We start from the raw sequence: 164,231 nt of genomic DNA on the forward strand, positions 1-164,231 counted from the left end.
TTGTCGGCCTGCACCGCCACGGCGGTGGGCTTGGCGTCCACGGCCGGCGCCGCGGCGTGCGCGGCGACGGGGCCGGCGAAGATCCCACCGGCGAAGGCCAGACCAGCAACACTCAGAACGCTCTTACGCATGATCGTGTTCATCAGGGAAGCTCCAATTCGGGGGTAGACACCCACACCACCGATAGGGGTCGGCAACGTGCGCGGGTGTGCAGCACCTCGACAAGGCGCTCAACAAAACAAGCAAGAGGGAAAGTCTTCAGGCCGGGCCACACATTCCGGGGCTCACCGACCAGGGGGATCCGACGTCCGGGGCCGGGGGGCCTCGCGGTGCCGGGTCCAGCTGTAACGACCGGCGGCCCGCCATCATTCCGGGGGTCGGCTCGTCGGCCGGGACCAGATGTAACGGCCGGCGGCCCGCCATCATTCCGGCGGGCCAGCCACCGTCGGCGACCGGATGAACCGGCCGGCGGGCGGGGCTGCTACCTCGGCCGTCGGGCATATTCAACGACGCCCGGCCACCCATCATTCCGGCCCCGGGATGCCCCCGGTCACACCCCAAACCGCCCACACCGCCCAGGAGGCTTTGTCCAGCGCAGCGCTCGGGAGGCGATCGGTACACCCCGACATCAGCGAACCGGAGTCGATCAAACCGGACGAGTCTCTGATCAACTCCAGTCCGCCGACACGGCGATTATCTGCCCACCTGGTCACCGCCACGTCGGCGACTTTGCGGGCCGCCGGGCCCCGGGCCGGGTCGCTGAGCCCCAGGGCGCCGGGCCCAAGCCGCCGGGGCCCAAGCCGCCGGGGCCCAAGCCGCCGGGCCCAGGGCGCCGGCCGCCGCGCCGCCGCACGTCGGGTCTCTGGGCTCGCGACCGGTAGGGGAGAGGTGACGCCGGACACATACGATACGGATCGGTTCCGTATCGTTAATGGTGGGCTTAGGCTGACCGTGATTACGAGTCTGCTCCGTATCGTATCTTCGGGCGGGGCCACCGGGGGGAGAACCGGCAATGGAGATCCGCGACAACACGGGCCATCCGAGGAGGTGGGCGATCCTGGGGGTGCTGGTGATCAGCCTCCTCGTGGTCGTCCTCGACAACACCATCCTGAACGTCGCACTTCGCACGCTCGCCGACCCGACGCACGGGCTGGGTGCCAGCCAGGGCGAGCTGGAGTGGGCGATCAACTCGTACACGCTCGTCTTCGCCGGTCTGCTCTTCACCTTCGGGGTGCTCGGCGACCGCGCCGGTCGTAAGCGGTTCCTGCTGATCGGTCTGGTGCTCTTCGGCCTGTCGTCGCTGCTGTCGGCGTACGCGCAGAGCCCCGGGCAGTTGATCGCGGCCCGCGCGCTGATGGGGGTCGGCGGCGCGGCCATCATGCCGGTGACGCTCTCGATCATCTCGAACGTCTTCGACCCGCGGGAGCGGGGCCGGGCGATCGGCGTCTGGGCCGGTGCGGTCGGGCTCGCCGTCGCGATCGGCCCGGTCCTGGGCGGCGGGCTGCTCGAGCACTTCTGGTGGGGTTCGGTCTTCCTGATCAACGTGCCGGTGGTCGTGCTCGGCGTGGTCCTGGTCGCGCTCCTGGTGCCCGAGTCGCGGGACCCGAAGCCGGGCCGGATCGACGTGTTCGGTGTGGTCCTCTCGGTGGTGGGCCTCGTCGCGCTGACCTACGGCATCATCGACGGCGGTGAGCACGGTTTCGGCCGGCCGGTGGTGTGGGTCTCGATCATCGGTGGCCTGGCGGTGCTCGCCTGGTTCGTCAACATCGAGCGGCGCAGCACCCACCCGTCGCTGGACGTCCGGCTGTTCAAGGTGCCGCAGTTCGCCGCGCCGGTCGCAATCGTCGGCCTGATCTTCTTCGCCGCGATGGGCGTGATGTTCTTCAGCTCGTTCTACCTGCAGCTGGTGCGCGACTACAGCCCGCTGCAGACCGGTCTGCTCTTCCTGCCGTTCGCCGGCGCCCAGCTGATCTTCGCCCCGCGCAGCGCGGCGATGGTCCGCAAGTACGGCGGCAAGGCGGTCGCGGTGGTCGGGCTGGTGCTGACGGCGATCTCGCTCGGCGCCTTCACCTTCATCGACGCGCACACCCCGATCTGGGTCGTGTTGTTCTTCTTCTTCATCCAGGGCGTCGGGATGGCCAACATCATGCCGCCGGCGACGGAGTCGATCATGTCGTCGCTGCCCCGGGAGAAGGCCGGCGTCGGCTCGGCGGTCAGCAACACGGTCCGCCAGGTCGGTGGCGCGCTCGGCGTGGCGGTGCTCGGCTCGGTGCTCTCCGCGGTCTACCGGGCCGACGTCGACCCGGCGCTGGCCGGCCTGCCGGCCCAGGCCCGGGACGCGGCGAACGAGTCCATCTCCGGCGCGTACGCGGCGGCCGGGCAGCTCGGGCCGGCGGCGCCGAAGCTGCTCGCTGCGGCGAACGACTCCTTCGTCACCGCCATGCACTGGGCGGCCGCGCTCTCCGCGCTGGTGGCCGCGCTCGGCATCCTGGTGGCGCTGCGCTGGCTGCCCGGCCGGGCAGCCACCGACCCGGCGCCGGCCGCACGGGCCGCCGCACCGGAGTTGGCCGAGACCGCATAGGTTCGGGGACAATGTCCGACATGACGTCCACTGCTGATGCTCCGCGGTCGCCCGGGCGACCGCGGAGCGTCCGCGCCGATGAGGCGATCATCGAGGCCACCCTCGACCTGCTCGCCGAGGGCAGCACCATCGAGGCGCTGTCGATCGAGGCGATCGCCGCCCGCGCCGGGGTGGGCAAGGCCACCATCTATCGCCGTTGGGCCGGCAAGGACGCACTGCTGCTGGACGCGCTGCGCCGGCTCAAGGGCATCCTGCCGCAGCCGGCCGGGCACTCCGTCCGGGACGACCTGGTGCTGCTGGTCGGCGCGATCGGAAAGAACGTCGACCCGCGCGCCTCGAAGATCATGCCCTGTCTGGTGCCCGAGGTGAACCGCAGCCCGGACCACTTCCGGCTCTACCAGAACATCATCGCGCCGCGTCGGCAGTTGATGCGCGAGGTGCTGCGGCGCGGCATCGCCGAGGGGGTGCTCCGGCCCGACCTCGACCTCGAGGTGACGATGGCCCTGCTCACCGGACCGATGCTGATCCAGCGCGTGCTCCAGTGGAACCCGGACCTGGACGAGCAGGCCCTGCCCGGGCAGGTCGTCGACACCGTGCTGGCGGGCATCCAGGCCCGCTGACCGATCCTCGGAGCGCCCGAGCGGTCAGCCGGCCGGGGTGCGCAGGCGGTGCAGGCGCAGGGCCAGCTGCACCTCCAGGGCCCGCTCCGGCCGCTGCCAGTCCGCGCCGAGCAGCTGCCCGACCCGCTCCAACCGCTGGGTCACCGTGTTCACATGGACGTGCAGCTGCTCGGCGGCGCGGGCCAGGCTGCCGCCCACCCCGAAATACGCCTCCAGCGTCTTCACCAGGGCGGTGCCGCGCCGGGCGTCGTAGTCGACCACCGGCCCCACGGTCGCCGTGAGGAACTGCTCCACGTCCCGGTCGCCCCCGTCGCCGACCGCGCCGAGCAGCAACCCGACGAAGCCCAGCTCGGCGGTGCTCGCGCCCTGCCCGGCCCGGCCCAGCGCGCCGAGCGCGGTGAGGCAGCGGTCCGCCTCGCGGAACGTGGCGGCCAGGAACGCCGGCGTGGCCGACGGGCCGCTCGCCCCGGCGGTGACCGGTCGCCCGGTGATCCGGGACAGGTCCCGGGAGACCGCGCGGGCGCTCGCGCCGGCGTCCTGACCGGGGAGCATCAGCACCACCAGGCCGTCGCGGGCCGCGGCCAGCCCGCCGCGGGTCGAGGCGTACGTGGTGGCCCAGGAGAGCACCCGCTGCCGGGCTGAGCCGGTCGCCGCGATCGCGTCCTCGCCCACCGCCACCAGCACGTGCGGCGCGTCCAGGTCCACCCCGAGCCGCCGGGCCCGGCTGCGCAGCGCGTCGGTGTCGCGCAGCGGCCGGGCGATCAGGTCGTCGAGCAGCTCGCCGCGGACCCGCCCCTCCGCCTCGGCGACCGTGCGGCGGAACAGCAGCAGCAGCGCCGTCACCAGCGCGGCCCGCTCCAGGATCCGCTGGTCGGCGTCGACCAGCTCCTCGTCCGGGCGCAGCACCAGGGCGCCCAGGTTCTCCGCGCCGGCCACCACGGCCGCGTACCAGAGCGAGCCCCGCCGGACGCTGCGTCCCTCGGTCCGGGAGGCGGCCACCGCCTCGACGATGTCCGAGCGGTCCGGTTCGGTGATCTCCCCGACCCGGGCCAGCAGCCGGCCCTCCGCGTCCAGTGCCAGCAGCGCCCCGCCGAGCACCTCGGTCACCGCGGCCGCCACGTCCTCCACGCCGCCGCCGCGCAGCACCAGCGCGGTCATCCGGTCGTGGGCGGCCGCCGCGCGCTCCACCGAGCTGCTGTGCGCCCGGATGGTGGTGTTCGCCGCGGACAGCTCGGCCAGCGCCGAGCGGGTCTCGGTGAGCAGCCGGGCGGTGTCGATCGCGACCGCTGCGTGCGCGGCGAGCGAGACCAGGAGGGCGACCTCCTCACGGACGAAGGGGCGGGCCGAGCGGTTCGCCGCGTAGAGCACCCCGATGGAGGTCGAGCCGAGCCGCAACGGCACGCCGAGGATGGCCACCAGGCCCTCCTCGCCCACCCCGGCGTCGATCTCCCCGGTGTGGTGGAAGCGGTCGTCCTCCGGATAGTTGGCGGTGACGTACGGGGCGCCGGACTGGGCCACCAGACCGCCCAGGCCCGCGCCCATCGGCAGCCGCAGCCGCTGGAACCGGGCGGAGACCGAGCCGTCGGTGACCCGCATGTAGGTGTCGCCGCGCTCGTCGTCGTTGAGGGTCATGTACGCCACGTCGGCGCCGAGCAGGTTGCGCGCCCGGTGCACGATCGCCCGCAGCACGTCGTCCAGGTCGCGCAGGCCGGCCAGGTCGCTGACGGTGTCGTACAGCCCGGAAAGCTCGGTCTCCCGGCGGCGGCGCCGCTCGAGCAGCGCGCGGACCCGCAGCGCCACGGTTTTCGCCTGCTCCAGCTCGGCGAGCCGGTCCGGGGGCAGCCCGGCGGCGCGGGCCGCGACCAGCGGCCCCTCGAACTCGACCGCGGCGGCCTCCCGGGCGAGCAGTTCGAGGAACTCCACGGGCGAGGACATGACGCCCATTGTGCGCGCGGCCACTAGTTCGCCGTCCAGCCCCCGTCGAGCGCGATGGACGCGCCGGTGATGAAGGCCGCCGGTGGCGCACAGAGGTACGCCATCAGCTCGGCGACCTCCTCCGGCTCGATCAGCCGCTTGATCGCCGCCCGGGCCAGCATGATCTTCTCGATCACCTCGGATTCCGGGAGGCCGTGGCTGGCCGCCTGGTCGGCGATCTGGCTCTCCACCAGCGCCGTGCGCACGTACGCCGGGTTGATGCAGTTGGCGGTGACGCCGTGCTGCGCGCCCTCCAGCGCGACCACCTTCGACAGGCCCTCCAGCGCGTGCTTCGCCGAGACGTAGGCCGCCTTGTACGGCGAGGCGCGCAGCCCGTGCACCGAGGAGATGTTGATGATCCGGCCCCAGCCCCGGGCGTACATGTGCGGCAGCGCGCGGCGGATGATCAGAAACGGCGCCTCCACCATGACCCGGTGCAGGTACGCGAAGCGCTCCGCCGGGAAGTCCGGTAGCGGCGCGACGTGCTGCAACCCGGCGTTGTTCACCACGATGTCCACGTCCGTGTCGAGCCGGTCCACCGCCGCGGCGTCGGCCAGGTCGACCCCCTCGGCCCGGCCACCGGCCTCGGCGGCCACCGCCTTCGCCGCCTCGACGTTGCGGTCCACCACCAGGACGGCCGCGCCGGCCGCCGCCAACCGCAGGGCGCAGGCCCGGCCGATGCCGCTACCGCCCCCGGTCACCAGGGCGGTCCGACCGGCGAGGTCGACGTTCACGACGTGGGGGACCGCCACGGGTTCTGCCGTCATGGCGCAAGAAGTTACGAGCTGTGTGGCCGGGCGCACATGGGGTGGCGACACATACTCCACCGTCAAGGTGTGTGGGAGCGCGGCCGCTGCGGCCCGGCCGCCGGACCCGGCTGCCAGCTCCCGCTCGCCTACCCGGCCCCGCTGGGGTGGTGGGATGCGACGGTCCGGTCCGGCGTCGGCGTGTCCCGGCGGGCGGGCGTTCGGGGCCACCAGTAGGGTGTCGAACACACGTACTGCTGGCGGCTGGGGGAGGAGGCGGCGTGCGGGTGCTCGGCGTCGACCCGGGGCTGACCCGGTGCGGGGTGGGCGTGGTCGAGGGCGTGCCCGGCCGACCCTGCACGCTGGTCGCCTACTACGTGGTCTACACCGACCCGGCCGACGAGCTGCCGCTGCGCCTGCTGCACCTGGATCGCAAACTCACCGATCTGGTGGCCGAGCACCGGCCGGAGAGCGTGGCGGTCGAGCGGGTGTTCAGCCAGCACAACGTGCGCACCGTGATGGGCACCGCGCAGGCCAGCGGCATCGCCGTGCTCGCCGGTGCGCGCGCCGGGCTGCCCGTGCAGACCTACACCCCGAGCGAGGTGAAGGCGGCGGTGACCGGCTCCGGGCAGGCGGACAAGGCGCAGATGACCGCGATGGTCACCCGGCTGCTGCGGCTGCCCGAGCCGCCCCGACCGGCCGACGCCGCGGACGCGCTGGCGCTGGCGATCTGCCACATCTGGCGCGGCGGAACCCGCTCCAAACTGGCCGCCGCCGCGGACCGGGTACGACGAGGAGGAGCGAGATGATCGCGAGCGTGCGCGGCGTGGTGACCGCGACCGGCCCCGACCAGGCGGTGATCGAGGTCGGCGGGGTGGGCCTCGCGGTGCACTGCGCGCCGGGCACCCTCGCCGAGCTGCGGGTCGGCCAGCCGGCCCGGCTCGCCACCAGTCTGGTCGTCCGGGAGGACTCGCTCACCCTCTACGGCTTCGCCGACGATGACGCCAAGCAGCTCTTCGAGCTGTTGCAGACCGCCAGCGGGGTCGGCCCCCGGCTGGCCCAGGCGGTGCTCGCCGTGCACACCCCCGACGCGGTCCGCAAGGCGATCGCCAACGCCGACACCGCCGCGTTGACTCGGGTGCCCGGGATCGGCAAGAAGGGCGCCGAGCGGCTGGTGCTGGAGCTGCGCGACCGGATCGGTCCGGTGCCGGTGGGCGCCGACGGCGCGGCCGGGGTGGTCGGCGGCGCCTGGCCGGACCAGGTGCGTCAGGCGCTGGTCGGGCTGGGCTGGACGGCCGCGCAGGCCGACCAGGCGGTCGCCGCGGTGGCGGAGACTGTGGACGGCCCGACGCCGCCGGTGCCGGTCCTGCTCAAGCAGGCCATCCGGCTGCTGGGCCGGACGCGATGACCGGTCCCGACCACGGCGTGGTCTCGGCGTACGTCGCGGACGCGGAGCGGGACGCGGAGGCCAGTGTCCGGCCGAAGCGGCTGGCCGAGTTCATCGCCCAGCACCGGGTGCGCGACCAGCTCGACCTGCTGCTGCAGGGTGCGATGCGCCGGGGTAGCCCGCCCGACCACATTCTCCTGTCCGGGCCGCCCGGCCTCGGTAAGACGACGTTGGCCAACATCGTGGCGGCCGAGTTGGGTGCGGGCATCCGGGTGACCAGCGGGCCGGCGATCGAGCGCTCCGGCGACCTGGCGGCCATCCTGACCAGCCTCGCCGAGGGCGACGTGCTCTTCATCGACGAGATCCACCGGATCGCCAAGCCGGCCGAGGAACTGCTCTACAGCGCGATGGAGGACTTCCGGGTCGACGTGGTGGTCGGCAAGGGGCCGGGCGCCACCGCGATCCCGCTGGACGTGGAGCCGTTCACCCTGGTCGGCGCGACCACCCGCTCCGGCCTGCTGACCGGGCCGATGCGGGACCGGTTCGGCTTCGTCGCCCACCTCGACTTCTACGCCCCGGCCGATCTGGAGGCGCTGCTGCACCGCTCGGCGCGGATCCTCGGCGTGCCGATCACCGCCGACGGCGCCGTCGAGATCTCCGGTCGCTCGCGGGGGACGCCCCGGATCGCCAACCGGTTGCTGCGCCGGGTGCGCGACTTCGCCGAGGTCCGGGCCGACGGCGTGGTCAACCTGGAGACCGCGCGGGCGGCGCTGACCGTCTACGACGTCGACGCCCTCGGGCTGGACCGGCTGGACCGCGCGGTGCTGACCGCGTTGGTCGACTCGTTCCGGGGCGGCCCGGTCGGGCTCTCCACCCTCGCCGTCGCGGTGGGGGAGCAGCCGGACACCGTCGAGGAGGTGTGCGAGCCGTTCCTGGTCCGGGCCGGTCTGTTGGCCCGTACGCCGCGGGGGCGGGTGGCGACTGAGGCGGCCTGGCGGCATCTGGGGCGTACGCCACCGAATGGTACATTTGGTGCCGATGCCTCTCCCGTGGCCGATCTGTTCTCGACCGCGCCCGATCAGCCGTGATCCGAACGTGATCTGTGCCGCATTCGGCGTTCCCAGGTGCAGGGATTAGACTCGCCGCGGTCTGTACAGGACGTGAGAATCCGCCTCCGCTCCGGCACACCTGGTGCCGGCGGGAGGCCAATGGGAAGGTCTGTAACCGTGCAATACCTTGCAGCGGGCAGCGGCGGAGCCGGTGGTCTGACGCCGATCCTGATGATCGTCTTGCTCTTCGGCGTCATGTACTTCATGATGATCCGCCCTCAGCAGAAGCGCCGCCGCGAGGCCGCGGACATGCAGTCCGCGCTCGGCCCCGGTGACGAGGTGGTCACCATCGGCGGGCTCTACGGCACGGTCACCGGTGTGGACGACGACACCGTCCTGCTCGAGGTCTCCCCGGGAGTGCAGACCCGGTACGCCCGGCCGGCCATCGCCCGGGTGGTCACCCGGGCCGAGCTTCCGGCGGAGCCGGCGACCGAGGACGCGGACACCGTCAAGGAGTGACCCGCCTCTCGTCGGGGCAGGCCCGGCCGGTCCCAACCGGCCGATTCCCGACGGGGCGGCGGTGGCGACATCAAAACTGGATAATCGGGTCGACGCTGGGCGTCGGCACACTTGCGTGACCGGTCGGCGCCCCCGCGCTCTCCGCCGCGACGCCGTGCCGCCGACCGCCGCCGAGCCCGGTCGGAGCCGTCGGCCCGGGATCCCGGCCCGACACCCGTCGCCGCGGGGGCGGCGCGACCGTACAGGGAGACAGGACAGCCGTGGCACCACCTCAGGGACAGATGCGCCCCGGGCGGCAGCTCGCCGTACTCGGGCTCATCTTCGTCGTCCTCTATCTTTTGGTGTTCTTCTCGGGCGGCGCCAAGGGCAGCTTCACCGACCGGCTCGAGCCCCGGCTCGGCCTGGACCTGGTCGGCGGCACCCGCCTGACGCTGGAGGCGAAGAACACCGTCGACGGTCGGCCCCCGACGGCGGAGAACCTCGAAGAGGCCCGCCAGATCATCGAGAACCGGGTCAACGCCTTCGGCGTGGCCGAGGCCGAGGTGGTCACCGAGGGCAACCGGAACATCGTGGTCTCCCTGCCCGGCGAGAACCGGGACCTGACCAACGTCGGCACCCCGGCCGAGCTGCGCTTCCGCAAGGTGCTCAAGGCGGCGGACGGCAGCGGGGCGATCGCCGCCCCGCCGGCGGCGACGCCGGCCCCGTCCGGCAGCGCGAGCCCGGCCCCCTCGGGCAGCGCGACGCCGACCCCGTCGGGCAGCGCCGCGCCGAAGGTGACCAGCTCGCCGTCGGGTGGCCAGGGCGGCATGGCGCCGGCGCCGAGCGCGAGCGCCACCCCGACCCCGTCGACGTCGGCCTCGCCGAGCGCCGCCGCGCCCGCGCCGAGCGCCAGCGAGGCACCGGTGCCGGCCAGCATCGAGCAGCAGCGAAAGGCCGTCGAGCAGAAGGTTGGTGCGGCCGCCTGGTCGGCCGCCAGCGGGTTGCAGGCACCGGCGGACCTCACCGCCGACCCCTCGCTGGGCGACAAGCTCAAGCCGTTCGGCACGCTCAGCCCGCAGGAGGTCGCCGTCCTGCCGGCGCAGATGCAGTTCAACGTGCCGACCATCGGCTGCGCCCAGCTCGACGGACGTCCGCCGGCCTCGATCTCGGACCCGCAGCAGCAGGTGGTGGCCTGTGAGGACAGCGCCGCGAAGTACCTGCTCGACGTGGCGAAGGTGCTCGGCACCGACGTGAGCGACGCCAGCGCGGTGATGGACCAGACCAGCTCCTGGGTGGTGAGCCTCGACTTCACCGGCAACGGCCAGGAGAAGTGGACCAACCTGACCCGCGAGGCGTTCAACAACGAGGGCCAGGCCTGTGACGCCTCCGCCCTCGGCCAGGACGGCAAGTGCCGGGTGGCCGTGGTGCTGGACAACGAGATCGTCTCGTCGCCCGAGATCCAGGGTGTACTCACCGGCGACTCCCAGATCACCGGCAACTTCACCCAGAAGGACTCCAGCACCCTCGCCAGCCAGCTGCGCTACGGTGCGCTGCCGGCGACCTTCGAGGCGCAGGAGCAGCAGAACGTCTCCGCCACCCTGGGCGCCAGCCACCTGCGGGCCGGCCTGCTCGCGGCCGGCATCGGCATGCTGCTGGTCATCATCTACGCGTTCTTCTACTACCGCCTGCTCGGCTCGGTGATCTTCCTGAGCCTGATCCTCTCCGCGCTGCTGGTCTTCGGCGCGCTGATCGTGCTCGGGCGGCAGATCGGGTTCACCCTGACGCTCGCCGGCATCGCCGGTTTCATCGTCTCGCTCGGTGTGGCGGCGGACTCGTTCGTCATCTACTTCGAACGATTGAAGGACGAGATCCGCGAAGGCCGCAGCCCGCGTAGCGCGGTGCCGCGGGCGTGGATCCGGGCCCGCCGGACGATCATCTCGGCGAACGCCATCTCGATCCTCGCGGCGGTGGTGCTCTACATCGTCTCGGTCGGCACGGTGAAGGGCTTCGCCTTCGCCCTCGGTCTGGCGACGGTGCTGGACCTGGTCGTGGTGTTCCTCTTCCGGCACCCGATCATGACGATGTTCGCCCGGACCCAGGCGTTCCTCTCGCCCCGGGTCAGTGGCCTGGGCCGCGTCCTGCGGACGGCCGAAGCCGAGCGGGAGACCACCACCCGCCCGTCGCGCGTGAAGGAGGCCTGACATGGCCGGTAGCGGTTTGGCCACTCGCCTCTACCGGGGCGAGGCCGGTCTCGACATCATCGGCAAGCGCAAGCTCTGGTTCGGCATCGCCGGCGCGCTGGTGCTCGCCGCACTGCTGAGCTTCCTGTTCCGGGGCTTCACCCTCGGCATCGAGTTCGAGGGCGGCAACTCCTTCCAGGTGCCGGCCAGCGTCGGCACCCTCAACCAGGCCGAAGACCGCGTCGACACGGTCCTCGCCGGCGCCGGCAGCACCGAGGTGGAGTCGGCCCAGCGGGTCGGCGGCGCGGGCGGGGAGTTCTACGAGTTCCGCACCGCCGTGCTGAGCTCCGAGCAGGCCAACGCGGTCAAGTCCGGGCTGGCGCAGGAGTTCGGCATCAACGCCGACCAGATCAGCTCCAACCAGGTCAGCGCGGCCTGGGGTGGCCAGTACACCGAGCGCGCGCTGCTCGGTCTGGTCATCTTCATCGCGCTGGTGATGCTCTACCTGATCATCCGTTTCGAGTGGCGGATGGCGGTCGGCGCGGTCTCGTCGTTGCTGCTCAACCTGATCCTCACCGCCGGGGTCTACTCGCTGGTCGGGTTCGAGGTCACGCCGTCGACGATCATCGGCTTCCTCACCATCCTGGGCTTCGCGCTCTACGACGTCGTCGTGGTGTTCGACAAGGTCCAGGAGAACACCCGGGGCATCACGGCGAACAACAACCAGACCTACGGCGAGGCGGCCAACCTCGCCATCAACCAGACCCTGATGCGGTCGATCAACACCGGTCTGGTCGCGCTGCTGCCCGTGGGTGGTCTGCTCTTCATCGGTGTCCCGCTCGGCGCGGTAACCCTGGAGGACCTCGGTCTGGTGCTCTTCGTCGGTATGTTCATCGCGGTCTACTCGTCGATCTTCTTCGCCACCCCGGTGCTGGCGACGCTGAAGGACTTCGAGCCGCGGATCCAGGCGCACAAGAAGCGGGTCCTGGCCCGGCGGGGGGCGATCGCCCGGGGCGAGGTGACTCCGAAGGGCGCACCGCGCGCCGCCGCCGGCGGTGGCGAGAGCGTCGTCGACCCGGAGGCCGCCGCGCTCGCCGGCGCCGTGCCCAAGGTGGGTGCCCGGCCGGCCGCCAAGCGGCAGACCGGCGCCCGCGGTGGGCGGCCGACCGGCGGCGGCGGAAACCGGCCGGGCGGCGCCAAGCGGCGCTGACCGACCGCCGGGGGCCGACCCGGTAGGAACCGACCTGACGGCGTCCTTCATGCTGTGCGAGCAGCATGCAGGACGCCGTCGTCGTCGGAAGGGAAACGGGAACTGCCGTGACGGAGACCCACAGCGCCGAGGTACGCGGGGACAGCGGTGTCGAGACCGCCCGGCTGGTGGCCAGCCGGGTGCTCGACGTGCCGGACTTTCCCAAGCCGGGTGTCGCGTTCAAGGACCTGATGCCGCTCTTCGCCGACGGGGCCGCGTTCCGCGAGGTGACCGACCGGATCATCGCGTACCACGGGCGCGACGCGTTCGACGCCGTGGTGGGCATCGAGGCGCGCGGCTTCGTGGTCGCGGCGGCCATCGCCTACGCGACCGGGGTCGGCGTGGTGCCGGTGCGCAAGGCGGGCAAGCTGCCCCGGGCCGCCTACTCGGCCTCGTACGAGCTGGAGTACGGCGAGGCGACCCTGGAGGTGCACCAGGACGCGTTCACCGCGGGGCACCGGGTGCTGGTGGTGGACGACGTGCTCGCCACCGGCGGCACCGCGGCGGCGACGCTCGACCTGGTCGAGCGGGCGGGCGGCACCGTGGCCGGGTTCACCGTGCTGCTGGAGCTGGGTTTCCTGGGCGGCCGGGACCGACTCGCTCCCCGTCCGGTCCATGCCCTGCTGACCGTTTGATCCAGGTGGCCGCTGGTAGGCCCGGCGCGGTCCGTCCGGCGGAGCGGCAGGGCACCGTCTGTGCGGGTAGCATTGCCCTTTGCTGACGCCGGCGGTGCACCGTTCGGCGGCACGAGACCAGACCGACCGGCATACGGTCGGTGTGTTTCCGGCGAGCGGTGAGGAGGCCGGTGTCCCACGATGTCGTCCCTCCGGTGGAGGGCACGTTGCACCCGACAGGCGACGCGGACGGCTCGGTGACCGACCGGAACGGTGACGCGACAGCCCGGGTGACGGGCTCTGGCAACGGCTCAGGCCTGACCGACCCGGTCGACGGCGCCCGGCCGGCCGACAACGTGGTGGTCCCGTTCCGGGCCGACGGGTCGGTCGAGCCGGCGGTGGCCACCGGTTTCGGGTTCTCCAACGCGCCCACCGGCCGACGGGTGCGAGCCCGGCTGGCCCGGTTCAACGCGCCCTGGCAGACCTCACAGGTCAGCGAGGTGCTCGAGCCGCTGATCTCGACACACCGGGAGAATCACCCCAAGGCGGATGCCCGGCTGCTTCAGCGCGCCTTCGACACCGCGGCCCGCTGGCACTCCGGGCAATACCGCAAGTCCGGTGACCCCTACATCACCCACCCGCTGGCGGTGGCCACCATCCTGGCCAACCTCGGGATGGACACCACCACGCTGGTCGCGGCGCTGCTGCACGACACCATCGAGGACACCGAATACACCCTCGACCAGATGCGCGCCGACTTCGGCGGCGAGGTCGCGCTGCTGGTCGACGGCGTCACGAAGCTCGACAAGGTCAAGCTGGGTGACGCGGCCAAGGCCGAGACCATCCGCAAGATGGTGGTCGCGATGGCGAAGGACCCGCGGGTCCTGGTGATCAAGCTCGCCGACCGGCTGCACAACATGCGCACCCTGACCTTCCTGCCCCGCCCCAAGCAGGAGCAGAAGGCGAAGGAGACGCTGGAGATCCTCGCCCCGCTGGCGCACCGCCTCGGTATGAACACGATCAAGTGGGAGCTGGAGGATCTGGCCTTCGGCACGCTGTTCCCGAAGCGGTTCGAGGAGATCAACCGGCTGATCGGGGAGCACCAGCCGCAGCGCGAGGCGCTGCTGCGCCAGGTGACCCAGAAGGTGTCCACCGACCTGAAGGCCGCCAAGATCAAGGCGGAGACCACCGGCCGGCCGAAGCACCTCTACTCGATCTACCAGAAGATGATCGTGCGGGGGCGCGACTTCAACGACATCTACGACCTGGTCGGGGTGCGGATCCTGGTCGACACGGTGCGCGACTGCTACGCGGCGCTGGGCGTCATCCACGCCAACTGGCAGCCGGTGCCGGGCCGGTTCAAGGACTACATCGCCATGCCCAAGTTCAACATGTACCAGTCGTTGCACACGACGGTCATCGGGCCCACCGGCAAGCCGGTGGAGATGCAGATCCGCACCTACGCGATGCACCGCACCGCCGAGTTCGGCATTGCCGCGCACTGGAAGTACAAGGAGCACAAGGGCGTTCCGGTGGTCGGTCCGCCGGCGCACATCGACGAGATGACCTGGCTGCGCCAGCTGCTGGACTGGCAGCGGGAGGCCGCCGACCCGAGCGAGTTTCTCGACGCGCTGCGCTTCGACCTGTCCAGCCAGGAGGTGTACGTCTTCACCCCCAAGGGTGACGTCATCCCGCTGCCGACCGGGTCGACGCCGGTGGACTTCGCGTACGCGGTGCACACCGAGGTGGGGCACAAGTGCATCGGCGCCCGGGTCAACGGCAAGCTGGTGCCGCTGGAGTCGACGCTCTCCAACGGCGACGTGATCGAGATCTTCACCTCGAAGTCCGACACCGCCGGCCCGACGCAGGACTGGTTGGGCTTCGTCAAGAGCCCCCGGGCCCGCACGAAGATCCGCCAGTACTTCAACAAGGAGCGGCGCGAGGAGGCGATCGAGGCCGGCAAGGACGCGATCGTCAAGGCGATGCGTAAGCAGGGGATGCCCCTGCAGCGGATGCTCACCTCCGACGCGTTGATGTCGATCGCCCGCGATCTGCACCTGGCCGACGTCGCCTCGCTCTACGCGGCGGTCGGCGACAGCCAGGTCAGCGCCCAGTCGGTGGTGCAGAAGCTGATGGCCGCGTACGGCGGCGAGGAGGGCGCGGCGGAGGACATCGCCGAGACCGCCGTCGCCACCCGGCCGCCGCGCAGCCGGCAGAGCAGCGCCGATCCGGGTGTGGTGGTCCGCGGCGTCAGCGACGTCTGGATCAAGCTGGCCCGGTGCTGCACCCCGGTGCCGCCGGACGCGGTCTTCGGCTTCGTCACCCGCTCCGGCGGGGTGAGCGTGCACCGCGACGACTGCGCCAACGCCGAGGACCTGCGGGCACAGAGCGAGCGGGTGGTCGAGGTGAGCTGGAAGCTCACCTCCGCCTCGACGTTCCTGGTCGCCATCCAGGTGGAGGCGCTCGACCGGCACAAACTGCTCGCCGACGTCACCCGGGTGCTCTCCGAGGAACGGGTGAACATCCTCTCCGCCACGGTCACCACCACCCGGGACCGGGTGGCGGTCAGCCGGTTCAGCTTCGAGATGGCGGACCCGAAGCACCTCGGCCATCTGCTGGCCACGGTCCGCAAGGTGGACGGCGTCTTCGACGCCTACCGGGTCACCTCCGGCGCCTGACGCCGCCCGGCCAGGCCGGCGGACCCGGCCTACCGGGGTCCACCGTCGCGCTCGTCGCTGCGTCCGGCGCCATGATCCACTCGACTCCTGGGAAGTCGGGGTATCCGGGCGACCGGGCACCCCGACATCCGTGAACCCGAGTCGATCACGAACGAAAGCGCCCGCCGGTCGGTGACCGGCGGGCGCTTCGTCGTACGAGCGGCGCGCTCAGGACTGCGGCGCGCTCATGGTCAGCTTCTTGATGACGATCTCCTTCTTCGGGTGACCGCCACCGGCCTGCTGCGCGAAGGCCTTGTCGTCGCCGGCCTTCGCCACGTCCTGGACGATGTTCATCCCGCCGGTGATGGTGCCGAGGACGGTGTAGTTCGGGTCCAGCGGCGAGTCGCCGTAGACGATGAAGAACTGGCTGCCCGTGCTGCCCGGCTGGCCGGAGTTGGCCATCGCGATGACGCCCTCCGGGTAGGGGGGCCGCTTGTCGGTCGGCAGGTTCTCCTCGGCCATCCGGTAGCTCGGGCCGCCGGTGCCGTCGGTGTCCCGCCAGCCCTTGCCGGTGGCGCTCGGGTCACCGCACTGGAGCACCTTGATGCCCTCGGTCACCAGCCGGTGGCACTTGCTGTTGTCGAAGAAGTTCTTCTCCGCCAGGTGGGTGAAGCTCGCCGCGGTGCAGGGCACCAGGGACCGGTCGACCTTTGCGGTGATCGGCCCGAGGTTGGTGTCGATCGTCATGGTCTGGACACCGGTGTTCGACTGCTGGTTGGCCGGCAGCCCGACGTCCTTGATCTCCTTGATCCGCTGATCGGCGGGGATCTCGGTGAAGGCGCACTGGGCGAGGCCGCTCGCGGCGGTCTCGGTGCCGGTCTTGTCGTCGTCGCCACCCAGGCTGGTGGCCAGCCAGACGGTGCCGGCCACCACGAGCAGGAGGGCGAGGCTCGCCCCCACGATCGCCTGGGTCTGCCGGCGCTTGCGGGCCAGGGCCGCGCGCTCGGCCATCTCCTTCTCGAGTCGGGCGCGTGCCGCCGCGCGCTGCCGCTCTCTGGTGGACGTCACGCCTGGATCCTCCTGGACTGTCTGTCTGGGTGCCGCTGCGGGTTGGGTGGGGCTGCCCGGTCAGCCGGCGCTCGGGCTGGACGCCGGGGCGCCGGAACCGGTGGGCGCCGGTGCGCCCCCGGTGACCGGCTCGCCGACGGTGAGGCTCTGGATCGCCACGTCGGTCTTGGGCTTGACCGTGGCCCCGGTCCCATTGTCCACGGTCGGCAGGGCGCCGACCTTCGCCAGGACGTCCAGGCCGCCGGTGACCTTGCCGATGACCGGGTAGGCCGGCTTCTCCGGGTTGTAGTCCTTGAAGAAGAGCAGGAACTGGCTGCCGTTGGCGCCCGGCGGGTTGGCGATCATGGCCACCGTGCCCTTCGGGTAGGCCGGCGGCTGCCTCGGGGCGGGGCTGGCGGACGGGCTCGGCTCGGGCCCGTCCGGCACGTTCTCGTCGTAGAACGAGTAGGTCGGGCCGCCCAGCCCGGTGCCGCTGGGGTCGCCGCAGCGCAGCGCGCCCTCGGCGGTGATCTCGTGGCACTTGGTGTTGTCGTAGAACGACCGGCTCGCCAGGTGGGCGATGCTCGCCGCCGCGCACGGCGCCGAGGCCAGGTCGAGCTCGGCGGTGATCGGCGCACCCTGGTTGGTGGTCACCGTCATCGCCCGGGTGCCCTCGGTGGGCAGGCCGGTGGTGGCCGGGGTGCCCACGTCCTTGAGGTTGGTGTTCGCGGAGGCGTCCTGCGGGGTCCAGAGGCAGACCTCCTCGGCGGCGCTGTTCTTCGCCGGATCCGAGTCGAAGGCGCCCAACGCCCAGGCCGAGCCGGCCACGATCAGCGCCAGCACCAGGGCGGCGCCCACGCCGGCCTGGATCTGCCGCCGGCGCCGGACCCGTCCGGCCCGACGGGCCATCTGCCGGTCGAGCTTGGCCCGCGCCAGTTTGCGCTGCCGGTCCCTGCTGGAAGCCACCCGTGCTCCCCTTCCTCTACGCTGGTCGTCACCGGCGGCGGGCGTCCCCCGCCCGGGCGGGCCAGTGCGCCACGCCACACGCCCGCCAGAGTGTACGGCCACCGGCTGGGAATGTGGTGTACGAGGTCCCGGCTGCGCTTATCGGAGCGGATCACTGTGCCGGGCGGGAACGGCGGGACTGATGGGTCCGCCTAATGCGCTCGTGCCGCCGGTTAGGCTGCTGACAGACGGACGGCAGCTCGACGGAAGGGGAGCGGACGTGCTCGTGGCCGGCTTTCCCGCCGACGCCTTCGGCACCAACTGCTACGTGGTCGCCACGGCGCCCGGCGAGCAGTGCCTGGTGGTCGACCCCGGGATCGGCGTACTCGACCGGCTCGACGCCCTGCTCGCCGAGCACCGCCTGCACCCGGCCGCCGTGCTGCTCACCCACGGCCACCTCGACCACACTTTCTCGGTGGCGCCGGTCTGCGGGGCGCGCGGTGTCACCGCGTACGTCCACCCCGGCGACCGGGAGATGCTGGCCGACCCGGCCAAGGGCCTGTCGGCGGAGCTCCGCTCGCTCCTCGGCGGGCGGCTGACCTACTCCGAGCCGGAGGACGTCGCCGAGCTGACCGACGGCGCCACCCTCGCGCTGGCCGGGTTGGAGATCACCGTCGACCACGCACCGGGCCATACCGGCGGGTCGGTGCTGTTCCGGATGCCCGGCGCCGGCTCGCGCTGGGAGGCGGACGAGATCTGCCTCTCCGGTGACGTGCTCTTCGCGGGCTCGATCGGCCGCACCGACCTGCCGGGCGGCAACATGCCGGCGATGCTCACCAGCCTGCGGGACAAGATCCTCCCGCTGGCCGACGACACCGTCGTACTGCCCGGCCACGGCCCCACGACCACCATCGGCCGCGAGCGCGCGACCAACCCGTACCTCATCGAGGTGGCGGAGTCCGGCGACGCGCGCCCGGCCGCACCCACCCGCGGCCTGTAGCCGGCCGCGCCGACTCTCTCCCCGCGCGGGCCGCGCGGGTCTGCGAACGGAGCATCATGAGCAAGCCCACGCCCATCTCCGGCTTCCCCGAGTGGTCACCGCCGCAGCGGATGATCGAGCAGTACGTGCTCGACCGGATCCGGAACACCTTCGAGCTGTACGGTTTCGCCCCGCTGGAGACCCGCGCTGTCGAGCCGCTCGACCAGTTGCTGCGCAAGGGGGAGACCTCCAAGGAGGTCTACCTGATCCGCCGGTTGCAGGCCGACGCCGACGGCGCGGCCGGCGACGACTCGCTCGGGCTGCACTTCGACCTGACCGTGCCGTTCGCCCGGTACGTGCTGGAGAACGCCGGCAAGCTGCAGTTCCCGTTCCGGCGCTACCAGATCCAGAAGGTGTGGCGCGGGGAGCGGCCGCAGGAGGGTCGCTACCGCGAGTTCCTCCAGGCCGACATCGACATCGTCGACCGGGACACCCTCGCTGCGCACCACGAGGCGGAGATGCCGCTGGTGATCGGCGACGCGCTGCGCTCGCTGCCGATCCCGCCGGTGCGCATCCAGGTCAACAACCGCAAGATCTGCGAGGGCTTCTACCGGGGCATCGGGCTCACCGACGCGGAGGCGGCGCTGCGCGCGGTCGACAAGCTGGACAAGATCGGTCCGGCGAAGGTGGCCGAGCTGCTGGCCCAGACGTCCGGGGCGAGTGAGGCGCAGGCGAAGGCGGTCCTGGCGCTGGCCGAGATCTCCGCGCCGGACGCGTCGTTCGCCGATGCGGTTCGCGCCCTCGGGGTCACCGATCCGCTGCTCGACGAGGGGATCGAGGAGCTGGTCCGGGTGATGGAGACCGCGGCCGCGCACTCACCCGGCCTCTGCGTCGCCGACCTGCGGATCGCCCGTGGCCTGGACTACTACACCGGCACGGTCTACGAGACCCAGCTGCGCGGCTACGAACGGTACGGCTCGATCTGCTCCGGCGGCCGGTACGACAACCTGGCCAGCTCGGGTTCGGTCCGGTTCCCCGGGGTGGGCATCTCGATCGGGGTCACCCGGCTGCTCGGCCTGCTCTTCGGCACCGGCGGCCTGTCGGTCTCCCGGGAGGTGCCGACCTGCGTCCTGGTCGCGGTGACCAGCGAGGAGCAGCGTCCGGTGAGCAACCGGGTGGCCGACGTGCTGCGCCGGCGCGGGGTGCCGACCGAGGTGTCGCCGAGCGCGGCGAAGTTCGGCAAGCAGATCCGCTACGCCGAGCGGCGGGGCATCCCGTACGTCTGGTTCCCCGGCGTGGACGGCGCCGCCGACGAGGTCAAGGACATCCGCTCCGGCGAGCAGGCGCCAACCACCGCCGACACCTGGACCGCGCCGCCGGCGGACCTGAAGCCGCTGGTGAGCTGACCCGACCCCACCGGGTTTGGGCCGGGGTGGGTCGGGGTCAGGCGTCCGGGGTGAGCGGGAGGATCAGGCAGGTGCTGGTGGCGTGGGCGACCAGGCGACCGCGCGCGGCGGTGAGGCGGGCCTCGGCCAGGGCGGTGCGGCGGCCGCGTTGCAGCACGGTGCCCTCGCAGCGCAGCGTGCCGGAGTCGACGGTGGCCGGGCGGAGGAACTTCACGTTCAGGTCCAGCGAGGTGTAGCCGACGCCGGCCGGCAGCGTGCTGTGCACGGCGCAGCCGGCGGCGGTGTCCAGCAGGGTGGAGAGGATTCCGCCGTGGACGGTGCCGAGCGGGTTGTAGTGGAACTCCTGCGGCACCATCTCCACCGTGACGCGCCCCTCGTCGGCCGTCATCCGGGACATGTCGAGCAGCTGCATCACCGGTGGCGGGGGCAGCTCGCCGGCGAGCATCGCCCGGAGCATCTCCAGGCCGCCGCCCCGGCCGAGCGCGGCAGCGTTCTCCGCGGGGTCGGACCAGGAGAAGGTGCGACTGCGCGTGGCGTCCTGCGTCTGCGTCATGGACTCAGGGTGTCAGTCGGTTGCTGAGTCTGTCAACGAGACCTAGCCTGGTCGCCATGAGGCCCCCTGCGCTGGACTGGTCGGTGGAGAACTGCACCATCGCCCGGGCGATGGAGATTCTCGGCGAGCGGTGGACCCTGGTGGTGCTCCGCGAGGTCTTCAACGGCATCCGTCGCTTCGACGACATGCGGGTCCGCACCGGCATTCCGCGCCAGGTGCTCACCAACCGGCTGGCCACCCTGGTCGAGCAGGGCGTGCTGCGCCGCGAGCCGTACCGGGAGCCGGGCAGCCGGGTGCGCCACGAGTACCGCTTGACCGACAAGGGGCTCGACCTCTGGCCGGTGCTGGTCGCCGTGCTCGGTTGGGGTGACCGCTACCTGGCCGATCCGGAGGGCTCGCCGCTGGCCGTCGAGCACCGCGACTGCGGCGCCGAGATCCGGGTGGCGATGCGCTGCGACAGCGGCCACCCGGTGGATTCACCGCGCGACGTGGTGCCGCGACCGGGCCCGGGCGCCCGTCGCCGGATCGGCTGACCGCGGTGACCGGCCGCACCGGCGGGCGGGCGGGGACGGTCGCCCACCCGCCGGTGGGTGGTCACCAGCGGAAGCCGGCGGCGTACGAGACGTTCGCCAGCACCTGCTGGCCGGAGGCGTTCGGGTGGAAGTAGTCCCAGCCGGAGAGCTGGCTCAGCGTGAACGGGTAGCCGAACACCGCGTTGTCGTCGAAGTCGCAGTTCGGGCCGTACGCCGCGCAGGCCTGCGCGAGCTGGGTGTTGTAGTCGACGACCCGCTGGCGTACGCGGTTGCGCCGGTCGGTGTCGGCCGGGGCGGTGGACGTCGGGTTGGCCAGCATCGACTGGCAGATGCCGAAGAGCGACCACGCGCTGCGGGCGCTGCCGCTGTCCTTGCCGACCGACCAGAGCCGGCGGATGTCGGGGATGCTGATCAGCTGCACCCGGGCGGTGGGCAGTCCGGTCTTGAGCCGGTTCAACGCGGCGTCGATGTTGGCCCGGTAGGTGCCTACCGGGGTCATGCTCGACTCCGAGCTGGTGCAGGCGTCGTTGGCGCCGATCAGCATCGTCACGTAGCCGACGCCCTGGCCGACCGCGGTGCCGGCCTGCCCGTACATGTCGGCGGACTTGGCCCCCGATCGGGCGTCGTTGTGGTTGCGCCCGCCGATGGCCGGGTTGACCGCGCGGATGCGCAGGTAGTGGCTGTTGACGGCGGAGTTGTCGCCGGTGCTGAAGGACCGGGACGTGCAGTCGACGTACCAGCCGCAGGCGTTGAAGCCGCGGGTGATCGAGTCGCCGAGGCTGGCCATCGCGCTCGGCGGTGGCCCGGGATCGGCGGCGGCAGGGGCGGCGGGGAGCAGGGCGAGCGCGGTGAGGGCGGCGAGCGGGACGAGCAGGCGTCGAATGAGGGACATGGTGGCCTCCGGGTCGCGGGTGCCGAGGTGCGGAGGTGCGGTGAGCAGATCGTATAGACAGCTATCTGTGTCCACAATGTTTCCGGTCGATGACCACCGTTGGCGGGGCGAAAAGGACAAAGTTGGGTCTTGCCGATGATCTTAAGCATGTGAATACTTCAGTGAGTCGCGGCCGATTCCCCCAGTTCGGCCGGATTGTCCTGTGCCCCCGCCAGCCCCTGGTGTGGGCCGTCGCTCCCTCCCTGGAGGTTTGTTACATGCGACCCACGAGGTCATCGATCCGCCACGCCGCCACCCTCACCGTGGCCGGAGCCCTGGTCGTCGGCTCGCTCATCGGCGCGCCCGCCCAGGCGGCCCCCGCCGCCTCGCCCGACACCGCCGCCGCCCTCGCCGCGCAGCTCGGCGACCGCTCCGCCGGCTCGTACATCGACGCCAACGGCAAGTCGGTCGTCACCGTGACCGACGCGGCGGCCGCCCGGCAGGCGAGCAAGGCCGGCGCCACCGTCAAGTACGTCACCCGCGGTGCCGCCGAGCTCAACCGGGCCACCGCGGACCTGGAGCGTTCGGCCAAGATCCCGGGCACCGCCTGGTGGAGCGACCCGGTCACCAACCAGGTCGTCGTCTCCGTGGACAGCACCGTCACCGGGGCGAAGCTGGAGCGGGTCAAGGCCGCCGCCGCGCGGGCCAACGGCGCCGTCCGGATCGAGGCCGAGGCCGGCGTGCTGAGCACCCGGATCTCCGGTGGCCAGGCCATCTACGCCGGTGGCGGCGGCCGCTGCTCGCTCGGCTTCAACGTGCGCAGCGGCAGCACCTACTACTTCCTGACCGCCGGGCACTGCACCAACATCTCGTCCAGCTGGTACTCGAACTCCGGCCAGACCGCGCTGATCGGCACCCGGACCGGCACCAGCTTCCCGGGCAACGACTACGGCATCGTCCGGCACAGCAACTCCGCCAACGCGGCCGGCAACGTCTACCTCTACAACGGCAGCTACCGGGACATCACCGGCGCCGGCAACGCCTCCGTCGGCCAGTCGGTGCAGCGCTCCGGCAGCACCACCGGCCTGCGCAGCGGTTCGGTGAACGCGACCAACGCCACGGTCAACTACGCCGAGGGTTCGGTCTCCGGCCTGATCCGGACCAACGTCTGCGCCGAGCCGGGCGACAGCGGCGGCTCGCTGTTCAGCGGCGGCACCGCCCTGGGCCTGACCTCCGGCGGCAGTGGCAACTGCCGCACCGGCGGCACGACCTACTTCCAGCCGGTCACCGAGGCGCTGAGCCGCTACGGCGTCAGCGTCTTCTGATCCGCACCAGCTGAGCGGGCCGCCGGATTCTCCGGCGGCCCGCGTCGTGCGTCCGGGCGGTCGGGTCGCCGCCTTGTCTGCGGGTTACCGCGCGGGCGGCCGACTCACGGAAGCGGGTCCGACTCACGGAAGCGGGTCCGGCCGCGGCGGAGCGGGCTCACGGGCCGGCCGACGGGAATCGTGCGGCACGACCCGGGTCACCCGCCGACCCGGGTGGGCGGGCGCGGCGGCGTCCGCGGTCGCGGCCGGCCCGGCGGCCGTGGCGGGCCCGGCGGCCGTGGCGGGCCCGGCGGGAGCGGTAAGACCGGCGGGAGCGATGGGAGCGGCGGCCGTGGCGTCATCGGCGGCCGCGGCGGCCCAGGCGAGCTGCGCCCGCCGCGCGGAGAGGACCGCCAGCAGCGGCCAGAGCGCGACGGCCACCGCCAGCACCCGCTCGGCCAGCCCGGTACGGGACCCGCCGGTCACCTCGAACGCGAACCAGCCGAAGAGGCCCAGCAGCAGCACGGTGACGCTGAGCCCCACCGCCCGCCGGAACGCCCACGGCGGCTCCGGCCGGGCCGGGTGCCCGGCGTCCGGGCCGGGCGGCAGCCGCAGCGCCGAACCGGCCGGCCAGAGCGCCATGGCGAGGACGGCCACGGTCGCCACGACGCCGTGGCCGAGGGAGCCGCCGACCGTCGGCCGGGGGAAGGCGATCAGCGCGATGGTGGCCACCCCGCCGACGGCGAGCAGGAAGCGGCTGGGCAATCCGGCCGCGTGCAGCACGGCGGCGATCGCCACGTAGCAGCCGCCGAACAGCACCAGACAGCCGATCATGATCCAGGCGTCGGTGGCGTCGTGCCCGGCCAGCTCGCTGATGGTGTCCCGGACCGGGTCGTAGCCGGTGGGCTGGCGGGCGCCCGCGACCGTCCAGCCGGTCACCAGCAGCACGGGTGCCGCCGCCGCCGTGGCGACGGCCCAGTTGGGTACGACGCGCATTCGGCCACGTTAACCGGCGCCGCGTCGCGCCGAGCCGGGTTCGCGCCGACCGCCCGGCGACGAATTGCCCTGGCGTGCCGGGTGCCCCGGAACGAGGACTGCCGCCCCTGACAGAATGCCGGTGAGGACTGTTCCACGATGAGGAGTTGCCAGCCGTGATCCGTACCCACAATGCCGGAAGCCTGCGCGCCGCGGACGCCGGCTCGACGGTGACGCTCGCCGGCTGGGTGGCCCGCCGCCGCGACCACGGCGGTGTCATCTTCGTCGACCTGCGCGACGGCTCCGGCGTGGTCCAGGTGGTCTTCCGCGAGGAGGACGCGCACGCGCTGCGCAACGAGTTCTGTGTAAAGGTCACCGGTGAGGTGACCCGCCGCCCGGAGGGCAACGAGAACCCGGAGCTGCCCACCGGCGAGGTCGAGGTGACTGTCGAGGAGCTGGAGGTGCTCTCCGAGGCGGCGCCCCTGCCGCTGCCGGTCGACGACCAGATCGAGGCCGGCGACGACATCCGGCTCCGTTACCGCTACCTCGACCTGCGGCGCAGCGGGCCGGCGAACGCGATGCGGCTGCGCTCGCGGGCCAACCAGCTGGCTCGCGGCGTGCTGCACGAGCGGGACTTCCTGGAGATCGAGACCCCGACGCTGACCCGGTCCACCCCGGAGGGCGCCCGCGACTTCCTGGTGCCGGTCCGGCTCCAGCCCGGCAGCTGGTACGCCCTGCCGCAGTCCCCGCAGCTGTTCAAGCAACTGCTGATGGTCGGCGGGATGGAGCGCTACTACCAGATCGCCCGCTGCTACCGCGACGAGGACTTCCGCGCCGACCGGCAGCCGGAGTTCACCCAGCTCGACATCGAGATGTCCTTCGTCACCGAGGACGACGTGATCGACCTCGGCGAGGCGATCGTCTCGGCGCTCTGGAAGGACCTGGCCGGGCACGAGATCTCCCGGCCGATCCCGCGGATCACCTGGCACGACGCGATGGCCCGGTACGGCTCCGACAAGCCGGACCTGCGCTACGGCGTCGAGCTGACCGAGCTGACCGACTACCTGCGCGGCACCGAGTTCCGGGTCTTCGCCGGCGCGATCGACGCCGGCGGCTACGTCGGCGCGGTGGTGATGCCCGGCGGCGCGTCGCAGACCCGCAAGGAGCTGGACGGCTGGCAGGACTGGGCGAAGGCGCGCGGCGCGCGCGGTCTGGCGTACGTGGTGCTCGACGCGGAGACCGGCGAGGCGCGCGGGCCGGTGGCGAAGAACCTCTCCGAGGCGCACCTGGCCGGGCTGGCCGACGCGGTCGGCGCCAAGCCCGGCGACGCGATCTTCTTCGCCGCGGGCGCGAACACCCGCGAGGCGCAGGAGCTGCTCGGCGCGGCTCGGATCGAGATCGCCAAGCGGGCCGGGCTGGTCGACGAGAGCGCCTGGGCGTTCTGCTGGGTGGTCGACGCGCCGATGTTCGAGAAGACGGACGAGGGTGGCTGGACCGCGGTGCACCATCCGTTCACCTCCCCGAACGCCGAGTGGGTGGACCGTTTCGAGGAAGCGCCGGACCGGGCCCTCGCCTACGCGTACGACATCGTCTGCAACGGCAACGAGATCGGCGGCGGCTCGATCCGTATCCACCGTGGTGACGTGCAGAAGCGGGTCTTCGACCTGCTCGGCATCACTCCCGAGGAGGCCCAGGACAAGTTCGGCTTCCTGCTCGAGGCGTTCAAGTACGGCGCGCCGCCGCACGGCGGCATCGCCTTCGGCTGGGACCGGGTCTGCATGCTGCTCGCCGGTGCGGACTCGATCCGCGAGGTGATCGCCTTCCCGAAGACCCGGGGCGGCTTCGACCCGCTGACCGGCGCGCCGACGCCGATCACCGGCCAGCAGCGCACCGAGGCCGGCATCGACGCCAAGCCGAAGCCCCCCGCCACCCCGCACACCGGCACCGCCGGCCCCGCCGCCCCCGTAGCCGACCCCACCTGACCCACCCGGGGGCCTTGCCCTGTTGATCAAGAGGTCCGCGTCATGATTCGCTGTCGACATGACGCGGACCTCTTGATCCTTTGTGGAAGAGCGGGGGCGGGGTGGGATGAGGCTGCTCGTGGTGGGGGCCAGCGGGTTCCTGGGCGGTGAGGTGTGCCGGCAGGCGGTGGCCGCCGGGTGGCCGGTGGTGGGGACGTACCACTCGGGCGCGGTCGGGCTGCCGGGAGTGCAGGCGCGGCGGCTCGACGTGACCGACCGCGCCGCGGTGCGCGCGCTGGTCGCCGAGGTGCGGCCGGACGCCGTCGTCGGCACCCCCTACCGGTACGGCGACTGGACGGTGACCGCCGACGGGGCGGCGCACGTCGCGTTCGCCGCCGCCGAGGTGGGGGCGCGGTTGGTGCACCTCTCCAGCGATGCGCTGCACGCCGGCCGTCCCGAGCCGTACGCCGACGACGAGCCGCCCAGCCCGGTCTACCCGTACGGCGCGGCGAAGGCGGCGGCCGAGACCGCGGTGCGGGCGATCGACCCCGGCGCGGCGCTGGTGCGCACGTCGCTGATCTTCGGGAGGGGAGCAAGCAGATCGAGCTCTGCCGGGACGCGCTCGCCGGCCGGGCGGCCCTCTTCACCAACGCGATCCGCTGCCCGGTCGACGTCACCGACCTGGCCGCCGCCGTGCTGGAGCTGGTCGAGGGCGATCACACCGGCCCGCTCAACGTGGCCGGCCCGGACGCGGTCAGCCGCGCCGAACTCGGCCGGCTGGTGGCCCGCCGCGAGGGCCTCGATCCGGCCGGCCTGAAGACCACCACCAGCGCGGAGGCCGGGGCGACCGGCCCCGTCGAGGTGCGCCTCGACTGCTCCCGCGCCGCCGGGCTGCTGCGGACCCGGCTGCGCGGGGTCCGCGAACTCCTCGCCGGCTGAGCGTCCCCCGGAAGCATCTCCGACGATCTCGCACACTTCCTGTGCACAACTATTGTGCACAGGAAGTGTGCACAGCTATTGTGCATGCATGGACGACGAACATCCGGGCGGGCCACCCGCCCCCCGCAGCGTCCAGCTGGACGCCCGGCAGGTCCGCACGCTGGCCCACCCGCTGCGGATGCGGCTGCTCGGCACGCTGCGCCTCGACGGGCCGGCGACGGCCACCGCGCTGGCCGAGAAGCTGCACACCAACACCGGGGCGACCAGCTACCACCTGCGGCAGCTCGCCGAGGTGGGGCTGGTGACCGAGGATCTCGACCGCGGCGCCGGCCGCCAGCGGTGGTGGCAGGCGGCGCACGACATCAGCAACTTCGAGCCGACGGACTTCGACGACGACCCGGACGCCCGAGCGGCGGTGCAGTGGATCCAGGCCGACCAGGTGCGGCTCCTCGCCGAGCAGGCCGAACGGTGGATGGCCGTCGCGCCCGGCTGGTCCCGCGAGTGGCGCGACGCGGCCGGCATGGGTGACATGGTGCTCGAGCTCGGGCCGGCCCGGCTCCGCGCGCTGAACGACGAGCTGTGGCAGCTGCTGATGCGCTACCGCGACGAGGCCACGCCCGACGAACGGGACAGCCAATCCGTGCACGTCTTCCTGGCCGCCTTCCCCCGGGTGGAGGAGGAACGATGAGCGCGCTCTCCGTACGCCAGGTCCGCCGCCGTTTCCTGGTGCTGCACGGTCTGCGCTGGGTGCCCTCCGGCCTGATCATCCCGGTGATGATCCTGCTGATGCAGCAACGTGGCCTGTCGCTGTCCCAGATCGGGCTGGTCACGGTCGCCCAAGGCCTGGTCGTGCTGGCGCTGGAGCTGCCCACCGGCGGGCTCGCCGACGCCCTCGGCCGACGGCCGGTGCTCCTGGTGGCCTGGACCCTCGGCCTGATCTCTCTGCTGATCTTCGCGGTGGCCGACTCGTTCGCGCTCTTCGCCCTGGTCTGGGCGTTGCAAGGCGTCTTCCGGGCGCTGGACAGCGGCCCTCTGGAGTCCTGGTACGTCGACGCCACCCTGGCCGCCGACCCCGAGGCGAAGTACGAGCCGGGTCTCGGCTACGCGGGCACGGTGATCGGCGTGGCCATCGCCGCCGGCGCGCTGCTCAGCGGCGGCCTGGTCGCGCTCGGCCCGATCGGGCCGGTCAGCGCGCTCACCGTCCCGGTGCTGGTCGCCGCCGCGTTCCAGCTGGTGGCCCTGGCCGCCCTGCTGGTGCTGCTGCGGGAGGTCCGCCCGGCCCGGGGCGCCGGGGCGCTGCGGGCGTCGCTCGCCGAGGCGCCACGGATGATCGGTCAGGCCGTCGGGCTGCTGCGCCGCTCCCGGGTGCTCCTGGCGCTGGTCTGCGTCGAGCTGTTCTGGGGCTTCGGGATGGTCACCTTCGAGTCGCTGCTGCCGGTGCGGCTCTCCGAGGTGGTCGGAGATCCGGACCGGGCGGCGGCGCTGCTCGGGCCGGCGAACTCGGCGGCCTGGCTGGCCGGGGCGGCCGGTGCCGCGCTCACCCCGCTGCTGCTGCGCTGGCTCGGGGCCGCCCCGAGCGCCGCGCTGATGCTCGTTCTCCAGGGCGGCACGGTGGTCGGGATGGGGCTGCTCGCCGGCCCGGTCGGTGTGCTGCTCGCCTACCTCGCCTGCTACACCGTGCACGGGGCGGCCAACCCGCTGCACCAGGGCCTGCTGCACCGCCAGGTCGACGGCCCCTACCGGACCAGCGTCATCTCGCTCAACTCGATGATGGGCCAGCCCGGCTTCGCGATCGGCGCGGTGGTGCTCACTGCGCTCGCCGACACGGTCAGCGTCACCGCCGCGATGCTGGTCGGCGCCGTGGTACTGGCCCTCGCCGCGCCGCTCTACCTACCCGCCTGGCGGGCCGGCCGTGGCCCAGGGCCGGTTTCGCCCCGCCCGACATCGCCGGCCCCGGTCTCGGCCGGCGTCGCCGAGCCGGCGGGTGCGTCGGGCGCCGCGACCGCCGACGCACCCGCCGCCACGAGGGGCGGCTGATTCGCCGCTCACCGCGTTGGCCCGGGTAGGGAGCGCAGGGCGGTGCGCGAAGGATGGTCAGCGAAGGGTCGGTCAGCGACTCGGCCGAGGGGCGGACGTCGCCCGGCTGCCGTCGACAGGGCCGGGCACGGCCGTCAACCGAGCCGGACCGAGCTGAGGCCCAGGGTGTGGGTGAAGCCGAGCCGCCGGTAGAGGCGGATCGCACCGACGTTCACCGGGTAGACGCCCAGCGCCGCGTGGTCGTACCGGGTCAGCAGGGCCCGCGTCATCGCGGCGGTGAGCGCCGCGCCCAGCCCCTGCCCGCGCACGGCCGGAGCGACGGTGAGCCCGGCCAGGAAGCCGACGTCGCCCCGGCTGCGGTCCGCCCCGCAGGCGACCAGCCGGTCGCCGTCGCGGACGCCGTACCAGTCGACCACCCGCGGGTCGCCCGGCCGCGAGGTGCTGGTCGGGAAGGCCTCGTCGACCAGCGCGGCGAGCGCCGGGTGGTCGGCCTCGGTGAGCCGGACCACCCGCTCCTCACCCGGCTGTGCGGGCGGCGCTGCGCTGGTCCAGAGGAAGTCCCAGTCGTCGTGTCGGCCCACGGTCAGCCGGCCCGCCAGGTCGTCCGGGCCGAGCCGCGGCAGGTGCACCCCCTGGCCGGGGCGGAGCGTCCCCTCGGCGGTCAGCGCCCCGCAGATCTCCGCCGCGGGGACGGCGGCGCCGAACCCGCAGGCGGCGACACCCTGCCCCGCCGGCAGCAACCACACCACCGCGCCGTCGCGCCGGTAGCCACGCGGCTCGACATCCCGCCCGAGTTGGTGCCGGACGAACGGGTGGTGGCCGGCGGCCGCCAGGACGGCGGCCCGACCGTGCAGGGCCTGGTCCAAGACGATCATGTGATCAGCCTAGAATCCCCGCCCTGGCGCCTTCCCCGGGGCACCCGCCCGGAGCGGCCGGTCCACGGTGGAGATTGGCGAGCGGACCGATTGGGTACATCTCGCGCCGACCTACTGGGAACCCCCACCGGAGGAACGCCATGCTCGCCATTCTCGCGGCGATCGTATTCGGCTTCGCCCTGCTGCTCGACCTGATGGACACCAACTTCGGCGCGCCGGACCTGTTCAACTGGAACACTCTCGTACTCATCGGCCTGCTGCTGCTCTCGCTCTACCTGGCCGGTGTCGGCCGTGGCCCGGGTGGCGGCGGCGGCCGCTGGTACCGGGGTCGGCGTCCGGGTCGAGGCTGACCGGAACCGATCACCGAGGTCGGGCCGCGGCGCGATTCCGGCGTTGCGGACCCGGCCCGGTACTGTTCCCGTGATGGAGTCCGACGCCCTCTTCTCCCTCGGTGAACCCGCCGGAGCGCCCAGCGCCCCCGCGGGTTCCGCTGGCGTCGACGGGTTCAGCACGGCCGGGCCGGATTCGCCCCTGCCGGTACGGATGCGCCCGGCGAGCCTGGACGAGCTGATCGGGCAGGACCACCTGCTCGCCCCCGGGGCCCCGCTGCGCCAGCTGGTCAGCGGCGGCGCGCCGATGTCGGTGATCCTCTGGGGCCCGCCGGGTAGCGGCAAGACCACCATCGCGCACCTGGTCGCCGGGGCCACCGACCGCCGGTTCGTCGCCATGTCGGCGCTCTCCGCCGGGGTCAAGGACGTCCGGGCGGTGATCGAGACGGCCCGTCGGCAGCGCCGCAGCGGCGGCCCGCAGACCGTGCTCTTCATCGACGAGGTGCACCGGTTCAGCAAGACCCAGCAGGACTCGCTGCTCGCCGCGGTCGAGGACCGTACGGTCACGCTGCTCGCGGCCACCACCGAGAACCCGTACTTCTCGGTGATCTCGCCGCTGCTCTCCCGGTGCGTGCTGCTCACCCTCCAGCCGCTCGACGACGAGGCGGTGCGTGGCCTGCTGCGCCGGGCGGTCGCCGACGAGCGGGGTCTCGGCGGCACGCTGACCCTGGAGCCGGCGGCCGAGGACCACCTCGTCCGGCTCGCCGCCGGCGACGTACGCAAGGCCCTGACCGCCCTGGAGGCCGCTGCCTCCTCCGCCGCCGCGCTCGGCGCCGGCGTGATCGACCTGAGCACCGCCGAGCAGGCGGTGGACGTGGCCGCCGTCCGCTACGACCGGGACGGCGACGCGCACTACGACGTGATCAGCGCCTTCATCAAGAGCATGCGCGGCTCGGACGTGGACGCGGCGCTGCACTGGTTGGCCCGGATGCTGGTCGCCGGGGAGGACGCCCGGTTCATCGCCCGGCGGTTGGTGATCTTCGCGAGCGAGGACGTCGGGATGGCCGACCCGAGCGCGTTGAGCGTGGCCACCGCCGCCGCGCACGCGGTGGAGTACGTCGGGCTTCCGGAGGTCCAGCTCAACCTCGCCCAGGCGGTGATCCACCTGGCCACCGCGCCGAAGTCCAACTCGGCCACCACCGCGATCGGCGCGGCCATCGCCGACGTGCGGGCCGGGCGGGGCGGTCCGGTGCCCCGCGGGCTGCGCGACGCGCACTACGCCGGCGCCCGCGGGCTCGGCCACGGAGCCGGTTACCGCTATCCGCACGACGACCAGCGCGGCGTGCTCACACAGCAGTACGTGCCGGACGACCTGGTCGGCACCGACTACTACCGGCCCAGCCAGCACGGCTCGGAGCGGTCGGTGGCCACCCGGCTGCCGCTGCTGCGCCGGATCGTCCGCGGGCTGCCCGCCCCGGTGAGCCGGTCGGACGCTGCGGCGACGCGACCCGTGGTGCCGGCGGCCGGGCCCGAGGCGCCGGCTTCGGTCCCGGCGGGCAACGGCGGTCGACCGACGGGCCCGGATGGCGCCGACGTGGCGGAGCAGGGCGGCACCGACGCCGCCGGAGAGGGTCAGCAGTGAGATCCCGTGGGGAGCGACCGGAGGACGGCCCGGACGAGCGGCGCGATCCCCGTGCCAAGGGCCGCCGCTGGGGGCGGGGCCGAGCCGAGGCCGAACCGGAGGAGCCGGTCAGCGGCGAGGAGTTCGGCTGGATCGACGACCTGCGCTCGGCCAAGCAGCAACAGGTCGAGCTGGGCCCGGGTGCGCCGGAGGCCGGCGCACCGAGCGCCCGTGGCGGCGTTCCGGCACCACCCGGCCCGGACGGGCCACCGCCCGGCGCCCCCCCGGTTCGCCGGGGCGGAACGGAGAGTGGCGCCGCCCGGCCGCGTCCGGTCGACGGGCCGTGGCCCGGCGCGCCGGAGCCGCCCGGCCCGGCCCGCCCGGACCAGCGGCCACCGGCGCCGCCCGGCGCCGCGCCGACGCCCGGCCCGGCCACCCCACACCAGCCCGTCCGTCGAGGTGCGGCGTCGGTACCGGCTCCCGGAACGCATCCGACCCCGGGCGGCCCGCCGGGGCCCCGGCCGGCCGCTGGTGCCCCGATGGGCCCGCAGCCCCGGCCGAACCCCGAGGCTCCCGCCGGGCCACCCGGCGCCCGACCCGTAGCCGGTCCGCAGGGCCCCCGGCCCACCCCCGGCGATCCGGCGGGTGCGCCGCCACGCCCGGGTGCTGACGGCCCGGTACGCCCGCCCGGTCCCCGGCCGGTCTCCGGCGGCCCGGCCGGTGCGCCGACGAACCCGCGAAACCTTCCGCCGGTCGGTCAGCCGCCAGCGGTGCCCGGCGGTCTGCGGCCCGACCCCGGCGCGGAGCGCGACCCGCGCCCGGACCGGCGCCGCCGCGGCCCGGTCGGTGCGCTCGCCCCGGATCCCGGGGCTCCGACCACGACCGGGCCGGTCAGCGACCGGGCCCCCGCATCCGGTTCCGGTCGCCGGCGGGCACCGGAACCCGACGAGTCCGCGGTGCCCCGCTCGGGCAACGCTCCGCCGGTTCCCGGCACCCCCGCCGAGGAGCCGACGGGCGGCTCGGCCACCGCCAGCGGGCGTCGCCGGCGCCCGGTGGCGGGGGAGACGGAGAGTCCAGCGGGCCGTCGGCGTGCCGCCCCGGACGAGGCCGACACCGCCTCGGGCCGTCGGCATGCGTCCGAGGCCGACACCGCCGCCGGCAGTCGGCATGCGGCGGACGGTGCCGAGACCGCCTCGGGCCGTCGACGGGCGGCGGACGACGCCGATGCCACCGCGGGCCGTCGGCGGGTGGAGGCGGAGGAGGCCGAGGCCGCCTCCGGTCGTCGGCCCGGCGCGGGCGATGCCGGTCCGACCCGGGGCGGTCGCCCCGAACGCCCGGCCGACTGGCTGCGTCAGGCGGGCCGACTGCCACACACCGATCCGAAGCTTCCGGTGATCAACCGCAGCGGGTCGACGCCGTCCGCGCCGACGACCCCGCCGGCCCCGGACCGCTCCACCGGGCGGCGACCGGCACCCGGCCCCGTCCCGCCGGGCCAGGCCGCACCCGGCGACCGGCCGACCGGCCGCCGCTCCGCCGTGCCACCGGGCCAGGACCCGACCGGCACGCGGCGTGCCTCCGCGCCGGTGCCACCGACCGCCGAGCCGACCACCGGGCGCGGCGTGCCCGTGGAGCCCGGGCCCGGCGACCCGACCGGCCGGCGGGCCGCCGCGGGTCCGCCTCGCCCCACCGACGACCCCTACCGCTCCGGTCCGGACCGGGGGCGGGGCGCCGGCCGGAACACGCCGGCCGAGCCCACCGGTCCCGCCCCGCCGGCCCGTGGCGCTGCCCGCCCCGGCCCGCAGGGCCCGGTCCGTGGCGCGGACCGCCCCGGCCCGGGTGCCGAATCCCCGACCGGTCCCGGCCCGGACGCCGCGGCCGGCCCGGTCCGCGGCGCGGCCCGGCCCGGTGCCGACGTGCCTGCCCGCGGCGCGGCCCGGCCCGGTGCCGACGTGCCTGCCCGTGGCGCGGCTCGCCCCGGCGCGGATGTCGCCGCCCGGGCCGCCGTCCGCCCCGGCGCGGACGGTCCGGTTCGCGGCGCGGCCCGTCCCGGGCCCGACGGTCCGCCAAACCCCGGTCCCGATCCCGGCGGACGGTCCGGTCCCGACGGTCCCGGCCGGCCCCCGACAGCGGCCGGCGCCGACGATCGCGGCCGGCCCGGCGGCGGACCCCGGCCTGGTAGCGCGGCCGTACCCGCCGCGGCCCGGGCCACCGCCCCCGGACGGCCGGCCGCTGAGGACCGCGCCGCCGGCCGCGCCCTGCCGCCGCAGCGGGAGGCGGGCCGTCCCGAACCCTCCGGCGTACCGCCGGTCCCGGTCGTGGGCCGCCCGGCCGAGCCGCCGGCGGTCGCCCGGGCCGCCGCGGTGGTACCGCCCCCCGGCCCCACGCTGGACGGCCCCGCGCCGGAGCCGGTGAGCGGATCGCCGCTGCGCAGCGCGGCCGGACCGGACGCCCCGGACGACGACTCCGCCGCGGCCGGCGGCCTGCAAGGCGCCCGCTCGGAGCTACGCCGGCAGATGCGCGAGCGTCGCCGGCTGCGGATGGCCGTGCTGGCGGTGGTCACCCTGGTGCTGCTCGGCGCGGTGCCGGTCTACTTCGGCATCCGGACGCTCAGCCGTGACCCGGTCTTCGACAGCCTCGACGAGCTGAACGTGCCAGGCTGGGCGGCGGCGCAGACGGTCGACGAGGTCAGCGGCAGCCGGTGGTGCCTGCTCGACTGCCGGCTGCGTGAGCGCACCGTCACCTCGGAGCGCGCGCCGGACGAGACCGTGCAGGTCTACGAGAGCGCGCTTCGGCAGGACGGCTGGCGGCCGTGGAAGGTGGCCCGTTGCCCGGAGCAGCAGGAGAAGGGCAGCTACACCTGCTGGCGTCGGGATGAGCTGACCCTCGACCTGTGGGTCCGCGAGCCGGCCTGTGTGCCGCCGCCGGTGGACGGGGAGCCGGCCATCGTGCCGTCTCCCGATCCGTCGGCCGCTGCGGGTACGTGCGCCGGCTCGTTGGTGTCGGTGAAGGTCCGCAACGCGATCGACGACGAGCGGACCCGACCACAGCCGACCACTGATCCGTCACTCACCGGCGAGGATCCGTTCCCGACCCTCAGCGGAGACCCGTTGGGTGAGCTGACACCCTCACCGTCGTGAGCCGGTTTCCATCACGGACGGTAGGGTCTGGGGCTGGCAGGCCCGCCTGCTCCCGTTGACCCGCACGGGTCGTCGAGCGCCGGTGTGGGTACCAAGGTCGCACGTTCCGGGGACGTCCGGTCCCCGGGACTCTGCTTGAGGAGGACAGGCGTGGACATTGGAGAGGTCGCGGCGCTGATCGCGGCGATCGCGTTCGCGATGCTGGTGTTGATCCTGACGCTGCCCATCCTGCGGCTGCGACACACCGTCGACGCCACCACGCGGATGATCAATGACCTCAACGACCGCACCGCTCCGCTGCTCGGCGACGTGAACACCACGGTGAAGAACGTCAACACCACCCTGGAGCAGGTGCAGACGTCGCTCGACGGTGTCAACCTCCAGCTGGCCAAGGTCGACAACATGACCGGCCACGCCCAGAACGTCACCGCCAACGTCGCCAACCTGGTCGCGGTGGTCTCGGCCGCCGCGGCGAACCCGCTGGTCAAGGTCGCGGCCTTCGGCTACGGCGTCCGCAAGGCCGCCTCGGCCCGTCGGCACGCCGAGACCGAGCGTGAGGTGCGCGACACTATCAAGCAGCAGCGGCGGGCCGCCCGGCGCGTCGAGCACTGACGCCGGCGACCAGGAGGTGCGACGAGCATGAGACGGTTGTTCTGGCTGGGCATCGGGCTGGCCGTCGGGGTGGTGGTGGTCCGCAAGGCGACCCGTACCGCACAGGCGTACACCCCGGCCGGCATCGCGAGCACGATGTCCGAATCCGCTGGCGGCCTGGTCGAGTCGCTGCGTAGCTTCGTGGAGGACGTCCGGGTCGGGATGGCCGAGCGCGAGCAGGAGATCCACCACGCGTTCGCCCAGGGCGAGGCGTTCGACGACCACTTCGCCGACCTGCGGGAAGACCCGCGGATCGGCGATCGAGAGATCTTTCCGGAGGAACACCAGCGATGAAGACGGCGGAGATCAAGCGGCGGTACCTCGCGCACTTCGAGGCGAACGGCCATGCCGTGGTGCCGTCCGCTCCGCTGCCCGCCATCAGCGACCCGAACCTGTTGTTCGTCAACGCCGGCATGGTGCAGTTCGTCCCCTACTTCCTGGGGCAGCAGACCCCGCCGTACCGGCGAGCGGTCAGTGTGCAGAAGTGCATCCGGACCCCGGACATCGACGAGGTCGGCAAGACCAGCCGGCACGGCACGTTCTTCCAGATGAACGGCAACTTCTCCTTCGGTGACTACTTCAAGGACGGGGCGATCCCGCTCGCCTGGGACCTGGTCACCAAGTCGCGGGAGCAGGGCGGCTACGGCCTCGACCCGGAGCGGATCTGGCCGACGGTCTACCTGGACGACGACGAGGCGTACGAGATCTGGCGGTCGGTGGGTGTGCCGGCCGAGCGGATCGTGCGTCGCGGCAAGGCGGACAACTTCTGGTCGATGGGCATCCCCGGCCCGTGCGGCCCGTGCTCCGAGCTGTTCTACGACCGCGGCCCCGAGTACGGCCGCGAGGGCGGCCCGGCGGTCGACGAGGACCGCTACATGGAGTTCTGGAACCTGGTCTTCATGCAGTTCGAGCGGGGCCCGGGCACCACCAAGGACGACTACCCGATCCTCGGCGAACTGCCGGCGAAGAACATCGACACCGGCATGGGCCTGGAACGGATGGCCTCGATCCTGCAGGGCGTCGACAACCTCTACGAGATCGACGAGGTCCGGCCGATCCTGGACAAGGCGGCCCAGCTCACCGGCAAGCGGTACGGCGCGCACTCCGGCCACGTGGCCAGCGAGTCGCACCCGGACGACGTGCGGCTGCGGGTGATCGCCGACCACGTGCGGACCGCGCTGATGCTGATCGGCGACGGGGTGACCCCGTCCAACGAGGGGCGCGGCTACGTGCTGCGCCGGATCATGCGCCGGGCGATCCGGTCGGTGCGGCTGCTGGGCTGGCAGGAGCCGGCGCTGCCGGAGCTGCTGCCGGTGGCCCGCGACTGCATGGCGCCGTCCTACCCCGAGCTGGCGACCGACTTCGACCGGATCGCGGAGTACGCGTACGCGGAGGAGGACGCGTTCCTGTCCACGCTGCGGGCGGGCACCACGATCCTGGACACCGCGATCGCGGAGACCCGGACCGCCGGCGGGGCGGCGCTCTCCGGCGAGAAGGCGTTCCAGCTGCACGACACGTACGGCTTCCCGATCGACCTGACCCTGGAGATCGCGGCCGAGCAGGGCCTGCAGGTGGACGCGGAGGGCTTCCGGCGGCTGATGGCCGACCAACGGTCCCGGGCGAAGGCGGACGCGCAGGCCCGCAAGACCGGGCACACCGACCTGTCGGCGTACCGGGCGGTGCTGGACGAGAGCGGCCCGGTGCGGTTCACCGGCTACTCGGAGGTGTCCCGGGAGTCGCGGGTGCGGGCGCTGCTCGGCAAGTCCGGCCCGCTGGGCGGGGCGGTCGAGGGGGACACCGTCGAGCTGGTGCTCGACGTCACCCCGTTCTACGCCGAGGGCGGTGGCCAGCAGCCCGACCAGGGCATGATCACCGTCGGCGCCGGTCAACTCGAGGTGCTCGACGTGCAGCAGCCGGTGCCCGGCCTTATCGTGCACCGGGCCCGGGTGGTCCGGGGCGAGGTGCGCCCGGGCGAGACCGGCTTCGCCGAGATCGACACCACCCGCCGGCGGGCCATCTCCCGCTCGCACACCGCGACGCACCTGGTGCACCAGACGATGCGTAACTTCCTCGGTGAGTCGGCCACCCAGGCGGGTTCGCTGAACGCGCCGGGCCGGCTGCGCTTCGACTTCAACACCCCGACGGGGGTGTCACCGAGCGTGCTGCGCGACGTCGAGCAGCAGGTCAACGAGGTGCTCCTGGCCGACCTGGAGGTGCACGCCTTCATCACCTCGCTGGACGAGGCGCGGCGGATCGGCGCGATGGCGCTCTTCGGCGAGAAGTACGGCGAGGAGGTCCGCGTCGTCGAGGTCGGTGACTACGCCCGGGAGCTGTGCGGTGGCACGCACGTGGCCCGCTCCGCCCAACTCGGCCTGGTGAAGATCCTCTCCGAGGCGTCGATCGGTTCGGGGGTACGCCGGGTCGAGGCGCTGGTCGGCATGGACGCGTTCAACTTCCTGGCCCGGGAGCACCTGCTGGTCTCCCGGCTGGCCGAGCTCTACCGGGTGCCCTCCGAGCAGGTGGCCGACCGGGTGGAGCAGACCGTCACCCAGCTCCGCGACGCGGAGAAGGAGCTGGAGAAGCTCCGCGCGCAGCTGGTGCTCGGCGGGGCTGCGGCGCTCGCCGCGCAGGCCAAGGAGGTGCGTGGAGTCGCGTACGTGGGCACCGAGGCGCCGGAGGGCGCGGGCGGCAACGACGTGCGGACCCTCGCCCAGGAGATCCGCGGCAAGATCGACCCGGCCCGGCCGGCGGTGGTCGCGGTGGCGGCCCGCAACAACGGCAAGGCGTCGCTGGTGGTCGCGGTGAACCAGGCGGCCCGGGGTCGGGGCCTGGCCGCGTCGGACCTGGTCAAGGCAGCTTTCTCCGGGCGGGGCGGTGGCAGTCCGGATCTCGCCCAGGGCGGTGGTCTGCCCGCCGCCGAGGCGCCGAACCTGCTGCTCACCGTAGAGAAGGCGATCGCCGAGGCGTGATGGCCGACCTCAGCCGGCCAGGGCGGACCGCTTCGGTCCGCCCTGGTTCGTCATATCCGGGGGGTGACGGTCGGTGACCGGGCTGTCGCGCGGGGTGCGTCTCGGCGTGGACGTCGGGCAGGTCCGGGTGGGCGTCGCCCGGTCGGACCCGCACGGGGTGCTGGCCACCCCTCTGGTCACCCTCGCCCGGGACCTCACCGCGGCGCCCGACGCGGTGCCCACCGACCTCGCCGAGCTGTCTGCCCTGGTCACGGAGCACGAGGCGGTCGAGGTCGTCCTCGGCCTTCCGGTCAACCTCGCCGGCAAGCACGGTCCGGCGGCCGTCCACGTGAAGGCGTACGCTGACCGACTGGCCGATGTAATAGCGCCCGTGCCGGTAACGCTCACCGACGAGAGGATGTCCACGGTCGTGGCTTCTCGTAGGCTTGCCGAGCGTGGGGTCCGGGGGAAACGTCAACGCGCGGTTGTCGACCAGGCCGCCGCGGTGGAGATCTTGCAAAGCTGGCTGGACGCGCAGCGGAGGCGGACGTAATGATCGACGATCTGGACCTGGGCTTCGATGAGGCGGAGCGGGGGGAGAAGGGCCGACACCGGCGCGGCTTCGTCCGCAAACGCAACGGGAAGTCCGGTGGACGTGGCAAGACCGTGCTGGCCCTGCTGCTCGCCCTGGTCCTGCTCGGCGGTATCGGCGGCGGAGCCTTCTACGGCTTCGACCGGATCCAGAACTACTTCGTCACCCCCGACTACGACGGCGCCGGCACCGGCGAGGTCAGCGTCGAGATCAAGCAGGGCGCGCTGATCGCCGACATGGCCGTCGCGCTCTACGACGCCGGGGTGATCAAGAGCACCAAGGCGTTCATCGAGGCCGCCGAGGCGAACTCCCGCAGCAAGAACATCCAGCCCGGCCTCTACAAGCTGCGCAAGCAGATGAGCGGCGAGAGCGCCGTCACCGCGATGCTCGACCTCAAGAACAAGATCGTCAACGGGGTCACCATCCCGGAGGGCCGCACCGCCAAGAACGTCTACAAGCTGCTCTCCGAGCACACGAAGATCCCGGTGAAGGAGTTCGAGACCGCGGCGAAGGACCCGATCGGGCTCGGCGTGCCGGACTGGTGGTTCAAGCGCAGCGACGGCAAGAAGGTCAAGCCGTCGATCGAGGGCTTCCTGTACCCGGACACCTACGAGATCCCGCCGAAGGCGACCGCGGAGAGCGTCCTCAAGCTGATGGTCGACAACTTCCTCTCGGTCACCGGCTCGATCCAGTTCGCCGACCGGGTGCAGAAGGAGCGCGGCGGGATCACCCCGTACGAGGCGCTGGTCGTCGCCTCGCTGGCGCAGGCCGAGTCGGGCAACAAGGACGATCTGGGCAAGGTCGCCCGGGTCGCCTACAACCGCGTCTACGGCGAGTTCCCGTGCGGCTGCCTGGAGATGGACGTCACGGTCAACTACTACCTGGAGGCGACCGGTCAGCAGACCAAGTCGTCGAAGGACATGACCGCGGCCGACCTGGACAACCCGAAGAACCCGTACAACCGCAAGCTGCGTGGTCTGGTGCCGACCCCGATCAACAACCCGGGCAAGCAGGCCATGGAGGGCGCGATGTCCCCGCCGCCCGGCAAGTGGCTCTTCTTCGTGGCGATCGACAAGCAGGGGCACTCGGCCTTCGCCGACACCTACGAGCAGCACCAGCAGAACGAGAACAAGGCCCGGGAGGCCGGGATCATCTGATGGCGCAGCGACGGCGGGCGGCGGTGCTCGGCAAGCCGATCGCGCACTCCCTCTCCCCGGTGATCCACAACGCCGGCTACGCGGCGGCCGGGTTGACCGGCTGGTCGTACACCCGGATCGAGTGCGCGGAGTCGGAGCTGCCGGGGCTGGTCGCGGGCCTGGGCCCGGAGTGGGCCGGGCTGTCGGTGACCATGCCCGGCAAGGAGGCGGCGCTCGCGGTGGCCGACGCCGCCTCGCCGGTCGCGACCGCGGTCGGTGCGGCCAACACGCTGGTACGCCGCCCGGACGGCTCCTGGTACGCGGACAACACCGACGTCGCCGGCATGGTCGACGTGCTCACCGCAGCCGGCGTGCGTCCCGGCGTCACGGTGACGGTGCTCGGCGCGGGCGGCACCGCCCGCGCGGCGCTGGCCGCGGCGGCGCAGCTCGAGGCCCGCACGGTGACCGTGGTGGCGCGGCGGACCGCGGCGGTCGACGAGCTGCGCCCGGTGGCGCGGGTGCTCGGTCTGCCGATGGCCGGCGCGCCCTGGGTCGACGCCGCCGAGCTGTGCCGCGCCGACGTGGTGGTCTCGACGGTGCCGAAGGGGGTCGCCGACCCGTTCGCCGGCACGGTCGGCTGGCGGCCGGAGACGGTGCTCTTCGACGCGCTCTACGACCCGTGGCCGACCCCGCTGGCCGCCGCGGCGCAGGCGGCCGGCTGCCGGATCGTCTCCGGGCTCGACCTGCTGCTGGCCCAGGCGGTCGGCCAGTTCGAGCAGTTCACCGGCGTGCGCGCCCCCTGCGAGGCGATGGCCGCCGCGCTCGCCGCCGCCCGCCGGCGCTGACCCGGCCCGCCCGCCGACCGCCCACTGTGGCACGCCTTAGGCCAGGATTAAGACGCGCTTAGGTACCCCTGACTTCCTGCCAACACGCGGTGACCGTCGATACGCTGCTCTCCGTCAACGCAGTAGACACAGGGAGTTTCCGGTGAGCAGGCCAGGACTGCACCGTCTCATCCGACACCACGGCGCCCGGCGTAAGGCCGTGCTCCTGAGCGTGCTCGGCACGTCGGTGGTGGCCGGCATCGTGGCGACCATGATGCCGCTGCTGGCCAGCGACGACCTCTCGATCCGGGCGGCGGCGGACACCACCGCGACGGTGGTGACGCAGGACGGCGACAACGCGGCCAAGACGACCCTGGCCACCTGCCCGGCCCGCTGCGACGGCAACCCGCGCGGCGGTCGGGACGCGGTCATCCAGTTCGCGGTGACCACCGTGCCGGCCACCGCGGTCAACGTCCGGGCCACTCTGCGGGTGCACTCCTGGCGCACGGCCGCCGCGACGGTGACCGCGCACGCGTCCCCGGTCGACGCCCGGGCGGCCCGGCCGGCCCCGGCGGCCCCGGGCCCCGCGCTGGCCACGGTCAACGTTGTCAAGCCGGGCTTCAACGAGTGGGACGTCTCCAAGCTGGTGACCGGGAACGGCAGCTGGACGGTGTCGCTGGCGCAGACCGGCCTGGAGACCCGGGTCTACTGGGCCGCCGCCGAGAACCGCGATCCGGAGCTGCGGCCCCGGCTGCTCATCACCTACGACATCGGGACCCGGCCGTCGCCGGTGGCGACCAGCCCGGCGGTCGCGCCACCGTCGCCGAGCGGGTCGCCCAGCGCCCCGCCGCGGCCGTCGCCGACAACCGGTCCGGCCCGGCCGACGCCGAGCGCGACGCCCAGCCCTCCGGTCGGCTCCGGGCGGTGCGGCGAGGTGTCGGCGAAGCTGGTGCCCTCCTGCGGCGCCTGGTGGGGCATGTACTCGCCCACCAGCGCGGCGGACGGGTGGGATCACGGCGGGGCCGTCACCGAGGTGGAGGCGCAGGTCGGACGGCGGTTCGACATCGTGCACCGCTACCACGACTTCTCCAACACCGGCAGCAACGGCGCGTTCCCGGACGTCTACGAGCGGCAGCAGATGCGCGAGGGCCGGCTGCTCTTCTTCGCCTGGGAGTCCCGGATCTTCTCCAGCGGCAAGGTGCTGACCTGGGCCGACATCTACAGTGGCCGGCACGACGCGACCATCGACGCGGTGGCCGGTCGGATCCGCGACACCGGCGTGCCGGTCTTCATGGGCTTCGACCACGAGCCGGAGGACGAGCCGGCCAAGGGCAGCGACGCCGAGTTCGTCCGCGCCTGGCGGCACGTACACGACCGGTTCGCGGCGGCCGGGGCGGCGAACGCGGTCTGGGTCTGGACGATGATGGGCTGGTCCGGGCACTACAACCGGTACGCGGGCCTCTACCCGGGCGACCGCTATGTCGACTGGGTGGCCTACGACCCGTACAACTTCCACGTCTGCAACGGCAGCACGGTGTGGAAGAGCCCGAGCACCACGGTCGGCGGCTTCTACCGGTGGCTGGACGAGCACGGCATCGGGGCCGGCAAGCCGCGGATGCTCGCCGAGTTCGGCACCAACTTCAACTCCGCCGACCCGGCGGCGAAGCAGCGCTGGTTCGAGGAGTTCCCGGCCGCGTTGAAGGCGCACCCGAAGATCAAGGCGGCGATCTACTTCAACTCCGCCGGCATGACCACCACCACGGGCAACTGCAACATGACGATGAACCACGATGCGTCCGCGTTGGCCGGCTTCGCCCGCGCCGGGCAGGACAGCTACCTGCGGCAGCCCACCGGAGGGAGCCGCTGACGACGCTGACCGGCGGGTGACGGGACGGCGCCGGGTCGGGGCGGACATCCGACTCGGCCACGTTCTGTCAGCTAGCGGATTCACTGACCGCCCAATCGGCGGATATCGGCCACCAGGGTTGGCGAGGCACGCTACGCGGGTTCTCATCCATCTTGGAGGCGTAGCGTGCCTGAACTCCCGTTCTCCCGGCGCCCTTCGGCAAGACTTCGCATCTGGGCGGGGACGGTCGCGCTGACCACCGTCGCCGCGGTACTCGCCGTGCCGACCGTGACCTCCGCGGCCGTGGTGCCCACGCCGGCGCCGGCGACCGTGGTGTCGGCGAACCCGGCCAACGCGACCCCGCACGCCAGAGACGGTGAGACCCGGGCGTTCGCGGAGGTCGGCAACCTGGTGTTCGTCGGCGGGAGCTTCACCCAGATCCGCCAGACCGCCAGCTCCGCGTGGGTCACCCAGCGCTACCTCTTCGCGTACGACCGGAGCACCGGCACGATCTCCACCGGCTTCCTGCCGGTGCTGGACGGCGCCGTCAACACGCTGATCGCCGGCCCGGGCGGAACGCTCATCGTCGGCGGCACCTTCAAGAACGTCAACGGGGTCGCCCGGCGGAACCTGGTCGCGCTCAACCCGACGACCGGCGCGATCATCGACAGCTGGGTCGGCCGCTCGGACGGCGGCACGGTCCGCGACCTGGTGCTGCACGGCAACTGGCTCTACGTGGCCGGCGCGTTCAACTGGCTCAACGGCACCGCGCACGCCGGTCTCGGCCGGCTCAACGCGACCACCGGCGCGATCGACCCGACCTTCAACATCAACGCCACCGTCGGGCGGCACAGCACCACGTCGTACGTCTGGACCATCGACGTCTCGCCCGACGGCGGCACGCTCGCCGTCGGCGGCAACTTCCTCAACGTCAACGACCTGCCGCGCAACCAGATGGCGCTGGTCGACCTGACCGGCACCCCGACCGTGCTCGACTGGAGCACCGAGAAGTTCGTGCCGCCGTGCGCGGCCCCGGCGACCTTCGTCCACTACGTACAGGACGTCAAGTTCGGCGGCGACGGCAGCTGGTTCGTGGTCGGCACCAACGGCGGCGCCGGCTGGCCGGCCGCGTACTGCGACGCGCTGGTCCGGTTCGAGACCGCGAACCGGGGCAGCGGCCAGCTCGCCACCTGGGTCGACTTCACCGGCAACGACACCGTCACCTCGGTGGAGGTGGCCGACAACGTCATCTACCTCGGCGGGCACTTCCGCTGGCTGAACAACCCGAACGCCAGCGACAACGCCGGCGCCGGCGCGGTCGACCGGCTGGGCATCGGAGCGGTCACCCCGGCCACCGGCATGCCGATCAACTGGAACCCCCGCCGCAGCGGCGGCTCGGCGCTGCCGTCCGGCGCCAGCTCGTGGGGCTCCGCGGTGCCGGTGCTCTGGCGCGGATCCGACGGGCTCTACTTCGGGCACAACTCCGACGGGATGGGCGAGGAGTACCACGGCCGGCTCGGCATGTTCCCGCTGGCCGGCGGGCGCACCATCACCCCGAGAAACCCGCCCACGGCCACCACCGGCAACCTCTACCTCGGTACCGGCCCGGGCACGGTGGCCAAGGTGCCCTTCAACGGCACCACCCTCGGCACGCCGACCACGGTCAGCCAGCCCAACTACACGGCGGCCGGCGCGACCTGGCGGGTCGATGACCGGATCTACTGGTCGCACGCGGTGGCCGGCACCCCCACCGGCAGCCGGATCGACATCTCGCTGTTCAACGGCGGAGCGATCGGCGCGCCGTGGGAGGCCTCCGGCTACAACGACTGGTACAACCCGGCTGCGCTGACCGGCGCGTTCTTCCTCAACGGCCGGCTCTACTACACCCGCAGCGGGGCGAACGCGCTCTACTACCGCTACTTCGAGATCGACGGCAACTACCTCGGCGCCACCGAGTTCAGCCTGCCCACCACCGGGGTGACCTGGTCGACGGTGCGCGGGATGGCCTGGGTCGGCGGCCGGATCGTCTACGGCGCCACCGACGGCACGCTGCGCAGCGTCCCGTTCGACCCGACGGCCGCTCCGGTGGTCGACGGGACGGCCACCACGGTGGTGGCGACGGCGACGCCCGAGCTCACCTGGTCCTCGCCGTCGACGTTCTTCGCGGTGCAGTGATCGACCGTCTACTCTTCGTAGCCGATCATCGATAGATTGTTCACGTCGGGCCGGCGACGGGACCACCGTCGCCGGCCCTGCCACACATGGGGGAGGGGTCGTTGGCCGGTGCCGGTGGTCTCCGCGGTGGGCGCGCGGTGCGCGTTGTCTTCGCCGTCAAACGTGGCTGGTACCGGCTGCGCTACCGGCGGCTGACGCTCGGCCGCGACGTCGAGATCCGCGGCCGGATCCGGCTGCGTCGCGGGATCCGGGTCCACATCGGCGAGCGCACCCGGATCAACAAGCTGGTCCGCTTCGCCGGCCCGGGCGAGGTGCGGGTCGGGGCGGACTGCCTGCTCAACGCCACCTGGATCGGCAGCTGGACCTCGGTGACCATCGAGGACCGCTGCCTGCTCTCCGACTGCGAGCTGCTCGACAGTGACTTCCACAACCTGCCGCCCAAGCTGCGGCACGACCCGGCCACCCCGGCCACCCGGGCCCCGATCGTCGTCGAGGAGAACGTCTGGATCGGCACCCACGCGTTGGTGTTGAAGGGCGTCCGGATCGGTCGGGACTCCGTCGTCGGCGCCGCCACCGTGGTCCGCACCGACGTGCCGCCGGGCGTCGTGGTCGTCGGTAATCCTCAACAGACGGTGAAGAAGTTCCATGACTGACCCAGCAGCCGGCTCCTGGCCCGCCGACCCCGCGCGCGGCGGCGGTGCGGGCCGTACGGTGACCCTGACCGACCTGCTCCGCGTGCCGCTGCACCGGTTCCGCCTGGTCGCCGGGGTGGCCGCGGTCGGCCTGCTCGCCGCGCTCGGCTACCTGGTGCTGGTCCCGTCGGCGGTGACCGCCAGCGCGGTGGTGGCGGTCCGGCCGGTGGTGACCGACGCGTTCACGCCGAGCGGGGCCGGCGCCGACCGCGCGGTGAACATGAACGTGGAGAGCGGCATCGCCACCGGCACCGAGGTGGTGCAGCGGCTCGCCGACGCGGTCGACGGCGACCCGCGCGACATCCGCGCCGCGCTCGAGGTCGAGGTGCCGACCGGCGGGCAGATCCTGCGTTTCCTCTACCAGGCGCCCAGCCCGCAGCGCGCGGTGGAGAGCGCCAACCTCGCCGCCCAGGCCTACCTGGACGTGCGGCGCACCATGTACGAGAAGCAGCGCTCCGAGATGCTGCGCTCCTACGACGAGAGCATCGCCAAGGTCGTCGCCCAGCAGAGTGCCGTGCAGAAGCGGGTCAACAGCGCCCGTGACACCGCCGCCGGGGACGCCGCGGTGGCCGAGCTCGCCGGGATCAACAGCCAGCTGACCCAGCTCAACTCCGCGCGTACCGAGATCGCCGCGGTCGACGTCAACCCCGGCTGGGTCACCCAGACCGCGGAGAAGGCGCTGGTCTCCGCCGCCGGGCACCGGCCGACCTACCTCGTCGCCGGTCTGCTCGGCGGCCTGCTCATCGGGATCATGCTGGCCTACCTCTGGGAGTCGATGGACCGGCGGATCCGCTCGGTGAGCGACGGCCGCGACGCCACCGGCCTGCCGCTGCTGGGCACCGTGCGGCGGCAGCGGTTCCGGGGCCCGCGCCGGGCCGTCGACGCCGACGTGCGCTACGTGGCGATGGCGATCGCCGAGCGGGTCCGACAGCCCGCCCGGGTCTCCCTGCTGACCGCCCGCGAGGATCCGAGCGGGCTCACCGCCGGGCTCGCCGTGGCGCTGGCCGCCGACGGCCGGGAGGTGTTCGTCGCCGACGACAGCGGGCGGGTCGAGCGGCTGCGTACCGCCGTGCTCGCCGACCGGGGACGGCTGCCCGCGGTCGCCGAACCCACCCGGTCGGTCGTGCCCAAGCCGCGCCCGGCCGGGACGCCCGTGGCGGCGGACGCGGCGACGCGGCGGCCGTCGCCGCACCCGCCCGGCGCGCGCCCCTCGACCGACCCGGACGCCACCCTGACCCTGCCGCGGGTCACCTCCGCGCAGGGCGGCGAGAACGGCCGGGTGATCGGGGCGGAGGACGTGCCGGTCGGCATCGGCAGCGTCCGGTTCGGCAGTTGGCGCCAGGGCGCCGACCACGGGCTGGTGCTCTACAACGCCCCGCCGGCGGAGTCCGACGAGCGCGGCGTGGCGATCGCCCGCCAGGGCACCGCGGTGGTGGTGGTGGAACGGGACCGGACCCGGCAGAGCGACCTGCGCCGGCTGGTCGAGCGGTTGCGGGCCGCCGGGGTGACGCCGTTGGGCTTCGTGCTCACCCGCAGCGGCCGGGGCTGACGGTGTCGGCCACCCGGGCCCCGGCCACCAGCGAACCGGCCGGAGGTGATCCGCCGCCGGCCGCGCCACTCGGCCCGTCGCCGGCGCCCGCGCCGCCACTGCTGCCGCTCTGGCCGCTGGCGGTGATGTTCGGGCTGGTGCCGCTCTGGTGGCTGGCCGGCGCCTTCTACCTCGGCTGGCCGCTGCTCGGCGCGCTGCTCTTCGTGCTGCTGGTCACCCGGGGGCGGGTGCCGCTGCCCCCGGCGACGGGAATCTGGCTGCTGTTCCTCTGCCTCGTGGTGGTGAGTGCCACCCAGTTGCAGGCGCCGTCCGCGGTGCTGTCGTTCACGCTGCGGCTGGCCTTCTACGCCACCGCGCTGGTCGTCGGGGTCTACGTCTACACCGCCGTGCGGGAGCGCGCCGACCCGGTGGCCGTGCTGACCCCGCTCTGCGCTTTCTGGTGCGGGCTGGTCGTGCTGGGCTGGCTGGGGGTGCTGGTGCCCCGGTTGGCGATGACCACGCCGATGGAGCTGCTGCTCCCGGGCGGAGTGGCCGGCAACCCGTTCATCCAGGACATGGTGCACCTGAGCACGGCCGAGTACAGCGCCCGGTCCCTGAACCCGATCTACCGGCCGGCGGCGCCCTTCCCGTACACGAACAACTACGGCAGCGCGTACGCGATGACGCTGCCGGCCGTGGTCGCGTTCACCATGCTGCGCCCCCGAGGCGTGCTGCGCTGGCTGCTCCTGGCGACGCTGCCGCTGTCGCTGGCGCCGGCGTTCCTCACCCTCAACCGGGGGATGTTCCTCAGCCTCGGCGCCGGGCTGGCCGTGCTGGGCATCCGGGCCGGTCTGCGCGGCAACGTGCGGGTGGCGGCGTCCATCGTCGGGATCGTGGTGATCAGCGGGCTCGCCACCCTGTTCATCCCGGTCACCGAGCTGATCGGCAACCGGGTCGAGGCCAGTGACACCAACACCGACCGGCTGTCGCTCTATCTCGAGGTGATCCGGCGGATGGCGGACTCACCGTGGCTCGGCTACGGCGCGCCGGTCAACGTGGACACTGTCACCGCGGCCGCGCCCATCGGCACCCAGGGGCAGCTCTGGATGGTCCTGTTCAGCCACGGCGTGCCCGCGTTGCTCTGCTTCCTCGCCTGGTTCGTGGTCGCCGCGGTGCTCTGCGCCCGGGCCACCTCGGCCGCCGGCCAGTGGCTGGCGGTGGTCCCGGTGGTCTGCCTGGTGCAGTTCCCGTTCTACGGCATGGCCAGCCCGAACCTCGCCGTCGCGTTCTTCGCCATCACCTTCGCGATCGCGCTCGCCGAACGGGAGGCGCGGGCCCGGGCCACCCGGCGCGCGCGCCCGACCCGGCGTCCCGAGGCGGTGCCGGCATGACCGCCGCCACCCGCTCCGGTGGTCCGACGGGGGCGTCCGGCGGTTCGGCGACCGGCCCCGACGCCGTCGCCGTCGACGAGAGCGCCGGTCCGGTCGACCGCACGGTGGAGACCCGCCGGGGCGCCCGCAGCGGCGCCGCCGGGCTGGTCGGCGCCGCGACCAGCGGCCTCTTCGGCTTCGTGCTCGCGGTCGTGATCACCAGGGGCTACGGCACGGTGGGCTCGGGCGCGTTCTTCGCCGCGATCGGAGTGGTCACCGTCGCCACCGCGGTCTGCACGCTCGGGGCGGAGACCGGGCTGATGTGGGCCCTGCCGCGACGGCGCGCCGGGTCGGGCGGGAACGCCGCCCGGGTGCTGCCGGTCGCGCTGATCCCGCCGCTGGCCGTCGCGGTGCTGGTCGCCGGCGTCGGGGTGCTGGCCGCCGACGCGTTCGCGCCCCGGCTGCTGGGCGGCTCCGGTGCCGCCGGCCCGCCGCTGCTGGCGCTGAGCTTCGCGGCGGTGCCGGTGGTGGTCGGGATGACCCTGCTGCTCGCGGCGCTGCGCTGCGTACGGCCGATCCGGGCGTACGTCGCGGTGCAGTTCTTCCTGCTGCCGGTCGTCCGGCCGGTGCTGGTCGGCGCGGCCGCCCTGGCCGGTGGCGGCCTGCTCGCCGGCATGACCGGTTGGCTGGTGCCGGCGGCGCTCGCGCTGCTGGTCTGCCTCACCCTGGTCGCCGGCCCGCTCGGCGTCGGCCGGGGCGCGGTGCTGCGGCCGGAACGGGCCGACTGGTCGGTGTTCTGGCGGTTCGCGCTGCCCCGGGCCGCCTCGGCCGCGATCGACGCGGGCAGCATGTGGGTGGGGGTGCTGCTCACGTCGGTGCTCGCCGGGCAGGCCGACGCCGGCGTGTTCGGCGCGGTCGGCCGCTACATCCTCGCCGGGCAGCTGGCCATGCAGGGGTTGCGGGTGGCGGTGTCGCCGCAGCTTTCCCGGCTGCTCGGCCGCGGCGAGCGGGCGGCCGCGGCGGCGGTGCACCGGCAGCTGACCACCTGGGCGCTGGTGCTCTCCTGGCCGGTCTACCTGCTGCTCGCCGTCTTCGGGCCGGCCTTCCTCCAGCTCTTCGGCCCGGAGTTCGCCGCCGGCGCGCCGGCGATGACGGTGCTGGCGCTGGCCATGCTGGTCAACACCGGGGTCGGCAACGTGCAGAGCCTGTTGCTGATGGGCGGGCGCAGCGGCCTGCACCTGACCGCCGCCCTCGCCGGCCTGCTGGTCACCGTCTCCCTGGGGCTGTGGCTGATCCCCGGGCACGGCGCGACCGGCGCGGCGCTGGCCTGGGCGGCCGGGATCATCACGGAGAACCTCACCGCCGCCGGCTGTGCCCGGGCGGTGGTCGGTCAGCCCCTGGTCGACGCGGCGCTGCTGCGGGCGGCGGCCGGAACGGTCGCCGCGGTGGGCACGGCGGCGTTGGCCGGTGTGCTGGGCGCCGGGCGGGAGATTCCCGGGCTGGCGGTGGCGCTGGCGGTGCTGGCGGCCGGCTGCGTCGGCTTGTTGACGTTGCCCCGGGTGCGACGGCGCATCCGGGTGACCATGAGTCAGATCCGTGGCCGGGAGCAGGCGGCGCCGACCGCCGCCGATGCCGCCGCGGCGTCGATGAAGGGCAGGTGAGGTCCGTCGTGCCGTCCATCCGAGACCGGGTGAAGCAGCTCGTGCCGACCCAGGTGACCGACCGGGTGAAGGACTCTCTGGTCGACTACGCGGTGCGCACCAGCGACCGGCGGCCACTGCCGGACTTCCTCATCATCGGCACCAAGCGGGGCGGCACCACCTCGCTCTGGAACTACCTGGTGCAGCACCCGCTGGTGCCGCGCCTCTTTCCGGCCTGGAACACCAAGGCCTCGCACTACTTCGAGGAGAACTGGCACCGGGGCGAGGCGTGGTACCGCTCGCACTTCCCGACCGTCCGGCAGCGGGCGGCGCTGGAGAGCCGGCACGGCGGGCCGGTGCGGGTCGGCGAGGCCGCCCCGCTCTACATGTTCCATCCGCTGGCGGCGCAGCGGGTCGCCGCGCTGATGCCGTCGGTACGGCTGGTGGTGCTGCTGCGGGACCCGGTCGAGCGGGCGTACTCGCACTGGAAGGAGCGGCGGACGCACGGCATCGAGCCGCTGGACTTCGGCGACGCGCTCGCCGCCGAGGAGGAACGCACGGCGGGGGAGCGGGAGCGGCTTCTCGCCGAACCGGAGTACTTCAGCGAACGCTACGACTGGTACAGCTACCGGGCCCGAGGGCGCTACCTGGAACACCTGGAGCCGTGGCTGGACCGGTTCGACCGGGCGCAGATCCTCTTCCTGCCCAGCGAGGACCTCTACCGCGACGCCCGCACCACCTACCGCCGGACGCTGGACTTCCTCGGGTTGCCACCGCACGACCTGCCCGACTTCAAGGTCTACAACGACCGCCGCTCGGCGCCGCTGGAGCCGGCGCTGCGGGCGGAGCTGACCGCGTACTACCGGCCGTACAACGACGCGCTGCGGGAGCGGCTCGGGCTGGACCTCGACTGGCCGGACCGGGCGGCGTGACCGCCTCGGTCGCCGCGTCCGCCGATCCGCGTACCCGCGACGACGGGCTGGGCTGGGTGAGCCGGGCGGTCTTCGGCGACGAACGGGTGGCGCTGACCGTGGGCGGCGCCCCGCCGGCCGGGCACCGGGCCGTCGCCCGCTACGCGGTGGTGCCGTCGCTGTCCCGGGCCCGGTTCCTGCTGCCGCTCGGCGCGCCCCGGGCCACCGCGGCGTCGCTGCTGGCGTACAACGCGCTGCGGCCGCCGAAGGTGCGCGCGGTGCGGGCCGCGCTCGGCGGGCTGTCCCGGGTCGGCGCGGTGCAGCGGGCCTTTCCCACCCTGACCGTCGCGGTGCCGGCCGGTGCGCCGCTGGCCGAGCTGCTCCTGGCCGAGCGGCTCGCCGCGGCCCTCGGTGGCGCGCCGCTGCACGCCGCCTGCGGGGTGCGGCCACCGGACCCCAACCACAAACCCACCCTGCAGCTCTTCACCGCCGACGGCCGGCCGCGCGGGTACGCGAAGATCGGCTGGAACGGCGCCACCCGGGCGCTGGTCGCGGCCGAGTCCGCCGCGCTGCGCACGCTTGCCGAGGTGATCGGGGTGCCCGACCATCCGCTGACGCCCCGGCTGCTCGCGGAGCTCGACTGGGCGGGGCAGCTCATCGCCGTGGTCGAGCCGCTGCCGTCGCGGGTACGCGGGGTGCCGGTCACCGACCCGCCCCGGATCGCCGCGCTGCTCGCGGTGGCCCGTCGCGGCCGTCCGGCGGCGCCGCCCCGGCCGCTGGCCGGATCGCCGTTCCTGGCCCGGTTGGCCGCCGAGGCGGAGCGCTCCGCCGTGGCCGGACCGCCCGGCGTCCGGGCAGTCGACGCGGTGGCGGAGCTGGTCCGTCGGCACGGCGGCACACCGGTCGAGTTCGGGCACTGGCACGGCGACTGGGTGCCGTGGAACCTGGGCCGGCACGACGGCCGGCTGGTCGCCTGGGACTGGGAGCACAGTGGACCGGACGTACCCCTCGGCTTCGACCTGGCGCACGACGCGTTCCAGCGGGCCGTGGTGCTGCGCGCGGAACCGGCCGCGACGGCCGCGCGGGCCGTCGACGCGCAGCTCGACCGGTACGGCGAGCGGTTGGGGCTCGGGCCGGCGCAGCGCCGTCTGGTGGCCGACGGCTACCTGCTGGAGATGTGGCTGCGGACCTGGCGGCTGGCCGACGCCGGGGCGGGCTGGAACAGCGCGCTGCATCCCGCTCTCCTGAACGTCATCGAGAAACGACATAGCGGCTGATCCGGTCGGATCGCCACGCCGATGGCTGTTGACCATAGTCGTAGCGTGACGGAAGAATTGCTGGTCGTGATGGTGGTCGATGGACCGCCATTGGTGCGGGGTGACCGGCGACCCCGGCGGAGGGCCGGTCGATCACCCGGTCGCCCTATACAACGGTCGGTCGAGCTGTGATCTGCTCGTGCGTGGCGCCGACCGAAACTCCAAGCGAACTTGTGGGGAGTCGCGTGGACACGAACACTGAGGATGGCGGGCCCCCGGTCCTGCTGCTGGTCAGTTCCAGCGGCGGCCACCTGGCCCAACTTCTGGCACTGCGGCCCTGGTACGAGCAGCGGCGTCGGTGCTGGGTCACCTTCGACACGCCGGAGGCGGTGTCGCTGCTCGCCGGCGAGGAACTGGTGCCGGCGCACCACCCGACCACCCGCAACGTGCCGAACCTGTTGCGCAACGCGGTGCTCGCCTGGCGGGTGCTGCGTCGCCGGCGGGTCGCCGCGGTGGTCACCACCGGCGCCGGCGTCGCCGTGCCGTTCGTGGTGCTGGCCCGACTGCGCGGCATCCCGACCGTCTACATCGAGGTGTACGACCGGATCGACACCCCGACGCTGACCGCCCGGCTCTGCCGCCCGTTCCTCACCGCCATGCTCGTGCAGTGGGACGAGCAGCGCCGGCAGTACCCCGAGGCGACCGTCGTGGGGACGCTGCTGTGAGCGGGGACGCGACAACCGGGACCGCCCCGGCGCACCGGCCCGCCCCGACCCGGCCGGCGCCGCACCTGGCCCGGCCCGCCGGCCGCCCCGACCCGACGCGGGTGCCTCGCCAGCGCGACCGCGCCGACGCCGCCCGGCTCCAGCTGCTGGTCGCCGTCGGCACCGACAAGCACCCCTTCGACCGGCTGGTGAACTGGCTGGAGGAGTGGCACGCCGAGGCCGCCGACCAGATCGGGCTCACCGTCCAGCATGGGCACACCCGGGCTCCCGCGGTGCCCGGCGCGGTGCCGTTCCTCGGCCACGACGCGTTGCAGACCGCGATGGCCGACGCCGACCTGGTGGTCTGTCACGGCGGCCCGGCGACGATCCTGGAGGCCCGCCGGCACGGTCACCTGCCGATCGTGGTCCCCCGGGATCCGTCCCACGGCGAGCACGTCGACGATCACCAGCTGCTCTTCGCCCGCCGGCTCGGCGCGGCCGGCATGGTCGCGCTCTGCGAGTCCCGGCAGGACCTGCGTGCCGCGCTCGCCGCCGGGCTGGCCGACGCGGCCGGCTTCGTGGTCGCCGCCGACCCGCAGGCGCGCGACGCGCGGCACGAGGCGGTGAACCGGGTCGGGCAGATCGTGGACGGGCTGGTCGCCGCGGCGGCCGGGCGACGCCGGCAGTGGTGGCGGGCGTGGGCCCGGCCCACCCAGGGCGAGGGGCGGAAGCCGTGACACTCACGGTCAGCGTCGTGGTGCCCACCCGGGACCGGCCGGAGCTGCTCCGCGCCGCCGTCCGGGCCATCCTCGACCAGGACCACCCCGGCCCCATCGAGGTCGTGGTGGTCTACGACCAGTCCGAGCCGGACGGGTCGCTGGCCGCGCTGTCCCGGCCCGAGCGCAGCGTGCGGGTGATCCGCAACGAGCGCACCCCGGGGCTGGCCGGGGCGCGCAACTCGGGCACCCTGGCCGCCGACGGTGAGTTGATCGCGTTCTGCGACGACGACGACGAGTGGCTGCCGGGCAAGCTCGCCGCCCAGGTCGCCGCGCTCGCCGCCGCGCCCGAGGCGGAGTTCGTCAGCTGCGGCATCCGGGTCAGCTACGACGGGCGCACCGTCGACCGGGTGCTCGACAAGGACCGGGTCGGCCTCGCCGACCTGCTGCGCGACCGGATGACCGAGCTGCACCCGTCCACCTTCGTGATCCGCGCGGCCGCGCTGCGCGACGGCTTCGGGCTGGTCGACGAGGAGATCCCGGGCAGCTACGCCGAGGACTACGAGTTCCTGCTCCGGGCGGCGCGCAGCGCGTCGCTGGTCAACCTGCGCACCCCGTACGTGCTGGTGCGCTGGCACAAGCGGTCCTACTTCGCGCAGCGCTGGGACACCATCTCCGAGGCGTTGCAGTGGCTGCTGGAGCGCTACCCGGAGTTCGCCGGCCAGCCGGCCGGCGAGGCGCGGGTGACCGGCCAGATCGCCTTCGCCCGGGCCGCCTCCGGTGACCGGCGCGGCGCGGTCCGCTGGGCCCGCCACACCCTGCGGCGCAACCTGCGCGAGCCGCGTGCCTACCTGGCGCTCGCGGTGGCCGGCCGGGTGGTCCGGGCGGACGCGGTGTTGCGTAGCCTGCACCGGCGCGGCCGGGGGATCTGACGATGGCGCCGCCGGATCCGCCCGACGGATTCGGCGGCGACGCGTTTGTTCCACGGGCCCCGATGGCACGGACCGATCGGCCGATGACACGGTTGAATCGATCGATAAAAATCTGATTCCATGGCCCTCCACTCGCTCAGGTTCTATCTGGTTGATTCGCCGACTTCCCTGGGTGCGAAACGGCGCGCCCGGCGTGCCGCGTGGCTCTCGGACACTTTTCCGGATCTCGCCGAGATGAATGTCCTCGACCTGGGCGGTCGGGTGGAGAGCTGGGCCAAGGTTCCGGTGCGTCCGGCACACGTGCACGTGGTCAACCTGGAGCCGCTCCCCACGGAGCTGCCCGAGTGGGCCGAGGCCGATCACGCCGATGCGTGTGAACTGCCCAAGAGTGTCCTGAACCGCCGTTACGACCTCGTCTTCAGCAACAGCGTGCTGGAGCACGTCGGCGGATACGAGCGGCGCCGGCGGATGGCGGAGGCGGTCCGCGAGTTGGCACCGGCCTACTGGGTCCAGACGCCGTACCGGTACTTCCCGATCGAGCCGCACTGGGTCGCGCCCGGAATGCAATTCCTGCCGGTGTCGGCGCGAGTAGTCGTGGCACGCAAGTGGCCCCTCGCCTACACGCCCGGAAAATCCTACGACCTGGCGATGAAACAGGTCCTGACGACGGAACTCGTCGGTCGGGCCGAGCTGCGCTACCTCTTTCCCGACGCCACCATTCGAAATGAGCGCCTGCTGGGCCTCACCAAGTCGTTGATCGCAATCCGCAGGCCGTGACCCCGGTTCGCCGATCATGATCCGGTCGGCGACCGGCCGGGCCGGGCGCGCTGGTGGGACGCCGTCGTCCGCAGGACGGGACGGGGCGGGCACCGCACGGCGGTGACCACCCGGCGTGACAGACTGACCGCTGTGTTGCGCTGGCTGACTGCAGGTGAATCGCACGGACCCGCCCTCGTCGCGCTGATCGAGGGGGTGCCCGCCGGGGTCGAGGTGACCACCGGCGACATCTCCGCCGAGCTGGCCCGCCGGCGGCTGGGTTATGGCCGGGGCGCGCGGATGGCGTTCGAGCAGGACGAGGTCGAGGTGATCGGCGGCCTGCGGCACGGCCTCACCATCGGCAGCCCGGTCGCGGTCCGGGTCGGCAACTCCGAGTGGCCGAAGTGGCGCACCGTGATGGCTTCCGACCCGGTCGACGCCGACGAGCTGGCCGGGCAGGCGCGCAACGCCCCGCTCACCCGTCCCCGGCCCGGCCACGCCGACCTCGCCGGCATGCAGAAGTACGGCCACACCGACGCCCGGCCGATCCTCGAGCGGGCCAGCGCCCGGGAGACCGCCGCCCGGGTCGCGGTCGGCACCGTCGCCAAGGCGCTGGTGAAGCAGACCCTCGGCATCGAGATCGTCTCGCACGTGGTGGAGCTGGGGCCGGTCGCGGTCAAGCCGGGGCTGCGCCCGCGCCCGGAGGACGCCGCCCGGATCGACGCCGACCCGCTGCGCTGCCTCGACCCGGAGGCCAGCGCCCGGATGGTCGCCGAGGTCGACGCCGCGAAGAAGGCCGCCGACACCCTCGGTGGCGTGGTCGAGGTGCTGGCGTACGGGGTGCCGCCGGGGTTGGGCAGCCACGTGCAGTGGGACCGCAAGCTGGACGCTCGGCTGGCCACCGCGCTGATGTCCATCCAGGCGATCAAGGGCGTGGAGATCGGCGACGGCTGGCAGCAGGCGCGCTCCCGCGGCTCCGAGGCGCACGACGAGATCATGCCGACCGCCACCGGCGTACGCCGGGTCACCGACCGGGCCGGCGGGCTGGAGGGCGGCATCACCACCGGTGAGCCGCTGCGGGTCAAGGCCGCGATGAAGCCGATCTCGTCGCTGAACCGCGCCCTGGCCACCATCGACGTGACCACCGGCGAGCCGGCCACGGCGATCAACCAGCGCTCGGACGTCTGCGCGGTGCCCGCCGCCGCGGTGGTGGCCGAGGCGATGGTCGCCCTGGTGCTGGCCGAGGCGACCATGGAGAAGTTCGGTGGCGACTCGGTCGCCGAGATCCGGCGCAACCTGGCCGGCTACCTGGACGCGCTGGTGATCCGGTGACCGTGGCCGGTCCCGATCCGGCGCTCGGGGCGACCAGGCCGGTCTGTGTGCTGGTCGGCGCGCCCGGCTCGGGCAAGACCACGGTCGGCCAGGCGCTCGCCGCCACACTCGGCGTGGAGTTCCGCGACACCGACCTGGACATCGAGCGGATGGCCGGCAAGCCGATCCCGGAGATCTTCATCGACGAGGGCGAGGCGCACTTCCGAGCCCTCGAACGGGCCGCGGTGGCCGCGGCGCTCGCCTCCTGCCCGGGGGTGCTCGCCCTCGGTGGCGGCGCGGTCCTCGCCGAGGAGACCCGGGCCGCCCTGGTCGGGCACGCCGTGGTGCACCTCTCCGTCGAGCTGCCCGACGCGGTGAAGCGGGTCGGCCTGGGCGTCGGGCGGCCGCTGTTGACGCTCAACCCGCGGGCGACGCTGAAGCACCTGATGGACCAGCGTCGGCCGCTCTACACCGAGGTGGCGACCGCGACGGTGGTCACCGACGGGCGGAGCCCGGCCGAGATCGCCGCCGAGATCGCCGCTCTGCTGGCGCGCTGACGTCGCCCGGGCCGGGCCCGCTGGACTAGGCTGCCGGCGATGGACGAGGTGACCCGGATCCCGGTCGGCGGCGAGCGGCCGTACGACGTGCTGGTGGGACGAGACCTGCTCGACACGCTCCCCGGCCTGCTGCCCGGGGCGACCCGGGTGGCGCTGCTGCACGCGCCGCCGCTGAAGGAGTTGGCCGACGCGCTCGGCGAGCGGCTCAACGCCGCCGGCGTTGCTCCGCTGCCGATCGAGGTGCCCGACGCCGAGGCCGGCAAGCAGATCGACGTCGCCGCGGCGTGCTGGGACCGGCTCGGCGCGGCCGGCTTCACCCGCTCCGACGCGGTGGTCGGGGTGGGCGGCGGTGCCGTGACCGACCTCGCCGGCTTCGTCGCCGCGTCCTGGCTTCGCGGTGTGCGCTGGGTGCCGGTGGCCACCTCCCTGCTCGGCATGGTCGACGCCGCGGTCGGCGGCAAGACCGGGATCAACACCGCCGCCGGCAAGAACCTGGTCGGCGCGTTCCACCCGCCGGTCGGGGTCCTCGCCGACCTGGCCACCCTGGACAGCCTGCCCCCGAGCGACCTGGCCGCCGGGCTGGCCGAGGTGGTCAAGTGCGGCTTCATCGCCGACCCGGTGATCCTCGACCTGGTCGAGGCCGACCCGGCAGCGGCCACCGACCCCGCCGGGCCGGTGACCCGGGAGCTGATCGAGCGGGCGATCCGGGTCAAAGCCGACGTGGTCTCCGGCGACCTGCGCGAGTCCGGCGTCCGCGAGGTGCTCAACTACGGTCACACCCTGGCGCACGCGATCGAGAAGGTGGAAGGCTACCGCTGGCGGCACGGGCACGCGGTCGCCGTCGGGCTGGTCTACGCCGGCACCCTGGCCCGCCTCGCCGGTCGGCTCGACGAGGCGACCGCCGGCCGGCACCGTACCGCCGTGGCCGCCCTCGGCCTGCCCACCAGCTACCGGGCCGACGCCTGGCCGGAACTTCTGGGGGCGATGCGGGTGGACAAGAAGGCCCGGGGTGACCGGCTGCGCTTCGTGGTGCTGGACGGGCTGGCCCGCCCGGCGATCCTGGAGGGCCCGGACGACGACCTGCTCCGCGCCGCCTATGCGGAGGTGACAGCCGGGTGAAGGTGTACGTGCTGAACGGGCCGAACCTGGGCCGGCTGGGCACCCGCCAGCCCGAGGTGTACGGCGCGACCAGCTACGCCGACCTGGTGGCGCTCTGCGAGTCGACCGGCCGTGAGTTGGGCCTGGACGTCACCGTCCGGCAGACCGACGCCGAGCACGAGCTGCTCGGCTGGCTGCACGCCGCCGCCGACGAGGGCGCCGCGGTGGTGCTCAACCCGGCCGCCTGGTCGCACTACTCCTACGCCGTGCGGGACGCCTGCGCGCTGCTGCGCGGGCCACTGGTCGAGGTGCACATCTCCAACATCCACGCGCGCGAGGAGTTCCGGCACCACTCGGTGGTCTCCGCGGTGGCGACCGGAGTGATCGCCGGGCTCGGCGTCGACGGCTATCGCCTCGCCCTGCACCACCTGGCCGCCCTGTCGCGTGACGCCTGACGCCTGACGCCTGACGGCAGGTCCCTTGTCGCTGACCCGCGTCATGTTCGCTCACCGTGACCAGCCCGGAGTGAAGCGACCCTCCTTCCTCGCCGCCTTTGCTCTGCTTCAGCGGGGGCAACACCGCGTTGAACTGGGCATACGTGATCCCGCTCGCATCGCCGGCCCGTGCCGACGAAACGCTGGGTGACTGTTGTCTCCGCTGAAGCAGAGCAAAGGATGGTGGGAGGGGCCGGTCGGGCCGGCAGGTGCGGCGGTTGCAGCGGGGCCGGCTGCGGGCGGACAGTCGTCCGGGTGCGGCCACGCGGACCTGAAGGGTGTGGGCAGGCAGCGTATGGGGGTTGGGCGGGCCGCCTGCCGGGAGCCGGCCGGTGACGGCGGAGGCGGCCGTCCCGGGCGGCTTGTAGACTTGCCAGGTCTGTCCGCCAAATTGATGATCAAGGCAGGAAATGGCCACCACCAACGACCTGAAGAACGGCCTGGTACTCAACCTCGACAAGGAGCTCTGGGCCGTAGTCGAGTTCCAGCACGTCAAGCCCGGTAAGGGTGGTGCGTTCGTGCGCACCACGTTGAAGAACGTGCTCTCCGGCAAGGTGGTCGACAAGACCTTCAACGCGGGCACCAAGGTCGAGACGGCGACCGTCGACAAGCGCACCATGCAATACCTCTACGCCGACGGCGAAGACTACGTCTTCATGGATCTGGAGACCTTCGACCAGATCACCGTGCCCGGCGGCACCGTCGGCGAGGCGGCCAACTACCTGCTGCCCGAGGCCGAGGCGACCGTCGCCACCCACGAGGGCGTCCCGCTCTACATCGAGCTGCCGACCAGCGTCGTGCTCGAGGTCACCTACACCGAGCCGGGTCTGCAGGGCGACCGCTCGACCGGCGGCAACAAGCCGGCGACCGTCGAGACCGGCGCGACCGTGCAGGTACCCCTCTTCATCACCACCGGCGAGAAGATCAAGGTCGACACCCGCGACGGCCGTTACCTCGGCCGCTCCTGATGGCTGAGGGTCCCAAGCAGCAGATGCCGGCGCGCCGCAAGGCGCGCAAGCGGGCACTGGATGTGCTCTTCGAGGCCGACCTGCGGGATCACCCTCCGGTGGAGGTGCTCGCCGGCTACCTGCAGCGGATCGAGCGGCCGCACCCCGAGCACCTGGGCTACGCGGTGGGCCTGGTCGAGGGGGTCGCCGCCCACCTCGACCGGATCGACGAGCTGATCGCCAGCTACACCGAGGGCTGGACGCTGGAGCGGATGCCGGTGGTCGACCGCAACCTCGCCCGGATCGCGGTCTACGAGCTGCTCTACGTCGACGAGATCGACGACGCGGTGGCGATCAGCGAGGCGGTCGAGCTGGCCCGGCAGATGTCGACCGACGACTCGCCGCGCTTCCTCAACGGGGTACTCGGCCGGATCGCCGAGTACGCCACCCGCTGAAGCGGCCCCGCCGCACCCGTACCACCACGAAGGGCCCGTGCCGGACGGCACGGGCCCTTCGGGTGTTCGCAGGTCAGGAGGCGAAGAACGCCCGCGGGTCGGCGACCAGCACGCCGTGCTCGGTGAGCCGCTCGATCAGACCGGACGGCGAGGCGTCGTAGACGATCGCCAGGGCGCGCAGGTCGTCGGCGCGGATCGAGAGCACCCGGCCGTTGTAGTCACCGCGCTGCTGCTGGATGGCCCGGGCGTAGCGGGCCACGTAGGCGAGGTCCTCGGAGGCCTCGTCGTAGAGCCGCTCCAGGTCCAGGACGATCTTGCTGGTGGGCTCGTGACGCACCCCGCTGCCGTCGGGCAGCAGCTCCGAGACGGGAACGCGGTAGAAGTCGGCCAGCTCGGCCAGGCGGGACACCGTTACGGCGCGGTCGCCGCGCTCGTACGAGCCGACCACCACGGCCTTCCACCGCCCGTTCGACTTCTCTTCCACCCCCTGCAGGGACAGCCCCTGCTGCTGGCGGATGGAGCGCAGGCGGGCGCCCAGCGACTTGGCGTATTCAGAGGGCATTCGGACACTCCCAGTGCTGCTTTGGGGTTCTCCCAGCGATCGCTACGGAGCGTGACGGTACGGGGATTGCGACACCTGGTCAAGTGGTCGTGACCTTACCGTTGGGGAGCACGGGGGGAGTTATCCCCATTTCGCCGGCCTGATCCGATGGTCAGCGGGCCGCCGCGATCGGCCCGGTGACCACTGGTAACGTGGCGTGAAGCCCCGGCGTCGTCCTTCGCGGCCGGCCCGGAGGTGCCCGACATCCTTTAACGACCCGTCCCGTGAGGCGGGGAAGGAGGTCCGCCGTGGCCTGCCCACCGGCTGCCCAGTCGCCGACCGCGCGGCAACCCTCGGTGAAGGTGATCCTCGCCAGCGCCGACGTGCAGCGCGTGGTCGACCGGATCGCCCACCAGATCCTGGAGAAGACCCAGGGCGCCGCCGACACCGTGTTGCTCGGCATTCCCACCCGGGGCGCTCCGCTGGCCAAGCGGCTCGCCGCCCGGATCAGCACCTTCGAGGACGTGGCCGTCCCGGTCGGTGTGCTCGACATCACCCTCTACCGCGACGACCTGCGCCGGCACGCGATCCGCGCGGTCGGACCGACCCAGCTGCCGCCCGGCGGCATCGACGGCAAACGGGTCATCCTCGTCGACGACGTGCTCTTCTCCGGCCGCACCGTGCGGGCCGCTCTCGACGCGCTCAACGACGTCGGCCGGCCGGCCTCGGTGCAGCTCGCCGTCCTGGTCGACCGCGGTCACCGTGAGCTGCCGATCCGGGCCGACTACGTCGGCAAGAACATCCCCACTGCGCTCTCCGAGAGCGTCAAGGTGACGCTCGCCGAGACCGACGGCGTCGACGGGGTCAAGCTGTACGGAGGTGCCAGCCAGTGAGCGCGAGGAGTGCAGCGGAGCGGAGCCCCGCAGTCGCGAACGAAAGGCAGGCTCACGCATGATCCGGCACCTGCTCTCCGGCGCCGACCTGGACGCGGCCACCGCCACCCGGATCCTGGACACCGCCGCCGAGATGTCCACCGTCGCCGGCCGGGAGATCAAGAAGCTGCCCGCGCTGCGTGGCCGGACGGTGGTCAACCTCTTCTACGAGGACTCCACCCGCACCCGGATCTCCTTCGAGGCGGCGGCGAAGCGACTCAGCGCCGACGTGATCAACTTTTCCGCGAAGGGGTCGAGCGTCACCAAGGGCGAGAGCCTCAAGGACACCGCGCTGACCCTGCAGGCGATGGGCGCCGACGCGGTGGTGGTCCGCCACCCCGCCTCCGGCGCCCCGCACCGGCTCGCCGAATGGGTCGACGGGTCGGTGGTCAACGCGGGCGACGGCACCCACGAGCATCCCACCCAGGCGCTGCTCGACGCGTACACCATGCGGTCCCGGCTGGGCCGGCTGGCCGGCCTGTCGGTCACGGTGGTCGGGGACGTGCTGCACAGCCGGGTCGCCCGCTCCAACGTGCTGCTGCTCTCCACCCTCGGCGCCAAGGTCACCCTGGTCGGGCCGCCCACGCTCATCCCGGTTGACATCGCCCAGGCGCTCGCCCCCGGCACCGCCGTCTGCTACGACCTCGACGCGGCGCTGCCCGACGCGGACGTGGTGATGATGCTGCGGGTGCAGCGGGAGCGGATGAACGACTCCTACTTCCCCTCCGCCCGCGAGTACGCCCGCCGCTACGGCCTGGACGGGCCGCGGATGCGCCGGCTGCCGGAGCACGCGATCGTCATGCACCCCGGTCCGATGAACCGGGGCATGGAGATCACGCCCGAGGTGGCCGACTCGCCCCGCTCCACCATCGTCGAACAGGTCACCAACGGGGTCTCCGTCCGGATGGCCGTCCTCTACCTGCTGCTCGGGGGGAACAACGCATGACCGCGTACCTGGTCAAGGGAGTCAGCGTGCTCGGCGCCGCGCCGACCGACCTGCTGATCCGCGACGGCGTCGTGGCCGAGGTCGGCGCCGGTCTGACCGCCGCCGACGCCACCGTGGTCGACGCCGCCGGGCTGGTCGCCCTGCCCGGCCTGGTCGACCTGCACACCCATCTTCGCGAGCCGGGCCGCGAGGACGCCGAGACGGTCGAGTCCGGCTCCCGGGCGGCGGCGTTCGGCGGGTACACCGCGGTCTGCGCGATGGCGAACACCTCCCCGGTCGCCGACACCGCCGGGGTGGTCGAGCAGGTCTGGCGGCTCGGCCGGGAGGCCGGCCTGGTGGACGTGCAGCCGATCGGCGCGGTCACCGTCGGGCTGGCCGGCGAGCGGCTGGCCGAGCTCGGCGCGATGGCCGACTCCGCGGCCCGGGTGCGGATCTTCTCGGACGACGGGCACTGCGTGGCCGACCCGAAGCTGATGCGCCGGGCGCTGGAGTACGTCAAGGCGTTCGACGGGATCATCGCCCAGCACGCCGAGGAGCCCCGGCTGACCGAGGGCGCGCAGATGCACGAGGGCGAGGTCTCCACCCGGCTCGGGCTGACCGGCTGGCCGGCGGTGGCCGAGGAGGCGATCATCGCCCGGGACGTGCTGCTCGCCGAGCACGTCGGCAGCCGGCTGCACGTGTGCCACGTCTCCACGGCCGGCAGCGTCGAGGTGCTGCGACAGGCCAAGGCCCGCGGGGTCCGGGTCACCGCCGAGGTGACCCCGCACCACCTGCTGCTCACCGACGACCGGGCCGAGACGTACGACCCGGTCTACAAGGTGAACCCGCCGCTGCGCACCAACGGGGACATCGCCGCGCTGCGCGCCGCGCTGGTGGACGGCGTGATCGACGTGGTCGCCACCGACCACGCGCCGCACGCGGTGGAGGACAAGGAGTGTGAGTGGGCGTACGCCCGGCCGGGCATGCTCGGACTGGAGACGGCGCTCTCGATCGCGCTCGACGTGCTCGGCCCGCGCTGGGACCTGATCGCCGAGCGGATGTCGCGTACCCCGGCCCGGATCGCCGGGCTGGACGCGCACGGCCTCGACCCGGCGCCCGGCGTGCCGGCGAACCTCACCCTGGTCGACCCGGCCGCCCGTCGGGTGGTCGAGCCCGCGGAGCTGGCCAGCCACAGCCGTAACACCCCGTACGCCGGCATGACGCTGCCGGGTCGCGTCGTGGCGACCTTCCTGCACGGCGAGCCGACGGTCCTCGACGGAAAGGCGACGAAGTGAAGAGGCGTCCAGCGATTCTGGTGCTGGAGGACGGGCGGACCTTCTCCGGCGAGGCCTACGGCAGCGTCGGTGAGACCTTCGGCGAGGCGGTCTTCAACACCGGCATGACCGGCTACCAGGAGACCCTCACCGACCCCTCCTACCACCGGCAGGTGGTGGTGCAGACCGCACCGCACATCGGCAACACCGGGGTGAACGCGGAGGACGACGAGTCGGCCCGGATCTGGGTGGCCGGCTACGTGGTCCGCGACCCGGCCCGGATCGGCTCGAACTGGCGGGCCACCGGCGGGCTGGAGGACCGGCTCGCTGCCGAGGGTGTGGTCGGCATCAGCGGGGTGGACACCCGGGCGCTGACCCGGCACCTGCGTGAGCGGGGCGCCATGCGGGTCGGCATCTCCAGCGTCGAGGACGACCCGCGGGCGCTGCTGGCCCGGGTCCGGCAGGCCCCGGAGATGGTGGGCGCGGACCTCTCCGCCGAGGTGACCACCGCCCAGCCGTACGTGGTGCAGGCGCAGGGTGAGCACCGGTACACGGTCGCCGCCCTGGACCTCGGGATCAAGCGCAACGTGCCGCGCCGGCTGGCCGCGCGTGGGGTCACCACGCACGTGCTGCCCGCCGGCTCCACCATCGACGAGCTGCTCGCGACCGGCGCCGACGCCGTCTTCTTCTCGCCCGGCCCGGGCGACCCGGCGACCGCCGACCGGCCGGTCGCGCTCGCCCGCGACGTGCTGAGCCGGAAGATCCCGCTCTTCGGCATCTGCTTCGGCAGCCAGATCCTCGGCCGGGCGCTCGGCTTCGGCACCTACAAGCTGGGTTACGGGCACCGTGGCATCAACCAGCCGGTGCTCGACCGGGCCACCGGCAAGGTGGAGGTGACCAGCCACAACCACGGCTTCGCCGTGCAGGTGCCGGGCGCGGCCGCCGGGGTGGTGGTCCCGGATCAGGTGATCGACACCGAGTTCGGCGGGGTCCAGGTGTCCCACGTCTGCCTCAACGACAACGTGGTCGAGGGGCTGCGGGCGCGGGACGTGCCCGCGTTCACCGTGCAGTACCACCCGGAGGCGGCGGCCGGCCCGCACGACGCGGACTACCTCTTCGACCGCTTCGCCGAGCTCATCGAGGGCCGGACCCACAGCGAGGGGCGCACGAATGCCTAAGCGGACCGATCTGAAGCACATCCTGGTCATCGGCTCCGGGCCGATCGTCATCGGCCAGGCGTGCGAGTTCGACTACTCCGGCACCCAGGCCTGCCGGGTGCTGCGCAGCGAGGGGATCCGGGTCAGCCTGGTCAACTCCAACCCGGCGACGATCATGACCGACCCGGAGTTCGCCGACGCCACCTACGTCGAGCCGATCACCCCCGAGTTCGTCGAGCTGGTGATCGCCAAGGAGCGCCCGGACGCGATCCTGCCCACCCTGGGCGGGCAGACCGCGCTGAACACCGCGGTCGCCCTGCACGAGGCCGGCGTGCTGGAGAAGTACGGCGTGGAGCTGATCGGCGCCAACATCGACGCGATCAACCGCGGCGAGGACCGGCAGCTGTTCAAGGAGATCGTGGCCAAGGCCGGCGTCCGGCTCGGCATCGACGACCCGGCCGCCCTGGTGCCCCGCTCCCGGGTCTGCCACTCGATGGAAGAGGTCGAGGCGACCGTCGCCGAGCTGGGCCTGCCGGTGGTGATCCGGCCGTCGTTCACCATGGGCGGGCTGGGCTCGGGCATGGCGCACACCCCGGAGGATCTGGCCCGCATCGCCGGCGACGGCCTGGCCGCCAGCCCGGTGCACGAGGTGCTGATCGAGGAGAGCGTGCTCGGCTGGAAGGAGTACGAGCTCGAGCTGATGCGCGACCGCCGCGACAACGTGGTGGTGGTCTGCTCGATCGAGAACATCGACCCGATGGGCGTGCACACCGGCGACAGCGTCACCGTCGCCCCCGCCATGACCCTGACCGACCGGGAGTACCAGCGGCTGCGCGACCTGGGGATCGCGGTGCTGCGCGAGGTCGGGGTGGACACCGGCGGCTGCAACATCCAGTTCGCGGTGAACCCGGCCGACGGCCGGATCGTCGTGATCGAAATGAACCCTCGGGTGTCCCGCTCCTCCGCGCTGGCGTCGAAGGCGACCGGCTTCCCGATCGCGAAGATCGCCGCCAAGCTGGCCATCGGCTACACCCTGGACGAGATCCCCAACGACATCACCCTGAAGACCCCGGCGGCCTTCGAGCCGACGCTGGACTACGTGGTCGTCAAGATCCCCCGGTTCGCCTTCGAGAAGTTCCCCGGCGCGGACCCGGAGCTGACCACCACGATGAAGTCGGTCGGCGAGGCGATGAGCCTCGGTCGCAACTTCAGCGAGGCGCTGAACAAGGCGATGCGCTCGATGGAGACCAAGGCGGGCGGCTTCTGGAGCGTGCCGGATCCGCGCGGGGCCACCAGGGAGAACACCCTGGCCGCGCTGGGTGTCCCGCACGACGGCCGGCTCTACACGGTCGAGCGGGCGCTGCGGCTGGGTGCCTCGATCGCCGAGGTGGCTGCCGCCTCGGGCGGGATCGACCCGTGGTTCCTGGACCAGATCGCCGGTCTGGTCGAGTTGCGCGAGGAGATCGTGGCCGCCCCGGTGCTCGACGCCGAGCTGCTGCGCCGGGCCAAGCGCGCCGGCCTCTCCGACCGGCAGCTGGCCGCGCTGCGCCCGGAGCTCGCCGCCGAGGACGGCGTGCGGACCCTGCGGCACCGGCTGGACATCCGCCCGGTCTACAAGACCGTGGACACCTGCGCGGCCGAGTTCGAGGCGACCACCCCATACCACTACTCGTCCTACGACCAGGAGACCGAGGTCGTCGGGTCGGACCGGCCGAAGGTGCTGATCCTGGGCTCCGGCCCGAACCGGATCGGGCAGGGCATCGAGTTCGACTACTCCTGCGTGCACGCGGTCCAGGCGCTGCGGGCGGCGGCCTTCGAGACCGTGATGGTCAACTGCAACCCGGAGACCGTCTCCACCGACTACGACACCGCCGACCGGCTCTACTTCGAGCCGCTCACCTTCGAGGACGTGCTGGAGGTCTGGCACGCCGAGGACTCCTCCGGCCGGGCGGCCGGTGGGCCGGGCGTGGTCGGCGTGGTCGTGCAGCTCGGCGGGCAGACCCCGCTGGGCCTGGCGCAGCGGCTCAAGGACGCCGGGGTGCCGATCGTCGGCACCTCACCGGAGTCGATCCACCTCGCCGAGGAGCGGGGCGCGTTCGGCGCGGTGCTGGCCCGGGCCGGGCTGCGCGCACCGGCGCACGGCATGGCCACCTCGTACGACGAGGCGAAGGCGATCGCCGACGAGATCGGCTACCCGGTGCTGGTGCGTCCCTCGTACGTGCTCGGCGGGCGGGGCATGGAGATCGTCTACGACGACCCGACCCTGCGCGACTACATCGGCCGGGCCACGGACATCTCGCCGGACCACCCGGTGCTGGTGGACCGGTTCCTCGACGACGCCATCGAGATCGACGTGGACGCGCTCTGCGACGCCGACGGCGAGGTCTACCTCGGCGGGGTGATGGAGCACATCGAGGAGGCCGGCATCCACTCCGGTGACTCGTCCTGCGCCCTGCCGCCGATCACCCTGGCCGGCTCGCACCTGGCCGAGGTGCGTCGGTACACCGAGGCGATCGCCCGGGGGGTCGGGGTGCGCGGCCTGCTGAACGTGCAGTACGCGCTCAAGGACGACGTGCTCTACGTGCTGGAGGCGAACCCGCGGGCGTCGCGCACCGTGCCGTTCGTGTCGAAGGCGACCGCGGTGCCGCTGGCCAAGGCGGCGGCCCGGATCGCGCTCGGTGCCACCATCGCCGAGCTGCGCGCCGAGGGTCTGCTGCCGCGCGACGGCGACGGCGGCGCCATGCCGGTGGACGCCCCGATCGCGGTGAAGGAGGCGGTGCTGCCGTTCAAGCGGTTCCGTACCCGCTCCGGCAAGGGGATCGACTCGCTGCTGGGCCCGGAGATGAAGTCCACCGGCGAGGTGATGGGGATCGACACCAACTTCGGGCACGCCTTCGCCAAGTCGCAGTCGGCCGCGTACGGTTCGCTGCCGACGGACGGGAAGATCTTCGTCTCGGTGGCCAACCGGGACAAGCGCGCCATGATCTTCCCGATCAAGCGCCTGGCCGACCTGGGCTTCCAGATCGTCGCGACCACCGGCACCGCGGAGGTGCTGCGCCGGCACGGCATCGCCTGCGAGCAGATCCGCAAGCACTACCAGGCGGGTGAGGGCGAGGACGCCGTCTCGCTGATCCTCGGCGGCGACGTGGCCCTGGTGGTCAACACCCCGCAGGGCTCCGGCGCCAGCGCCCGCTCCGACGGCTACGAGATCCGCAGCGCCGCGGTCACCGCGGACATCCCGTGCATCACCACGGTGCCCGGCGCCGCGGCGGCGGTGATGGGCATCGAGGCCCGCATCCGCGGCGACATGCAGGTCCGTCCCCTCCAGGAGCTGCACGCCGCGCTCCGGGCCCGCCAGTGATCTTCGAGCGGGCGGTGCGGCCGGCGCTGTTCCGGATCGGCGGCGGCGACGCGGAGGCGGCGCACGAGTGGACGCTGCGTCGGCTCGCCGGGGTGTCCCGGCGGCCGGCGCTGCTCGCGGCGCTGCGGGCCCGGTACGCGGTGCGCGCGCCGCGGACCGTGTTCGGCGTCGAGTTCCCCAACCCGGTCGGCCTGGCCGCCGGGATGGACAAGAACGGCGTCGCGCTGCCCGCCTGGCCGGCGTTGGGCTTCGGCTTCGTCGAGGTCGGCACGGTGACCGCGCACGGTCAGCCGGGCAATTCCCGGCCCCGGCTGTTCCGGCTGCGCGAGAGCGAGGCCGTGGTCAACCGGATGGGCTTCAACAACGCCGGCGCCGAGGCCCTGGCGGCCCGGCTGGCCGCGCTGCCCCGCCCGATCGGCGTGCCGCTGGGCATCTCGCTCGGCAAGTCCAAGGTGACCCCGCTGGACGACGCGGTGGCCGACTACCTCGCCTCGTACCAGGCCCTGCGCGGGTACGGCGACTACTTCGCGGTCAACGTCTCCTCGCCGAACACCCCGGGCCTGCGTTCCCTGCAGGACCGGGCGCACCTGGACGCGCTGCTGGCGGCGCTGGTGGGGGAGAAGCCGGTGCTGGTGAAGATCGCACCGGACCTGACCGAGCCGGCGATCGCCGAGCTGCTGGAGGTCTGCCTGGCCCGGGGCGCGGCCGGGGTGATTGCCACCAACACCACGCTCGCCCGCGACGGCCTCGCCGCCGCGGACCAGGTCCGAGGCGCGGAGACCGGCGGGCTCTCCGGCCGGCCGCTCACCGGGCGGGCCCGGGCGGTGGTCTCCTTCGTGCACCGGGAGACCGCCGGGCGGCTGCCGGTGATCGGGGTCGGCGGCATCCTCGACCCGGACGACGCCGCGCGGATGCTCGACGCCGGCGCCAGCCTGGTGCAGCTCTACACCGGCTTCATCTACCGCGGTCCGGCGCTGGTCCGCGCGGCCGCCCGGGCCGCCGACGCCCCGACGCCGGCTCCGGCCGCGCGCCGGTGAGCCGGTCGGCGGCCCCGGGTGGACCGCCGTCCGCGCGTACGTCCGCGTTCGCATTCGCATCCACGTTCGCATCCTTTGCTCTGCTTCAGTCCCGGCATCGGCCGCCGTCCGCTCTCCGGACATCGGCTGTCGCCTCCGCTGAAGCAGAGCAAAGGTTGCGCGCGGTGGTCGCCCCGTCCGGTGCCACCGCCAGTTCCGACGGTACGAAGGAGAGTGCGTGACACCCGAGGAGATCCTGGCCGCCGACCGGGCGCACGTCTGGCACCCGTACGCCCCGCTGCCACCGGCCAGTCCGCCCTACGTGGTGGCGGGCGCGCAGGGCGTACGGCTGCGGCTGGCCGACGGCCGCGAACTGGTCGACGGGATGTCGTCCTGGTGGGCGGCGATCCACGGCTACCGGCACCCGGTGCTCGACGCGGCCGTCACCGACCAGCTCGGCCGGATGAGTCACGTCATGTTCGGTGGGCTGACCCACGAGCCGGCGGTCCGGCTGGCCGAGACGCTGGTCGACCTCGCCCCGGACGGGCTGGAGAGGGTCTTCCTCTGCGACTCCGGCTCGGTGAGCGTCGAGGTCGCGGTCAAGATGTGCCTGCAGTACCAGCGGGCCACCGGCCGGCCGGAACGCCGCCGGCTGGGCACCTGGCGGGGCGGCTACCACGGCGACACCTTCCACCCGATGAGCGTCTGCGACCCGGAGGGCGGCATGCACCACCTCTGGGGCGACGTGCTGCCCCGGCAGGTTTTCGCGCCGATCCCGCCGAGCGGCTTCGACGCCCCGCCCGACCCGGCCTACTGCGCCGCGCTGGCGGAGGCCGTCGAGCGGCACGCGGACGAGCTGGCCGCGGTGATCGTGGAGCCCGTGGTGCAGGGCGCCGGCGGGATGCGTTTCCACCACCCGGAGTACCTGCGGGTGCTGCGCGAGGCGACCCGGGCGCACGGGGTGCTGCTCATCTTCGACGAGATCGCCACCGGCTTCGGCCGGACCGGCACCATGTTCGCCGCCGAGCACGCCGGCGTGGTCCCGGACGTGATGTGCGTGGGCAAGGCGCTCACCGGCGGCTACCTCACCCTGGCGGCCGCGCTCTGCACCGCCGAGATCGCCCGGGGGATCTCGGCCGACGGCGTGCTGGCGCACGGCCCGACGTTCATGGGCAACCCCCTCGCCTGCGCGGTGGCCAACGCCTCCATCGGCCTGCTGCGGGCCGGTGACTGGGCGGGTGAGGTGGCGAGGGTGGGCGCGGGGCTGCGGGCCGGCCTGGAGCCGCTACGCGGTGCGCCCGGGGTGCTCGACGTGCGGGTGCTCGGCGCGATCGGGGTGGTGCAGCTGGACCACGAGGTGGACCTGCCCGCCGCCAGCGCCGCGGCGGTGGCCCAGGGGGTCTGGCTTCGGCCGTTCCGGGATCTGGTCTACACCATGCCGCCGTACGTGACCGACGACGCCGACCTGGCCCGGATAGCGACCGGGGTGGCGGCGGCGGTGAAGGCCGGCTGAGCCGTCGGCGCGGCCACCCGGGCGTACGCGGACGGCACCGGTCGTCCGTGTGAGGAGAGCGAGGAGAGGGAGAGACGGATGGAGAGCTTCGGCACCCGGCTGCACCGGGCCGTGACCGAGCGGGGACCGCTCTGTGTCGGCATCGACCCGCATCCGGGTCTGCTGGCCCGCTGGGGACTGCCCGACGACGTCGACGGGCTCGACCGGTTCGCCCGGACCGTCGTGGACGCCCTCGGTGACCGGGTTGCGGTGGTCAAGCCCCAGTCGGCCTTCTTCGAGCGATTCGGGGCCCGGGGCGTCGGGATTCTTGAGTCAACTATCCGACAGTTACGGGATCGCGGCTCGCTCGTTCTGCTTGACGCGAAGCGTGGCGACATCGGCTCGACGGTCCGTGCCTACGCCTCGGCGTACCTTGATCCATCCAGCCCGTTGTATGTCGACGCGGTCACCGCCAGTCCCTACCTGGGAGTAGGTTCGCTCGCCCCGATGTTCGAGCTGGCCGCCGACCACGGCGGCGGCGTCTTCGTGCTGGCGTTGACCTCGAACCCCGAGGGAGCCGCCGTGCAGCACGCCCGCACCCCCGACGGGCGGACCGTCGCGCAGACCGTGATCGACGAGATTTCCCAGCTCAACGCGGGTGCGGACCCGCTCGGCAGCTTCGGATTGGTGGTCGGGGCGACCATCGGCGACACCGGTCACGATTTGTCCCAGGTGGGGGGTCCGCTGCTCGCGCCGGGGCTCGGCGCGCAGGGCGCGACGGCCGCCGATCTGCGTACCGTCTTCGGTGCCAGCCTGCCCGCGGTGCTTCCCTCGTACTCCCGTGAGGTGCTCGGCGCGGGCCCCGACCCGGTCGCGCTGCGGGCCGCCGCGGAGCGGGTGCTGGCCGACTGCCGGGCGGTTCTGCCGGCCCGCTGACTGACTGACGGCTCGGTCACTTTGCGATGATCATGGCGCGCCCACGTTGCCGAAAGCTCCGTTGACCGCTAGTTTTCCCCGCGCTGGGAACCACGGACCCCTTGGTTCACAGCGACACCACGTTTCACAGATGCGGCGGTGCGCCCCGCCCGTCGCGATAGGGACCTGAGGAGAACCGGTGCCGCTCCCGTCACTGACCCCCGAACAGCGCGCTGCCGCGCTGGAGAAGGCCGCGGAGATCCGCAAGGCCCGTGCTGAGCTGAAGGAGCAGCTCAAGCAGGGCAAGACCACCCTCGGAGCCGTCCTCGAGCGGGCCGAGTCCGACGACGTCGTGGGCAAGCTCAAGGTGTCGGCCGTCCTGCAGGCGATGCCGGGCATCGGCAAGATCCGGGCCACCCAGATCATGGAGAAGCTCAAGATCGCTGACAGCCGTCGCCTGCGTGGCCTCGGCGAGCAGCAGCGCAAGGCGCTGCTTGGAGAGTTCGCCGCCAACTAACAATGGCAGCGTGTAGAAACAAGCAGTGAGCACGGATGGCGAGGCGCGCCCGGTGGCTCGGCTCACTGTCCTGGCCGGCCCCTCGGGTGCCGGCCGGGAGAGTGTCGTCGAGCTGGTCCGGGCGCGTTCTCCGTCCGTGTGGCGGCCGGTGCCGGTGACCACCCGGCCCCGCCGCGCCGGCGAGGTCGAGGGGCTCGAGCGGATCTTCCACACCCCGGCCGAGTTCGACCGCATGATCGAGTCCGGTGCGCTGCTGGAGTGGTCCCGCACCGGGCCGCACCGGCGCGGAACCCCCTACGAACCACTGCGCTCCCGGCTCGCCGCCGGGCAGCCGATACTGCTGCCGCTCGACGTCCCGGGCGCGCTGGCCGTCCGGGAGCGCCTCTCCGCCGTCCGGCTGGTGCTGCTCTGCCCGCCGGGGCACCGCCCCGAGCCGGCCGTCGCCGCGTCCTTCGAACTCGCCCTCACGCACGACCTGACCGATCGCGTCGCTGATGAGCTGGTAGGCTTGCTCGGTTCTTCTTATCCGACTCCGGCCCGACCGGGCGTGCTCGGTTAGGAGCGGGTCAGCACCGCGTCCGCGCGGTACTAAAGACGCAGAGGTTATTTCGTGGGATCCATCGCCACCAACCCCGAGGGCATCACCAACCCGCCGATCGACGAGCTCCTCGAGAAGACGACGTCGAAGTACGCGTTGGTCATCTTCGCCGCCAAGCGTGCCCGCCAGGTCAACGCCTACTACAGCCAGCTCGGTGAGGGCCTGCTGGAGTACGTGGGCCCGCTGGTCGAGACCACGCCCCAGGAGAAGCCGCTCTCCATCGCCATGCGTGAGATCAACGCCGGCCTGCTCACCGCCGAGCCGACCGACCAGCCGTAACCCGCCGCACCGCGATGTCGGCCGGGATCGTCCTCGGAGTCGGTGGCGGCATCGCCGCCTACAAGGCGTGTGAGCTGCTGCGGCTCTTCACCGAGTCAGGTCACCGGGTCCGGGTCGTGCCGACCGCGTCGGCGCTCCGTTTCGTCGGAGCGCCGACCTGGGCGGCGCTCTCCGGTCAGCCGGTCGCCGACGACGTCTGGTCCGAGGTGCAGGAGGTGCCGCACGTGCGGCTCGGCCAGCAGGCCGACCTGGTGGTCGTCGCGCCGGCGACCGCCGACCTGCTGGCCCGGGCGGCGCACGGCCTCGCCGACGACCTGCTCACCAACACCCTGCTCACCGCCCGCTGCCCGGTGGTGCTGGCCCCGGCCATGCACACCGAGATGTGGGAGCACCCCGCCACCGTGGCCAACGTCGCCACGCTGCGCGCCCGTGGCGTCCGGGTGATCGAGCCCGCCGTCGGCCGGCTGACCGGCGTCGACACCGGCAAGGGTCGGCTGCCCGATCCGGCGGAGATCTTCGCGGTGGCGCGGCGGGTGCTCACCCGTGGCGTCGACGCCCCCGCCGACCTCGCCGGCCGCCGGGTGGTGGTGACCGCCGGCGGCACCCGCGAGCCGCTGGACCCGGTGCGGTTCCTCGGCAACCGGTCGTCCGGCAAGCAGGGCTACGCCTTCGCCCGCGCCGCGGTCGCCCGGGGCGCCCGGGTCACCCTGATCGCGGCCAACGTCGCGCTCACCGACCCGGCCGGGGTCGACCTGATCCGGGTGGGCACCACCGCGGAGCTGCGGGAGGTGACCCTCAAGGCGGCCGTCGAAGCCGACGCCGTGGTGATGGCTGCGGCTCCGGCCGATTTCCGCCCCGCCGTCTACGCGCCTGGCAAAATCAAGAAGGCGGACGACGGCAGTGCGCCCACCATCGAGCTCGTCACCAACCCGGACATCGCCGCCGAGCTGGGCCAACGCCGTCGACCTGAGCAGGTGCTGGTGGTGTTCGCCGCGGAGACCGGCGACGCCGAGGCCAACGGTCGGGCCAAGCTGGCCCGCAAGCGAGCCGACCTCATCGTCATCAACGAGGTGGGGACGGACAAGGTCTTCGGCGCCGACACGAACGCGGCGACCGTCATCGGTGTGGATGGTTCGGTCAGCCGGATGCCCGAGCAGTCCAAGGAAGACCTCGCCGACGGCGTCTGGGATCTCGTCGTGACGCGACTGGCCGGTCACTCCTGAGGGTTGGAACGCACCTGACCAACTCTGCCGCACCCGCCGGTGGTGACTACACTGCCGCGAACGACCTTCATACGCTTAGGAGTGCCGTGACACGCCGCCTCTTCACGTCCGAATCGGTCACGGAAGGCCACCCGGACAAGATCGCCGATCAGATCAGTGACGGAATCCTCGACGCGCTGCTCGCCGAGGACCCCCGTAGCCGGGTCGCGGTGGAAACCATGATCACCACCGGGCAGGTGCACATCGCGGGTGAGGTGACCACCAAGGCGTACGCCGACATCCCGACGATCGTCCGCCGGACCATCCTCGACATCGGCTACGACTCGTCGAAGAAGGGCTTCGACGGCGCCTCCTGCGGGGTCAGCGTCTCGATCGGCGCCCAGTCGGAGGACATCGCACAGGGCGTCGACAACGCCTTCGAGCTGCGTACCGGGTCGTCGGAGAGCGCGCTGGACGCGCAGGGCGCCGGCGACCAGGGCATGATGTTCGGCTTCGCCTGCTCGGAGACGCCCGAGCTGATGCCGCTGCCGATCGCGCTCGCGCACCGGCTGGCCCGCCGCCTCGCCACGGTCCGCAAGGACGGCACCGTCCCGTACCTGCGCCCGGACGGCAAGACCCAGGTCACCATCGAGTACGAGGGCCTGCGCCCGGTCCGGCTGAACACCGTGGTGGTCTCCAGCCAGCACGCGGCCGACATCTCGCTGGAGTCGCTGCTCACCCCGGACGTCCGGGAGCACGTCATCGCCCCCGAGCTGGAGAGCCTCGGCCTGGACACCGAGGGCTACCGGCTGCTGGTCAACCCGACCGGCCGGTTCGAGATCGGCGGGCCGATGGGCGACGCCGGGCTGACCGGTCGCAAGATCATCGTCGACACCTACGGCGGCTACGCCCGACACGGTGGTGGCGCCTTCTCCGGCAAGGACCCGTCGAAGGTGGACCGCTCGGCCGCGTACGCGATGCGCTGGGTGGCCAAGAACGTGGTCGCCGCCGGCCTGGCCGAGCGCTGCGAGGCGCAGGTCGCCTACGCGATCGGCAAGGCGCACCCGGTCAGCCTCTTCATCGAGACCTTCGGCACCGAGACCGTGCCGGTCGCCTCGATCGAGAAGGCTGTCGGCGAGGTCTTCGACCTGCGGCCGGCCGCCATCATCCGGGACCTCAACCTGCTCCGCCCGATCTACCGGCAGACCGCGGCGTACGGCCACTTCGGCCGGGAACTGCCCGACCTGACCTGGGAGAGCACCGACCGGGCCGCCGACCTCAAGTCGGCTGCGGGAGCCTGACCGGCACCACGCGCAGCGACCGGCGACCCGCGGACGGGTCGCCGGTCGCTCGTGTCTGCGTGGACGTCCCGCTGGCCCACCTGGACCGGCCCTTCGACTACCTGGTCCCGGCAGAGCTGGACGAGCTGGCGGCGCCGGGCACCCGGGTGAAGGTCCGCTTCGCCGGCCAGTTGGTCGACGGTTGGCTGCTGGAGCGCACCGACGGCTCCGGGCACACCGGCCGGTTGGCGTACCTGGAGAAGGTCGTCTCCCCGGAGCCGGTGCTCTCGTCCGAGGTGGCCGGGTTGGCCCGGGCGGTCGCCGACCGGTACGCGGGCAGCCTCGCCGACGTGCTCCGGCTCGCGGTGCCGCCACGGCACGCCCGGGTGGAGAAGGAGCCGCACGAGCCGCCCCCGCTGGTCGACCCCCTGCCGGCGCCCGAGCCGGCCGGCTGGCGCGACTACCCGGCGGGGCCGGCCTACCTGCGCGCGCTCACCGACGGGCGGGCGCCCCGCGCGGTCTGGTCGGCGCTGCCGGGGGAGGACTGGGCGGTCCGCTACGCCGACGCGGTGGCCGCGACCGTGGCCGGCGGCCGGGGCGCGGTGGTGGTGGTCGCCGACAACCGGGACCTGGACCGGCTGGACGCCGCCGTCGGCGCCGCCCTCGGCCCGGGGCGGCACGTCAGCCTCTCCGCCGCGCTCGGCCCGGCCCGGCGCTACCGGGCCTTCCTGGCCGCCCGCCGTGGCGACGTGCCGGTGGTGATCGGCACCCGGGCCGCCATGTTCGCCCCGGTCGCCCGGCTGGGTCTGGTGGCGGTCTGGGACGACGGCGACGACCTGCACGCCGAGCCTCGGGCGCCGTACCCGCACGCCCGGGAGGTGCTGCTCACCCGGGCCCAGCTCGCCGAGGCCGGCGCACTGGTCGGCGGGTACGCCCGCACCGCCGAGGCGCAACTGCTGCTCGAGACCGGCTGGGCCCGGGAGGTGGTGGCCGACCGGGGCACCGTGCGGTCGCGTACGCCGGCCATCGCGCCGGCCGGCGACGACCCGCAACTGGCCCGGGACCCGGGTGCGGCGACTGCCCGGCTGCCCAGCCTGGCCTGGACCGCGGCCCGCGACGCGCTCCGGGCGGATCTGCCGGTGCTGGTCCAGGTGCCCCGCCGTGGCTACCTGCCGTCGGTCTCCTGCGCCGACTGCCGCACCCCGGCCCGCTGCCCGCACTGCGCCGGCCCGCTCGCCCTGCCGTCGGCGACCGGCACCCCCGCCTGCCGCTGGTGCGGCCGGGTCGCCGCCGCCTACGCCTGCCCCGAGTGCGGCGGACGGCGGTTGCGGGCCGCGGTCACCGGCGCGCGCCGCACCGCCGAGGAACTCGGGCGGGCCTTCCCCGGCGTGCCGGTGCGCACCTCGGGGCGGGAGGAGGTGCTCACCGCCGTGTCCGGCGGCGCCGGGCTGGTGATCGCCACCCCGGGGGCCGAGCCGGTCGCCGAGGGGGGCTACGGCGCGGTGCTGCTGCTCGACTCGTGGGCCCTGCTCACCCGGGCCGACCTGCGCGCCGGGGAGGAGGCGCTGCGCCGGTGGCTGGCCGCGGCGGCGCTGGCCCGACCGGCCGGGGCCGGCGGCCGGGTCGTGGTGGTCGCCGACGGCGCGCTCGCCCCGGTGCAGGCGTTGCTGCGCTGGGACGCCGGCTGGTTCGCCGCCCGGGAACTGGCCGAGCGACGTGAGCTGGGCTTCCCGCCGGCGGTCCGGATGGCCAGCGTGACCGGGTTGCCGGCCGCGGTGGCGGACCTGCTCGCCGAGGCCCGGCTGCCGGCGGAGGCCGAGGTGCTCGGGCCGGTCCCGGCCGACGGCGAGCGGGAGCGGATGCTGGTCCGGGTGCCCCGCGCCCGGGCCGGGGCGCTGGCCGACGCGCTGCACACGGCGGCCGGCGCGCGCAGCGCCCGCAAGGCCGCGGACCCGGTCCGGCTGCAGGTCGACCCGCTCAGCCTCTTCTGACCTCGGCCGGGTGAGCTGCGCTGCGTCGCACGCCGCGTGCGGTGGGAGGCTGGCGAACGGGTGGTAGCATCGCCCGTCATGCCCGGGCGCACGGACGGCGCGACGATGGCGGGAGCGCGTCGGACCGACGCCAGTTCGACGATGTCAATCAGCCGGTGATCAGGGGTGGACCAGTCGTGACCTTTCGTCAATCCATCGTCTTCAACGGTGATCTCGGCAGCGGCAAGAGCACGGTGTCGGTGGAGATCGCCAAGCGGCTGGGGCTGCGCCGGGTGAGCGTCGGTGACCTCTACCGGCAGATGGCGCAGGAGCGGCAGATGACCGCGCTCCAGCTGAACCTGCACGCCGAGCTCGACCAGGCCGTCGACGGCTACGTCGACCAGCTTCAGCGCAACATCGCCGCGTCCGGCGAGAGCCTGGTCATGGACTCCCGGCTGGCCTGGCACTTCTTCACCGACGCGCTCAAGGTGCACATGATCACCGAGCCGGGCGAGGCGGCCCGCCGGGTGCTGGCCCGCCCGTCCGGGCCGGCGGAGAGCTACACCTCGCTGGACGAGGCCAAGGCCAAGCTGCGCGAGCGCAGCGAGAGCGAGCGGAGCCGGTTCCTGGTCCGCTACGGGGTGGACAAGGCCAAGCTGCGCAACTACGACCTGATCTGCGACACCACCCGGGCCACCGCCGAGGAGGTCATCGAGCACATCGTCGCGGCGTACGAGGGCAAGCTCGGCGCCGACGTGCTGCGCGGCGGCCCGCCGCTGCTGCTGCTCGACCCGGCCCGGGTCTACCCGACCGAGGACATCACCACCCTGCGCGGGCTGTGGGACTCCGAGTTCGTCGGCGAGCTGGCCGGTGCCGGCGACGAGGCGCTGGAGCCCTTGAAGATCGGCTTCACCGGCGAGCACTTCTTCGTGGTCGACGGCCACCGCCGGCTCAGCGCCGCCCTGCAGAACGGCTTCCGCCTGGTGCCGGCCCAGCTGGTCGCCGAGGTCGACGAGCCGGTGGTCGGCGGGATGAGCGCGGTGGAGTACTTCGTCGCCCAGGTCCGCCCCGGCACGGTCTACGACTGGGAGGCCGCGCACGGCATCCAGCTGCCGCTGCCCGAGCACGCCCTGCTCGCCGGCGACGCGGTGCTGGCCGGGGAGCCGGGCCACAGCGCCTGACGCCCGCTGCCTGACCGCTGCCGCCGTACGCCTGGGCAGCCGTCGCCCGCCGAAGCGGCGGGCCGGCCGGCCCGGACGTCGACGGGGATGCCGGCGGGCGGCCGGCTCGGCATGATGGAGCCTCGTACCCGTCGACGGGGAGGCCGGTCATGGAGGCTGCCGAGGCGCTCACCCTGCTCATGTCGCCAGCGGGGCGGGTGAACCCCTACCCGACCTACGAGCGGCTGCGCGCGCACGGGCCGGTGGTCGAGGCCGGGCCGGGGTTCTACGTGGTCACCGGCTACGCCGAGGCCGACGAGCTGCTGCGCGACCCCCGCCTCGGGGTGATGGACGACGCGGCCCGGGACAGCGTCTGGCCGGGCTGGCGGGAGAGTCCGGCGGTGACGTCGATCTCCCGGTCGATGCTGCGCACCAATCCGCCCGACCACAGCCGGATGCGCCGGCTCGCCGCCGGCGCGTTCAGCCCGCGCCGGATCGCCGGCATGCGTGACGTGGTGACCGCCCAGGCCGACGAGCTGGTCGACACGATGCTCGATCGCGCCCGGCGGGGCGACGAGGTCGACGTCCTGGCCGACTTCGCCTATCCGCTGCCGGTCGGGGTGATCTGCGCCCTGCTCGGCGTGCCGGCCGCCGACCGGCCGCTCTTCCGGCGCTGGGCGGCCGACCTGACCGGCATCCTGGAGCCGGAGATCACCCCTGCCGAGCTGGCCGTGGCCGACCGGGGCGCGGCCGAACTGCGCGGCTACTTCACCGAGCTGGTCGAGTCCCGCCGGCGGGCCCCGGCCGACGACCTGACCACCGCGCTGGTGCGGGTGCACGACGCCGACGGCGAGCGGCTCTCCGGCGACGAACTGCTGGCCAACCTGGTGGTGCTGCTGGTCGCCGGCTTCGAGACCACCACCAACCTGCTCGGCAACGGCCTGGTCGTGCTGCTGGCGCACCCGCGGGCGGCGGACGCGCTGCGCGAGCACCCCGACCTCGCGCCGGCGTACGTCGAGGAGCTGCTCCGCTACGACTCGCCGGTGCAGCTGACCACGCGGTTGAGCACCGACCGGGTACGTGCCGGCGGGATCGACCTGCCGCCCGGCGCCTGGACGCTGCTGCTGCTCGGCGCCGCCAACCGCGATCCGCGGCGTTACCCGCAGCCGGACCGGTTCGACCCGGGGCGGGCGCAGGCGCACCCGCTCTCCTTCGGGGCCGGCCCGCACTACTGCCTCGGCGCCGGGCTGGCCCGGCTGGAGGCGCAGGTGGCGTTCCCGCTGCTGCTGCGTCGGCTGCCCGGGCTGGCCCTGGCCGGCCCGCCCCGGCGGCGCACCCGGCTGACCCTGCGGGGCTACGAAGCCCTGCCGGTGACGCTCGGCACACCGGCGGTGGCCGATCGCGGTGCGCCGGCCGGAGCCCCTCCCGGCACTCCGTAGACTGGTACGGCCCGGTTGTCCCACCCCTGAAGGAGCCGTCCCGCGTGACCGTCCAGCCCATCCGTCTGTTTGGGGATCCGGTGCTGCGCACGCCGGCCGATCCGGTGGTCGACTTCGACGCCGAGCTGCGCCGGCTCGTCGCCGACCTGACCGACACCATGCGTGAGCAGAACGGCGCCGGCCTGGCCGCACCGCAGCTCGGGGTGGGCCTTCGGGTCTTCACCTTCGACGTCGACGACGTCCTCGGTCACCTGGTCAACCCGGTGCTGGAGTTCCCCGACGTCGAGGAGCAGGACGGCCCGGAGGGCTGCCTCTCCATTCCCGGGCTCTACTTCGACACCAAGCGCCGGCAGAACGTCATCGCCAAGGGCTTCAACGGCTACGGCGACCCGCTGCAGATCGTCGGCACCGGGCTGATGGCCCGCTGCGTGCAGCACGAGACCGACCACCTCGACGGGGTGCTCTTCGTCGACCGGCTCGACCCGGCCGGCCGGAAGGAAGCGATGAAGGCGATCCGTCAGGCCGAGTGGTACGACGCGGGCGCCCCGCCGGTGGTCAAGCTCAACCCGCACACTGCGGACAGCCCCTTCGGTCTGGGTCGGTGACCGGCCCGATGCGCGTGATCTTCGCCGGTACGCCCGCCGTCGCCGTTCCGGCGCTGGCCGCCGTCGCCGCCTCCCGCCACGAACTGGTCGCCGTCCTCACCCGGCCCGACGCGCCCGCCGGGCGTGGCCGCGGCCTCTCCCGCTCCCCGGTCGGCGAGTGGGCCGACGAGCACGGCATCGAGGTGCTCACCCCGGCCCGCCCGCGCGAGCCGGAGTTCCTGGCCCGGCTGCGCGAGCTGGCCCCGGACTGCGTGCCGGTGGTCGCCTACGGGGCGTTGGTGCCGCCGGCGGCCCTGGAGATCCCCCGGCACGGCTGGGTCAACCTGCACTTCTCGCTGCTGCCGGCCTGGCGCGGTGCGGCACCCGTGCAGCACGCGGTGCTGCACGGCGACGAGCTGACCGGGGCCAGCGTCTTCCAGTTGGAGGAGGGGCTGGACACCGGCCCCGTCTACGGCACCCTGACCGACGAGATCCGCCCGGCCGACACCTCCGGTGATCTGCTGGAGCGGCTGGCCCAGGCCGGCGCCGGCCTGCTGGTGGCGGTCCTCGACGCGATCGCCGACGGCACCGCCCGGGCCGAGCCGCAGCCGGCCGACGGGGTGTCGCTGGCACCGAAGCTGACCGTGGAGGACGCCCGGGTGCGCTGGGCCGACCCGGCCTTCGCGGTGGATCGGCGGATCCGCGCGTGCACACCGGCGCCCGGCCCGTGGACGACCTTCCGGGACGAGCGGGTCAAGCTCGGCCCGGTCACCCCCGTCGCGAACGGACCGGATCTCAAGCCGGGCGAGCTGCGGGTGGAGAAGTCCGAGGTGCTGGCCGGCACCGGCACCGTGCCGGTGCGGCTGGGCGAGGTCCGGGCGGCGGGCAAGCGGGCGATGCCGGCCACCGACTGGGCGCGTGGCGTCCGGGTCGCGACCGGCGAGGTGTTCGCGTGACCGGCCCGGCGCGACCGGACCGCGGTGACCGGCCCAGCGGCGGCGACCGGTCGGCCGGCGGAGCCCGGTGGGGCGCCCGCACCGGCGTGGACCGACGTGTCGGCCGGGGCGGCCGGCCGACGGTGGACCTGCCCCGGCAGGCGGCATACCAGGCGATCGCCGCGGTGCACCGGGACGACGCGTTCGCCAACCTGGTGCTGCCGGCCATCCTGCGCGAGGAGGGGCTGTTCGGTCGGGACGCGGCGTTCGCCACCGAACTGACCTACGGCACCCTGCGCCACCTCGGCACGCTGGACGCGATCCTCACCGCCGCCGCCGAGCGCGACGTGCAGCGCATCGACCCGCCGGTCCGCGACGCGCTGCGGCTCGGGGCGTACCAGCTGCTGCACACCCGGGTTCCCGCACACGCGGCCGTCTCCTCGACGGTCGACCTGGTCCGTTCGGTCGGCCCCGGCGCCACCGGCTTCGCCAACGCGGTGCTGCGGGAGGTCTCCAGCCGCGACGCCGACGCCTGGGTGCAGCGGCTCGCGCCGAGCATGGAGACCGACCCGGTCGGGCACCTCGCATTGGCCTACAGCCACCCGCAGTGGGTGGTGCGGGCGTTCTCCGAGGCGCTCGGCGGTGACCTCGGCGAGACCACCCGGCTGCTGATCGAGGACAACGAGCGCCCACCGGTGCACCTCTGCGCCCGGCCGGGCCTGATCGACCCGGTCGAACTGGCCGACGAGGTCGGCGGTGCCCCGGGCGCCTTCTCGCCGTACGCCGTCTACCTGCCCGGCGGCGCGCCGGGCGACCTCGCGGCGGTCGTCGAGGGCCGTGCCCACGTCCAGGACGAGGGCTCGCAGCTGGTGGCGAACGCGCTGGCGGTGGCGCCGCTCGACGGCCCGGACGGGCGCTGGCTGGACCTCTGCGCCGGCCCCGGTGGCAAGGCCGGGCTGCTCGGCGCCCTCGCCGCCCAGCGCGGCGCCCGGGTGACCGCCGTCGAGGTCGCCGAGCACCGGGCCCGGCTGGTCACCCAGGCCACCCGGGGGCTGCCGGTGACCGTGCTGCACACCGACGGTCGCACCGTCGGGCAGGATCCGAAGCTGCCGGAGGACCACTTCGACCGGGTGCTGGTCGACGCGCCCTGCACCGGCCTGGGTTCGCTGCGCCGCCGGCCCGAGTCGCGGTGGCGTCGGCAGCCGTCCGACCTGCCGCCGCTGACCCGGTTGCAGCGCGAGCTGCTCGGCGCGGCGCTGCGCGCGGTGCGTCCCGGCGGCCTGGTCGCCTACGTCACCTGCTCGCCGCACACGGTCGAGACCCACGTGACGGTGACCGAGGCGGCGCGCCGCTCCGGGGTGCCGGTGGACTTCGTCGACGCCCGGCCGCTGCTGCCGGCCGGCATGCCGGGCCTGGGCGACGGGCCGACCACTCAGCTGTGGCCGCACCGGCACGGCACCGACGCGATGTTCCTCGCGATGCTGCGCCGCGGCTGACCGCTGCCGGCACGAGTAGAGGGTGCGGCCCCACGCGGGGCTGCCACCCTCTACTCGTGCCGGGGGCGTCAGGTGACCGGGAGGCCCTTGCTGCCGGCGCCCTTCATCGAGCGGGTGAGGTTGCGGTCGCTGACCCACAGGAAGCACTGCACCCCGCGGTTGCCGTTGCGCCACTCCTGCTCGTACGGGTGGTAGAAGATCGTGCCGGCCCGGTACTGCAGGTCGCTGTTGTCCGGCACCTTGGCGTACCCGGCGAGCACCTTGCGGCACGCCTTGTGGGTGCGCAGGGTGGTCCGGGTGAACTCGGCGTAGCTGATGTCGGGCGCCTGGTAGATCCCGACGAACTCGGCGTGGTGCTTCGCCGTGCAGGAGACCGCGATCATCTCCCGGATGTCGTCGCCGCTGATCTTCGGGTTGAAGCAGTGGTGGGCCAGCGGGGCCGCGCCGGTCAGTGCGCCCTTCAGGCCGCCGGTGCGCGAGACCGCGCCGCTCTCGTCGATGCTCTCGTACTCGGTCAGCTCGCAGCGGAACCAGCGGGCGCCGCCGGTCCAGGCGGCGCTGGAGGGCAGCACCACGCCCAGCCCCAGCCGACCGGAGCGCCAGTCGGCGCCGAGCAGCTCGTTGGCCGCCTTGTCGCACTCGGCACGGGCGGCGCGCAGCGCCGCCGAGCCGGCCGGCGGGGGAGTGGACCGCTCGGCGTTCGCCCCCGTCAGCGTCCCGACGTGCACGGTCTCGGCGCGGTGCGGCTGGGCGCAGTCCACCGGGTTGTACGCGGTCAGGTAACCGACGTCCTGCAGGCCGACGTGGCACACCCCCGGGTCCGGAACGAACGTCTCGGCCGCGGCGAGCGCCGGCCAGTCGTCGGTGAGGTTCGCGTCCAGGCCGGCCGGGGCGCACCCGGCGACCCCCAGCACCGCCGCCGCGGCCACGGCGACCGCCGCCCACCACCGTCGCATCCGCCGACCTCCCCGCCGACCGTGGTCACGTCCACCGGCGATCGTCGACCGGTTGCGCCACGGCGCAGCAGCATACGGCACCGGCGCTCAGATCGCGGGCAGTCCCTGCGGGCCCACTCCGCGCATCGACCGGGTCAGCTTCCGGTCGTCGCTCCACAGGAAACAGCGCACCCCCCGGTCGCCCTCCTCCCACTCCCGCTTCGACGGTGGGTAGTAGATGGATCCCGCCCGGTAGGGCAGGTCGCTGTTGTTGGGCACCGCGGCGAACGCGGCGATCAACGCCATGCAGCGCCGGTGCGCCTGATCGGGCGCGGCGGTGAACTGCGCCCAGCTCATGTCCCGCTCGACGTAGACGCCGACGAACTCGGCCCGGTGCGGTTCGGTGCAGAGCACCGGTGCCATGTAGTTCAGGTTCTCCCCGATCAGCTTCGGGTCGAAGCAGCGGTGGATCAGCGGCGAGTCGCCGATCATCGCCCCGCGCAGGCTGCCGGTGCGGTTGACCGGGCGGGTGTTGTCGATGCTGTCGGTCTCGCTCAGGTCGCAGCGGAACCACCGGGCCCCGGCGTCCCACGCCGTGGCGGAGGGGAGCGCGATGTTCAGGGTGAGCCGGGCGGAGTGCCAGTCGCCGCCGAGCACCTCGCGGGCCCGCTGGTCGCACTCGGCCCGTGCGGTGCGCAGCGCCGGCGAGCCGGGCTCCGGCCGGGGACCGGCGGGCAGTCCGCCGATTGTGCCGACGTGGATGGCTTCCGCCAGGTGGTTGCGGGCGCAGGCCACCGTCTCGTACGTGCTCGCCTGCACGACCGGGGTGATCCGGGGCAGGCAGGTGTCGGTGGCCGGGACGAAGAGCGCCGGGGGGCGCATCGCCGGCCAGTCGTCCACGAGGTCACCGTCGGCGCCGTGTGGTTGCAGGCAGCCGGCCAGCAGGACCGTCACCGCGCCGGCAAGCGCCAGCGCCCCTAGCCACCGTCGCATCGTCCGCCCTTCCCGGAAGCCGGTGACCTCCCCGCCCGGCCGGTCGCACCCCGCCGGCGGTGGAGCACGCCCGTCACCGTCCCTGTTGGAGTCTCGTCGGGTTCCCGTCGTTCGGCCAGCCGCGGATGTCTCTTCGTCCGGAATCGTCGGTCCGGACCGGCCAATTCTGCACCACTGGTCACTGCTGGGTCACAGCGCGTCTCCGGTGGTGCGGTGGTGCCGGCGGCGGGTCGCCACGTTCGTACACTGGCCCCGTGACCGTACCGCCGCCGATCGTCGCGCCGAGCATCCTGGCCGCCGATTTCGCCCACCTCGCCGATGAGGTCCGTGCCGTCGAGAACGCCGCGGACTGGTTACACGTCGACGTGATGGACAACCACTTCGTACCGAACCTGACCATCGGGCTGCCGGTCGTGCAGAGCCTGCGGGCGGTGACCCAGATCCCGTTCGACGTGCACCTGATGATCGAGGATCCGCGGCGCTGGGCCCCCGGCTACGCCGACGCCGGGGCGTACAACGTCACGTTCCACGCGGAGGCGTGCGACGACCCGGTGGCGCTGGCCAAGGACCTCCGCTCGGCCGGGGCGAAGGCGGGGCTGGCGATCGACCGGGACACCCCGATCGAGCCGTACCTCGACCTGCTGCCGAGCTTCGACACGTTGCTGATCATGACGATCAAGGCCGGCTTCGGCGGGCAGCGCTTCCTGCCGCAGCTGCTAGAGAAGGTCAGCGCCGCCCGCCGGCACGTGGCCGCGGGCCACCTCGAGCTGCGCATCGAGGTCGACGGCGGGATCGCCGCCGACACCATCGAGCAGGCCGCCGCGGCCGGTGCCGACGCCTTCGTGGCCGGCACCGCGGTCTACGGCGCCGACGATCCGGCCGAGGCGGTACGCCGGCTGCGGGCTCTCGCGGAACGCGCGATCGCCGGGGCCTGAGGTGGACCCCGCGCAGGAGCGCCCGGACGTCATCCTGGTCGTCGACGACGACGCGGACATCGCGCGCTTCGTCGAGTTCAACCTGCGGCTGCACGGCTTCGAGGTGATCCACGCCAGCGACGGCCAGGAGGCGCTGGAGGTGATCGAGCGGCAGCGGCCCGACCTCGCCGTGGTCGACCTGATGATGCCCCGGATCGACGGTCTGGAGCTGACCCGGCGGCTACGCGCCGACCCGATGACCTCCGCCCTGCCGGTGATCATGTTGACCGCCAAAGGGATGACCGTGGACAAGGTGCACGGGCTCAGCGCCGGCGCCGACGACTACCTGGTCAAGCCCTTCGACACCGCCGAGTTGGTCGCCCGGGTCAGCTCCACGCTGCGGCGTAACAAGGAGTTCCGGGAGGTCTCCCCGCTGACCGGGCTGCCCGGCAACAGCCGGATCCGGCGGGAGATCGCCGACCGGGTGCGCAGCGGGTCGGACTACGCGGTCGGCTACATCGACATCGACCGGTTCAAGAGCGTCAACGACCGGTACGGCTTCGTCCGCGGCGACGACTTCATCTCGGCGTTGGCCCGCAGCCTGCACCGGGCGGTGGTCTCGGTGGGGCTGCCACCGGCCTTCCTGGGGCACGTCGGCGGCGACGACTTCGTGATCGTCTGCTCCCCGGACCAGGTCCGGCAGTTGACCTCCCGGGCGGTGGTCGACTTCGAGAAGGCCGCCGACACGCTCTACGACCCCAACGACCGGGAGCGCGGCTTCGTCGAGCTCAAGGACCGGCGCGGGAACATCCGCCGGGCCGCGCTGGTCACCCTCTCGATCGGGGTCTCCCTCTCCGCCGCCGACAAGCGCTTCACCGACCCGCTCGAGGCGATCGCGGTCGCCAGCGAGATGAAGACGGTGGCCAAGAGCCAACCCGGGTCGTACGTCGCCGTGGACCGGCGCCGCGGCGTCACATGATCGTGGCGCTCTGCTGTGAAGTAGCTCGCCTCGGTGGCACCACCCCCCGCTCGGCGTGTAAGACTTCCGGTGTACCCACCACGCGCTGGCGGGACTCGGTGTAATTCCGAACCGGCGGTGATCCACAGCCTGGCTGTGGTCAGCCCGCGACCCGGACGGCTCTGCCGCCCGGTGGACCTGGTGAGAACCCAGGGCCGACGGTTGGGGGCGGTTCGTCCGCGCCCAGAAAGTCCGGATGGGAGACAGCGCGCGGGACGGACGGGTCCGAGCCGGCCGCTGGCTTCAGCGTGCCGTGCCGACCCCCCGGGGCGGCTGTGCCGTTCCCGGAATCCGCCGCCGCACGTCCGCGGCCCCTTGGCCGCCGCCTCCCTGACCGCCCGCGCGTGCAACGGCGAGTGAGAGGGCAGGGTCACCGGCGATGACGAGCGTCTCCGTCGACGAGGCGATGCGTCGTGCGATCGAGCTTGCGGCGCGCGGGCTCGGCACCACCAGCCCCAATCCCGTGGTCGGCTGCGTGCTGCTCGACGCCGGCGGCGAGGTCGTCGGCGAGGGCTTCCACGCGTACGCCGGCGGGCCGCACGCCGAGATCGTCGCGCTCGCCCAGGCCGGTGAGCGGGCCCGGGGCGGCACCGCGGTGGTCACCCTGGAACCCTGCGACCACACCGGTCGCACCGGTCCCTGCAGCCTCGCCCTCATCCAGGCCGGGGTGGCCCGGGTGGTCATCGCCGTACCGGACCCGAACCCGGTCGCCTCGGGCGGCGCGGCCACGCTGCGCTCCGCCGGGGTCCGGGTCGATACCGGCGTGCGGCTCGACGAGGCCGAGGCCGGGAACGTCGCCTGGCTGACCTCGATGCGCCGGGGCTGGCCGTACGTGATCTGGAAGTACGCGGCGACGCTGGACGGCCGGTCGGCGGCGGCCGACGGGACCAGCATGTGGATCACCTCGGAGGCGGCCCGGATCGACGTGCACGCGCTGCGCGGCACCGTGGACGCGGTGGTCGTCGGGGTGGGCACCGTGCTCGCCGACGACCCTCGGTTGACCGCCCGCAACCTGCGCGACGGCAGTCTGGCCATCCGGCAGCCGCTGCGGGTGGTGGTGGACAGCGCCGGGCGTACGCCCGACGACGCCCGGGTCCGCGACGGCGCCGCCCGCACCTGGATCGCCACCGCCGAGGAGGTCGGCGCCGGCCCGGACGGCGGGGTGGACCTGCCGGCGTTGCTCGCGGCGCTGCACCAGCGCGGGATCCGCGCGGTGCTGCTGGAGGGCGGGCCCCGGCTGGCCGGCGCGTTCCTCGCCGCCGGGCTGATCGACAAGATCGTCGGCTACGTCGCGCCGCGGCTGCTCGGCGCCGGACCGGCCGCGTTGGTCGACGCCGGTGTGAGCACCATCGCCGAGGCCATCGATCTGGAGTTCATCGACGTTACGCAGATCGGTCCGGATCTACGGATCACCGCGCTGCCCCGAAAGAGGGAGGGCTGACATGTTCACCGGCATCGTCGAGGAGTTGGGCGAGGTCGTCCAGGTGACGGCCACCGCGGGCGACTCCGCGCTGGTCGCCGTCCGCGGCCCGCTGGTCACCGCCGACGCCCGGCACGGCGACTCCATCGCGGTCAACGGCGTCTGCCTGACGGTGGTGGACGTCGACGGCGGCATCTTCACCGCCGACGTGATGGGCGAGACGCTGCGCCGCTCCGCGCTGGGCGCGTTGCGCGCGGGTGACCCGGTCAACCTGGAGCGGGCCGCCACGCTGGGCAGCCGGCTCGGGGGGCACCTGGTGCAGGGCCACGTGGACGGCGTCGGCGAGGTGCTCTCCCGGGAGCCCGCCGAGCAGTGGGAGACGCTCCGGTTCCGGCTGCCCGCCGCGCTCGCCCGGTACGTGGTGGAGAAGGGCTCGATCACCGTCGACGGCGTGTCGCTGACCGTCGCCGGCGTCGGGCCGGACTGGTTCTCGGTCGGCCTGATCCCGACCACGCTGAAGCTGACCACGCTGGGCGCCCGGGGCGTCGGTGACCCGGTCAACCTCGAGGTGGACGTGCTGGCCAAGTACGTCGAGCGGCTGCTCGGCGACCGGGCCGTCGGCGCGCCGAGCGGGCCCGGTGTCGCGGCGGCGGACGCGGCTCCGGCGCAGGCCGGCGGGGTGGACGGCGCCGCGCCGATGGGCGGGGTGGCCTGATGGGCCCGATGCACTGGCTGCTCGACGCGCAGGTGAGCGTCGCCGGGTCGCCGGTGCTGGTCCGGGAGATCGTCGGCAACGTCTTCGGGCTGGTCTCGGCGGTGCTCGGCCTGCGCCGGATGGTCTGGGCGTGGCCGGTCGGAATGGTCGGCAACGCGCTGCTGTTCACCGTCTTCCTCGGCGGGGTGTTCGCCACCCCGCAGGCGCACGACCTGTACGGGCAGGCCGGCCGGCAGGTGTTCTTCTTCGCCGTCAGCGTCTACGGCTGGTGGCGCTGGTCGCGTACCCGGCGGCTGGGCGTGGTGCCGGACCGGGGCGCGGTGGCGCCGCGCTGGGCCACCGGCCGGGAGCGGCTGGTCCTGCTGGCCGCCGCCGCGCTGGGCACCGCCGCCGCGTACCCGCTGCTCGCCGCGCTCGGCTCGTGGGGGCCGCTGCCGGACGCCTGGATCCTCGTCGGCAGCCTGCTCGCCACCTACGGCATGGCCCGGGGCTGGGTGGAGTTCTGGCTGGTCTGGATCGCGGTGGACGCGGTGGGCGTGCCGCTGCTGCTGCGCGGCGGGTTCTATCCGTCGGCCGCTATGTACCTCGTCTACGGCGCCTTCTGCGTCTGGGGCTTCGTCAGCTGGTGGCGCACCTCGCGGGTGCTGCGACCGGCCCGCGCCCCGATCCCGCCCACCTACACGGAGGCTGTGGCATGAGCGAGCGTAGCGAGCGAATCATCAGGTCCAGTCCCTTGGTGCCTCATGACGGCACGGAGCGAAGCGGAGTGCTGGCATGAGCAGTTTCGGGACCATCGAGGAGGCGTTGGCGGAGATCGCCGCCGGCCGGCCGGTCGTCGTGGTCGACGACGCGGACCGGGAGAACGAGGGCGACCTGATCTTCGCCGCCGAGCTGGCGACGCCGGAGCTGCTCGCGTTCATGGTCCGCTACACCTCGGGCTACGTCTGCGTGCCGCTGACCGAGAGCGAGGCCGACCGGCTCGACCTGCCGCCGATGCACCACACCAACCAGGACCGGCGCGGCACCGCGTACACGGTGACCGTCGACGCCCGGGAGGGGGTCAGCACCGGCATCTCGGCGGCCGACCGGGCGCACACCATCCGGCTGCTCGCCGACCCGGCCACCGGGCCGACCGACCTGGCCCGTCCGGGCCACGTGGTGCCGCTGCGCGCCCGCGAGGGCGGGGTGCTGCGCCGCGCCGGGCACACCGAGGCCGCCATCGACCTCACCCGGCTGGCCGGCCTGCAGCCGGCCGGCGTGCTCTGCGAGCTGGTCAACGACGACGGCACCATGATGCGCCTGCCGGACCTGGAGAAGTTCTCCGCCGAGCACTCGCTGACGCTGATCACCATCGCCGACCTCATCGCCTACCGGCGGCGGACCGAGAAGCAGGTCGAGCAGGTCGCCGACGCGCGGATGCCGACCGAGCACGGGGTGTTCCGGGCGCTGGGCTACCGCAGCGCGCACGACCCGGCCGAGCACGTCGCGATGGTCTTCGGTGACATCGGCGACGGGCAGGACGTGCTGGTGCGGGTGCACTCCGAGTGCCTGACCGGCGACGTCTTCGGCTCGCTGCGCTGCGACTGCGGCCCCCAGCTCGACGCCGCCCTGGCCCGGGTGGCCCGCGAGGGGCGCGGCGTGGTGCTCTACATGCGCGGGCACGAGGGACGGGGAATCGGGCTGCTGCACAAGCTCCAGGCGTACCAGTTGCAGGACCGGGGCCGGGACACCGTGGACGCCAACCTGGACCTCGGCCTGCCGGCCGACGCCCGGGACTACGGCACCGGCGCGCAGATCCTCTACGACCTCGGGGTGCGGTCGATGCGGCTGCTCACCAACAACCCGGCGAAGCGGGCCGGCCTGGAGGGGTACGGCCTGACCATCTCCGGTCGGGAGGGGCTGCCGATCCGCCCGCACCCGGAGAACGTCCGCTACCTGCGCACCAAGCGGGACCGGATGGGGCATCTGCTGGACGAACTGGACGAGGTCGCCGAGGCGCCGGCCGCCCGGCTGGCCGCCGGTGACGAGATAGGAGCGAAGTGATGGCGGGATTTGGTGAACCGGCGACGGCCCCGGTAGATGCGGCCGGGTTGACCGTCGGCGTGGTCGCCGCCCGGTGGCACGGCGAGCTGACCGATCACATGCTCGACCGGGCGCTCGCCGCGGCGCAGGCGTGCGGGGCCCGGGCAGTGGTGGCGCGGGTGGCCGGCTCGGTGGAGCTGCCGGTGGTGGCCCAGGCCCTGGCCCGCCGCTGCGACGTGGTGGTCGCGCTCGGCGTGGTGGTCCGTGGCTCCACGGCGCACTTCGACTACGTCTGCCGGTCGGTGACCGACGGGCTGACCCGGATCGCGCTGGACGAGGGGAAGCCGGTGGCGCACGGGGTGCTCACCGTGGACACCATCGAGCAGGCCCGGGACCGGGCCGGGCTGCCGGACTCGGCGGAGGACAAGGGCTGGGCGGCCACCGTCGCCGCGCTGGACGCCGCCCTGGCGATCCGGAATGTGGCGTCGAGCAACGGCCAGCGGGTCGGCTTCGGCGGCTGACCGCCCGCCGGCCGGCTCGTACGGTCAGAGCCGGCCGGCTTCGATGATCCGCTTGAGGAACTGCCGGGTCCGTGGCTGCGTCGGGTCGCCCAGCACCTGGGCGGGCGGCCCGGCCTCCACCACCCGGCCGCCGTCGAGGAAGCAGACCTGGTCGGCCACCTCCCGGGCGAACCCCATCTCGTGGGTGGCCAGCACCATCGTCATGCCGTCCGCCTTCAGATCGCGGATCATGGTGAGCACCTCGCCGACCAGCTCCGGGTCGAGGGCGGAGGTCACCTCGTCCAGCAGCATCAACCGGGGCGAGTTCGCCAGAGCGCGGGCGATGGCCACCCGCTGCTGCTGGCCGCCGGAGAGCCGATCCGGGTAGGCGTCCGCCTTCGCGCCGAGCCCCACCCGGTCGAGCAGCTCCCGGGCCTGCGCCTCGGCCTCGGCCCGGGCCCGCCGGTGCACCCGGGTCGGGGCGAGCGTGATGTTCTGCAACACCGACAGGTGCGGGAAGAGGTTGTAGGACTGGAAGACCATCCCGATCCGCCGGCGTACCCGGTCCGGGTCCACCCGGGGATCGGAGATCTCCTCCCCGTCCAGCTCGATCACTCCGTCGTCCAGCTCCTCCAGCAGGTTGACGCAGCGCAGCAGGGTCGACTTTCCCGACCCGGACGCGCCGATCAGGGCCACCACCTGGTGCTCGTCGACGGTCAGGTCGAGGTCGTCGAGGACCACGTGGTCGCCGAACTCCTTGCGCAGTCCCCGGCAGGTGAGCAGGGCCATGTCAGCCTCCGGACTGGCGTCGGGCCGAGCGCAGCGTCACCCAGTCGGTGACCGCGATCAGCGGGATCGCGAGCAGCACGAACAGCACCCCGGCCACGATGTACGGGGTGTAGTTGAAGGTCTCCGCGGTGGCGATCTGGGCGGCGCGTACCGCGTCGATCGGCCCGGCCAGGGAGACCAGCCCGACATCCTTCTGCAGCGCCACCACGTCGTTGAGCAGCGGCGGCGCGACCCGCCGGACGGCCTGCGGCAGCACCACGTGCCGCATGGTCTGCCGGTAGGTCAGGCCCAGCGAGCGGGCCGCGGCGAGCTGGCTCGGGTGGACCGACTCGATGCCGGCGCGGAACACCTCGGCCAGGTAGCCGCCGTAGGTGAGCACCAGCGCCAGCCCGCCGAGCACCAGCACCGGCGGCATGCCCTGCAACCGCAGCCCGGGCACGCCCAGGGTGAGCAGGTAGAGCACGATGATCAGCGGCAGGCCGCGGAAGGTGTACGTGTAGCCGGTCGCGAGCGCCCGGACCGGGAAGAAGACCGGCCCGCGTAGCGTCCGCAGCAGCGCGATCAGCAGCCCGAGCAGCAGCGCTCCGGCGGCGCAGCAGACCAGCAGCCGTACGTTCAGCCAGAGCCCGGTCAGCACGTCCGGCAGGGCGTCGCGGGCGATCGCCGGGTCGAGGAACGACTCACGGACCCGCTCCCAGCCCGGCGCGCCGGTGACCGCGACGACGAGCAGCGTGCCGAGCACCGCCGTGGAGGCGGCGGCGATCAGCACGCTGCGGGTCGTCTGGCGGCGCCGGTACGCGGCCCGGCGCCGCTGGGCCACCGAGGGGGTGTGGTGCAGCAGGCTCACCGGAGCTCGGCCGCCCCCGCTACCTGGGCGAGCCACTTCTGCTCCAGCTGGGTGAGCGTGCCGGCCTCGGTGAGCTGGCCGACCGCGCCGCTGACGCAGCCGGTGAGCGGGGAGCCCTTGTCCAGCAGCAGCCCGAACGCCTCCGGGGTGCCGACCTGCGGCACCTGCCCGACGATTGTCGCGTCGGTGAGTTCCGCGCCGGTGATGTAGAACGCGGTCGGCAGGTCCACGACCAGGCCGTCGAGCTGGCCGTTCTGCAGGGCCTTCTTGGCGTCGTCGTTGCTGTTGTAGACCTGCGGCGCGACCGTCGGCTTGATCACGTCGGTGATCGCCTGGTAGCTGGTCGTGCCGACCTGGGCCCCGAGCTTGGCGTCGCGCAGGTCGGCCAGCGCGGTCCTGCCGGCGATCTTCGACGACTTCAGCGCGATCACGGTCTGCCGCACCAGGTAGTAGGGGGCGGAGAAGTCCACCGCCTTCTTGCGTTCCTCGGTGATGGAGAACTGGTTGATGTCGAAGTCGAAGTTCTTCGGGCCGGGGGCGATGGCGGTGTCGAACTTGACCCGGGTCCAGGTGACGTCCGCCCGGGCGTAGCCGAGCTTCTCCGCGACCGCGTACGCCACGGCGGCCTCGAAGCCCTCGCCGCTCTCCGGCTTGTTCTCCCGGAACCACGGCTCGTACGCCGGCTCGTCGGTGGCGATGGTGAGCTTGCCCGGGGTACGGGTGCGCAGGCTCTCCTTGCTGCAGGAGGCCGCGCCGCTGCTGGCGGTGTCGGTCGGGGATTCGTCATCCTGCGGCGCGCACCCGGCGACGGCGAGCAGGGCGGCGGTGGCGGCGGTGAGCGCGACGGTACGTGAGCTGCGTCCCATGGCGGACAGCGTAGGACGGGCGCGGCGACGTTCCGAAGGGTGTCCCACCAACTAGGTAGGGAATTGTCGCCGGAACGATGCGCCTCCGTTGCCGGCCGGCGGCGACCGCCGGTGGCTGCGCGCGGCGCTCGCCCGGCCGGTCCCGCTGGGTGAGCGGGATCTGACCCGGCGGAGCCGGGCCGTCGGCGTGGCTGGAAGAATCGCGGTGTGAAGACGTTCGAGGAGTTGTTCGCCGAGCTGCAGGCCAAGGCCGCCGCCGGCACTCCCGGCTCGGGCACGGTCGCCGCGCTCGAGCGGGGCGTGCACTTCATCGGCAAGAAGGTCGTCGAGGAGGCGGCCGAGTCGTGGATGGCAGCCGAGCATGAGGGCCGGGAACGGGCCGCCGAGGAGATCTCCCAGCTGATCTACCAGACCCAGGTGCTGATGCTCGCGACCGGTCTGGAGCTCAAGGACGTATACCGACATCTGTGAGTGCGCCCCCGTCGTTGAGCTGAATCGACTGCAAGGAGCACTCCGTCATGCTGCGTGTCGCCATCCCCAACAAGGGCACCCTGGCCGAGCCGGCCGCCCAGATGCTGCGCGAGGCGGGCTACCGCCAGCGCACCGACCCGAAGGACCTGGTCTGCCGGGACGAGCCGAACGACGTCGAATTCTTCTACCTGCGCCCGAAGGACATCGCCACCTACGTCGGCTCCGGTGACCTCGACCTCGGCATCACCGGCCGGGATCTGCTGATCGACTCCGGCGCGCCCGCCGAGGAGGTGGTGGACCTCGCCTTCGGCCGGGCCACCTTCCGCTTCGCGGCCCGCCCCGACGCCACCGACTCCGTCCAGGAGCTGGGCGGGCACCGGATCGCCACCGCGTACCCGGGGCTGGTCGAACGGCACCTCGCCGAGCTGGGCGTGAAGGCCGACGTGATCCGCCTCGACGGGGCGGTGGAGAACGCCGTCCGGCTCGGCGTCGCCGACGTGGTCGCCGACGTGGTGGAGACCGGCGCGACGCTGCGCCAGGCCGGGCTGGTGGTCTTCGGCGAGCCGCTGCTGCGCTCGTCGGCGGTGCTGGTCCGCCGGGCCGACGCGCCGGCGCACCCGCAGGCCGCACAGCTGCTGCGCCGCCTGCACGGGGTGCTGGTGGCCCGCCGCTACGTGATGCTCGCCTACGACGTGCCGGCCGGTCTGCTGGACCGGGCCAGCTCGCTGACCCCGGGCATCGAGTCGCCCACCGTCTCGCCGCTGCACCGGGAGGGCTGGGTCGCGGTGCAGGCCATGGTGCTCCGCGACGACGTGCACCGGATCATGGACGAGCTCTACGAGCTCGGCGCCCGGGCCATCCTGGTCACCAACATCCACGCCTGCCGGCTCTGACCCGGCCCGTGTGGCGGTGACCGGCCCGGCGGGGCCGGATGGCAGACTGGTGGGGTGAGTGAACCCGAGCTGATCCGCCTCCGACCCCGCCGCATCCGGGTGGTCTGCTGGTCCTCGGCGGCCGTCCTGCTGGTGGTCTTCACCGCGGTGGCCACCTCGCTCAGCGGCCCGACCGGGAACGGCTACGGCACCTTCCAGCGCGGCGACCAGATCGCCATGGTCGGCCTCGGCGTCCTCGGCGCGCTCGGCTTCCTGCTCTTCACCCGGCCCCGGGTCGAGGCCGACGCGCGGGGGGTCCGGGTGCGCAACGTGCTCGGCTCCTACGAGCTGCCGTGGGAGGTCGTCCGGGGGGTCCGCTTCGACCGGGGCGCCCCGTGGGCCAGCCTGGAGCTGCACGACGACGACCTGCTGCCGATCGTCGCCCTTCAGGCCGCCGACAAGGAGCTGGCCGTCGAGGGTGTCCGCGCCCTGCGCCGGCTGCACCAGGCGCACCTGGCCCGGCTCGGCGAGGGCGCCACCGGCCGCTGACCCGTCCCGTTCCCGCCCGGTTTGGGGGCGAGTCGGCCCAGGGTGTAGTGTTGCGGAGTCGACCAGGCTGTCTTCCCGTGCGAGCTAATCCGCGCGCGACCCGACAGCCATGAAAGTGGAGCGCCTGCTCCCACCCGCGTCGCCACTCCGGTGGCCGGGTCCGGTCCCCGGTTCCGGGCATGTCCCGGCACCGGATGCGCGATCATGTGATCGTGCCGACCGGTCGAGCGGGCCCTGGCATACGCCGGGGCCTTCTGCTTTCCGGCTCGGCTCCCACCCGGGAGCCGCAGGGTCGGCACAGAGCAGACACTCGACTCGAGGAGGCCCCATCAGCGTCGAACCACGCGTGAACGAGCAGATCCGGGCACGTGAGGTCCGACTGGTCGGCCCCGAGGGTGAGCAGGTGGGCATTGTCCCACTGGAGCGTGCCCTTCAGCTGGCCGCGGACGTCGATCTGGACCTGGTCGAGGTTGCGCCGATGGCGCGCCCGCCGGTGTGCAAGCTCATGGACTTCGGCAAGTTCAAGTACGAGAGCGCACTCAAGGCGCGCGAAGCGCGGCGTAATCAGCAGCAGACCGTCATCAAGGAGATGAAGCTCCGGCCGAAGATCGACCCGCACGACTACGAGACCAAGAAGGGTCACGTGGTGCGGTTCCTCAAGGCGGGCGACAAGGTCAAGGTGACGATCATGTTCCGCGGTCGCGAGCAGAGCCGCCCGGAGCTGGGTTACCGGCTCCTGCGCCGGCTCGAATCCGAGATCACGGACCTGGGATACGTCGAAGCCGCTCCGAAGCAGGACGGCCGAAACATGATCATGGTTCTCGCTCCGCACCGGGCCGTCAAGGCCTCCGCGGTCGCCGCCACGGCGTCCCGCGGCGGGCCCCGGGACCGGGCTGCGGACGAGTCCGCCGCTCCGGCAGCCGGTGAGACCGCGGCGACCGGCGAGACCGCAGCAGCCGGTGAGACCGGCGCAGTCGCCGACAACAGCGGCGAGTAACAGGGGAGAGACGTTCCACATGCCGAAGATGAAGAGCCACACGGGTATGGGTAAGCGGGTCAAGGTGACCGGCAAGGGCAAGATCGTTGCCCAGCAGGCCGGCCTCCGGCACAACCTGGAGAAGAAGCCCTCCACCCAGACCCGGCGGCTGACCGGCACGGTCGTGCTGGCCAAGGCCGATGTCAAGCGCATCAAGAAGCTGCTCGGCCGCTGACGCGCGCCACCCGACGTAAGAAGGAGTTGAGATGGCACGCGTCAAGCGGGCTGTGAACGCCCAGAAGAAGCGCCGTACCCTGCTGGAGACCGCGAGCGGCTACCGCGGTCAGCGCTCCCGGCTGTACCGCAAGGCCAAGGAGCAGGTGCTGCACTCGATGCAGTACGCCTACCGGGACCGTCGCGACCGCAAGGGCGACTTCCGGCAGCTCTGGATCCAGCGGATCAACGCGGGCGCCCGCGCCAACGGGATGACCTACAACCGCCTGATCCAGGGTCTCCGGCTGGCCGGCATCGAGGTCGACCGGAAGATCCTGGCCGACCTGGCCGTCAACGACGCCGCCGCGTTCGCGGCGATCGTCGAGCTGGCCCGGGCCGCGGTCGCGGCCGAGGGCACCGGCGGCGCGGCGGCCCAGGCCGCCTGATCCCCTGCGGCTGACCGAGGCGTCCCCCATGTCGTCACCGACCCCTGGGGGGCGCCTCGCTGGTGCCCGAGGGAACGCCACCGTGCTCTTCACCCCGCGTACGCCCCGGGTGGTCGCCGCCCGCCGGCTGCACCGCCGCCGCGACCGTGACACCACCGGCCGCTTCCTCGCCGAGGGCCCGCAGGCCGTCCGCGAGGCCCTCACCCGCCCCGGCGTGGTCACCGAGCTGTTCGGTACGCCGACCGCGCTGGACCGCCACGCCGAACTGGCCGCGCTGGCCGCCGGCGGTGGCGTGCCGGTCTCCGAGGTGACCGACGACGCGCTGGCCGCCCTCGCCGAGACCGTCGCCCCGCAGGGCCTGGTCGCCGTCTGCCGGCACCTCGACGTGCCGCTGGCGCAGGCCCTCGCCGGCGCGCCCCGGCTGGTCGCGGTGCTCGCCGAGATCCGCGACCCGGGCAACGCCGGCACCGTGCTGCGCACCGCCGACGCGGCGGGCGCCGGTGCGGTGGTCTTCGCCGGCGACGCCGTCGACCCCTACAACGGCAAGTGCGTGCGGGCCTCCGCCGGCAGCCTCTTCCACGTCGACGTGGTCCGCGCCGCCGACCCGGTCCAGGCGGTCGACGCGCTGCGCGCCGCCGGGCTCTCGATCCTCGCCACCACCGGCTACGGCGAGGCGGACCTCGACGACCTCACCGACGCCGGCCGACTCGCCGCGCCGACCGCCTGGCTCTTCGGCTCCGAGGCGCACGGGCTGCCGCCGGCGCTGACCGAGGCCGCCGACGCCCGGGTCCGGGTGCCGCTGCACGGGCGCGCGGAGAGCCTCAACCTGGCTGCGGCCGCCGCGGTCTGCCTGTACGCTTCAGCGAGAGCACAGCGATGACCACCACTGGGTCACGCCCACGGCACAGCAGGGGAGAAGTAGTCGTCGATGAACGCGCCACGGCGTTCGTTTAGCCAGCCCGCCGGTGTCGGCGGGCGGCGGTCCTGACTCGCCCCCTGCACAACTCCCACCGGCGGGCTGCGGCACAGCCGCGCGTCCGTAGACTCGCTTCGCCGTCCCGCGAGGGCCGGCGCCGCCGTGAGGGAGTGCCCGTACGCCATGAGCTACCGCAACGATCCGTACGATCCGAAGCAGGTCGCCCTGCTCGACCCGGCCGCCCTGGCCGAGGCCGTCGCCGACGCCGAGAAGGCGTTCGCCGCCGCCGGTGACCCCGACGCGCTGACCGCGCTGCGCCCGTCCCACCTCGGTGACCGGGCCCCGATCTCACTGGCCCGCCGGGAGATCGGCGCGCTGCCGCCGGCGGCCAAGTCCGAGGCCGGCAAGCGGGTCAACGAGGCCCGCCGGGCGATCGAGGCCGGCTACGCCGCCCGCGCCGAGGTGTTGGAGCGCGAACACGCCGAGCGGATGCTGGTGGCCGAGCGGGTCGACGTGACGCTGCCGCACGAGCGCCGCCCGCGTGGCGCCCGACACCCGCTGGCCACGCTGATGGAGCAGGTCAGCGACCTCTTCGTCGGAATGGGCTACGAGGTGGCCGAGGGCCCCGAGGTCGAGCTGGAGTGGGTCAACTTCGACGCGCTCAACATCCCCGCCGACCACCCCTCGCGGGGGCTGATGGACACCTTCCACATCGCCCCGGTGGACGGCTCCGGCCTGGTGTTGCGCACGCACACGTCGAACGTGCAGACCCGCACCATGCTCAGCCGCAAGCCGCCGATCTACGTGATCTGCCCCGGCCGGGTCTACCGCACCGACGAGGTGGACGCCACCCACAGCCCGGTCTTCCACCAGGCGGAGGGCCTGGTGGTGGACAAGGGCATCACCATGGCCCACCTGCGCGGCACGCTCGACCACTTCGCCCGGGCCATCTTCGGCCCGGACGCGAAGACCCGCTGGCGGCCGCACTACTTCCCGTTCACCGAGCCGTCGGCCGAGTTCGACGTCTGGTTCCCGGAGCACCGCGACGGTCCCCAGTGGGTCGAGTGGGGTGGCTGCGGGATGGTGAACCCCCGGGTGCTGCGCGCCTGCGGCATCGACCCGGAGGTCTACTCCGGCTTCGCCTTCGGCATGGGCATCGACCGGACGCTGATGGTCCAGCACGGAATCAGCGACATCCGCCATCTCTTCGAGGGCGACGTCCGGTTCAGCCGGGCGCTCGGGACCGAGGCGTAGACGATGCGGGTACGAGTTACGGAGACGGTGGTCTGAGTCATGCGAGTTTCTGTCAGCTGGCTGCGGGAGTACGTCGACCTCCCCGCCGACCTGCCCACCGGTGACCTGGAGCAGGCCCTGGTCGACCTCGGTATCGAGGTCGATTCCGTGGTGGACCTGCGGGAGACCGTCACCGGGTCGCTGGTGGTCGGTGAGGTGCTGGAGATCGAGGAGCTCACCGGCTTCAAGAAGCCGATCCGGTTCTGCCGGGTGGACGTGGGCGCCGCCAACGGCACCGGCGAACCGCAGGAGATCGTCTGCGGGGCGCGCAACTTCGCCGTCGGCGACCGAGTGGTGGTCATCCTCCCCGGCGGGGTGCTGCCCGGCGGTTTCGCCATCGGCGCCCGCAAGACCTACGGCCACAACTCCAACGGCATGATCTGCTCGGCCAAGGAGCTGGGCCTCGGCGACGACCACTCCGGCATCATCGTGCTGCCCGCCGAGACGCCGGCGAAGCCGGGCGACGACGCGCGCCCGGTCGTCGGCCTCGACGACGTCGTGCTGGAGCTGGAGATCACCCCCGACCGGGGGTACGCCCTGAGCCTGCGCGGCCTGGCCCGGGAGCTGTCGCACGCGCTCGGCGTGCCGTTCCGCGACCCGGGCCTGGCGCCCGCCCCGGGCGGCACCCCGCAGCCGGCGTACCCGGTGCAGGTGCGCGACACGGTCGGCTGCGACCGGTTCGCCGCGCGGATGGTCCGCGGCGTCGACCCGGCCGCGCCCACGCCCGGCTGGATGCAGCGGCGGCTGACCACCGCCGGCGTCCGGAGCATCTCGCTGCCGGTCGACATCACCAACTACGTGATGCTCGAACTGGGTCAGCCGATGCACGCGTTCGACGCCGACCGGATCGCCGGGCCCCTTGTCGTCCGCCGGGCCGAGGCGGGAGAGAAGCTGACCACCCTGGACGGCGTCGAGCGGGTGCTCGCGCCGGAGGACATGGTGATCTGCGACGAGACCGGTCCCATCTCGCTGGCGGCGGTGATGGGCGGCGAGACCAGCGAGGTCGTCGCCGACACCACCAACGTGCTCTTCGAGGCCGCGCACTGGGATCAGGTGATGGTCGGGCGCACCGCCCGCCGGCACAAGCTGTTCAGCGAGGCGGCGAAGCGCTGGGAGCGGGGCGTCGACCCGGCCCTGGCGTTGGTCGCCCTGGAGCGGGCGGTGCGGCTGCTCACCGAGTACGGCGGCGGCGTCGTGGGCGACGAGGTCCTGGACATCGACCACGTCCGGCCGCGTACCCCGGTGACCCTGCCGGTGGACCTGCCCTCCCGACGGATCGGGGTCGACTACCCGCCGGCGCGGGTGGTCGCCCTGCTGGAGCAGGTCGGCTGCATTGTGGCCCAGGGCGCGGACCGGCTGGCCGAGGATCCGGGCACGGTCGGCGTCGCCACCGGGTCCGGGTTGGCGCTGACCGTCACCCCGCCGAGCTGGCGGCCCGACCTGACCGACCCGGCCGACCTGGTCGAGGAGGTGGTCCGCCTCGACGGCTACGACCGCGTGCCGTCGGTGCTGCCGCTGGCGCCGGCCGGCCGCGGGCTGACCTGGCAGCAGCGTCGGCGCCGGGCAATCGCCCGGTCGCTGGCCGAGCACGGGTACGTCGAGGTGCTGGCCCACCCGTTCGTCTCGCCCGAACTGCCCGACCTGCTCGGCCTGCCCGAGCAGGACCCGCGTCGGCAGGCGGTGCGGCTGGCCAACCCGCTCTCCGACGAGGAGCCGCTGCTGCGTACCACACTGCTCGGCCCGCTGCTCGGGACGCTCAAGCGCAACCTCGGTCGGGGTCACCGCGACGTCGCGCTCTACGAGATCGGGGCTGTCTTCCACCCGCGCCCCGGCGCGGGTACTCCGCCGGCGATGGGGGTGGACCGGCGTCCGACCGACGCCGAGTTCGCCGCCGCCGACGCGGTCGTGCCCGACCAGCCCCGGCACGTCGCCGCGGTGCTGACCGGCGAGGTCGAGCTCTCCGGCTGGTGGGGCCCGGGTCGGGTGGCCGACTGGGCGGACGCGGTCGAGGCCGGCCGCACGGTGCTCGCCGCCGCCGGCATCCCGGCGGACCGGGTCGAGGTCCGGGCCGCCGAGTACGCGCCGTGGCACCCGGGCCGCTGCGCCGAGCTGCTGGTCGACGGCACCGTCGTCGGGCACGCCGGCGAACTGCACCCGACGGCCGTCGCGGCGCTGGAGCTGCCCCGGCGGACCAGCGCCATGGAGCTGAACCTCGATCTGGTGCCGGCGCCGCCGGTGCTGCCCGCGCCGACCGTCTCCGGCTTCCCGCCGGCGCTGATCGACGTGGCGCTGGTTCTCGACGAGTCGGTGCCCGCGGCCGAGGTGCAGCGCGCCCTCACCGAGGGCGCCGGCGAGCTGCTGGAGGATGTGCGGCTCTTCGACGTGTACGCCTCGGAGCAGCTCGGCGCCGGGCGCCGGTCGCTGGCGTACAAGCTCACCTTCCGGGCGCCGGACCGGACGTTGACCGTGGAGGAGGCGGTGGCCGCCCGGGACGCGGCGGTCGCCGTGGCCGCCGAGCGTTTCGGCGCCACCCTGCGCGGCGCCTGAGACGGATCAACGGGCCCCGGCTGTCAGCTGACGGCCGGGGCCCGTTCGCGTCTCGGTCAGGGGTGACGCAAGCCAATTCTCATCTTCATGCAATCCGCTGCATGAACTTGCGGACGGAGATCATCGCTGCTAGCCTTCGGTGCATAGTCATGCGGAGGTGAGTATGGGGATCCGAGTCGCGGTCGCCGGGGCCAGCGGTTACGCCGGCGGCGAGCTGCTCCGCCTGATCGCCGGGCACCCGGAGTTCGAACTGGTCGCCGCCACCGCACACAGCCAGGCCGGGCACCGCGTCGATGTCGTACACCCGCAGCTCACCGGGCTGGACCTGGTGCTCGGCGCGACCGGACCGGAGACCCTGGCCGAGGCGGACCTGGTCTTCCTCGCCCTGCCGCACGGCGAGTCGGCGGCGCTCGCCGCCCAGCTGCCCGCCGACGTCCGGATCGTGGACCTTGGCGCCGACCACCGGCTCGCCAACCCCTACGACTGGGCGCAGTACTACGGCGGCACCCACGCCGGGCAGTGGACCTACGGCCTGCCGGAGCTGCCCGGGCAGCGGGAGCTGATCGCCGGCGCCACCCGGGTGGCCAACACCGGCTGCTACGCCGCCACGATCACCCTGGCGCTCGCCCCGCTGATCGCGGCCGGCGCGGCGGAGCCGGCCGACGTGGTCGTGGTCGCCGCCTCCGGCACCTCCGGGGCGGGGCGGGCCGCGAAGGCGCACCTGCTGGCCAGCGAGGTCATGGGGGACCTGTCGCCCTACCGGGTCGGCACCCACCAGCACGTGCCGGAGATCAAGCAGGCGACCGGGGCGACCAGCCTCTCCTTCACCCCGGTTCTCGCGCCGATGCCCCGCGGCATCCTGGCCACGGTGACCGCGGTGCCGGCCCGCGGCGTGGACCCGCAGGCGGTGCTCGCCGAGGCGTACGCGGACTCGCCGTTCGTGCACGTGCTGCCCGAGGGGCGCTGGCCGCACACCGCCGCCACGCTCGGCTCCAACTCCTGCCACCTGCAGGCCACCGTCGACGTCGACTCCCGCCGCCTGATCGTGCTGAGCGCGCTGGACAACCTGGGCAAGGGCGCGGCCGGCCAGGCCGTGCAGAACGCCAACCTGATGTTCGGCCTGCCGGAGACCACCGGCCTCTCGGTCTGGGGGGTCACCCCGTGACCGTCACCGCCCCTCGGGGCTTCCGGGCGGCCGGGGTGGCCGCCGGGCTGAAGCCCAGCGGCGCGGCCGACGTGGCCGTGGTGCTCAACGACGGACCGGACGCGGGCGTCGCCGCGGTCTTCACCGCCAACCGGGTGAAGGCCGCACCGGTGCTCTGGACCCAGCAGGTGGTCCGCGGCGGCGTGGTCCGGGCCGTGGTGCTCAACTCGGGCGGCGCGAACGCCTGCACCGGCCCGGCCGGCTTCCAGGACACCCACGCCACCGCCGAGCACGCCGCCGCCACGCTCACCGCGGCCAGCCCCCGGCTGATCCTGGGCGCCGGCGAGGTCGCGGTCTGCTCCACCGGCCTGATCGGCGAGCGGCTGCCCATGCCCGCGCTGCTCTCCGGGGTGCGCACGGCCGTTCGTGGGCTGGCCCGCGACGGTGGGCTCTCCGCCGCCGAGGCGATCATGACCACGGACACCCGCTCGAAGACCACCGTCGTGGCCGGCAGCGGCTGGTCCGTCGGAGGCATGGCCAAGGGCGCCGGCATGCTGGCGCCGGCCATGGCCACCATGCTCTGCGTGCTGACCACCGACGCGGTGGCCGGGCCGGAGGAGCTGGACGCCGCGCTGCGCGAGGCGTGCCGGGTCACCTTCGACCGGATCGACTCCGACGGCTGCATGTCCACCAACGACACCGTGCTGCTGCTGTCCAGCGGCGCCTCCGGCATCACGCCCGACCGGGCAGAGCTGACCGCCGCGGTCACCGCCGCCGCCCACGACCTGGCCCAGCAGCTGATCGCCGACGCCGAGGGCGCCACCAAGCAGATCGCCATCGACGTGGTCGGCGCCGCGAGCGAGGACGACGCGGTCGAGGTGGGCCGGGCGGTGGCCCGCAACAACCTGGTCAAGACGGCGCTGTTCGGCAACGACCCGAACTGGGGGCGGATCCTCGCCGCGGTCGGCACCACCGCCGCCGCGTTCGAGCCGGACGCCGTCGACGTCGCGGTCAACGGGGTCTGGGTGTGCCGGGCCGGCGCGGCCGCCGAGGACCGGTCGAAGGTCGACCTGACCGGGCGGGACGTGACGATCCGGATCGACCTGAACGCCGGCGCCGCCGCGGCCACCGTCTGGACCAACGACCTCTCCCACGCGTACGTGCACGAGAACTCGGCCTACTCCTCATGACCCTCTCCGCCGACCTCACCCGCTCCCAGGCCAAGGCCGCCACGCTGATCGAGGCGCTGCCCTGGCTGGCCCGCTTCTCCGGCTCGACCGTGGTGGTCAAGTACGGCGGCAACGCCATGGTCGACCCCGAGCTGCAGCGGGCCTTCGCCGCCGACATGGTCTTCCTGCGCTACGCCGGCCTGAAGCCGGTCGTCGTGCACGGCGGCGGGCCGCAGATCTCGGCCATGCTCGGCCGGCTCGGCATCACCAGCGAGTTCCGCGGTGGCCTTCGGGTGACCACCCCAGAGGCGATGGACGTGGTCCGGATGGTGCTGGTCGGCCAGGTGGGCCGGGAACTGGTCGGGCTGATCAACGCACACGGCCCGTTCGCGGTCGGCCTCTCCGGCGAGGACGCCGGGCTGTTCACCGCGGTACGTCGGTCGGCGTACGTCGACGGCGAAGCGGTCGACGTCGGCCAGGTCGGCGACGTCGAGTCGGTCGACATCTCGGCCGTCACCGACCTGATCGACGCCGGCCGGATCCCGGTGATCTCGACCGTCGCGCCGGACGTCGACGGGGTACTGCACAACCTCAACGCCGACACCGCGGCCGCCGCGCTCGCGATCGCGCTGCAGGCCCGCAAGCTGGTGGTGCTCACCGACGTCGCCGGCCTCTATGCCGACTGGCCGGACGCCGCCAGCCTGATCTCCGAGATCAGCGCCGACGACCTGGCGAAGCTGCTGCCCTCCCTGGAGTCGGGGATGGTGCCGAAGATGGAGGCCTGCCTGCGGGCGGTGCGCGGGGGCGTGCCCGCCGCGCACGTCGTCGACGGCCGGGTCGCCCACTCCACGCTGCTCGAGGTCTTCACCACGGAAGGATTCGGAACGATGGTCGTGAGCGCGAGGAGTGAGCTTGCGAGCCCCGCAGTCGCGAACAAGGAAGGCGCGGTCGAGGTATGAGCAGCCTGGTGCAGCGCTGGGGCCAGACCATGATGGACAACTACGGCACGCCGCCGCTGGCGCTGGTCGCCGGCTCGGGCGCCGTCGTGGTCGACGACACCGGCCGGGAGTACGTCGACCTGGTGGGCGGGATCGCGGTGAACGCCCTGGGCCACGCCCACCCGGCCGTGGTCGCCGCCGTCTCCAAGCAGGTCGCCACCCTCGGCCACGTCTCCAACCTCTTCGTCGCCGAGCCGCCGGTCGCCCTGGCCGAGCTGCTGCTGGCGCTGGCCGGCCGGCCGGGCCGGGTCTTCTTCGCCAACTCCGGGGCGGAGGCGAACGAGGCCGCGTTCAAGCTCTCCCGGCGTACCGGCCGCACCCACGTGGTCGCCACCCGGGGCGGTTTCCACGGCCGGACCATGGGCGCGCTCGCGCTCACCGGTCAGCCGGCGAAGGCCGACCCGTTCCGCCCGCTGCCCGGCGAGGTCACCCACGTCGACTACGGCGACGTGGCCGCGCTGGAGGCAGCGGTCAGCGACGCCACCGCCATGGTCATCCTGGAGCCGATCCAGGGCGAGAGCGGCGTGGTCGTGCCACCCGTCGGCTACCTGGCCGCGGCCCGGCGGATCACCGCGCGGCATGGCGCGCTGCTGGTGCTCGACGAGGTGCAGACCGGCATCGGGCGGACCGGGCACTGGTTCGCCCACCAGGCCGAGGGCGTCGAGCCGGACGTGATCACCCTGGCCAAGGGGCTCGGCGGCGGGCTGCCGCTCGGCGCCACGCTGGCCTTCGGTCGGGCCGCCGGCCTGCTCACCCCGGGCTCGCACGGCACGACCTTCGGTGGCAACCCGATCAGCTGCGCCGCCGCCCTGGCCGTGGTGGCGACCATCGCCAACGAGGGCCTGCTCGACCACGTCAAGCGGGTCGGCGAGCGGCTGCGCCGGGGGATCGAGGCGCTGGGCCACCCGCTGGTCGCCGGGGTACGCGGCGCCGGGCTGCTGCTCGGCGTGGTGCTGACCGAGCCGGTCGCCCCGGCGCTCGGCGAGGCGCTGCGCGCGGCGGGCTTCCTGGTCAACCCGGTGCAGCCGGGCGTGCTCCGGCTCGCTCCGCCGCTGATCCTCACCGCCGAGCAGGTCGACGCCTTCCTGGCCGCCCTGCCCGCCGCGCTCGACGCCGCCGCGCCCGTCGCGGCGTACGCGCCGGAGCTCGGCCAGCGGCGCCCCCCGGCGGGGCCGACGTCACCCCGGCCCTCGACGCCGGTCCAGCCCACCACGACGGAGACGAACGCATGATCCGGCACTTCCTGCGGGACGACGACCTCACCCCGGCCGAGCAGTCGGCCGTGCTCGACCTGGCCGCCCGGATGAAGGCCGACCGGTTCGGCTACCAGCCCCTCGCCGGGCCGCGTTCGGTGGCGGTGCTCTTCGACAAGCAGAGCCTGCGCACCCGGATCTCCTTCGACGCCGGCATCGCCGAGCTGGGCGGGCACCCGCTGGTGGTGGACACCCAGGTCACCCACTTCGGCCGGGGCGAGACCCTCGCCGACGCGGGGCGGGTGCTGTCCCGCTACGTCGCGGCGATCGTGCTGCGCACCCACGGCGACGACCGGATCGCGGAGGTGGCCGGAGGCGCCACCGTGCCGGTCGTCAACGCGCTCACCGACGGCTTCCACCCCTGCCAGCTCCTGGCCGACCTGCTCACCATCCGGGAGCGGTGCGGCGGCACCGCCGGGCGCAACCTCGCCTACCTCGGCGACGCGGCCAACAACATGTCCCACTCCTACCTGCTGGCGGGGGTGACCGCCGGGATGCACGTACGGGTGGCCGGGCCGGCCGGCTTCGCCCCCGACGCCGCGGTGGTGTCGCGGGCCACCGAGATCGCCGCCGGCACCGGCGGTTCGGTGAGCGTGCTGACCGATCCGGCCGAGGCGGTCAAGGGCGCCGACGTGATCGCCACCGACACCTGGACCTCGATGGGCCAGGAGGCCGACGGGCTGGACCGGATCACCCCGTTCCTGCCGTACCAGGTCAACGCCGAACTGCTCGCGCAGGCCGCGCCGGGTGCGATCGTGCTGCACTGCCTGCCCGCGCACCGCGGCGAGGAGATCACCGACGAGGTGCTCGACGGCCCGCGCAGCGCGGTCTTCGACCAGGCGGAGAATCGGCTGCACGCCCAGAAGGCGCTGCTCACGTTCCTGCTCGGGGAAGCGAACCCGGACGCGGCGGCGCCGGACGCCACCGTGATCAGGGAGATCCGATGACCACCCCACTGACCCGCGCCGCCCGGCACGCCCGCATCGTCGAGCTGATCCGGGACAAGGCGATCCGCTCGCAGACCGAACTGGCCGACCTGCTCGCCGGCGACGGCGTCGGAGTCACCCAGGCCACCCTGTCGCGAGACCTGGAGGAGTTGGGCGCGGTCAAGGCCCGCGGCGGTGACGGGCGGGCCGTCTACCTGATCCCCGAGGACGGCCACCGGCCGCTGCGCGACGCCGAGGCCGCCCCCGCCCGGCTGGTCCGGCTGCTGCACGAGCTGCTCAACGGGGTCGACTCCAGCGGCAACATCGCCGTACTGCGCACCCCGCCGGGCGCAGCCCACTACCTGGCCAGCGCGTTGGACCGAGCGGGCCTACCCGAGGTCGTCGGCACCATTGCCGGCGACGACACCATCCTCGTCGTGGCCCGCGAGGCCGACGGCGGGGCCGCACTCGGCGAGAAGCTCGCCGGCTGGGCCCGCCGCGAAGAGAACGTTGAAGGGAGCACCACACCATGACCGAGCGGGTCGTCCTGGCGTACTCCGGAGGGCTGGACACCTCCGTCGCCATTCCGTACCTGGCCGAGCAGACCGGCGCCGAGGTGATCGCGGTCGCGGTCGACGTCGGGCAGGGCGGCGAGGACCTCGACGCGATCCGGCAGCGCGCGCTCGACTGCGGCGCCGCCGAGTCCGAGGTGGTCGACGCGCGCGACGAGTTCGCCGCCGACTACTGCCTGCCGGCCATCCGGGCCAACGCCCTCTACATGGACCGCTATCCGCTGGTCTCCGCGCTGTCCCGGCCGCTGATCGTCAAGCACCTGGTCGCCGCGGCGCGCAAGCACGGCGGCACCATCGTCTCGCACGGCTGCACCGGCAAGGGCAACGACCAGGTCCGCTTCGAGGTCGGCCTGGCCGCCCTCGCCCCCGAGCTGAAGATCATCGCGCCGGCTCGGGACTTCGCCTGGACCCGGGACAAGGCCATCGCCTTCGCCGAGGAGAAGGGCCTGCCGATCGACGTGTCGGCCAAGTCGCCGTACTCCATCGACCAGAACCTGTGGGGTCGCGCCGTCGAGACGGGCTTCCTGGAGGACATCTGGAACGGCCCGATCGAGGACCTCTACTCGTACACCTCCGACCCGGCGGAGCCGCGCGACGCCGACGAGGTCGTGATCACCTTCGACGGCGGCGTACCGGTCGCCGTCGACGGCGAGACGGTCACCCCGTACCAGGCGATCCTGGAGCTCAACCGGCGCGCCGGCGCCCAGGGCGTCGGCCGGCTCGACATGGTCGAGGACCGCCTCGTCGGCATCAAGAGCCGCGAGGTGTACGAGGCGCCCGGCGCGATCGCGCTGATCACCGCTCACCAGGAGCTGGAGGCGGTCACCGTCGAGCGGGACCTGGCCCGGTTCAAGAAGAGCGTCGACCAGCGTTGGGGTGAGCTGGTCTACGACGGCCTCTGGTTCTCGCCGCTGAAGGACTCGCTGGACGCGTTCATCGACGACGCCCAGCGGCACGTCTCCGGCGAGGTGCGGCTCACCCTGCACGGCGGCCGGGCCACCGTCACCGGCCGGCGCTCCGAGGCCAGCCTCTACGACTTCGGCATGGCGACCTACGACACCGGCGACACCTTCGACCAGTCGCTGGCCAAGGGCTTCGTGCAGCTCTGGGGCCTGCCGAGCAAGATGGCCGCCGCCCGGGACGCCCGGCTGGGTGGCTCCTGACCGTGGGGACCACAATGGGCGGGGTGGACGACAAGAGCCTGACCGAGAACAGCGCCGCCACCAACCGGACCAGCCTGTGGGGTGGCCGGTTCGCCGGCGGCCCCGCCGAGGCGCTGGCCCGGCTGTCGGTGAGCGTGCAGTTCGACTGGCGCCTCGCCCCGTACGACATCGCCGGGTCCCGGGCGCACGCCCGGGTCCTGGCCGGCGCCGGCCTGCTGGATCCCGAGGAGCTGGGCCGGATGCTGGCCGCGCTCGACGACCTGGAGGCGGCCTGCGCCTCCGGTCAGTTCCGGCCGACCGTCGACGACGAGGACGTGCACACCGCCCTGGAGCGCGGCCTGCTGGAGCGGCTCGGCAGCCTCGGCGGCAAGCTGCGCGCCGGCCGGTCGCGCAACGACCAGGTCGCCACCGACCTGCGGCTCTACCTGCGCGATCACGCCCGTGGAGTGGCCAGCCGGTTGGTCGAGCTGGCCGAGGCCCTGGTCGAGCAGGCCGAGCGGCACGTGGACACCCCGGCGCCCGGGATGACCCACCTGCAGCACGCCCAGCCGGTCACCTTCGGGCACTGGCTGCTCGCCCACGTGCAGCCACTGCTGCGCGATCTGGAACGGCTGCGCGACTGGGACCACCGTACGGCGGTCAGCCCGCTCGGCGCGGGCGCGCTTGCCGGCTCGTCGCTGCCGCTGGACCCGGTGGCCGTCTCCAAGGAGCTGGGGTTCCGCACCTCCTTCGCCAACTCGATGGACGCGGTCGCCGACCGGGACTTCGTCGCCGAGTTCCTCTTCGTCACCGCGCTGGCCGGGGTGCACCTGTCCCGACTGGGCGAGGAGGTGGTGCTCTGGACCTCGCAGGAGTTCGGCTGGGTGGAGCTGGACGACGCCTTCGCCACCGGATCGTCGATCATGCCGCAGAAGAAGAACGCGGACATCGCCGAGCTGGCCCGGGGCAAGTCCGGCCGCCTCGTCGGCGGGCTGATGAGCGTGCTCACCATGCTCAAGGGCCTGCCGATGACGTACGACCGGGACATGCAGGAGGACAAGGAGCCGGCCTTCGACGCGGTCGACACGCTGGAGCTGCTGCTGCCGGCGCTGGCCGGCATGATCTCCACCATGACGGTACGGGTCGACCGGCTGGTCGCCGCCGCGCCGGTGGGCTACTCACTGGCCACCGAGGTGGCCGACTGGCTGGTCCGCAAGGGCGTGCCGTTCCGCGACGCGCACGAGATCACCGGCCGGCTGGTCGCGCTCTGCGTGGCTCGGGACTGCGCCCTGGACGAGGTCTCCGACGACGACCTGGCGACGGTCAGCGCGCACCTGGACCCGTCGGTGCGTGACGTGCTCTCGGTCCGTTCGGCGCTCGCCGCCCGGATCACGCCCGGCTCCACCGGCCCCGGCCCGGTCGCCGACCAGCTCGCCGCCGCGGCGGACAAGCTGGCCGGCTGGCGGGAGTGGGCCGCCGAACGGGTCGTTCCCCGCTGAGCCTCCGCCCGCGCGGCGCCCCCTCGGGCGCCGCGCGGGCACCCCATGGCTGGTCACACCGTCGGCCGCTCCCGCTTCGGCAGCTTGGCCACCACCGCGTCGTACGACGCGTCGACCGCCTCGGTCAGCTCCTCGTCGTCGATCCCGCCGTCCAGCCGCAGGGTGTTCCACCCGGACCGTCCGATGTAGGGCATCACCCGGGCGTCGGACGGGTACCGGTGCAGCCACTCGTCGGCCGCCTCCCGGGTCGGGCCGCACTTCAACCCGATCGTCGGGTCGGCCGCCGGCGAGCCGAGGAACGCGAAGATCCGGTTGCCCACCTTGACCACCTCGTCGCCCTCCCACGGCTGGTCCAGCCAGGCGCCCGGCTTCGCCAGGCAGTACGCCAGCATCTCCTCGCGCCGCATCGCGCCCTCCCGTCGGTTGGCTTCCCGCACAGTCTGCCCGAGGTAGTGGGAGCCGTCCCGGGTTGACGCCGCTGTCAGGAGAGCGGGTGGGGCGGCCGCGACCCGGTCACTGCCCCGCGGCGGTCGCTCCGGTGCGGTCGGCCAGCCGGTCGAAGCGCTGCCGGGCGGCCTGCGCGCTTCCCAGCCCGAGCCCGAAGGCGATCGCCTGCCAGGTGAGCCCGCGAGCGCGGGCCAGCGTCAACAGGCCCGCCTCCAGCGCGTCGAGTTCGGCGCGGACGTGCGGCAGCAGGGTCAACGCGGCGGTGAGGTCGCCGGCGTCGACCGGCTCCTCGCCGTCGTCGAGCTCGGCCCCGCCGGCGGCCAGGGCCGTGACCAGGGCGACGGCCTCCCACGGGTCGGCCACGTACGGGTTGGCGTAGCGACGCCGACGGGGGTCGGTGCCGGCGTGCCGTTCGGTGATCCGGTTGAGCGCCGCGTAGGTGCGGTGGGCCCGCGCCCGGGCCGGGTCGGGCGCGGCGAACGGGTCGTCCTGCGTCTGGGTCATGAACCGATTCCAGTGCATGAACCGACTGTTGTCAACGGAATGTTGATAACCGGCGGCGGTGCAGCGGCGCCGCCGCCGCCGGCTCAGCGTGCGCGAGATCAGTTCCTCACGGCCACCGACGGCGGATTGTCGTCGGTTCCTTCCGACACCAGCACCAGCTGGTACGCGAACAGCGCGCCCGGCGCGATCCACGACGCCCGGCCACGCGGCTGGCACTGGCTCCGGCCCTCCTGTCAGAGTTTCTCCGTCACCAGGAAATGACTCGGGCGCGCCGTTTCCTACATCGGTCACCACCTCCGGCCCTCCTCCGGAAGCTGGGGATCCGACCAATGTCCTGGGCGCACTGCTGGCGGTCAGCCCGGGACCGGGGTGAAGGAGGCCGACCTCAGGCGACGCAGAACTCGTTGCCCTCGGGGTCGCGCATGACGACGTGCCCCAACGCGTCGCCATAGAACTCCTCGCGGACCACCGTCGCGCCGGCGGCCACCAGCTCGGGCACCTTCTGCCGGATCAGCCGGGCACGCTCGGCCATGTCCCAGGGACCGGGGCCCGCCACCCGGACGTCGATGTGCATCCGGTTCTTGGCGGACTTGCCCTCCGGCACCTTCAGGAAGCCGATGGCGGGCCCCCTGCCGTCCGGGTCGACGATGGAGGCGTTGTCGGGCTCGTCGAAACCGGGTTCCTTGACATAGCCGAGGGCAAGCGCCCAGAAGGCAGCGATCCGCTGGGGATCGTCGGCATCGCAGCCCAGGGTCCAGTAGGTCGCCATGGCGTCAACGTACGCGGGGCGCAACTCGCTGTCTCGGCACGACAGCGCTCCGCGGACGCACGTCCTGACCTGTCAGCCCAGCAAGGCCTTGGCGACGTCGGCCCCGTTTGGTGCTGCCACGCACCAGGCGAAGTGGCCGTCCTGGCCGGTCGGATCGTAGGCGTTCGCCGAGATCAGCGAGTATGCAGCCCGATAGACGAGCATCGTGGCCTGGTCATAGCCCATCCGCACCTCGATCCGGTCGAGGAGATCCTGTTCGACCTGCGGCGCCTCGTGCCGTACATGTCGAAGATCGCCGCGGCGACGGCCGCGTCGAACGCCGGGTCGCCCTCGGTCGTCAGAAAGCCCCAGTCCAGCACGGCGCTCGGGCTGCCCGCGGTGTCGACAAGGATGTTCGCCGGAGTCAGGTCACCGTGGATCACCGCCCGCCGGCCGCGTTCGCGGACCTGCTCCCCGCCGGATCTTGTCCGACGCTCGGCCGGCCGGTGGCCCCGGGATCAGCGGACCTGGGTAGCGTGCCTGTCATGAGTGCGGACACTTTCCGCTCGGTGGAGATCGAGCGCACCAGCATGGGGCAGTACGTCGTGCGGAACAGCCGCGGCGGGTCGATGTCGATGGGCACGGGTGAGGACGGCAGCTTCACGCCGGTGGAACTGCTGCTGGCGGCCATCGGCGGGTGCACCGCGGTGGACGTCGATTACATCACCAGCCGCCGCGCCGAGCCGACCGAGTTCTCCGTCGAGGTCACCGGCGACAAGATCCGGGACGAGACCGGGGGAAACCGGATGGAGAACCTCACGGTCGCGTTCACCGTGACGTTCCCGGCGGGCGAGGACGGCGACAAAGCGCGCGAGGCGCTGCCCCGGGCGCTGCAGCAGTCGCACGACCGGCTCTGCACCGTCTCCCGTACCGTCGAGCTGGGCACTCCCGTCTCGACCAGCGTGGCTGCCGGTTCGCACGAGGACTGAGGTCCCCGGGCGGAGTCGCCGGTGGCGTTCGCGCGACAGCGGTCAGCACTCCCACACCGGCGGGTCACGAGTACATCAGGTGCAGGGTCATCCCGGCGTCGGCGTGCGCCAGGTTGTGGCAGTGGTTGGCCCACACCCCGGGGTTGTCGGCCCGGAACCCCACCTCCCACACGTCGCCGGGACGGACGTCGAACGAGTCCAACCACAGGGGACTCCCGGTCGCCGGCTCTCCGTTGCGGGACAGCACCAGGACGTGATGCCCGTGCAGATGCCACGGGTGCACCACCGATGATCGGTTCACGATCGTGAACTTGACGACGTCGCCGAGGCGTACGACCTGCGGTGGGATGTCGGGATCGGCCGCGCCGTTGACGGTGTGGGCATAGCGCGGAAGCAGTCCGTGCAGGTCGAGGCCGCGATCCAGGACGAGGGTGAACTCCTTGTCGTACCGGGGCCACGGCACCGGAGAACCGACACCGTAGCCGAGCGGATCCAGCACCGGCCATCCGCCGGTCGCCGCCGACACGCCTCCGGTCGACCACACCGTCCGTCCGTCCACGAACAGCGCCACCGGTGTGGCGGGCGCGGAAAAGACCAGGTCGTAGCGTCCCCCGGCCGGGATCAGCACGGCGGTGTCCACGAGCGGGGTGGGGCCCCGCAGGTCGTATCCGTCGATCGCGGCCACCCGGAACGGGGTTCCGGCCAGGGCGTACCGGTGCGTCGTGCTGTCGGTGTTGATCAACCGCAGCCGCACGGGCGCCCCCGCCTCGACCGGCTCCACTTTCGGTGCGGGCAACGGCAGGCCGGCCAGCGTGTGCACCGGCACCGTGACGTCGACGCCGCTCACCGGCGCCGCGCGCACCACCAGGACGCCGTAGAGCCCCATCCGCACGCCGACGTCGGAGACCGCGTGCGTGTGGTACCAGTACGTCCCGACCTGATCGGCGCGGAACCGGTAGACGAACTCCTGTCCGGGCAGCACCGCCGCCTGCGTCACGCCGGGCACCCCGTCCTGGCTGTTCGGCACGTCGTACCCGTGCCAGTGCAGCGTGACGCCCCGCCCGATGTCCCGGTTGCGCAGCGTCACCTCCAGGACGTCGCCGACGGTGGCGGTCAGCTCCGGCCCGGGAACCTGCCCGTTGAACGCCCACGCCCCGACGTCCCGGCCGCTCACGCTCACCGTGGCGGTCCCGGCCGTCAGGGTGAACCGCCGGGTCGGTTCGCCCACGGTCCGCGCGTCCCGATATTCGTGATCATGGGGTACGCCGGGAGCCGCGTCCGGGGTGGCGGCCAGCCCGGTTCCGGTCACCAGCGCCGCGACCGCCACCGCGAGGGCCGTCCGGGACACTGTCCGCGACGGGCGCCGGCCGAGGGCGCGCCAGGACACCGCGGTCGCCGCGACGACCCCGGCGACCGCGAGCAGCCCCACGCCCGGCGACGCCGGATAGCCGTGCAGGACCGTGACGAGCAGCCCGCCGCTCACGGCGTACCCGCCGAAGAGGAGCGGGACCGCGACGGACCGGATGTCGTCCGGGGCCCGCAGCAGCCGCGGCCCGGCGACGGCCACCGCCGCGAGCGACAGCGGGGCGGCAACGAGGACCTTCTCCGCCGCGAACCACCAGCCGGCGCGGGCGAGCGCGGTGATGGTGACCGCGCGGGCGAGCGTGGCGAGCAGCGCGAAGGCGGCCAGCCCCAGGGCGAGCGGACGGCGCCGGGCAGCCGACGCGGCGCCCCCGCCCAGCCAGCCGGCGGCCGCGAGGATCGCGATCACCAGATCGGCTGCGAGCAGCGAGCCGACGCTCATGCCGGCTCCTTGACGGTCACCTGCGTGTCGGCGGCCGGCGCGGGCTGGGCCAGCTTCCGCGCTGCCCGGCAGACGCCGAGGACGACGTGCACCGCGACGATTCCGTTGAGGGCGTGCAGCGCGGCGATGGTGAGGCCGAACGGAGTGCTGGCGCCCGCGGCATCGGTGGACCCGTTCGCGAGCGCGGCGAGGAGCACCTGCACGACGACCAAACCGAGCGGCAGGAACGCCAGTCCGACGAGCCGCCCCGGTGCCTTCGCCAGTGCGGCGAGCAGGATGGTGAGCAGGGAGAGGACGGGGATGACCGCCATCCCGTTGACGCTGTGCAGGACATAGGCGCCGTCGCCCGCGGGCTTCGTGAAGGCGCCCACGGCGGCGAAGAGGAACTGCAGGGCGAACGAGACGAGCAGCAGCGTGCTGACGATGACCAAGGCCTTGCGCATGGTGACCTCCTAGCGGGGAGCCGGGGCCAGTGCCCGGGCGACGTGGTCGGTGGCCGTGATCGCGCCGTACGCGACCAGCCGCACCAGGTCGGCGTCGGCCGGGTGGGACATCCGCCACAGGGCGACGTCGCCGACGGTGACCGAGCTGGGCGCGAACGCCGTCAGCAGGGCGATGCGTGTCGCCACCCGGTCCGCGCCCGGCACGTCCCGGACCAGGTCGACAGCCCAGTCCGCGGGCCGGTCCGGGTACCGTCCGTCCTCCCAGCGCACGGTGGCCGTGACGGTCTGGCGAGCCACGTCGCCCAGCAGGTCCCCGCCGCGCAGCGCGGCGTTCCGCAACCCCGCGTACGCGACGCCCACCGGGCTGTCCCCGGCCCAGGCCGGCGGTGCCGTCGTTCCGGCGTCGAGCAGCGGCAGGCCGCGGCCCGGCTCCTTCGGCTCCCGGGCCGTCCTTGCATAGAGGCGGCCCCCGACGGACCGCACCGCGCGCGAGCGCTGCAGGCCGCCGGGCAGCAGATCGGGGTCGAGCAGCGCCGAGACGACCCGGTTGATGAAGTGGAAGGCGAGCAGGGTGCCGGTGACCTCCGGGCGGTACGGGCTGGTCCAGCCGGCGGCTCTGGGGCTGCGGCTGGCCTCGGCCCAGGCGGCGAGCTCGGCGTGCCTCGGCTCCGGTGGCGTGCCGCCCCGGGCGATCGCCTCGGCCAGCTCGTGCTCGCCCAGCGCGTGCAGCAGCATCACGTGGGCGTCGACGCAGAACCGGCAGCGGTTGGCCCGGGACACCGACGACGCGACGACCTCGCGGTCGACCCGGGACGCGTCCCCGGCGAGCAGGGCCTCACGCATCAGCGCCCAGGTCGCGGCCAGCACCTCCGGCACGGCCGAGAGCGCCTGGAAGGTGGGCGCCGGCCCGAGGAACTCGTCGCGCAGCTGTCGGTAGACCTCCGCGGTGAGACCGGTCGCCGCCTTTGCGGGAGTGGGGGTGAAGAAGCGGTATGTCATGGGCTCGATGCTCGCCGCGGCGGGACCGGAAAACGTCGTGCCACCGCAGGCACTTGGCCCACCACCGATACCGCGTCCGCAGTACGCCTCAACTACTGCGCGCGCGGGATGCCCCGCTGACGACGGCCGCTCTACAGTGCGACCATGCGCCGCGATCTGCCGTACGCCCTCAGCGGTCTCGTCCTCGGCCTCCTCCTGCTCGGCAACGCCGCGCTCGCGCCGGACGCCGCGCCGGTGCGGGCGCTCGACGTCGCCCTGGTCCTGGTCATGGCGGCGGCCCTGGCGGTGTGCCGGCGGTACCCGGTGGTGGCGCTGATCGCGGTGACCGCCACGATGCTGGCCCTGCATCTACGGGTGCACCCCGGGGTGTCCGCCGCGTTCCCCGTCCTCGGCGCGGTCTACGTCGCCGCCTGGCGGGGGCACCGATCGGTCACCGCCCTGGCCAGCCTGGTCTTCCTGAGCGGCTTCCTGGCCCGCGACATCTCGGTCGCGCCCGCCGGCCGGCCCGGCCAGCAGATCGTCGAGCGGACCGCCCTGCTGCTGGGCTGGTTCTTCGCGGCCAACATCGCCGGGCTCATCGCCCGGCAGCGCCGGGCGTACCTGGAACAGGTCGAGCAGCGGGCGGTCGAGGCCGAACGCACCCGCGAGGAGATGGCGTTGCGTCGCGCCGGGGAGGAGCGCCTGCGCATCGCCCGGGATCTGCACGACTCACTCACCCACAACATCTCCGTGATCAAGGTGCAGGCCGGGATCGCCGTGCACCTGGCCCGCAAGCACGGCGAGGAACCGTCGGCCACGCTGCTGGCGATCCAGGAGGCCAGCAGCGCCGCGATGCGGGAACTGCGGGCGACGCTGGACGTCCTGCGCTCACCCTCCGACGGGGATTGCGTCGGGCTGGCCCGGGTGGGCGAACTCGCCGAGCGGACCCGGACGGCCGGCGTGCCGGTGCAGGTGAGCGTCACGGGTCAGCCCCGGGACCTGCCCGCCGAGGTCGACCAGGCCGGATACCGCGTCGTGCAGGAGGCCCTGACCAACGTGGCCCGCCACGCCGGCCCCGCCACCGCGCAGATCCACGTCGAGTACGCCCCGGCGCAGCTGACCGTCTCGGTGACCGACGACGGCCAGGCCACGCCGGCCCGGCCGGTGACCCCGGGGGTGGGCCTGCGCGGCATGCGGGAACGGATCACCGGACTGGGCGGCACGCTGCACGCCGCCGCCCGCGACGACGGCGGCTTCGCGGTACGGGCCAGGTTCCCGCTGGACGAACAAGCATGACCGAACGCTTGCGCGACGTCCGGCCAGTTCAGTCCGCCATGGATCGTGGCGGCTCCGACCGGAGGGAGGAGCCGGCATGATCCGGGTGCTGCTCGCCGACGACCAGGCCCTGATGCGGGCCGGGTTCCGGGCCCTGCTCGACGCCGAGGACGACCTGGAGGTCGTCGGCGAGGCCACCGACGGAGCTTCGGCCGTACAACTGTCGCGACGCCTGCGGCCGGACGTCGTGCTGATGGACGTGCAGATGCCGGGACTCGACGGCATCGAAGCCACCCGGCGCCTCGCCGCCGATCCCGACCTCGCCGCGGTCCGCGTGCTCATCCTCACCAACTACGGGCTCGACTCCTACGTCTTCGCCGCACTCCGCGCGGGCGCCAGTGGCTTCCTCCTGAAGGACGCCGACCCCGCCGACCTGTTGCAGGCCGTCGCCGTCGTGGCCCGCGGCGACGCACTGCTCGCCCCGGTGGTCACCCGCACGCTGATCAGCGAGTTCGTCGCCGGTCCGCCGCCGGCCGACCCGGCAGCCGGACGCGACGTGCTGACCGCGCGCGAACAGGAGATCGTGGAGCTCGTCGCCCGGGGGCTGAGCAACGACGAGATCGCCGAACGCATGGTGATCAGCCCGTTGACCGCCAAGACGCACATCAACCGGGCGATGACCAAGCTGCACTGTCGCGACCGTGCACAACTGGTCGTGTGGGCGTACGAGTCGGGGCTGATCACACCGCGTCGCAGGTGAGGCGGGCGAGATTCAGGCGCAGGTATCACGCGCCGGCACGTTCGGGCTCGCGATCGGCGAGACTGGCGTCGCACACGGTGGCGCAGGGTCAGGTCAGCAGACCCTCTCCACCGGAGAGCCGCAGCTGATGGCGTACGGTGACCGGCGCCCGCACGATGCCGATCTTCGTCCCTCCACTCGCGTCCAGGATGATCGCGGTGATCATGCCGGTGACGCCCGGGTCGATCTCGAAGAGGCCGGACATGTCGAGCTCCAGTCTCGCCGGCCGGTGCAGGCGTAGGACGTCGCTCAACGCGGTGCGCAGGGCGTCGACGTCGGCGCGGCCCACCGATCCGCGCAGAACGAGGGTGACCACGCCTGCCGCCCGGATCATCGACGTGATCGACAGAGCCGTCATCGCGGGCGGCGTCGGGCCGGAATGCCCACCGGGCTGCACACGGGGAAGACGCCGGCCGGCTCCGGATCGCTCGCGGAGCCGAAGGTGGGATCGTCGGGGTACGGTCAGGGAAGCATCACGGGTTCTCCGCTAGGGACGGGACGGGGTCGCAGCGTGGCGATCGGCGGCTCGCCGAGCATGCGGATCACTCGCGGCGGGGCACGGCTGTCGCGTGACACGGCGGCGGTTGGGGCACACACTCGGAATCGACTACCTGGATGACGTCGGCCAGGACGCGGCCGTCGAGGCCGACCCGGCAGAGGCGGTACCACGGGCGTTACTGGAGGCGACCGACGTCGGACCGCACGTCCTGGTCGACCCCGCGCCGACGGTTCGCTCACCCGGGACCCTCGCACCGCCGCCGACTACGAACTGCTGATGATCCAACGCTGACGGCCCTGGCCAGGCATCAGTTCGCAGGCCGCGGGTGACGGCACCGCGATGGGGCATCGGTGTACCGGATCGCGCCCGGCGACAGGACTCTGGCTCGGGCGACTCAGGCCCGGTCGGTGAGCACCGTCTCCAGTGGCGGGGTGGCCGAACGCCCGAACACGTGCGCGGCGAGCAGCGCTACCGTGAGCACGACCAACGCCCACAGTGTCGGCAGCATCGTCGTCACGGGGGCCAGCGCGACGACGACCAGGATCACCGCCCATCGGCGACCGACGCGACGGTGCGCGCGTCGCCACACGAGGTGATCGGCGAGCAGGAACACGATGATTCCGCACACCAGGGTGAGCTGCCCGAGCATCATCGGAGTGCTCGCATGCCGCCCCTGCGGCAAGGTCGTGCGCAACCCGAAGGCGACCAGCACGAGACCGCCGACCAGGAGCAGGTGCAGGTACGCGTAGGCGTCGCGGGCCAGGGCGCCTCGTTGGCGGGTGGTGGCGAGCTCGGCGAACCGTTGGCCGACGACGACATCCGTCCCGACGTAGGTCCACCACAATGCCGACAGCAGTCCCGCGCTCAGCGCTACGGCTCCGAGAGTAGCGATCGAGATGGGCGGGTCGCCCACGGCTATGCCGGTGGAGACGACCGCTTGGCCGAGCGCGACGAGGATGACCAGGTTGAAGCGGCCCATCCATCGGCTGACCGAGTGCAGCCGCCAGTTGCGGGCTCCGATGAGGTAGCCGCCGCCCACGTCGATGACGATGGCGACGACCCAGCACACGGTGGTCAACGGGGTGAGTGGGTCGCCGGTGGTCGGGGCGGTCAACACCGCGCACAGCAGCAGGGCCATCCCCACCCCGGTCGGTGCGGCTGCCAGGATCACAGGGGTGCGAAGGGCGGCATCGTGGCGGACCGCCAGCCAGAACACCACCAGGTGCAGAAGGCGTACCGCCCCGTACGCGGTTACGACGATCAGCGGCGCGGGCAACCCCCGGGGCACGTAGCTGAACGTCTGGGGTATGGCGACGCCGAGCATCAGGATCAGGGCCACCGCGGCGAGCACGATCAGTCGCAGCAGGGTTCCTGCGTTGCGGATCGTGGTGGTGAACCAGGTGTAGTTGACCCAGGACCACCACAGCAGCGCCAGGACGGCCAGTCCCTGGAGCACCCCGACGGCCGAAGGGTGTCGGGTCATCAGCACGGTGACCTGGATGAACGCGTACACGAAGGCCAGATCCAGGAAGAGTTCCTCCGGGGTGGCGTCGACCTCCTGGCCGGCCGTCACCGCGACGGCGCGGTGCAGCTGGCGGTGGCGACGTCGCAGCACCGTCACGTGGGCGAGCACCACGCAGACCAGCGCACCGGCGAGGAGCGTGAGTGATCCCAGGGCTGTCAGATGGCGGGCCGGCGTGATCAGCAGCGCCACGAGCACGAGGCCGAGCACGGGGCCACGGCCGACCCGCCGAACGATGCGCCATTCGAACGCCAACAAACCGAGCAGGTACAGGATCACGCCGCCGTACAGAACCGCCGGTTCGGCCACGTCCCAATGGTCGGGGTGGCCGACCTTGGCCCCGCCCAGCGCCTTCTTGAGCCCGAACGCCACCAGGATGAGCCCGCCGATCATCGGCAGGTGCAGAAACGTGTAGGCGTCGCGGGCGAGGCGGGACCGGGCAGCAGCCGGGGTCGCATCCAACGCCTGCTCGGCACGGGGTGACGCGATGTCGAAGTACGCCCACCACAGGAACGCCACGACGACAAGACCGAGCGCGGAGCCGGCGAGCACCGACCAGGTGATCGGATCGTCGCCGATGAAGCCACGGCTGGTGCCGATCGAAATGATCGTCTCGCCGAGAGCGATCAGCATGATCAGATTGTGCCGTTCGACCCAGTGTCGAACTGACGTCAACTGCCAGCTGCCGGTGCCGGGTGCCCGTAACCCCGCGTAGTCGACGACGATCGCCACCCCGAAGAGCAGAAGTTGGAGAACTTCCGTTCTCCGCCCAGCCGGTAGTTGGTAGGGCAGCAGGGCCGCGCTGAGCAGCAGGGGAGCGCTGCCGGCCAGGGGTAGCCACGCCCGCCGGGCCGGAGCGGCGGAGTTCGCCGAGCCTCGCTGCTCGCGGGCGATGATCAGCAGGGACCCCACCCGAGCCGCCAGGAAACCGCCGACGAAGACGAGGGGTCCGGAAAGCCCACCCGGTTGGTCGACGAAGACCTCCGGAATGGCGACAGCGACGAGCAGGATCGCGGTCGCCGCCGCGAACACGACGACCGGCCGGCCTCCCCGGTCGAGCCGGACCAGGTTCCCCGCCCAGGCGTACCCGACCCAACTGCGCCAGAGCAGCAGCACCACCACGGCTCCCTGCAGTAACGCGTCCAGAGCGGAGCGTTCCGACATGAGCCGGGTGACGTTGATGAAGGCGAAGACGAAGACCAGATCCAGAAAGAGCTCCGAGCGCGTGACCCCGCCATGCGTCGCAACCTTGATCTGTCCATCGGGCGGCGTCGGCCCGGGCGAAGCCGTTTCCCCAGCGCCGCCGTTCACCCGCCTACTGTCTCAACGAATGAGATCAGCGGCAGACGAACGATGAACCCTCGGCTCCGCGCCCGCAGGCCGACACCGTGATGCTCAGCCTGACGGCCCGTCGCCGGGTGACGGAGGAGTGAAAGACCGACCCGCCGGGTGTGTCCGAGAGCCGGCCGGGTACCCCGCGAGTTCAAGAGCTCGACAGGTGGAGGGGCCATGAGCGACGCGACGGGCCAACCCCGGCATGACGGGCGGACGGGCAGTGCGACGGAACGGCTGACGGCGGAGGTGGCCGACGCCGTACGCGGCGAGGTGCGGGTCGTCCGCGACCAGCTGACCGAGACGTTGCGTCCGGCCGGCCTGGGCGTCGTCCTGCTGGGCACCGCGAGTGCCTGCCTGGTGCTCGGCGCGGGCGCGGCCTCGGCCACCGTGCTGCGCATGCTGGAGGCGTTCCTGCCCCGCCGGTTGGCCACGGCCGGTCTCACCGCTGGTTATGTGGCCGCGGCCGTGGTGCTCGGCCGGCTGGGGCTGCAACAGCTGCGCGCGGCGGGTGGCACCTCGGCCCGGCTCGCGGACGAGGTGCGCGACATGGTGTCGACGACCGCGGGCCGGGTGATGCCGGCCGGCGCCGACATCGCCCGCGACGAGCTGAATCGACAGCGGAAGCCCTGAGCGGACGGCGGCGTGCGCGCCGCGACGTTGTCTGCCCGGTTCGCGGCTGGCCGCGATGGTCAGCCAGCGTCCAGGACCTCGCGGAGCCTCGTGGCGAATTCCTCGGGCTTGCCCGCGTAACCGAACTCGCCGCCGAGGAAGCCGCCGTGATGGCTCGGGAACACCGTTGCCTGCTGGCCGAGCAGAGTGGCGGTGCCGAGGGCCGTACGCGCGGTGTAGGTCTGCGCCGACTCCTCGCCGACGGCGATCACGATGCGGGTCGGTGCCGCGTTGAGCAGGCCCGGGTCGGGGCGGTAGTCGGTGATCGCCCAGGAGTTCTTCGACAACAGCGGATTCTCGCGGCTGCCGTCGTCCTCGGTCGGCATGCCGAACATTGCCGGGTCGGGCGCGGGCTGGGCGAAGTAGGCGTCGGTGAATTCACCCTGCCAGGACGTCATCGCGATGAAGGCGGCCATGCCCGCGCCGAAGCCCTTCGCCTGATATGCCTCGTAAAAGGCGGCCCGGGCCCGCTCGGCGGCTGCCGCGTCGGGAAGCACGGCGTTGATCGGCGGCTCGTGCGCCACCAGCGTGACGACATCGCCGGGTCGGGTGGCGACCAGCTCCAGCGCGGTCACCGCACCGCCGCTGCTCGCGAACACGTCGACCGGACCGGCACCGAGCGCCTCGATCAGCAGGTGCAGGTCGGCCGCCTGCTGCTGCGGCGTGTTGTCGGACCGGCCGTCCGTCCGGATGCTGCGGCCCAGGCCGCGCGGGTCGTAGGTGACGACCGTGCGGTCGGTGAAGTTGGCGGCGAGCGCGGTGAAGCCCTCCGCCGTCATCGGCTGACCGATCAGAAGCAACGCCGGCCGGCCGTCGGCCGGCGGAAGCGGTCCTCGTACGTCGTAGACCAGATCGACGCCGGGCACGGCGAGCGTGTGTGTCTGGGTCCTCGTCATGACGCTGAGACTACGGCCAGGTGGGATCGGGCAGGGCGCGACGTGACGGGAGCGGCCCGGCGGGCCGGCAGCGCATCAGACGTCGTGCTGGAGGCGGGTGGACCGGCTGCGGGGCCCGCGGGCCCCGCAGCCGGTCCAGGTCAAGCCAGCTCGGACGGGCGGTAGCTGGTCGATCCCGTTGCGGTGTGCACGGTGACCGTGAGGCGGTCGACCTCGCCGCCCTCAGGGCCCGGCCACCAGGCCGCCCACCAACCGGACTTGACGCTGGCCTGGAAGACCCTGCCGCTGTCGAGCCGTACGTCCACCCCGGTGACCCCCGGGCACACCAGGCCGACGATGTTCGACCATATGGCGTCACCACTACCCACGGAACTCATCGTCTGCAGGTCCACCGTGCCGGTGGGCAGCGCCGGCAGCGGGCCGTCGGCCAGACCCATCGAGGCGAGCAGGTCGTCGCCCGATCCCGCGCTCATGCACTCGACGATGACGCCGCCGCTCTTGCGCATGATGAGCAGCGTCGCGAGCCCGCGCTGCTCGGCGAGGAGCACGTCCGCCGGGTCGACCGACGGGGAGCTGCCCCCTACGTCGTTCCCCGCGCAGATCCGGGCCTGTGGCAGCACCTGTTCGCCGGTGAGCGACCCGGGCGCGGGCGTCCAGGCCGCGACCGCGTCCTCAGCCGTTCCGGGCAGCAAGGCGGGCACGGCCACGACCGCGACGGCACCCGCGGCGGCGGCCGCGACCAGGGCCGCCACCAGCCGGCGCCGCACCGGCCGGCGAGTCGACTCCCCGGTGGCCTGGCCGGCCATCACACGCTCGACGAACGCCTCGGAACGGGTCCATTCCACCGGGCTGGGCTCGCGCCCGCGCGCTGGGTCAAGCACGGCCAACTGCTGCAGGTCCCTCATGCTCGGCTCCATGACTGCTGCTCCTTCGTCGGGCGTAACGCGTGCCAGGCGCGTTCCAGGTCGATCCGCGCCGCCACACTCACGCTGTCGTCGGACTGCTCGCGTGCCTCCAGTGACACCAGTCGGACGTCCAGGGCCTGGCGCCTCAACCAGCCGCGCGACTGGTTGGCCATGGTCCTGCGGGCCACCGCGAACAGCCACGGTCGAGCGTCGTCCGACAGCTCGTCGAATTTTCCTTGGTTGTCCATGCCCCCTACCTGTCCGGCTCACTGGCCACTGCCACACCCCGATTTGCCGGCCGCCCACGGCAAGGAGGTCATCCTCCTCGCGCTGCTCGCCCTGTTCGGAGCGGGCCGGGCTACGAAGAGGTCGCCCGGCTGATGCCGGAACGAGGCATCCGGCCGGGGCGGAAGCATTAGCGTGGTGATCGGGACCCTGCGTCGCCAGCGGCGCTCGGCAACGGCGGCTCGCGTGCCCATCCGGGGGACACGGCCGCCGTCGCGCCGCGCGGGCCAGGAGATTCACGGGTACGCCGGGCGAGCCTATGGGGACGCGATCAGTTCAGGGAGGCCGCGATGAGCCCGAAGGATGCTCGCAGCGACGCGGGTGAGACGACGAGCATCGAGAACCTCGACCTCAAGCTCGAGGTGATCGTCGTGCCGGTGTCGGATGTCGACCGCGCGAAGGAGTTCTACCGGCGCCTCGGATGGCGGCTCGACCAGACACCGCCTGGCATTGTCCAGCTCACGCCACACGGCTCCGGCTGCTCGGTGCAGTTCGGCCCGGAACTCACGTCGGCGGCGCCAGGCTCGGCCATGGCGTACCTGATCGTCTCCGACATCGAGGCGGCCCGCAACGCCCTGGTCTCCGCCGGTGTCGAGGTGGGCGACATCTTCCATCCGAGCCCGAACGGCCCGGTCAACGGGCCGGATCCCGAGCGGCGCAGCTACTTCTCGCGCGCCACCTTCCACGACCCGGACGGCAACACCTGGCTGATGCAGGAGATCACGACCAGGCTTCCCGGGCGTATCGAGACCGGTGTGACGTCGTTCGGCTCCGCGAGCGAACTGGCGAGCGCGCTCCGACGCGCGGCCGCCGCCCACGGCGAGCACGAGGAGCGCACCGGCGAGCGGGACGAGAACTGGCCCGACTGGTACGCGACGTACATGGCGAGCGAGCAGACCGGGGCCAAGCCACCCCGGTGAGCCGGGGCGCCGAACTGCCGGTGATGCTGGGGCCTCGCCGCCACACTCTGCTGAACAACCGGCGAGGCAGGCCCCCGACGCACTGGCCGACCGGGAGGACCTGCGTCGTTCGCGCCGATGATCAGGATGACCGGGAGGCTTCGATGTCCAGGACGACCCGGCCCCTGGCCGCGCTGTGTTCGGTCAGTTCGTGGGCCTGTGCGATCTCCGCCAACGGCAACCGGGCGGCGATCGGGTAGCGCAGGTCACCGGCGACCAGCGCGGCTGTCAGGTCGGCCGCGGCAGCCTCGTTCGCCGGCTCCGGAAAGTCGTCGTTGCTGAGGAACCGGACCGTGATGTTCTTGAAGCCGAGCGGCCAGTACGGGATACGTGGCTCGGCCGCACCGGTGGCGTAGGTGGCGATCACACCGCCGTACCGGAGGATTTCCAGGTCGGTCGCGATGTTGGCGTCGAAGGCAAGCGCGGCCACGCGGTCGATCGGTTCCCCACCGGTGTGTTCGAGGATCCGGGCGGCCACGTCGTCGCCGGTGGTGTCTACCGCGTGGTGCGCTCCTGCGGCCAGCGCCTGTTCGACCTGGTCCGGGGTGCGAACTGTCGCGATCACGGTGGCGCCGCCCCGGCGGGCCACCGCCAACGCGGCCCGGCCGACCGCGCCGAGAGCTCCGGTGACGACTACCCGCTGGCCGGTCACCGGCCCGTCGGCGAAGATCGCCCGGTGGGCGGTGATGCCCGGGATGCCGAGCCCGGCCGCCTGCTCGTACGGCACGCCGGCAGGCAGCGTCACCGCGTGCCGGGCGGGCACCACGGTGTATTCGGCGGCGGTGCCGAACGGCCGGTACGACTGGGCGAGGTACACCCAGACCCGCTCGCCGATCCGTGCCGGATCGACGCCCGGTCCGACGGCGTCGGTCACCCCGGCGCCGTCCCCGTGCGGTACGACGCGGGGGAAGGGCATCGTCGAGCCCCACCAGCCCTGGCGTTTGCCGAGGTCGCCGACGTGGATCCCGGAGACCGAGACCCGGACCCGGACCTCGCCCTCACCCGGCCGCGGCTCGGGCAACTCACCGACCTGGAGCACCTCACGCGCCGGGCCCTGCCGGTCGTACCAGGCCGCGCGCATCACGCACTCACCGTATCGGTGGTGGTGCCCTCCTCGACGCTGATCACCGTGTCGATCAGCGCGAAGAACGCCTGGATGCCGGGCCGGTTGCCGCCCCGGCGCCGGGACTCGGCGAAGTCCTCGGGGGAACGCCAGAAGACGACGTCCAACCATTCGTCGGCGCTCAGCCAGATCAGTTGCGCGCCGAGGAAGCCGGCGCGATCGCTCTGGAAGTCGCGCAGCATCGCCGGTCGCGCGGCCAGCAGGGCGTCAGCGCGTGCCGCGGGCACGCGGAGACGGGTGATTTCTACGGTCCTCATCGCTCCTCGATCCTTTCGGGTACGGACCAGAACATAGTCAGGATTCGTGACTGTCACAAATGATGACCATCACATCTTCGTAGTAACCTGCCCTGTGTGGGCGTGGGCGGCCGGCCAGGTCCGGACGCCGGTTTCGATCGGCGCCCGGTCCCGCCAGGGGTCGCGGCCGGCGGGAGTCGGATCCTGACGGCCGGGGTTGGGAGAGGGCGGATGAAGCGCAGCGTGCGCAAGCGGCAGGACCCTGATCTGGGCGTACTCGCCGCGAAGCTGTTCTTCGGCCTGCAGGAGGAACTGTTCCGCCGAAGCGCCGAGGAGGGCTTCGACGACATCACGCCCCGACACGGCGCCGTCCTGGCGTACCTGGATGAGGACGGGATCCGACCCAGTGAACTCGCGCACCTGTCTGGCCGGCACAAGCAGACCATCGGCACCATCGTCGACGAGCTGGAGAAACTCGGTTACCTACGGCGTGAGGCGGATCCCGCCGACCGGCGCGCAAAACTCATCATGCCCACGGAGCGTGGCCGCACGCTGATGCGCTACTCCGACATGGTGGTCGCCGAGATCGAGGCCCGGCATGCCGCGCTGCTCGGGGCGGAACGGTACGGGCAGTTCAAGAACACCCTGCGGGCGATCGCGACCGCGCCGCCGGCGACTCCGGCAGCGACCAGCTCGGCGACGTGACCAGCGCCGGCCACCGCGGACGCGTGACCCGACAACCAGGGTCACCACGGTTCGGGGGTCCGGTGTGGCGCCGGGTATGGGGGCGGCGTCGAGACGCCGCACGCACACACCTGCCGATGTCAGCGCGTAGCGGTTTGCCTGGCGGCGTCGTAGGTGTGCCGTGACTGCTCGACCTCGCCGAGGTGGGTGGCAGCCCATTCGGTCAGATGGGCGAAGAGCGGGCCGAGGCTGGCCCCGAGTTCGGTGATCTCGTATTCGACCCGCGGTGGCACCTCGGGATGGTACGTACGTGCCACGAGACCGTCACGCTCAAGCTGCCGCAGCCGCTGGGTGAGCACTTTCGGGGTGATCGTGGACAGGCGCCGTTCCAGCTCGACGAACCGTTGCCGGCCGTACTCATGCAGCGCCCACAGGATCGGCGTCGTCCACCGACTGAACACGATGTCCACGACGGGGGCGATCGGGCAGGCCAGCTCCGGATCGGCGGACACCGGCGCCTGCCACTTCGCCTGACTCTGCGCCATCTGCGGCTCCGCTCGGGTAGTCACTTTCTTCTAGGTACCTACTATACCGGCGTTGCTACGGTCCCCCGCAGACGTCGCCGCACCGCAGCTACGCGGGCACGACGACGCGAGGTCGCGCCAGCCGGAGGCGACCCCTGCACAAGAGGGAGACTGATCATGATCGTCGTAACAGGCGCCACGGGCAACGTCGGTCGTTCGCTGCTGAAGACACTCGCGCGTACCACTGCGGTGACCGCGGTGTCACGCGGACAACTGCCGGTCGACCTTCCTGAGGGCGTGCGATACCAGCAGGCCGATCTGGCCCAGCCGGAGAGCCTCCGGCCCGCGGTGGCCGGCGCTCACACGCTGTTCCTCCTGGTCGCCGGCGCCGGCGCCCACCTGGACGTGCACCAGATCCTCAAGGTGAGCCAGGCCGGTGGGATCGAACGGGTGGTGCTGCTGTCGTCGCAGGCGGCTGGAACACGCCCGCAGTCGGTGTCACACGCACCGCTGCGCGAGATCGAGCGGGCAGCCGAGAACTCCGGCCTGGCCTGGACGATCCTGCGGCCGGGAGGGTTCGCTTCCAACGCGTACGCCTGGGCCGAGTCGGTCCGTGCCCACCGGACGGTCGCCGCACCGTTCGGCGACGTCGGTCTGCCGCTCATCGATCCGGACGACATCGCCGACGTGGCCGCCACCGTCCTGCAGGATGACGCACACTCCGGCCACCTCTACGAACTGACCGGACCGGCCCTCAGCACACCGCGGCAACGCGCCGCCGACCTCGCCGCCGCGCTCGCCGAACCGATCCACTTCGTCGGACAGACACGCGATGAGGCACGTGCACAGATGCTGCAGTTCATGCCCGAGCCCGTCGTCGACGGCACACTGTCCATCCTCGGCGAACCAACGCCGGCGGAGCAGCGCATCAGCCCTCAGGTCCAGCAGCTGCTCGGCCGGCCCCCGCGCACCTTCGCACACTGGATCGAACGCCACGTCGACGCGTTCCGCTGACAACCCGGCACCGGAATGGCCGCAGCGCCGGGAGCCACCCAGCCGCGCGCGATCCGTGGGTCCGGCTGCCCCTCGGCCGTACGCTGGCCGATGTGCCACCCGGCGAGCGGTGAGTGGTGCCGGCCTGCGGCGGCCCGCAACCCGGCCGAAGGGACCCGAGAAGGGCGGTCGAGCATGGGCGGATAGGAGCGGCCTGGGTCAGGGCCGTCGAGCCGTCGCTGAGGGCACCACGTCACATCTCAGGTGGCCAGCTCGTCCTGTGAGCGGACAACCACGAAGGAGCGCTATGTTCGCCGCTTACATCACGGTCACCATCGTCGCCGCGGTCTTCAACGGCATCGCGGCCGTCACCTACCTGATCGGCCACGACTATCCAAAGGCCCAGGCGGACATGAAGCGCGTGCCCCGATCGTGGGTACCGGTGCTGGGCATGTTGCTGGCGGCGGGCTCTCTGGGGCTGCTGGCCGGGCTCGCGGTGCCACTGCTGGGGACGCTCGCCGCCGCTGGACTCGTGCTGTACTTCATCGGCGCGCTCGTTGCGCATCTGCGAGTGGGTTCTCGTCAGCTCGTGGGGTGGGCCGTGTTCTTCTCGACGGCGGTGGCCGCGCTGGCCGTGAACCTGGCCTACCGCTGGTGATCCGACCCCGCTCCGCTGCTCACGATCCGGGGTTGACCCGCCTGAAAGACCGAGCGCGGGCGGCGCAGAGCGTGTCAGGATGCTCGGCGTGTCCGGTCGCGCCCTGAGCTTCGGAGCCGTGGCGGAGGCGTACGAACGGTTTCGGCCCGGCTATCCCGTGGCCATGCTCGCCGAGCTGCGGAAGCACGTGCCGGCGAACGTCAAGACCGTGCATGCCGCGTTCGAGGACCTGCGGACAGGTGGAAGCTATGGGCTGGTCTATGTGGCAGCGGCGCTGATTTGGACGAGCCCGGAGGGCCGATGGCCGCGCATGGCACGGTCGAGCTTGCCGCCGACATCATCGTTCACCTCGCGCGTCTGAAGCGGCCCGGGCATCGTCACGACTGCCCGCCGGCGCAGCAGCCGTCCGCGCAGCCCGGGGCTTGACCGCCGGCAGGGTCGGCGGGCAGGGGCGCGCAGTCGTCGCAGTGCTCCCCGCGCCAGGCTGCCACGCCTTCCTTCACGGCGACCCCGGCGATGACCAGTGCGGCGATCGGGTCGGCCCACGACCAGCCGAAGGCGGCGTTGAGGACCAGGCCGACGAGCAGCACCGCCGAGAGGTACGTGCACAGCAGGGTCTGCGTCGAGTCGGCCAGGACCGTTGCCGAGCCGAGTTCCCGACCGGTGCGGCGTTTTGCGCGTACGAGCAGCGGCATCACGATCAGCGACGCGACGGCGATCCCGATCCCGAGCGGGCTGGAGTCCGCGTCCCCGCCGGACAGCAGCGAGCGGCCGGCGTCGAAGGCCACCCAGGCGGCCAGGGCGAAGAACGACATCCCGATCAGTCGCAGCGCCAGCCGCTCCCGGTCCTCGGGCACCTGTGCGCGGAACTGCCAGATGAGCACGGTGGCACTGGATACCTCGACGAACGAGTCCAGACCGAAGCCGATCAGCGCCGTGGAGGAGGCCGCGGCGCCGGCGGCGATGGCGACCAGGCCCTCCAAGAGGTTGTAACCGGCGGTGGCGTAGGCCAGCCACAGGCTGCGTCGGGACAGCACCGCCCGCCGTTGCGGGGTCAGCACCGACACGCTCACGCGCGGACCCGCACCGACGGGCCGGCGGGCGCGCCGTAGACCGGGCAGAGGGCGACCGTCTCGCCGGTGGCGGCGAGGAGTTGTTCCGCTGAGCGCAGCAGATCCAGCAGCTCCGGCCGGGTGAGTGCGTAGAACGACTGTCGACCCTCGACCCGGTAGTCGATCAGGCCGCAGTCCCGTAGACACGCCAGGTGCTTCGACACCGTCGACTGCGCCAGCCCCAACTCGCCGGTCAGGTCCACGACCCGCGCCTCTCCGCCCGCGAGTCGTTGCAGGATGGCCAGCCGGGTCGGGTCACCGAGAGACCGGAACAACGCCACAGCCGGAGTCAGCCCAGGATCACAACCAATCGCCACAGCGCGATGATAGCGCCGACGCCGCATCATTCGCAGCTCGGGATCGTCCGGCACCCTGTCAGCGACCGGGTGAGGAGCAGGCGACGAGGTGTCGGCCTGTGCTGTTACTTTGCCGGCCGTGGATGATCAGCTGACGTGGATCGACCGGATCATCGAGGTGACCGGATGGCGCCAGGAGCCTGAGAGCGCCGTCGGCTGGGAGCAGGTGGAGGCCGAGCTCGGTGTCGCCCTGCCGTCGGACTTCAAGCAACTGTGTCGGCGGTTCGTGCCGGGGTCGTTCTACGCGTACCTGGATCTGCTGCGGCCGGCCGCCGGGCACAGTTCGCGGCAACTGCTTGCGGCCTGGGCCTTCTGCCGGAACGAGTCCTTCGCGGGTGTGTACGCCCCGTACGGGATCTATGGACCAGACAAGGGATCGGGCCTGATCCAGTGGGGTGACGACCAGGTCGAGGGGCAGTACTACTGGCTGGCGGACCGTTCGGTGGAGCCCGACCGGTGGCCTGTGGTCGCTCAGAAGTACGGCGGCGATCCGTGGCATCGGTTCGACATGCCGACGACGGAGTTCGTCTACCGGATGATCGCGGACACCGAGTTCGAGCCGTTCACAGTGGCCGACCCGAAGCGTCGAGCCTTCTACCTGCCGTACTGGCAGACGATCTCGGGCGTCGAGCAGTGGGATGCCCTCACCAATCCGGACCGGGAGAGCTAGCCTTCCACGCGCCGAAGAGCGCCCACCGACGTGCCAGCCAACACCGGGGCGGGGCGGGACGATGCTGAATGCTCAATGGCCGGACCGCAGCCTTTCACTGATACGTACTTCGATCGACATGATCGTCAGGGACGGTTGTCATTCCCCTGACGAGAGGCCCCCACCATGTCGAGCACCGCACCCACCGCCCGCCGCCGAAGCCTGCGGCGCCCGGCTGCCGCCACCGTCGCCGCCGCCCTCGCCGGAGCCTGCCTGGCCGTGGTGATCGGGCAGCCGGCTTCCGCCACGCCGCCCGGCATCCCGTCGAAGGCGACCGCACAGTCGCAGCTCAACGCGCTGACCGTCGCCTCGCAGGGCTCGACGAGTGGCTACTCGCGGGACCTGTTCCCGCACTGGATCACGGCCAGCGGCAGCTGCAACACCCGCGAGCAGGTCCTCAAGCGCGACGGCACCTCGGTCGTGGTCGACAGCTCGTGCGCGGCGACCTCCGGCCGCTGGTACAGCCCCTACGACGGCGCCACCTGGACCGCCGCCTCCGACGTCGACATCGACCACGTCGTGCCGCTGGCCGAGGCGTGGCGTTCGGGCGCCAACTCCTGGACCACCAGCCGCCGGCAGAGCTTCGCCAATGATCTCACCCGCCCGCAGCTGATCGCGGTGACCGACAACGTGAACCAGTCCAAGGGGGACCAGGACCCGTCGACGTGGCAGCCGTCGCTGTCGTCGTACCGGTGCACCTACAGCAAGATGTGGATCACCGTGAAGTACAACTGGAGCCTGACCCTGCAGTCCTCGGAGAAGTCCGCCCTGCAGAGCATGCTCGACACCTGCGGCTCCTGAGGGCCGTACCCCGACGCCCGGCCGGACTGCCCAGCGGGCACCGCCGGCCGGGCGCTGCGGTGCGGTGCAGATGCGTTCAGCAGCTCATCGCGCACCGCGGGGGGCGTTGATCAGACCTGGACGAGGTCGCGGGTGGGCAGCGGACCTCCGGGAAACTGCTGCAGGGCCCCGCCGGTCGCCAGCGCGCCCAGGTGCTGGCCGAACTCGCTTTGCTCAAACTTCCCTGGGAATGAGGCCCGCCTCGGCGAACTGACTGTCGTCACACCTCCGAGCAACCGGTGGCCGGCAAGAGCCACCTGGACGTCTCGGTCGAGACGGGCGCGTCCGCCGGAAGCCGCGGTCGCCACGCGCGGAAGCGTCCTCAGGCCGGCTTGCGCTGGGCTCTGACGACCAGGTCCTGGATGCTCATCCCTGTCGAGCCGTGCCCGACCTGGCGGGTCCGGGACTCCGCCACGTCGATGCGCCACAACTCCGTGCTCAGCGAACCTGTCACCGCGTCGAGACCGATCGAGGCCCGCTCGGGGGCGTGGGCCGCCGAGTGCTCATCGCCGGGAGCGTGCCCGACGATGAGCAGCGTTCCGCCTGGGGCGACGGCCTGGGCCAGTCGGGCAACGAACTCGCTGAAGGGCATGGTGGGGTGGACGTACTGGCTGACCACCAGGTCGTACTGCTTCGGCGGTTCCCAGGTCGTCAGGTCGGCCACCAGCCAGGAGACGCGCGAGGCGATGTCAGGTTCCTGGTGTGCCGCGAGGTCCCTGGCGTCGCTGACGGCTGTCGTCGAGACGTCGACCGCCGTCACCTGCCAGCCTTGCCGGGCGAGCCAGAGCGCGTCGGCTCCACGCCCGCAGCCCGCGTCCAGCACCGACCCGACGGGAAAGCCGGTGAGCTCGGCCACCAGCTGAGGGCTCGGCGAGCCGTGTTTCACCGCGTGCTCCTGGTAGTGCTGCTCCCACCATTGCGGGCCGAACGCGGGGTGCTCCGCGTGCGGCGATCCCTGCTGGCCGTGAAGCTGGTTCATCGCTCGACTCCTGCTGACGTTGTGCGAAGGACAGGGGGCAGCTGTCTCAGCTCCACGGTAGGGTCTGCTTCGGTTGTGGCAAGGGTCTTTGCGATTTCGGCAAGAAGCCGGGTATCGTGGCGGCCATGTCCCAGGTCGATCTCTCAGATGTCGTTCGTCAACGCATCCGCGGACTGCGCCAGGCGCGCGGATGGAGCCTCGACTCGCTCGCCGCTCGATGCCACATCGGCGCGTCGACGCTGAGCCGGATCGAGACGGGTCACCGCCGCATCGACCTCGACCAGCTCGTCGCGCTCGCCCATGCGCTGGACACCACGATCGATCATCTCGTGGAGCCCATCGATGACGCCGACGTGATCATCCGGCCGGTACGGCATCAGGAGGTCGGTCTGACCACCTGGGTGCTGTCGCGCGACGCGGCTCAGCACGGTGGCCGCCTGGTGGCCAAGATGCGGATCACTCCCGAACGGCGCACCGGTCCGGGGGGTCTGGCCGTCCATCCCGGCTGGGAGTGGTTCACCGTGCTCAGCGGCACCGCCGTGCTCTACCTCGGCGAGCGCCGGCTGACGGTCGGTCCGGGTGAGGCGGCGGAGTTCTCCACCATGATCCCGCATTCCATCGGCGCGCTGGGCGGGCCGGTCGAGATCCTCACGATGTTCGACCAGGACGGGGAGCGGGCGCACGCCGAGTCGTCCGGGGCGGCGCCCAGCACGGAGTGACTGGCACCAGCCCTTCATTCTTGCTGTCATCGCAAGTGGAGCCGGACCACAGGCGCAGGAGCTGATCCGAGCCGCCCAGGAATCGTTCGTCGACGGCTGGCAGCAAGCCATGTGGGCGGGCGTCGGCATCATGACGATCCTGCTGGCCTACGTTCTTGCGCGCGGTCCCAGGCGCACCCCACCCGCGTGAGCCACCTCCGGCCGAGCCGTTCGCCAACGCCCACCGACAAGATGACCGACGTTTTTCGGACGGCGATGTCGAGAACCGGTGGCCGGCTCCGTCCCCGGTGTGAGCGCGACGAGAATGGGTCGCAACCAGCACCGAGGAGAACACGATGGCCAAGTACCTGCTGCTGAAGCACTACCGCGGCGCTCCGGCTGCGGTCAACGACGTGCCCATGGACCAGTGGGCGCCGGAGGAGATCTCGGCGCACGTGCAGTACATGAACGACTTCGCGGCCCGGCTCGAGACCACCGGCGAGTTCGTCGACGGTCAGGCCCTCGCCCCCGAGGGGACGTTCGTCCGGTACGACGGCGAGGGGCGCCCGCCGGTCACCGACGGCCCGTTCGCCGAGACCAAGGACCTCATCGCCGGCTGGATGGTGATCGACGTCGACAGCTACGAGCGTGCCGTCGAACTGGCCGGGGAGCTGTCGGCCGCTCCCGGCGCGGGTGGGAAGCCGATCCACGAGTGGCTCGAGCTGCGCCCGTTCCTGACTGCGTCGCCCACCATCACGGAGTGCCACTGACGTGAACGAGCTCCTGCTCCGGAGCCTCATGCCGAGCGTGCTCGGCATCCTCGTCCGCCGCGGAGTCGACTTCGCGGCGGCCGAGGATGCCGTGCAGGACGCGTTGGTCGAGGCGGTCCGCGTCTGGCCGGCCGACCCGCCGCGAGATGCGAAGGGCTGGCTGGTCAGCGTCGCCTGGCGGCGCTTCATCGACGCGACCCGGTCGGATGCCGCCCGCCGCCGGCGCGAGGACCTCGTCGACGAGGAGCCGGCACCCGGGCCCACGCCCGCGGTGGACGACACGCTTCAGCTCTACTTCCTGTGCGCCCACCCGTCGCTGACGCCGTCGTCCGCGGTCGCGCTCACGCTGCGCGCCGTCGGCGGGCTGACCACCCGCCAGATCGCTCAGGCCTACCTGGTGCCCGAGGCGACCATGGCACAGCGCATCAGCCGGGCCAAGCGCACCGTCTCCGGGGTGCGGTTCGACCAGCCCGGCGACGTCGCCACCGTGCTGCGCGTGCTCTACCTGGTCTTCAACGAGGGCTACTCCGGCGACGTCGACCTGGCCGCCGAAGCCATCCGGCTCACCCGGCAACTCGCGGCCGCGATCGACCACCCCGAGGTGGCGGGGCTGCTCGCCCTCATGCTGCTGCACCACGCTCGGCGCGTCACCCGGACCGCGCCGGACGGCAGCCTGGTGCCGCTCGCCGAGCAGGATCGTGGCCGATGGGACACCACGTCGATCGCCGAGGGCGTCGAGATCCTGCAGGCCGCCCTCGCCCGCGACCGACTGGGCGAGTTCCAGGCCCAGGCCGCCATCGCGGCGCTGCACGCCGACGCGCCCACCGCGGAGGAAACGGATTGGGTGCAGATCGTCGAGTGGTACGACGAACTCGCGCGCCTGACCGACAGTCCGGTCGTCCGGCTCAACCGCGCGGTGGCCGTCGGCGAGGCCGACGGACCGCGCGCCGGGCTGGCGGCGCTCGCGGCGCTGGACGACGCGGTGCCCCGCCACACGGCGGTGGCGGCGTATCTTCACGAGCGCGACGGCGACCTGGCGACGGCGGCACGGCTGTACGCCGAGGCGGCCCGAAAGGCCGCCAACCTCGCCGAGCGCGACCACCTGACCCGCCAGGCCGCCCGGCTCAACGCCCGCCGGGGCCGCTGACCCGTCCCGCTCGGATTTCCCGCAGCTCCTGGTGCGGCCACGGCCGTCAGCCCACCGCGAGCAGGCCCTACCGGCCTGGTCAGTGCTCGCTCTCCGGATGGCCTTCCTGACTGGCGGGGATGAGGCGATCGGGTGCCGGCGGAAAGTCGCGTTGTCCGGCGTCGAGGTCGGTGAGGTCTCCGGCGGCGTTGATCAGACCGATGTGGGAGAAGGCCTGGGGAAAGTTGCCCAGCTGTTCACCGCTGCGCGGGTCGATCTGCTCGGCGAGCAGACCCAGGTCGTTGGCCTGGGCGGTCAGTCGCTCGAAGAGTTGGCCGGCCCGGTCGCGCTCACCGGCCAACGCGAGGCAGCTGATCAGCCAGAACGAGCAGATGACGAAGCCGGCGGGGTCGCCCTCCCAGCGACGCAGCAGGCCATGGTGGGACAGCCGCTCCTCGACCATCCGAATCGTGGACCGCATCCTCGGGTCGGTCGCCGGCAGGAAGCCGACCAGCGGCATGAGCAGGACCGACGCATCCAGGTCGTCGCTGTCGAAGGCACCCGTGTAGGCCGCCACCCGCTCGCTCCAACCCCGGCTGAGCACGGCGCGTCGTACCTTGTCCCGGGCCGTCGTCCAGCGGGCGATGTCCTCCTGCGAGCCGAGCCGGGCACCAAAGCGGACAGCCCGGTCCAGCGCCGTCCAGCACTGCACCTTCGACGACACGTAATGGCGCTCGACGTCACGGGCCTCCCACATCCCCGCGTCGGGCAGGTGCCAGTCCCGCGCGGCCCGTTCGGTCATCGCCCAGAACACGTCCCGGAAATCCGGCGGTATCGGGTCGAGGTGCTCTCGCATCAGCCAGGCCGCGCTCAGTGCCTCACCGTGTACGTCGTTCTGACGTTGCCGCCAGGCGTCGTTGCCGACCATCACCGGGCGGCTGTTCGCGTAGCCGGCCAGGTGGTCGAGGTGATGTTCGGTGAGGTCCCGCTCTCCTTCGACGCCGTACATGATCGGCACGATGCCCTCGGCCATCCCCATCGACCGTGCCAGCCACCCCACCTGCCGGGTGATCTCGTCGGTACATGCCACTCGCCAGAGCGCGTCCAGGGTGAAGCTGAAGTCGCGGATCCAGACGTAGCGGTAGTCATAGTTCCGCGCCCCGCCCAGCTCCTCGGGCAGCGACATGGTCGGAGCGGCCACCACCGCCCCGCTGGGCCGGTAGGTCATGCCTTGCACCACCAGCGCGCTGCGCCGCACCTGCTCCCGGTAGAGACCCTGGTAGTCGTGCAGGCCGAGCCACGACCGCCAGCCCGCCGCCGCATCGTCGATGACCTGTTCGGCATCCAACACCGCCGGCGGTCCGGCGTTGTACGCCGGTGCGTACGCGAGGGTGAAACCGTGGGTTTCCCCGGCCCGTACCGTGAACGATCCGAACGCCTCGCCGCCCTCGGCGGACAGCGGAATGCTGGTACGCAGATTCAGCCGGGCCGCCGCGGCGGCGGCGACCAACGCGTCGTCCTGCCACACCAGCTGGGCGGTCATCCGGCCGTACTCGAACCGCGGCCGATAGTGCAACCGCATCGGGACCTCGCCCGTGAGCCCTCGCACCACCCGAGCCAGCACTCGCGGCGAGTGCAGACCGACGTCATGGCCGCGTGCACCCGGCTCCAAGGCCAGCGCGTCGGTGATCGCCACACTGCCGGTGGCGGTACTGAAGACGGTGCGAAGCACCAGCGAGTCGACCAGATAGGCACGTTCGGTCCGGAACGCGCCCTCGGGACGGATCTCCCAGTGCCCGGCGTCGTCGTCGAGCAGCCGGGCGAACACCGCCGGAGCGTCGAACCGTGCCGGGCACCACCAGTTCACCGAACCCCCGCGGTCCACCAACGCGGCGCTGCGACCATCCGCCAGGAACCCGTGGTCCGCGATCCGCCCCGATCCCATGCGACGGACTACCCGAACGGAACTCACTGACACGTTTCGCCCCGGCACCGACCGGGAGCCGACGTCGTGCGGCACCGGGGACGCGCCCTATGAACTCAGCATCAGTCCCGGTGGAACCGTCGGAAGCGCCGTCACGGCATGCCTCGGAACGTCCTTCTCACGCGTTCGCCGGGCCGGTCTCGACGATGTCGGCGCCGAAGGCGGCCGCGAGCGCCTTCGCGATCAGGTCGGACAGCTCGCTCTGTCCGTCCTCCTCGGCCCAGCGCACCAGTGCCGTGTGCATGGCGGCCAGGCAGGCGCCGGCCGCCGACAGATCGCCGGCCAGCCTCGACGAGGAGGCGTGATTTACCCCCTGGCCCGCCGGGCAGGAATGCAACCATGCCCACACGCTCCACCATCCGCCTCGACAACGCCCTTCCACTCGCCCTGGAGGGCTGGGGCTGCTGATGAACGGTGGCATCGACGGCCTGGTCGAGCGGGCCGGCCGGGAGGAGCGATGTGGCGCGCGTCATGTAGCCGCCACGTCACAGGGATCGGGCCGCCGGCATCTCATGTTCGTCCAGCGCAACGCCACGGGAGAGGACGAAGTCATGGATGCCCGATTCGACATGTTCGGCAACGAGGTCGCGGTCAAGTTCGCCAAACGGTTCGCCAACGCCGGCCTGGTGATCCAGCAGTCGCCGCTGCCGAAGTCCACGCAGGAGTTGGTGGCGCTGCGCGTCAGCCAGATCAACGGCTGCGGCTGGTGCGTCGACATGCACACCAAGGAGGCCGCGGCCGCCGGTGAGACCTCGGTCCGACTCCACCTGGTCGCCACCTGGCGCGAGTCCACCGTGTTCACCGAGGCCGAGCGGGCCGCGCTGGCGCTCGCCGAGGAGGGCACCCGGCTCGCCGACGCCCACCACGGCGTGTCCGACGAGACGTGGGCCCGGGTACGCACGCACTACGACGACGACCAGATCGCCGCGCTGGTCGCCCTGGTCGCCCTGATCAACGCGGCGAACCGGCTCGCGGTCATCGTGCATCAACAGGGAGGTTCCTACCAGCCCGGCATGTTCGCCGCCGCGTTCAACTGATCGGCAGGTCGGCGTCCGGCCCGGCCCGGGATCAGGCGATCCGGGCCGGGCCACCCGTCCGCGAGGCGCGGGCCGAATCAGCCCGCATCGGGGCGCCGCCCGGCCGATGATGGCAGGACGGACGTCGCACGGTGAGCGGAGGACGATCGAGATGGTCGACCAGACACCCGGAACGGTCGTGCTCACCGGAGGGACCAGTGGGATCGGTGCAGCGGCGGCCCAGCGGATCGCCACAGCGGCCCGACGCCTGATCGTCCACGGACCGCAGCCACACTCGGCGGTGCTGCCGCTGCTGGACGAGCTTCGCAACGCCGGCCGGGCCGAGGTGGTCTACGCGCCGGCCGACTTCGACCGACTCGACGACGTCGTGGCCCTGGCCCGCCAGGTGGCGAACCTTACCGACCAGGTCGACGTGCTGATCAACAACGCGGGCCGTCCCGGTGCCGAGAGCCGCCAGCGCAGCGCGGACGGCTACGAGGCGACGCTGCAGACCAACTACCTGGCGGCCGTTCTGCTCACCGAACGCCTCCTGCCGCTCATCCCCGAGACGGGCCGGGTGGTGCACGTGTCGTCCGCGACCCACCTCTCCGCCCATCTCGACCTGGACGACCTGCAGTTCGAGCGCGGCTACCAGCCGGCTGCGGCGTACGCGCGCTCCAAGCTCGCGCTTGTCGCCCACGCCGTCAGGCAGTCCCGGCACTATCGGCCCGGGATCGTCAGCGTCCACCCGGGAGTCGTCGAGACCCGGCTGCTGCACGCGATGTTCGCGGTCCAGGGTGAGAACGCGGCCTACGGGGCTGCCAACGTCATCCACGCCGCCCAGGACCCGAGCGTGCCCAGCGGGGCCTACCTCGACGAGAAGCGGGTCGCCGAGCCGGCCGGACAGGTCCGGAAGGCGAGCTTCCGGGACCACCTCCACCAGCGCACCATGGCCCTGCTCGGCCCCTGGCTCGACGACTCGTCGGCTCGACCCGACCCCGCGTGAACTGACGCGTATTGCAACGGTGTCTATTCGTAAGGATCGGCCGGCACCGGCACCTCTCGCCACGACTCGACCTCGACATAGGGGATCTCCTCGTCGTTGATCGGGCTGCGCCCGCGCCGGTCGCTGCGACCGCCTGCGACGGTCCGGTCTGCTCCTCGCGCGGTGGGGCGACGTGCTCGGGCGCGGTCAACGCAGCCCCTTCCGCTGCTGGACGTTCATGCCGATCTTCGAAGGCGTGCGAGCAGGAGGGTCGGGTAGCTGGGGCGGTCCGCGGTACGGCTGCGGGCGCCGAGGCGTCCAGGTGTAGACGCTGGGGCCCGTCCCGAAAGATCGGAAACGAGCCCCAGCGTTGGATCAGTCGATCAGTTGACGGCACCGATGTGGACGGCGCCGCGGCCGACGACCGCGCCGTCGGCGGTGACGATGGCGAGTTCGCCGAACAGCTCTCGGCCGGCACCCGGAGTGGACTCGGCGGTCACCGTCCCGGTGAGGGTGGCGGTGGCGCCGTGTGGCAGGGCGAGCGCGGTGACCGGGGCGGTGAGCGCACCGAGCGACGGGGCCGAGAACGAGTCCCGGTAGTCGTACGCGGTGCTGGTGCCCGGCCCGTCGACGGCGTATCCGTCGACGACGACCCGGTAGCTGCCCGCCGGCGGGTTGGCGATGGTGACGGCTTCCTCGGAGTCACCGTCGGCCGCCTGGCCGACCTGGGTGTCGCCGCGGAACACCGTCAGGTCCAGGTCGGCACCGAGGTTGGCCGTGTTGCCGATCCGGGCCGTGAAACTCGTCGCGCCCGCGGGCACGTCGACCAGGTACTCCTGCTGCGCGCCTTCGGCGATGGTCGGCCGCTCGGTGTGCACGCTGGACAGGGCGCCGCCCTGACCGGTCACCGCGACCGGACCGTACGCGTTGGTCAGCGTCCAGTTCGCCGAGGTCGGCTGACCAGCGGTGACCGTCGGCAGGTCGATCACGGACGGTTCGACCGTGACACCCTGCACCCGCGTCTGAAGCTGGAACGGGTTGTTCAGCGACGGCGAGGTCCGCCGGGCCTCGACCTCGATCTCCCAGACCCCGGCGATCGGGTTCTGGTAGTCCCGCTCCTGCGGCTTGCAGGCCGCGGCGTCGGAGAAGTTGGTGTAGCAGGCGGTGCTCGCGGTGGGGTCCACCGGAACGCCGTACGGGTTGATGGCGATGAAGCGGGTCTGCGATCCGGTGGCGATGCCCGACAGGTTCACCTGCAGCGCGCCGGCACCCGCCGGCACGGTGACGAAGTACGAGACGAAACCGTTTCGCTGCACCGAGCCCTCAGCGGAGTACGAGAAGCTGGGCTTGGTGACGTCGTTGGACGCGACGACGACGGCGGAGACCTCGAAATCGATCACGGAGGTCTTCGGGTCGTCGACGGTCACGATGGTGCCGTGCGCACCGGTGGACCTGGGCTTGGCGGTGACCGCGATCGTGACGGTCTTGTTCAACGGCAGGGCGACGGACTTCGGCGCGGAGAAGGTCCCGTCGTTGCCGCGCAACGCCACCTTGTGGTTGACCGAGCCGGCCGGGCCGCTGGTCCGGGTGAGCTTGACCTGGTAGGTCCGGCTCTGGCCGACCTTCTGCCCGCCCTCAGCCGAAGCGCAGCGGTTGTAGACGCCAGCGCCCCGGTTGGGGTTCGGCACGAACCGGTTCAGCTCGCGGTCGTAGCGGGTCAGGTTCTCCGACAGCTCCGAGCAGACCGGGGCGTCGGAGGTGTACGAACGCGTCTCGACGTTCTTGGCGAGCAGCTTCCAGGCGCCCGGCACGTTGAGCATGCCGTAGCCCTGCGCGTAGGTCGCCACGTCCGCGATCGGCTTGGCCGAGGTGTAGATGGCCCGGCGCATTGCGGCCGGGGTGACACCCTTGTCGGTTGCCTTGGCGGCCGAGAGCAGCAGTGCGGCGGCACCGGTGGCCTGCGGAGAGGCCATCGACGTGCCGTTGAGCATCTGGTAGCCCGGCGGCAGCGGGTAGCCGGCCTCGGGGACCGGGTTGCCCGGCTGCCAGGTCGGCGCGGTGGAGATCGCCGATCCGGGGGCGGTGATGTTCGGCTTGAAGCCGCCGTCCTCGCGGGGGCCGCGGGAGGAGAAGTTGAACAGGGCGTTGTCCTTGCGGACCACCGAGCCGTAGTTGGCCAGCCAGGTGTCCTTGCTGATGTTCGCCGCGACGCTGACCACGTTCTCGGCGACGGACGGGTCGCCGACGGTGTTCAGGCCGGGGCCGGAGTTGCCGGCGGAGATGAACATCTGCACGCCGTACGTGCTGATCAGGTTGTTGTACAGCTGGGCGCGGGCGTTGGAGCCGTCGTTGAGCGTCGGCAGGCCGCCGATGGACATGTTGACCACGTCCACGTGGCGGTTGATGACCAGGTCGGCCATGCCGGTCGTCAGCGCTGCGGCCGTGCAGCCGCCGCCCCACGAGCAGGCGCGGGCGGAGACGATCTTGGCGCCGGGGGCGGCGCCGTCGAACGCGGTGTTGCCGAGCATGTCGTTCGCGGCGGTGATGCCGGCGACGTGCGTGCCGTGGGTGGCCTCGATGATGCCGATGTTGACGTAGTCGGACGTGCCCGGGATGTTCAGCGGGCTGGTGTCGACGTCCTCGCGGTACTCGACCACGAACGGCATCTGATCGCGTACGGCCGTGGCGGGGTTGTCGGTGCCGAAGTGCCCGACGTCGAACTTCTCCCGGTAGGGCCGCATCAGGGCCTCGTCGGTGAAGTCGTTGTCCTGGTCGACGTCGACCCAGATGTCGTGGGTCTGCGGGTCGTACAGGATGCCCCACACGTCGGTGGTGTCGCCGTCGCGGTTGACGTCGCCAGCCGGGTCGCTGGCCGCGGTGATGGACTCGCGGAAGACGTTGAAGCGGTAGGCGCCGGCCGGCGCGGTCCAGGTGGCGCCGGCGGCGGTGAACGACGGTCCGCTGACCTCGGTGTTCATCCGCCGCCAGGTGCCGTCGTTCTCGGTGACCGGGTCAGTCGCGGTGACCCAGTCGACGATCTTCCGCTCGCCGGTGGTGGTCTTCTGCAGGGCCGGCTGGTCCAGGTCGACGCCGGAGTCCATGATGCCGATGGTGACCCCGCGGCCGTCCCACGTGGGGTGGGCCGCCTTGAACGCCACCGCCCCGGTCTCGTTGGTCGGCATGTACGGGTTGGTCGCGCCGGTGCCCGCGCCGGGGCCCGCGAGCGTGGCCGCCTGCTTCACCGACTTCGCGCCGGACGGTGCCACGTCGGGGGTCGGGTCCGGCAGCTGGATGGTCTCGTCGAGGTCGACCGCGGAGACGCCGGGCAGTGCGGCGGCCTTGAGCACCTTCGCGGTGGGCACGGTGGCCAGGACGTACCCGATCTGGTCGAAGCGTCGGTTGACAGTTCCACCCAGGGCCTTGACCCCGTTGGCGACGGCGTTGGTGTCGTCCTTCTCGGTGGCCACGATCAGTGTCACCGTCGGCGCGTGCTTCGCCTCGGCCACGGCCAGGAGCTTGGCGTCGTGCGAGCCCAACGCCTCGGCGGGGGTCGCCTGCCCGGTGTCGGGTGTGGACGGGGCGGCGCTCGCGGTCGCGGCACCACCCGTCACGGTCGCGGCGCTGGCCGCCAGGACCGACGCGAAGAGCAGGGCCGAGGTACGCCTGCTCAGGTTGCGGGGTTCACTCACGTTCTCTTTCCTCCAGAGAACAGGGCCCTGTGGGTGCAGGGCGCTCGTGAGCGAATCCTTGGCGGTTTTGGTAGTCGATGTCGATAGATGCCGTGACGTTGTAATCTCTCCGTGACGTCACGCGCAGTCAAGCGCTGGGGCGGGGCCGGCGCCGGCCTGGCCCGCCCCAGCTGACCGGGGCGCCGAGGTCTGTCCGAAATGGCACGGCCACGGTTGAGGTCGTTCAACGCATAATGGTCCGACTGACAGCGCGTCGGGCGTCGGAACTGGCCGGTCGACGGCGGCCGACATCACGGAGGGTGGCGGCCACGGTGAATCAGGCAATGCCGAATGTGACCCGGAACACCCGACAGCGCGGCGAGGTGCTGGCGCTGCTGCGGGAGGTCGAGGGTTTCCATACGGCGCAGCAACTGCACCAGATGCTGCTCGCCCGCAACGCGCGGGTCGGCCTGACGACCGTGTACCGGACGCTGCAACTGCTGGTCGACGCCGGTGACATCGACTCGACCCGGCTGCCGGGGGGCGAGCAGCTGTACCGCCGGTGCAGCCAGAGCAAGCATCACCACCACCTGGTCTGCCGCAACTGCGGTCGCACGGTCGAGGTCGCCGGGCCGGCCGTGGAGCGGTGGGCCGACCAGGTCGCCGCGCAGCACGGCTTCACCGACGTCGGTCACACCCTGGAGATCTTCGGCACCTGCGCCGCCTGCGCGGTCTGACCAGCACTCTGCCGACCGCCGCGGCGGATGCCGCCCGTCGGCGCCCGACTGCGTCGGCGCCGCACGCACCCGCCGCGATGTGTCTGTCCTGACGCACGCCCGTCGACATCGTCTCGCCATGTCCAATGCGCGCCGGGCGGCCGCCGCGGCGGCGGTGGAAGGCGGGTGGAGATCAGCCGCAGCGCCCGCCGGTGTCCAGGTGGGACCCGCGACGACGTGCGCCGTGGGGGAGTGGTCCGGGGTGCCGGCAACCGTGAGCCCCCCGGCGGCAACTCGACCTAACGGCTGATATAAAAATGAAAACCGTTACCGTTAAGGTTGCCGTGTTGAGAAGGAGTCGAATGTCCAGACGCTGTGACGTGACCGGGGCGAAGCCGAGCTTCGGCAACGCCGTGTCCCACTCGCACCGGCGGACCCGCCGCCGGTGGAATCCGAACCTGCAGAACCACCGCTACTGGATGCCGTCCGAGCGACGCTGGGTCACCCTCACCCTCACCGCGAAGGCGCTGAAGACGGTGGACCGCAAGGGCATCGAGAAGGTCGTCGCCGAGCTGCGTGGCCGGGGGGTGCGGATCTGATGGCCCGCCAGACCGACGTACGTCCGATCATCCGCCTGCGCAGCAGCGCGGGCACCGGCTACACCTATGTGACCCGCAAGAACCGCCGCAACGATCCCGACCGGCTGGTGCTGCGCAAGTACGACCCGATCGTGCGCCGGCACGTCGAGTTCCGCGAGGCGCGCTGATGGCTCGCACCAGCCTGGGCAACCGACAGGCCCGCCGAGCGGTGCTCGTCGCCCGACACGCCGAGCGTCGGGCGGAGCTCAAGCGGATCATCGCCCACCCGGCGACGGACCCGACGGCGCGCGACGAAGCGGTGCGCCGGTTGGCCCGGCTGCCGAGGGGCTCCAGCCCGGTGCGGCTGCGCTCTCGTGACCAGGTCGACGGCCGGCCCCGCGGCGTGCTGAGCCGGTTCGGGTTGTCGCGGGTGCGGTTCCGTGAGATGGCGCTGCGCGGTGAGCTGCCGGGCATCCGCAAGGCGTCCTGGTGAGCCGAGCTCCCTCGGCGGTCGGCACCGCACCGCGCCGGCGCCGGGAACGAGGCGCTCGTGCTCCGCCGGGCGTCGACCGAAGTGCACACCGCGACCGCTTCAGTCGTCACCGACCAAAGTTTGGGCGTCCAGAACCGAACTATCGACGGCCATCTCAGAAGCGGGTTAGTCTCCCGGCCAACAGCCGGACCGGTAGGAGGCACACCATGTCGCGTCGAACTGGGAAACCCTCCTATCTGGCCCAGCCGCCACCCGGACAGCGGCGCTACAAGACTCAGCTGTTGGCCGGCGTCGCCGTCGCGGTGCTCATCTCGGGCCTCATCGGAGGGCTGATCGGATTTTCGGCCGGACAACCAACTCCGACCGAGGCGAGCATCGCGGAGATACATGAAGCCGAGGCCCGACGCGACGTCCAGCAGATCATCGAACTGACCGGGATGGCGCGGCGGACCGGAGACCAGATCTCGCCGATCATCCTGGCGATCAAGCAGGCTGCGGAAGCTGGAGGCATGCCCGAGGCCTCCCGGGTCCGCCAGTGGCAGCAGACCATGCGCCAGCAACTTGACCAGTTCGCCGACCCTCCGTCGGGCACGACCGCGACCAACGTCGCACGCGGGGGCCTGCGGGGTGCCGTCGAGCAGGCCGCCGTCGCGGTCGACACGGTTGCGCTCGCCGCGACCGCGCCCGTTCCCGGACGCAAGGACCACCTGCTGCTGGCGGCCCGTCAGGCCACCCTCGCCACGACCACGTGGTCGGTGGCCGCGGCGCAGCTCGACCAGATCAACATCGATGCCGGGCAGGGGCACCAACATGTGTACCTCGACACCGGCCAGGCGGATGGCGCCTTCACGCCGGACGGGGAGGCAGAGGGCGCCGGGGGCTGACAGCCGGCGACGGCGGTGGCCCGGGCGGCAACGGCGTACCCACGGCGGCACGGGGGGCGGCCGCCGGCACCCGCGATTGAGCGGGCGACCGGCAGTCCGGTGCGGGGGTGGGGGATGCTGGGTCCGTGCAGATCACGATCCTCGGCCCGCTCGCCGTCGACGGCCGGCCGGTCCGGGGTGAGCGGCTCGCGGCGGTGCTCCGCACGCTCGTCGACGCGCGTGGCCGGGCGGTCTCCACCACGCTGCTGATGGACGCGGTGTGGGGCGGCACGCCGCCCGACGACGCGCCCGGCGCCGTCCAGGCGCTCGTGTCCCGGGTGCGCCGACTCGGGCTACCGGTGGTCGCGGTGCCGGGGGGATACCGCCTGCCCGCGGAGGACATCAGCGTCGACGCGATCGAGGCGCGGGCGCTGGTGGAGCGGGGGCGTGCCCTGCTCCGCACCAGCGACGTGCTGGCCGCCCGCGACTCGGCCGAGCGGGCCCGCGCCCTGTTCCCGGAAGTTCCGGAACTGCTCACCGCCGAGGACGCCCGGCTGTTCGCGGATGTCGCCGCGCTGCGCGCGGAGGCGGCGCTCGCCGGTGCGGGCCCGTTCGACGAGGCCGACCTGCGCCGGCTCGTCGCGCGTACGCCCCCGGACGAGCCGTCGGCCGCCCTGCTCGTTCGGGTGCTCGCCGCTCAAGGTCGGGACGCCGAGGCGCTGGAGGTGGTCGAGCGGCTTCGCGCCGAACTGGCCGACCGGTACGGCACCGACCCGTCGCCCGTGATCACGCAGGTCCACCTGGCGCTGCTGCGCGGCGAGCTCACCACCCCGGCCGTCGTGGCGCCGCCCAGGCAGCCGGCGCGGATCGCCCTGCCCGCCGCGTGGCGTCGGCCGGTGACCGCCCTCGTCGGCCGGGAGCGGGACGTGCAGACCGTGGGCGAGGCGTTCACCGAGACGGCCCTGGTGACGATCGTGGCGACCGGCGGCGCGGGCAAGACCCGGCTCGCCGCCGAGGTGGCGCGCCGCGCGGCCGCGGCCGGTCAGGCCGTACGTGTGATCGAACTCGCTGGCCTACGCTCACCCGACGAGGTGCTGCCCACGGTGCTCGCGGCGCTCGGCGGCGCGGACACCTCGGCGACCGGCGGCAACCTGGGCCTCGAACGGCGGGTGCTCAGCCCCGAGGAACGGTTACGCGCCGTGGCACCGGACCTCGACGGGCTGATCGTGCTGGACAACTGCGAGCATGTTCTCGACGCGGTGGCCACCGTTGTCGCGGACCTGGTCGCGGTGACCTCGCCGGAGGTCGCGGTGCTCGCGACGAGTCGGGCCCCGCTGAGCCTGGCCGGCGAGCTGGTCCACCGGCTGACCGCGCTGCCGGACGCCGACGCGCTCGGGCTGCTCGAGTCGCGGGCGCGGGCCGGCGGCGCGGTGCCGACCTGGGACACCGCGCGGGCGCTCGCACTGTGCCACCGACTCGACAACCTGCCGCTGGCGCTCGAGCTGGCCGCCGCGCGACTGCGGCACATGCCGATCGACGACGTGCTCGCCGGGCTGGTCGACCGGTTCGCGCTGCTCGACGACGCCCTGCGCGGCCTGCCGGACCGGCACGCGAGTCTGTGGGCGATGGTCGACTGGAGCCGGGAGTTGCTCGCGCCCGACGACCGCGAGCTGCTCCAGCGGGTGGCCGTCATCCCCGCGCCGTTCACCGCGGACCTCGCCGCCGCGGTCGCGGGGACCCCGGACGTACGCCGTGGCCTGGCGACGCTCGTCGAGCAGTCCCTGCTGGCCCTGGTCGAGGGGGAGGGCCCGCCCCGCTACCGGATGCTCGAGACCGTCCGCGAGTACGGCGAGGCCCGCCTCGACGCGGCCGGCGACCGGGACGTGGCCATGGCCGGCCTGGTCGGGTGGGCGCGGGAGCAGGCCGTCGCGCTCGCCGACCGGTTCGTCGGCGCCGGTCAGATCGAGGCGCTCGCCCGCTGCGCCGCCGAGCAGGACAACCTCATCGCGGGTCTGCGCTGGGCGCTGGGACAGGACGACGAGCCGGCCGCGATCGACGTCGCCACGGCGCTGCTCTACCTCTGGACGGTGCGCGGCCTGCACCTCGAGGTTCTCGGGTGGGCGCGGGGTCTGCTGCACGTGGAGAACCCGGACCGACGGCGACGCTCCGCGATCCTGTACGGCCGGTCCACCGGCCGGCCGCTGCCCGATGCCGACCGGATCGCCCGGACGTGCCTGTTGATCGGCGTCAACGCCGGCATCAGCGGCGAACTCCGGCTCGCCGTGCTCGCCCGCCGGGCGCTGCGGATGGTCCTCGCCGAACGGCCGGCCGAGGTGTCGCCCCGGCAGACCGCGCTCGCGTCGGCGTTGCCCGGGTTCGACACCTCCGATCCGGAGGAGAGCATGAAGGGTGCCGCCGAGCTGATCGCGGACCCGGACCCGTACGTGCAGGGGCTCGGCTTGTTCGCCCGCGCCGCGATCCGGGAGAACGGTGGCATGCCCGAGGCGTCGGTGGACGACGCCGAGCAGGCGTACCGCCGTTTCGAGGTGGCCGGTGACCACTGGGGCATGGCGATGGCGGCGGGGGCCGTCGGGCAGTTCCTGGTCCCGCGCGACGACCACCGGTCGACCGACTGGCTGGCCCGCAGCATCCGGCACATGGAACTGGTCGGCGCCACGCAGGACGCCAGGTCGATCTGGGTGCGGCTGGACATGCAGCTCGCCCTGGCCGGTGACCGGGAGGCCGAGCGGCGGCTGGTCGAGACGGCGACCCCGGGCGAGGCCGAGGAGCTGGACAGCGCCCAGGCGCGCCTCGGGCTGGCCCACCTCGCCTGGCAGCGTGGGCGGTACGACGAGACCCTCGCCCACGCCGAGGGAGTGAAGCGGATCCTTGCCGCGTGGACCGGGGCGCCGCCGCAGCCGCGCGTCATACTCCGGGTCGCGGTGGCGGTCCTGCACCTGCGGATGGCCCAGGTGCGGCCGGTCTCCGGAGTTGACGCCGACGTCGACGCCGCCGCGTTGCTGACCCTCGCCCGGGACGAGGCGCTCTCCTCGAAGGACCTGCCGGTGATCGGTGCGTGGGCCCAGGGCGGCGCCGAACTCGCGGCGCACCGGGGTGACGTCGAGGCCGTGCGCGAGCTGTTCGCGCTCGGGACGCGCATCGGCACCCACGTCGGGACGTTCTTCCCACCCGGCGACGCCGAACGGCTCAGCGCCGCCCTCGGCAACGAGGAGCAGCGTGAGCCGTTGCTGGCCGCGTGGCGCGGGCGGCCGGTCGCCAACGCCGTCGCCCGCATCCGCGAGCTGATGGACGACCTGCTCGCCTAGGTCAGATCTTCTTGCGGTACGCGCGCAGCGCCAGCGGCATGAACACCACCACGAAGCCGGCGCACCAGGCGAGCGTCCACCACACGTGCGAGCCGAGCGGTGTGCCGAGGAACAGCCCGCGCGCCGCCGCCACCAGGTGGGTCATCGGGTTGACGTCCACGAAGGCCTGCATCCAGCCGGGCAGGGTGTCGGCGCTGACGAACACGTTCGACGCGAAGCTCAGCGGCATGATCAGCGCGAACATCAGGCCCTGCACGGCGCCCGGGGTGCGCACCTTCATCGACACGAAGACCGGCAGCCAGCTCAGGCAGAGCGCGAACAGCACCGCGAGCAGGCAGCCGGCGATCGCCCGGAGCGGGTCGGTGTCGATCCGGAACCCGAGCAGGTAGCCGATCGCGAGGGTGGAGACCGTGACGATCACGTACCGGACGACGTCGCCCAGGACCGCGCCGACCAGTGGTGCGGAGCGGGGGATCGGCAGCGACCGGAACCGGTCGAAGATGCCCTTGGCGATGTCGGTGTTGAGGTTGACGCCGATCGCGATGGCGCCGGTGGCGATGGTCTGCGCCAGGATGCCGGGCAACAGGAACTGCAGGTAGTCGTGGGTCGATCCGGCGACCGCGCCGCCGAAGATGTACACGAAGATGACGAGGAACAGCACCGGCTGCAGTGTGACGTCGATCAGCGCCTCGGGCGTACGCCAGGTCTTGATGAGGCTGCGTTTGGCGAGCGCCAGCGAGTGCCGGACCAGCCGGAAGGGTCGTGGATTCGGGGCGGCCGTCGAGAGCGCGGGGCTCGCCGTGGGTGGTGCGCCGACCAGGGTGCTCATGCCGCGACCTCCGTGCGGTTGGTGGTGTCGTCCTCGGATGCCGTACGCCCGGTGAGGGTGAAGAACACCTCGTCGAGGCTCGGCAGGTGCAGGGAGAGTTCGGTGACCGTGATGCCGGCGGCGGCGAACCGCGAGACGCTCTCGGTCAGCGCCGCGTCGTCGGTGACCGGTACCGCGAGCACGCCCTTGCGGATCTCGTCGGCCTGCGCGCCGGAGCTGACCTCGGACAGGATCGCCGCGGTCCGGGACAGCTGCGCGGGGTCGGACGGCCGGACCTCGAGCGTCTGGCCGCCGACGACCCGTTTGAGCCCCTCGGGTGTGTCGTGCGCGATGACCCGGCCGTGGTCGATCACCGTGATCGCGTCCGCGAGCGCGTCGGCCTCCTCCAGGTACTGCGTGGTGAGCAGGACGGTCGACCCGTTCGTGACCAGCGACCGGACGACGTCCCACATGTCTTCGCGCTTGGCCGGGTCGAGCCCGGTCGTCGGCTCGTCCAGGAAGATCACATCCGGCGAGCCGACCAGGCTGGCGGCCAGGTCCAACCGGCGCCGCATGCCGCCGGAGTAGGTCTTGGCCTGCCGGTCGGCGGCGTCGGCCAGGTCGAACCAGTCGAGCAGTTCGGCGGCCCGTCGTCGGGAGCCGACGCGCCCCAGCTCCAGGAGGGTGCCGAACAGTTCCAGGTTCTGCCGCCCGGTCAGGTCCTCGTCGACGGAGGCGTACTGACCGGTGAGGCCGATGCTCTGCCGGACCCGCTCGGCTTCGCGGACGACGTCGAAGCCGCTGATCCGGGCGGTGCCGCCGTCCGGGCTCAGCAGCGTGGAGAGGATGCGCACGGCGGTGGTCTTACCGGCGCCGTTGGGGCCGAGCACCCCGAGTACCGTCCCTCGGGGCACGGCGAGGTCCACGCCCTGTAGCGCCCTCGTCTTCCCGAAGTTCTTGACGAGGCCCTCGGCCTCGATCACCAGGTCAGCTGTCATGCCTCAGAGCGTGCGCCGGTCGCCTGACATCGCCCCGACACGCCACCGACACCTGCACCGACACGCCCTGACGACGGCGGAATCGGCGGCTCGGGCGCCCATGACTCCGCCACGCCCGGCGCCGGGCGCGAGTCCTGGACGGGGTGGCCGGCCCGACGGGCCTGGCCGTAGCATGGGGCGGGTAAATAGATGAATAGCGATCTTCGGGGGGATCGGTGGCCGACCAGCAGATCCAGCGTGTGTTCGCACCACCGCCTCGCGGGTCGGAGCCGGAGGGCGCAGACCCGGCACCGCCACTGAATCCCGCGCGGATCACCGGCGTGGCCTCCGGCTTCATGACCGCCAAGGCGCTCTTCGTCGCCGCCGAGGTCGGCCTCTTCGCCGCCGTACCCCCCGGGGGAGCGACCGCGTCGAGCATCGCCGAACGCTGCGGAATCCCGGCGCGCAGCGCCCGTGCGCTCGCCGACCTGCTCGTCGCCACCGGCCTGCTCGAACACGACGGCGAGTGCTACCGCAACGCCGCCGACACCGAGGCGTTCCTCGCCGGCCGAGGGCCACTCGACATGCGACCCATGCTGACCTACTGGGACACGGTCAGCTATTCGGCCTGGGCCCGGGCTTCCACCGTGTTCCGCACCCGGCAGGGCGTCCGGGGCGACCTCACCGAAGCGCAGGTCCAGGCGTACGAGTCGTCGGTGGCCCTGGTGACCGCGGAGACTGCCGTCGACCTGGCCGAGGCGTACGACTTCGGCCCGCACCGCCGGGTGCTCGACATCGGTGGCGGCATCGGCACCTTCGTCAAGCCGATCCTGGGCGCTCATCCACAACTCACCGCGACCCTGCTCGACCTGCCCGAAGTGGTGACCGTCGCCCGAGAGCAGCTCGCCGCCGACGCCTTCGCCGACCGGCTCGACCTGGTCGGCGCGGACGTCTTCGTCGACGCCCTGCCCGCCGGGCACGACGTGCTGATCGTGGCCAACTTCCTGCACCTGTTCTCCCCGGAGCGCAACACCGAGTTGCTGACCCGGCTGCGGGATGCGGTCGCACCGGAGGGCCGGCTGCTGCTGGTCGACTGGTGGCGCGACCCGTCGGCGCCCCATCCGGCGACCCGCCTCGGCGGCGGAGAGTTCCTCATGATCAGTGGCGGCGACACCTACGAGGCGGGCGAGGCGGCACAGTGGCTCGACGCGACCGGTTGGCGGCAGGTGGCCCACCTGCCGCTGGCCGCGCCGGCCGGGCTCATCGTCGCCGAGCCGGCCGGGGCGCGGACGTAGGACACCCATCGGCGGCCGAGCGGCATCAGCCGGGGTGGCGCCTGCCCGTGGCGTTGTCCGCCCGCACATAGGATATGACCGATGGCGAGCGACAACTCCGCGCCTCGGCGCGGACACCCCCTGCTCGGTTGGGCTGAGGTCGACCCAGCGCGCCACCCGTTCGACCCTGCGGGGGTGCCGGCCGTCGTGCGAGCCGTGGCGCCTCCAGTGCCACCCGCCGTGCCACTGCCTGTGCAGCCTGCCACGTGGTTCGGTGGCCCGCCGCGCGCGAGGAGACGTTCCAGTGGAACCTGGCGATCACCGAAGCCCTTGTCGGCCACTACGCTCGTTGCTGAAGGCGCGCCGTCACTTTCTCACGCCGCGCCCGGACCGGGTTGCCGGCGTCCGCGAGCCCGACTGCGTCGGGTCGGGCCTCAGGAGAAGTGCGTCTTCGGCCGGGGGAGTGCCTCCCCGTCCACGATCAGGTCGACCTTCTCGTTGTAGAAGGCGACCAGCCCGGCGATCGGCAGCAGCGCACCGGTGGGGAATTCGTACGACCAGGCCAGGTCGGGGTGGACCGTGCCGGCGACGCGCACCGACCAGTAGCGGCTGGTCCGGCCCTTGTACGGGCAGGCGCTCCTCGTCTCCGACGGCACGAGGTGCCCGAAGTTCACCTCGGTCCGGTTGAGGTAGTAGCGGGTGGGCAGGCCCGTCTCGAAGACCAGCACCGGCGACGCCGACTCGGCCAGCACGACCCCGTCGAGTTCCACCCGTACGCGGCGGGTGGAGCGCAGCGCGTCCACCCGGGCGTACGGGTTGCGGGGGTGCACGAAGACCTCTTCGTCCTCTTCGAACCAGCTGTCCATGGCGGCCCACTCGAACCGGACGGTGTCCGCCAGGCCGGGCAGCGCGTCTTTCCCGTAGTGCCGCGCGGACGAGGGACGGGACGCCTCGCCGACCCGCAGCCCGTGCACCCGTCCGGTCCCGCAGCGGATCTGCTCGGTGCGATGCTCGTCGACCAACAGGTCACGGTTCACGTCGGCGAGCGGGATGTAGTACTGGGGGTAGTACGGCCATTCCCACACGTACTGCGCCCGCCTGGTGTCCAGCACCAGCTCACCGGCCAGGTATGCGCGGATCCGACGGGGCACCGGCTCCACACGGTCGTCCGGGCCGATCGCCTTCGGATAGTCCGGCACGTTGTCCTCCAGTTCGCCGCGGCCCCGGTCTGGGGTACTGGCTCAACGATCAGGAGGGCCCGGGTGTCTCGGCGGGGCGGCCGGCGCGTTGTGGAAGCTGCCGACGTCTCGTCGTCGAGGATCGGACGGCCGTACCTCGGTCCCCGTGTCCGGAGCCGCCGCGACGGCTCCGGACACCGGTGCGGTCAGACCTGGTTCGCGCCGCCGTCGACGAAGATCTCGCCGCCGGTCATGAAGCTGCTCTGGTCGGACGCGAGGAACAGCGCGGCGTTGGCGATCTCCTCCGGCTGGCCCATCCGCCCCATCGGCACAGTGGCGGCGAGCATCTGCAGCAGACCGGCGGCCTCCTCCGGGCTGGCGGCCAGCCCGGCGATACCCGGAGTCTCGGTCGGGCCCGGGATGAGGGTGTTCACCCGGATCCCGCGGCCGGTCAGCTCGGCGGCCCAGGTACGACCGAACGAGCGGATGGCGGCCTTGGAGGCGGCGTAGACACCGAATGCCGGGGTGCCCTTCGTTGCCGCGGTCGAGCCGGACAGGATCACCGAAGCGCCGTCGTTCAGCACCGGCAGGGCCTTCTGGACGGTGAACGCGGTGCCTCGCACGTTGCTGTCGAAGATGTCCGTGTAGTGCTTGACGGTGATGCTGCCCAGGGGTGCGAATTCGCCGCCGCCGGCGTTGGCGAACAGCACGTCCAGACCCGCGCCGCGGGCGGTGATCGCGTCGACGACGCGGTCGAGGTCGTCGAGGTTGCTCACGTCACCGCGGATTCCGGTGACACCGAGGCCGATGGCCGCGATGGCCTCGTCCAGCTGCTGCTGGCGGCGCCCGGTGATGAAGACGTGCGCGCCTTCGGCCGCGAAGCGGCGGGCCGCGGCCAGGCCGATGCCGGTGGTGCCACCGGTGACGAGGGCGGTCTTGCCGTTGAGCTGTGCCATGTGTGGTGCTCCTTCAGGATCCGTGCTGCGGGATGGGTTGGTACGTCACTGATCCGGTGTTCGGCACGCGGGTCAGCGGGGTTGGTCAGTGCGCGGTGCGAGGAGTGAAGCGGGGCAGCAGCGTGGCGAGCTCCCGCCACTGCCGCCGCGGCAGGTCGGCGCCGTCGTCGGCGTCGGGCCGCAGGACGTGCAGGGTGACGTGGTCGGCGCCCGCGTCCAGGTGGGCCTGGATCCGCTCGGCGACGTCGTCGAGGTCTCCCCAGGCGACCAAAGCGTCGATGAGCCGGTCACTGCCGCCCGGAATCAGGTCCTCCTCGCCGAAACCCAGGCGGGCCAGGTTGGATCGGTAGGCCGGGAATCCGATGAACATCCCGACACCGGCCCGGGCGGCCGCTCTCGCCCGGGTGGGGTCGCGGTCCAGGACCACCGCCAGGTGCGGAGCTATCAGCGGGGCTTCGCCCACCCGCGCCCGCTGCACCGCCGAGTACTCGGGAGTCACCAGGAACGGGTGCCAGCCGGACGTCCGTGCGGTGGCGAGATCGGCCATCTTCGGCCCCAGCGCGCCGAGGAGACGCCGGTTGGCCGGAATCGGACGGGGTGCGGCGTCGAGGCCATCGAGAAAACGGCTCATCGACACGGTTGGCCTGCCGTAGACCTGGCCGGCGTTGGCAGCGGAATGGGCGTTGCTGACCCCGAGGCCCAGGAGGGCGCGGGGTCCGTACGCGGCGTCCAGCGCGGACCAGCGGTCGCCCAACCTGTCCGGGTCCTGATCCCACATCGACAGCACACCGAGGGCGACGGTGGCGCGTGGCGCGGCGATCAGCAGGTGCTGGACGTCGTCCAACGCGCCCCGGCCGTCCAGGCCGGGGATCCAGAGCGCGGGAAAGCCGAGCTGGTCCAGCTCGGCGGCGGCCTCGCGGACCTCGGGCCGGGCTGCTCCGCGCAGTTCCATGCTCCAGATCCCGACCGTGCCGAGGCTGCGTTTCACGTTGTCCATCTCGACCCCCTTCGTGGTTCTGTACCGCTCAGTACAAAACAACGTAGCAGGGTCCTCCGCCCATCCCCAAACTTCTGTACCGATCGGTTGGAGCGGCGGTATCGTTGGTGCCAGGAGGGGGTGCACGACGTGACGCAAACCGGACGACCGCGCGGATTCGACACCGAACAGGCCCTGGACCGGGCGATGGAGGTGTTCTGGCGGCACGGCTACGAGGGCGCCTCGCTGACCGACCTCACCGCGGCCATGGGTATCAACAAGCCCAGCCTCTACGCCGCCTACGGCAACAAGGAGGGCCTGTTTCGCAAGGTGGTCGCCCGGTACGCGGACGTCGAGATGGCCTACGCGCGCGACGCGCTGGATCAGCCGACGGCCCACGAGGTGGCGGCGGTCCTGCTACGGGAGAACGTGGTGGCACTGACCCGGCCTGACCGTCCCGCGGGATGCCTCTCCGTTCAGGGCGGCACCGCCTGCGGCACCGAGAACGCGGCCATCTCCGAGTTCCTGGCGGCCAGCCGGCTGGCCGGTGAACAGGCCCTGGCCGCCCGATTCGCCCGCGCCGTCGACGAGGGCGATCTCCCGCCGGACGTCGACGCCGCCGCGTTGGCCCGCTTCCTCAGCGTCGTCACCGAAGGCCACGCCGTCCACGCGGCGGCCGGCGCGCAGCGCAGCCAACTGGAGCAGTCGGCCGAGATAGCCCTGCACGCCTTCACCGCCGCGGCATACCGAGCCCCTGCCGCCCGCATCCGGTAGAAGCTCGGGCCGCCTCCGGTCCGGTTGACACCTCCAGCTGCCGCGCTGGACGAGCGTGCGCTGTCAGCGCAGCATCGCCCGGGTCATCCGCCGGGTGGCGATGAGCAGTGCGATCGAACCGAAGGCGACGAGATAGACCACCGGGATCAGCAGGTCCCAGCCGAGGTGTCCCAGCGCCGGCTCGCGTACCAGCTCGATGCTGTGATAGAGCGGCAGGGCCCGGACCAGCGGCTGTACCGCCTCCGGGTAGACCGACAGCGGGTAGAACGTGGTCGCGAACAGGAACATCGGCAGCATGAAGAGCTGGATGTACTGGAAGTCGGGGAAGTCGCGCAGGTAGGTCGTGACAGCCAGTCCGCCGGCGGCGAACGCGTACGCGACCAGCACCGACGCCGGTAGCGCGAGCAGCACCCAGGCCGAGGTGATCAGCCCACCGATCGCCATGACGGCCAGGAATCCGATCGACGTCAGCAACGCGTTGATCATCGCGCTGGTGACCTCACCGACCGCGATGTCGGTGACGGACAGCGGCGTCGGCAGGATCGCCTCGTAGGTCTTCTCCACCTTCATCCGGACGAAGACGCCGAAGCTGGTCTGGTTGAACGCCGTGTTCATCGCGGTCGTGGCCAGGATCGCCGGGGCCACGTAGACGGCGTAGGGGACATCGACCCCGGGCACCGTGCCCACCAGCAACCCGACGCCGACACCGATCGACAGCAGGTACAGGATCGGTTCGACGAGCGCGTTGAGCAGCGGCGTGACCGACCGGCGATAGATCATGAAGTTGCGTTCGATAAGCGCCAGGGACCGGCGCACCGCCCACCCGGGCGCGGTGACGGTGGTCATCGGTGACTCCGCGGCGCGCTGGACGTCGGCCGTCATCCGTGCAACCTCCGGCGGTAGGTGATCCGAGCGACCAGGAACCCGCCGATGGCCAGGACCAGCAGGTAGGCGATGTGGACCGAGCTGCCGGTGATCGTCGCAGTGCCGAGGCTGAGGGTCCGACACAGCTCCACTCCATGCCACAGCGGCAACACGTAGGACAGCGGCCGGATCCACTCCGGCAGTTGCGAGACCGCGAAGAAGGTGCCGGAGAACATGTAGAGCGGCATGATGACGAAGCGGAACACCGTGTCGACGTGACGCAGCTTGCGCACGCCGACCGCCCACGCGGCGGCGGGCGCCGCGAACGCGACCCCCGTCAGCGTCGCCCCGAGCAGGGCCCCGAGAACCCACCAGCCCCTGATCAGTCCGAATGCGGCCATGACCGCGATGAACGCACCGCTGGCGGTGAGCACCCGGAACGCGATGAAGAGCAGGTGCCCGGCGGCGAGCTGCTCCGGTTCGAGCGGTGTCGGGGTGGCCCCTCGGTAGGCCCCGAAGGTCGCGGCTCGGGCGACTCCGGCGGACCCCTCCAGAAAAGCGCTCTGCATCGCGGCCGCGGCCAGCATGCCCGGCGCGAAGAAGGCCGCATAGGAGACGCCGGCGATCTGCGCCGGAGCGTTGTCGTCGACGAGAGCACCCAGGCCCGCGCCGATGCCGATGAGGAACAGCAACGGGTTCAGCACACTGATCACGATCGAGCCACGCCAGGTGCGCCGATAGAGCATGATCCAGTATCCGAATGCGCGAAGCACCAGTGGTCTCCTGCTACTCGATGAGCGATCGGCCGGTGAGCCGGAGGAACACGTCCTCCAAGGTCGAGCGGCGGACCAGCGCGGTGAGCGGGGTGATCGACATGGCGTGCACCGCGGCCAGGGCCGCCTCCCCGTCGGCGGCGTAGACCAGCACCCGGTCGGGGAGCAGCTCGACGCGTCCGTCGGTGTCGCTGCCGCCGGTGGCCAGCGCCGACGTGCGGAGCTTCTCCGCCGCGGTGTCCCGCTCGTCGAGGTGGAAACGGAGTTCGAGAACCTCCCTGGTGGCGTACCGGGCGATCAGCTCGCGAGGGGAGCCCTGCGCGACGATCCGGCCGTGGTCGACGACGATGAGCCGATCGCAGAGCTGCTCGGCCTCGTCCATGTAGTGCGTGGTGAGAACGAGCGTGACGCCCTCCTGCTTGAGCCGGAAGAGCCGGTCCCACAGGACGTGCCGGGCCTGCGGGTCGAGGCCGGTTGTCGGCTCGTCGAGCAGCAGGATGTCGGGTTCGTTGATCAGGGAACGGGCGATGGTCAGCCGCCGGCGCATGCCGCCGGAGAGCGTCTCGACCTGGTCGCCTGACCGCTCCTGCAGGTGAGCGAAGTCCAGCAGCCGGGTCGCGCGCTCGCGAATGACGGCGCGCGGCAGGCTGAAGTATCGCCCGTAGATGTGCAGGTTCTCCCGCACGGTGAGTTCGTTGTCGAGGCAGTCGTCCTGCGCCACGACGCCCAGTCGGGCGCGGATCTGCGGGCCCTGCCTCATCGGGTCCATGCCCAGCACCCGCAGACTGCCACCACTGATCGGCGACGTCGCGGCGATCATGCGCATGGTGGTGGACTTGCCGGCGCCGTTGGGCCCGAGAAGTCCGAAGGCCTCGCCCCGCTGGAGTTCGAAGTCGATGCCGTCGACGGCGCGGAACTCCGCAGTGGAGCCCCGCGATGGATAGATCTTGGTTAGGTTCCTCGCCTCGACCAGGGGGAGTTCGGTCACGCGAGCAGCCTACGGAAAATCAATGAGCCCTTGCAAGTTCTTAACAAGAGCTTGCAATTTTTGAACCGCCATCCTTGGGTTTTCGCGGACCCGGGGCCGGAGCCGGTCGGGTCAGGACGGCCGGCCGCCGAACATCCAGTTGTGCACCTCGATGTCGGGGTACCGGTCCGGGGTCAGGACCGCGCGTGCCTCGTCCGGATCCGACGCCCGGACCAACGCCGCCGTACCCAGCCAGCTGTCGCCGTCGTCGGACAGCAACGGTCCGTACGCGATCAGCCCGTCGCGGTCCGACGGCATGGCCAGGTCGGCGGCCTGCCCCGTGCCGAGACCGAGCACCAGGTACCGGTTGCCGCCGGTCCGACCCGCGGGGAAGTCCCACATCGTGCGCCCCAGCCTGTTACGCCACCGGCGCAGCAGCACGTCCCGGTACGCGCCGGCCTGGTAGTTGGGCTCGTCGAAGGCGAACGCCCGGGCGGCGGCGGGATCAGGCAGGTCGACGATGTGCACACTGCCGGTGGGCGTGCCGTCGTCGGCGAGGGTCGGGCCACGGGCGATCATCTCCGCCGCGAAGCGGTCCATGTAGGACCAGTGCTCTTCCCGCAGCTCGTCACGGAGTGCCGCGGAGCCGTGCCGGTCGCGGTGGTAGCAGAAGAACTCCATGCCCCAGTCTTGACTCCCGTGCCGGAAAGCCGCGCAGGTGGGTGGCGTTCGTCATCGCTCGGCGCGTGGCAGGCGGCCGTCGAGCGGCCGGCGGAGGACGTCCAGCTCAACGGCCCGACCGAAGACCGGGCCGTGCTGGTGGGGCGGTGGCAGGTGACGAGCGGCGCTCGGAGTCGTTCAGCCGAGTACCGACTCGCCACCGGGGTAGGCGAACGACGCGCGCGGTGAGTAGAAGCCCCACGTGACGTCCAGCGGTTCGGCCGGGCGCAGCGCGTACACCGGGTGATCGGGCTCGAGGAACTCCAGCGACTCGACCTCGAAGGGGTCGACCGGCTCGGCCACGAAGGGATAGTTGCCGCTGAGCAGCTCGCCGTCCAGGTGGGTCAGGTAGCGCAGCTGTCCCCGGTTCACGGCGTCGCCGGTACGACCGACACGGGCCGTCGTCCTGATCACGGGTACGCCGTCGGACTCGGTGGTGGCGACCAGCCGGTTGCCCCTCAGCTCGATGGTGGTGGTTCCCACCGTGGCGGGTACGCCTCGTGTGGCGGCGTAGGCGCGGACGGCGGGACTCGAGTTGAAGTAGTGCGTCCACCAGCGGCCCGGGGTCACCCCGTCCGGAGCGTCCACCCCGGACAGATCGGGCCCGAGATACGTCAGCGAGTAGGCGCCGAAGCCGGAGGTCTGCGTCGCGTCGTCGACGACGTACTGGTTCATGAAGACCTGGCGGTTCGGGGCCGGAGTGAGTCCCTCGGGAACGAGGGCGGACACGGCCTCGGGGTCGGCCGGAGTCCAGCCGAAGTAGAGCATCCTGCTGTTCACGACGAGTTGCGCGGCGACGAGTTCGGTCACGAGGGGGCCCTTCCGCGTGGCGGCGATCTGTAGCCGCGACGTTACGGAGCGGCTCCGCTGGGGGACAACGACGGATTGCCGACACCCGGCCGCCGGACCGCCGGCGGGCTTGCGGGCCGCGCCTAGGCAGCGGGAGGAAGCGTGTCAGGGGCCCGCGCTCGTTCGACGTCGAGCGGACTCTCAGGGAGCGTCATGGCCCAGCTACCGAATCAGCCGGCCTCCACCATGGACGTTCGGCCGGTCGTCATCGCCAACCTTGCCCAGCTTCCCGGGGCGACAATGGACGACGAGTTCGGGCTGATGCACTCGGACGGCTGGTTCCACAACGCGATGCACGCCGCCGGCTGGGCGCACTGAGGATCTGACCGCTCCGACCCACGCTCCGGCCCGGCGGAATCCGCCGGGCCGGAGCCTGTCGTGGCTCAGGCGTTGGCACCCGGCACCGTCGGCCGGCACGGCCCCGAGAACCACGTGCGCCACGCCCGGGCGGCCGTCAGCCGCCGACCAGGTCGAACCGTTCCCAGGGCCCGATCGCGGTCCGGTTGGCGACCAGCGGCGCGGCCCCGGCGTTCTCCGCCGCCACGTACCGGTCGTTCACCGCGGCGCGCAGGCTCACGCTGCCGTCGCCGTTGCGTACCAGGTGGAACGTCTCCCACAGCCCCACCGCCGCCCGGTTGGCGACCAGCGGAGCCGCTCCGGCGTTCTCCGCGGCCACGTAGCGACCGTTGCCGCGGGCGCGCAGCGCCACCGTGCCGCCGCCGAGATCGGCGAGGTCGAACTGCTCGGTCGGGCCGACCGCCGGCTGGCTGGCGACCAGCGGGGCGGTGCCGGCGGCGCTGACGTACCGGCCGTTGGCGTGCGACCGCAGGCTCACCGGCCGGTCCGGGTTCGGCGCCGGGTCGACGGAGGGATCGAACCGGTTGACCCAGTACCGGGTGCGGTCCAGGTAGGCGGTCTCGGCGGCGGCGCCGGTCCGGCCGTACGCGCCCGAGTAGGTCAGGTAGCCGTGCCCTGCCGGCGGGTTCGCGCTCGCCGGCTCGATCGTCGAGCCCTCGTGCCACTCGTTGAACGAGGTGATGGAGACCCAGGTGGGCGGGCCGCCGTGCGACGGGCTCAACGCGTTGGACCACTGCTGGTCGTACATCGCTCCGTTGGCCCGGTCGACGGTGGGAGTGGTGTTGCCCGGCACCGCCCGGTCGTCGAGATAGCCGGGGGCCACCGAGGGGGCCCAGACCAGGCCGTTGGCCCAGCAGAAGGCGCTGGCGGACGCCCAGCCGGGCGCGGTCGCCCCGGCGATCCCGTCGTAGGTGTACATCCCGCCGAAGTGGGCGACCTTGGTGGTGTCGGTGGTCTGGGCCAGCACGATGCTGGTGTCGCGGACCTGCGCCAGCGGCGACCAGTCGGCGATCCGCAGGCTCTCGAAGACGTAGAACGGGGCCCGGTTGCCGTGCGCCGCGTCCCGGTGGAACGCCGGGTGGCTGCCGTAGCGGTTGTGCAGGTAGTTGATGTCGGCCACGGTCGAGGCGGCGGTTCGGCCCGCGTACGGCTCCAGGTGCCAGGCGACCCGCAGGCCGTACGCGGCCGCGGCGTCGAGCACGGTCGGGGTCAGGTTGTCCTCGTAGGAGCCCTGGCCCCACCAGCTGTGGACGAGCACGCCGACACCGGCGTCGCGGATCCACGCCATGTGCCGACGCACGGCGGCCGGGTCACCGGAGTCGTACGCGCCGAGCGTCGGGTAGAAGTTCGCGCCGATGTCCTGCGGCGGGGTGTGGCCGCCCTGCGGCCAGTGCCGGTAGCTGCCGGCGACGCTGGGGTTGCCGTACCAGGAGTAGTAGAAGATGTGCACGTTGCTGGCGGTCGCGGCCAGCGGCGCCACCGGTGCGTCACCCGCTTCGCGGCCCAGGTCGTGGTGGGATTCGACGGCCTGACGCACGACGCCTCCGTGATCGGGCTTGAGGTCGGCCTGTTGCTGGCTG

157 protein-coding genes, 3 pseudogenes and 1 riboswitch are annotated in these 164,231 nt (G+C 72.7%); of the genes and pseudogenes, 113 read left to right on the plus strand and 47 right to left on the minus strand.

The features are described 5' to 3' along the window. The first annotated feature begins 1,012 nt into the window (after nt 1–1,012). Both AB0C04_RS27235 and AB0C04_RS27240 read left to right on the plus strand, forming a co-directional pair. Nucleotides 1,013–2,581 (plus strand): MFS transporter, encoded by a 1,569-nt coding sequence (locus tag AB0C04_RS27235; RefSeq protein WP_357059794.1) that lies wholly within the window; start codon nt 1,013–1,015, stop codon nt 2,579–2,581. A gap of 11 nt (nt 2,582–2,592) precedes the next feature. Then, nucleotides 2,593–3,201 carry a TetR/AcrR family transcriptional regulator gene (locus AB0C04_RS27240; RefSeq protein ID WP_357059797.1) on the plus strand — a complete coding sequence of 203 codons (609 nt, stop codon included), beginning with the start codon at nt 2,593–2,595 and terminating at the stop codon, nt 3,199–3,201. Nucleotides 3,202–3,225: 24 nt separating this feature from the next. Here AB0C04_RS27240 and AB0C04_RS27245 read toward each other — a convergent pair whose 3' ends face one another. Together AB0C04_RS27245 and AB0C04_RS27250 are read right to left on the minus strand one after the other, a co-directional pair. Next, on the minus strand, nt 3,226–5,145 hold the full coding sequence (locus tag AB0C04_RS27245; RefSeq protein WP_357060144.1) for a helix-turn-helix domain-containing protein: 1,920 nt from the start codon (nt 5,143–5,145) through the stop codon (nt 3,226–3,228). A 14-nt stretch (nt 5,146–5,159) separates the two neighbouring features. Next, entirely contained in the window at nt 5,160–5,942 is a 783-nt protein-coding gene (locus AB0C04_RS27250; RefSeq protein WP_357059799.1) for a 3-hydroxybutyrate dehydrogenase, read from the minus strand. Between the two features lie 260 nt (nt 5,943–6,202). Here AB0C04_RS27250 and ruvC point away from each other — a divergent pair, with 260 nt between their 5' ends. The 8 genes from ruvC (at nt 6,203) to AB0C04_RS27290 (ending at nt 15,576) form a co-directional block, all read left to right on the plus strand. After that, a complete protein-coding gene (gene ruvC / locus AB0C04_RS27255) occupies nt 6,203–6,730 on the plus strand; it encodes a crossover junction endodeoxyribonuclease RuvC (RefSeq protein WP_357059801.1) in 528 nt (175 codons plus the stop codon). After that, nucleotides 6,727–7,329 (plus strand): Holliday junction branch migration protein RuvA, encoded by a 603-nt coding sequence (gene ruvA, locus AB0C04_RS27260; RefSeq protein WP_350871089.1) that lies wholly within the window; start codon nt 6,727–6,729, stop codon nt 7,327–7,329. Before ruvC ends, ruvA begins: the two co-directional genes overlap by 4 nt. Further along, nucleotides 7,326–8,396: a Holliday junction branch migration DNA helicase RuvB gene (gene ruvB / locus AB0C04_RS27265; RefSeq protein WP_357059804.1), complete on the plus strand. Its 1,071-nt coding sequence runs from the start codon at nt 7,326–7,328 to the stop codon at nt 8,394–8,396. The genes ruvA and ruvB overlap by 4 nt, the downstream gene beginning before the upstream one ends. A gap of 120 nt (nt 8,397–8,516) precedes the next feature. After that, complete coding sequence (yajC, locus tag AB0C04_RS27270; RefSeq protein ID WP_357059806.1) at nt 8,517–8,876, plus strand: preprotein translocase subunit YajC; 360 nt, start codon at nt 8,517–8,519, stop codon at nt 8,874–8,876. 260 nt (nt 8,877–9,136) lie between these two features. Next, a complete protein-coding gene (secD, locus tag AB0C04_RS27275; RefSeq protein WP_357059808.1) occupies nt 9,137–11,056 on the plus strand; it encodes a protein translocase subunit SecD in 1,920 nt (639 codons plus the stop codon). A gap of 1 nt (nt 11,057) precedes the next feature. Then, nucleotides 11,058–12,245, plus strand: a complete 1,188-nt coding sequence (secF, locus tag AB0C04_RS27280; RefSeq protein ID WP_357059811.1) for a protein translocase subunit SecF — start codon at nt 11,058–11,060, stop codon at nt 12,243–12,245. 107 nt (nt 12,246–12,352) lie between these two features. Beyond that, nucleotides 12,353–12,919, plus strand: coding sequence for an adenine phosphoribosyltransferase (locus AB0C04_RS27285; RefSeq protein ID WP_357059813.1), 567 nt, complete (start codon nt 12,353–12,355; stop codon nt 12,917–12,919). A gap of 194 nt (nt 12,920–13,113) precedes the next feature. Beyond that, a complete protein-coding gene (locus AB0C04_RS27290) occupies nt 13,114–15,576 on the plus strand; it encodes a bifunctional (p)ppGpp synthetase/guanosine-3',5'-bis(diphosphate) 3'-pyrophosphohydrolase (RefSeq protein ID WP_357060147.1) in 2,463 nt (820 codons plus the stop codon). 207 nt (nt 15,577–15,783) lie between these two features. Here the strand turns inward: AB0C04_RS27290 and AB0C04_RS27295 are convergent, their stop codons facing one another. Beyond that, nucleotides 15,784–16,623, minus strand: coding sequence for a peptidylprolyl isomerase (locus AB0C04_RS27295; RefSeq protein ID WP_357059816.1), 840 nt, complete (start codon nt 16,621–16,623; stop codon nt 15,784–15,786). A gap of 60 nt (nt 16,624–16,683) precedes the next feature. Next, nucleotides 16,684–17,568 (minus strand): peptidylprolyl isomerase, encoded by an 885-nt coding sequence (locus tag AB0C04_RS27300; RefSeq protein WP_357059819.1) that lies wholly within the window; start codon nt 17,566–17,568, stop codon nt 16,684–16,686. Between the two features lie 259 nt (nt 17,569–17,827). Between AB0C04_RS27300 and AB0C04_RS27305 the strand changes: the two genes are divergently transcribed. Continuing rightward, the gene (locus AB0C04_RS27305) at nt 17,828–18,547 is read left to right on the plus strand and encodes an MBL fold metallo-hydrolase (RefSeq protein ID WP_357059821.1); all 720 of its coding nucleotides are present in this window, start codon (nt 17,828–17,830) and stop codon (nt 18,545–18,547) included. A gap of 56 nt (nt 18,548–18,603) precedes the next feature. Beyond that, the gene (gene hisS, locus AB0C04_RS27310) at nt 18,604–19,932 is read left to right on the plus strand and encodes a histidine--tRNA ligase (protein WP_357059823.1); all 1,329 of its coding nucleotides are present in this window, start codon (nt 18,604–18,606) and stop codon (nt 19,930–19,932) included. A gap of 37 nt (nt 19,933–19,969) precedes the next feature. Here the strand turns inward: hisS and AB0C04_RS27315 are convergent, their stop codons facing one another. Then, the gene (locus AB0C04_RS27315) at nt 19,970–20,485 is read right to left on the minus strand and encodes a PaaI family thioesterase (RefSeq protein ID WP_357059825.1); all 516 of its coding nucleotides are present in this window, start codon (nt 20,483–20,485) and stop codon (nt 19,970–19,972) included. A 56-nt stretch (nt 20,486–20,541) separates the two neighbouring features. On the opposite strand from AB0C04_RS27315, the gene AB0C04_RS27320 reads away from it, so the two are divergent. Further along, complete coding sequence (locus tag AB0C04_RS27320; RefSeq protein WP_357059827.1) at nt 20,542–21,018, plus strand: helix-turn-helix domain-containing protein; 477 nt, start codon at nt 20,542–20,544, stop codon at nt 21,016–21,018. Between the two features lie 61 nt (nt 21,019–21,079). Here AB0C04_RS27320 and AB0C04_RS27325 read toward each other — a convergent pair whose 3' ends face one another. After that, nucleotides 21,080–21,910: a GDSL-type esterase/lipase family protein gene (locus AB0C04_RS27325; protein WP_357059830.1), complete on the minus strand. Its 831-nt coding sequence runs from the start codon at nt 21,908–21,910 to the stop codon at nt 21,080–21,082. 257 nt (nt 21,911–22,167) lie between these two features. On the opposite strand from AB0C04_RS27325, the gene AB0C04_RS27330 reads away from it, so the two are divergent. Next, a complete protein-coding gene (locus tag AB0C04_RS27330) occupies nt 22,168–23,214 on the plus strand; it encodes a S1 family peptidase (protein ID WP_357059832.1) in 1,047 nt (348 codons plus the stop codon). 123 nt (nt 23,215–23,337) lie between these two features. On the opposite strand, the gene AB0C04_RS27335 is transcribed toward AB0C04_RS27330, so the two are convergent. Further along, entirely contained in the window at nt 23,338–24,189 is an 852-nt protein-coding gene (locus tag AB0C04_RS27335) for a DUF998 domain-containing protein (protein WP_357059835.1), read from the minus strand. A 155-nt stretch (nt 24,190–24,344) separates the two neighbouring features. Between AB0C04_RS27335 and aspS the strand changes: the two genes are divergently transcribed. From aspS to AB0C04_RS27355, 4 genes and pseudogenes are all read left to right on the plus strand, one after another. Then, complete coding sequence (aspS, locus tag AB0C04_RS27340) at nt 24,345–26,150, plus strand: aspartate--tRNA ligase (protein ID WP_357059839.1); 1,806 nt, start codon at nt 24,345–24,347, stop codon at nt 26,148–26,150. Nucleotides 26,151–26,256: 106 nt separating this feature from the next. Next, nucleotides 26,257–27,068 (plus strand): annotated as a pseudogene (locus AB0C04_RS27345) (sugar nucleotide-binding protein). Nucleotides 27,069–27,156: 88 nt separating this feature from the next. Next, entirely contained in the window at nt 27,157–27,756 is a 600-nt protein-coding gene (locus AB0C04_RS27350; RefSeq protein WP_357059842.1) for a helix-turn-helix domain-containing protein, read from the plus strand. Continuing rightward, nucleotides 27,753–29,105, plus strand: a complete 1,353-nt coding sequence (locus AB0C04_RS27355; protein WP_357059844.1) for an MFS transporter — start codon at nt 27,753–27,755, stop codon at nt 29,103–29,105. The genes AB0C04_RS27350 and AB0C04_RS27355 overlap by 4 nt, the downstream gene beginning before the upstream one ends. Before the next feature lie 134 nt (nt 29,106–29,239). On the opposite strand, the gene AB0C04_RS27360 is transcribed toward AB0C04_RS27355, so the two are convergent. Next, a complete protein-coding gene (locus tag AB0C04_RS27360) occupies nt 29,240–29,980 on the minus strand; it encodes a GNAT family N-acetyltransferase (RefSeq protein ID WP_357059847.1) in 741 nt (246 codons plus the stop codon). Nucleotides 29,981–30,120: 140 nt separating this feature from the next. Between AB0C04_RS27360 and AB0C04_RS27365 the strand changes: the two genes are divergently transcribed. The 27 genes from AB0C04_RS27365 (at nt 30,121) to nusB (ending at nt 60,606) form a co-directional block, all read left to right on the plus strand. After that, a complete protein-coding gene (locus tag AB0C04_RS27365) occupies nt 30,121–30,330 on the plus strand; it encodes a hypothetical protein (RefSeq protein WP_155332763.1) in 210 nt (69 codons plus the stop codon). Nucleotides 30,331–30,403: 73 nt separating this feature from the next. After that, nucleotides 30,404–31,951, plus strand: a complete 1,548-nt coding sequence (locus AB0C04_RS27370) for a replication-associated recombination protein A (protein WP_357059850.1) — start codon at nt 30,404–30,406, stop codon at nt 31,949–31,951. Nucleotides 31,952–34,443: 2,492 nt separating this feature from the next. Beyond that, entirely contained in the window at nt 34,444–35,067 is a 624-nt protein-coding gene (locus AB0C04_RS27375) for a hypothetical protein (RefSeq protein ID WP_357060150.1), read from the plus strand. A 150-nt stretch (nt 35,068–35,217) separates the two neighbouring features. Beyond that, complete coding sequence (locus AB0C04_RS27380; protein ID WP_357059852.1) at nt 35,218–35,679, plus strand: DUF948 domain-containing protein; 462 nt, start codon at nt 35,218–35,220, stop codon at nt 35,677–35,679. Nucleotides 35,680–35,706: 27 nt separating this feature from the next. Then, nucleotides 35,707–36,012, plus strand: coding sequence for a hypothetical protein (locus AB0C04_RS27385; protein ID WP_350871045.1), 306 nt, complete (start codon nt 35,707–35,709; stop codon nt 36,010–36,012). After that, on the plus strand, nt 36,009–38,687 hold the full coding sequence (gene alaS, locus AB0C04_RS27390; protein WP_357059854.1) for an alanine--tRNA ligase: 2,679 nt from the start codon (nt 36,009–36,011) through the stop codon (nt 38,685–38,687). Before AB0C04_RS27385 ends, alaS begins: the two co-directional genes overlap by 4 nt. Nucleotides 38,688–38,760: 73 nt before the next feature. Continuing rightward, nucleotides 38,761–39,219 carry a Holliday junction resolvase RuvX gene (gene ruvX, locus AB0C04_RS27395; protein ID WP_350871042.1) on the plus strand — a complete coding sequence of 153 codons (459 nt, stop codon included), beginning with the start codon at nt 38,761–38,763 and terminating at the stop codon, nt 39,217–39,219. After that, the gene (mltG, locus tag AB0C04_RS27400) at nt 39,219–40,415 is read left to right on the plus strand and encodes an endolytic transglycosylase MltG (protein ID WP_357059857.1); all 1,197 of its coding nucleotides are present in this window, start codon (nt 39,219–39,221) and stop codon (nt 40,413–40,415) included. Before ruvX ends, mltG begins: the two co-directional genes overlap by 1 nt. Continuing rightward, nucleotides 40,415–41,239, plus strand: coding sequence for a shikimate dehydrogenase (locus AB0C04_RS27405; protein WP_357059860.1), 825 nt, complete (start codon nt 40,415–40,417; stop codon nt 41,237–41,239). Before mltG ends, AB0C04_RS27405 begins: the two co-directional genes overlap by 1 nt. A 142-nt stretch (nt 41,240–41,381) precedes the next feature. Continuing rightward, nucleotides 41,382–43,085, plus strand: a complete 1,704-nt coding sequence (locus AB0C04_RS27410) for a glycoside hydrolase (RefSeq protein ID WP_357059863.1) — start codon at nt 41,382–41,384, stop codon at nt 43,083–43,085. A gap of 210 nt (nt 43,086–43,295) precedes the next feature. Beyond that, nucleotides 43,296–45,239: a hypothetical protein gene (locus tag AB0C04_RS27415; protein WP_357060153.1), complete on the plus strand. Its 1,944-nt coding sequence runs from the start codon at nt 43,296–43,298 to the stop codon at nt 45,237–45,239. 86 nt (nt 45,240–45,325) lie between these two features. Beyond that, nucleotides 45,326–45,892: a DapH/DapD/GlmU-related protein gene (locus tag AB0C04_RS27420; RefSeq protein WP_350871033.1), complete on the plus strand. Its 567-nt coding sequence runs from the start codon at nt 45,326–45,328 to the stop codon at nt 45,890–45,892. After that, nucleotides 45,885–47,480 (plus strand): lipopolysaccharide biosynthesis protein, encoded by a 1,596-nt coding sequence (locus AB0C04_RS27425; RefSeq protein WP_357059865.1) that lies wholly within the window; start codon nt 45,885–45,887, stop codon nt 47,478–47,480. Before AB0C04_RS27420 ends, AB0C04_RS27425 begins: the two co-directional genes overlap by 8 nt. Before the next feature lie 98 nt (nt 47,481–47,578). Next, entirely contained in the window at nt 47,579–48,850 is a 1,272-nt protein-coding gene (locus tag AB0C04_RS27430) for an O-antigen ligase family protein (RefSeq protein ID WP_357060156.1), read from the plus strand. Next, nucleotides 48,847–50,490: a lipopolysaccharide biosynthesis protein gene (locus AB0C04_RS27435; RefSeq protein WP_357059867.1), complete on the plus strand. Its 1,644-nt coding sequence runs from the start codon at nt 48,847–48,849 to the stop codon at nt 50,488–50,490. Before AB0C04_RS27430 ends, AB0C04_RS27435 begins: the two co-directional genes overlap by 4 nt. An 8-nt stretch (nt 50,491–50,498) precedes the next feature. Further along, nucleotides 50,499–51,401: a sulfotransferase domain-containing protein gene (locus AB0C04_RS27440; RefSeq protein ID WP_357059870.1), complete on the plus strand. Its 903-nt coding sequence runs from the start codon at nt 50,499–50,501 to the stop codon at nt 51,399–51,401. Next, nucleotides 51,398–52,657 carry a hypothetical protein gene (locus AB0C04_RS27445; RefSeq protein WP_357059872.1) on the plus strand — a complete coding sequence of 420 codons (1,260 nt, stop codon included), beginning with the start codon at nt 51,398–51,400 and terminating at the stop codon, nt 52,655–52,657. Before AB0C04_RS27440 ends, AB0C04_RS27445 begins: the two co-directional genes overlap by 4 nt. 224 nt (nt 52,658–52,881) lie before the next feature. Then, nucleotides 52,882–53,361, plus strand: a complete 480-nt coding sequence (locus AB0C04_RS27450; protein ID WP_357059874.1) for a UDP-N-acetylglucosamine--LPS N-acetylglucosamine transferase — start codon at nt 52,882–52,884, stop codon at nt 53,359–53,361. Between the two features lie 65 nt (nt 53,362–53,426). After that, entirely contained in the window at nt 53,427–54,077 is a 651-nt protein-coding gene (locus AB0C04_RS27455) for a glycosyltransferase (protein ID WP_357060159.1), read from the plus strand. Then, nucleotides 54,074–54,988, plus strand: a complete 915-nt coding sequence (locus AB0C04_RS27460; protein ID WP_357059877.1) for a glycosyltransferase family A protein — start codon at nt 54,074–54,076, stop codon at nt 54,986–54,988. The genes AB0C04_RS27455 and AB0C04_RS27460 overlap by 4 nt, the downstream gene beginning before the upstream one ends. A gap of 120 nt (nt 54,989–55,108) precedes the next feature. Continuing rightward, a complete protein-coding gene (locus AB0C04_RS27465; RefSeq protein ID WP_350871018.1) occupies nt 55,109–55,765 on the plus strand; it encodes a class I SAM-dependent methyltransferase in 657 nt (218 codons plus the stop codon). Between the two features lie 132 nt (nt 55,766–55,897). After that, nucleotides 55,898–57,076 carry a chorismate synthase gene (gene aroC / locus AB0C04_RS27470; protein ID WP_357059881.1) on the plus strand — a complete coding sequence of 393 codons (1,179 nt, stop codon included), beginning with the start codon at nt 55,898–55,900 and terminating at the stop codon, nt 57,074–57,076. 2 nt (nt 57,077–57,078) lie between these two features. Next, entirely contained in the window at nt 57,079–57,612 is a 534-nt protein-coding gene (locus AB0C04_RS27475; protein WP_357060162.1) for a shikimate kinase, read from the plus strand. A 39-nt stretch (nt 57,613–57,651) separates the two neighbouring features. After that, nucleotides 57,652–58,731: a 3-dehydroquinate synthase gene (gene aroB / locus AB0C04_RS27480; protein WP_357059883.1), complete on the plus strand. Its 1,080-nt coding sequence runs from the start codon at nt 57,652–57,654 to the stop codon at nt 58,729–58,731. After that, a complete protein-coding gene (aroQ, locus tag AB0C04_RS27485; RefSeq protein ID WP_357059886.1) occupies nt 58,728–59,165 on the plus strand; it encodes a type II 3-dehydroquinate dehydratase in 438 nt (145 codons plus the stop codon). The genes aroB and aroQ overlap by 4 nt, the downstream gene beginning before the upstream one ends. Before the next feature lie 449 nt (nt 59,166–59,614). Further along, the gene (gene efp / locus AB0C04_RS27490) at nt 59,615–60,172 is read left to right on the plus strand and encodes an elongation factor P (protein WP_120683886.1); all 558 of its coding nucleotides are present in this window, start codon (nt 59,615–59,617) and stop codon (nt 60,170–60,172) included. A 23-nt stretch (nt 60,173–60,195) separates the two neighbouring features. Next, a complete protein-coding gene (gene nusB / locus AB0C04_RS27495; RefSeq protein WP_350871156.1) occupies nt 60,196–60,606 on the plus strand; it encodes a transcription antitermination factor NusB in 411 nt (136 codons plus the stop codon). A gap of 73 nt (nt 60,607–60,679) precedes the next feature. On the opposite strand, the gene AB0C04_RS27500 is transcribed toward nusB, so the two are convergent. Next, on the minus strand, nt 60,680–61,168 hold the full coding sequence (locus AB0C04_RS27500) for a helix-turn-helix domain-containing protein (protein ID WP_013285505.1): 489 nt from the start codon (nt 61,166–61,168) through the stop codon (nt 60,680–60,682). 287 nt (nt 61,169–61,455) lie between these two features. Between AB0C04_RS27500 and pyrR the strand changes: the two genes are divergently transcribed. The 19 genes from pyrR to AB0C04_RS27595 all read left to right on the plus strand — a co-directional run bounded on the left by pyrR (nt 61,456) and on the right by AB0C04_RS27595 (nt 83,679). After that, nucleotides 61,456–62,040: a bifunctional pyr operon transcriptional regulator/uracil phosphoribosyltransferase PyrR gene (gene pyrR / locus AB0C04_RS27505; RefSeq protein ID WP_357059889.1), complete on the plus strand. Its 585-nt coding sequence runs from the start codon at nt 61,456–61,458 to the stop codon at nt 62,038–62,040. Nucleotides 62,041–62,098: 58 nt separating this feature from the next. Continuing rightward, nucleotides 62,099–63,025 carry an aspartate carbamoyltransferase catalytic subunit gene (locus AB0C04_RS27510; RefSeq protein ID WP_350871005.1) on the plus strand — a complete coding sequence of 309 codons (927 nt, stop codon included), beginning with the start codon at nt 62,099–62,101 and terminating at the stop codon, nt 63,023–63,025. Then, nucleotides 63,022–64,299, plus strand: coding sequence for a dihydroorotase (locus tag AB0C04_RS27515; RefSeq protein ID WP_357059893.1), 1,278 nt, complete (start codon nt 63,022–63,024; stop codon nt 64,297–64,299). The genes AB0C04_RS27510 and AB0C04_RS27515 overlap by 4 nt, the downstream gene beginning before the upstream one ends. Then, nucleotides 64,296–65,456 (plus strand): glutamine-hydrolyzing carbamoyl-phosphate synthase small subunit, encoded by a 1,161-nt coding sequence (gene carA / locus AB0C04_RS27520; RefSeq protein WP_357059896.1) that lies wholly within the window; start codon nt 64,296–64,298, stop codon nt 65,454–65,456. Before AB0C04_RS27515 ends, carA begins: the two co-directional genes overlap by 4 nt. Next, entirely contained in the window at nt 65,449–68,796 is a 3,348-nt protein-coding gene (gene carB, locus AB0C04_RS27525; protein WP_357059899.1) for a carbamoyl-phosphate synthase large subunit, read from the plus strand. The genes carA and carB overlap by 8 nt, the downstream gene beginning before the upstream one ends. After that, entirely contained in the window at nt 68,793–69,833 is a 1,041-nt protein-coding gene (locus AB0C04_RS27530; RefSeq protein WP_357059901.1) for a quinone-dependent dihydroorotate dehydrogenase, read from the plus strand. The genes carB and AB0C04_RS27530 overlap by 4 nt, the downstream gene beginning before the upstream one ends. A gap of 217 nt (nt 69,834–70,050) precedes the next feature. Beyond that, on the plus strand, nt 70,051–71,325 hold the full coding sequence (locus tag AB0C04_RS27535) for an adenosylmethionine--8-amino-7-oxononanoate transaminase (RefSeq protein ID WP_357059904.1): 1,275 nt from the start codon (nt 70,051–70,053) through the stop codon (nt 71,323–71,325). Between the two features lie 78 nt (nt 71,326–71,403). Beyond that, nucleotides 71,404–72,240: an orotidine-5'-phosphate decarboxylase gene (pyrF, locus tag AB0C04_RS27540; protein ID WP_357059907.1), complete on the plus strand. Its 837-nt coding sequence runs from the start codon at nt 71,404–71,406 to the stop codon at nt 72,238–72,240. Between the two features lie 178 nt (nt 72,241–72,418). Further along, nucleotides 72,419–72,736, plus strand: a complete 318-nt coding sequence (gene mihF, locus AB0C04_RS27545) for an integration host factor, actinobacterial type (RefSeq protein ID WP_007458370.1) — start codon at nt 72,419–72,421, stop codon at nt 72,734–72,736. A gap of 25 nt (nt 72,737–72,761) precedes the next feature. Next, nucleotides 72,762–73,295: a guanylate kinase gene (locus AB0C04_RS27550; RefSeq protein ID WP_357059909.1), complete on the plus strand. Its 534-nt coding sequence runs from the start codon at nt 72,762–72,764 to the stop codon at nt 73,293–73,295. Between the two features lie 51 nt (nt 73,296–73,346). Continuing rightward, nucleotides 73,347–73,613 (plus strand): DNA-directed RNA polymerase subunit omega, encoded by a 267-nt coding sequence (gene rpoZ, locus AB0C04_RS27555; RefSeq protein WP_013285517.1) that lies wholly within the window; start codon nt 73,347–73,349, stop codon nt 73,611–73,613. A 14-nt stretch (nt 73,614–73,627) separates the two neighbouring features. Then, nucleotides 73,628–74,836: a bifunctional phosphopantothenoylcysteine decarboxylase/phosphopantothenate--cysteine ligase CoaBC gene (coaBC, locus tag AB0C04_RS27560; protein ID WP_357059912.1), complete on the plus strand. Its 1,209-nt coding sequence runs from the start codon at nt 73,628–73,630 to the stop codon at nt 74,834–74,836. A gap of 86 nt (nt 74,837–74,922) precedes the next feature. Then, entirely contained in the window at nt 74,923–76,116 is a 1,194-nt protein-coding gene (metK, locus tag AB0C04_RS27565) for a methionine adenosyltransferase (protein ID WP_357059915.1), read from the plus strand. Nucleotides 76,117–76,175: 59 nt separating this feature from the next. Continuing rightward, nucleotides 76,176–78,086, plus strand: coding sequence for a primosomal protein N' (locus AB0C04_RS27570; RefSeq protein WP_357059917.1), 1,911 nt, complete (start codon nt 76,176–76,178; stop codon nt 78,084–78,086). A gap of 176 nt (nt 78,087–78,262) precedes the next feature. Continuing rightward, nucleotides 78,263–79,246 carry an AAA family ATPase gene (locus AB0C04_RS27575; RefSeq protein ID WP_357059919.1) on the plus strand — a complete coding sequence of 328 codons (984 nt, stop codon included), beginning with the start codon at nt 78,263–78,265 and terminating at the stop codon, nt 79,244–79,246. A 149-nt stretch (nt 79,247–79,395) separates the two neighbouring features. Then, nucleotides 79,396–80,664 carry a cytochrome P450 gene (locus AB0C04_RS27580; protein WP_357059922.1) on the plus strand — a complete coding sequence of 423 codons (1,269 nt, stop codon included), beginning with the start codon at nt 79,396–79,398 and terminating at the stop codon, nt 80,662–80,664. 44 nt (nt 80,665–80,708) lie between these two features. Then, nucleotides 80,709–81,269 carry a peptide deformylase gene (def, locus tag AB0C04_RS27585; RefSeq protein WP_357059924.1) on the plus strand — a complete coding sequence of 187 codons (561 nt, stop codon included), beginning with the start codon at nt 80,709–80,711 and terminating at the stop codon, nt 81,267–81,269. A gap of 8 nt (nt 81,270–81,277) precedes the next feature. Then, nucleotides 81,278–82,204 carry a methionyl-tRNA formyltransferase gene (fmt, locus tag AB0C04_RS27590; RefSeq protein WP_357060165.1) on the plus strand — a complete coding sequence of 309 codons (927 nt, stop codon included), beginning with the start codon at nt 81,278–81,280 and terminating at the stop codon, nt 82,202–82,204. An 86-nt stretch (nt 82,205–82,290) separates the two neighbouring features. Then, complete coding sequence (locus tag AB0C04_RS27595) at nt 82,291–83,679, plus strand: transcription antitermination factor NusB (RefSeq protein WP_357060168.1); 1,389 nt, start codon at nt 82,291–82,293, stop codon at nt 83,677–83,679. A 68-nt stretch (nt 83,680–83,747) separates the two neighbouring features. On the opposite strand, the gene AB0C04_RS27600 is transcribed toward AB0C04_RS27595, so the two are convergent. Both AB0C04_RS27600 and AB0C04_RS27605 read right to left on the minus strand, forming a co-directional pair. Beyond that, nucleotides 83,748–84,635, minus strand: a complete 888-nt coding sequence (locus tag AB0C04_RS27600; protein ID WP_357059927.1) for a septum formation family protein — start codon at nt 84,633–84,635, stop codon at nt 83,748–83,750. A gap of 87 nt (nt 84,636–84,722) precedes the next feature. Beyond that, a complete protein-coding gene (locus tag AB0C04_RS27605) occupies nt 84,723–85,607 on the minus strand; it encodes a septum formation family protein (RefSeq protein ID WP_357059929.1) in 885 nt (294 codons plus the stop codon). A gap of 254 nt (nt 85,608–85,861) precedes the next feature. On the opposite strand from AB0C04_RS27605, the gene rpe reads away from it, so the two are divergent. The 7 genes from rpe (at nt 85,862) to ribH (ending at nt 92,217) form a co-directional block, all read left to right on the plus strand. Next, entirely contained in the window at nt 85,862–86,542 is a 681-nt protein-coding gene (rpe, locus tag AB0C04_RS27610) for a ribulose-phosphate 3-epimerase (RefSeq protein WP_350870961.1), read from the plus strand. 1 nt (nt 86,543) lies between these two features. Next, nucleotides 86,544–87,500 (plus strand): response regulator, encoded by a 957-nt coding sequence (locus tag AB0C04_RS27615; protein ID WP_357059933.1) that lies wholly within the window; start codon nt 86,544–86,546, stop codon nt 87,498–87,500. Between the two features lie 80 nt (nt 87,501–87,580). After that, nucleotides 87,581–87,751, plus strand: a riboswitch (FMN riboswitch). A 167-nt stretch (nt 87,752–87,918) separates the two neighbouring features. Further along, nucleotides 87,919–88,980: a bifunctional diaminohydroxyphosphoribosylaminopyrimidine deaminase/5-amino-6-(5-phosphoribosylamino)uracil reductase RibD gene (ribD, locus tag AB0C04_RS27620; RefSeq protein WP_357059936.1), complete on the plus strand. Its 1,062-nt coding sequence runs from the start codon at nt 87,919–87,921 to the stop codon at nt 88,978–88,980. Nucleotide 88,981: 1 nt separating this feature from the next. After that, the gene (locus tag AB0C04_RS27625) at nt 88,982–89,674 is read left to right on the plus strand and encodes a riboflavin synthase (protein ID WP_357059939.1); all 693 of its coding nucleotides are present in this window, start codon (nt 88,982–88,984) and stop codon (nt 89,672–89,674) included. Further along, nucleotides 89,674–90,372, plus strand: coding sequence for a nicotinamide riboside transporter PnuC (pnuC, locus tag AB0C04_RS27630; RefSeq protein WP_357059942.1), 699 nt, complete (start codon nt 89,674–89,676; stop codon nt 90,370–90,372). The genes AB0C04_RS27625 and pnuC overlap by 1 nt, the downstream gene beginning before the upstream one ends. Before the next feature lie 76 nt (nt 90,373–90,448). Then, entirely contained in the window at nt 90,449–91,717 is a 1,269-nt protein-coding gene (locus AB0C04_RS27635; RefSeq protein ID WP_357059944.1) for a bifunctional 3,4-dihydroxy-2-butanone-4-phosphate synthase/GTP cyclohydrolase II, read from the plus strand. Further along, nucleotides 91,717–92,217 carry a 6,7-dimethyl-8-ribityllumazine synthase gene (gene ribH / locus AB0C04_RS27640; protein WP_357059946.1) on the plus strand — a complete coding sequence of 167 codons (501 nt, stop codon included), beginning with the start codon at nt 91,717–91,719 and terminating at the stop codon, nt 92,215–92,217. Before AB0C04_RS27635 ends, ribH begins: the two co-directional genes overlap by 1 nt. Nucleotides 92,218–92,241: 24 nt before the next feature. On the opposite strand, the gene AB0C04_RS27645 is transcribed toward ribH, so the two are convergent. The 3 genes from AB0C04_RS27645 to AB0C04_RS27655 are packed head-to-tail and all read right to left on the minus strand — an operon-like array spanning nt 92,242 to nt 94,698. After that, entirely contained in the window at nt 92,242–92,985 is a 744-nt protein-coding gene (locus AB0C04_RS27645; protein ID WP_357059949.1) for an amino acid ABC transporter ATP-binding protein, read from the minus strand. Between the two features lies 1 nt (nt 92,986). Continuing rightward, nucleotides 92,987–93,832: an amino acid ABC transporter permease gene (locus AB0C04_RS27650; RefSeq protein WP_357059952.1), complete on the minus strand. Its 846-nt coding sequence runs from the start codon at nt 93,830–93,832 to the stop codon at nt 92,987–92,989. After that, nucleotides 93,829–94,698, minus strand: coding sequence for an ABC transporter substrate-binding protein (locus AB0C04_RS27655; RefSeq protein WP_357059955.1), 870 nt, complete (start codon nt 94,696–94,698; stop codon nt 93,829–93,831). The genes AB0C04_RS27650 and AB0C04_RS27655 overlap by 4 nt, the downstream gene beginning before the upstream one ends. Before the next feature lie 207 nt (nt 94,699–94,905). On the opposite strand from AB0C04_RS27655, the gene AB0C04_RS27660 reads away from it, so the two are divergent. The 17 genes from AB0C04_RS27660 (at nt 94,906) to argH (ending at nt 111,684) form a co-directional block, all read left to right on the plus strand. Continuing rightward, nucleotides 94,906–95,169, plus strand: a complete 264-nt coding sequence (locus tag AB0C04_RS27660) for a phosphoribosyl-ATP diphosphatase (RefSeq protein ID WP_350870932.1) — start codon at nt 94,906–94,908, stop codon at nt 95,167–95,169. 47 nt (nt 95,170–95,216) lie between these two features. Further along, nucleotides 95,217–96,062, plus strand: a complete 846-nt coding sequence (hisG, locus tag AB0C04_RS27665) for an ATP phosphoribosyltransferase (RefSeq protein ID WP_350870929.1) — start codon at nt 95,217–95,219, stop codon at nt 96,060–96,062. Nucleotides 96,063–96,116: 54 nt separating this feature from the next. Beyond that, the gene (locus AB0C04_RS27670; protein WP_350870926.1) at nt 96,117–96,590 is read left to right on the plus strand and encodes a PH domain-containing protein; all 474 of its coding nucleotides are present in this window, start codon (nt 96,117–96,119) and stop codon (nt 96,588–96,590) included. A 346-nt stretch (nt 96,591–96,936) separates the two neighbouring features. Continuing rightward, nucleotides 96,937–97,587 (plus strand): translation initiation factor IF-3, encoded by a 651-nt coding sequence (gene infC / locus AB0C04_RS27675; protein WP_357059960.1) that lies wholly within the window; start codon nt 96,937–96,939, stop codon nt 97,585–97,587. Between the two features lie 19 nt (nt 97,588–97,606). After that, nucleotides 97,607–97,801 (plus strand): 50S ribosomal protein L35, encoded by a 195-nt coding sequence (gene rpmI / locus AB0C04_RS27680; protein ID WP_007458415.1) that lies wholly within the window; start codon nt 97,607–97,609, stop codon nt 97,799–97,801. Between the two features lie 31 nt (nt 97,802–97,832). Then, nucleotides 97,833–98,225 carry a 50S ribosomal protein L20 gene (gene rplT / locus AB0C04_RS27685; RefSeq protein ID WP_030335718.1) on the plus strand — a complete coding sequence of 131 codons (393 nt, stop codon included), beginning with the start codon at nt 97,833–97,835 and terminating at the stop codon, nt 98,223–98,225. 28 nt (nt 98,226–98,253) lie between these two features. Beyond that, on the plus strand, nt 98,254–99,105 hold the full coding sequence (locus AB0C04_RS27690; RefSeq protein ID WP_357059963.1) for an RNA methyltransferase: 852 nt from the start codon (nt 98,254–98,256) through the stop codon (nt 99,103–99,105). Between the two features lie 219 nt (nt 99,106–99,324). Beyond that, nucleotides 99,325–100,395, plus strand: a complete 1,071-nt coding sequence (gene pheS, locus AB0C04_RS27695; RefSeq protein WP_357059966.1) for a phenylalanine--tRNA ligase subunit alpha — start codon at nt 99,325–99,327, stop codon at nt 100,393–100,395. A gap of 39 nt (nt 100,396–100,434) precedes the next feature. Further along, the gene (pheT, locus tag AB0C04_RS27700) at nt 100,435–102,981 is read left to right on the plus strand and encodes a phenylalanine--tRNA ligase subunit beta (RefSeq protein ID WP_357059969.1); all 2,547 of its coding nucleotides are present in this window, start codon (nt 100,435–100,437) and stop codon (nt 102,979–102,981) included. A 163-nt stretch (nt 102,982–103,144) separates the two neighbouring features. Further along, entirely contained in the window at nt 103,145–104,146 is a 1,002-nt protein-coding gene (gene argC, locus AB0C04_RS27705; protein ID WP_357059972.1) for an N-acetyl-gamma-glutamyl-phosphate reductase, read from the plus strand. After that, on the plus strand, nt 104,143–105,315 hold the full coding sequence (gene argJ / locus AB0C04_RS27710) for a bifunctional glutamate N-acetyltransferase/amino-acid acetyltransferase ArgJ (protein WP_357059975.1): 1,173 nt from the start codon (nt 104,143–104,145) through the stop codon (nt 105,313–105,315). The genes argC and argJ overlap by 4 nt, the downstream gene beginning before the upstream one ends. After that, the gene (gene argB / locus AB0C04_RS27715; RefSeq protein ID WP_357059978.1) at nt 105,312–106,253 is read left to right on the plus strand and encodes an acetylglutamate kinase; all 942 of its coding nucleotides are present in this window, start codon (nt 105,312–105,314) and stop codon (nt 106,251–106,253) included. The genes argJ and argB overlap by 4 nt, the downstream gene beginning before the upstream one ends. Then, the gene (locus tag AB0C04_RS27720; RefSeq protein WP_357059981.1) at nt 106,250–107,524 is read left to right on the plus strand and encodes an acetylornithine transaminase; all 1,275 of its coding nucleotides are present in this window, start codon (nt 106,250–106,252) and stop codon (nt 107,522–107,524) included. The genes argB and AB0C04_RS27720 overlap by 4 nt, the downstream gene beginning before the upstream one ends. Beyond that, nucleotides 107,521–108,492, plus strand: coding sequence for an ornithine carbamoyltransferase (gene argF / locus AB0C04_RS27725; protein WP_357059984.1), 972 nt, complete (start codon nt 107,521–107,523; stop codon nt 108,490–108,492). Before AB0C04_RS27720 ends, argF begins: the two co-directional genes overlap by 4 nt. Further along, nucleotides 108,489–109,004, plus strand: a complete 516-nt coding sequence (locus AB0C04_RS27730) for an arginine repressor (protein ID WP_350870902.1) — start codon at nt 108,489–108,491, stop codon at nt 109,002–109,004. Before argF ends, AB0C04_RS27730 begins: the two co-directional genes overlap by 4 nt. Continuing rightward, entirely contained in the window at nt 109,001–110,206 is a 1,206-nt protein-coding gene (locus AB0C04_RS27735; protein ID WP_357059989.1) for an argininosuccinate synthase, read from the plus strand. Before AB0C04_RS27730 ends, AB0C04_RS27735 begins: the two co-directional genes overlap by 4 nt. Nucleotides 110,207–110,220: 14 nt before the next feature. Next, nucleotides 110,221–111,684, plus strand: a complete 1,464-nt coding sequence (gene argH, locus AB0C04_RS27740; RefSeq protein WP_350871151.1) for an argininosuccinate lyase — start codon at nt 110,221–110,223, stop codon at nt 111,682–111,684. Between the two features lie 53 nt (nt 111,685–111,737). Here argH and AB0C04_RS27745 read toward each other — a convergent pair whose 3' ends face one another. The 5 genes and pseudogenes from AB0C04_RS27745 to AB0C04_RS27765 form a co-directional block, all read right to left on the minus strand. Further along, nucleotides 111,738–112,091: an MmcQ/YjbR family DNA-binding protein gene (locus AB0C04_RS27745; protein ID WP_357059992.1), complete on the minus strand. Its 354-nt coding sequence runs from the start codon at nt 112,089–112,091 to the stop codon at nt 111,738–111,740. A 106-nt stretch (nt 112,092–112,197) separates the two neighbouring features. Next, entirely contained in the window at nt 112,198–112,635 is a 438-nt protein-coding gene (locus AB0C04_RS27750; RefSeq protein ID WP_357059995.1) for a DNA-binding protein, read from the minus strand. A 385-nt stretch (nt 112,636–113,020) separates the two neighbouring features. After that, nucleotides 113,021–113,404, minus strand: a complete 384-nt coding sequence (locus AB0C04_RS27755) for a VOC family protein (RefSeq protein ID WP_357059997.1) — start codon at nt 113,402–113,404, stop codon at nt 113,021–113,023. 72 nt (nt 113,405–113,476) lie between these two features. Continuing rightward, entirely contained in the window at nt 113,477–113,629 is a 153-nt protein-coding gene (locus tag AB0C04_RS27760; RefSeq protein WP_357060000.1) for a hypothetical protein, read from the minus strand. Beyond that, a pseudogene (locus AB0C04_RS27765) lies at nt 113,578–113,829 on the minus strand (phosphotransferase); the annotation flags it as partial. The pseudogene AB0C04_RS27765 and the gene AB0C04_RS27760, both read right to left, overlap by 52 nt. A 99-nt stretch (nt 113,830–113,928) precedes the next feature. Here AB0C04_RS27765 and AB0C04_RS27770 point away from each other — a divergent pair. Continuing rightward, nucleotides 113,929–114,372 (plus strand): OsmC family protein, encoded by a 444-nt coding sequence (locus AB0C04_RS27770; protein WP_357060003.1) that lies wholly within the window; start codon nt 113,929–113,931, stop codon nt 114,370–114,372. A gap of 64 nt (nt 114,373–114,436) precedes the next feature. Here the strand turns inward: AB0C04_RS27770 and AB0C04_RS27775 are convergent, their stop codons facing one another. Genes AB0C04_RS27775 through AB0C04_RS27785 form a run of 3 tightly spaced genes read right to left on the minus strand, consistent with a single transcriptional unit; the run spans nt 114,437 to nt 117,618 of the window. Further along, nucleotides 114,437–116,176, minus strand: a complete 1,740-nt coding sequence (locus AB0C04_RS27775) for a multicopper oxidase family protein (protein WP_357060006.1) — start codon at nt 116,174–116,176, stop codon at nt 114,437–114,439. Further along, nucleotides 116,173–116,619: a DUF6220 domain-containing protein gene (locus tag AB0C04_RS27780; RefSeq protein ID WP_357060009.1), complete on the minus strand. Its 447-nt coding sequence runs from the start codon at nt 116,617–116,619 to the stop codon at nt 116,173–116,175. The genes AB0C04_RS27775 and AB0C04_RS27780 overlap by 4 nt, the downstream gene beginning before the upstream one ends. Nucleotides 116,620–116,628: 9 nt before the next feature. Continuing rightward, the gene (locus AB0C04_RS27785; protein ID WP_357060012.1) at nt 116,629–117,618 is read right to left on the minus strand and encodes a carboxymuconolactone decarboxylase family protein; all 990 of its coding nucleotides are present in this window, start codon (nt 117,616–117,618) and stop codon (nt 116,629–116,631) included. Nucleotides 117,619–117,762: 144 nt separating this feature from the next. Between AB0C04_RS27785 and AB0C04_RS27790 the strand changes: the two genes are divergently transcribed. Together AB0C04_RS27790 and AB0C04_RS27795 are read left to right on the plus strand one after the other, a co-directional pair. Continuing rightward, entirely contained in the window at nt 117,763–118,893 is a 1,131-nt protein-coding gene (locus AB0C04_RS27790) for a sensor histidine kinase (protein WP_357060015.1), read from the plus strand. A gap of 76 nt (nt 118,894–118,969) precedes the next feature. Continuing rightward, the gene (locus AB0C04_RS27795) at nt 118,970–119,632 is read left to right on the plus strand and encodes a response regulator transcription factor (protein WP_357060018.1); all 663 of its coding nucleotides are present in this window, start codon (nt 118,970–118,972) and stop codon (nt 119,630–119,632) included. An 88-nt stretch (nt 119,633–119,720) separates the two neighbouring features. On the opposite strand, the gene AB0C04_RS27800 is transcribed toward AB0C04_RS27795, so the two are convergent. After that, complete coding sequence (locus AB0C04_RS27800; protein ID WP_357060020.1) at nt 119,721–120,029, minus strand: STAS domain-containing protein; 309 nt, start codon at nt 120,027–120,029, stop codon at nt 119,721–119,723. A gap of 535 nt (nt 120,030–120,564) precedes the next feature. Further along, nucleotides 120,565–123,003 (minus strand): low temperature requirement protein A, encoded by a 2,439-nt coding sequence (locus AB0C04_RS27805; RefSeq protein ID WP_357060023.1) that lies wholly within the window; start codon nt 123,001–123,003, stop codon nt 120,565–120,567. A 198-nt stretch (nt 123,004–123,201) separates the two neighbouring features. Here AB0C04_RS27805 and AB0C04_RS27810 point away from each other — a divergent pair, with 198 nt between their 5' ends. Next, nucleotides 123,202–123,657: a phage holin family protein gene (locus AB0C04_RS27810; protein WP_357060026.1), complete on the plus strand. Its 456-nt coding sequence runs from the start codon at nt 123,202–123,204 to the stop codon at nt 123,655–123,657. A gap of 59 nt (nt 123,658–123,716) precedes the next feature. Here AB0C04_RS27810 and AB0C04_RS27815 read toward each other — a convergent pair whose 3' ends face one another. From AB0C04_RS27815 to AB0C04_RS27825, 3 genes are all read right to left on the minus strand, one after another. Then, nucleotides 123,717–124,592: an alpha/beta hydrolase gene (locus AB0C04_RS27815; protein ID WP_357060029.1), complete on the minus strand. Its 876-nt coding sequence runs from the start codon at nt 124,590–124,592 to the stop codon at nt 123,717–123,719. Nucleotides 124,593–124,732: 140 nt separating this feature from the next. Further along, nucleotides 124,733–125,497, minus strand: coding sequence for a hypothetical protein (locus tag AB0C04_RS27820; protein WP_357060032.1), 765 nt, complete (start codon nt 125,495–125,497; stop codon nt 124,733–124,735). Then, complete coding sequence (locus AB0C04_RS27825) at nt 125,494–125,745, minus strand: hypothetical protein (RefSeq protein ID WP_357060034.1); 252 nt, start codon at nt 125,743–125,745, stop codon at nt 125,494–125,496. The genes AB0C04_RS27820 and AB0C04_RS27825 overlap by 4 nt, the downstream gene beginning before the upstream one ends. Before the next feature lie 327 nt (nt 125,746–126,072). Here AB0C04_RS27825 and AB0C04_RS27830 point away from each other — a divergent pair, with 327 nt between their 5' ends. Next, nucleotides 126,073–126,702, plus strand: coding sequence for a VOC family protein (locus tag AB0C04_RS27830; protein WP_357060037.1), 630 nt, complete (start codon nt 126,073–126,075; stop codon nt 126,700–126,702). A 121-nt stretch (nt 126,703–126,823) separates the two neighbouring features. On the opposite strand, the gene AB0C04_RS27835 is transcribed toward AB0C04_RS27830, so the two are convergent. Together AB0C04_RS27835 and AB0C04_RS27840 are read right to left on the minus strand one after the other, a co-directional pair. After that, on the minus strand, nt 126,824–127,822 hold the full coding sequence (locus AB0C04_RS27835) for an NADPH:quinone reductase (RefSeq protein ID WP_357060171.1): 999 nt from the start codon (nt 127,820–127,822) through the stop codon (nt 126,824–126,826). Beyond that, the gene (locus AB0C04_RS27840; protein WP_357060040.1) at nt 127,822–128,121 is read right to left on the minus strand and encodes a hypothetical protein; all 300 of its coding nucleotides are present in this window, start codon (nt 128,119–128,121) and stop codon (nt 127,822–127,824) included. Before AB0C04_RS27840 ends, AB0C04_RS27835 begins: the two co-directional genes overlap by 1 nt. 210 nt (nt 128,122–128,331) lie before the next feature. On the opposite strand from AB0C04_RS27840, the gene AB0C04_RS27845 reads away from it, so the two are divergent. After that, entirely contained in the window at nt 128,332–128,805 is a 474-nt protein-coding gene (locus AB0C04_RS27845) for a MarR family transcriptional regulator (RefSeq protein ID WP_357060043.1), read from the plus strand. Between the two features lie 119 nt (nt 128,806–128,924). On the opposite strand, the gene AB0C04_RS27850 is transcribed toward AB0C04_RS27845, so the two are convergent. After that, complete coding sequence (locus AB0C04_RS27850; protein WP_357060046.1) at nt 128,925–129,329, minus strand: helix-turn-helix domain-containing protein; 405 nt, start codon at nt 129,327–129,329, stop codon at nt 128,925–128,927. Between the two features lie 156 nt (nt 129,330–129,485). On the opposite strand from AB0C04_RS27850, the gene AB0C04_RS27855 reads away from it, so the two are divergent. From AB0C04_RS27855 to AB0C04_RS27865, 3 genes are all read left to right on the plus strand, one after another. Beyond that, a complete protein-coding gene (locus tag AB0C04_RS27855) occupies nt 129,486–130,322 on the plus strand; it encodes an NAD(P)H-binding protein (protein ID WP_357060049.1) in 837 nt (278 codons plus the stop codon). A 286-nt stretch (nt 130,323–130,608) separates the two neighbouring features. After that, nucleotides 130,609–130,959, plus strand: a complete 351-nt coding sequence (locus tag AB0C04_RS27860; RefSeq protein WP_357060052.1) for a DoxX family protein — start codon at nt 130,609–130,611, stop codon at nt 130,957–130,959. Nucleotides 130,960–131,038: 79 nt separating this feature from the next. Further along, on the plus strand, nt 131,039–131,320 hold the full coding sequence (locus AB0C04_RS27865; RefSeq protein ID WP_357060055.1) for a hypothetical protein: 282 nt from the start codon (nt 131,039–131,041) through the stop codon (nt 131,318–131,320). Between the two features lie 16 nt (nt 131,321–131,336). Here AB0C04_RS27865 and AB0C04_RS27870 read toward each other — a convergent pair whose 3' ends face one another. Both AB0C04_RS27870 and AB0C04_RS27875 read right to left on the minus strand, forming a co-directional pair. After that, the gene (locus AB0C04_RS27870; protein WP_357060059.1) at nt 131,337–132,032 is read right to left on the minus strand and encodes a cation transporter; all 696 of its coding nucleotides are present in this window, start codon (nt 132,030–132,032) and stop codon (nt 131,337–131,339) included. Further along, nucleotides 132,029–132,415, minus strand: coding sequence for a metalloregulator ArsR/SmtB family transcription factor (locus AB0C04_RS27875; RefSeq protein WP_357060173.1), 387 nt, complete (start codon nt 132,413–132,415; stop codon nt 132,029–132,031). The genes AB0C04_RS27870 and AB0C04_RS27875 overlap by 4 nt, the downstream gene beginning before the upstream one ends. Nucleotides 132,416–132,506: 91 nt before the next feature. Here AB0C04_RS27875 and AB0C04_RS27880 point away from each other — a divergent pair, with 91 nt between their 5' ends. Together AB0C04_RS27880 and AB0C04_RS27885 are read left to right on the plus strand one after the other, a co-directional pair. Then, entirely contained in the window at nt 132,507–133,097 is a 591-nt protein-coding gene (locus AB0C04_RS27880; protein WP_357060062.1) for a hypothetical protein, read from the plus strand. 165 nt (nt 133,098–133,262) lie between these two features. Then, nucleotides 133,263–133,937 carry a DUF1524 domain-containing protein gene (locus tag AB0C04_RS27885; protein WP_357060065.1) on the plus strand — a complete coding sequence of 225 codons (675 nt, stop codon included), beginning with the start codon at nt 133,263–133,265 and terminating at the stop codon, nt 133,935–133,937. A gap of 361 nt (nt 133,938–134,298) precedes the next feature. Here AB0C04_RS27885 and AB0C04_RS27890 read toward each other — a convergent pair whose 3' ends face one another. Then, nucleotides 134,299–134,955 carry a class I SAM-dependent methyltransferase gene (locus AB0C04_RS27890; RefSeq protein ID WP_357060067.1) on the minus strand — a complete coding sequence of 219 codons (657 nt, stop codon included), beginning with the start codon at nt 134,953–134,955 and terminating at the stop codon, nt 134,299–134,301. 125 nt (nt 134,956–135,080) lie between these two features. Here AB0C04_RS27890 and AB0C04_RS27895 point away from each other — a divergent pair, with 125 nt between their 5' ends. The 3 genes from AB0C04_RS27895 (at nt 135,081) to AB0C04_RS27905 (ending at nt 137,570) form a co-directional block, all read left to right on the plus strand. Next, the gene (locus tag AB0C04_RS27895; RefSeq protein WP_357060069.1) at nt 135,081–135,674 is read left to right on the plus strand and encodes an XRE family transcriptional regulator; all 594 of its coding nucleotides are present in this window, start codon (nt 135,081–135,083) and stop codon (nt 135,672–135,674) included. Between the two features lie 335 nt (nt 135,675–136,009). Beyond that, nucleotides 136,010–136,423, plus strand: coding sequence for a YciI family protein (locus AB0C04_RS27900; protein ID WP_357060071.1), 414 nt, complete (start codon nt 136,010–136,012; stop codon nt 136,421–136,423). A gap of 1 nt (nt 136,424) precedes the next feature. Further along, nucleotides 136,425–137,570 carry a DUF6596 domain-containing protein gene (locus AB0C04_RS27905; RefSeq protein ID WP_357060073.1) on the plus strand — a complete coding sequence of 382 codons (1,146 nt, stop codon included), beginning with the start codon at nt 136,425–136,427 and terminating at the stop codon, nt 137,568–137,570. Between the two features lie 79 nt (nt 137,571–137,649). On the opposite strand, the gene AB0C04_RS27910 is transcribed toward AB0C04_RS27905, so the two are convergent. Further along, nucleotides 137,650–139,494, minus strand: a complete 1,845-nt coding sequence (locus AB0C04_RS27910; protein ID WP_357060076.1) for a glycoside hydrolase family 15 protein — start codon at nt 139,492–139,494, stop codon at nt 137,650–137,652. Nucleotides 139,495–139,651: 157 nt separating this feature from the next. After that, nucleotides 139,652–139,777, minus strand: coding sequence for a hypothetical protein (locus tag AB0C04_RS27915; protein WP_357060079.1), 126 nt, complete (start codon nt 139,775–139,777; stop codon nt 139,652–139,654). A gap of 307 nt (nt 139,778–140,084) precedes the next feature. Between AB0C04_RS27915 and AB0C04_RS27920 the strand changes: the two genes are divergently transcribed. After that, nucleotides 140,085–140,570, plus strand: a complete 486-nt coding sequence (locus tag AB0C04_RS27920) for a carboxymuconolactone decarboxylase family protein (protein ID WP_357060083.1) — start codon at nt 140,085–140,087, stop codon at nt 140,568–140,570. A 151-nt stretch (nt 140,571–140,721) separates the two neighbouring features. After that, complete coding sequence (locus AB0C04_RS27925) at nt 140,722–141,555, plus strand: SDR family NAD(P)-dependent oxidoreductase (protein WP_357060086.1); 834 nt, start codon at nt 140,722–140,724, stop codon at nt 141,553–141,555. Nucleotides 141,556–141,917: 362 nt separating this feature from the next. Here the strand turns inward: AB0C04_RS27925 and AB0C04_RS27930 are convergent, their stop codons facing one another. Continuing rightward, complete coding sequence (locus AB0C04_RS27930; RefSeq protein WP_357060088.1) at nt 141,918–145,223, minus strand: S8 family serine peptidase; 3,306 nt, start codon at nt 145,221–145,223, stop codon at nt 141,918–141,920. Nucleotides 145,224–145,546: 323 nt separating this feature from the next. Between AB0C04_RS27930 and AB0C04_RS27935 the strand changes: the two genes are divergently transcribed. The 6 genes from AB0C04_RS27935 to AB0C04_RS27960 all read left to right on the plus strand — a co-directional run bounded on the left by AB0C04_RS27935 (nt 145,547) and on the right by AB0C04_RS27960 (nt 151,178). Continuing rightward, nucleotides 145,547–145,939, plus strand: coding sequence for a transcriptional repressor (locus AB0C04_RS27935; protein ID WP_357060091.1), 393 nt, complete (start codon nt 145,547–145,549; stop codon nt 145,937–145,939). Nucleotides 145,940–146,280: 341 nt separating this feature from the next. Continuing rightward, entirely contained in the window at nt 146,281–146,517 is a 237-nt protein-coding gene (rpmB, locus tag AB0C04_RS27940) for a 50S ribosomal protein L28 (RefSeq protein WP_357060093.1), read from the plus strand. After that, entirely contained in the window at nt 146,517–146,684 is a 168-nt protein-coding gene (gene rpmG, locus AB0C04_RS27945) for a 50S ribosomal protein L33 (protein WP_357060096.1), read from the plus strand. The genes rpmB and rpmG overlap by 1 nt, the downstream gene beginning before the upstream one ends. Continuing rightward, nucleotides 146,684–146,989 (plus strand): 30S ribosomal protein S14, encoded by a 306-nt coding sequence (gene rpsN / locus AB0C04_RS27950; RefSeq protein WP_357060099.1) that lies wholly within the window; start codon nt 146,684–146,686, stop codon nt 146,987–146,989. Before rpmG ends, rpsN begins: the two co-directional genes overlap by 1 nt. Before the next feature lie 206 nt (nt 146,990–147,195). Beyond that, nucleotides 147,196–147,873 carry a hypothetical protein gene (locus AB0C04_RS27955; protein WP_357060101.1) on the plus strand — a complete coding sequence of 226 codons (678 nt, stop codon included), beginning with the start codon at nt 147,196–147,198 and terminating at the stop codon, nt 147,871–147,873. A gap of 125 nt (nt 147,874–147,998) precedes the next feature. Beyond that, on the plus strand, nt 147,999–151,178 hold the full coding sequence (locus tag AB0C04_RS27960) for a BTAD domain-containing putative transcriptional regulator (RefSeq protein WP_357060104.1): 3,180 nt from the start codon (nt 147,999–148,001) through the stop codon (nt 151,176–151,178). A gap of 1 nt (nt 151,179) precedes the next feature. On the opposite strand, the gene AB0C04_RS27965 is transcribed toward AB0C04_RS27960, so the two are convergent. Next, nucleotides 151,180–152,007, minus strand: a complete 828-nt coding sequence (locus AB0C04_RS27965) for an ABC transporter permease (RefSeq protein ID WP_357060107.1) — start codon at nt 152,005–152,007, stop codon at nt 151,180–151,182. Beyond that, a complete protein-coding gene (locus AB0C04_RS27970; RefSeq protein ID WP_357060110.1) occupies nt 152,004–152,984 on the minus strand; it encodes an ATP-binding cassette domain-containing protein in 981 nt (326 codons plus the stop codon). The genes AB0C04_RS27965 and AB0C04_RS27970 overlap by 4 nt, the downstream gene beginning before the upstream one ends. Before the next feature lie 320 nt (nt 152,985–153,304). Here AB0C04_RS27970 and AB0C04_RS27975 point away from each other — a divergent pair, with 320 nt between their 5' ends. Continuing rightward, entirely contained in the window at nt 153,305–154,258 is a 954-nt protein-coding gene (locus tag AB0C04_RS27975) for a methyltransferase (RefSeq protein ID WP_357060113.1), read from the plus strand. A 413-nt stretch (nt 154,259–154,671) separates the two neighbouring features. On the opposite strand, the gene AB0C04_RS27980 is transcribed toward AB0C04_RS27975, so the two are convergent. The 3 genes from AB0C04_RS27980 to AB0C04_RS27990 form a co-directional block, all read right to left on the minus strand. Then, the gene (locus tag AB0C04_RS27980; RefSeq protein WP_357060116.1) at nt 154,672–155,436 is read right to left on the minus strand and encodes a DUF427 domain-containing protein; all 765 of its coding nucleotides are present in this window, start codon (nt 155,434–155,436) and stop codon (nt 154,672–154,674) included. Nucleotides 155,437–155,621: 185 nt separating this feature from the next. Further along, nucleotides 155,622–156,371, minus strand: a complete 750-nt coding sequence (locus AB0C04_RS27985) for an SDR family oxidoreductase (protein WP_357060119.1) — start codon at nt 156,369–156,371, stop codon at nt 155,622–155,624. An 85-nt stretch (nt 156,372–156,456) separates the two neighbouring features. Then, nucleotides 156,457–157,368, minus strand: a complete 912-nt coding sequence (locus AB0C04_RS27990; RefSeq protein ID WP_357060122.1) for a TIGR03620 family F420-dependent LLM class oxidoreductase — start codon at nt 157,366–157,368, stop codon at nt 156,457–156,459. Nucleotides 157,369–157,497: 129 nt separating this feature from the next. On the opposite strand from AB0C04_RS27990, the gene AB0C04_RS27995 reads away from it, so the two are divergent. Continuing rightward, nucleotides 157,498–158,121, plus strand: a complete 624-nt coding sequence (locus tag AB0C04_RS27995; RefSeq protein WP_357060125.1) for a TetR/AcrR family transcriptional regulator — start codon at nt 157,498–157,500, stop codon at nt 158,119–158,121. Nucleotides 158,122–158,184: 63 nt separating this feature from the next. On the opposite strand, the gene AB0C04_RS28000 is transcribed toward AB0C04_RS27995, so the two are convergent. The 5 genes from AB0C04_RS28000 to AB0C04_RS28020 form a co-directional block, all read right to left on the minus strand. Further along, entirely contained in the window at nt 158,185–159,003 is an 819-nt protein-coding gene (locus AB0C04_RS28000) for an ABC transporter permease (RefSeq protein ID WP_357060129.1), read from the minus strand. Beyond that, the gene (locus AB0C04_RS28005) at nt 159,000–159,758 is read right to left on the minus strand and encodes an ABC transporter permease (RefSeq protein WP_357060132.1); all 759 of its coding nucleotides are present in this window, start codon (nt 159,756–159,758) and stop codon (nt 159,000–159,002) included. The genes AB0C04_RS28000 and AB0C04_RS28005 overlap by 4 nt, the downstream gene beginning before the upstream one ends. Before the next feature lie 13 nt (nt 159,759–159,771). After that, the gene (locus AB0C04_RS28010) at nt 159,772–160,731 is read right to left on the minus strand and encodes an ABC transporter ATP-binding protein (RefSeq protein WP_357060175.1); all 960 of its coding nucleotides are present in this window, start codon (nt 160,729–160,731) and stop codon (nt 159,772–159,774) included. A 126-nt stretch (nt 160,732–160,857) separates the two neighbouring features. Further along, the gene (locus AB0C04_RS28015) at nt 160,858–161,406 is read right to left on the minus strand and encodes a YciI family protein (protein WP_357060135.1); all 549 of its coding nucleotides are present in this window, start codon (nt 161,404–161,406) and stop codon (nt 160,858–160,860) included. 177 nt (nt 161,407–161,583) lie between these two features. After that, nucleotides 161,584–162,255, minus strand: a complete 672-nt coding sequence (locus AB0C04_RS28020; RefSeq protein WP_357060138.1) for a hypothetical protein — start codon at nt 162,253–162,255, stop codon at nt 161,584–161,586. Between the two features lie 192 nt (nt 162,256–162,447). Here AB0C04_RS28020 and AB0C04_RS28025 point away from each other — a divergent pair, with 192 nt between their 5' ends. Beyond that, nucleotides 162,448–162,612 (plus strand): hypothetical protein, encoded by a 165-nt coding sequence (locus tag AB0C04_RS28025; protein ID WP_357060141.1) that lies wholly within the window; start codon nt 162,448–162,450, stop codon nt 162,610–162,612. A 136-nt stretch (nt 162,613–162,748) separates the two neighbouring features. Here AB0C04_RS28025 and AB0C04_RS28030 read toward each other — a convergent pair. Continuing rightward, nucleotides 162,749–164,231, minus strand: a pseudogene (locus tag AB0C04_RS28030) (hypothetical protein); the annotation flags it as partial.

The organism is Micromonospora sp. NPDC048909, from assembly GCF_040649635.1.
In the GTDB taxonomy this organism is placed as follows: Bacteria; Actinomycetota; Actinomycetes; order Mycobacteriales; family Micromonosporaceae; genus Micromonospora.

Excerpts from the sequence above, each read along its gene's own strand:
- AB0C04_RS27915 (WP_357060079.1), bottom strand. The coding sequence starts at position 139,777 with ATGCACACGGCACTGGTGCGCTGGGCCGAGGAGGACGGACAGAGCGAG.
- AB0C04_RS27850 (WP_357060046.1), bottom strand. The coding sequence starts at position 129,329 with ATGGCGCAGAGTCAGGCGAAGTGGCAGGCGCCGGTGTCCGCCGATCCG.
- AB0C04_RS27245 (WP_357060144.1), bottom strand. The coding sequence starts at position 5,145 with ATGGGCGTCATGTCCTCGCCCGTGGAGTTCCTCGAACTGCTCGCCCGG.
- AB0C04_RS27355 (WP_357059844.1), top strand. The coding sequence starts at position 27,753 with ATGAGCGCGCTCTCCGTACGCCAGGTCCGCCGCCGTTTCCTGGTGCTG.
- AB0C04_RS27755 (WP_357059997.1), bottom strand. The coding sequence starts at position 113,404 with ATGGCGACCTACTGGACCCTGGGCTGCGATGCCGACGATCCCCAGCGG.
- AB0C04_RS27795 (WP_357060018.1), top strand. The coding sequence starts at position 118,970 with ATGATCCGGGTGCTGCTCGCCGACGACCAGGCCCTGATGCGGGCCGGG.
- AB0C04_RS28025 (WP_357060141.1), top strand. The coding sequence starts at position 162,448 with ATGGCCCAGCTACCGAATCAGCCGGCCTCCACCATGGACGTTCGGCCG.
- AB0C04_RS27775 (WP_357060006.1), bottom strand. The coding sequence starts at position 116,176 with ATGAGCGTCGGCTCGCTGCTCGCAGCCGATCTGGTGATCGCGATCCTC.
- AB0C04_RS27235 (WP_357059794.1), top strand. The coding sequence starts at position 1,013 with ATGGAGATCCGCGACAACACGGGCCATCCGAGGAGGTGGGCGATCCTG.
- AB0C04_RS27330 (WP_357059832.1), top strand. The coding sequence starts at position 22,168 with ATGCGACCCACGAGGTCATCGATCCGCCACGCCGCCACCCTCACCGTG.
- AB0C04_RS27965 (WP_357060107.1), bottom strand. The coding sequence starts at position 152,007 with ATGAGCACCCTGGTCGGCGCACCACCCACGGCGAGCCCCGCGCTCTCG.
- hisS (WP_357059823.1), top strand. The coding sequence starts at position 18,604 with ATGAGCAAGCCCACGCCCATCTCCGGCTTCCCCGAGTGGTCACCGCCG.
- AB0C04_RS27250 (WP_357059799.1), bottom strand. The coding sequence starts at position 5,942 with ATGACGGCAGAACCCGTGGCGGTCCCCCACGTCGTGAACGTCGACCTC.
- AB0C04_RS27625 (WP_357059939.1), top strand. The coding sequence starts at position 88,982 with ATGTTCACCGGCATCGTCGAGGAGTTGGGCGAGGTCGTCCAGGTGACG.
- AB0C04_RS27375 (WP_357060150.1), top strand. The coding sequence starts at position 34,444 with ATGCGCGAGCGTCGCCGGCTGCGGATGGCCGTGCTGGCGGTGGTCACC.
- AB0C04_RS27500 (WP_013285505.1), bottom strand. The coding sequence starts at position 61,168 with ATGCCCTCTGAATACGCCAAGTCGCTGGGCGCCCGCCTGCGCTCCATC.
- AB0C04_RS27790 (WP_357060015.1), top strand. The coding sequence starts at position 117,763 with ATGCGCCGCGATCTGCCGTACGCCCTCAGCGGTCTCGTCCTCGGCCTC.
- AB0C04_RS27825 (WP_357060034.1), bottom strand. The coding sequence starts at position 125,745 with ATGGACAACCAAGGAAAATTCGACGAGCTGTCGGACGACGCTCGACCG.
- AB0C04_RS27600 (WP_357059927.1), bottom strand. The coding sequence starts at position 84,635 with ATGCGACGGTGGTGGGCGGCGGTCGCCGTGGCCGCGGCGGCGGTGCTG.
- AB0C04_RS27845 (WP_357060043.1), top strand. The coding sequence starts at position 128,332 with ATGAAGCGCAGCGTGCGCAAGCGGCAGGACCCTGATCTGGGCGTACTC.
- AB0C04_RS27770 (WP_357060003.1), top strand. The coding sequence starts at position 113,929 with ATGAGTGCGGACACTTTCCGCTCGGTGGAGATCGAGCGCACCAGCATG.
- AB0C04_RS27890 (WP_357060067.1), bottom strand. The coding sequence starts at position 134,955 with ATGAACCAGCTTCACGGCCAGCAGGGATCGCCGCACGCGGAGCACCCC.
- AB0C04_RS27895 (WP_357060069.1), top strand. The coding sequence starts at position 135,081 with ATGTCCCAGGTCGATCTCTCAGATGTCGTTCGTCAACGCATCCGCGGA.
- AB0C04_RS27860 (WP_357060052.1), top strand. The coding sequence starts at position 130,609 with ATGTTCGCCGCTTACATCACGGTCACCATCGTCGCCGCGGTCTTCAAC.
- yajC (WP_357059806.1), top strand. The coding sequence starts at position 8,517 with ATGGGAAGGTCTGTAACCGTGCAATACCTTGCAGCGGGCAGCGGCGGA.
- secF (WP_357059811.1), top strand. The coding sequence starts at position 11,058 with ATGGCCGGTAGCGGTTTGGCCACTCGCCTCTACCGGGGCGAGGCCGGT.
- AB0C04_RS27240 (WP_357059797.1), top strand. The coding sequence starts at position 2,593 with ATGTCCGACATGACGTCCACTGCTGATGCTCCGCGGTCGCCCGGGCGA.
- AB0C04_RS27780 (WP_357060009.1), bottom strand. The coding sequence starts at position 116,619 with ATGCGCAAGGCCTTGGTCATCGTCAGCACGCTGCTGCTCGTCTCGTTC.
- AB0C04_RS27990 (WP_357060122.1), bottom strand. The coding sequence starts at position 157,368 with ATGGACAACGTGAAACGCAGCCTCGGCACGGTCGGGATCTGGAGCATG.
- AB0C04_RS27985 (WP_357060119.1), bottom strand. The coding sequence starts at position 156,371 with ATGGCACAGCTCAACGGCAAGACCGCCCTCGTCACCGGTGGCACCACC.
- efp (WP_120683886.1), top strand. The coding sequence starts at position 59,615 with ATGGCCACCACCAACGACCTGAAGAACGGCCTGGTACTCAACCTCGAC.
- AB0C04_RS27320 (WP_357059827.1), top strand. The coding sequence starts at position 20,542 with ATGAGGCCCCCTGCGCTGGACTGGTCGGTGGAGAACTGCACCATCGCC.
- AB0C04_RS27920 (WP_357060083.1), top strand. The coding sequence starts at position 140,085 with ATGGATGCCCGATTCGACATGTTCGGCAACGAGGTCGCGGTCAAGTTC.
- argF (WP_357059984.1), top strand. The coding sequence starts at position 107,521 with ATGATCCGGCACTTCCTGCGGGACGACGACCTCACCCCGGCCGAGCAG.
- AB0C04_RS27830 (WP_357060037.1), top strand. The coding sequence starts at position 126,073 with ATGAGCCCGAAGGATGCTCGCAGCGACGCGGGTGAGACGACGAGCATC.
- carB (WP_357059899.1), top strand. The coding sequence starts at position 65,449 with ATGCCTAAGCGGACCGATCTGAAGCACATCCTGGTCATCGGCTCCGGG.
- AB0C04_RS27800 (WP_357060020.1), bottom strand. The coding sequence starts at position 120,029 with ATGACGGCTCTGTCGATCACGTCGATGATCCGGGCGGCAGGCGTGGTC.
- AB0C04_RS27435 (WP_357059867.1), top strand. The coding sequence starts at position 48,847 with ATGACCGCCGCCACCCGCTCCGGTGGTCCGACGGGGGCGTCCGGCGGT.
- AB0C04_RS27315 (WP_357059825.1), bottom strand. The coding sequence starts at position 20,485 with ATGACGCAGACGCAGGACGCCACGCGCAGTCGCACCTTCTCCTGGTCC.
- AB0C04_RS27425 (WP_357059865.1), top strand. The coding sequence starts at position 45,885 with ATGACTGACCCAGCAGCCGGCTCCTGGCCCGCCGACCCCGCGCGCGGC.
- AB0C04_RS27900 (WP_357060071.1), top strand. The coding sequence starts at position 136,010 with ATGGCCAAGTACCTGCTGCTGAAGCACTACCGCGGCGCTCCGGCTGCG.
- alaS (WP_357059854.1), top strand. The coding sequence starts at position 36,009 with ATGAAGACGGCGGAGATCAAGCGGCGGTACCTCGCGCACTTCGAGGCG.
- pheT (WP_357059969.1), top strand. The coding sequence starts at position 100,435 with ATGCGAGTTTCTGTCAGCTGGCTGCGGGAGTACGTCGACCTCCCCGCC.
- coaBC (WP_357059912.1), top strand. The coding sequence starts at position 73,628 with ATGTCGGCCGGGATCGTCCTCGGAGTCGGTGGCGGCATCGCCGCCTAC.
- AB0C04_RS27955 (WP_357060101.1), top strand. The coding sequence starts at position 147,196 with ATGTCGCGTCGAACTGGGAAACCCTCCTATCTGGCCCAGCCGCCACCC.
- ribD (WP_357059936.1), top strand. The coding sequence starts at position 87,919 with ATGACGAGCGTCTCCGTCGACGAGGCGATGCGTCGTGCGATCGAGCTT.
- rpsN (WP_357060099.1), top strand. The coding sequence starts at position 146,684 with ATGGCTCGCACCAGCCTGGGCAACCGACAGGCCCGCCGAGCGGTGCTC.
- AB0C04_RS27810 (WP_357060026.1), top strand. The coding sequence starts at position 123,202 with ATGAGCGACGCGACGGGCCAACCCCGGCATGACGGGCGGACGGGCAGT.
- AB0C04_RS27420 (WP_350871033.1), top strand. The coding sequence starts at position 45,326 with ATGGGGGAGGGGTCGTTGGCCGGTGCCGGTGGTCTCCGCGGTGGGCGC.
- argB (WP_357059978.1), top strand. The coding sequence starts at position 105,312 with ATGACCCTCTCCGCCGACCTCACCCGCTCCCAGGCCAAGGCCGCCACG.
- AB0C04_RS27885 (WP_357060065.1), top strand. The coding sequence starts at position 133,263 with ATGTCGAGCACCGCACCCACCGCCCGCCGCCGAAGCCTGCGGCGCCCG.
- AB0C04_RS27815 (WP_357060029.1), bottom strand. The coding sequence starts at position 124,592 with ATGACGAGGACCCAGACACACACGCTCGCCGTGCCCGGCGTCGATCTG.
- AB0C04_RS27405 (WP_357059860.1), top strand. The coding sequence starts at position 40,415 with ATGGCGCAGCGACGGCGGGCGGCGGTGCTCGGCAAGCCGATCGCGCAC.
- pyrF (WP_357059907.1), top strand. The coding sequence starts at position 71,404 with ATGGAGAGCTTCGGCACCCGGCTGCACCGGGCCGTGACCGAGCGGGGA.
- AB0C04_RS27655 (WP_357059955.1), bottom strand. The coding sequence starts at position 94,698 with ATGGGACGCAGCTCACGTACCGTCGCGCTCACCGCCGCCACCGCCGCC.
- AB0C04_RS27855 (WP_357060049.1), top strand. The coding sequence starts at position 129,486 with ATGATCGTCGTAACAGGCGCCACGGGCAACGTCGGTCGTTCGCTGCTG.
- argH (WP_350871151.1), top strand. The coding sequence starts at position 110,221 with ATGGGCGGGGTGGACGACAAGAGCCTGACCGAGAACAGCGCCGCCACC.
- AB0C04_RS27925 (WP_357060086.1), top strand. The coding sequence starts at position 140,722 with ATGGTCGACCAGACACCCGGAACGGTCGTGCTCACCGGAGGGACCAGT.
- AB0C04_RS27735 (WP_357059989.1), top strand. The coding sequence starts at position 109,001 with ATGACCGAGCGGGTCGTCCTGGCGTACTCCGGAGGGCTGGACACCTCC.
- AB0C04_RS27365 (WP_155332763.1), top strand. The coding sequence starts at position 30,121 with ATGCTCGCCATTCTCGCGGCGATCGTATTCGGCTTCGCCCTGCTGCTC.
- AB0C04_RS27720 (WP_357059981.1), top strand. The coding sequence starts at position 106,250 with ATGAGCAGCCTGGTGCAGCGCTGGGGCCAGACCATGATGGACAACTAC.
- AB0C04_RS27360 (WP_357059847.1), bottom strand. The coding sequence starts at position 29,980 with ATGATCGTCTTGGACCAGGCCCTGCACGGTCGGGCCGCCGTCCTGGCG.
- AB0C04_RS27335 (WP_357059835.1), bottom strand. The coding sequence starts at position 24,189 with ATGCGCGTCGTACCCAACTGGGCCGTCGCCACGGCGGCGGCGGCACCC.
- AB0C04_RS27635 (WP_357059944.1), top strand. The coding sequence starts at position 90,449 with ATGAGCAGTTTCGGGACCATCGAGGAGGCGTTGGCGGAGATCGCCGCC.
- AB0C04_RS27580 (WP_357059922.1), top strand. The coding sequence starts at position 79,396 with ATGGAGGCTGCCGAGGCGCTCACCCTGCTCATGTCGCCAGCGGGGCGG.
- AB0C04_RS27645 (WP_357059949.1), bottom strand. The coding sequence starts at position 92,985 with ATGGCCCTGCTCACCTGCCGGGGACTGCGCAAGGAGTTCGGCGACCAC.
- mltG (WP_357059857.1), top strand. The coding sequence starts at position 39,219 with ATGATCGACGATCTGGACCTGGGCTTCGATGAGGCGGAGCGGGGGGAG.
- AB0C04_RS27465 (WP_350871018.1), top strand. The coding sequence starts at position 55,109 with ATGGCCCTCCACTCGCTCAGGTTCTATCTGGTTGATTCGCCGACTTCC.
- ruvA (WP_350871089.1), top strand. The coding sequence starts at position 6,727 with ATGATCGCGAGCGTGCGCGGCGTGGTGACCGCGACCGGCCCCGACCAG.
- fmt (WP_357060165.1), top strand. The coding sequence starts at position 81,278 with ATGCGCGTGATCTTCGCCGGTACGCCCGCCGTCGCCGTTCCGGCGCTG.
- AB0C04_RS27370 (WP_357059850.1), top strand. The coding sequence starts at position 30,404 with ATGGAGTCCGACGCCCTCTTCTCCCTCGGTGAACCCGCCGGAGCGCCC.
- AB0C04_RS27785 (WP_357060012.1), bottom strand. The coding sequence starts at position 117,618 with ATGACATACCGCTTCTTCACCCCCACTCCCGCAAAGGCGGCGACCGGT.
- AB0C04_RS27760 (WP_357060000.1), bottom strand. The coding sequence starts at position 113,629 with ATGGGCTATGACCAGGCCACGATGCTCGTCTATCGGGCTGCATACTCG.
- ribH (WP_357059946.1), top strand. The coding sequence starts at position 91,717 with ATGGCGGGATTTGGTGAACCGGCGACGGCCCCGGTAGATGCGGCCGGG.
- AB0C04_RS28015 (WP_357060135.1), bottom strand. The coding sequence starts at position 161,406 with ATGGAGTTCTTCTGCTACCACCGCGACCGGCACGGCTCCGCGGCACTC.
- AB0C04_RS27745 (WP_357059992.1), bottom strand. The coding sequence starts at position 112,091 with ATGCGGCGCGAGGAGATGCTGGCGTACTGCCTGGCGAAGCCGGGCGCC.
- AB0C04_RS27820 (WP_357060032.1), bottom strand. The coding sequence starts at position 125,497 with ATGAGGGACCTGCAGCAGTTGGCCGTGCTTGACCCAGCGCGCGGGCGC.
- pnuC (WP_357059942.1), top strand. The coding sequence starts at position 89,674 with ATGGGCCCGATGCACTGGCTGCTCGACGCGCAGGTGAGCGTCGCCGGG.
- AB0C04_RS27605 (WP_357059929.1), bottom strand. The coding sequence starts at position 85,607 with ATGCGACGGTGGCTAGGGGCGCTGGCGCTTGCCGGCGCGGTGACGGTC.
- hisG (WP_350870929.1), top strand. The coding sequence starts at position 95,217 with ATGCTGCGTGTCGCCATCCCCAACAAGGGCACCCTGGCCGAGCCGGCC.
- AB0C04_RS27350 (WP_357059842.1), top strand. The coding sequence starts at position 27,157 with ATGGACGACGAACATCCGGGCGGGCCACCCGCCCCCCGCAGCGTCCAG.
- argC (WP_357059972.1), top strand. The coding sequence starts at position 103,145 with ATGGGGATCCGAGTCGCGGTCGCCGGGGCCAGCGGTTACGCCGGCGGC.
- AB0C04_RS27875 (WP_357060173.1), bottom strand. The coding sequence starts at position 132,415 with ATGCGGCGTCGGCGCTATCATCGCGCTGTGGCGATTGGTTGTGATCCT.
- AB0C04_RS27515 (WP_357059893.1), top strand. The coding sequence starts at position 63,022 with ATGACCGCGTACCTGGTCAAGGGAGTCAGCGTGCTCGGCGCCGCGCCG.
- rplT (WP_030335718.1), top strand. The coding sequence starts at position 97,833 with ATGGCACGCGTCAAGCGGGCTGTGAACGCCCAGAAGAAGCGCCGTACC.
- ruvB (WP_357059804.1), top strand. The coding sequence starts at position 7,326 with ATGACCGGTCCCGACCACGGCGTGGTCTCGGCGTACGTCGCGGACGCG.
- AB0C04_RS27385 (WP_350871045.1), top strand. The coding sequence starts at position 35,707 with ATGAGACGGTTGTTCTGGCTGGGCATCGGGCTGGCCGTCGGGGTGGTG.
- AB0C04_RS27840 (WP_357060040.1), bottom strand. The coding sequence starts at position 128,121 with ATGAGGACCGTAGAAATCACCCGTCTCCGCGTGCCCGCGGCACGCGCT.
- AB0C04_RS27510 (WP_350871005.1), top strand. The coding sequence starts at position 62,099 with ATGATCCGGCACCTGCTCTCCGGCGCCGACCTGGACGCGGCCACCGCC.
- rpmG (WP_357060096.1), top strand. The coding sequence starts at position 146,517 with ATGGCCCGCCAGACCGACGTACGTCCGATCATCCGCCTGCGCAGCAGC.
- rpmI (WP_007458415.1), top strand. The coding sequence starts at position 97,607 with ATGCCGAAGATGAAGAGCCACACGGGTATGGGTAAGCGGGTCAAGGTG.
- AB0C04_RS27690 (WP_357059963.1), top strand. The coding sequence starts at position 98,254 with ATGTCGTCACCGACCCCTGGGGGGCGCCTCGCTGGTGCCCGAGGGAAC.
- aroB (WP_357059883.1), top strand. The coding sequence starts at position 57,652 with ATGGACGAGGTGACCCGGATCCCGGTCGGCGGCGAGCGGCCGTACGAC.
- AB0C04_RS27750 (WP_357059995.1), bottom strand. The coding sequence starts at position 112,635 with ATGACCCAGACGCAGGACGACCCGTTCGCCGCGCCCGACCCGGCCCGG.
- AB0C04_RS27835 (WP_357060171.1), bottom strand. The coding sequence starts at position 127,822 with ATGCGCGCGGCCTGGTACGACCGGCAGGGCCCGGCGCGTGAGGTGCTC.
- nusB (WP_350871156.1), top strand. The coding sequence starts at position 60,196 with ATGCCGGCGCGCCGCAAGGCGCGCAAGCGGGCACTGGATGTGCTCTTC.
- AB0C04_RS27935 (WP_357060091.1), top strand. The coding sequence starts at position 145,547 with ATGCCGAATGTGACCCGGAACACCCGACAGCGCGGCGAGGTGCTGGCG.
- AB0C04_RS27730 (WP_350870902.1), top strand. The coding sequence starts at position 108,489 with ATGACCACCCCACTGACCCGCGCCGCCCGGCACGCCCGCATCGTCGAG.
- AB0C04_RS27970 (WP_357060110.1), bottom strand. The coding sequence starts at position 152,984 with ATGACAGCTGACCTGGTGATCGAGGCCGAGGGCCTCGTCAAGAACTTC.
- AB0C04_RS28000 (WP_357060129.1), bottom strand. The coding sequence starts at position 159,003 with ATGACGGCCGACGTCCAGCGCGCCGCGGAGTCACCGATGACCACCGTC.
- rpmB (WP_357060093.1), top strand. The coding sequence starts at position 146,281 with ATGTCCAGACGCTGTGACGTGACCGGGGCGAAGCCGAGCTTCGGCAAC.
- AB0C04_RS27910 (WP_357060076.1), bottom strand. The coding sequence starts at position 139,494 with ATGGGATCGGGGCGGATCGCGGACCACGGGTTCCTGGCGGATGGTCGC.
- pheS (WP_357059966.1), top strand. The coding sequence starts at position 99,325 with ATGAGCTACCGCAACGATCCGTACGATCCGAAGCAGGTCGCCCTGCTC.
- AB0C04_RS27325 (WP_357059830.1), bottom strand. The coding sequence starts at position 21,910 with ATGTCCCTCATTCGACGCCTGCTCGTCCCGCTCGCCGCCCTCACCGCG.
- AB0C04_RS27865 (WP_357060055.1), top strand. The coding sequence starts at position 131,039 with ATGCTCGGCGTGTCCGGTCGCGCCCTGAGCTTCGGAGCCGTGGCGGAG.